Annotated in this window: 223 protein-coding genes, 3 tRNA genes, 1 other RNA gene and 1 pseudogene (1 of these 228 only partly in view); 121 read left to right on the top strand and 107 right to left on the bottom strand. The window is 58.9% G+C overall.

Annotated elements, in window-relative coordinates; all coding sequences use genetic code 11:
• The 4 genes from ALP8811_RS01140 to miaB form a co-directional block, all read right to left on the bottom strand.
• Positions 1-900 carry the 5' portion of a hemolysin family protein gene (locus ALP8811_RS01140; RefSeq protein WP_108855363.1) on the bottom strand. Its footprint begins 57 nt before the window's first position, so only the first 900 of its 957 coding nucleotides appear in the window; the start codon lies at positions 898-900; its stop codon lies beyond the left edge, outside the window.
• Between the two features lie 32 nt (positions 901-932).
• Positions 933-1,427: an rRNA maturation RNase YbeY gene (ybeY, locus tag ALP8811_RS01135; RefSeq protein WP_108855362.1), complete on the bottom strand. Its 495-nt coding sequence runs from the start codon at positions 1,425-1,427 to the stop codon at positions 933-935.
• 1 nt (position 1,428) lies between these two features.
• Complete coding sequence (locus ALP8811_RS01130) at positions 1,429-2,472, bottom strand: PhoH family protein (RefSeq protein WP_370738897.1); 1,044 nt, start codon at positions 2,470-2,472, stop codon at positions 1,429-1,431.
• A gap of 117 nt (positions 2,473-2,589) precedes the next feature.
• Positions 2,590-3,915, bottom strand: a complete 1,326-nt coding sequence (gene miaB / locus ALP8811_RS01125; protein ID WP_108855360.1) for a tRNA (N6-isopentenyl adenosine(37)-C2)-methylthiotransferase MiaB — start codon at positions 3,913-3,915, stop codon at positions 2,590-2,592.
• 160 nt (positions 3,916-4,075) lie between these two features.
• On the opposite strand from miaB, the gene ALP8811_RS01120 reads away from it, so the two are divergent.
• Both ALP8811_RS01120 and ALP8811_RS01115 read left to right on the top strand, forming a co-directional pair.
• On the top strand, positions 4,076-4,939 hold the full coding sequence (locus ALP8811_RS01120; protein WP_108855359.1) for a hypothetical protein: 864 nt from the start codon (positions 4,076-4,078) through the stop codon (positions 4,937-4,939).
• Between the two features lie 112 nt (positions 4,940-5,051).
• Positions 5,052-5,480, top strand: a complete 429-nt coding sequence (locus ALP8811_RS01115; RefSeq protein ID WP_108855358.1) for an FKBP-type peptidyl-prolyl cis-trans isomerase — start codon at positions 5,052-5,054, stop codon at positions 5,478-5,480.
• Between the two features lie 126 nt (positions 5,481-5,606).
• Here ALP8811_RS01115 and irrA read toward each other — a convergent pair whose 3' ends face one another.
• Entirely contained in the window at positions 5,607-6,023 is a 417-nt protein-coding gene (gene irrA / locus ALP8811_RS01110) for an iron response transcriptional regulator IrrA (protein WP_108855357.1), read from the bottom strand.
• 186 nt (positions 6,024-6,209) lie between these two features.
• On the opposite strand from irrA, the gene fabA reads away from it, so the two are divergent.
• The 15 genes from fabA to ALP8811_RS01035 all read left to right on the top strand — a co-directional run bounded on the left by fabA (position 6,210) and on the right by ALP8811_RS01035 (position 20,902).
• Positions 6,210-6,719 carry a bifunctional 3-hydroxydecanoyl-ACP dehydratase/trans-2-decenoyl-ACP isomerase gene (fabA, locus tag ALP8811_RS01105; RefSeq protein ID WP_108855356.1) on the top strand — a complete coding sequence of 170 codons (510 nt, stop codon included), beginning with the start codon at positions 6,210-6,212 and terminating at the stop codon, positions 6,717-6,719.
• Between the two features lie 62 nt (positions 6,720-6,781).
• Positions 6,782-7,153: a DoxX family protein gene (locus ALP8811_RS01100; protein ID WP_108855355.1), complete on the top strand. Its 372-nt coding sequence runs from the start codon at positions 6,782-6,784 to the stop codon at positions 7,151-7,153.
• An 83-nt stretch (positions 7,154-7,236) separates the two neighbouring features.
• On the top strand, positions 7,237-8,466 hold the full coding sequence (gene fabB, locus ALP8811_RS01095) for a beta-ketoacyl-ACP synthase I (RefSeq protein ID WP_108855354.1): 1,230 nt from the start codon (positions 7,237-7,239) through the stop codon (positions 8,464-8,466).
• A gap of 27 nt (positions 8,467-8,493) precedes the next feature.
• Complete coding sequence (locus ALP8811_RS01090; protein WP_108855353.1) at positions 8,494-9,282, top strand: enoyl-ACP reductase FabI; 789 nt, start codon at positions 8,494-8,496, stop codon at positions 9,280-9,282.
• A 189-nt stretch (positions 9,283-9,471) separates the two neighbouring features.
• Positions 9,472-10,299, top strand: coding sequence for an alpha/beta fold hydrolase (locus ALP8811_RS01085; protein ID WP_108855352.1), 828 nt, complete (start codon positions 9,472-9,474; stop codon positions 10,297-10,299).
• Positions 10,278-11,267, top strand: a complete 990-nt coding sequence (locus tag ALP8811_RS01080; protein ID WP_108855351.1) for a threonine ammonia-lyase — start codon at positions 10,278-10,280, stop codon at positions 11,265-11,267. The genes ALP8811_RS01085 and ALP8811_RS01080 overlap by 22 nt, the downstream gene beginning before the upstream one ends.
• 12 nt (positions 11,268-11,279) lie before the next feature.
• Positions 11,280-12,485: an endonuclease/exonuclease/phosphatase family protein gene (locus ALP8811_RS01075; protein WP_108855350.1), complete on the top strand. Its 1,206-nt coding sequence runs from the start codon at positions 11,280-11,282 to the stop codon at positions 12,483-12,485.
• Positions 12,482-13,279 carry a 3-oxoadipate enol-lactonase gene (gene pcaD, locus ALP8811_RS01070; protein WP_108855349.1) on the top strand — a complete coding sequence of 266 codons (798 nt, stop codon included), beginning with the start codon at positions 12,482-12,484 and terminating at the stop codon, positions 13,277-13,279. Before ALP8811_RS01075 ends, pcaD begins: the two co-directional genes overlap by 4 nt.
• A 101-nt stretch (positions 13,280-13,380) precedes the next feature.
• Positions 13,381-14,472: a zinc-binding dehydrogenase gene (locus ALP8811_RS01065; protein WP_108855348.1), complete on the top strand. Its 1,092-nt coding sequence runs from the start codon at positions 13,381-13,383 to the stop codon at positions 14,470-14,472.
• 4 nt (positions 14,473-14,476) lie between these two features.
• A complete protein-coding gene (locus ALP8811_RS01060; RefSeq protein ID WP_108855347.1) occupies positions 14,477-15,724 on the top strand; it encodes a mandelate racemase/muconate lactonizing enzyme family protein in 1,248 nt (415 codons plus the stop codon).
• A 238-nt stretch (positions 15,725-15,962) separates the two neighbouring features.
• On the top strand, positions 15,963-16,922 hold the full coding sequence (locus ALP8811_RS01055; RefSeq protein WP_108855346.1) for a dihydrodipicolinate synthase family protein: 960 nt from the start codon (positions 15,963-15,965) through the stop codon (positions 16,920-16,922).
• Between the two features lie 27 nt (positions 16,923-16,949).
• Positions 16,950-17,975: a trans-3-hydroxy-L-proline dehydratase gene (locus ALP8811_RS01050; protein WP_108855345.1), complete on the top strand. Its 1,026-nt coding sequence runs from the start codon at positions 16,950-16,952 to the stop codon at positions 17,973-17,975.
• 76 nt (positions 17,976-18,051) lie between these two features.
• On the top strand, positions 18,052-18,732 hold the full coding sequence (locus ALP8811_RS01045) for a GntR family transcriptional regulator (RefSeq protein ID WP_108855344.1): 681 nt from the start codon (positions 18,052-18,054) through the stop codon (positions 18,730-18,732).
• A gap of 86 nt (positions 18,733-18,818) precedes the next feature.
• A complete protein-coding gene (locus ALP8811_RS01040) occupies positions 18,819-20,327 on the top strand; it encodes an aldehyde dehydrogenase (NADP(+)) (protein ID WP_108855343.1) in 1,509 nt (502 codons plus the stop codon).
• A 191-nt stretch (positions 20,328-20,518) separates the two neighbouring features.
• Positions 20,519-20,902, top strand: coding sequence for a carboxymuconolactone decarboxylase family protein (locus ALP8811_RS01035; RefSeq protein ID WP_108855342.1), 384 nt, complete (start codon positions 20,519-20,521; stop codon positions 20,900-20,902).
• 52 nt (positions 20,903-20,954) lie between these two features.
• Here the strand turns inward: ALP8811_RS01035 and ALP8811_RS01030 are convergent, their stop codons facing one another.
• The gene (locus ALP8811_RS01030) at positions 20,955-21,914 is read right to left on the bottom strand and encodes an NAD(P)-dependent alcohol dehydrogenase (protein WP_108855341.1); all 960 of its coding nucleotides are present in this window, start codon (positions 21,912-21,914) and stop codon (positions 20,955-20,957) included.
• 128 nt (positions 21,915-22,042) lie between these two features.
• Here ALP8811_RS01030 and ALP8811_RS01025 point away from each other — a divergent pair, with 128 nt between their 5' ends.
• On the top strand, positions 22,043-23,020 hold the full coding sequence (locus tag ALP8811_RS01025; protein ID WP_245924483.1) for an NAD(P)-dependent alcohol dehydrogenase: 978 nt from the start codon (positions 22,043-22,045) through the stop codon (positions 23,018-23,020).
• Positions 23,021-23,070: 50 nt separating this feature from the next.
• Here ALP8811_RS01025 and ALP8811_RS01020 read toward each other — a convergent pair whose 3' ends face one another.
• Positions 23,071-23,547 (bottom strand): YqhA family protein, encoded by a 477-nt coding sequence (locus ALP8811_RS01020; RefSeq protein WP_108855340.1) that lies wholly within the window; start codon positions 23,545-23,547, stop codon positions 23,071-23,073.
• A gap of 423 nt (positions 23,548-23,970) precedes the next feature.
• On the opposite strand from ALP8811_RS01020, the gene ALP8811_RS01015 reads away from it, so the two are divergent.
• The 7 genes from ALP8811_RS01015 (at position 23,971) to ALP8811_RS00985 (ending at position 31,766) form a co-directional block, all read left to right on the top strand.
• Positions 23,971-25,155, top strand: a complete 1,185-nt coding sequence (locus ALP8811_RS01015) for a site-specific integrase (RefSeq protein ID WP_108855339.1) — start codon at positions 23,971-23,973, stop codon at positions 25,153-25,155.
• A gap of 231 nt (positions 25,156-25,386) precedes the next feature.
• On the top strand, positions 25,387-25,971 hold the full coding sequence (locus tag ALP8811_RS01010; protein ID WP_146183972.1) for a hypothetical protein: 585 nt from the start codon (positions 25,387-25,389) through the stop codon (positions 25,969-25,971).
• A gap of 93 nt (positions 25,972-26,064) precedes the next feature.
• The gene (locus tag ALP8811_RS01005) at positions 26,065-26,295 is read left to right on the top strand and encodes a helix-turn-helix transcriptional regulator (protein WP_181363661.1); all 231 of its coding nucleotides are present in this window, start codon (positions 26,065-26,067) and stop codon (positions 26,293-26,295) included.
• A gap of 134 nt (positions 26,296-26,429) precedes the next feature.
• Positions 26,430-26,651 carry a hypothetical protein gene (locus tag ALP8811_RS01000; RefSeq protein ID WP_108855337.1) on the top strand — a complete coding sequence of 74 codons (222 nt, stop codon included), beginning with the start codon at positions 26,430-26,432 and terminating at the stop codon, positions 26,649-26,651.
• A gap of 109 nt (positions 26,652-26,760) precedes the next feature.
• Positions 26,761-28,005 (top strand): hypothetical protein, encoded by a 1,245-nt coding sequence (locus tag ALP8811_RS00995; protein WP_146183971.1) that lies wholly within the window; start codon positions 26,761-26,763, stop codon positions 28,003-28,005.
• A gap of 204 nt (positions 28,006-28,209) precedes the next feature.
• A complete protein-coding gene (locus tag ALP8811_RS00990) occupies positions 28,210-31,377 on the top strand; it encodes a type ISP restriction/modification enzyme (RefSeq protein ID WP_108855335.1) in 3,168 nt (1,055 codons plus the stop codon).
• Positions 31,374-31,766, top strand: a complete 393-nt coding sequence (locus ALP8811_RS00985) for a hypothetical protein (protein ID WP_219928714.1) — start codon at positions 31,374-31,376, stop codon at positions 31,764-31,766. The genes ALP8811_RS00990 and ALP8811_RS00985 overlap by 4 nt, the downstream gene beginning before the upstream one ends.
• 186 nt (positions 31,767-31,952) lie before the next feature.
• Here ALP8811_RS00985 and ALP8811_RS00980 read toward each other — a convergent pair.
• The 6 genes from ALP8811_RS00980 to lepA form a co-directional block, all read right to left on the bottom strand.
• Positions 31,953-32,029: transfer RNA gene (locus tag ALP8811_RS00980), tRNA-Arg, on the bottom strand.
• Between the two features lie 55 nt (positions 32,030-32,084).
• Complete coding sequence (locus tag ALP8811_RS00975; protein WP_108855334.1) at positions 32,085-32,264, bottom strand: CTP synthetase; 180 nt, start codon at positions 32,262-32,264, stop codon at positions 32,085-32,087.
• 75 nt (positions 32,265-32,339) lie between these two features.
• On the bottom strand, positions 32,340-32,534 hold the full coding sequence (locus ALP8811_RS00970; protein ID WP_108855333.1) for a CTP synthetase: 195 nt from the start codon (positions 32,532-32,534) through the stop codon (positions 32,340-32,342).
• Between the two features lie 46 nt (positions 32,535-32,580).
• On the bottom strand, positions 32,581-33,087 hold the full coding sequence (locus tag ALP8811_RS00965) for a PhnA domain-containing protein (protein ID WP_108855332.1): 507 nt from the start codon (positions 33,085-33,087) through the stop codon (positions 32,581-32,583).
• A 156-nt stretch (positions 33,088-33,243) separates the two neighbouring features.
• Complete coding sequence (locus tag ALP8811_RS00960; RefSeq protein WP_108855331.1) at positions 33,244-33,894, bottom strand: outer membrane protein; 651 nt, start codon at positions 33,892-33,894, stop codon at positions 33,244-33,246.
• Positions 33,895-34,145: 251 nt separating this feature from the next.
• Complete coding sequence (gene lepA, locus ALP8811_RS00955; protein ID WP_108855330.1) at positions 34,146-35,945, bottom strand: translation elongation factor 4; 1,800 nt, start codon at positions 35,943-35,945, stop codon at positions 34,146-34,148.
• A gap of 428 nt (positions 35,946-36,373) precedes the next feature.
• Here lepA and ALP8811_RS00950 point away from each other — a divergent pair, with 428 nt between their 5' ends.
• On the top strand, positions 36,374-36,682 hold the full coding sequence (locus ALP8811_RS00950) for a hypothetical protein (RefSeq protein ID WP_108855329.1): 309 nt from the start codon (positions 36,374-36,376) through the stop codon (positions 36,680-36,682).
• On the opposite strand, the gene ALP8811_RS00945 is transcribed toward ALP8811_RS00950, so the two are convergent.
• Positions 36,679-37,131, bottom strand: a complete 453-nt coding sequence (locus ALP8811_RS00945; protein ID WP_108855328.1) for a low molecular weight protein-tyrosine-phosphatase — start codon at positions 37,129-37,131, stop codon at positions 36,679-36,681. The genes ALP8811_RS00950 and ALP8811_RS00945 overlap by 4 nt on opposite strands.
• A gap of 38 nt (positions 37,132-37,169) precedes the next feature.
• Positions 37,170-37,400, bottom strand: coding sequence for a YdeI/OmpD-associated family protein (locus tag ALP8811_RS00940; protein WP_108855327.1), 231 nt, complete (start codon positions 37,398-37,400; stop codon positions 37,170-37,172).
• A gap of 105 nt (positions 37,401-37,505) precedes the next feature.
• Between ALP8811_RS00940 and ALP8811_RS00935 the strand changes: the two genes are divergently transcribed.
• Both ALP8811_RS00935 and ALP8811_RS00930 read left to right on the top strand, forming a co-directional pair.
• A complete protein-coding gene (locus tag ALP8811_RS00935) occupies positions 37,506-38,156 on the top strand; it encodes a winged helix-turn-helix transcriptional regulator (protein ID WP_181363660.1) in 651 nt (216 codons plus the stop codon).
• Positions 38,153-38,841, top strand: a pseudogene (locus ALP8811_RS00930) (NAD-dependent deacylase). Before ALP8811_RS00935 ends, ALP8811_RS00930 begins: the two are co-directional and overlap by 4 nt.
• A gap of 129 nt (positions 38,842-38,970) precedes the next feature.
• On the opposite strand, the gene ALP8811_RS00925 reads toward ALP8811_RS00930, so the two are convergent.
• The 5 genes from ALP8811_RS00925 to meaB all read right to left on the bottom strand — a co-directional run bounded on the left by ALP8811_RS00925 (position 38,971) and on the right by meaB (position 43,514).
• Positions 38,971-39,495, bottom strand: coding sequence for a copper chaperone PCu(A)C (locus ALP8811_RS00925; protein WP_108857367.1), 525 nt, complete (start codon positions 39,493-39,495; stop codon positions 38,971-38,973).
• 51 nt (positions 39,496-39,546) lie between these two features.
• Positions 39,547-39,894, bottom strand: a complete 348-nt coding sequence (locus ALP8811_RS00920) for a hypothetical protein (protein WP_108855325.1) — start codon at positions 39,892-39,894, stop codon at positions 39,547-39,549.
• Between the two features lie 130 nt (positions 39,895-40,024).
• A complete protein-coding gene (rpmB, locus tag ALP8811_RS00915; protein ID WP_108855324.1) occupies positions 40,025-40,312 on the bottom strand; it encodes a 50S ribosomal protein L28 in 288 nt (95 codons plus the stop codon).
• Between the two features lie 201 nt (positions 40,313-40,513).
• A complete protein-coding gene (locus tag ALP8811_RS00910) occupies positions 40,514-42,343 on the bottom strand; it encodes an ABC transporter ATP-binding protein (protein ID WP_108855323.1) in 1,830 nt (609 codons plus the stop codon).
• A gap of 184 nt (positions 42,344-42,527) precedes the next feature.
• Positions 42,528-43,514 (bottom strand): methylmalonyl Co-A mutase-associated GTPase MeaB, encoded by a 987-nt coding sequence (meaB, locus tag ALP8811_RS00905; protein WP_108855322.1) that lies wholly within the window; start codon positions 43,512-43,514, stop codon positions 42,528-42,530.
• 131 nt (positions 43,515-43,645) lie between these two features.
• Between meaB and hrpB the strand changes: the two genes are divergently transcribed.
• The 3 genes from hrpB to ALP8811_RS00890 all read left to right on the top strand — a co-directional run bounded on the left by hrpB (position 43,646) and on the right by ALP8811_RS00890 (position 48,284).
• Positions 43,646-46,099, top strand: coding sequence for an ATP-dependent helicase HrpB (hrpB, locus tag ALP8811_RS00900; RefSeq protein WP_108855321.1), 2,454 nt, complete (start codon positions 43,646-43,648; stop codon positions 46,097-46,099).
• Positions 46,100-46,260: 161 nt separating this feature from the next.
• Entirely contained in the window at positions 46,261-46,674 is a 414-nt protein-coding gene (locus ALP8811_RS00895) for an NUDIX hydrolase (RefSeq protein WP_245924481.1), read from the top strand.
• A 128-nt stretch (positions 46,675-46,802) separates the two neighbouring features.
• On the top strand, positions 46,803-48,284 hold the full coding sequence (locus ALP8811_RS00890) for an inorganic phosphate transporter (protein WP_108855319.1): 1,482 nt from the start codon (positions 46,803-46,805) through the stop codon (positions 48,282-48,284).
• Positions 48,285-48,350: 66 nt separating this feature from the next.
• Here the strand turns inward: ALP8811_RS00890 and argF are convergent, their stop codons facing one another.
• Together argF and ALP8811_RS00880 are read right to left on the bottom strand one after the other, a co-directional pair.
• Positions 48,351-49,277, bottom strand: coding sequence for an ornithine carbamoyltransferase (gene argF / locus ALP8811_RS00885; RefSeq protein WP_108855318.1), 927 nt, complete (start codon positions 49,275-49,277; stop codon positions 48,351-48,353).
• Complete coding sequence (locus ALP8811_RS00880) at positions 49,274-50,455, bottom strand: aspartate aminotransferase family protein (protein ID WP_108855317.1); 1,182 nt, start codon at positions 50,453-50,455, stop codon at positions 49,274-49,276. The genes argF and ALP8811_RS00880 overlap by 4 nt, the downstream gene beginning before the upstream one ends.
• Positions 50,456-50,704: 249 nt before the next feature.
• On the opposite strand from ALP8811_RS00880, the gene ALP8811_RS00875 reads away from it, so the two are divergent.
• From ALP8811_RS00875 to ALP8811_RS00850, 6 genes are all read left to right on the top strand, one after another.
• Complete coding sequence (locus tag ALP8811_RS00875) at positions 50,705-51,580, top strand: DMT family transporter (RefSeq protein WP_108855316.1); 876 nt, start codon at positions 50,705-50,707, stop codon at positions 51,578-51,580.
• A gap of 108 nt (positions 51,581-51,688) precedes the next feature.
• Positions 51,689-52,279 carry a GcrA family cell cycle regulator gene (locus ALP8811_RS00870; RefSeq protein WP_108855315.1) on the top strand — a complete coding sequence of 197 codons (591 nt, stop codon included), beginning with the start codon at positions 51,689-51,691 and terminating at the stop codon, positions 52,277-52,279.
• A gap of 104 nt (positions 52,280-52,383) precedes the next feature.
• Entirely contained in the window at positions 52,384-53,784 is a 1,401-nt protein-coding gene (gene rimO / locus ALP8811_RS00865; RefSeq protein WP_108855314.1) for a 30S ribosomal protein S12 methylthiotransferase RimO, read from the top strand.
• Positions 53,785-53,851: 67 nt separating this feature from the next.
• A complete protein-coding gene (locus tag ALP8811_RS00860) occupies positions 53,852-54,331 on the top strand; it encodes a hypothetical protein (protein ID WP_146183970.1) in 480 nt (159 codons plus the stop codon).
• Positions 54,332-54,415: 84 nt separating this feature from the next.
• Positions 54,416-54,817, top strand: a complete 402-nt coding sequence (locus tag ALP8811_RS00855; RefSeq protein WP_108855312.1) for a DUF4864 domain-containing protein — start codon at positions 54,416-54,418, stop codon at positions 54,815-54,817.
• A 108-nt stretch (positions 54,818-54,925) separates the two neighbouring features.
• Complete coding sequence (locus tag ALP8811_RS00850; RefSeq protein WP_108855311.1) at positions 54,926-55,960, top strand: fatty acid desaturase; 1,035 nt, start codon at positions 54,926-54,928, stop codon at positions 55,958-55,960.
• Here ALP8811_RS00850 and ALP8811_RS00845 read toward each other — a convergent pair.
• The 4 genes from ALP8811_RS00845 to ALP8811_RS00830 all read right to left on the bottom strand — a co-directional run bounded on the left by ALP8811_RS00845 (position 55,957) and on the right by ALP8811_RS00830 (position 62,289).
• Positions 55,957-56,274, bottom strand: a complete 318-nt coding sequence (locus ALP8811_RS00845) for a hypothetical protein (protein WP_245924479.1) — start codon at positions 56,272-56,274, stop codon at positions 55,957-55,959. The two genes, ALP8811_RS00850 and ALP8811_RS00845, sit on opposite strands and share 4 nt — an antisense overlap.
• Before the next feature lie 123 nt (positions 56,275-56,397).
• Entirely contained in the window at positions 56,398-59,628 is a 3,231-nt protein-coding gene (carB, locus tag ALP8811_RS00840; protein ID WP_108855310.1) for a carbamoyl-phosphate synthase large subunit, read from the bottom strand.
• 106 nt (positions 59,629-59,734) lie between these two features.
• Entirely contained in the window at positions 59,735-61,003 is a 1,269-nt protein-coding gene (locus ALP8811_RS00835; RefSeq protein ID WP_108855309.1) for a glycosyltransferase family 87 protein, read from the bottom strand.
• Positions 61,000-62,289, bottom strand: coding sequence for a glycosyltransferase family 87 protein (locus tag ALP8811_RS00830; protein ID WP_108855308.1), 1,290 nt, complete (start codon positions 62,287-62,289; stop codon positions 61,000-61,002). The genes ALP8811_RS00835 and ALP8811_RS00830 overlap by 4 nt, the downstream gene beginning before the upstream one ends.
• A 197-nt stretch (positions 62,290-62,486) precedes the next feature.
• Between ALP8811_RS00830 and aspS the strand changes: the two genes are divergently transcribed.
• The 3 genes from aspS (at position 62,487) to ALP8811_RS00815 (ending at position 67,067) form a co-directional block, all read left to right on the top strand.
• Complete coding sequence (gene aspS, locus ALP8811_RS16575) at positions 62,487-64,337, top strand: aspartate--tRNA ligase (RefSeq protein ID WP_108855307.1); 1,851 nt, start codon at positions 62,487-62,489, stop codon at positions 64,335-64,337.
• A 95-nt stretch (positions 64,338-64,432) separates the two neighbouring features.
• Complete coding sequence (locus ALP8811_RS00820) at positions 64,433-65,818, top strand: DUF1800 domain-containing protein (protein WP_108855306.1); 1,386 nt, start codon at positions 64,433-64,435, stop codon at positions 65,816-65,818.
• A 13-nt stretch (positions 65,819-65,831) separates the two neighbouring features.
• Positions 65,832-67,067 carry a DUF1501 domain-containing protein gene (locus ALP8811_RS00815; RefSeq protein ID WP_108855305.1) on the top strand — a complete coding sequence of 412 codons (1,236 nt, stop codon included), beginning with the start codon at positions 65,832-65,834 and terminating at the stop codon, positions 67,065-67,067.
• A 384-nt stretch (positions 67,068-67,451) separates the two neighbouring features.
• On the opposite strand, the gene ALP8811_RS00810 is transcribed toward ALP8811_RS00815, so the two are convergent.
• A complete protein-coding gene (locus ALP8811_RS00810; protein WP_108855304.1) occupies positions 67,452-68,171 on the bottom strand; it encodes a response regulator in 720 nt (239 codons plus the stop codon).
• A 158-nt stretch (positions 68,172-68,329) separates the two neighbouring features.
• Here ALP8811_RS00810 and mce point away from each other — a divergent pair, with 158 nt between their 5' ends.
• Positions 68,330-68,734, top strand: coding sequence for a methylmalonyl-CoA epimerase (gene mce / locus ALP8811_RS00805; RefSeq protein ID WP_108855303.1), 405 nt, complete (start codon positions 68,330-68,332; stop codon positions 68,732-68,734).
• The gene (locus ALP8811_RS00800; protein WP_108855302.1) at positions 68,734-69,012 is read left to right on the top strand and encodes a DUF1467 family protein; all 279 of its coding nucleotides are present in this window, start codon (positions 68,734-68,736) and stop codon (positions 69,010-69,012) included. Before mce ends, ALP8811_RS00800 begins: the two co-directional genes overlap by 1 nt.
• A gap of 38 nt (positions 69,013-69,050) precedes the next feature.
• On the opposite strand, the gene ALP8811_RS00795 is transcribed toward ALP8811_RS00800, so the two are convergent.
• The 3 genes from ALP8811_RS00795 to ALP8811_RS00785 form a co-directional block, all read right to left on the bottom strand.
• Complete coding sequence (locus ALP8811_RS00795) at positions 69,051-69,737, bottom strand: EI24 domain-containing protein (RefSeq protein ID WP_108855301.1); 687 nt, start codon at positions 69,735-69,737, stop codon at positions 69,051-69,053.
• Positions 69,737-70,315, bottom strand: coding sequence for a nitroreductase family protein (locus ALP8811_RS00790; protein ID WP_108855300.1), 579 nt, complete (start codon positions 70,313-70,315; stop codon positions 69,737-69,739). The genes ALP8811_RS00795 and ALP8811_RS00790 overlap by 1 nt, the downstream gene beginning before the upstream one ends.
• A 99-nt stretch (positions 70,316-70,414) precedes the next feature.
• Positions 70,415-71,527: a histone deacetylase-like amidohydrolase gene (locus tag ALP8811_RS00785; protein WP_108855299.1), complete on the bottom strand. Its 1,113-nt coding sequence runs from the start codon at positions 71,525-71,527 to the stop codon at positions 70,415-70,417.
• A gap of 73 nt (positions 71,528-71,600) precedes the next feature.
• Between ALP8811_RS00785 and ALP8811_RS00780 the strand changes: the two genes are divergently transcribed.
• Complete coding sequence (locus tag ALP8811_RS00780; protein ID WP_108855298.1) at positions 71,601-71,858, top strand: DUF167 domain-containing protein; 258 nt, start codon at positions 71,601-71,603, stop codon at positions 71,856-71,858.
• On the opposite strand, the gene ALP8811_RS00775 is transcribed toward ALP8811_RS00780, so the two are convergent.
• From ALP8811_RS00775 to ALP8811_RS00745, 6 genes are all read right to left on the bottom strand, one after another.
• Positions 71,859-72,365, bottom strand: coding sequence for a DUF805 domain-containing protein (locus tag ALP8811_RS00775; protein ID WP_108855297.1), 507 nt, complete (start codon positions 72,363-72,365; stop codon positions 71,859-71,861).
• 311 nt (positions 72,366-72,676) lie between these two features.
• Positions 72,677-73,132: a DUF805 domain-containing protein gene (locus tag ALP8811_RS00765; RefSeq protein WP_108855296.1), complete on the bottom strand. Its 456-nt coding sequence runs from the start codon at positions 73,130-73,132 to the stop codon at positions 72,677-72,679.
• A 27-nt stretch (positions 73,133-73,159) separates the two neighbouring features.
• Positions 73,160-73,768, bottom strand: a complete 609-nt coding sequence (gene plsY, locus ALP8811_RS00760) for a glycerol-3-phosphate 1-O-acyltransferase PlsY (RefSeq protein ID WP_108855295.1) — start codon at positions 73,766-73,768, stop codon at positions 73,160-73,162.
• Positions 73,758-75,029 carry a dihydroorotase gene (gene pyrC / locus ALP8811_RS00755; RefSeq protein ID WP_108855294.1) on the bottom strand — a complete coding sequence of 424 codons (1,272 nt, stop codon included), beginning with the start codon at positions 75,027-75,029 and terminating at the stop codon, positions 73,758-73,760. The genes plsY and pyrC overlap by 11 nt, the downstream gene beginning before the upstream one ends.
• 10 nt (positions 75,030-75,039) lie before the next feature.
• Positions 75,040-75,498: a hypothetical protein gene (locus ALP8811_RS00750; protein WP_245924477.1), complete on the bottom strand. Its 459-nt coding sequence runs from the start codon at positions 75,496-75,498 to the stop codon at positions 75,040-75,042.
• Positions 75,491-76,453: an aspartate carbamoyltransferase catalytic subunit gene (locus tag ALP8811_RS00745; RefSeq protein ID WP_108855293.1), complete on the bottom strand. Its 963-nt coding sequence runs from the start codon at positions 76,451-76,453 to the stop codon at positions 75,491-75,493. The genes ALP8811_RS00750 and ALP8811_RS00745 overlap by 8 nt, the downstream gene beginning before the upstream one ends.
• Positions 76,454-76,580: 127 nt before the next feature.
• Between ALP8811_RS00745 and ALP8811_RS00740 the strand changes: the two genes are divergently transcribed.
• From ALP8811_RS00740 to ALP8811_RS00730, 4 genes are all read left to right on the top strand, one after another.
• Positions 76,581-77,396 (top strand): uracil-DNA glycosylase, encoded by an 816-nt coding sequence (locus ALP8811_RS00740; protein ID WP_108855292.1) that lies wholly within the window; start codon positions 76,581-76,583, stop codon positions 77,394-77,396.
• Between the two features lie 22 nt (positions 77,397-77,418).
• Positions 77,419-77,967 carry a molybdenum cofactor biosynthesis protein B gene (gene moaB / locus ALP8811_RS00735; RefSeq protein ID WP_108855291.1) on the top strand — a complete coding sequence of 183 codons (549 nt, stop codon included), beginning with the start codon at positions 77,419-77,421 and terminating at the stop codon, positions 77,965-77,967.
• Positions 77,968-78,090: 123 nt separating this feature from the next.
• Positions 78,091-79,548 carry an efflux RND transporter periplasmic adaptor subunit gene (locus ALP8811_RS16280; RefSeq protein ID WP_181363658.1) on the top strand — a complete coding sequence of 486 codons (1,458 nt, stop codon included), beginning with the start codon at positions 78,091-78,093 and terminating at the stop codon, positions 79,546-79,548.
• Between the two features lie 3 nt (positions 79,549-79,551).
• Positions 79,552-82,875, top strand: coding sequence for an efflux RND transporter permease subunit (locus ALP8811_RS00730; protein WP_181363657.1), 3,324 nt, complete (start codon positions 79,552-79,554; stop codon positions 82,873-82,875).
• A gap of 7 nt (positions 82,876-82,882) precedes the next feature.
• Here ALP8811_RS00730 and ALP8811_RS00725 read toward each other — a convergent pair whose 3' ends face one another.
• Together ALP8811_RS00725 and greA are read right to left on the bottom strand one after the other, a co-directional pair.
• Positions 82,883-83,953, bottom strand: coding sequence for a hypothetical protein (locus ALP8811_RS00725; RefSeq protein ID WP_370738855.1), 1,071 nt, complete (start codon positions 83,951-83,953; stop codon positions 82,883-82,885).
• A gap of 2 nt (positions 83,954-83,955) precedes the next feature.
• Positions 83,956-84,426: a transcription elongation factor GreA gene (gene greA, locus ALP8811_RS00720; protein WP_108855290.1), complete on the bottom strand. Its 471-nt coding sequence runs from the start codon at positions 84,424-84,426 to the stop codon at positions 83,956-83,958.
• Between the two features lie 292 nt (positions 84,427-84,718).
• Between greA and ALP8811_RS00715 the strand changes: the two genes are divergently transcribed.
• From ALP8811_RS00715 to ALP8811_RS00705, 3 genes are all read left to right on the top strand, one after another.
• Entirely contained in the window at positions 84,719-86,371 is a 1,653-nt protein-coding gene (locus ALP8811_RS00715) for an electron transfer flavoprotein-ubiquinone oxidoreductase (protein WP_108855289.1), read from the top strand.
• 122 nt (positions 86,372-86,493) lie between these two features.
• Positions 86,494-88,215, top strand: a complete 1,722-nt coding sequence (locus ALP8811_RS00710) for a tetratricopeptide repeat protein (protein ID WP_181363656.1) — start codon at positions 86,494-86,496, stop codon at positions 88,213-88,215.
• Complete coding sequence (locus ALP8811_RS00705; RefSeq protein ID WP_108855287.1) at positions 88,212-89,042, top strand: 4-(cytidine 5'-diphospho)-2-C-methyl-D-erythritol kinase; 831 nt, start codon at positions 88,212-88,214, stop codon at positions 89,040-89,042. The genes ALP8811_RS00710 and ALP8811_RS00705 overlap by 4 nt, the downstream gene beginning before the upstream one ends.
• 95 nt (positions 89,043-89,137) lie before the next feature.
• On the opposite strand, the gene ALP8811_RS00700 is transcribed toward ALP8811_RS00705, so the two are convergent.
• Entirely contained in the window at positions 89,138-90,133 is a 996-nt protein-coding gene (locus ALP8811_RS00700) for a polyprenyl synthetase family protein (RefSeq protein WP_108855286.1), read from the bottom strand.
• Between the two features lie 59 nt (positions 90,134-90,192).
• Here ALP8811_RS00700 and ALP8811_RS00695 point away from each other — a divergent pair, with 59 nt between their 5' ends.
• The 3 genes from ALP8811_RS00695 (at position 90,193) to ALP8811_RS00685 (ending at position 91,473) form a co-directional block, all read left to right on the top strand.
• Complete coding sequence (locus ALP8811_RS00695) at positions 90,193-90,408, top strand: putative signal transducing protein (protein ID WP_108855285.1); 216 nt, start codon at positions 90,193-90,195, stop codon at positions 90,406-90,408.
• A 6-nt stretch (positions 90,409-90,414) separates the two neighbouring features.
• Positions 90,415-91,173, top strand: coding sequence for a tRNA1(Val) (adenine(37)-N6)-methyltransferase (locus tag ALP8811_RS00690; RefSeq protein ID WP_108855284.1), 759 nt, complete (start codon positions 90,415-90,417; stop codon positions 91,171-91,173).
• 126 nt (positions 91,174-91,299) lie between these two features.
• Positions 91,300-91,473 (top strand): YdcH family protein, encoded by a 174-nt coding sequence (locus ALP8811_RS00685; protein WP_108855283.1) that lies wholly within the window; start codon positions 91,300-91,302, stop codon positions 91,471-91,473.
• 16 nt (positions 91,474-91,489) lie between these two features.
• Here ALP8811_RS00685 and yddG read toward each other — a convergent pair whose 3' ends face one another.
• The 5 genes from yddG to ALP8811_RS00655 all read right to left on the bottom strand — a co-directional run bounded on the left by yddG (position 91,490) and on the right by ALP8811_RS00655 (position 96,591).
• Entirely contained in the window at positions 91,490-92,365 is an 876-nt protein-coding gene (gene yddG, locus ALP8811_RS00680) for an aromatic amino acid exporter YddG (RefSeq protein ID WP_108855282.1), read from the bottom strand.
• Positions 92,366-92,367: 2 nt separating this feature from the next.
• Positions 92,368-93,303, bottom strand: coding sequence for a transcriptional regulator GcvA (locus ALP8811_RS00675; protein WP_108855281.1), 936 nt, complete (start codon positions 93,301-93,303; stop codon positions 92,368-92,370).
• 296 nt (positions 93,304-93,599) lie between these two features.
• Positions 93,600-94,322 (bottom strand): acetoacetyl-CoA reductase, encoded by a 723-nt coding sequence (gene phbB, locus ALP8811_RS00665; protein WP_108855279.1) that lies wholly within the window; start codon positions 94,320-94,322, stop codon positions 93,600-93,602.
• 184 nt (positions 94,323-94,506) lie between these two features.
• Positions 94,507-95,682 (bottom strand): acetyl-CoA C-acetyltransferase, encoded by a 1,176-nt coding sequence (locus ALP8811_RS00660; protein ID WP_108855278.1) that lies wholly within the window; start codon positions 95,680-95,682, stop codon positions 94,507-94,509.
• 159 nt (positions 95,683-95,841) lie between these two features.
• Entirely contained in the window at positions 95,842-96,591 is a 750-nt protein-coding gene (locus tag ALP8811_RS00655) for an EAL domain-containing protein (RefSeq protein WP_245924631.1), read from the bottom strand.
• A 190-nt stretch (positions 96,592-96,781) separates the two neighbouring features.
• Between ALP8811_RS00655 and ALP8811_RS00650 the strand changes: the two genes are divergently transcribed.
• The gene (locus ALP8811_RS00650) at positions 96,782-97,366 is read left to right on the top strand and encodes a DNA-3-methyladenine glycosylase I (protein ID WP_108855276.1); all 585 of its coding nucleotides are present in this window, start codon (positions 96,782-96,784) and stop codon (positions 97,364-97,366) included.
• Here ALP8811_RS00650 and ALP8811_RS00645 read toward each other — a convergent pair.
• Positions 97,363-98,565: a lytic murein transglycosylase gene (locus ALP8811_RS00645; protein WP_181363655.1), complete on the bottom strand. Its 1,203-nt coding sequence runs from the start codon at positions 98,563-98,565 to the stop codon at positions 97,363-97,365. The genes ALP8811_RS00650 and ALP8811_RS00645 overlap by 4 nt on opposite strands.
• Before the next feature lie 178 nt (positions 98,566-98,743).
• Between ALP8811_RS00645 and argH the strand changes: the two genes are divergently transcribed.
• The 3 genes from argH (at position 98,744) to ALP8811_RS00630 (ending at position 104,212) form a co-directional block, all read left to right on the top strand.
• Positions 98,744-100,141: an argininosuccinate lyase gene (argH, locus tag ALP8811_RS00640; RefSeq protein WP_108855275.1), complete on the top strand. Its 1,398-nt coding sequence runs from the start codon at positions 98,744-98,746 to the stop codon at positions 100,139-100,141.
• 233 nt (positions 100,142-100,374) lie between these two features.
• Positions 100,375-101,640 carry a diaminopimelate decarboxylase gene (lysA, locus tag ALP8811_RS00635; protein WP_108855274.1) on the top strand — a complete coding sequence of 422 codons (1,266 nt, stop codon included), beginning with the start codon at positions 100,375-100,377 and terminating at the stop codon, positions 101,638-101,640.
• On the top strand, positions 101,597-104,212 hold the full coding sequence (locus ALP8811_RS00630; protein WP_108855273.1) for a DUF4175 domain-containing protein: 2,616 nt from the start codon (positions 101,597-101,599) through the stop codon (positions 104,210-104,212). Before lysA ends, ALP8811_RS00630 begins: the two co-directional genes overlap by 44 nt.
• Before the next feature lie 8 nt (positions 104,213-104,220).
• Here ALP8811_RS00630 and recR read toward each other — a convergent pair whose 3' ends face one another.
• The 3 genes from recR to ALP8811_RS00615 all read right to left on the bottom strand — a co-directional run bounded on the left by recR (position 104,221) and on the right by ALP8811_RS00615 (position 107,010).
• Positions 104,221-104,817 (bottom strand): recombination mediator RecR, encoded by a 597-nt coding sequence (gene recR / locus ALP8811_RS00625; protein ID WP_108855272.1) that lies wholly within the window; start codon positions 104,815-104,817, stop codon positions 104,221-104,223.
• Between the two features lie 12 nt (positions 104,818-104,829).
• Positions 104,830-105,174: a YbaB/EbfC family nucleoid-associated protein gene (locus ALP8811_RS00620; protein WP_108855271.1), complete on the bottom strand. Its 345-nt coding sequence runs from the start codon at positions 105,172-105,174 to the stop codon at positions 104,830-104,832.
• A gap of 66 nt (positions 105,175-105,240) precedes the next feature.
• Positions 105,241-107,010 (bottom strand): DNA polymerase III subunit gamma/tau, encoded by a 1,770-nt coding sequence (locus ALP8811_RS00615; protein ID WP_108855270.1) that lies wholly within the window; start codon positions 107,008-107,010, stop codon positions 105,241-105,243.
• A gap of 108 nt (positions 107,011-107,118) precedes the next feature.
• Between ALP8811_RS00615 and ALP8811_RS00610 the strand changes: the two genes are divergently transcribed.
• Positions 107,119-107,604: a phosphatase domain-containing putative toxin gene (locus tag ALP8811_RS00610; protein ID WP_108855269.1), complete on the top strand. Its 486-nt coding sequence runs from the start codon at positions 107,119-107,121 to the stop codon at positions 107,602-107,604.
• A 90-nt stretch (positions 107,605-107,694) separates the two neighbouring features.
• Here the strand turns inward: ALP8811_RS00610 and rsgA are convergent, their stop codons facing one another.
• From rsgA to ALP8811_RS00595, 3 genes are all read right to left on the bottom strand, one after another.
• Positions 107,695-108,726, bottom strand: coding sequence for a ribosome small subunit-dependent GTPase A (gene rsgA, locus ALP8811_RS00605; protein ID WP_108855268.1), 1,032 nt, complete (start codon positions 108,724-108,726; stop codon positions 107,695-107,697).
• A gap of 282 nt (positions 108,727-109,008) precedes the next feature.
• Positions 109,009-109,106, bottom strand: an RNA gene (gene ffs / locus ALP8811_RS00600) — signal recognition particle sRNA small type.
• Positions 109,107-109,143: 37 nt separating this feature from the next.
• Positions 109,144-110,937 (bottom strand): bifunctional 2',3'-cyclic-nucleotide 2'-phosphodiesterase/3'-nucleotidase, encoded by a 1,794-nt coding sequence (locus ALP8811_RS00595; protein WP_181363654.1) that lies wholly within the window; start codon positions 110,935-110,937, stop codon positions 109,144-109,146.
• Positions 110,938-111,165: 228 nt separating this feature from the next.
• On the opposite strand from ALP8811_RS00595, the gene nudC reads away from it, so the two are divergent.
• Together nudC and ALP8811_RS00585 are read left to right on the top strand one after the other, a co-directional pair.
• A complete protein-coding gene (gene nudC, locus ALP8811_RS00590) occupies positions 111,166-112,128 on the top strand; it encodes an NAD(+) diphosphatase (RefSeq protein WP_108855266.1) in 963 nt (320 codons plus the stop codon).
• Positions 112,129-112,167: 39 nt separating this feature from the next.
• A complete protein-coding gene (locus ALP8811_RS00585; RefSeq protein WP_108855265.1) occupies positions 112,168-112,629 on the top strand; it encodes an SRPBCC family protein in 462 nt (153 codons plus the stop codon).
• Between the two features lie 20 nt (positions 112,630-112,649).
• Here ALP8811_RS00585 and ALP8811_RS00580 read toward each other — a convergent pair whose 3' ends face one another.
• The gene (locus ALP8811_RS00580) at positions 112,650-113,483 is read right to left on the bottom strand and encodes a prephenate dehydratase (protein ID WP_108855264.1); all 834 of its coding nucleotides are present in this window, start codon (positions 113,481-113,483) and stop codon (positions 112,650-112,652) included.
• Positions 113,484-113,602: 119 nt separating this feature from the next.
• Between ALP8811_RS00580 and ALP8811_RS00575 the strand changes: the two genes are divergently transcribed.
• The 5 genes from ALP8811_RS00575 (at position 113,603) to ALP8811_RS00555 (ending at position 120,062) form a co-directional block, all read left to right on the top strand.
• Positions 113,603-114,148, top strand: a complete 546-nt coding sequence (locus ALP8811_RS00575) for a c-type cytochrome (protein WP_108855263.1) — start codon at positions 113,603-113,605, stop codon at positions 114,146-114,148.
• A gap of 177 nt (positions 114,149-114,325) precedes the next feature.
• Positions 114,326-116,224, top strand: a complete 1,899-nt coding sequence (locus tag ALP8811_RS00570; RefSeq protein WP_108855262.1) for an extracellular solute-binding protein — start codon at positions 114,326-114,328, stop codon at positions 116,222-116,224.
• 39 nt (positions 116,225-116,263) lie between these two features.
• Positions 116,264-117,349 carry a microcin C ABC transporter permease YejB gene (locus ALP8811_RS00565; protein ID WP_108855261.1) on the top strand — a complete coding sequence of 362 codons (1,086 nt, stop codon included), beginning with the start codon at positions 116,264-116,266 and terminating at the stop codon, positions 117,347-117,349.
• Positions 117,350-117,351: 2 nt separating this feature from the next.
• Entirely contained in the window at positions 117,352-118,458 is a 1,107-nt protein-coding gene (locus ALP8811_RS00560) for an ABC transporter permease (protein ID WP_108855260.1), read from the top strand.
• Positions 118,455-120,062 carry an ABC transporter ATP-binding protein gene (locus ALP8811_RS00555; protein ID WP_108855259.1) on the top strand — a complete coding sequence of 536 codons (1,608 nt, stop codon included), beginning with the start codon at positions 118,455-118,457 and terminating at the stop codon, positions 120,060-120,062. Before ALP8811_RS00560 ends, ALP8811_RS00555 begins: the two co-directional genes overlap by 4 nt.
• A gap of 9 nt (positions 120,063-120,071) precedes the next feature.
• On the opposite strand, the gene ALP8811_RS00550 is transcribed toward ALP8811_RS00555, so the two are convergent.
• Positions 120,072-121,505: a D-alanyl-D-alanine carboxypeptidase family protein gene (locus tag ALP8811_RS00550; RefSeq protein ID WP_108857362.1), complete on the bottom strand. Its 1,434-nt coding sequence runs from the start codon at positions 121,503-121,505 to the stop codon at positions 120,072-120,074.
• Positions 121,506-121,974: 469 nt separating this feature from the next.
• Here ALP8811_RS00550 and clpS point away from each other — a divergent pair, with 469 nt between their 5' ends.
• The 7 genes from clpS to ALP8811_RS00515 all read left to right on the top strand — a co-directional run bounded on the left by clpS (position 121,975) and on the right by ALP8811_RS00515 (position 127,469).
• Entirely contained in the window at positions 121,975-122,316 is a 342-nt protein-coding gene (clpS, locus tag ALP8811_RS00545; RefSeq protein WP_108855258.1) for an ATP-dependent Clp protease adapter ClpS, read from the top strand.
• 21 nt (positions 122,317-122,337) lie between these two features.
• Positions 122,338-123,327, top strand: coding sequence for a class I SAM-dependent methyltransferase (locus ALP8811_RS00540; protein WP_108855257.1), 990 nt, complete (start codon positions 122,338-122,340; stop codon positions 123,325-123,327).
• A 46-nt stretch (positions 123,328-123,373) separates the two neighbouring features.
• Positions 123,374-124,201 carry an SDR family NAD(P)-dependent oxidoreductase gene (locus ALP8811_RS00535; RefSeq protein WP_108855256.1) on the top strand — a complete coding sequence of 276 codons (828 nt, stop codon included), beginning with the start codon at positions 123,374-123,376 and terminating at the stop codon, positions 124,199-124,201.
• 95 nt (positions 124,202-124,296) lie between these two features.
• Positions 124,297-125,187, top strand: a complete 891-nt coding sequence (gene hemF, locus ALP8811_RS00530) for an oxygen-dependent coproporphyrinogen oxidase (protein WP_108855255.1) — start codon at positions 124,297-124,299, stop codon at positions 125,185-125,187.
• A 6-nt stretch (positions 125,188-125,193) separates the two neighbouring features.
• Positions 125,194-125,697: a hypothetical protein gene (locus ALP8811_RS00525; protein ID WP_108855254.1), complete on the top strand. Its 504-nt coding sequence runs from the start codon at positions 125,194-125,196 to the stop codon at positions 125,695-125,697.
• A 61-nt stretch (positions 125,698-125,758) separates the two neighbouring features.
• A complete protein-coding gene (locus tag ALP8811_RS00520; RefSeq protein ID WP_245924474.1) occupies positions 125,759-126,208 on the top strand; it encodes a MarR family winged helix-turn-helix transcriptional regulator in 450 nt (149 codons plus the stop codon).
• Positions 126,209-126,293: 85 nt separating this feature from the next.
• Positions 126,294-127,469 carry an acetyl-CoA C-acyltransferase family protein gene (locus ALP8811_RS00515; RefSeq protein ID WP_108855253.1) on the top strand — a complete coding sequence of 392 codons (1,176 nt, stop codon included), beginning with the start codon at positions 126,294-126,296 and terminating at the stop codon, positions 127,467-127,469.
• A gap of 48 nt (positions 127,470-127,517) precedes the next feature.
• On the opposite strand, the gene hemC is transcribed toward ALP8811_RS00515, so the two are convergent.
• Positions 127,518-128,474 (bottom strand): hydroxymethylbilane synthase, encoded by a 957-nt coding sequence (hemC, locus tag ALP8811_RS00510; protein WP_108855252.1) that lies wholly within the window; start codon positions 128,472-128,474, stop codon positions 127,518-127,520.
• A 115-nt stretch (positions 128,475-128,589) separates the two neighbouring features.
• On the opposite strand from hemC, the gene hemE reads away from it, so the two are divergent.
• Both hemE and ALP8811_RS00500 read left to right on the top strand, forming a co-directional pair.
• A complete protein-coding gene (gene hemE, locus ALP8811_RS00505; protein ID WP_108855251.1) occupies positions 128,590-129,624 on the top strand; it encodes a uroporphyrinogen decarboxylase in 1,035 nt (344 codons plus the stop codon).
• 77 nt (positions 129,625-129,701) lie between these two features.
• On the top strand, positions 129,702-130,889 hold the full coding sequence (locus tag ALP8811_RS00500; protein WP_108855250.1) for an MFS transporter: 1,188 nt from the start codon (positions 129,702-129,704) through the stop codon (positions 130,887-130,889).
• Here the strand turns inward: ALP8811_RS00500 and ALP8811_RS00495 are convergent.
• Positions 130,886-132,202: a DEAD/DEAH box helicase gene (locus ALP8811_RS00495; protein WP_108855249.1), complete on the bottom strand. Its 1,317-nt coding sequence runs from the start codon at positions 132,200-132,202 to the stop codon at positions 130,886-130,888. The two genes, ALP8811_RS00500 and ALP8811_RS00495, sit on opposite strands and share 4 nt — an antisense overlap.
• Positions 132,203-132,558: 356 nt before the next feature.
• Here ALP8811_RS00495 and ALP8811_RS00490 point away from each other — a divergent pair, with 356 nt between their 5' ends.
• Entirely contained in the window at positions 132,559-133,581 is a 1,023-nt protein-coding gene (locus ALP8811_RS00490) for an aspartate-semialdehyde dehydrogenase (protein ID WP_108855248.1), read from the top strand.
• Positions 133,582-133,722: 141 nt separating this feature from the next.
• On the top strand, positions 133,723-135,345 hold the full coding sequence (locus tag ALP8811_RS00485; protein ID WP_108855247.1) for a DUF4139 domain-containing protein: 1,623 nt from the start codon (positions 133,723-133,725) through the stop codon (positions 135,343-135,345).
• A gap of 96 nt (positions 135,346-135,441) precedes the next feature.
• On the opposite strand, the gene ALP8811_RS00480 is transcribed toward ALP8811_RS00485, so the two are convergent.
• Positions 135,442-135,978: a flavodoxin domain-containing protein gene (locus ALP8811_RS00480; RefSeq protein WP_108855246.1), complete on the bottom strand. Its 537-nt coding sequence runs from the start codon at positions 135,976-135,978 to the stop codon at positions 135,442-135,444.
• 173 nt (positions 135,979-136,151) lie between these two features.
• Positions 136,152-136,799 carry a carbonic anhydrase gene (locus ALP8811_RS00475; protein ID WP_108855245.1) on the bottom strand — a complete coding sequence of 216 codons (648 nt, stop codon included), beginning with the start codon at positions 136,797-136,799 and terminating at the stop codon, positions 136,152-136,154.
• Positions 136,800-136,938: 139 nt separating this feature from the next.
• Between ALP8811_RS00475 and ALP8811_RS00470 the strand changes: the two genes are divergently transcribed.
• The 3 genes from ALP8811_RS00470 (at position 136,939) to ALP8811_RS00460 (ending at position 139,634) form a co-directional block, all read left to right on the top strand.
• The gene (locus ALP8811_RS00470; RefSeq protein WP_108855244.1) at positions 136,939-137,319 is read left to right on the top strand and encodes a hypothetical protein; all 381 of its coding nucleotides are present in this window, start codon (positions 136,939-136,941) and stop codon (positions 137,317-137,319) included.
• Positions 137,320-137,403: 84 nt separating this feature from the next.
• Complete coding sequence (locus tag ALP8811_RS00465; RefSeq protein WP_108857360.1) at positions 137,404-138,786, top strand: leucyl aminopeptidase family protein; 1,383 nt, start codon at positions 137,404-137,406, stop codon at positions 138,784-138,786.
• The gene (locus ALP8811_RS00460; protein ID WP_108855243.1) at positions 138,786-139,634 is read left to right on the top strand and encodes a C40 family peptidase; all 849 of its coding nucleotides are present in this window, start codon (positions 138,786-138,788) and stop codon (positions 139,632-139,634) included. Before ALP8811_RS00465 ends, ALP8811_RS00460 begins: the two co-directional genes overlap by 1 nt.
• Before the next feature lie 3 nt (positions 139,635-139,637).
• On the opposite strand, the gene ALP8811_RS00455 is transcribed toward ALP8811_RS00460, so the two are convergent.
• Positions 139,638-139,985 carry a DUF2794 domain-containing protein gene (locus tag ALP8811_RS00455; RefSeq protein ID WP_108857359.1) on the bottom strand — a complete coding sequence of 116 codons (348 nt, stop codon included), beginning with the start codon at positions 139,983-139,985 and terminating at the stop codon, positions 139,638-139,640.
• A gap of 330 nt (positions 139,986-140,315) precedes the next feature.
• Between ALP8811_RS00455 and paaI the strand changes: the two genes are divergently transcribed.
• The 4 genes from paaI to ALP8811_RS00435 all read left to right on the top strand — a co-directional run bounded on the left by paaI (position 140,316) and on the right by ALP8811_RS00435 (position 143,292).
• The gene (gene paaI / locus ALP8811_RS00450; RefSeq protein ID WP_108855242.1) at positions 140,316-140,741 is read left to right on the top strand and encodes a hydroxyphenylacetyl-CoA thioesterase PaaI; all 426 of its coding nucleotides are present in this window, start codon (positions 140,316-140,318) and stop codon (positions 140,739-140,741) included.
• Positions 140,742-140,786: 45 nt separating this feature from the next.
• On the top strand, positions 140,787-142,094 hold the full coding sequence (paaK, locus tag ALP8811_RS00445; RefSeq protein WP_108855241.1) for a phenylacetate--CoA ligase PaaK: 1,308 nt from the start codon (positions 140,787-140,789) through the stop codon (positions 142,092-142,094).
• Between the two features lie 3 nt (positions 142,095-142,097).
• Positions 142,098-142,676: a TetR/AcrR family transcriptional regulator gene (locus ALP8811_RS00440; RefSeq protein WP_108855240.1), complete on the top strand. Its 579-nt coding sequence runs from the start codon at positions 142,098-142,100 to the stop codon at positions 142,674-142,676.
• A gap of 169 nt (positions 142,677-142,845) precedes the next feature.
• Positions 142,846-143,292: a c-type cytochrome gene (locus tag ALP8811_RS00435; protein WP_181363653.1), complete on the top strand. Its 447-nt coding sequence runs from the start codon at positions 142,846-142,848 to the stop codon at positions 143,290-143,292.
• Positions 143,293-143,343: 51 nt separating this feature from the next.
• Here the strand turns inward: ALP8811_RS00435 and ALP8811_RS00430 are convergent, their stop codons facing one another.
• Entirely contained in the window at positions 143,344-143,607 is a 264-nt protein-coding gene (locus ALP8811_RS00430; protein ID WP_181363652.1) for an I78 family peptidase inhibitor, read from the bottom strand.
• A gap of 111 nt (positions 143,608-143,718) precedes the next feature.
• On the opposite strand from ALP8811_RS00430, the gene ALP8811_RS00425 reads away from it, so the two are divergent.
• The 9 genes from ALP8811_RS00425 (at position 143,719) to ALP8811_RS00385 (ending at position 152,214) form a co-directional block, all read left to right on the top strand.
• The gene (locus tag ALP8811_RS00425) at positions 143,719-144,831 is read left to right on the top strand and encodes an S-(hydroxymethyl)glutathione dehydrogenase/class III alcohol dehydrogenase (RefSeq protein ID WP_108855237.1); all 1,113 of its coding nucleotides are present in this window, start codon (positions 143,719-143,721) and stop codon (positions 144,829-144,831) included.
• Positions 144,832-144,960: 129 nt separating this feature from the next.
• Positions 144,961-145,938 (top strand): iron exporter MbfA, encoded by a 978-nt coding sequence (gene mbfA, locus ALP8811_RS00420; protein WP_108855236.1) that lies wholly within the window; start codon positions 144,961-144,963, stop codon positions 145,936-145,938.
• A gap of 80 nt (positions 145,939-146,018) precedes the next feature.
• Complete coding sequence (locus ALP8811_RS00415; RefSeq protein WP_108855235.1) at positions 146,019-146,333, top strand: cupin domain-containing protein; 315 nt, start codon at positions 146,019-146,021, stop codon at positions 146,331-146,333.
• A gap of 44 nt (positions 146,334-146,377) precedes the next feature.
• The gene (locus tag ALP8811_RS00410) at positions 146,378-147,304 is read left to right on the top strand and encodes an AEC family transporter (RefSeq protein WP_108855234.1); all 927 of its coding nucleotides are present in this window, start codon (positions 146,378-146,380) and stop codon (positions 147,302-147,304) included.
• Complete coding sequence (locus tag ALP8811_RS00405; protein ID WP_181363651.1) at positions 147,301-148,413, top strand: NnrS family protein; 1,113 nt, start codon at positions 147,301-147,303, stop codon at positions 148,411-148,413. The genes ALP8811_RS00410 and ALP8811_RS00405 overlap by 4 nt, the downstream gene beginning before the upstream one ends.
• Positions 148,414-148,562: 149 nt before the next feature.
• Positions 148,563-149,393, top strand: coding sequence for an S-formylglutathione hydrolase (gene fghA, locus ALP8811_RS00400; protein ID WP_108855232.1), 831 nt, complete (start codon positions 148,563-148,565; stop codon positions 149,391-149,393).
• A 4-nt stretch (positions 149,394-149,397) separates the two neighbouring features.
• Positions 149,398-149,850, top strand: a complete 453-nt coding sequence (locus ALP8811_RS00395) for a YaiI/YqxD family protein (protein WP_181363650.1) — start codon at positions 149,398-149,400, stop codon at positions 149,848-149,850.
• A gap of 321 nt (positions 149,851-150,171) precedes the next feature.
• The gene (gene sseA / locus ALP8811_RS00390; RefSeq protein ID WP_108855231.1) at positions 150,172-151,026 is read left to right on the top strand and encodes a 3-mercaptopyruvate sulfurtransferase; all 855 of its coding nucleotides are present in this window, start codon (positions 150,172-150,174) and stop codon (positions 151,024-151,026) included.
• Positions 151,027-151,029: 3 nt separating this feature from the next.
• A complete protein-coding gene (locus tag ALP8811_RS00385; RefSeq protein WP_108855230.1) occupies positions 151,030-152,214 on the top strand; it encodes an amino acid aminotransferase in 1,185 nt (394 codons plus the stop codon).
• Between the two features lie 69 nt (positions 152,215-152,283).
• Here the strand turns inward: ALP8811_RS00385 and ALP8811_RS00380 are convergent, their stop codons facing one another.
• The 4 genes from ALP8811_RS00380 to ALP8811_RS00365 form a co-directional block, all read right to left on the bottom strand.
• Positions 152,284-152,883: a hypothetical protein gene (locus ALP8811_RS00380; RefSeq protein ID WP_108855229.1), complete on the bottom strand. Its 600-nt coding sequence runs from the start codon at positions 152,881-152,883 to the stop codon at positions 152,284-152,286.
• 217 nt (positions 152,884-153,100) lie between these two features.
• Positions 153,101-153,313 (bottom strand): YgaP family membrane protein, encoded by a 213-nt coding sequence (locus ALP8811_RS00375; RefSeq protein WP_108855228.1) that lies wholly within the window; start codon positions 153,311-153,313, stop codon positions 153,101-153,103.
• A 215-nt stretch (positions 153,314-153,528) separates the two neighbouring features.
• The gene (gene amt / locus ALP8811_RS00370; RefSeq protein ID WP_108855227.1) at positions 153,529-154,836 is read right to left on the bottom strand and encodes an ammonium transporter AmtB; all 1,308 of its coding nucleotides are present in this window, start codon (positions 154,834-154,836) and stop codon (positions 153,529-153,531) included.
• 17 nt (positions 154,837-154,853) lie between these two features.
• Positions 154,854-155,192, bottom strand: a complete 339-nt coding sequence (locus tag ALP8811_RS00365; RefSeq protein WP_108855226.1) for a P-II family nitrogen regulator — start codon at positions 155,190-155,192, stop codon at positions 154,854-154,856.
• A 385-nt stretch (positions 155,193-155,577) separates the two neighbouring features.
• Between ALP8811_RS00365 and ALP8811_RS00360 the strand changes: the two genes are divergently transcribed.
• Positions 155,578-157,809: a transglycosylase domain-containing protein gene (locus tag ALP8811_RS00360; RefSeq protein WP_108857357.1), complete on the top strand. Its 2,232-nt coding sequence runs from the start codon at positions 155,578-155,580 to the stop codon at positions 157,807-157,809.
• Positions 157,810-157,898: 89 nt separating this feature from the next.
• Here ALP8811_RS00360 and ALP8811_RS00355 read toward each other — a convergent pair whose 3' ends face one another.
• Positions 157,899-158,486 (bottom strand): MlaC/ttg2D family ABC transporter substrate-binding protein, encoded by a 588-nt coding sequence (locus ALP8811_RS00355; RefSeq protein ID WP_108857356.1) that lies wholly within the window; start codon positions 158,484-158,486, stop codon positions 157,899-157,901.
• Positions 158,487-158,496: 10 nt separating this feature from the next.
• Entirely contained in the window at positions 158,497-159,240 is a 744-nt protein-coding gene (locus tag ALP8811_RS00350; RefSeq protein WP_181363649.1) for an MlaA family lipoprotein, read from the bottom strand.
• Positions 159,241-159,433: 193 nt separating this feature from the next.
• Here ALP8811_RS00350 and ALP8811_RS00345 point away from each other — a divergent pair, with 193 nt between their 5' ends.
• The 5 genes from ALP8811_RS00345 (at position 159,434) to ALP8811_RS00325 (ending at position 165,042) form a co-directional block, all read left to right on the top strand.
• Positions 159,434-161,161, top strand: coding sequence for a type I secretion system permease/ATPase (locus ALP8811_RS00345; RefSeq protein ID WP_108855224.1), 1,728 nt, complete (start codon positions 159,434-159,436; stop codon positions 161,159-161,161).
• Positions 161,158-162,480, top strand: coding sequence for an HlyD family type I secretion periplasmic adaptor subunit (locus tag ALP8811_RS00340; RefSeq protein ID WP_245924471.1), 1,323 nt, complete (start codon positions 161,158-161,160; stop codon positions 162,478-162,480). Before ALP8811_RS00345 ends, ALP8811_RS00340 begins: the two co-directional genes overlap by 4 nt.
• 117 nt (positions 162,481-162,597) lie before the next feature.
• Positions 162,598-163,059: a RidA family protein gene (locus ALP8811_RS00335; protein ID WP_108855223.1), complete on the top strand. Its 462-nt coding sequence runs from the start codon at positions 162,598-162,600 to the stop codon at positions 163,057-163,059.
• On the top strand, positions 163,056-163,823 hold the full coding sequence (locus tag ALP8811_RS00330) for a glycerophosphodiester phosphodiesterase family protein (protein ID WP_108855222.1): 768 nt from the start codon (positions 163,056-163,058) through the stop codon (positions 163,821-163,823). The genes ALP8811_RS00335 and ALP8811_RS00330 overlap by 4 nt, the downstream gene beginning before the upstream one ends.
• A 31-nt stretch (positions 163,824-163,854) precedes the next feature.
• Positions 163,855-165,042, top strand: a complete 1,188-nt coding sequence (locus ALP8811_RS00325; RefSeq protein ID WP_108855221.1) for a GNAT family N-acetyltransferase — start codon at positions 163,855-163,857, stop codon at positions 165,040-165,042.
• 5 nt (positions 165,043-165,047) lie between these two features.
• On the opposite strand, the gene ALP8811_RS00320 is transcribed toward ALP8811_RS00325, so the two are convergent.
• Positions 165,048-165,542, bottom strand: coding sequence for a peroxiredoxin (locus ALP8811_RS00320; protein ID WP_108855220.1), 495 nt, complete (start codon positions 165,540-165,542; stop codon positions 165,048-165,050).
• 152 nt (positions 165,543-165,694) lie between these two features.
• Between ALP8811_RS00320 and ALP8811_RS00315 the strand changes: the two genes are divergently transcribed.
• Positions 165,695-166,903 (top strand): NAD(P)/FAD-dependent oxidoreductase, encoded by a 1,209-nt coding sequence (locus ALP8811_RS00315; protein WP_108855219.1) that lies wholly within the window; start codon positions 165,695-165,697, stop codon positions 166,901-166,903.
• The gene (rsmD, locus tag ALP8811_RS00310; protein WP_108855218.1) at positions 166,900-167,460 is read left to right on the top strand and encodes a 16S rRNA (guanine(966)-N(2))-methyltransferase RsmD; all 561 of its coding nucleotides are present in this window, start codon (positions 166,900-166,902) and stop codon (positions 167,458-167,460) included. The genes ALP8811_RS00315 and rsmD overlap by 4 nt, the downstream gene beginning before the upstream one ends.
• Before the next feature lie 49 nt (positions 167,461-167,509).
• Here the strand turns inward: rsmD and ALP8811_RS00305 are convergent, their stop codons facing one another.
• The 3 genes from ALP8811_RS00305 to sfsA all read right to left on the bottom strand — a co-directional run bounded on the left by ALP8811_RS00305 (position 167,510) and on the right by sfsA (position 170,391).
• Positions 167,510-168,568, bottom strand: a complete 1,059-nt coding sequence (locus tag ALP8811_RS00305) for a TRAP transporter substrate-binding protein (RefSeq protein WP_108855217.1) — start codon at positions 168,566-168,568, stop codon at positions 167,510-167,512.
• 228 nt (positions 168,569-168,796) lie between these two features.
• Positions 168,797-169,645 (bottom strand): type I methionyl aminopeptidase, encoded by an 849-nt coding sequence (gene map, locus ALP8811_RS00300; RefSeq protein ID WP_108855216.1) that lies wholly within the window; start codon positions 169,643-169,645, stop codon positions 168,797-168,799.
• A gap of 35 nt (positions 169,646-169,680) precedes the next feature.
• Entirely contained in the window at positions 169,681-170,391 is a 711-nt protein-coding gene (gene sfsA, locus ALP8811_RS00295; RefSeq protein WP_108855215.1) for a DNA/RNA nuclease SfsA, read from the bottom strand.
• 38 nt (positions 170,392-170,429) lie between these two features.
• Between sfsA and ALP8811_RS00290 the strand changes: the two genes are divergently transcribed.
• Genes ALP8811_RS00290 through ALP8811_RS00275 form a run of 4 tightly spaced genes read left to right on the top strand, consistent with a single transcriptional unit; the run spans position 170,430 to position 173,394 of the window.
• Positions 170,430-171,158: a competence/damage-inducible protein A gene (locus ALP8811_RS00290; protein WP_108855214.1), complete on the top strand. Its 729-nt coding sequence runs from the start codon at positions 170,430-170,432 to the stop codon at positions 171,156-171,158.
• Entirely contained in the window at positions 171,155-171,886 is a 732-nt protein-coding gene (locus ALP8811_RS00285; RefSeq protein WP_108855213.1) for a GNAT family N-acetyltransferase, read from the top strand. Before ALP8811_RS00290 ends, ALP8811_RS00285 begins: the two co-directional genes overlap by 4 nt.
• Positions 171,887-171,898: 12 nt before the next feature.
• Positions 171,899-172,474: a peroxidase-related enzyme gene (locus ALP8811_RS00280; RefSeq protein ID WP_108855212.1), complete on the top strand. Its 576-nt coding sequence runs from the start codon at positions 171,899-171,901 to the stop codon at positions 172,472-172,474.
• A complete protein-coding gene (locus ALP8811_RS00275; protein ID WP_108855211.1) occupies positions 172,471-173,394 on the top strand; it encodes an OmpA family protein in 924 nt (307 codons plus the stop codon). Before ALP8811_RS00280 ends, ALP8811_RS00275 begins: the two co-directional genes overlap by 4 nt.
• Before the next feature lie 66 nt (positions 173,395-173,460).
• On the opposite strand, the gene ALP8811_RS00270 is transcribed toward ALP8811_RS00275, so the two are convergent.
• From ALP8811_RS00270 to ALP8811_RS00240, 7 genes are all read right to left on the bottom strand, one after another.
• The gene (locus ALP8811_RS00270; protein ID WP_108855210.1) at positions 173,461-174,366 is read right to left on the bottom strand and encodes a LysR family transcriptional regulator; all 906 of its coding nucleotides are present in this window, start codon (positions 174,364-174,366) and stop codon (positions 173,461-173,463) included.
• Between the two features lie 233 nt (positions 174,367-174,599).
• Positions 174,600-175,520: an AEC family transporter gene (locus ALP8811_RS00265; RefSeq protein ID WP_108855209.1), complete on the bottom strand. Its 921-nt coding sequence runs from the start codon at positions 175,518-175,520 to the stop codon at positions 174,600-174,602.
• Between the two features lie 27 nt (positions 175,521-175,547).
• Positions 175,548-177,575, bottom strand: coding sequence for an NADPH-dependent 2,4-dienoyl-CoA reductase (locus tag ALP8811_RS00260; protein WP_108855208.1), 2,028 nt, complete (start codon positions 177,573-177,575; stop codon positions 175,548-175,550).
• Positions 177,576-177,754: 179 nt separating this feature from the next.
• Positions 177,755-178,240 carry a 2-thiouracil desulfurase family protein gene (locus ALP8811_RS00255; RefSeq protein WP_108855207.1) on the bottom strand — a complete coding sequence of 162 codons (486 nt, stop codon included), beginning with the start codon at positions 178,238-178,240 and terminating at the stop codon, positions 177,755-177,757.
• Positions 178,237-178,617: a hypothetical protein gene (locus ALP8811_RS00250; protein WP_108855206.1), complete on the bottom strand. Its 381-nt coding sequence runs from the start codon at positions 178,615-178,617 to the stop codon at positions 178,237-178,239. Before ALP8811_RS00250 ends, ALP8811_RS00255 begins: the two co-directional genes overlap by 4 nt.
• Before the next feature lie 25 nt (positions 178,618-178,642).
• Complete coding sequence (locus tag ALP8811_RS00245; protein ID WP_245924469.1) at positions 178,643-179,437, bottom strand: DUF6478 family protein; 795 nt, start codon at positions 179,435-179,437, stop codon at positions 178,643-178,645.
• A 44-nt stretch (positions 179,438-179,481) separates the two neighbouring features.
• Entirely contained in the window at positions 179,482-180,207 is a 726-nt protein-coding gene (locus ALP8811_RS00240; protein ID WP_108855205.1) for a hypothetical protein, read from the bottom strand.
• Positions 180,208-180,367: 160 nt separating this feature from the next.
• Between ALP8811_RS00240 and ALP8811_RS00235 the strand changes: the two genes are divergently transcribed.
• From ALP8811_RS00235 to ALP8811_RS00225, 3 genes are read left to right on the top strand one after another with little or no spacing between them, the layout of a single operon-like run.
• Positions 180,368-181,351, top strand: coding sequence for a CPBP family intramembrane glutamic endopeptidase (locus tag ALP8811_RS00235; protein ID WP_146183968.1), 984 nt, complete (start codon positions 180,368-180,370; stop codon positions 181,349-181,351).
• A 31-nt stretch (positions 181,352-181,382) separates the two neighbouring features.
• On the top strand, positions 181,383-182,354 hold the full coding sequence (gene accD / locus ALP8811_RS00230) for an acetyl-CoA carboxylase, carboxyltransferase subunit beta (protein WP_108855203.1): 972 nt from the start codon (positions 181,383-181,385) through the stop codon (positions 182,352-182,354).
• A 32-nt stretch (positions 182,355-182,386) separates the two neighbouring features.
• A complete protein-coding gene (locus ALP8811_RS00225; RefSeq protein ID WP_108857353.1) occupies positions 182,387-183,625 on the top strand; it encodes a bifunctional folylpolyglutamate synthase/dihydrofolate synthase in 1,239 nt (412 codons plus the stop codon).
• A gap of 410 nt (positions 183,626-184,035) precedes the next feature.
• On the opposite strand, the gene zapE is transcribed toward ALP8811_RS00225, so the two are convergent.
• A complete protein-coding gene (zapE, locus tag ALP8811_RS00220) occupies positions 184,036-185,124 on the bottom strand; it encodes a cell division protein ZapE (protein WP_108857352.1) in 1,089 nt (362 codons plus the stop codon).
• Between the two features lie 98 nt (positions 185,125-185,222).
• Here zapE and ALP8811_RS00215 point away from each other — a divergent pair, with 98 nt between their 5' ends.
• Positions 185,223-186,464, top strand: a complete 1,242-nt coding sequence (locus ALP8811_RS00215) for an MFS transporter (RefSeq protein ID WP_108855202.1) — start codon at positions 185,223-185,225, stop codon at positions 186,462-186,464.
• A gap of 11 nt (positions 186,465-186,475) precedes the next feature.
• Here the strand turns inward: ALP8811_RS00215 and ALP8811_RS00210 are convergent, their stop codons facing one another.
• Positions 186,476-186,934 carry an Lrp/AsnC family transcriptional regulator gene (locus ALP8811_RS00210; protein WP_108855201.1) on the bottom strand — a complete coding sequence of 153 codons (459 nt, stop codon included), beginning with the start codon at positions 186,932-186,934 and terminating at the stop codon, positions 186,476-186,478.
• A gap of 160 nt (positions 186,935-187,094) precedes the next feature.
• On the opposite strand from ALP8811_RS00210, the gene ald reads away from it, so the two are divergent.
• On the top strand, positions 187,095-188,213 hold the full coding sequence (gene ald, locus ALP8811_RS00205) for an alanine dehydrogenase (protein WP_108855200.1): 1,119 nt from the start codon (positions 187,095-187,097) through the stop codon (positions 188,211-188,213).
• A gap of 150 nt (positions 188,214-188,363) precedes the next feature.
• On the opposite strand, the gene ALP8811_RS00200 is transcribed toward ald, so the two are convergent.
• From ALP8811_RS00200 to ALP8811_RS00165, 8 genes are all read right to left on the bottom strand, one after another.
• Positions 188,364-188,440 (bottom strand) — tRNA-Met (locus tag ALP8811_RS00200).
• 142 nt (positions 188,441-188,582) lie between these two features.
• Positions 188,583-189,011, bottom strand: coding sequence for a large conductance mechanosensitive channel protein MscL (gene mscL / locus ALP8811_RS00195; protein WP_108855199.1), 429 nt, complete (start codon positions 189,009-189,011; stop codon positions 188,583-188,585).
• 130 nt (positions 189,012-189,141) lie between these two features.
• Complete coding sequence (locus ALP8811_RS00190; RefSeq protein WP_108855198.1) at positions 189,142-189,591, bottom strand: YtoQ family protein; 450 nt, start codon at positions 189,589-189,591, stop codon at positions 189,142-189,144.
• A gap of 49 nt (positions 189,592-189,640) precedes the next feature.
• Positions 189,641-192,037: a phenylalanine--tRNA ligase subunit beta gene (pheT, locus tag ALP8811_RS00185; RefSeq protein WP_108855197.1), complete on the bottom strand. Its 2,397-nt coding sequence runs from the start codon at positions 192,035-192,037 to the stop codon at positions 189,641-189,643.
• A 24-nt stretch (positions 192,038-192,061) separates the two neighbouring features.
• Complete coding sequence (locus ALP8811_RS00180) at positions 192,062-192,484, bottom strand: ASCH domain-containing protein (RefSeq protein ID WP_108855196.1); 423 nt, start codon at positions 192,482-192,484, stop codon at positions 192,062-192,064.
• Entirely contained in the window at positions 192,481-193,554 is a 1,074-nt protein-coding gene (pheS, locus tag ALP8811_RS00175; RefSeq protein ID WP_108855195.1) for a phenylalanine--tRNA ligase subunit alpha, read from the bottom strand. Before pheS ends, ALP8811_RS00180 begins: the two co-directional genes overlap by 4 nt.
• Before the next feature lie 70 nt (positions 193,555-193,624).
• Positions 193,625-194,872, bottom strand: a complete 1,248-nt coding sequence (locus ALP8811_RS00170) for an RNA polymerase sigma factor (RefSeq protein ID WP_108855194.1) — start codon at positions 194,870-194,872, stop codon at positions 193,625-193,627.
• Positions 194,873-194,878: 6 nt separating this feature from the next.
• Positions 194,879-195,220, bottom strand: a complete 342-nt coding sequence (locus ALP8811_RS00165; RefSeq protein WP_219928713.1) for a YciI family protein — start codon at positions 195,218-195,220, stop codon at positions 194,879-194,881.
• Positions 195,221-195,424: 204 nt separating this feature from the next.
• Between ALP8811_RS00165 and ALP8811_RS00160 the strand changes: the two genes are divergently transcribed.
• Positions 195,425-195,760 carry a cupin domain-containing protein gene (locus tag ALP8811_RS00160; RefSeq protein ID WP_108855192.1) on the top strand — a complete coding sequence of 112 codons (336 nt, stop codon included), beginning with the start codon at positions 195,425-195,427 and terminating at the stop codon, positions 195,758-195,760.
• Between the two features lie 101 nt (positions 195,761-195,861).
• Here the strand turns inward: ALP8811_RS00160 and rplT are convergent, their stop codons facing one another.
• The 4 genes from rplT to pyk form a co-directional block, all read right to left on the bottom strand.
• The gene (gene rplT, locus ALP8811_RS00155) at positions 195,862-196,227 is read right to left on the bottom strand and encodes a 50S ribosomal protein L20 (RefSeq protein WP_108855191.1); all 366 of its coding nucleotides are present in this window, start codon (positions 196,225-196,227) and stop codon (positions 195,862-195,864) included.
• Positions 196,228-196,241: 14 nt separating this feature from the next.
• A complete protein-coding gene (rpmI, locus tag ALP8811_RS00150; protein ID WP_108855190.1) occupies positions 196,242-196,442 on the bottom strand; it encodes a 50S ribosomal protein L35 in 201 nt (66 codons plus the stop codon).
• Between the two features lie 133 nt (positions 196,443-196,575).
• Positions 196,576-196,812, bottom strand: coding sequence for a hypothetical protein (locus ALP8811_RS00145; RefSeq protein ID WP_108855189.1), 237 nt, complete (start codon positions 196,810-196,812; stop codon positions 196,576-196,578).
• 62 nt (positions 196,813-196,874) lie between these two features.
• Positions 196,875-198,314, bottom strand: a complete 1,440-nt coding sequence (gene pyk / locus ALP8811_RS00140) for a pyruvate kinase (protein WP_108855188.1) — start codon at positions 198,312-198,314, stop codon at positions 196,875-196,877.
• 126 nt (positions 198,315-198,440) lie between these two features.
• On the opposite strand from pyk, the gene ALP8811_RS00135 reads away from it, so the two are divergent.
• From ALP8811_RS00135 to parA, 5 genes are all read left to right on the top strand, one after another.
• The gene (locus ALP8811_RS00135) at positions 198,441-199,181 is read left to right on the top strand and encodes an N-formylglutamate amidohydrolase (protein ID WP_108857351.1); all 741 of its coding nucleotides are present in this window, start codon (positions 198,441-198,443) and stop codon (positions 199,179-199,181) included.
• A gap of 1 nt (position 199,182) precedes the next feature.
• Positions 199,183-199,518 (top strand): 5-carboxymethyl-2-hydroxymuconate Delta-isomerase, encoded by a 336-nt coding sequence (locus ALP8811_RS00130; protein ID WP_108855187.1) that lies wholly within the window; start codon positions 199,183-199,185, stop codon positions 199,516-199,518.
• Between the two features lie 12 nt (positions 199,519-199,530).
• Positions 199,531-199,845 (top strand): DUF1244 domain-containing protein, encoded by a 315-nt coding sequence (locus tag ALP8811_RS00125; protein WP_108855186.1) that lies wholly within the window; start codon positions 199,531-199,533, stop codon positions 199,843-199,845.
• Positions 199,846-199,946: 101 nt separating this feature from the next.
• Positions 199,947-200,741, top strand: coding sequence for a DODA-type extradiol aromatic ring-opening family dioxygenase (locus tag ALP8811_RS00120; protein WP_108855185.1), 795 nt, complete (start codon positions 199,947-199,949; stop codon positions 200,739-200,741).
• A 181-nt stretch (positions 200,742-200,922) separates the two neighbouring features.
• A complete protein-coding gene (gene parA, locus ALP8811_RS00115) occupies positions 200,923-201,561 on the top strand; it encodes a ParA family partition ATPase (protein WP_108855184.1) in 639 nt (212 codons plus the stop codon).
• 70 nt (positions 201,562-201,631) lie between these two features.
• Here parA and ALP8811_RS00110 read toward each other — a convergent pair whose 3' ends face one another.
• Positions 201,632-202,486, bottom strand: a complete 855-nt coding sequence (locus ALP8811_RS00110; RefSeq protein WP_108855183.1) for a D-amino-acid transaminase — start codon at positions 202,484-202,486, stop codon at positions 201,632-201,634.
• 102 nt (positions 202,487-202,588) lie between these two features.
• Here ALP8811_RS00110 and ALP8811_RS00105 point away from each other — a divergent pair, with 102 nt between their 5' ends.
• Positions 202,589-203,038, top strand: a complete 450-nt coding sequence (locus ALP8811_RS00105; RefSeq protein WP_108855182.1) for a DMT family transporter — start codon at positions 202,589-202,591, stop codon at positions 203,036-203,038.
• A 2-nt stretch (positions 203,039-203,040) separates the two neighbouring features.
• Here ALP8811_RS00105 and dgcA read toward each other — a convergent pair whose 3' ends face one another.
• Both dgcA and dgcN read right to left on the bottom strand, forming a co-directional pair.
• Positions 203,041-204,006: an N-acetyl-D-Glu racemase DgcA gene (gene dgcA / locus ALP8811_RS00100; protein WP_108855181.1), complete on the bottom strand. Its 966-nt coding sequence runs from the start codon at positions 204,004-204,006 to the stop codon at positions 203,041-203,043.
• Between the two features lie 72 nt (positions 204,007-204,078).
• Positions 204,079-205,080: an N-acetyltransferase DgcN gene (dgcN, locus tag ALP8811_RS00095; RefSeq protein WP_108855180.1), complete on the bottom strand. Its 1,002-nt coding sequence runs from the start codon at positions 205,078-205,080 to the stop codon at positions 204,079-204,081.
• Positions 205,081-205,352: 272 nt separating this feature from the next.
• On the opposite strand from dgcN, the gene ALP8811_RS00090 reads away from it, so the two are divergent.
• Positions 205,353-206,312 carry an L-malyl-CoA/beta-methylmalyl-CoA lyase gene (locus ALP8811_RS00090; RefSeq protein ID WP_108855179.1) on the top strand — a complete coding sequence of 320 codons (960 nt, stop codon included), beginning with the start codon at positions 205,353-205,355 and terminating at the stop codon, positions 206,310-206,312.
• Between the two features lie 145 nt (positions 206,313-206,457).
• On the opposite strand, the gene ALP8811_RS16480 is transcribed toward ALP8811_RS00090, so the two are convergent.
• On the bottom strand, positions 206,458-206,580 hold the full coding sequence (locus ALP8811_RS16480; RefSeq protein ID WP_281260680.1) for a hypothetical protein: 123 nt from the start codon (positions 206,578-206,580) through the stop codon (positions 206,458-206,460).
• A gap of 193 nt (positions 206,581-206,773) precedes the next feature.
• Between ALP8811_RS16480 and ALP8811_RS00085 the strand changes: the two genes are divergently transcribed.
• Both ALP8811_RS00085 and ALP8811_RS00080 read left to right on the top strand, forming a co-directional pair.
• On the top strand, positions 206,774-207,739 hold the full coding sequence (locus ALP8811_RS00085; RefSeq protein WP_108855178.1) for an acetyl-CoA carboxylase carboxyltransferase subunit alpha: 966 nt from the start codon (positions 206,774-206,776) through the stop codon (positions 207,737-207,739).
• An 87-nt stretch (positions 207,740-207,826) separates the two neighbouring features.
• Complete coding sequence (locus ALP8811_RS00080) at positions 207,827-208,162, top strand: carboxymuconolactone decarboxylase family protein (RefSeq protein ID WP_219928712.1); 336 nt, start codon at positions 207,827-207,829, stop codon at positions 208,160-208,162.
• Between the two features lie 3 nt (positions 208,163-208,165).
• On the opposite strand, the gene ALP8811_RS00075 is transcribed toward ALP8811_RS00080, so the two are convergent.
• From ALP8811_RS00075 to ALP8811_RS00060, 4 genes are read right to left on the bottom strand one after another with little or no spacing between them, the layout of a single operon-like run.
• Positions 208,166-208,771, bottom strand: a complete 606-nt coding sequence (locus ALP8811_RS00075) for a pyridoxamine 5'-phosphate oxidase family protein (RefSeq protein ID WP_108855177.1) — start codon at positions 208,769-208,771, stop codon at positions 208,166-208,168.
• The gene (locus tag ALP8811_RS00070) at positions 208,771-209,505 is read right to left on the bottom strand and encodes a lysophospholipid acyltransferase family protein (RefSeq protein ID WP_108855176.1); all 735 of its coding nucleotides are present in this window, start codon (positions 209,503-209,505) and stop codon (positions 208,771-208,773) included. The genes ALP8811_RS00075 and ALP8811_RS00070 overlap by 1 nt, the downstream gene beginning before the upstream one ends.
• Entirely contained in the window at positions 209,505-210,410 is a 906-nt protein-coding gene (locus ALP8811_RS00065; RefSeq protein ID WP_108855175.1) for a cell division protein FtsX, read from the bottom strand. The genes ALP8811_RS00070 and ALP8811_RS00065 overlap by 1 nt, the downstream gene beginning before the upstream one ends.
• Positions 210,407-211,081 carry a cell division ATP-binding protein FtsE gene (locus tag ALP8811_RS00060; protein ID WP_245924467.1) on the bottom strand — a complete coding sequence of 225 codons (675 nt, stop codon included), beginning with the start codon at positions 211,079-211,081 and terminating at the stop codon, positions 210,407-210,409. The genes ALP8811_RS00065 and ALP8811_RS00060 overlap by 4 nt, the downstream gene beginning before the upstream one ends.
• Positions 211,082-211,239: 158 nt before the next feature.
• On the opposite strand from ALP8811_RS00060, the gene ALP8811_RS00055 reads away from it, so the two are divergent.
• Positions 211,240-212,271 (top strand): zinc-ribbon domain-containing protein, encoded by a 1,032-nt coding sequence (locus ALP8811_RS00055; protein ID WP_108855174.1) that lies wholly within the window; start codon positions 211,240-211,242, stop codon positions 212,269-212,271.
• A 156-nt stretch (positions 212,272-212,427) separates the two neighbouring features.
• Here the strand turns inward: ALP8811_RS00055 and ALP8811_RS00050 are convergent, their stop codons facing one another.
• The 4 genes from ALP8811_RS00050 to ALP8811_RS00035 all read right to left on the bottom strand — a co-directional run bounded on the left by ALP8811_RS00050 (position 212,428) and on the right by ALP8811_RS00035 (position 220,073).
• Entirely contained in the window at positions 212,428-213,894 is a 1,467-nt protein-coding gene (locus tag ALP8811_RS00050) for a 1-acyl-sn-glycerol-3-phosphate acyltransferase (RefSeq protein WP_108855173.1), read from the bottom strand.
• Positions 213,894-215,264: an alpha/beta fold hydrolase gene (locus ALP8811_RS00045; RefSeq protein WP_146183967.1), complete on the bottom strand. Its 1,371-nt coding sequence runs from the start codon at positions 215,262-215,264 to the stop codon at positions 213,894-213,896. Before ALP8811_RS00045 ends, ALP8811_RS00050 begins: the two co-directional genes overlap by 1 nt.
• 581 nt (positions 215,265-215,845) lie before the next feature.
• Entirely contained in the window at positions 215,846-219,499 is a 3,654-nt protein-coding gene (locus ALP8811_RS00040) for an Ig-like domain-containing protein (RefSeq protein ID WP_146183966.1), read from the bottom strand.
• A 497-nt stretch (positions 219,500-219,996) separates the two neighbouring features.
• Positions 219,997-220,073: transfer RNA gene (locus tag ALP8811_RS00035), tRNA-Met, on the bottom strand.
• 144 nt (positions 220,074-220,217) lie between these two features.
• On the opposite strand from ALP8811_RS00035, the gene ALP8811_RS00030 reads away from it, so the two are divergent.
• Positions 220,218-220,730 carry an acyloxyacyl hydrolase gene (locus tag ALP8811_RS00030; protein ID WP_108855170.1) on the top strand — a complete coding sequence of 171 codons (513 nt, stop codon included), beginning with the start codon at positions 220,218-220,220 and terminating at the stop codon, positions 220,728-220,730.
• Positions 220,731-220,732: 2 nt separating this feature from the next.
• Here ALP8811_RS00030 and ALP8811_RS00025 read toward each other — a convergent pair whose 3' ends face one another.
• The 5 genes from ALP8811_RS00025 to ALP8811_RS00005 all read right to left on the bottom strand — a co-directional run bounded on the left by ALP8811_RS00025 (position 220,733) and on the right by ALP8811_RS00005 (position 225,221).
• Positions 220,733-221,413: a cyclic nucleotide-binding domain-containing protein gene (locus ALP8811_RS00025; RefSeq protein WP_181363648.1), complete on the bottom strand. Its 681-nt coding sequence runs from the start codon at positions 221,411-221,413 to the stop codon at positions 220,733-220,735.
• 156 nt (positions 221,414-221,569) lie between these two features.
• Entirely contained in the window at positions 221,570-222,847 is a 1,278-nt protein-coding gene (locus tag ALP8811_RS00020; protein WP_146183965.1) for a calcium-binding protein, read from the bottom strand.
• Positions 222,848-222,909: 62 nt separating this feature from the next.
• Positions 222,910-223,614, bottom strand: coding sequence for a response regulator transcription factor (locus ALP8811_RS00015; protein WP_181363647.1), 705 nt, complete (start codon positions 223,612-223,614; stop codon positions 222,910-222,912).
• A gap of 351 nt (positions 223,615-223,965) precedes the next feature.
• Positions 223,966-224,772: a DMT family transporter gene (locus ALP8811_RS00010; RefSeq protein WP_245924464.1), complete on the bottom strand. Its 807-nt coding sequence runs from the start codon at positions 224,770-224,772 to the stop codon at positions 223,966-223,968.
• Between the two features lie 254 nt (positions 224,773-225,026).
• Positions 225,027-225,221, bottom strand: a complete 195-nt coding sequence (locus tag ALP8811_RS00005) for a hypothetical protein (protein WP_108855165.1) — start codon at positions 225,219-225,221, stop codon at positions 225,027-225,029.
• Positions 225,222-225,480: the final 259 nt, after the last annotated feature.

The raw sequence follows: 225,480 nt of genomic DNA, 5'->3' as shown, positions 1-225,480 counted from the left end.
GGGCATCGGGCCCGGAACACGCAGTCGCAGACGCTTGATGCGACGTGGGTCTGCGTCGACGACTTCGATTTCAGCCCCGCCGGGATGTGCGATCACTTCGCCGCGTGCGGGCACTTGACCGCACAGGACAAACACCAACCCGCCAAGCGTTTCGATCTCGTCGTCGTCGGCTTCTTCATGCTGAAGACGCACGCCGGTTGCCGTTTCGAACTCGTCCAAGGGCGTCTTGGCTTCAACCAGATAGCAACCCGGCTTTTCCTCGACCCACAACGCACCTTCCTCAAGGTCGTGTTCATCCTCGATCTCGCCGATGACCTGTTCGATCAGGTCTTCGATGGTCACAAGCCCGTCCACGCCGCCATATTCATCAATCACCAGCGCCATGTGAATTCGTTCGGTCTGCATTTTCTGCAACAATACTCCGATCGGCATCGAGGGCGGTACGAACAGCAACGGGCGGATCAGATCACGCAGGACAAAGCGGGCGGATTTATTGCCGGGCTTGCCATTGAAACCGTGGTTCAGAGCAAGGTCTTTCAGGTGGACCATACCGATGGGGCTGTCCAGCGTGCCATCAAACACTGGAAGACGCGACAGGCCGCTTTCGCGGAACTCATCGACCAGCTCGTCTTTCAGGATATCCACCGGGGCGGACACGATCTCGGATTTCGGGATCATGACATCTTCGACACGCATCCGGCGGAGGTTAACCATACCCGGAGCTGCCATGGGAAGCGTACCATTTCCAGCTGGTGCAACGCCAGTGGGCGCAACCTGACGCGGTCGGCTCGAACTGCGCGCACCAAAGATGCGGCTGAAGAACCCCGGCCTGTGATGTGTTGTTTCATCCTGCAGCGCGCTCTGCGCTGCTTTAGAAGATCCGTCTGCGGTGTCGCCCATTGATCCTTTTCCAGTTTCGCGCGAAATGCGCCTTATTCTTCATATGGGTTGGAAATGTTCATCTTGCCAAGGATTTCAACCTCCAAACCCTCCATTAGTGCCGCATCTTTGTCGTCTATGTGATCATAACCCAACAGATGCAGCACCCCATGCACCAAAAGATGGCTGACATGGGTAGAGAATTCCTTACCCTGCTCGTCCGCCTCGCGGGTGCAGGTTTCATAGGCAATGGCGATGTCACCCAGCTCGGGATCGTCCGGAGGCAGCGGATCGCTCCCTGCATCCTCGGCCGCGCGTTCCTCGGACGGCCATGACAGCACATTGGTCGGTGTGGGCTTGTCGCGGAAGTCGCTGTTCAGAACGGCAATGCGGGCATCATCACAGGCCAGCAGGCTGATCTCGAACCCATCGCCGAAAGGTGGCGTCAGATCTAGATGGTCGATCACCGCCGCGGCCGCAGCGTCTGCCAATGCAGACAGGCCCGCAGTTTCCCAGCGGGGATCCTCGAAAACAACATCAATCAGCATTTTACTTTTCACGCGCCTGCTTAACTGCGCGCGCCATCGCCTTTTGCGAGGCCTCGTCATAGGCTTCGATGATCTTCGCGACCAGCGGGTGACGCACCACGTCTTTCGAGGTGAAATAGTTGAAGCTGATCTGCTCGATCCCCTTCAACAGCCCCTCGGCATCGCGCAAACCGCTGTCCACGCCACGCGGCAGGTCGACCTGAGACCGGTCGCCCGTGATCACCATCCGCGAGCCTTCGCCCAGACGGGTTAGGAACATCTTCATCTGCATGGTGGTGGCATTCTGCGCCTCATCCAACACGACGAAAGCATTCGCCAAGGTCCGCCCGCGCATGAAGGCCAACGGCGCGATCTCGATCTTCTTCTCTTCGATCAGTTTGGTGACCTGTTTCGAGGGCAGAAAGTCGTTCAGCGCGTCATAAAGCGGCTGCATATACGGATCGACTTTGTCCTTCATGTCACCGGGCAGATAGCCCAGCTTTTCGCCCGCTTCGACGGCAGGACGCGACAGGATCATGCGATCCACATGCCCGCCAAGGAACATGTTCACACCCACAGCCACCGCCAAATAGGTCTTGCCGGTACCTGCCGGGCCGATCCCGAACGCCAACTCATTGTTGAACAGGCTCTGAACATAGGCCTTTTGCGCTTCGGTGCGTGGCTCGATGGTCTTTTTACGGGTCTTGATTTCGACGTCGCTGCCTTTGAACATCTCCATCTGGTCGCCGTCGCGGGTGCCCGTGCCATCCTGTGTTCCACCCATGCGGATTTCCGCGTCGATGTCACCGGGCTCGACCGCTTTGCCGCTTTCAAGCCGCTCGTAGAGCGCACTCAGCACCTCGCCCGCCTTTTCACGTGCGTCCATCTCGCCCATTACGACAAGCTGATTGCCGCGCCGGATGATTTGCACGCCCAGATGGCTTTCGATGTGGGTCAGGTTGCGATCAAACTCGCCGCACAGATCAATAAGAAGGCGGTTGTCTGGAAATTCCAGCAGCACTTCAGGGGTTACTTTTGCCTCGGGTGCTGTGGTCAGGTCTGCTATTCCCAAATGGGGTCTCCTGTCAGGTCTATACCCTGATCGTGCCAAGAGCGGACGAGACAAGCAAGCCCCATCCGCAAAACTTCATGCGATTGTCATGTGATCGCCGTGCGGATTAGATCAATCGATCAGTTCACCCGCCAGCGAATTCGGTCCGCTGTCGGTGATCCGCACGCGACGAAGATCGCCTACTGCCGCGTCACACTGAACGTGAACGGCGTGTAGATGATCGGACTTGCCGACCATCTGGCCTTCAAGGCGACCTTTCTTTTCAAACAGAATGCCGACCTCTTGGCCGACCATGCTGTTTTGGATGGCGCGCTGCTGTTCGGTGATCAGCGCTTGCAGGCGATAAAGCCGCTCGGTCGCGACCGCGTCATCCACCAGCGCGCGCTCGGCGGCGGGGGTGCCAGGGCGGGTCGAGTATTTGAAGCTGAAGGCCTGACCGTAGTTCACTTCGCGGATCAGGCTCATCGTGTCTTCGAAATCCTGATCATCTTCTTCCGGGAAGCCTACGATGAAGTCACCCGAGATCAGGATGTCCGGACGCGCCTCGCGAATCCGTTCGATCAGACGCAGATAGCTTTCCGCCGTGTGGCTGCGGTTCATCCGCTTCAGGATCTTGTCCGAGCCCGACTGAACCGGAAGGTGCAGATAAGGCATCAGCTTGGCACAAGTGCCGTGCGCCTCGATCAGATCATCGGTCATATCGTTGGGATGCGAGGTGGTGAAGCGGATGCGCTCCAGCCCGTCGATTCCATCCAGCGCCCAAATCAGCTTGGCCAGCGACCAGTCCCCGTCGGGGCCAGCGCCGTGATAGGCGTTGACGTTCTGGCCCAACAGGGTGATTTCGCGTACGCCGCGTTCGACCAGATCGCGGGCTTCGCGCAGGATGCGCTCGGCCGGGCGGCTGACTTCGGCGCCGCGGGTGTAGGGCACTACGCAGAAGGCACAGAACTTGTCGCAGCCTTCTTGCACCGTCAGAAAAGCGGTCGGGTTGCGCTTGGCCTTGGTGCCGCGCAGCTTGGGCAGGTGTTCGAATTTGTCTTCCTCGGGGAAATCGGTATCCAGCGCCTTTTCGCCCTTGGCGACCTGCTCCATCATCGACGGCAGGCGGTGATAGGTCTGCGGACCAACAACCAGATCGACCATCGGCTGACGACGCATGATCTCTTCACCTTCAGCCTGCGCCACACAACCCGCAACACCAATCTTCAGGTCAGGCTTTTCAGCCTTCAGCCCCTTGAAGCGGCCAAGTTCGGAATAGACCTTCTCGGCGGCCTTTTCGCGAATGTGGCAGGTGTTCAGCAGGATCATGTCCGCATCGTCCGGCGTATCTGTCTGCTCATACCCATCCGCGCCCAGCGCTTCGGCCATGCGTTCACTGTCATAAACATTCATCTGGCAACCATAGGTGCGGATGAAGAGTTTTTTCTTGTCGGACATTGCGCGTTTCCCAAGGTTTTTGCAGCACGAGGTCAAGTTCTCGCCTGTTATAGCAAAGGGATCAGACCCGCAACGCTTGCAAAACAGGTTGATTTCATGAAATTCCTGTCAGCAAACGGCAAGACCCAGCAATCCACTGGGACAAATACTGGGACACATCATGCGGCACAGCGACCTTAATCAGTTTCTTCGTTCCTCTCGTCAGGTGCTGGCCAAAGGCCCCGTTGCGATGATCTTCATCGAAGATCTGATCGAAGTTGAAAGCACCATACGCCACCATCAGAACGCCGGATTTCGCGAGGTTCTGGTTTTTGCTCCTGAAGAGCTTATCGTGCCTGATTCATTGGAAGAAACCGTGCATCGCATCACGTTCAATTCTTCAAGCTCTGGCGTGGTTGCCGATGCCGTCAACCAGATTATCGAAGCCGCGCCCGGCACGTGGTTGTATTACTGCTATAACGCCGAATACCTGTTCCATCCGTTCTGCGAAACCCGAACCGTGGGCGAGCTGTTGGCCTTCCAGACCGAAGAGCGTCGCGACGCCATGCTCAGCTATGTGGTGGATCTGTATGCGGATGATCTGAACCAGTTCCCGAATGCCGTTTCGCTGGATCACGCCTGTCTGGACAAATCAGGCTATTATGCAAACGGGCGCAAGGGGCCCGACGGAGATCCTTTGGATCGGCAGCTGGACTTCTTCGGTGGGCTTCGGTGGCGATTCGAGGAACACGTCCCCCAGAACGGTCACAAAATCGACCGCGTGTCTTTGTTCAAGGCAAAGCCGGGCCTGATACTTCGTGAAAACCACACGTTCAATGACGAGGAATACAACACCTATTCCTGCCCGTGGCACCACAACATCACCGTGGTCGTTGCCAGCTTCCGCACCGCCAAGGCGCTGAAAACGAACGCCGGGTCAAAACACGATGTTCGCAGCTTCAAGTGGCACAACACCACGAAATTCCAGTGGAATTCTCAGCAACTTCTGGATTTGGGGCTGATGGAACCCGGTCAGTGGTTCTAGTGGCGTTTCCATCCCGCCCAACTTTCGGTAAACACACATATCCCACAAACGAGCACCCGCCGCGTTATCGCTTCGGCCTCGTCCATTCATTCCCAGAACACACGAGGTTTCCATGACCGAAGTCACGCAAGGCGCCAAGGTGCGCATTCACTATACTGGCACTTTGGAAGACGGCAGCGTCTTTGACAGCTCGGAAGGTCGCGATCCGCTGGAATTCGAAGCCGGATCCGGCATGATCATCCCCGGCCTTGATAAGGCCCTGCCCGGCATGAAGGTTGGCGACAAGAAAAAAGTCACCATCGCCCCGGAAGAGGCCTATGGCCCGCGTCATGACGAAGCCATTCTGGAAGTCCCGCGCGCCGATATCCCTGCCGAGATCCCGCTGGAAGTTGGCATTCAGTTGCAGATGAGCGGCCCGCAGGGTCAGCCCGTGCCTGTCACCGTCACCAACCTGACCGACGACACCGTCACGCTGGACGCCAACCACGCGCTGGCTGGCAAAACCTTGATCTTTGATTTCGAAGTTGTCGGCATCGGCTAACGCCTTTGCAGGTTCCGGAGGTCGCGCTTAATCGCGCGGCCTTCAGGGGCTTTGCCCCTCGCGCCAAGGGCGCTCACCCCAGAATATTGTTGGTAAGAAAATAAGAGCGCGCGACCAGCGCCCTGATCAGCTGCGGCGCAGGCGGATCACCACGTCGACTTTGGAGATCTCGGCCCCAGCGGGCGCTTCTGGCAACTGCGCGATCTTCAGATCTTCGTCCGGCGCATCCATCAGCTCTTCCGTGTCTTCCCAGAAGAAATGCGGGTGGTTGGTGACGTTCGTGTCGAAATAGCTGCGCGCGCCGTTCACGGTGATCTCGCGCAGAAGGCCTGCATCCGAGAAAACCCGCAGCGTGTTATAGACCGTAGCAAGCGACACTTTTTCCGCGCCATCCCGCGTTGCCTCGTACAGGCTTTCGGCGGTGACGTGGCGGTGCTGCCCATCCCCGATCAGCAGATGCGCCAATGCCAGACGCTGACGCGTCGGGCGCAGCCCTGCACCGGACAACCAATTGGTTTCGATATGTCGTTTAACCTGCGGCATAAACCGACTCTTCTGCAGTCCCAAGGATATTTCCAGACGAATATAGGGGGTCCGGGCGGCAAGCGCCAATAAAAACTGGTCTTTACAGCATAGATTGCCACTGCGATCCGACACCCACCCTTGCGTCGGGCTTTGCCCGGGTGCTAGAGGGTGTGGAACTGAGAATACACAAGATATGGGGCGAAAATGTCGGACTATCCCACTAGCTTTAGCAAGGAAGACCTTTTGAAATGCGCGGCTGGCGAGTTGTTTGGCCCCGGCAATGCGCAGCTTCCTGCCCCGCCGATGCTGATGATGGACCGCATCACCGAGATTTCGGGCGATGGCGGCGCGCACGGTAAAGGCCACGTTCTGGCCGAGTTCGACATCACCCCGGACCTCTGGTTCTTCGACTGCCACTTCCCTGGCAACCCGATCATGCCCGGCTGTCTGGGTCTGGACGGCCTGTGGCAGCTGACCGGCTTTAACCTTGGCTGGCGTGGTTGGCTGGGTCGCGGTTATGCGCTGGGTGTGGGCGAGGTGAAACTCACCGGTATGGTCCGCCCCGACCGCAAGATGCTGACCTACAAGATCGACTTTACCAAAGCGATCCAAACCCGCCGCCTGACCATGGGCGTGGCCGATGGGATCGTCGAAGCCGATGGTGAAGTGATTTATCAGGTCAAAGACATGAAGGTTGCATTGAGCGAGAGCTGACCCCACCTAGAATGTCCACAGAACAGGCACCACCGCCTGAGTGAGCATTGAGGGATCAGCACATGACCGCAGTAACCTTGTTCGTCGGACTTCTGTCCGCCTTCTTCCTTTTTGCCAGCTCAATCAAGATATTTGGCTGGCAAAAGAAGATCTTCGAGATCCAGCTTGGCATGTTCCAAAGCTACGGTCTGAACCGGCAAATCATGGCATTGGTTGGCTGTGTCGAGCTTTTCGGCGCAATCGCAATCTGGTTCCAATCCTTGTGGCTTGGTCCGCTTGGGGCCTTGGCTCTTCTGGGCACATCGCTTGGTGCCATTACCTGTCATCTGATTTTTGACAGTTGGAAAGACGGCGTGCCTGCGATGATTACAGCCACGCTTTCTGCCATTGTCTTGTGGTCTGGCCTCGACAAACTTTTGGGTTTGATTGGCTAACAATCCAAGCCGGGCGGTCAAGTGTGCTTGCACCTGCCCACTTCACTGGCGTAGACAGTGAATGACCAAAGAAGGGGGACTGCATGCGTCGTGTCGTCGTTACGGGTCTGGGCATTGTCTCGGCCATCGGGAACAACAAAGGCGAGGTTCTGGCCTCGCTCAAAGCTGGCAAGTCCGGCATTTCCGCCAATCAGGATATGGTTGATCATGGGTTCCGCAGCCAAGTTGCGGGCATGCCGGATATCGACATTGCTGCCCATGTTGACAAACGTACCCTGCGCTTCATGGGGCCGGGTGCCGCTTACGCGCATATCGCGATGAGCCAGGCGATCGAAGATGCCGGCCTTGGTGAAGATGACGTGGTGAACCCGCGCACTGGCCTTGTGGCTGGTTCCGGTGGCCCCTCGACCAGCGCAATGTTTGCGGCCCACCAGACTGCACTGAAATCCGGCGCGACCAAGCGCATTGGACCGTTTGCTGTTCCGAAATGTATGGGCTCGACCATTTCCGCGAACCTTGCGACTGCCTTTAAAATCAAAGGCATCAACTATTCGATCACATCGGCCTGTTCGACGTCGTTGCACTGCATTGGCAACGCGGCCGAGCAGATCATGATGGGCAAACAGGACGTCATGTTCGCGGGCGGCGGCGAAGAACTGGACTGGACGCTGTCCTGCCTCTTTGACGCGATGGGTGCGATGTCCTCCAAGTATAACGACACGCCCGAGAAAGCCTCGCGCGCCTTTGACGCCGACCGCGACGGGTTCGTGATCGGTGGTGGCGGCGCCATTTTGGTGCTTGAGGATCTGGAGCACGCCAAAGCGCGCGGCGCAAAGATTTACGCCGAAGTCACCGGCTATGGCGCGACCTCGGACGGCCATGACATGGTGGCCCCGTCCGGCGAAGGCGGCGAGCGCGCAATGCGTCTGGCAATGGACATGCTGCCCGAGGGCCGCAAGGTTGGCTATATTAACGCCCACGGCACATCGACCCCCGTTGGCGATGTGGGCGAAGTGGAAGCCGTGCGCCGCGTCTTTGGCGAAGGCACCACACCTCCCATCAGCTCGACCAAATCCATGACGGGCCACAGCCAAGGTGCCACGGGCGCGCAAGAGGCTGTCTACTGCCTGCTCATGCTGGAAAACGACTTCATCGTGCCGTCGATCAACGTGGAAAATCTGGACCCCGCCATCAACGAAGGCGAGATCGCGACAACACTGGTCGAGAACGCCGGTCTGGACAGCGTGATGACCAACAGCTTTGGCTTTGGCGGCACCAATGGCTCGATGATCCTGAGCAAGTACAACGACTGATAAGCACCAACAAAACGAGGGACTGACATGGCAGGGCTAATGCAAGGCAAACGCGGCCTCATCATGGGGGTGGCAAATCAGCGTTCCATCGCATGGGGCATCGCACAGGCGATGGCAAACGAAGGCGCGGAACTGGCGTTTTCCTATCAGGGCGAGGCATTCGGTGGGCGGGTTGCTCCGCTGGCGGAATCGGTTGGGTCGGACATTTTGGTCGACATGGACGTGACGGACGACGCCGCACTGGACAAAGGGTTCGATGACCTGTGGTCCAAGTGGGATTCGATCGACTTTTTGGTCCACGCAATTGCGTATTCCGACAAGAACGAACTGACCGGCCGCTTCGTCGACACCAGCCGTGCCAACTTCAAACACTCGATGGACATCAGCTGTTATTCATTGATCGAAGTCGCCCGTCGCGTGGCCCCCAAAATGACCAACGGCGGCACGATCCTGACGCTGACCTATGGCGGATCGAACCGCGTGACGCCGTTCTACAACGTGATGGGCGTCGCCAAAGCGGCGCTGGAATCCTCCGTGCGCTATCTGGCCAACGATCTTGGCCCCGACGGCGTACGTGTGAACGCCATCTCGCCCGGCCCGATGAAAACACTGGCAGGCGCTGCCATCGGAGGCGCGCGCAAAACGTTCCGCCACACCGAACAAAACGCGCCACTTCGCCAGAACGCCACGCTGGAAGCCGTGGGCGGCACCGCTGTCTATCTGGCGTCCGATTATGGCAACTGCACCACCGGCGAGATCATCACGGTCGACAGCGGCTTCCATGTCTTGGGCATGCCGCAACCAGACAACCTCTGATCCGGTCCAAACACGCGATCAAGGCTCCCAAATCGGGGGCCTTTTTCTTTGCCACCTGCACACCTCATTTTCTTGCTCTAAATATCCCGGGGTGAGCGGCACCGCCGCGAGGGGCAGCGCCCCTCCCCCTCTGGACCCTCGTGACGATCTGGTGCTTACTGCACGCAACATCGTCAAGGGAAGACAAGCATGCAAACATTCACCGCCAATGACGGCCTTGAAATCGCCTATCGGGACGAAGGCGAAGGCCTGCCGGTGCTGGCCCTGTCGGGTCTGACGCGCAACTCGGATGACTTCAACTTCGTCGCCCCACACCTGAAGGGTGTGCGCCTGATCCGCATGGACTATCGCGGACGGGGGCAGTCTGACTGGGGTGACCACAAAACCTATACGGTGCCGCAGGAAGGGCTGGATGCGCTTTTCCTGATGAACCATCTGGGCATCGAGAAAGCCGCCATCCTTGGAACCTCGCGCGGCGGGCTGATCGCGATGGGCCTGGCGGCCACGGTGAAAGACAAGCTGCTGGGTGTCTGCATGAACGATATCGGCCCTGTGCTTGCGTCTAATGGGCTGGACAACATCATGGGCTATCTGGGGCGCAAACCAAGCACCAAGACCATCGAAGAAGCCGCCGAAGCGCGTGCAAAACTCATGGCCGGGTTTGGCTTCAAGGATGTCCCGATAGAACGCTGGATCGAGGAGTGCCACAACCTGTTCGAGCAGGACAACAAGGGGCTGACCAACCGCTATGACCCCGCCCTGCGCGACGCAGTCGAGGCATCTGGCGCACAGCCTGCCCCGGACCTGTGGCCCTTCTTTGACGCGATGGACGGGTTGCCGCTGGCATTGATCCACGGCGCAAACTCGGACCTTTTGACAGATGACACAGTCGCCGAGATGCAAAAACGTCGCCCAGACATGGGCTATGCGAAAGTGCCCGACCGTGGCCATGTGCCGTTTCTGGATGAACCCGAAAGCCTTGCGACCATCAATGAATGGTTGGAGAAAATACGTTGAACATAAACGAGATCCGCAATGCTGCCCGCCGCAACGCGGGTCATGTCCGGCGCACGCCGCTGCTGACCTCGCCCTTTCTGGACGAGATCGCAGGACGGCAGGTCTATGTGAAGCCCGAATGTCTGCAACATACGGGCAGCTTCAAATATCGCGGTGCGCATAACGCGATTTCCCAACTGACGACCGAACAACGCGAATTCGGTGTGATCGCTTTTTCATCCGGCAATCACGCGCAGGGCATTGCGCTGGCCGCGCGCCAGAACCAGACACCTGCGACCATCGTGATGCCGTCGGACGCACCGCAGCTGAAAATCGACAACACCCGCGCTCTGGGCGCCGAGGTTGTGCTCTATGACCGCGAAAGCGGGGATCGGGATGCGATCGGGGCCGCGCTGGCCGAAGAACGGCAGCTCACCTTGATCAAGCCCTTCGACAACGAAGCAGTGATCGCCGGGCAAGGAACCATTGGGCTTGAGCTTGCCAATCAAGCCCGCGAAGAAGGCATACGGAACGCACAGGTTCTTGTGCCCTGCGGCGGCGGCGGACTTACCGCTGGTGTTGCATTGGCGCTTGAACATGATGCCCCGGATTTGACGGTCCACCCGGTCGAGCCCACGGGGTTTGACGACGTCGCCCGCTCGCTCCACTCGGACCGGATCGAGGCAAACGCGCAGCGGACCGGCTCGATCTGTGACGCGATTATCACGCCTTCGCCCGGCCAGCTGACCTTCCCGATCATGCGCCGCCTGTGCGGTGCCGGGATCGTGGTCCCGGACGAGGATTGCCTTCGCGCCATGGCCCAAGCCTTCACCCGCCTAAAACTTGTGATCGAGCCTGGCGGGGCCATCGCCCTTGCCGCTGCATTGTTCCACCGACACCAGATTAAGGGCGATGCGGTCATCGTTGTTGTCTCTGGCGGCAATGTTGATGCGCCCGTCTTCACTGATGCCCTAAACCGTTTCGCCTGACCGGAGATTCCAATGACCGATTTCACGATTGCCTCGTTCAACGTCAAAAACCTGATTGGCGCGGATCAAGAATTTTACCAGTTCCTCAGCTACACCCCCGAGGAATATGCGTGGAAACGCGATTGGATGGCGGATCAGATGATGTCGCTGGATGCGGATATCATCGGCTTTCAAGAGATCTTCGAAGAAGACGCACTTCTGGACGTGATTGGCGAGGCCAACACCCGCGCTCATAACCTGAATGCCGCCACCATTCCGGATGAAACAAAACGCTATCACCGCAAGGCGATCTTTCGCAAACTGGCCACCCACCCGTGGCCCAAGGACGGGCTTGTCTTTGCGCCAAACTCGGCCGATGGCGGACCCGGCGAGCGTCGCCCGGGCGTGGCGGTTCTGTCGCGCTTTGGCTTTGTGGGCGACCCCGAAATCATTCAGGATCTGCCCGAACCTGTGACCATTCCCTTCCCCGCTTTGCGCGGGGACGAAGGCGACGCGGGATCATACACCCTCACCCGTCTGTCGCGCCCGATCCTGAAGGTGCGCGTACCGGTTGGGGATCAGGTCATCACTATCTTCAACTGCCACCTGAAATCCAAACTGGGCGAGTTCATCCGCCCCGAAGGTGCCCCATTTGCACCCGAGGCCGACCTGACCCGTTACGACCCGGTCGGGCGCGCCCTTGGGGCAGCACGTTCCGCCATGCGCCGAATGGCCGAGGCATGGGTGCTGCGCAAACTGGTGGTCGCCGAGATCAAGGCAGGTCACCCCGTCGCCGTGTTGGGGGATTTCAACGATGGCGAACACGCCGTCAGCTCGGAAATCATCGCGGGCGAGGTGCCGTTCAAGAACTATTCCTGGATGCTGCGCCACGATGCCAAGACGGACCGCGACCGGTATAGCCGCGAAGAAAACAAACAGATCACAGGGGCTGTCGAAGCCGTGCGCCTGCATTCGGCTGAAAAGCTCTTCGTGCGGAAATCTCTGCGCGACATGGTCTATACCTCGGCCTTTGGGGGCGTGTTTGAAAGCATCGACCAGATTTTCCTCAGCCGTCATTTCCATCCGGACAATCCAAAGCGGATCGCCGACATGACCTATTTCAGCGTGTTGAATGATCACATCACTGACGGCTCACACCCCGAAGCGCCCTACAACAAGCTCGCCTCGGATCACGGTCAGATCATGGCGCATCTGACCCTGCTGGGCGACGAAGAATGATCGTCATTCCCAATGACAATGGGGTGGCGCTTCATGTGGTTGAAAGCGGTCCCAAGGACGGACCCGCCGTGGTGTTCGCCCACGCGCTTGGCTCTGACCTGACCATGTGGGACGCACTGGTGGCGGAACTGCCCGACCACCTGCGTCTGATCCGTATGGACATGCGCGGACACGGCCAAAGCCCTTGCCCGGACGGGCCCTACCCGATGGGGGACCTCGTGGACGATGCGGGGCGTGCGCTGGATCAACTGGGGGTAAAAGGCTGCGTCTTTGTGGGGCTTTCGATCGGCGGCATCATCGCGCAAGGGTTGGCGGCAGAGCGGCTGGATCTGGTGCGTGGCATGGTGATCTCGAACACGGCCGTAAAGAGCGGCACACCGGCCATCTGGGCAGACCGGATCGACGCCGTGCGTAAGGGGGGGATCGAAGCCATCATCGAGGCCAACATCGAACGCTGGTTTTCCCGCGCCACCCGCCGCGACCACCCAGAACTATGTGACGAGGCCCGCGCGCGCATGCGTGCCACGCCCCTTCAGGGCTATCTGAGCTGTATGGAGGCCATCGCCGACACTGACCTGTATGAAAGCACCGCGCGGCTTCGGTTGCCGACGCTGGCGATTGCGGGCAGTGAAGACGGCTCGGTTCCTGCCGACATGGTACGCGAGACTGCCGCACTGATCCCCGGATCGCGGTTCGAGCTGATCCGCGGCACCGGGCATATGCCGCCGGTCGAGAAGCCAACCGTCTATGCAGCGCTCCTGACGGACTTCCTGCGCGCGATCGGGCATTTCTAACAAACGCCGCGTCGTTTTCCGACCTTCCTGTCGCAACCTTGTTGGCAAGCCGGTGTTTTCCGCGCAAGCTTTCAGAAAACAAGACACCAACAGGAGCCGCCATGGACCGGATCAAAGCCGCCGTCTGCCACGAATTCGGGAAACCGCTGGTGATCGAGGAAATCTCGATCCGCCCGCCAGAGGGCAGCGAGGTCGAAGTGACGCTGGATGCCGTCGCCGTCTGCCACAGTGACATTTCCTATGCAGATGGCGCGTGGGGCGGATCCCTGCCTGCCGTCTATGGCCACGAAGCCGCCGGGCGGATCACCAATGTCGGGGATCATGTGAAGGGTCTGTCCGTGGGCGACCCGGTCGTCGTGACCCTGATCCGCGCCTGCCAGACCTGCCCCAGCTGCGCCTCAGGCGTGCCGACCGCCTGCGCTACCCCCTATGACGGGGATCACGGGCCGATCACCGACGTCGACGGCGGCAAGATGCATCAGGCCATGGCCACCGGCGCCTTCGCCGAACGAGTCGTGGTCGAACAAAGCCAAGTGGTGAAACTGCCCGAGGATATGGCGATGGACGTCGCGTCACTGCTGGCCTGCGGTGTAATCACCGGCGTCGGCGCGGCTGTGAACGCGGGCAACGTCCGTGCGGGCGATGTGGTCGTGGTGATCGGCGCAGGCGGCGTCGGCCTGAATGCCATTCAGGGCGCACGCATCGCAGGTGCCTCGCGCATCATTGCGGTGGATATGTCCGAAGATAAACTGGCCGTCGCGATGGAGTTCGGTGCAACCGATGGCGTTTTGGGTACCTCCGGCAGTCCTTGGAAGGCTGCAATCAAAGCCGCGGGGCGTGGGGCAGATGCGGTGTTGGTCACCGTCGGCGCGATCCCGGCCTATGACACTGCACCTAGATACCTTGCCCCCGGCGGCAAGGTGGTGATGGTCGGCATGCCGCATTCAGGTGACATGTCCAGCTATGAACCCGTGGTTCTGGCGGCACTAGGTCAAGGCATGGTCGGATCGAAAATGGGCGACGTGGTCATTCAGCGCGACATTCCGTGGTTGATCGACCTCTATCAACAGGGGCGGTTGAAACTGGACGAGTTGATCTCGGGTCGCTGGTCCTTTGACCAGATCAACGAGGCGATTGCGGACACCAAGACCGGGGCCGCACGGCGCAACGTTATCCTGTTCGACAAGGTCTGATCCCATGCGCCTTCAGGACCTCGACATCATCGTAACTGCGCCCCCTGCTCCGGGCTGGGGCGGGCGATATTGGATCTTTGTAAAAGTCACGACCGATGATGGGATCACCGGCTGGGGCGAGGTCTATGCCAGTGCCATCGGCCCCGATGCCATGCGTGCGGTGATCGAGGATGTGTTCGCCCGCCACATGCAGGGCGAAAACCCCGAGAACATCGAACTGATGTTCCGCCGCGCCTATTCGGCGGGTTTCACACAGCGGCCCGACCCAACGGTGATGGGCGCGTTTTCGGGGCTTGAGATCGCGTGCTGGGACATCTTGGGCAAAGCGCGGGGCAGGCCTGTCTGGGCGCTGCTTGGCGGCAAGATGAACGAGCGGTTGCGCTCTTACACCTACCTCTATCCCAATCCCGACCACCCCTTACCCGAGTTCTGGACCTCGCCCGACATGGCCGCCGAGGCTGCAGCGACCCGCGTGGAACAGGGCTTTACCGCGCTGAAGTTCGACCCCGCCGGGCCTTACACCATCCGGTCGGGCCACATGCCGTCGATGAAAGACATCTCGCGATCCGAGGCCTTCTGCAAAGCCATCCGCGAAGCGGTGGGCGACCGCGCGGATCTTCTGTTCGGCACCCACGGCCAATTCACCACAGGCGGCGCGATCCGCATAGCGGAAGCCATCGCCCCCTACCAACCGCTGTGGTTTGAAGAACCCATCCCGCCAGACAACATCACCGAAATGGCGAAAGTTGCGCGCGCCAGTTCTGTCCCCGTCGCGACCGGAGAGCGGCTGTCCACCAAGGCCGAGTTTGCTGAAGTGCTACGCCAAGGTGCCGCGTCAATCCTGCAGCCCGCGCTTGGCCGTGCAGGTGGGATCTGGGAGGCTAAGAAGATCGCGGCCATCGCTGAAGTGCACAACGCCCTGATCGCTCCGCATCTGTACGCCGGACCGATCGAATGGGCAGCGAACGTTCATCTGGGGGCGTCCATCCCCAACCTGTTGATGGTTGAAACCATCGAGCAGGGTGGGGACTTCCACCTCGCCTTGATCGGTCACACGATCCGTTGGGAAGACGGCTTTGTGATCCCGCCTGACGCGCCGGGGCTAGGCATCAATCCTGACGAAGATTTGATGCGTGCGCATCCCTATGAGGGCGATGGTTTGCATCTGGAAATGCAGCAGGACCCCTGCAGCTATACCGAAGAAAACTGCTTTGAAGGTGGCGCGCCCGCCCCGGCCGATCAAAGCGACTGATCAACTCCGCGACAACAGCGACATTCGATTATCCACGCCTCGCACCACGATCTTTTGTTGGCGCGCGCCATCCGGCGTGGATGTGGCGCGCTCTGATAAATAGTCACAATCCGCCTGGTCAGGCGATGCGAGATTGCGCGCATCAACACACTGCCACTCCTGCAGTGTACAATTTTCTGGCTTTTGGATACATTATCCCGTAGAGGTGATCTTAGCTCCAGATTGCAAAGGAAACCCCATGTCCAAAACCGTGTTCGCAGGAACGATGCCTGCCCTGATGACCCCCTGCAAAGAAGACCGCACACCGGACTACGATGCGCTGGTGCGCAAAGGGCACGAGATGATCGCGACAGGCATGTCTGCAGTGGTCTATTGCGGCTCGATGGGCGACTGGCCACTTTTGACGGATGAGGAACGGATGACTGGCGTCGAACGGCTGGCGCAAGCAGGTATTCCCGTCGTGGTGGGAACAGGCGCGATCAACTCGAAATCCGCCGTGGCGCATGCAGCCCATGCCCAGAAGGTCGGCGCTGTCGGTCTGATGGTGATCCCGCGCGTCTTGTCCCGCGGATCGTCGATGGCCGCGCAGAAGAACCACTTCAAGGCCATCCTGTCCGCAGCTCCTGATGTGCCTGCCATCATCTATAACAGCCCCGTTTATGGCTTCGCGACCAAGGCGGATCTGTTCTTCGCCCTCCGCGCCGAACATCCCAACCTGATCGGCTTCAAAGAGTTCGGCGGCAAGGATGATCTGCGCTATGCGGCTGAACACATCACCAGCCAGGATGACAGCGTCACCCTGATGGTCGGCGTCGATACCGAGGTCTATCATGGCTTCGTGAACTGCGGCGCGACCGGCTCGATCACGGGGATTGGCACCGCCCTTCCGAAAGAAGCCCTGCTACTGGCCGCCCTATCCAAGAAAGCCGCCGAAGGTCACGCCGAGGCACGCACCCGCGCTTTGGAACTGGAAGCTGCCTTCGCGGTGCTCGCCAGCTTTGATGAGGGCACGGATCTGGTGCTCTACTACAAGCACCTTCTGGTTCTGAACGGCGAGGATGAATACCGCCTGCATTTCAACGAAACCGACGCCCTGTCCGACGCCCAGCGCAACTATTGCGAACAGCAATACACGCTGTTCCAGACGTGGTTTGCAGACTGGTCGAAGCAGGGTGGTGTCATCACCGCGTGCATGTAAGCTCTTAACCAAAACACGAGGAACAAGATGCGCAGCAGTAAGACCATTCATGTCGTCTCTGCCCATGCCGAGGGCGAAGTGGGCGACGTCATCGTCGGCGGCGTGGCCCCGCCCCCCGGCGACACGGTCTGGGAGCAACGCAATTTCATTGCCAAAGACCAAACCCTGCGCAACTTCGTCCTGAACGAGCCACGTGGCGGCGTGTTTCGCCACGTGAACCTGTTGGTTCCTCCCAAACATCCCGATGCCGACGCGGCATGGATCATCATGGAGCCGGAAGACACGCCGCCCATGTCTGGCTCGAACTCGATCTGCGTGTCGACCGTGCTTTTGGACAGTGGCATCCTGCCGATGACCGAGCCGGAAACCCATCTGACATTGGAAGCGCCCGGCGGGTTGGTCCGCGTGCGGGCCGAGTGCCGAAACGGCAAGGCTGAACGGATCTTCGTGCAAAACGTAGCCAGTTTCGCAGATCAGATTGCTGTGCCACTTGAGGTCGAAGGCCGTGGCACCCTGACCGTCGACACGGCCTATGGCGGTGACAGTTTCGTGGTCGTTGAAGCCGCCGATCTTGGCTTCAACATTACCGACGACGAAGCCAAAGACATCGCCCGCCTTGGGGTGCAGATCACCAATGCCGCCAATGAACAGCTGGGGTTCTCGCACCCCGAAAACCCAGAGTGGGACCACATCTCGTTCTGCGCCTTTGCTGGACCGCTATCAAAAACGAACACAGGTTTTCAAGGCAAGTCTGCCGTGGCAATTCAGCCGGGAAAGGTAGACCGCTCTCCTACCGGCACAGCGGTGTCCGCGCGGATGGCGCTGATGGCGGCCAAGGGCCAGATGGAAATGGGGCAGTCGTTCGAAGCCATATCAATCATCGGCTCGCAATTCACAGGTCAGATTGTCGGCCACGCACAAGTCGGACAGCGCCCCGCCATCATCCCCGAAATCTCGGGCCGTGCTTGGATCACCGGGACGCATCAGCACATGCTGGACCCCGAAGATCCGTGGCCCGGCGGCTACCGCCTCAGCGATACGTGGGGTGCTTAGCCGGACCCAAACCAACGCTTGCACATCCCGCACCCGCACCCCAAAATGCCCGACAACCAAGAACCGGGACTATCTTATGACCGCCAAACGCAAGATCGCACGCCAAAGCCTTCCGGATGTCATCGCCAATGACCTGCGCGAACGCATTCTCAGCGGCGAACTGGCCGAGGGCGAGGTGATCCGGCAAGAGGCACTGGCAGACGAATACGACGTCTCGCGCATGCCCATCCGTGAGGCATTGAAGCGGCTGGATTCTGAAGGTCTGGTGCACCTGACCAACAATCGCGGCGCCTCGGTCGTGAAACACTCGATTGCTGAAATCGCCGAGATTTTCGACCTGCGCATCCTAATCGAGATCGACCTGTTCAAACGCGCGATCCCTAACATGACGCAGGCCGATTTCGACCGCTGCGAGGATATTCTGGACAAGATGGAAACCTCGTATGACGAAGATGATGTGACCCAGTGGGGCGCGCTGAACTTCGACTATCACACCGCACTTTATGCGGCAGCCGGGCGCGGCTTGACGAACGAGCTTTTGCACCGCGTGAACCTACAGTCGGACCGCTATGTTCGGATGCATCTAAGCATCGGCGGCAAACGTGACTCGGCCAAGGACGAACACCGCCGCCTTCTAAGCTTCGCCAAGGCTGGCGACATTGACGCCGCTGCCGCGTTGCTGACCCATCACATCAGCCACACCAAGACCGAGCTTCTGGGCGTGATCGCAGAGCTTCGAGAAGCCGAAACACACTGACTCCTTGAAGGTGCCCATATCGGACAACCACCTTCTATATCTCAAATTTGTGGATACATTATCCACAACGCCAACAAGAGGCCCGCATGACCTTCACTCCCCACGGAAAACACCTGATCGCCGGCGCTTGGGTCGCAGGCGACACCACGGCCCCATCCAGCCCTGCGCATGGTCCGTCGCATGACTTCTCGCTGGGCACGCCTGCCGATATAGACGCCGCGGCCAAAGCCGCCGAAGAGGCATTCGAAAGCTACGGCTATTCGACCCGCGCCCAGCGCGCCGCCTTCCTGAATGCCATCGCAGATCAGATCGAGGCCCGCGCCGACGCGATCACGGAAATCGGCACCCAAGAAACCGGCTTGCCCGAGGTCCGCCTTCAGGGCGAGCGTGGCCGCACCACCGGACAGCTCCGCTTGTTTGCGGATCACATCCTTCAGGGGAACTATCTGGACCGTCGTCACGATGCCGCTTTGCCCGACCGTGCGCCCCTGCCCCGTCCCGATCTGAAGACGATCCAGCGTCCCATTGGACCGGTCGCCGTTTTCGGCGCATCGAACTTCCCGCTCGCCTTTTCGACCGCCGGGGGCGACACAGCATCTGCCCTGGCCGCTGGTTGTCCCGTCGTGGTCAAAGGCCATCCCGCCCACCCCGGAACCGCCGAGATTATCGCCGACGCGATCCACGCCGCCATTGCGGATTGCGACCTACATCCCGGCGTGTTCAACCTTGTACAAGATGGCGGCCGCGCCGTTGGAGCCGCTTTGGTTCAGCACCCGCTGATTAAGGCCGTGGGCTTCACCGGTAGCCTCGCTGGGGGACGCGCGTTGTTTGACCTTTGCGCAGCCCGCCCCGAACCCATCCCGTTCTTCGGCGAGTTGGGATCGGTGAATCCAATGTTCATCCTGCCCGAAGCCGCCGATGCACGCGGGGCGGATCTGGGTGCGGGCTGGGTCGGGTCTCTGACCATGGGTGCGGGGCAGTTCTGCACCAATCCCGGCATCGCCGTGATCCGCGAAGATCAGGCGCAGCCCTTCCTTGACGCCGCCAAAGCCGCCTTGGCCGATGTTGGCGCGCAGACCATGCTGACCGACGGCATTGCCGCCGCCTATCGCGACGGACAGGCACGGATCGGCGCGACAGCTGGCGTGCAAGAGGTGCTGACCTCGATGTGCGATCAGCGACAGGCCACGCCCTATCTGTTCCAGACCACCGTAGAAAACTGGCTGGCGAACGAGGCGCTGGGCGAGGAAGTCTTTGGCCCCTTGGGACTGGTCGTTCTGGCCAAGGACACCGCAGACATGCAGCAGATGGCCCGCGCACTTGAGGGTCAGTTGACCTGCACACTGCATATGGACGACGGCGACACCAACGACGCCCGCGCCTTGATGCCCATCCTAGAACGCAAAGCGGGCCGCATTCTGGCCAATGGTTTCCCAACCGGGGTCGAGGTTGCAGACGCGATGGTGCATGGCGGCCCCTACCCAGCCTCGACCAACTTTGGCGCAACGGCTGTCGGCACGCTTGCCATCCGACGTTTCTTGCGTCCGGTTTGTTATCAAAACCTGCCATCGGCCCTTCTACCCGAAGATCTGTGACCCTGTGCTCTGCCGCGACCCGAAAGGATTCGCGGCAGAGGTTGCCCGACCCAGCGCCGGATAAAGGTATTGGGAGGCCAAACTCCCTTCGACGGGCATGGCATATCTGGCTATGGTCGCGAAAACAGGCGCGAGGCGCTGTGAAACGATGCGCCGACAAAACCGTCGCAACAAAACTGAAGGGGTAAGTGATGAGCACTTTTGACGAAGACCTGTTTCTTAAGGGACTCGAACAGCGCAAATCCACGCTTGGCGCGGAGTATGTGGAAAGGAACCTTGCTGCGGCAGACGATTTCACGCGTCCATTTCAAGAGGCGATGACCGCGTGGTGTTGGGGCTTCGGCTGGGGCGACGACGTAATCGACGCCAAAACCCGGTCGATGATGAACCTGTCGATGATCGGCGCTTTGGGCAAGATGCACGAATGGGAGCTTCACTGCCGCGGCGCCATCAACAATGGCGTCACCAAGGAAGAAATCCGCGCGATCATCCACGTCATCGGGATCTATTGCGGCGTTCCTCAGGCACTGGAATGTTTCCGCGCGGCCCGCAAGGTTCTGGAAGAAAACGAATAAGGGGCCACACCCTGGACGATCAGGAAACTACGCCGAGCCGCGAGCAATCGCATCACTCGAGGCTCGGCTTGATGACGATCTTTCCCAACACCTTGCCCTTGCCGGTGCGCGCCAAGGCATCTGGAACGGATGAAAAGGGAAGCACGGCTTCCACATGTGGCGCGATCCGGCCTTGGATTGCAAACTCGGCAACACGGCGCGTCAAATCTTGCCCGGACGGCACCAAGAGCATCCCAATTGATCGGTTTCGCGCCAGAAGCTTTCCCCCGAAAACAATGGACAGGAGCGTGGGCACGCCTCCTCCCAGCGCCATATAGGTCCCCCCTGCGATAAGCGCGCGGGAAATCTCGCGTGGTCCGCGGGTTGCGACCATGTCGAGTATCCTGTCCCATGTCTTGCCCATCTCAGTGAAGTTCACCTTCGCATAGTCGATGGTCTCGTCCGCACCTAGGCTGGCAAGCCATTCGATCTTCCCGGCATTGTCCACTGCGGTCACATATACCCCGGCTGCTTTGGCCAGTTGCATTGCCATGGTGCCAGACCCGCCGCCCGCACCGTTGATCAAAAGCCTGTCACCTGCCGACAAGCCGTCTGTGCCTGCCACGGCAATGCCGCCGGCTTGCGGAAGGCAGGCAGCAATATCGTCAGACAACGCATCGGGAACGGCAACGGTTTCATGTGCTGGCACACAGGCATATTCAGCAAAACCGCCACGCGTCATGACATAGTCTCCCATGACGCGCTGGCCGATCTCGAAGCCGCTGACGTCTTCGCCCAACTTATCGACAAGGCCGACGATGTCAGAACCCAGAACCGGCACTTTGGGTTTGAACAACCCGCCGACCGTCCGCACCCATGCCGGCGATCCGGTAAGGTATTCCCAATCGGACAGGTTGACCGCACAGGCCAGAACCTTGACCCGAATTTCTCCTTTGGCGGGCTCGGGCATGTCGACATCCGACAGCCGGAGCAATTCGGGACCGCCATAGCGTTCGTAAACAACGGCTTTCATGTTCTTTTCCTTACCGTCAAAGTTTGGCTTTCCCGTCGCTTCAAAGTCAAGCACTCCACAATTTCGATGGAACAGCCGTGACCAAGGCAGCCTTCGCGCCCAAGCGCCAAATCTGCTACACTTCCTGCATGATAGCAGATCGAACCATGAAAGCTGCCGTGGTCACCGGCTATGGGTCTCCGGAACGGCTAACGCTGTGCGATGTCCCAACGCCCCAACCCGCCAAAAACGAAGTGCGGGTGCGGGTACATGCCAGCACTGTTAACCGGACGGACACGGCCACGTTGCGCGCGCATCCGTTTTTCATGCGTGCTGCGACAGGCTTGCTTCGTCCGCAAATGCAATCACTGGGAATGGACTTCGCAGGAGTCGTTGACGCGCTAGGAACCGAGGTGTCGTCGTTCCAAGTGGGTGATCGTGTGTTTGGGATGTCGTCGGAACGCTTCGGCGCGCACGCCGAATACCTCTGCATTCCGGTTGAAGACGCGATAGCTCATATTCCCGAGGGCATCCCCTATGATCAAGCCGTCGTTGGCGAAGGTGCATGGTATGCACATGGCACGACCAAACTGCTGACAGAAGGGAAGCGATGCCTGATATACGGTGCCTCTGGGGCGATCGGGACAGCGGCGGTTCAACTTGCCAAAGCCAATGGCGCCTATGTGGTTGCCGTCGTTGGAACTCGGCACACAAGTTTGGCCAATGCACTGGGTGCGGATCGGGTCGTGAACTATGAGACGGAAGATTTCACCGCAATCGGAGAGACATTTGACCTGGTCTTCGATGCGGTGGGTAAAACATCCCGCCGGGCGTGCCGCCCCTTGCTGAAGAAAAACGCGGTCTATTGCGCGACCGATATGGGGCCATACTGGTCAAACATGCTGCTTGCTATCTGGTTTGGTCTTACAGGAAGCAAACGGGTGCGCATACCGTTTCCCGAGGACGCACCCGGTTTCATCAAGCATCTCGCTGATCTGATGGCGCAAGGAAAATTCCGGGGCGTTTTCGACCGGACTTACCCTCTGAAAGAAATCGCTTCAGCCTTTCAATATGTCGAGACAGAACAAAAGACCGGGATCGTGGGGGTGGATACACTCGGCAAATGATAAGGATTGCGGACCTTCAACGTAACAAGCGCGAACGGACCCGCTCTGCCCTACTTTGAATTGCCACCCGACTTCTGCGACAGGAAATAGGTGAGCGCCCCGATGACAAGCGCCACGGCAACCCCATAGCCCAGCAGGTCGCGTTCACCATCCCAGCTGACCACTTGCCCCAAGAAAAGCACACCTAGAACAACAATCACCACTGCAATCAGCTTGTTCTTCAGATCATCAAGATTGTTAATCGACAGCCAGCTCGGAAGTTTCACATTCGTGCTGATAAAGAGTTCATAGAGCCCAATCGCGACGATATAAAACACTGTGCCGAGCAGGAAGAGGTCAATGATTTCAATAAATTCCAGTGAAAGCGCCTTGGCGACCTTGCGCGTCACCTCACCGGTTTGAATGGTGCTCAGGATCAACTGAACAGTCGCTGTCAGCCCATAGACAAGCAAGGTGGTCGCCGCAAGAAGCGCGCCAATCACAGCGAGGATAACCAGAAAGCGGCTTGCGCCAAGAAGTGTGCTCATTGTCTGCTCCCTTTTTCCCTGTGTGCGCAGCACGCCGCCGGACGTCAAGTGGCGACCTGTATCAGGGCTGCTGGCGATCCGAATTGGGCCGCTCCGACAACACAGTGCAATCATTCGGGACTAGCAAAAACGGGGAAACAAAGAACCGGCTTTTGCGTTCACCTCATAGGGGAACCGGTGCACACACGAGATTGATTGGCGATCCCTGAAGGACTCGAACCCTCAACCTGCTGATTAGAAGCTCGCTCCAGACGGTTTCTCTGCATTTCTCCAATTTTCGCCACACGGACAAAAATGATATTATAACAACGATTTACGTTGACCAACGCCGCGCTCCACTTCCATGAATAACGCCAAGTTTCGACGCCAATTGCTTCCGTATAGCTTCCGGATTTCTGGCGTCACTCAAACCGAGGATGCGATATGCGATTAACAAAACGGTCGGTAGAAGGATTGGAAGTCAAACCCGGCGACTACATCGTTTGGGATTGCGATGTGAAAGGATTTGGCGTCCGTGTCTATGGCACGGGCAAGCGCACTTATGTCGTCCAATACCGCGCGGGCAAGCGAACCCGACGCCTAACGCTGGGCCAACATGGTCCGCTGACAACAGACGAAGCCCGCAAGCTCGCCAAGCAGCGCCTAGGCGACGTCGCACGCGGGGAAGATCCATCCGCCGACATTCAGACCAAACGCCGCGCCCCGACCGTCTCAGCGCTCTGTGACCGCTTCCTAGAGGAATATGTGGCCCAGCACTGCAAACCGACCACCTACCGCTCCTACAGCACGATTATTCGCAATCATGTGAAACCGAAACTGGGCGTTTTCCTGATCAATGATGTAAAACGCTCGGATGTAGCTGCGCTGCATTTTGATATGCGCGATACCCCCTACCATGCGAACCGTACGCTGATGGTCATTTCAAAGATGTTCAATGTCGCGGAGGATTGGGGACTGAGAGGGGAAGGCGCGAACCCGACCCGCCGGATCAAGAAATATCGGGAAGAAGAGAAGAAGCGCTATCTCACCGACCAAGAACAATTCCGCTTGGGGCAAGTGCTGCAAGAGGTCTTGGAAGATGGAACCGAAACCGAACATGTCGTGTCCGCCTTCTTGTTGCTCATGCTGACCGGATGCCGCCGCAATGAAATCCAAACCCTGAAATGGGAATATGTGCACTACACCCATCTGGACCTGCCAGATAGCAAGACCGGGCGGCGACGCATCCCTCTGCCGCGCGAAGCTTACGATATCATCACATCGTTGCCGCGGCGCGATGGGAACCCCTATGTAATATTAGGGATCACCGAAGACGGCCATATCACTGACCTTGAACGGCCATGGCGGCGCATTCGCGAACGTGCCGGTCTGGAAGATGTACGCATTCACGACCTGCGCCACACCTATGCGTCCGTGGCTATGCAGGATGGCATTGACCCGTTCACTCTTAAAGAAATTCTAGGCCACAAGAACCTGACCACGACATTGCGATACGCGCATTTAGCCGACGATGCTGTGCAGCGTGCGGCGGGGTCTGTGGCGAGCCGTGTTGCTGGTGCGATGGGTCAACGAAATATGGGCAGGCCGGGATTGCGGGTAGTGCGCTAGATAAACGCATTTGAATGCAACAATCGCTCTACCTATACGTTACGTAGAAAATTGTCTTTGTACTTAGCTAGATAGCAATGATGAGGAAACCGAATGCACCAGTTGACGAATGAACAGCTAATACAGCTTTGGAAGCGTAGCATTGCATTGGCAAATGCTCCGTATCGGTTTGCTCACCCAAATATAAGAGCATCCTATGATGCTGCGTGCTCCGAGTCAGCCACGGAGGCCATGAAACATGCCGCCGACAGCATTCAAGAAAGTGGGAAATCCGGAATTGAAGCGATGACAGAACTATTCGCTGGACCCAGCCGTATTCTTGGATTGCGGTCTGAGATATCATCCAGAATGAAATCTAATCTTGTGAAAGGGTGCGAAAGCGGGGCGCTAAGGGCATTTGCTTTTGAAACGCCCAGAAAACTTGAGCACACACCGGTTGAGTTGCCTCCGTCCGTTTGGAGCGGTCACATTGATTGGGCCAGATCACAGATCAAAACTGGTGGACTCTGTTTTGTTGAGGTTCGTCTGATATCCCCAAAAATTGCAGCGGAAATCGAAGCAAAATACCTCCCTCAAGAAGCAAAATCTGGGCGCCCTGCTATTGAACATCACCTGCGCGCATGTGTTCAGGAGATGGCGAATGCTGATTTGATTGATCCGACACAATCTATGAGGTCGCACTATGATGCCGTCCGAGTTCGCTATGCGGCGTATGCAAACACCCATAAACTCACCAAAACAAATGTGGGCGACGAAGCCATTCGGAAGGTATTTTCCCCTATTTACAAAGACTTGAAGGAAAACCAAAAACTATAAAGTCTGCTGGAATTTATAGTCATATCACTGACTAGTTTCGCCAGATTAACCTGACCTCACGAACCAGACGCCAACCAACGTGAGGTAAGATAAATGCAGCAACACCAACTCAAACCCAACGATCCCAACCGCCTGATGGACGAAACCGAGGCGGCAGATTTGCTCTGCTATTCGGTCCGTGCGCTTCAGAACTGGCGTTATCGCGGTGGCGGTCCGAAGTTCATCAAAATCTCGGCGCGCTCTGTCCGCTATACCTATGGCGACGTGATGGAGTGGATCAATCAGCGCCGTGTCGCGAACACGTCGCAAGCACCGAACATCTAACAACCAGTTTTGCCCCGCAACAGTTGGTAGCGGTTGTGGGGATTTTGGGGCCGGACGGCTCTTCCAAGGGCGTGGGGTAAACGCACCTCACGCCCTTTCTGTATCCGCTGCCATCATTCAAAGGAGATTGCCACATGAGCAACCAACCCGCCCACAAACTCAGACTGGGCCTGATCACCGCAACCATTTGGGCCAATGATGGGTTCTATTCCATCGACCTGACCCGCTCTTACAAGAATGCAGACGGGCAATGGCAGAACACCAACAGCCTTGCGCATTCCGACCTGCTGAATGCCGCCAAATGCCTTGAGCGGGCAGAGATTTGGATTGGGAGGCAGATCAATGCAGCCAAGTGAAGCGAAAGCCGGACGCACAGTCCGGCCCCAAAACAACAGCTACCCCGCCGGAGGCTCCAAAGGGCGCAGCGAAACCAACCAGTCGAAGGGCACGCGCCCCAAGAGGGGGGTGATAGTAGCACCCCCCTCTGGAAATACAGAGACCCCGGAAGACTACACCGTGTTGCATCGGGGCTTTGACACTCTGGCCCTGTCTATTCAGGCCAATATCGGCCCGGAACTGTTTGAATACTTGGAAGCGCAGAAAGCGACTGCCGAGGAAGAGCAGAAGGACGTTCTGATCACCTATGGCGGAGCGCAGTTCTTGCTGAAGCCATACGGCGGCAAAGGCTATCGCTTCTTGCTGGACGGTGGCCCTGAAGGCGCGAATTGGTCAATCAAGAAACCCAACTCACGGGACAAATGGGGCATCCGCCTGTCGTTTGGGTCGTTCTTCATGTCCATCTATGGTCTAGGAGCAGCCAAGTCCCATTGTGAGCGCGTTCTAGATGCCTTTGGGGTGCGCTATAGACCGGAGGACGTAAGCATCTCTCGTGCCGACTTCTGCGTCGATGTGCTGGTGAATGGTCTGGTGCTGGACCCAAACAACCTGATCGCCCACAGCGCCGCCGGTCGTCGCGACAACATCACCTATGAGGATGTGGCCGTGCATGGCAAATCCGGTTGGGTGTCGTCCATCACGTCTGGCAGCATCGCCAACCGTCAGGTGATCATCTACAACAAACGGTCCGAGGTGATCGCCCACGGCAAGCACCATTGGTGGGACATCTGGAACCATACGCTACGTGGTGGGGTTGGAAACACCAACGCCCCCTATACGATACGTAGGGGCCGCGTTCCCGGCCCTCTGACGCCAGACAAAACCCAAGCCGCCCAGAACCAAGTCTGGCGTGTCGAGTTCCGGGCGGGAAAGAGCCTCCTGAAAGACACTTGGGGCATCCGCACATGGGAGCAGTTCTTTGACCAGTTCGGAGACCTCTGTCGGTCCTCTGGCGAGCGTATCCGATACACTGAACCCGACACCAACGATACCAACCGCGCGCGCTGGCCGAACCATCCGCTTTGGGATGTGGTCTGCGCTGAGATGAATGACGACTTGATCGAGATGCGTAGTGGGGCCGACCCGAACCCGATGAAGGAAGTGCACCGAGAGGAACACATTGCGAGCTTACTAAAGCAGACCTTGGGAACCTTCATCACAATGGCCGCTTTGGAAGGCTGGGAGCATGAGGAATTGCCTTCTGCATTCAGCAGCATCACAGAGCGCATGACCATGGCAGTGAAAGATGATCCAGAGCGGTCCGCCAAGCAGCTTCAGGATGCCAAAGATCGGTATGTGTTCCTACGTAGGTAGGGTACGTATCCTACGTAGCGTATACGTACGCTACGTAGGTATCTAATTACCTAACTAAAGCGCGCGCCCTACGTAACGTATACGTAGGGCGTTTCTTCGTGGTTAAGCCGTTGGGCACCAATTGAAATTGCACACGGAGCAACATCCTGCTTTAAGTAAATTCAAACAACGGTTGAATAGCTCACGAGCTATTTGAGGGGTAAAATGAGCTGTATTGAAAATTTTCTGACCAAAGTCATTCAGGTTCACCAAACTGGCAACGCGACCGAGCACTCTTACCGATCAGCTTTTGAAGCTCTTTTTGCGGAACTCGGTGACAATATCACCGCTCTCAACGAACCAAAACGCGTGAAATGTGGCGCGCCCGATTTTATCGTTCAGGAAGGCGATATCGTCATTGGCCACTTAGAGGCCAAAGATCTTCATATCGGGCTTCAGGGGATGAAGGATGCGAACAAAGCGCAACAAATCCGCTATCGGGCAGCTTTGCCGAACTTGATCTATTCGAATTGCCTAGACTGGGATTTCTACCAAGACGGCGATTTGGTCGCCTCGGTTTCAATCGCTGATCTTTTGATGGGCATCCAGCCGAAGCCTGATCAGTTCGAGCGCCTTGAAAACCTTCTGAGGAATTTCATAGCTCAGCGCCCGCAAACCATCACGTCACCTAAAGAACTTGCCGAACGCATGGCAGGCAAGGCCAACCTGATCAAAGACGTGCTGGGCAAAACGCTGCGCGATGACGCGGAAATGCGTAGTGAACTAAGCAATCAATATGAAGCGTTCAAAGAGAACCTGATCCACGACATTACACCCGACGACTTCGCGGACATCTATGCCGAGACCATCGCCTACGGCATGTTCGCCGCTCGCCTGCATGACACGACCTTGGATACGTTCAGTCGTCAGGAAGCGCTGGAGCTTTTGCCCAAGTCCAACCCCTTCCTACGCTCGCTCTTCACCTATGTGGCTGGGTATGACCTAGACGACCGCATTGCATGGATTATCGACGATCTTGCCCGTGTGTTCCGCGCTTGTGACGTTGCCAAGCTGATGGAGGGTTTTGGCAAGTTGACAGGCCAGAATGACCCCTTCCTGCATTTCTATGAAACATTCTTGGCCGCATACAATCCCGCCAAGCGAAAAGCGCGTGGCGTCTGGTACACGCCAGAACCCGTTGTGAATTTCGTCGTTCGTGCGGTGGACGAGGTTTTGCAAACAGAGTTTGGATTGCCTCAAGGGCTTGCCGACACCTCGAAAGTCACAATCGAATTGGATACAGGGCAGCGCAAACTTACAAAAAGGGGTAAATTTACCAAAGACGGAAAGAACCAAACAGAACAGCGGGAAATTCACCGTGTTCAAATACTCGATCCTGCTACTGGCACAGGCACCTTCTTAGCTGAAGTGATCAAACAAATCGCGCCAAAAATCCAAGATGTCGCACCCGGTATGTGGTCACAATACATCGAAAATGACCTAATACCTCGCTTGCACGGGTTTGAGCTTCTAATGGCCTCGTATGCCATGTGCCACATGAAGCTCGACATGATTTTGACGGAACTAGGCTACAAACCAACCGCTACACCGCCGCGACTAGGTGTCTATCTGACCAACTCGCTGGAAGAGGGGGAACCCGCCAATCAAACCTTGCCCTTCACACAGTGGTTGAGCCGCGAAGCCAAGGGCGCGAATACAATCAAACGCGATATGCCCATCATGTGCGTGATAGGGAATCCGCCGTATCTCGGCGAGGGTGGTGCATCCGAAGGTTGGATCGGCGACTTGATGGACGACTATAAAAAGGAACCAGGTGGGGTCGAAAGGCTGAAAGAGCGCAATCCCAAATGGCTAAATGATCTATATGTGAAGTTCATTCGCATGTCGTCGCACTTGATTGAGAAGAACGGTGAGGGCGTTTTGGGTTTCATCACCAATCACGGGTATTTGGACAATCCGACTTTCCGTGGGATGCGCTGGCATCTGCTGGACACCTTTGACAAAATTTGGGTGCTCGATTTGCACGGAAACGCAAAGAAGAAAGAGGTCACCCCTGAGGGCAAGCCTGACAAGAACGTCTTTGACATCCAACAAGGTGTGTCGATCATCATCGGTGTAAAAAAGAAGGACGGCGGCGGAGCGTTGGCCAAGGTCATGCACGGTGATTTGTGGGGGACCAGAAAGGCGAAATACGAGAAGCTGGAGGCCGCTAGCTTCTCGTCGACCATATTTGCCCCATTAGAAACTCCCGCACCTCAACACCCATTTGTACGGCGCGATTATGCGGCACAGGCTGACTATGAATGTGGTTTTGCAGTCAATGACTTTATGCCCGTCAACTCAGTTGGAATCGTCACCGCGCGCGACAAACTGACAATCGATGAAAGCAAAGAAGTATTATGGCAACGTGTAGAAAACTTCGCAGCCATGGATCCAGAGGAAGCCCGCACAAAATATGCGCTTGGCAAAGATGTACGTGACTGGCAGGTGACTTGGGCTCAGGAGGATGTAAATCAAGACTTGTCGTCTGATAGGATTGTCCAAATTGCATATCGCCCGTTTGACAAAAGATGGACATTCTACACAGGGAATTCACGTGGTTTCCTTTGCTACCCACGCCATAGTGTGATGCGTCAGTTGCTATTGCCTAATGTGGCTCTGATCTATTCGCGGCAAACGATCTCAGGTAACGGTCCGCCGATCAATGTGCTCTTGTCAGATACAATTTTCGACAATCGTGGTGTGTTCAGCAATAAAGGGATTTCGCAAGCTTCTCCACTTTTCCTATACCCCGACGAACAAGACCTCGACCAAACGCGGCGGGTGAACTTTGATGAGAAGCTCTGGAATAAGCTCAAGAAACTGGCAAAGCATCCTACCCACGGCATCCCGGACGAGGTGCAGACCTTCGATTATATCTATGGCGTCCTGCATTGTCCCATCTATCGGGAAACCTACGCCGAGTTCCTAAAGATCGACTTTCCCCGCATTCCGTGGCCTAGCAGTCCGGATGAATTCTGGGATGTTTCTGAAAAAGGCCAAGCGCTACGCACACTGCATTTGATGGATCCCGCCTCAATCGGTGACACGCCCTATCCCTACATGGGGGAAGGTGACAATGTGGTCGACAAGCCAGCTTTCAAGGACGGAAAGATCTGGATCAACAAGACCCAATATTTTGACGCCGCGCCTGAAGTCTCATGGGGCTTCTACATCGGTGGTTATCAGCCTGCGCAGAAATGGTTGAAAGACCGCAAAGGGCGCGCCCTGAATTTTGACGACCTTCGCCACTATCAATCGATCCTGAAAATCCTGTCGGAAACGGACCGGATCATGAAAACCATCACCATGAATCTGGGCAGTTCTGAATGATCCGCCAATTCCTTCTAACCGCCACGCTGGCATTCTTGCCGGGCATGCTTGCCGCACAGAACTTCTCCTGTCCTTATGGCACGCAGCCCGCTTGCTTGGACTATGGCGACAAAGTCTGTTCATCGCGCGGGAAGTGCGTTGATAGCGATGCCGCCTGCTTTGAACCCTACCAATGTAATTATGAAGGCTTCACCTGCAAATCGAACCTGACCGACTGCGCTGACGAATACGAAGATCTTCTGCAAAAGCACAACGAACTGGTGGACGATTACAACGACCTACTTGCGCGGGCAAACCGGCAGAAGAACACAATGGAAGAAGTCGCCGATTGCATTCGGTACGCCAGTTCGATTTCAGACGCACAATCCTGCGCATACTCGCTGGATTGATCAGACAAGTTTTCGCGGCTTCCGTCCGTCGCAAAGCATTTTCATCAGGCAAATGATTCCTATCACGCTTGACTGTAGCTGGCTTACAACATCGCGCATATTGCTTCCGTATTGCTTCCGGTAAATTCTCCAGCCGACACCGCCCGAAGTGAATACGCAGCAAGCATTTGTTTTTAAACGATATATTGGCGATCCCTGAAGGACTCGAACCCTCAACCTGCTGATTAGAAGTCAGCTGCTCTATCCAGTTGAGCTAAGGGACCGCTGGTCAGAGCATTACCCCCGCCTGCGGTCCTGTTTCAACCTGAAATCTTTGGTTCAGGCGTCGATCTGCTTTGCAATCAGCCAAGAGACCGGAAGACCAACAGCAAACCCGGCACCTGCGGCCCAAATAATCGGCTGTGCGGTGTCCATTCCCATCGTCAGGGCGGCGATCATGAAGATACCTGCAAGGGATGTGCCAATGATGGCATACAGGACTAGAGCTAAGCGGAGCATCGTGAGTTCCTTATATTAGATGCAATATACCGTTCAGCCATACGGAGCCGACCAAGGCCAACGCTTTGATCCGGATCAATCGCCTGCCATCGCACGCGCGACATAGTAACTCACCGGCAGTCCAATCGCGAAACCTAGGGCCGCTGCGCCCAGCAAGGGCCACAGTCCCGACACGCCGTTTACAAGTGCAATTACCACCAGAACCGACGCGACGGTCGACCCGATGATGCCATAAAACGTGGCGACGATTTTCCAAAGCGGTGCGCGCATGGGGGGCTCCTTTTGCGGGCGGCATAGCCCACAGGGCCCGCGCTGCCTACTTCTTCTTCACAAACTGCGTCAGAATGACAATGCGCTGCCCTTCCACGCGGCCCTCGATATGCTCGGGGTTGTCCGCCACAAGGCTAATCCCGCGCACCGCCGTGCCGCGCTTCGCCGTGAAGCCAGCACCCTTCACGGGCAGATCCTTGATCAGCACCACGTTGTCCCCCGCATTCAGGGTGACCCCGTTGCTGTCCTTGTGCTGCGAGGTCGCGGCGACATTGTCGACCCACGTCTGCGTGTCTTCGTCCAGATAGACCTGATCCAGCAAATCCCGCGCCCAAGCCGCATCAAGCCGCTTCAACATCCGAACCGACAACACCTGAACCGCCACATCCTCGGACCACATCGAGGACGCAAGCCCGCGCCAGTGGTTTTCCTCGGGCGTGCCGTCGATCTGAGCGGCACAGGTGGCGCAGATTTCGGCCGAAGCGGCAGCGGGTCCGCCGGGAACGGGGAAGGCGGCAAGCGGGGCGTCTGAGGCGCAGAGGGGGCAGGTCATGTTGGGGCTCCGGGGTTGGATAAGGCGGCTTGTGCGAAGCAATACCCGGAACAGATGCATAGGCAAGTCCGTTTGAACGCCTATGCGGCTTCCCCCAGATAAAAGGGGAAAGCCAAATCACGTCAGGGGCTCTGAACAAGCCCCCAATCCACATGCTTAGAAGCGTTGGATGAAGCCAAGGCTGATCGAAGTGGTCTCGTACGAAATCTCATGAACGTCAGATCCGTCAAAGAACCCGAACTCATCATCAGAATAGTTGATTTTCTCAACCATGAAACGCACCGAACCCGTATCGGATACCTGATACTCGGCGCCAATCCCGTAGGACAAACCCGACACCGACGCTGATGCCACCTCGAAGCCAGAGGGATCATGCGATGCGTCAAGCGCAGTGGCGGTATACCCCATCGAAACAAACGGCAGAATCTTGTCAAGCTGCAGACCCGCGCGCAGACGCAGGGAAAGGCTGGTTTTCTCGTTCAGCGGAAGCATATAGGCGTTGTCGGTACCGCTTGCATTGCCGAAACCAATTTCCAGCTCACCACCGTAAACCACGTTGTTCGTCTGCCAGTTGCGACCCAACACCAGCCCAAGACGTGCGCCATTCATGTCAAACGCGCCGTCGCCTTCATCTCCGTACGAGATATCATATGCGGTGCTTGAGGTAGATGCGATCGACAGGCCAATATAGGAACCGCTCAGATCATCGGCGAGGGCTGCCGAAGCCGAGAGCGCGAGCGAAGTCAGAATTGCAGCGCCAGCAATGGTAGCTTTCTTGGACGGACGAATTTCACGTGTAGCCTGCATAGTTTATACCTCTAGTATTCAAAGCAACATGCTTTTACCCATAAGTATAGTTAACGCGCGGAAGTATATGAATTTCACCTCCGCACCGACTAAAACGAGAGTGCTGCATTTGTGGCACAGTCGCCGCGTCTTGCCAGCAACACCTCCGGAACATTCAAGGATCAACTGGGCGATTTCGGCAACCAGACCGCACATGGCAGCAGTTTATGCTTCAACCAATAAAAAAGGCCGCTCTCGCGGCCTGTTTCACTTTAGTCGTCCATCTTCAGCGCGCTAATAAACGCTTCCTGCGGGATATCCACCCTGCCGAACTGGCGCATCTTCTTCTTACCCTTCTTCTGCTTCTCCAGCAGCTTCTTCTTCCGGGTCGCGTCGCCGCCGTAGCATTTCGCGGTCACGTCTTTGCGCAATGCAGACAGAGTCTCGCGCGCGATGACTTTGCCGCCAATCGCGGCTTGGATCGGGATTTTGAACATGTGGCGCGGGATCAGGTCTTTCAGCTTTTCGCACATTGCCCGGCCCCGTAGTTCAGCGCGGTCGCGGTGAACCATGGTGGACAGCGCGTCGACGGGTTCGTCATTCACAAGGACGGACATCTTCACAAGGTTATCCTCGCGATAGCCCTCCATCTGATAGTCAAACGACGCGTAACCCTTTGTTACCGATTTCAGGCGATCATAGAAGTCGAACACAACTTCATTCAGCGGCAGGTCATAGACCGCCATGGCGCGCGACCCTGCATAGGTCAGGTCCAGCTGGATACCCCGGCGGTCTTGGCACAGCTTAAGCACGTCGCCCAGGTATTCGTCCGGCACAAGGATCGTCGCCTTGATGCGCGGCTCTTCCATGTGGTCGACGGTCGACAGGTCGGGCATATCGGCGGGGTTGTGCAGCTCGATCATCGATCCGTCTTTCATATAGACGTGATAGATCACCGACGGCGCGGTGGTGATCAGCTCGATGTTGTATTCACGTTCGATCCGGTCGCGAATGACTTCGAGGTGCAGAAGACCAAGGAAGCCGCAGCGGAAGCCAAAGCCCAGTGCGGCAGAGGTCTCCATCTCATAGCTGAACGACGCGTCGTTCAGAGCGAGCTTTTCGATCGAGTCGCGCAGGTCTTCGAACTCGGCTGAATCCACCGGGAAAAGACCACAGAACACCACGGGCTGGGCAGGTTTGAAGCCGTCCAGCGCATCAGTCGTGCCCTTTTTCTCATGCGTAATCGTGTCGCCCACACGTGTGTCGCGCACCTGTTTAATCGAGGCGGTCAGGAAGCCGATCTCGCCTGGACCCAGCACGTCAATTGGCTTCATCTCGGGCGTGAAGACGCCGACGCGGTCGACGGGATAAACGGCGTTGGTCGAGAGCATGCGAATACGCTCGCCCTTTTTCAGCTTTCCGTCGATCACGCGGATCAGAACGATCACGCCAAGGTAGGCGTCATACCAGCTGTCCACCAGCATCGCTTTCAGCGGCGCATCGGGGTCGCCTTGCGGGGCGGGCAGCTCGTTCACGATGGCTTCCAGCGTTTCGTGGATGCCCTGACCTGTCTTGGCGGACACTTGAATGGCACCGCTGGCGTCGATGCCGATGACGTCCTCGATCTGTTCCGCCACACGGTCACAATCGGACGCGGGCAAGTCAATCTTGTTTAGGATCGGCACAATCTCGTGGTCGGCATCGATGGCCTGATACACGTTGGCCAGCGTCTGCGCTTCGACCCCTTGGGTCGAGTCGACAACCAGCAAAGATCCCTCGACGGCCCGCATCGAGCGGCTGACTTCATAGGCGAAGTCGACGTGGCCGGGGGTGTCGATCAGGTTGAGGATATATTCCTCGCCATTGTCCGCGGAATACTCGATCCGCACGGTGTTGGCCTTGATGGTAATCCCGCGCTCGCGCTCGATGTCCATGCTGTCGAGCATCTGCTCTTTCATGTCCCGGTCGGCAACGGTGTTCGTCTCTTGGATGAGACGATCAGCCAACGTGGATTTTCCGTGGTCAATATGCGCCACGATCGAGAAATTGCGGATGTTTTTCAGGTCGGTCATAGCTCAGCGTATTAAAGGGAAACGCGGGGCAGTCAAGCGACACAGTGCATTTGTACTGGGCTTCGCTGGTAGATATGCATTGCACCCTTACAAGACTGCGAAACCGTATGCAGAGCACGGGCAGGCGCTTCTTGACGAATATGGGATGAAGAAGATGGCCATCCCAATGGCTTGGGACCGTGTTCGGCCTGATCTTTCCCTGGAAAACCGAACCGCTAGAACCCCGCCTAAGCAGCGATCGGCGCGAAGTGCTGGGAACCAGAAGTGTTCACATCCGGGAACGCGCATCCCGCAATCATGCGCCGCACCACAACACGCCCATTTCGCAAATGTGACCACCAACCAAATTGAAACCTTGTGTTAAGCGCGATATGCTGATGTCAGAACCGGGCAAAAGACCCGAACAGGCAGATTTGTAAGGTGATGGAATGAAACGAGTTGTTCTTGCAGCGACTTTGGCAGCGGCGCTATTGCCCGGGCAGTCGGCTTTGGCTGGCGGAACGATCGAACGCGCGTGCCTGAAGGCGGATCGCCCCAATGCCACGCGCAACCTGTGCAGCTGCATTCAGAAGGTCGCTAATGCGACGCTGACAGGCGGGGAACGCACCAAGGTTGCCAAGTTTTTCAACGACCCGCACAAAAGCCAATCGACGCGCCAATCCGATAGCCGCACGGACGAGGCATTTTGGCAAAAATACAAGAAGTTCGGGGCGTTGGTGTCAAAACACTGCGGTTAAGACAGCTGTTTAATCAACCCCAGTGACGCGGTTTGAACCAGATCAAGTGTCTGGTCGAAATCGCGCGTGTAATAGGGATCTGGCACATGATCCATGCCGGTCTCGGGTGCGAAATCGGTAAAAAGCTGGACGGGGGTTTGCGACCCGCTTGGCCGTAGACGCTCGATATTGTCGATGTTGCTGTCATCCATGCCGATGATCAGGTCGAATTCTTCAAAATCGCGGGCCGTGAACTGACGGGCACGCAGGTCGGACAGGTCGAACCCCCGCGACTTGGCAGCGGATTGCATCGGCGCATAGGGCGCATCACCCACGTGCCAATCCGAGGTGCCGGCACTGTCAGTCTCTACAGTCAGTCCAGCCTGCCCGGCAAGCGCGCGAAAGACGCCCTCGGCACTGGGAGAGCGGCAGATATTTCCAAGGCAGACGAAGAGAACACGTGTGATCATGGGGTGGTTGTAGCGGCGTGGATACGGGCTGTCACCCGCTAGCCATCGCGCCAGACCATTTTCATATAGAGGCGCCCGCCCATAAGCTCCTGACACATCTGATCGATGCGCTTTTGCCGTGTCCCGGCACGCTGGGCCCGAGCAATCCAGCCAAGATAATCGTTCCGTTGATAGGGCGGACGGACATCGTATGCTGCCCTCAGCCCCTCAGACTCGAGCCGTTCGGCGATGTCATCTGGCATCGGTTGGATGGGGCGTTTCAGGGCCATTCATCAAGGATGCACTGGACCACAACTTCGGGTCAACGGGCGCTGTTTCGCTTAAGGTGCATATCCTCTCTTGCGACCCCTTCTGCACTGGGTCAAAAGCACCTCATGTCGCGTGCAAAACATTATTCTCTGAACTGTCCGATCTCACTATCCCTCGACTTGCTAGGAAACCGCTGGGCTTTGCTTGTCCTGCGCGAGTTGCATGCCGGCCCGTCTGGCTTTGGCAAGCTGCGCGATGGGTTGCCGGGGATCGCGACCAATATGTTGTCCGCCCGGTTGGCGGAACTGGTCGAGGCCGGGTTGGTGTCGAAATCCGGGCGCGTCTATGCGCTGACGGAACGCGGACAAGCAACGCGTGGAATTCTGTTTGAACTGGCCCGATTTGGCCGGGATGTTCCGGTGCCGGAAGATGCGGCCCTGACCGACGCCCCATCATCGCGGGTCGCCGTGCTGGCCGGCGCGATCGAGCGCGCCGCAGGACCGTTGGACGAGCTGCGGGCCGAGATATGGCTAGACGATGCGCCGTTCTCGCTGACGGTCTCGCAGGGGCGGGCAGCAATGGTGGCCGGATCGATGCCTCTGGCACCCGTACGGTTGGGGTTCTCATGGCATGATCTTGAGGCCGTAGCCCAAGGCAACCAGCGTGTCGCCAATTTCGCGGCCCAAGGCGAGATCGCCGCGCAGGATCCCTTGCAAGTGGCCGCTTTGCTTGATCTGTTGCAAAAGGCAATGGACATCTACGGCGGCTTCAAATGACACATATCCTGATCCTGACCGGCGCGGGCATTTCTGCGAAAGCGGGTTGGGAACGTTTCGCGACGTCGACGGGCTTTGGACGAAATACGATCTGGAAGACGTGGCGACGCCCGAAGGCTTTGCCCGCAATCCAACTCTGGTACATGACTTCTACAACGCCCGCCGCGCCAATTGCCTGGAGGCTGCGCCCAACGCGGCGCACGGGGCTTTGGGCCGGTTGCAAACCGAGCACAAGGGGCTCGTCACGCTGGTCACGCAGAATGTGGATGACCTGCATGAACGCGGCGGTGCACGTGATGTGATCCATATGCATGGGGAACTGGCCGGCGCATTATGTGCCGCGTGTGACCATCGCTGGACCGCCCCGCGCGAAATGTCTCCGACAGCCCCCTGCCCCAGTTGCAGCGCCCCGCGCACCCGGCCGGATATCGTCTGGTTCGGAGAGATGCCGTATCAGATGGACGCGATCTATGCGGCGTTGGGCGAGGCAGATCTGTTCGTCGCCATCGGCACTTCGGGAACCGTCTATCCCGCAGCCGGGTTTGTCGGCGAGGCACGTGCCATGGGCATTCCGACGCTCGAACTGAATCTGGAACCGTCCGACACCGCCGGCATCTTCGATGATGCGCGCTTTGGCCCCGCGACCGAGATCGTCCCCGCTTGGGTGGATGAGGTGTTGGGTTAACCGATCAGTCCTGAAAATAGGCAAGGCCGCAGCGATACGCTACGGCCCAACGGGGGTGACGAAACCCCTTTAAGGGATACGAGGCTGGGGACGCATATCGCCCCGCACCCCAATTCTGACAGACAGTCCTTAGTTCGACTTGTCGTCGCCCATGTTCATGGCGCCGTTACCTTCGCCCACTTTTCCGTCTTCAGGCTTTCCGTGCTGCATGCCGCCCCCCATCGGGTTGCGGTTCAGGTCGACAGGGATCTCGATGGTCATCTCGCCGGCTTTTTCAAATACCAGCGTTACGGTCACGGCTTCACCATCGACGAAGGGTCCGTTCAGACCCATGAACATCACGTGATCTCCACCGCGCTTCAGCGCATGCATGCTTCCTGCGGCTACAGGGAAGCCCTCTTCGACTTCCATCATCTTCATGACGCCGTCACCCAAATCTTTGTGGGTGTGCAGCTCGACCCGCTTGGCTGCATCAGATTTTGCTGCGATCAGACGGTCATCTTCAGCGCCGTGGTTCATGATCTGGAAAAAGGCGGCACCAGCCATGGCATTCATGCCAGAGGCGCGCGCATAGGCGTCATTGATCATGATGTCACCTGCGAAAGCAGGCATTGCGATAAGGGCAGCTGCACCGGCAGCCAGAACGGATTTCATACGGAACATAGTCTTTTCCTTAGGTCTTTGGGTTGGTCTTGATGGAAGGGATCAGACCAGCGCCGGGGGACCTCGGGCAGACGGGGACAGTTCATCGCGCCCAACAAGCGGCGTGACCTGCGAAGGGACAGTTCGGGCCACAAGCCGCGTAGCAGGCGCATCCATGGCAGGAAGCGCGAACGAGGCCGCAAAGATCGACGTGCCATCGGGGCACAGATGCACCGATTCGACGGGCTCTCCGTCCGGGCCAAGCGTGATGGTGGTCATGCCGGTACCGGTACACAAAACCATTTCAAACGCACCGCCGATGTCTGGGTTATCTCCACGGGCATCGGCCAGCGCAAAGCTGGTGATGGTCAGCGCAAAGGCCAGAACATATGCAAATGCCACACGGATCATGGCCTTTAGCTATGCCTCTTTTTCAGGGGGAACAAGTGACAAAGTGTAACAGGTGCAGAATATGCGAAAACCGCCCGCAGCCAAGGGCCGGGGCGGTTCAAAATCTGGTCGATCCAGAAAAGCGCAGGGCTTAGGCGGCTGCCTGAGCTTTCGCGACTTCTTTCTTGATCTTCAGGGCGTTGGCCGACAGTTCGTCGTTCTTGGCTTTCGCCAGGAACGCGTCCAGACCACCACGGTGATCTACCGAACGCAGGGCAGCAGCCGAGATGCGCAGTTTGAACGCGCGACCCAGTGCTTCCGACTGAAGCGTCACGTCGTTCAGGTTTGGCAGAAACCGGCGGCGGGTTCTGTTTTTGGCGTGGCTGACATTGTTGCCAGTCATCGGGCCTTTTCCGGTCAGTTCGCAAACACGCGACATGGCTCTTATCCTTGCTCTCTCGGGCCAGATTGGTGAGATTTCAGCGCGCCCTCGCGCCGCTCACGTCCAGCCGGTCAATACAAACGGGCGCCGCAACGGCAGCGCCCCGAATTCCGTCCGCGGTGAATAGACGCCTTCGAGGGGGACGTCAAGTGAGTCGCGGGGCGACGGGGCAGGAAATTTCTGCCCCGCTGCAATTGCTTACTCGTCCGCCAAGAAACCGCCGGATTGGCGATCCCAAAGCCCGGCATAGGTGCCCTTGGCAGCCAGCAGTTCATCATGGCTTCCGTCTTCGATCACCCTGCCCTGATCCAGCACAACAATGCGGTCCATCTGAGCGATTGTGGACAGGCGGTGCGCGATTGCGATCACGGTCTTGCCCTCCATCATGCCATAGAGGGTTTTCTGAATGGCGGCCTCGACCTCGCTGTCCAGCGCCGAGGTGGCTTCGTCCAGCACCAGAATAGGCGCGTTCTTCAGCATGACGCGTGCGATGGCGACACGCTGGCGCTGACCACCAGACAGTTTCACGCCGCGCTCGCCCACATGGGCGTCAAAACCGGTGCGCCCCTTCGGGTCTTCCAGCGTCTGGATGAAGTCATGCGCCTCGGCCCGCTCGGCGGCGGCGATCATCTCGGCCTCGGTGGCAGTCGGGCGACCGTACAGCAGGTTCGCGCGCACCGAACGGTGCAGAAGCGAGCTGTCTTGCGTCACCATACCGATCTGCGCGCGCAAGCTGTCCTGCGTGACGCCCGCCACATCCTGACCGTCGATCAGAATGCGCCCGCCTTCGGGATCGCGGAAGCGCAGAAGCAGGTTCACAAGGCTGGACTTGCCCGCGCCCGAGCGCCCGACCAGCCCGACTTTTTCGCCGGGATGCACCGCCAGTGTTACGTTGTCCAACCCGCCCGAGCCTTTGCCATAGTGATGGGTCAGCCCGTCAAACTGGATCTCGCCTTTGGTCAAGGCCAGTGCCGGTGCATTTGGAGCATCCGTTACCTCGTGCTCGACCGAGATTGAGCGCAGACCTTCGCGGATCACGCCCGCATGCTCGAAAAGGCGCACGGTGACCCACATGATCCAGCCGGACATGCCATTCAGACGGATGGTCAGCGCGGATGCCGCAGCAACCTCGCCCACGGTGACAACGCCACGTGTCCAGAACCAGATGGATGTCCCCAGAACGCCGGTGATCAAAAGCCCGTTCAGCACGTTCAGACCGAAGCTCAGTTCCGTCATCAGGCGCAGGAAGCGCTGGAACCGCAGGCGGTGACGTTTGAGGGCGGACAGGACATAGCGCTCTTCGCTTTCGCCCTGACTGAACAGTTTGACGCTTTCGATATTGGAATAGGCGTCCACAATCCGCCCCGACAGAAGCGACCGCGCGTCGGACCATTTTTCCGATGCGGACGCCACGCGCAACGCGACCCAGCGGGTGTAGATCACGTAAAGCACCAGCCAGATCAGAAGCGGCGCGGCCAAGCGCGGATCAATCTGGCTGAGGATAAGGGCCGCCGCGATGACATAGGTCAGCGCGTACCAGATGCCCTCGAACGCCATATAGGTGCCGTCCTCGACCGCGCCGCCCAGTTGCATCACGCGGTTGGACAACCTCCCGGCAAAGTCATTCTGGAAAAAGCCCATGCTTTGACCCAGCAGATGCTTATGCGCCCGCCAGCGGACCTGATCATGCAGGTTGCCCACAAGGGTTTGCTCTAGCAGCAGGTGGTTCAAACCGATGGCAGCAGGGCGCAAGAACAGGATGAACAAGGCCGCGAGCAGCAGCTCGATCCCATGGGACTGGAAAAAACCCGGTGCATCGGTCCCATCCATCAGGTCGATCACACGACCCGAATAGAAGATCAGGCTTGTCTCGATCAAAGCGACGATGACACCTGACACGGCCATGATCGCCATAAGTTTTCCGAAACCGTCATACTGCGTTTTCAGATAAGCCCACAGCGTGGCAGGCGGAGTTTCATCCGGCGAGGGACGGAATGGGTCGATAAGATTTTCGAAAAACCGAAACATGGTGCGCTCCGTGCGCTAAAGGGTAATACAAAGGATAATCGGGGCTGACGACAGCCCAACAGGACCAGCGTCTAGTGTCGCGGTGGGGTCCTGAACTGATTCATCCTGCATTCTCCTGCATGTTTCGAGGTTACGCTAGCTCAGCCGTTAGCGCTAATCAACCCCTGATGGCAAGCGACCGATCTCAGCTGTCAGATGCCAACTTCAAGAAGGCCAACATCTCGTCCGCAGCGCGCGAGGCTGACAGCTCGCCAGCCGCCACCTGTCCGCCCAGCGCGTCGATTCGCGCGCGGGCGTTGCTTGTTTCCAGTGCAGACAAAAGACCGATACGCAGGTCTTCCTCGAACCAGTGGCGGGCCTGCGCGGCGCGGCGCTTTTCCCAGTGACCATGCTCGCGCCGCCATGCGACCAGCTCTTCCATCGTCTCCCACGCCTCAGGCAGGCCGTCATGGGTGACGGCGGAAACCATTTGCGCTTTGGGGAAGCCCTCAGGATCATAGACCCGTTTACGCAGAAGCCGCAGCGCGCCAGCGTAATCCGCACAGGTGCGCATCGCGGTTTCTTTCAGCGGGCCGTCAGCTTTGTTCACCAAGATCAAGTCGGCGATCTCCATGATGCCGCGCTTCACGCCTTGCAACTCGTCACCGCCAGCAGGGGCGAGAAGCAGAAGGAACAGGTCCGACATCTCGGCGACCATGGTTTCGGACTGGCCGACCCCCACGGTTTCAATCAGGACAATGTCAAAACCTGCAGCCTCACACAGCGCCACAGCCTCGCGGGTGCGGCGGGCCACACCGCCCATTTGCGCCTGTGACGGCGAGGGGCGGATGAAGGCGTTCTTTTCGCGGCTCAGGCTTTCCATGCGGGTCTTGTCGCCCAGAATGGACCCGCCCGAGCGCGCCGAGCTGGGATCCACAGCCAGCACTGCAACTTTCAGACCCTTTTCGATCAGAAACATGCCGAAGGCTTCGATGAAGGTGGATTTGCCAACGCCGGGCGTTCCGGACAGACCGATACGCAGCGCCTGACGACCCTCAGGAGCGGTGGTTTCCAGAAGTTCGACCGCCTGCGCGCGGTGATCGGCGCGGCCGCTTTCCACCAGCGTGATGGCACGTGCCAAGGCGCGGCGTTCGCCCGCAATCACCCGTTTGGCCAGATCCTGAATGTCCATGTCGCCTCCCTTTTCCGGGTCTGTTCATGCCGTGCCGAAACGCCCCTGTCCAGAGCCTCGACGGATGTTAGCGCCGATGTACGATGTGATCTGGGCTGGACCCGACGTGCAGGGCGTCGGATAAGGACGGTATGACGGTCCAATTGCCCATACACGACGCCATTCCAGCGCTGCTTCAGGCGCTGCGGGAACAGGGCCGCGCAGTGCTGATGGCCCCCCCGGGCGCGGGCAAAACGACGGTGGTACCGTTGGAGATGCTCAAAGCGGGATCCTTTGACGGGCGGCTGATCATGCTAGAGCCACGTCGCTTGGCCGCGCGTGGGGCCGCCGAACGAATGGCGCAAACGCTGGGCGAGCGTGCGGGCGAGACCGTGGGCTATCGCATTCGGGGCGAGGCAAAGGTGTCGAAATCCACCCGGATCGAGGTCGTGACCGAGGGCATTCTGACACGGATGCTGCAGTCTGACCCCTCGTTGGACGGCATTGGCGCGGTGATCTTTGACGAGTTTCACGAGCGATCCCTGAATGCCGATTTGGGGCTGGCGCTGACATGGGAAGCGATGGGCGCGCTGCGGGATGATCTGAAGTTGGTCGTCATGTCGGCCACGCTGGACGCGGACCCGGTGGCACGACTGTTGGACGACGCGCCGATCGTGCGCTCCGAAGGGCGGGCTTTTCCGGTCGAGACGCGGCATCTGGAACGGCCCTTGGCAAAAGGCACCCGGCTGCCCGAGGCCACGGCGGATCTGGTGCTGAGTGCATTGGCCGAAACAGAAGGCGGCGTTCTGATCTTCCTGCCCGGCGAAGGCGAAATCCGACGCTGCGAGGCCGCGTTGAAGGGGCGGATACCCAGTGACTGTCACCTGCATACGCTTTTTGGCGCGATGGATTTCGCCGCCCAGCGCGCAGCCATTCAGCCTGCGAAAAACGGGCGCAAGATCGTGCTGGCAACTGCAATTGCCGAGACCTCGCTGACCATTCAGGACATCCGTGTGGTGGTGGATGCAGGACAGGCGCGGCGCGCTCGGTTCGATCCGGGCAGCAGCATGTCCCGACTGGTGACCGAGCGCGTTTCCAAGGCCGAAGCCGAACAACGTCGCGGTCGCGCGGGGCGTGTCGCGCCCGGCACCTGTTACCGACTTTGGACCAAGGGCGAGGACGGCGGGATGCCCCCCTTCGCGCCCGCCGAGATTGAAACCGCAGACCTTGCCCCCTTAGCGTTGGAACTGGCTGGCTGGGGCAGCCCAGACGGCACAGATTTGGCGTTTCTGACACCCCCCAATACGGGGGTATTGGCCGAAGCGCAGGCGCTTTTGCGCGGGCTTGGCGCGTTGGATGATGCTGGGCGGATCACCGATCATGGGGCGAAGCTGTCCCGCCTGCCGCTGCATCCGCGTCTGGGGCATATGCTGCTGGAGGCCGGACCGGACGCCGCCGATTTGGCCGCGCTTTGGAGCGACCGGGACCCCCTGCCCCGTGGAGCCTCGATGGACCTGACCCTTCGGCTTGAGGCGATCCGCGACCCAAGGGGCTTTGCAGCCAAGCGGGGTATTCAAGCAAACCGAGGCGGGGTTGAACGCATTCGGACCGAGGCCAAGCGCCTGCGCCGGATGGCAGGGCACGCGCGCCCTGATCTGAGCACAGCACAGATGGCGGCTTTGGCCTATCCCGACCGGGTGGCACTGCGCCGTCCCGGTGATATCCCGCGTTTCGTCATGTCTGGCGGCAAAGGGGCTATCATGGACGAGGGCGACGTGTTGGCGGGGTCGCGTCTGCTGGTGATCACCGACACGGACGGCAACCCGCGCGAGGCGCGGATAAGGCAAGCGACCCAGATCAGTGAAGGCGAAGTGCGAGAGCTGTTTGAAGACCAGATCACGTGGATCGACAGCTGTCAGTGGTCCAAGCGCGAGGGTCGCGTGATCGCGCGGCGACAGGAGTGTCTGGGCGCGATGGTGCTGGATGACCGGATCTGGAAAGACGCCCCGCGGGAAGCTGTGGCCTACGCGATGCTCGACGGCGTGCGCGAAATGGGGCTGCGACCCTCGGCTGCCGCGAAACGGTTCATCGCGCGGGTCGAGCTGGTGCGGGCCGGCGGAGACGGGCTGCCTGAAATGACCGAACCCGCCCTGATGGCGACGCTTGAAGGCTGGCTTCTGCCGCACTTGTCCGGCGTGAAGACCACGGCTGATTGGAAGAAGTTCGAGATCCTTGAGGCCCTGCGTGCGATGCTGGACTGGAACCAGATGTCGCGACTGGATACCGAGTCTCCGGCCCATTTCATCACGCCTTTGGGTCACAAAACCCCCATCGACTATTCTGGCGACACGCCCGAGATTAGCCTCCGTCTGCAAGAGATGTTCGGCGTCACACGGCACCCCACCGTGGGCAAGACCCCCTTGCGCGTAACGCTTTTGTCCCCAGCCCGTCGCCCGGTACAGACCACCACCGACATTCCGAACTTCTGGGCCACCAGCTATGCCGATGTGCGCAAGGACATGCGCGGCCGCTATCCCAAACACCCCTGGCCCGAGGATCCGACCGTGGCGGACCCGACCTTGCGTGCCAAGCCAAGGGGCAAATAGCCACACAAACCGGCTCCAATTGCCAGATCACGGCCCGTTTACTTGCAATTTAGGCGCAAACAGTTATTTAACAGTGCAATAAGTAAAAGAATGAGCAAAAAATCTACAGGCCCCCTATGTCGTCGCTTTTGAAACAAGCTTGGGACGCAGTCCTATCACCAATGCTGAAACGCCCCAGCCGCCCTCAGGTTGCGGCGCTGTGCTATCGTGGTCATGGCGATGACAAGCAAGTGTTGCTGGTGACGTCCCGCGGAACCGGTCGCTGGATCCTTCCCAAGGGCTGGCCGATGGAAGGCAAAAATGACGCCGATGCCGCCGCGCTGGAAGCCTGGGAAGAGGCCGGGGTCAAGAAGGGTCAGCTCGATCGCGCGCCTATTGGCGAATACAGCTATCCCAAGGAAATGGACGACGGAGAGCTGGCACACTGCTCGGCCACGGTGTTCCCGTTGAAGGTTGAGAAACTGAAAAGTGACTTTCCCGAAGCTGACATGCGCACCCGCACATGGGTATCGCCTGACGAAGCTGCCGAAATGGTGCAGGAAAAGGGTTTGCGCAAACTGTTGCGCGATTTCTAAGTCCACCAACCTAGATCACACTTCACTCATCGAATCTGTTGCAATCGTAAGCCTGACAAGCTAGCGCGGGCGCTGAATTGTAACGGTCGTGCAACGGCCGTGTGACAAGCAGCTTGCGAGGACGGGACATGAGCGGCGAGAACAGCGGCAACCAGTGGAAAACGCTGGACAAGGATCTGAACAAGATCACCCAAGTTGAATATGCAACGCAATTGGTATCCCGTCCGCTGGTTGGCTTGGGTGTAGCACTGGCGTTCATCGTAGTGGCGGCCTTGGGTGCAGCTGTGTTCTTCGGTCAAACTCCCACATCGCTGGTCGTCGTAATCGCTGCCGCTTTTGGTGCCTACATGGCGCTGAACATCGGCGCGAATGACGTGGCCAACAACATGGGGCCTGCGGTTGGCGCGAATGCGTTGACCATGGGTGGCGCCATCGTGATCGCAGTGCTGTTCGAAAGCGCGGGCGCGCTTTTGGCCGGGGGCGACGTTGTCTCGACCATTTCGAAAGGCATTATCGACCCATCAGGCTTTGAGCACTCGCGCACCTTCGTCTGGGCGATGATGGCAGCACTGATTTCCTCTGCACTATGGGTGAACCTTGCCACGTGGGTTGGCGCGCCAGTATCGACCACCCACTCGGTCGTAGGTGGCGTCATGGGCGCGGGCATCGCAGCTGCGGGCTTTGCCGCAGTCAGCTGGCCCACCATGGGCAAGATCGCTGCAAGCTGGGTGATCTCACCCGTTCTGGGCGGTGTCGTTGCCGCGGCATTCTTGGCGCTGATCAAGCACAAGATTGTCTATCAGGAAGATAAGATTGCCGCGGCCAAACGCTGGGTGCCGATCCTGATCGGGATCATGGCGGCAGCTTTCGGCGCATATCTATCCATCAAAGGTCTGAAAAGAGTTGTGAAGATCGATCTGGGCACCGCGCTTTTGATCGGCGCCGCCGTTGGTGGGGCAGCCTATGTGATCACCGCACCGCTGATCGCGCGTCAGGCCGACGGGCTTGAGAACCGCACCAAATCACTGAAGACCCTGTTTGGCCTGCCGCTGATTTTCTCAGCCGCGCTTCTGTCATTCGCACACGGGGCGAACGACGTGGCAAATGCTGTTGGTCCGCTGGCCGCCATCGTGCACGTTGAAAGCTTTGGCGACTTTGCGGCGAAGGTCTCGATCCCGACATGGGTGATGGTCATCGGCGCCTTCGGCATCAGCTTTGGCCTGATGCTGTTCGGCCCGAAGCTGATCCGCATGGTCGGCAGCCAGATCACCAAACTGAACCCGATGCGTGCGTACTGCGTGGCGCTTTCGGCCGCCATCACCGTGATCGTGGCAAGCTGGCTGGGTCTGCCCGTCAGCTCGACCCACATTGCAGTGGGTGGCGTCTTTGGCGTGGGCTTTTACCGCGAGTACCACATGGAACGCCGTCTGCGAAAATCCATGGCCGCTCGCCCCGAAGTGAAACGCCTGCCGCCCGAAGAACGCCGTCGTCGCAAGCTGGTGCGCCGCTCGCATTTCATGACCATCGTGGCAGCCTGGGTAATTACCGTGCCTGCAGCCGCCCTAATGTCGAGCGTGATCTTCTATATCCTGAACGCGCTTGTGGCGTAATTACGCACACAGATAAAAAAAGGGCGCCCATCGAGGCGCCCTTTTCTTTTTGGATGCTGGCGGGGCTTATTTGCCCAAGCACCAACGCATCACGGCCTTCTGGGCGTGCAGCCGGTTCTCGGCCTCGTCAAAGATCACCGATTGCGGGCCATCCATGATCGAGTTCGTCACTTCCTCTTCCCGGTGCGCCGGCAAGCAATGCATGAATAGAGCATCGGGTTTGGCGTGCGCCATCAGTTCGTCATTGATCTGATAGGGGCGCAGCAGGTTGTGGCGGCGTTCGCGCGCCGAGGGCGCGTCGTGCATCGAGACCCACGTGTCCGCCACCAGCAGGTCCGCACCTTCCACGGCTTTCACCGGATCGCGCACGATTTCGACATTCACACCTTTGGCGCGGGCCTCTTCGACAAAACCCATTTCAGGGTCCAGCGGTTCCGGACCAGTGAAGGTCAAGTCAAAGCCGAACTTGCCCGCAGCATGTAGGAACGAGGCACAGACATTGTTGCCGTCACCTGCCCAAACCACTTTCTTGCCTTCGATCGAACCGCGATGTTCTTCGTAGGTCAGAATATCGGCCATGATCTGGCACGGGTGCGAGCGGTTGGTCAGCCCGTTGATCACCGGCACGTCGGCGTGCTCGGCCATCTCAAGCAGCGTGGCTTCTTCGAAGGTCCGGATCATGATCATGTCGACATAGCGCGACAGTACCTTGGCCGTATCGGCGACGGTTTCGCCGTGCCCCAACTGCATTTCAGAGCCAGACAGAACCATCGTCTGCCCGCCCATCTGGCGCACGCCCACGTCAAAGCTGACGCGCGTCCGGGTCGAGGGCTTTTCAAAGATCAGCGCCACCATGTGGCCGTCCAGCGGCTTTTCATCATCCAGTGCACCCTTGGTCTTACCCGCGCGTGCGGCCTTGATCCGGTGGGCTTCGGACATGATGCTTTTCAGGTCGCTCGTATCGGTGGCGTTGATGTCAAGGAAATGTGTCATGCGCTCTGGCCCTCCACAGCCTTGGCAGCGGTTTCAAGGCGGGTCAGCGCCTCGGAAATGTCTTCGTCTTCGATGGTCAGCGCGGGCAGGATGCGCAGCACGTTGTCACCTGCAGGGACGCACAGCAGGTTCGCGTCATAGCATTTCGCCAGCACATCCATGTTGGTCGCCTTGCATTTGAGACCCAGCATCAAGCCCGACCCACGCACGCCTTCAAAGACATCGGGATGTTCGGCAACGAGGCCTTCCAATTTCTGACGGAACAGACCCGCTTTGCGGCTGACCTCGGCAAGGAACGCAGGGTCGGCGACGATCTCGGTCACTTTCGAGCCGACTGCACAAGCCAGAGGGTTGCCGCCATAGGTGGACCCGTGGGTGCCTGCGACCATGCCGGAAGCGGCGTCCTCGGTCGCCAAAACAGCGCCCAGGGGGAAACCGCCGCCAATGCCTTTGGCGACCATCATGATGTCAGGCGTGACGCCCGAAAACTCGTGCGCGAACAGCTTGCCGGTCCGACCCATGCCACACTGCACTTCGTCAAAGATCAACAACGCGCCCGCATCGTCACAGGCCGCACGGATGGCTTTCAGTTCGTCGTCCGGAACGGGGCGAATACCGCCCTCGCCCTGAACGGGTTCGATGATCACGGCGGCCACGTCACCTTCGGCCAGTTCATTGGTCAGACCATCAAGGTCTCCGAACGGCAGATGCGTGAAACCGGGCAGAAGCGGACCGAAACCTGCGGTCAGCTTTTCGCCACCCGCAGCCGCGATCCCTGCGGACGAGCGGCCATGGAACGAGCCATCAAAACCGATGATCCGCGCACGCTCTTCACCTTTGTCCGACCAGTATTTCCGCGCCATTTTCACGGCGAGCTCACACGCCTCGGTGCCCGAGTTGGTAAAGAACACAGTGTCCGCAAAGGTCAGGTCAACCAGCTGATCCGCCAGCGCTTGCTGTTGCGGGATCTTATAGAGGTTCGACACATGCCAAAGCTTTGCGCCCTGTTCAGCCAGAACCTCGACCAATGCAGGATGGGCATGGCCCAGCGCGTTCACCGCGATGCCCGCGCCGAGATCCAGGTATCGCTCGCCCCCATCCGTGACAAGCCAGCTGCCCTGGCCACGCTCGAAGGCGAGGTCTACACGGTTATAGGTCGGCAGAAGCGACGGGATCATGGTCGTATCCTTTACAAAAAAGAAGCCTTTGGGTGCCGGATGGCGGGCCTCAAGTCAACAATTTCCAGATGGTTTTGGGTGGGTTTGCGCAAACGGAGCGCAGGATCAAACGGGGACGGACGTCAGGCGCGGGTGCGTCGGCGTCGAATGTCAGCGATATGTGTGCGTTTGATCATGCGGGCCAGATAGGGGATCGCGCCCTTGCTGTCCAGCCTTTTCAATCCGAATGTCCCCGCGTAGGAGGGATGTATGGAAACGCGCAACTCCCCCCTTGCTGCTGTCGGCTTCATGCTGGTGGCCACCGTGTTTATCGCGGGAACGACGCTGATGGCGAAGCTGGCGGGGAAAGACCTGTTGGGCGAGCCCTTGCATCCCTTCCAGATCACACACGGACGGTTCACCTTTGCGTTTCTGGCGATTGGGACATTTGCCCTGATCCGGCGTTTGCGCATCACGCGGCCCAACTTGAAGCTTCACGTCGCACGTTCAGCGGCGGGGTTCACGGGCGTGACCCTGATGTTTGCCGCGGCAACCTTGATCCCGCTGGCAGACGCGACCGCGATCAGCTTTCTGAACCCAGTGTTCGCCATGCTGTTGGCCATCCCCCTTCTGGGCGAGCGTGTCGGCCCCTGGCGCTGGCTTTCCGTCGCGATGGCGCTGGTGGGCGCGCTGATCCTGATCCGCCCCGGCGCATCCAGTTTTGACCCGGCAGCGATGCTGGCGCTTGGGGCCGCGGCGCTTTTGGGGCTCGAGACCATTTTCATCAAACGCCTTGCCGGGCGCGAGGCACCCCTACAGATCCTTGTCATCAACAACGCCATCGGGTTGGTCATCGCTTCTTGCGCTGTGTTGTTCGTTTGGCAGTCCCCGACGCCCGCGCAATGGGGCGTGTTGGCGGCGCTCGGGTTCATGATGGCCTCGGCGCAGGCGTGTTACGTGCAGGCGATCCGGCGCGCGGACGCAAGCTTTGTCGTGCCGTTCTCTTATGCCACGCTGATCTTCGCCGCACTGTACGATTTTGGGCTGTTTGGCGTGACGCCAGGTTGGGTCAGCGCGCTTGGGGCAGGCATTATCGTGGCCGGCGGCGCAATTCTTGCGTGGCGCGAGGGTCGGCAAGCCAAGTAAACCAGCTTCTTGGCTTGTATCCGCCGCGCGGGTGATTAGTATAGGGGCTTGTGAATTCAAAGGGGCAGAGTCCGATTGCGACTTACCCCAAGCAGACGGGAAAAAAGCATGTCCTGGACCGACGAGCGCGTAGAAATCCTGAAGAAGATGTGGGGCGAGGGTCAATCGGCCTCGGTCATCGCGAAGGAACTTGGTGGTGTGACCCGCAATGCGGTCATCGGCAAGGTGCATCGTCTGGGTCTGTCCAACCGCTCGAGCGGTGGCAGCAAAGCCCCTGCAGGCGACAAGGCAACGGCCAAGACAGCCGCCAAGCCCAAGGCCGCAGCGAAGCCAAAGGCAGCTCCGAAGAAGGCGGCCGAACCTGCGCCGAAACCTGCAGCAGCTCCGGCAGCTGAAGCAAAGCCCGTATCACCGGCGCGCAAGGCGATCATTCCGGCAGGCCAACCCCTGCCCCCGCAGCCCTCGGCCAACGAAATCAGCCCTGAAGCGCTGGCCAAAGTCAGCGAAGTCGAGAAAGGCGCCAAGCGTCTGAACCTGATGGAACTGACCGAGAAGACCTGCAAATGGCCCGTGGGCGACCCGGCCACCGATGACTTCTGGTTCTGCGGTCTGGGCGTACAGCAAGGCAAACCCTATTGCGAGGCCCATGTGGGCGTGGCGTTCCAGCCCATGTCCTCGCGCCGCGATCGTAAGCGGTAAGCGACCTCGACACAGTTTTTCGAAAGCGCGTCCCACCGGGCGCGCTTTTGCATTCCGACCCCGCGCCCTTCCCATAACGTCCAGCTTTAGCTATACGGCCCGCCATGACAAATCCTGCAAATCCGCCCAACCTGCGTCCCGACCTTGCTCCGAAAGCCCGTTTTACGGACCCCGTCCGCAAAGGTCAGCCCACCGTGGGCATGGTCAGCCTTGGCTGTCCCAAGGCGCTGGTCGACAGCGAACGCATCCTGACGCGCCTGCGCGCCGAGGGCTATGCGATCAGCCCCGATTATTCCGGTGCGGATGCGGTGATTGTGAACACTTGCGGATTTCTGGATAGCGCCAAGGCCGAAAGCCTTGAAGCAATCGGGGAAGCCCTAAACGAAAACGGCAAAGTGATCGTCACCGGCTGTCTGGGCGCAGAGGAAGATTACATCCGCGGCACCCATCCCAGCGTGTTGGCCGTCACCGGTCCGCATCAGTACGAACAGGTTCTGGACGCCGTGCATGGCGCCGTGCCGCCCAGCCCCGACCCGTTCATCGACCTTCTGCCCTCCACAGGCGTCAGCCTGACCCCGCGCCACTACAGCTATCTGAAGATCTCGGAAGGCTGTAACCACAAGTGCAAGTTCTGCATCATCCCCGACATGCGCGGGAAACTGGCCAGCCGTCCGGCCCACGCGGTCATCCGCGAGGCTGGCAAGCTGGTAGACGCCGGTGTGAAAGAACTGCTGGTGATTTCGCAAGACACCTCGGCCTATGGCGTCGACATCAAACACGCGCAAGAACGTGGGCATCGCGCGCATATCACCGATCTGGCGCGTGATCTTGGTGCGCTCGGCGCGGGCAAGGACCTGTGGGTCCGCCTACACTATGTCTATCCCTATCCTCATGTGCGCAATCTGATCCCGCTGATGGCCGAAGGGCTGATCCTGCCCTATCTGGACATCCCGTTCCAGCACGCCCACCCGGATACGCTGAAACGTATGGCCCGCCCGGCGGCTGCGTCCAAAACACTGGACGAGATCTCTGCGTGGCGCGCGGACTGCCCGGACATCACCCTGCGCTCGACCTTCATCGTCGGCTACCCCGGCGAAACCGAAGAAGAGTTCCAGACCCTCTTGGACTGGATGGACGAGGCGCAACTGGATCGCGTCGGCTGCTTCCAATATGAAAATGTTGACGGCGCACGCTCGAACGACCTGCCCGACCACGTCCCCGCCGAGGTCAAGCAGGACCGCTGGGACCGCTTCATGGAAAAGGCGCAGGCGATTTCCGAAGCCAAGCTGGCGGCGAAAGTCGGTCAGGTGATGGACGTGATCGTCGACGATATCGACGAAGATGGCATCGCCACCTGCCGCACCAAGGCCGATGCGCCCGAGATCGACGGCAACCTGTTCATCGACGACGGCACCGAGGGGCTGAGCGTCGGGGATATCGTGTCTGTCGAGGTCGACGAGGCGGGCGAGTATGATTTGTGGGGCGCAATCAAGCGACAATCGTAACGGCAAGGGTTGCCCCGACGAAGCTCTCGGCTAAGTTGGTGCTGGACACACTCGGAGCATTTTCCAAATGAAGCTACTTAACGGAATGGCATTGGCCCTCACTCTGGCGGCATTTGCTGGATGCAAATCAACCAATGACCTGCAAAGTCAGTTTGTTCTGAAGACCTCCACCGCGGCGGCATGCGGCCCGGCAGCGGCTGCACGGGTCGAGCGTGAACTGGCCGCCGTCGAAACGCTGCGCCGTGGCTATGACCGCTTCGAGATCCTAAGCAGCTCTTCGGCCAACAACACCCGTGCAACTGTATTGAACTCGACCGACGCGGACGCATATGACGACGCCAACGTGTACGGCAACACGGCCAATGGCGTCACAGTCGCCTATTTTGGAAATCAAAAGGTTCATTTGACCGGCGCGCATGAGACAAACTTGTATGTCCACATGTTTAAGCCCCGTGACCGCGGCTATAAGACCGCAATCGACGCCAAAGAGGTGCTGGGGGACGATTGGAAGGCAGTTGCCACACGGGGTATCCATTCCTGCAACTGACCCCACGTGCACTGACTGCTTGATCTTGGACTGATCCAAAACACGCCTCGTCCCGTATTCGTCTTCATAAAGGAGGTGATATACATGAGGTTTCCCACATCTCTTCTTCTGGCGATGGCGCTCATGCTCTCCCCAGCCTATGCACAGGAACAAAGCATCGAGGATGTGATCTCGTCCCAGATCGACGCGTTCGGGGCGCAGGATGCGGACAAGGCATTTTCCTATGCCTCGCCGACGATCCAAAGCCTGTTTGGCACGCCCGAAGCTTTCGGCATGATGGTGCAGAACGGCTATCCCATGGTGCAGAATCCGGCCGAGCTTGAGTATGTCGACCAGATCACGAACGGCAGCTATACGCTGCAGCGCCTGCGCATTCAGGATCAGTCCGGTCAGGATCACTGGTTCGCATACGAAATGATCGTCATCGACGGCGATTGGCGGATCAACGGCGTCTATCGCATCGGCCCTATCGGCCTCAGCGCATAGGTTGACAGAAGCTCCCGTTTAACGAGAGTCAGCAACATATTGCATTATTCGCTTGCTATGTTGACCCGATAGTCTATCCGAATGGCCTGAAACCACAAAAGCAGGCCCATGACAGAGCTTTCACAGATACCGCTGCCAGAACACGATGAGACCTCAGCACGCGACTGGGTCAGAACACTTGCTAAGTATCGCGAACCAAGCACGCTTCGCAGCATCTTCGAGCTGGCGGTCAGCGCGGTTCCCTTCCTGCTTCTCTGGGCCCTTGCATGGTACTGCCTGTCAATCAGCCCATGGCTGAGCCTTGGCATCGCACTGTTCAACGCGGCTTTTCTTTTGCGCCTGTTTGCCATCCAGCATGATTGCGGACACGGTTCGGTCTTCAAAAGCCGGACAGTCAGCGACTGGGTTGGCCGGGCGATCGGTGTCCTCACGTTGACGCCCTATGACGTTTGGAAACGCACCCACTCGATTCACCACAACTCGGCCGGCAATCTTGGCAAGCGCGGGATCGGGGACATCATGACCCTGACCGTTGCCGAATATAATGCGCTGTCGCCGATGCGTCAGTTTCAGTACCGGCTGTATCGCAACCCGATCACTCTGTTCGGCTTTGCGCCCGGTTACCTGTTCCTACTGCAAAACCGCCTTCCGTTCGGATTGATGAACGCCGCGCGGTATTGGATCAGCGCCATGGGAACAAACCTTGTCATCGTCGCAGCGCTGGTAGTGATCTGGTATTTCGGAGGGCTGATGCCCGTCCTGCTGATCTTCCTGCCCACCACGTTGCTGGCTGCCACCGCTGGCATGTGGCTGTTCTATATCCAACACCAGTTCGAAGAGACGCACTGGAAGGCCGAAGAGGATTGGCAGCTACACGATGCGGCACTGCACGGCAGCTCGCACTATGTGATGCCCGCCATCCTGCAGTGGTTCAGCGCGAATATCGGCATTCACCATGTGCATCACCTGCACAGCCGTATCCCGTTCTACCGCCTGACTGAGGTGCTGAAGGAAAACGAATATCTGGCGACGATTAATCGCATGACGATCCGCGAAAGTCTGGCCAGTGCACGGCTGCACCTGTGGGACGAGAAAAGCAAAAAGCTGATGTCTTTCTCACAAGCACAGCAGCTTTACGGTTAATACCCGCGCGGGATACTGAACAGTACCCAACCATCAATACGGGCGACCTCGGTGCCGCCTGTATCGACTTGGAACACGCCCAGACCCTCATAGTCTTCGGGGCAGCCGACCAAGTGGGCCGTGTGGTCCAGATAGTTGATGGTCAGCTCGTTCTCACCCAGCTTTTCGCATTCATCCGCAGGCGAGCGATATCCGCCCATCAGCGGTAAGTCCGTGACGTTGGTCGTTGGCGTAGTGGTCGGGTTTGTCACCTCGCACCCAGCCAGAAGACCTACAAGCGCGACAGGGGCGATCATGGGGGCAAAGAGTTTCATCACTGCTCTCCTTCTGTTTGAGAAAAGCATATCACAGGTCGCGCGTGTCGGGCGAACATTTCACAGAAGCAACAAAAAGGGCGCGGGATTGCCGCGCCCTTCGTTCTGTTCTGTCTGCGAGGCTTAAACCTCTTGCAGCGCTTTCACCGTGATCTCGCGTTCACCGCGGGTTTTCATGGCACGGGCAGCAGCGTGGCTGCCGGCCAGAGTGGTGTAGTATGGGATCTTGTCCATCAAAGCGACGTTGCGCATCTGGCGGCTGTCATTGACCGACTGAGCACCCTCGGTCGTGTTCATGACCAGATGCACTTCGCCATCTTTCATGATGTCGATGATCGAGCGGCCCGGCTCGTAAGCCTTGGCGACCACGTCGGTCTCGACCGCGTTCTCGGCAAGGAACTTGGCGGTGCCCGACGTCGCAATGATGCGGAAGCCCTGTTCGACCAGCATCTGAGCGGTTTCGACCAGTTGCGGGGTCTTGTCGCCATCCTTGATCGACAGGAACACTGTGCCTTCGGTCGGCAGCATGGTGCCAGCGCCCAGCTGGGCCTTCAGGAAGGCCATGGCGAAATCCTTGTCCGCGCCCATGACTTCGCCGGTCGACCGCATTTCCGGGCCTAGGATCGTGTCCACACCGGGGAAGCGTGCGAAGGGCAGTACGGCCTCTTTCACTGCGTAGGTGTCGATCTCGGGGTTAACCAGATCGAAGGCGTCCAGCTTTTCACCCGCCATGACGCGCGCAGCGATCGAGGCGATGGGCGACAGAACCGCCTTCGCCACGAACGGCACAGTACGCGAAGCGCGAGGGTTAACCTCGATCAGATAGATCTCGTCGTCTTTCACGGCAAACTGCACGTTCATCAGGCCAACCACGTTCAGTGCCAGTGCAAGTTGGTGCGACTGGTGACGCAGCCGGGCAATGATGTCGGCAGACAGGCTGTAGGGCGGCAACGAGCAGCCACTGTCGCCCGAGTGAACGCCAGCCTCTTCAATGTGCTGCATGATGCCCGCGACATGCACGGTTTCGCCGTCGCAAAGCGCATCCACGTCAACCTCGATCGCGCCAGCCAGATAGCTGTCGAGCAGAACAGGGCTGTCGCCCGACACCACGACGGCCTCAGCGATGTAGCGTTTCAGCTGGCTCATGTCGCGCACGATCTCCATCGCGCGGCCACCCAGAACGTAAGACGGGCGGATCACCAGCGGGAAGCCGATGTCTTCGGCAATTTCAAGCGCTTGCTCGTCGGTCGAAGCAATGCCGTTCTTCGGTTGCAATAGACCCAGCTGGTTTACCAGCGCCTGGAAACGTTCGCGATCTTCCGCAAGGTCGATGGCGTCCGGCGTGGTGCCAAGGATCGGAATACCTTCTGCTTCCAGCGCATTGGCCAGCTTCAGTGGGGTCTGACCGCCGAACTGAACAATGACGCCATGCAGCGTGCCGTTGTCCTGTTCGACACGCAGAATTTCCATCACGTGTTCGAACGTCAGCGGTTCGAAATACAGACGGTCCGACGTGTCATAGTCGGTCGACACCGTTTCCGGGTTACAGTTGACCATGATGGTTTCATAGCCAGCATCCGTCAGCGCGAAACAGGCGTGACAGCAGCAGTAATCGAACTCGATCCCCTGCCCGATCCGGTTCGGACCACCGCCCAAAATAACGACTTTCTTACGGTCGGACGGGCGAGCTTCGCATTCCACCTCGCCCATCATCGGGGCTTCATAGGTCGAATACATGTAAGGCGTTTGCGCTTCAAATTCAGCGGCGCAGGTGTCGATGCGCTTGAATACGGCGTTCACGCCAGCATTCCGGCGCGTGTCGCGCACGTCTTTTTCAGTGCGACCGCTGAGCGTGGCCAGACGGGCGTCCGTAAAGCCCATCATCTTAAGCTTACGCAGCCCAGCCTCGTCTTGCGACAGACCGTTTTCGCGAACCTCAGCTTCAGCGTCCACGATTTCGCGGATGCGATCCAGGAACCACGGGTCGAACGCCGTCACGCGCTGGATGTCGGAATTCGACATGCCGTGGCGCATGGCCTGTGCGATCTTCAGGATGCGGTCAGGACGTTGTTCCGAGATGGCTTTGATGATGGCGGGCTCTTCGGGCGCACCTTCAATCTCGATCTCGTCAAAGCCGGTCAGACCGGTTTCCATCGAGGCCAGAGCCTTCTGCATCGATTCGTGGATGGTGCGGCCGATCGACATGACCTCGCCCACGGATTTCATCGCGGTGGTCAGTTCGGGCTTGGCTCCGGGAAATTTCTCGAAGGCGAAACGCGGGATCTTGGTGACGACATAGTCGATGGTCGGCTCGAACGAGGCGGGCGTGACCTTGGTGATGTCGTTGTCCAGCTCGTCCAGCGTATAGCCCACGGCCAGTTTCGCGGCGATCTTGGCAATTGGGAAACCGGTGGCTTTCGAGGCCAGCGCCGACGAACGCGACACGCGCGGGTTCATTTCGATGACGACCATACGACCGTCGGCAGGGTTCACAGCCCACTGCACGTTCGATCCGCCAGTTTCCACACCGATCTCGCGCAGCACGTTGATCGAGTGGGTGCGCATCAGTTGGAATTCTTTATCGGTCAGGGTCAGCGCAGGCGCGACAGTGATCGAGTCGCCCGTGTGCACACCCATCGGATCGATGTTTTCGATGGAACACACGATGATGGCGTTGTCGGCGGTGTCACGCACGACCTCCATCTCGAATTCTTTCCAACCCAAAAGGCTTTCGTCGATCAGGATCTGATTGACGGGCGAAGCGTCTAGGCCGGTGCCGCAATAGTGTTCGTATTCTTCGCGGTTATACGCCACGCCACCGCCAGTGCCACCCATGGTGAAAGCGGGGCGGATGATGGCGGGCAGGCCGATATCGTCCAACGCGTCCATGCATTCTTCCATCGTGGTTGCGATGGTGGCACGGGGATTTTCGATGCCCAGACGGTCCATCGCTTCGCGGAACAGCTTGCGGTCTTCAGCCATCTCGATGGCGTCGCGCTTGGCGCCGATCAGTTCCACATTGTACTTGTCCAGCACTCCCAGATCGTCCAGTTCCAGCGCGGTGTTCAGACCCGTCTGACCACCCATCGTGGGCAGCAGCGCGTCGGGGCGCTCTTTCTCGATGATCTTGGCGACGACTTCGGCGGTGATCGGCTCGATATACGTGGCATCAGCCAGACCTGGGTCGGTCATGATCGTCGCCGGGTTCGAGTTCACCAGAATGACGCGGTAGCCTTCTTCGCGCAGCGCTTTACAAGCTTGCGCACCCGAGTAGTCAAACTCGCAGGCCTGCCCAATAATAATGGGCCCCGCGCCGATGATCATGATCGAGTTGATATCGGTTCTTTTCGGCATGGTAACCCCCATCGGCAGACTGGATCGCGTTACGGATTCTCACCCGCAAGCAAATTGTCGTGGGTTATAGACATGAGGGGGGTTTCTGCAAGCCCTGTTTACGGATTCATCCGCGATGCCTGCGCACCGTTAGCAAAAGTGAGAGCATCACGGCCACGATCAGGGCCAGATGCAGGTAGACCTCGCCATAACCGGCAAGCGAGGTGTCCAGCAGGTACAAATAGATGGGCAAGCTTGTGACCAGCATACTGCACAGCAAAACAAGGCGGACCCATCGGCTCGGAGAAAGACCGAGCAAGATCATCGCCAGTATCGCTGGCAACATCAGGTAGTGGAGCCACGACAAGGATGCGGTTGTCACGACCAACACAAAAAGAAGCGTAAACCGGGCCCACAAACGGATCTGCGGAAGAACCGGGTGGGTGTACCACCAGATTGCAAGCAGACCTGCAGCCAGAATGGCTCGGTTGCTCGCTGCCAGCCAAGCGGGTTTGTCCACCAGATCAGGGCGTTCAATCAGCCACTGCACCTCGCCATTCGCGGCTTGCCCGATGTGGTAAAGCACCGTTTCAATCCCGATACCCAGCCTGCTGATAGAGATTTGCGACGACAGATTCCCAATGCGTTCAAGCAAAGCCTGATGCATCGGCCAGCCCGCGACGATCACAGACAATCCCGCCAACAGCGCCCCTGCCACCACAAATGCACCCAGCGCACGCCACCGTCGCTCCATGACGAACAGCACCACCAGCATCGCAGGCATCAGCTTTATCGCCGCCGCCAATGCCAGCACGGATCCTGCCGAGATGTCTTTGTCGAGACTTAGCAGGTACAGGCAAAGCATCAGCAGAAACGAGACCAGAATTTGGGGTTGCCCCAGCTGAAAAGAAATCGAGCCGAAGGACGTGTATCCAGCCAGAAGAACCCCGATCAGGCAGAATGGCGCAAAGGGAATCACCCGTGTGCCTGCTGTGGTCGCGAATTGGCGGGCCATTTTATATGCCATCAGGATCATCCCGATGATCGCCGCCAGAAAGCCAAGCAGGAAGGTGTTCGCGAAGCTTGCAAAGGACACCGCACTGGCCCACGGACCCAAAACTGCCGCCCAGAGCGGCGGGTAGACATAGGCTGGCAACAGGTTCGCGTCATACCCCTGCGCACGGGCCAGTTCACGCCACTCGGGATGTGCCCGGTCCCAGAATGCCTGACCGTCCGGTGCGTAAACCAAGTCATAGGCGCCGGCGTCAAAGAAATAGGCCGCAAAATAAACCGCTGACAGATCAACCGGCCAGTTGCCCCAATAGCTGTGAAGCGTCACAGCGACGAACACTCCTAGGATGACAATGCTCAGGACTTTGTCCTTACGATCCGTCATTGGTTTTGCCTTTCGGGCTGGCTGGCTCCGAAAAGAACTGTCGCGAAGATCGCAAGGCTGATCGCGGTATAGAGGAAGGATTGCAGCAAGAAGGTCTGCGCGAACTCAACCAGTTGCAGATAAAGCGGCAAGGCATAGCCAATGGCCGCCCCTGCAATCAAGATCGCCCCCCATCCGCAGTTCGACCGCTCAAGCACCCCCGGCAAGAGCATGAGAGGTAAAATCATATAGTGCAGCCACCCCAGCGGGCTGGTGAGCAGAAGCAGAAGCGCGACCAGCGACAGACGCGACCAGATACGAAAACGCGGATCAGCCGACCGGGTGCACACATAGATCACAACCAATCCACCCAGCAAAAGTGCGCGCGTGGCCCATGTCACCCAAGCTGGCTCGGGCAGCATGTCGGGCTTGTAGACCGCCAACGAGAACGCTCCGCGCGTCAGGTGATCAAGCTGAAGCAGGCCCAGTTCAAGGCTGAGATTCAGACGCGAGACCAGCACCTGACCGTCGATCTGCGACAGTTTAGTTAAGAACAGGTCGTGCAGCGGCCAGCCCATCGTCAGAATTGACATCGCGGCAAGGACACCGCCGATGACAACAAAGCTTCCAGCGGCTTTCCAGTTTCGCTCCATGATGAAAATCACCACGAAAAGTGCCGGAGCCAGTTTGATCGAGGCCGCAAGCGCAAGCCACCCGCCAGCACGCATCGGGCGATTTTTGGCAAGATCCGCAAACGCCAAAAGCGTCAGAAAGGACACGAAGATCTGTGGTTGCCCAAGGTGAAGTGCCAGCCGGGACACGGTGCTGGTCAGAAGTATGGCCGACAAGATCAGCACCCAATGCAGGACTGCAATCCGCTTGGGCGCCAACAGGTCATACCCGATCCGAACCATCGCCAAAAGCGCCGCTACATTTGCCAGAAGCATTGCATGTGCGGCCTGCCGGAAATCCAGCAGCGATGACAGCCATGACAATGGCACCACCCAAAGCGGAGGATAGATATACGGCGTCACAATGCGGGCGGGTTGTTTGTACAGCTCGCTGGCGGCATCTGCTTTAGCCCGCCAATCAGGTGGTGGCACATCCCAGAAAAATGTCTCGCTTTGGGGATAGATCGCGGCAACAGCACCTTCGCCATAAAACTGCCCAGCAAAGTACAGCGCCGAGAAATCTGGCGGGAAGCGCCCCCAGTGCATCACAACAAGCGCAACACCCAAAACCAGCAAAACGGTATAAGCCTGCCGCGATCCAGCGGATGTGTTTGCGTGATCAAATTGCCCGACCATTCGGTCTTTGCCTCTAAACCTCTGCCCACCTGTTGGTGGGGATCAATAGAGGTTTTCTAGCCAGCGGCACAGCCAACGCCAAGAAAATTGCACCTTGTAGGGTCTCTTTTGCGCCATTGGTGTTGCTGCGGCTTGACTTTGCCTGCCAAGGCAGGTGTATCGGCCCGAGATTATAGAACCGCTCGTGGGAGCCTGACATGCACGCCTATCGCAGCCACACCTGTGCTGAACTGAACAAATCCAACGTCGGTGAGACCGTCCGCCTTTCGGGCTGGGTCCATCGTGTCCGCGACCATGGCGGCATCCTGTTCATCGACCTGCGCGACCATTACGGCGTGACGCAGGTACTTTGTGACCCTGACAGCCCGGTCTTCGCCGAGATGGAGAAAGTCCGCGCGGAATGGTGCATTCGCATCGACGGCAACGTGAAAGCGCGTGACGAAGATCTGGTGAACCCGAAAATCCCGACCGGCGAAGTCGAAGTCTTCGTACGTGATCTGGAAGTTCTGGGCGCCGCGGAAGAACTGCCGCTGATGGTTTTTGGCGATCAGGAATACCCGGAAGAGACACGCCTGAAATACCGCTTCCTCGATCTGCGCCGCGAGGTCATGCAAGAGAACATGAAGCTGCGTTCGGACGTTGTGACGTCGATGCGCAAGCGTATGTGGGATCAGGGCTTCCGCGAATACCAGACCCCGATCATCACGGCCTCTAGCCCTGAAGGTGCGCGTGACTTCCTTGTGCCGTCGCGCCTGCACCCGGGCAAATTCTATGCGCTGCCGCAGGCCCCTCAGCAGTTCAAACAGCTGATGATGGTCGCGGGCTTCGACAAATATTTCCAGATCGCGCCGTGCTTCCGTGATGAAGACCCGCGCGCAGACCGTTCGCCCACCGACTTCTATCAGCTTGATATGGAGATGAGCTTCGTCACCCAGCAGGACGTGTTCGACACGATCGAGCCGGTTCTGCGCGGCGTCTTTGAAGAATTTGGCGGCGACCGCAAGGTCGACCAGACATGGGAACAGATCTCGTATGCCGTCTTCTGCTTGAAAAAAAAAACCGACAAGCCGGACCTGCGCAACCCGATCAAGATGCAGATCGTGTCAGAGCACTTCCGCGGGTCGGGCTTCGCGATCTTCGCCAAACTGCTCGAGCAGGACGGAACCGAGATCCGCGCCATTCCCGCCCCGAAAGGTGGCTCGCGCAAGTTCTGCGACCGGATGAACAAATTCGCGCAGCAAGAAGGTCTGCCCGGCATGGGCTATATCTTCTGGCGCGAGAAAACCGCAGATGCCGTGGCACAAGAGCTGGGCATCACGGTGAAAGAAGCCCAAGCCAAGCTGAAATCGGGCGAAGTGGAAGGTGGCATGGAAGCCGCAGGTCCGCTGGCCAAGAACATCGGCCCCGAGCGCACCGAAGCAATCCGCCAGCAACTGGGTCTGAACGTCGGCGACGCAGCCTTCTTCCTTGGTGGCAAGCCGAAAGCCTTTGAAGGTGTCGCTGGCCGTGCCCGCACAACCATCGGCGACGAGCTGGGCCTGACCGATCAAAACCGCTTCGCCTTCGCATGGATCGTCGATTTCCCGATCTTCCAGCTGGACGAAGAAAACGGTGGCCTTGATTTCGACCACAACCCGTTCTCGATGCCGCAAGGCGGTCTGGACGCGCTTCTGGGCGATCCGCTGCACGTCAAAGGCTTCCAGTATGACCTGGCCTGCAACGGATACGAACTGTTGTCGGGTGCGATCCGGAACCACCAGCCCGAGATCATGTTCAAGGCCTTTGAACTTGCCGGCTATGGCAAGAACGAAGTCATCAAACGCTTTGGTGGCATGGTCAACGCCTTCCAGTACGGCGCGCCCCCGCACGGTGGCTGTGCCGCTGGTGTCGATCGCATCGTGATGCTGCTGGCCGATCAGGAAAACATCCGCGAAGTAGTGATGTTCCCGATGAACCAGCGCGCTGAAGATCTGATGATGAACGCGCCTTCCGAGCCGCTGAATGAACAGCTGCGCGAATTGCACTTGCGGGTCATTCCGCAAGAGTGATCTTGCCTACTGTCATCGCATAACAATAATTCCCCTGGCACAATCAGGCTTGCCCACAGATGATGTGGACGCCAGTCTGGTGCCAGGAGAACTCTATGTCATTCGATCCATATATTGCACAGAACCGCTTTGGTTATGGGCCAGGGCCGGGATTGAAATCACCGACATCCGTTCAGCATATGCTGGACTTGTTGGCGGGACCGGACACACAGGCTGAACGCTTTCCGATCTCGGGTTTTGCCGAAGTTTATGGCGACCTTCAGGACATCCAGACGCTGACCAATGCCTTTCGAAAGGCGCGCAGCAAAGGCGGGCCAGGCGTCGAGATCGCAAAGACCGCCCGCAAAGAAAAATACCGCGAGATGAGCCGCCAGCGGGATGCTTGGTTTCTGGCATCCCTGAACCGTTGCACCACTGCGCAAGATGCATTTCGCGAGCGTTTGGTACGCTTCTGGACGGACCATTTCACGGTGATCGGCAAGGGGCCACGATTCAAAAGCGTGGCATCAACTTTTGCCGAAGATGTTGTACGCCCCAACGTAGGTGGACGTTTTGCCGACATGTTGCGCGCCAGCAGCACGCATCCGGTGATGCTGCACTATCTTGATCAATTCGCATCCGCAGGCGAAGGCAGCAAGTTGGCGATGAAAGGCAAGCGCAGCCTGAATGAAAACCTCGCGCGCGAGATCCTTGAGCTTCACACTTTGGGTGTCGACGGAAACTATACCCAAGACGACGTGCGTGCTTTTGCCAATCTTCTGGCGGGGCTCACTTTGGATGACGATGGGCGCACTGGCTTTCGACCGCAGAAAGGTAATCCGGGACCAGAAATCGTGTTGGGCAAATCATATGGCCGTCAAAAACCTCGGGTCGACGATATCTTCGAAGCATTGGACGACATTGCCCGCCACCCGGACACAGCGCGTCATATTGCACGCAAGCTAGCCACTCATTTTGTGTCGGACGATCCGGACACGGCATTGGTCGATGCGCTCACTGTCAGCTTCACGAAGAACGACGGCGACCTGATGGCCCTGTATGAAACGCTGCTGAACCACCCTATCTCTTGGGCGACCAAGCAGATGAAGGTAAAGCAGCCTTTCGATTTCGTGGCTTCGGCCATTCGATCCTTGGGCATTCCGACCGACGCGTTGACATCACTTAAGCGAAAAGAGCGCAATCTGGTGTTCTTCGGGCCTCTAAAGCTGATGGGGCAGCCTTGGGAGAGTCCCGACGGTCCCGATGGTTGGCCGGAAGATGCAGCCGATTGGATTACGCCCCAAGGGCTGGCCGCACGCATTCAGTGGGCGATCTCGGCCCCGTCGTCCTTTGATGTGAAACTGCCAGATCCGCGCGATTTCGTGCAGACCGCGTTGGCTGGTCAGGCTTCCGAGACAACCAATTTCGCGGCACGGGCAGCTGAAACACGGTGGGAGGCGATCGGGATCATCCTGGCCTCACCCGAGTTTCAACGGCGCTAGGAGAACGAACCCCATGACGAAACATACTTCCCTTTCCCGGCGCGGTTTTCTGAAGAACGTGGGCGTACTGGGCTGTTCTCTGGCGGCAAGCCCGCTGGTTACGCCTGTCAGTCTGGCAGCCACCCCCGGCGATCACCGATTGGTGGTGATCGTGTTGCGCGGCGGCATGGATGGCCTGGACCTTGTGCGCCCGGTGGGTGATCCCTTGTTTTCCAGTCTCCGGCCTGACCTGTCATCGGCAGATCCGAAACTGCCGCTGAACGACTTCTATGCGCTGCACCCTGCGGCAGGTAAATTGCACGGTCTGTGGACCTCTGGCGAACTGGCCTTTGGCCAAGCGGTATCCACACCCTATCGCGACAAGCGCAGCCATTTCGACGGACAGGATATTCTTGAGGCGGGGGTCGGTCTGGACGGAGCCATCCGGGACGGTTGGTTGAACCGCTTGGTTCAGACCATGCCGGATACGCAGCTGCGCACCGCATTGGCCGTTGGGCGCGAAGACCTGCTGATACTAAACGGGGATGCTGCGACATCCGGATGGTCACCAGATGTGACATTGTCCTTGTCCGAAGCGACCCGGCTTTTGATGATGAAGGTACATGAAAACGATCCGCTGTTCTCGTCCGCATTGAGCGAGGCAATTGATCTGACGGATGTGCTGCGACCGGAACTTCTGTTGAACGCAGATGACGCGCCGGACGATCCTGCCCAGATCATGTCGGAGGCCATGAAGATGGCCAAGGAACACGGCAGCACAAACGGGATCGCATCATTCACCGCCGAAATGCTGAAACAGGAGACGCGCATCGCGTCATTCTCGATCGGCGGGTGGGACACTCATGTGGGGCAGGAACGGAATTTCAAACGGGCTCTCGTCAAACTGCAAGATGCGATCATTACCCTGAAGGCCGAACTTGGCCCAATCTGGGACAAGACCACGGTAATGGCCATGACCGAGTTTGGGCGCACGGTTCGGCAAAATGGAAGCAAGGGCACGGATCACGGAACCGGTGGCACAGTGGTCATGGCAGGCGGCGCGATTCGCGGGGGTCGGATCTATGGAGATTGGCCAGGGCTGGCGGAAGAGGATCTGTATAATCGCCGCGATCTGATGCCGACATCTGACATCCGTCTTTATGCGGCAGCGGCGATGCAGGGACTTTTCAATGCGACTCCGTCCGAGATCGAAAGCACCATTTTCCCGGGATTGGATCTGTCGCCCGGACTTCCCGGTATCATCGCTTGAATGGGTTTGAATAAGAATAGGGCGCACCTCGAAAAGTGCGCCCGATACTCATAACAACAGAACGTTTACAAATAAGGTCGGGATAACCTGCCAAGGGCCGCTTTTCGACGATTTCGCCCACTGCTTCACTCACTGGAGCATTGGGTTAGATCACCGCAAGAACCACCGCAGTGACCATCATGACCGCGCCCGAAATCAGTACGGTCCAGTCAATAACGGCATTGCCGAGCTCTTCATCCGCAAACTTCTTGATCAGATTTTTCACGTTATCAACCTCGCAAATTGATTGTTACACCCGTCCTCATTTTCCAACTTGCTCCCCAAAAGGGGCGGAAATGAGGAAGGTGAATGCCAATTTCGTGCCAAATAACCGCGAAATGCTCGCTAAAGCTGTTGTCGCTCTTTCAATCTTGCTGCGACCAAATGGGTCACATGGGCCATATCAGCACCCGTGGATCGCCCCGCGAGACGAGCCGCCGCAAGGCGTTTGGCTGCTGCAGCAAGACCCTGATCATGAGCCGCAAGCGCTAGCCCACCAAGGAACTGTGCGACATAGTCCTGTGTCGCGCCATCATCTCCATCACGCATGATTTGGGCCAAATGCGACAGGTCGTCCTGAAGCGCCAGTGCGTCCGGAAGAACCACCTCGTTCGGAAGCTTGCGCGGACTGGTTGGTCCTTCTTGTTGTGGCAACACAGCCAAGATTGTCTGCTGAAACTGGGCCAAGCTTTCGACGGGCTTTTCAAGAAACCCGTCTGCCCCGGCATCAAGTGCCGCGTCGCATGTGCCGGCATCACCGCTCATTCCAAGGATAACCGGCACGCGAATTGCGTCGCCCGAGAGCTCTTTAATCAAATCCGCACCGAAACCATCCGGCAGTCCCATGTCGACAATGACGACCGATGGCCTGTAAACGCGAAGATGTCGATGTGCAGCGGCCAGATTGTCCGCTCGGCGGATGCGCGCACCGGACCGCAAACACAACAGGCGAATGGCCTCGGACGCAAACCGGCTGTCTTCGACCACCAGAACAGTCATCCCGTTTAGAGGTCGTTCAGCAGTCGGGGGTTGGGTCATCATGAAGGCTTCCAGATCGTCGCTCATCTTCATGCTCCTTTCAGAGATCACCTTGACGCAAAATTGCCTAACAACCCGTTAAGACGTGAAACGCAGCGGCATTCCAGGCCTGTGTCACAGTGCCGCTTGCCCTGAAGGGGCCGCTTATGCATAAGCAGCACAGCATTTGAATTGGGAGAGACATGATGATCGGACGCCTGAACCACGTAGCCATCGCCGTACCGGACCTTGAAGCCGCAAGCGCGCAGTATCGCGACACGCTTGGCGCCAAGGTTAACGCACCACAGGACGAACCCGATCACGGCGTCACCGTTGTTTTCATCGAGCTTCCCAACACCAAGATCGAGCTTCTGTACCCGCTGGGGGAAAACTCGCCCATCGCAGGCTTCCTTGAAAAGAATCCGTCGGGCGGCATTCACCACATTTGCTATGAAGTCGATGACATCCTTGCCGCGCGTGACCAACTGCAGGCCTCGGGCGCACGCGTTCTGGGTACAGGCGAGCCAAAGATCGGCGCGCACGGCAAGCCGGTTCTTTTCCTGCACCCGAAAGATTTCACCGGTACTCTGGTGGAACTGGAACAAGTCTGATGTCCATCACCGCCGCCATCGTTCTTTATGTGGTGATCTGGTTCGTGACCATGTTCGTGGTCCTGCCGATCCGGTTGCGCACCCAAGGCGACGAGGGCGAGATCGTGCCCGGCACCCACGCCGGAGCCCCGGCCAATTTCAAGCTGGGGCGCACGCTTCTGATTGTGACCATCGCGGGCACGATTGTCTGGGCGATCATCGCCGGCATCATCGTTTCGGGCTGGATCGGGGTCGAGGATATCGACTGGTTCGACCGCTACGAGGACACCAGCGGATAAGAAAAGAAAAGGGCGCCTACGAGGCGCCCTGTTTCGTTCTAACGTCCCGCAAGACGGTGGAACATATGCGTGAAGCTCGCCGCCCCCAGAATGGGGATCAAAAGGTTCACCAGCGGCACCGACAGTGGCACCGCCATCAAGCACCCCGCCAACCAGATCTGAGCGTTGTGACGACGGCGCAGCGCGTGCGCGTCCGCGCGAGGCATCCGGCGCATGGCCGCCATGGTAAAGTACTCGCGCCCCAGAAGATAACCGTTCACCGCATAGAACAGGATCGGAGCCAGAGGGCCAACAAAGAAGAACAGGATCAGGGCGATCAGGTTCACGCCGACAATCACGCCGAAGAAGCCTAGGCTTTCGCGGATGTCCGTCAGAAGCGACGTTTCTGGGTTGGGCGGAAGGTGCGGATAGTGTTTGGCTTCGACCGCGTCGGCGACTTCGTCCAGAAACAGGCCGGTAAACGCACCCGCGACGGGCACCATCAAGACAACGGACAGCACCAGCATCAGCAGCACCGACGCCCAAAGCGCAAGCCCGTTGACCCACGAGATCTCACCCACGAAGGGCAGCGACAGCGTGTCGGGGATCAGAAAGCCCACAAGCCATGTCATTGCAACGGTGATCGCAACCAGAAGGCCGACGGTCAGGCCGAGCCCTTTCAACAGAACATTGCGAAAGCGCGGATCGCCAAGCTGGCCCAACGCGCGAAAAAAATCGTCTATCATTATGTCTCAATCCAAGTGGTGATGGCATCCAAGTCCGGGCGCGGCCGTTCTGGCGGGGCCACAGATTCAGTACCGATATGAATGATGCCTGCGACGCGTTCGTGACTGTCCACGCCAAAGGCCGCGCGGGTGAAATCCGTGTCGAAGCTGGCCCAACCAGACAGCCAGTTCGCCCCCCAGCCCGAGGCCAGCGCCGCATTCAAAAGCGCAAGGCAAACGGCGCCAGCTGAATAGGTCTGTTCGATCGCTGGCACCTTTTCGCTCTCAACCGGGCTTTCCACGACCACGACGGCCAAAGGGCTGCGGTCATAGGCGATCTGCTCTTTCTCGATCTTGGCAGGCTCAAGGCCCAGCGCTGCACCGCGTTCTGCCACAAGCGCATGCGCGCGCATCAAAGCAGCCTTCTCCAGCACCACAAAGCGCCACGGCTCCAGCTTACCATGGTCCGGCGTGCGCGCGGCGGCGGTCAGGATGGTTTTGATTGTCTCGCGATCCGGGCCGGGACCGGTCAGGGTCTTGGCCGGGCGAGACCGGCGGGTCAGTAGGAAATCAAGCGCCGCTTGGTTGCGTTCAGGCATGGTGTTGTCCTTGGTCAGAGCAATATCTTGCTTGGCCGCGGGACGCGGCTGGCTTGGGGGATATGTCGGGTCTGCATGGCCCCACGTCAAGATGTTAAGTCACTTTACATTGAAGAATTCTGACAGGTCCGCGAGTTGATCAGAAAAGAATGCCTCGGCCTTCGCGTTGGGCTGCCGGATGGTGAAGGCTTCAGCCAGAGGGTCAGGGGCGTGAATGCCCGACCCTGACATCTCTTCCAACACAGCATGGCCACAGAAGGGGACGTAGACTTCGGAATAGCCACCTTCATGCGCCATCATCACGCGCCCGTCGCAAATGTCATCCGCCAGCGCCATGACCATGCGGGTCATCTGGCGGAACGTGTCGGCCGTCGCCATCATGCACGACAGCGGGTCAATCACAGCCGCGTCATAGCCATTGGCCACCACGATCACCTCAGGTTCATGGGCGCGGATGGCGGGCAGGATGATCCGCTCCATCGCTTCCAGATAGGTCGCATGCCCCGCGCCCGGTGGTAGCGGCAGGTTCATGTTGGCGCCCTGCCCTTTGCCCTCGCCCCGCACATCCGCGTCACCGGTATCCAGCGGATAGTTGCGTTCCTGATGGATCGAGATCGTCAGCACGTCGGGATCGTCGATAAAGATCGCCTCGGTTCCGTTGCCGTGATGCACGTCCCAATCCAGCACAACAAAGCGCTTGGCCAGACCCTTGGCCTGCGCATTGCGGATCGCGATGCCAAGATTGGCGAGCAGGCAGAACCCGTTCGGGAATTCCGGCAGACAGTGATGTCCCGGCGGACGCGAGAGGGCATAGGCATTGTCGACCTCGCCCCTCAGAACAGCCTCAAGCGCTGTGACGGACAAGCCAGACGACAGCGCTGCGATCTCGTACCCGCCCTGACCAAAAGGGGTGCGCAGGCCAAGCTCTCCTCCGCCCGTGTCTGACGCCGCTTTGAAATCGGACAGGAACGAGGCGGGGTGAACACGGGCAAGCGTCTCGAGGTCGGCCTCGGCGCCAGTGCGCAGCTCCAGCGCACCGGACAATCCGGTCACATCGAGCAGGTTCTTCAAACGCCGCTTGGTTTCGGGGCTTTCAGGCAAACCGCCCGCCGCCAAGGGCTGCACCAACCCGCCAACGGGTAAGTTGCCAGCATAGTTGCCACCCGAATGCCAAAAGCACTTCTCGTCCCAGAAAAACCCTGTCTTGCGCATCTTGCCCTCCATGTTGTCAGCACAGTGACCCAGCGGCCTTGCGCCGTCCAGCCCTGCACGGCACTCTGCGCTCATGAAGAAAGCCGAGTTGTCATATATGGCGGAAGCCGGGGCGCGGATCGCAGTGCGGGTGACACCCAAGGCGTCCCGCAACGAAGTCACACTGCGCGACGGGCAGATCCGGATCCAGACCACAACCGCGCCTGAAAACGGCAAGGCCAACAAGGCAGTGGCGAAGCTTCTGGCAGACGCGCTTGGCATAGCAAAATCGCGCCTCGAACTGGTCCAAGGCGCGGCGTCGAAAGATAAGGTGTTTCAGATCAACGGGTGATCAGTGACCCGCGCGCGGGATCGAGGATGGGGCGTAGTCCTCTTCGACGACTTCCTCTGGGATGTCACCGTAGGGATCCGGGCCATAGTCATTCGTGAAAGCGTCACCGCGTTTCAGAAGGAACGCAAGGTTGACGATGATCATGGCGAAGGCGAACAAATATACGCCAATCGAGGACCACTCAGTCTCGACCGACGAACCAGGAACAAAGATAAGCCCAAGGATTGCTAGATACAGTGCAAGAACCCACCAGCCTGATCGCGAAATATCGTGAAACCGGCGGACATGGGCAGCGATGGCGGGTAACAACAATGCCAAGGATGCAAAACCGTTCAGCGGGCCTACATCATCGGGATGAAGATCGAAGAAATGATCATCCAAAACGGTGCCGACAAAGCCAGTTAATGTAAAGAACAGATAAAACCACCAATACTCGGCCCGCGAGGCACGACCTTTGAAAACGGCATACTTCCGAAGACAGGAAGTAATCGCTGAATACGCACTCATATCTTTGATACCTTAATCTTTTTTCCGACTAATACATTGTTCTTCATCTGACGAGATGCGGGTGATACTTGCGCGGTGAAGGTGGAATTACAAGGCACCAAATGCAACCTTAGTAAGAGCGACGCTTTGCCTGCCGACACCCAGACCGACGACGGTGACAGGGCGGAAACGACCAAGGTCGCGAGGGGCATTGTGTTGAACACAAGCGTAGGATCTAGAATGCAGCCGAAACCCTTGGCATAGCAAAATCGCGCCTCGAACTTGTCCAAGGCGCGACGTCGAAAGATAAGGTGCTTCAGATCAACGGGTGATCAGTGACCCGCGCGCGGGATCGAGGAGGTGGCATAGCCATCATCATCGTCACGCGGCGAATTCCCCAACGGGTCCGGGCCGAAAGTGTTCGCGCCACGCGTCCCTTCGGTCACGAACCAGAAGAGAAGCACCAAGGCTCCAATCAGAGGAATCAGAGCAATCCAGTACCACCAACCGCTACGGTCCTTGTCGTGCAAACGGCGCACAGCGACCGAGATCGTAGGCAGTAAGGTTGCCAAGCCAAACAGACCCGACAAAACCGGCATGTTGGTTTCTGCCGCGAAACCACCGTCATAAGTTGTCACAGTCCCGAAGACGAAACTGTCCACGATCGACAGAAGAAGTTGTCCGCCCCAGACAAACAGCGCGAACCACCAGAACTCGCTACGCGATGCGCGGCCTGAAAAGGTTACGTATTTCTGAAAGCAGGTTCTAACGGATGTTTGAAAATCCATCGGGACTACTCCTTGCTATTCTTGGCGCTATTTCCGCCCAATGCGTGGCTCATCGCCTGATCTAATACGTGCGATGTTCGCGCGGTGGCGGTGGAAAATCAAGGCGCCCAGCGCAACCGAGATAAGAACAAGACTGTTCCAGCCAAAAACCAACGCGATGATGGGCGACAGGGCTGCCGCGACCAAAGCCGCCAGCGACGAAATCCGGAACACCAATGCGGTCACTAGCCAAGTCGCGCAAGCGGCCAAGCCCAGCGGGAAGGCCAGCGCCAGCATGGTACCAAGCCATGTGGCCACGCCCTTGCCGCCTTTGAAGCCCAGAAACACCGGGAAGCAGTGGCCAAGGAAGGCCGTGAAGCCTGCCAGTTGGGCGGCGTCTTCAGCGAACAGGGCGCGGGCCAGCAGAACGGCGGCTCCGCCTTTGCCAGCGTCTCCGATCAGGGTCAGGAAGGCGGCGGGTTTATTCCCCGTGCGCAGCACGTTGGTGGCACCGATATTGCCCGACCCGATCTGACGCAGATCGCCCAGCCCAAACAGTCGCGCCATGACGATGCCAAAAGGGATCGAGCCCAGCAGATAACCCGCGACAGCGACACCCATCAGCAGCGGGAACGAGGTGATCAGATCAGGCATCATCGCCACCAAATACGCGCTCGCCCGCGACCCATGTGCCCAGCACCTTGCCCTCCATCCGCGCGCCGTCGAACGGCGTGTTCTTGGATTTCGAGTTCAGCTTGAAACGGTCCAGCAAGAACGGCGCGTCCGGGTCGAACAGGACCAGATCGGCGGGCGCACCCACGGTCAACTCTCCACCCGGTAGGTTGAAGCGACGGGCCGGGTTCAAGGACAGCGCGCGCCAAAGCGTCGGCAGATCCACCAGCCCCGCATGAACCAGTCGCATCGCGGCCGGCAGCAGGGTTTCCAGAGCCACCGCGCCCGAGGCTGCTTCCTCGAACGGAAGGCGTTTGCTTTCTTCGTCCTGCGGGGTGTGCATGGACGAGATGATGTCGATCAGACCCGAGGCCACGGCCTCGACCATCGCAAGGCGGTCATCTTCGCTGCGCAAGGGCGGCTTCACTTTGAAGAAGGTGCGATAGTCGCCAACGTCCAGCTCGTTCAAGGTCAGGTGGTGGATGTTCACCCCGGCCGACACGTCAACGCCCGCCGCCTTGGCACGTTCCAGCGCAGGCAGCGATTTCGCGGTGGATAGGCTGTCAGCGTGATAGGCGACGCCCGTCATCTCGGCCAGCACCAGATCACGTTCCAACCCCATTCGTTCAGCCTGAGGGCTAACGGCGGGCAGACCGCGCAAGGATGCAAACTTGCCCGAGGTTACGGCTGCCCCTTTGGACAGCTGCGGATCCTGAGGGTGGCCGATGATCAACGCGCGCAACGAGCGTGCATAAGTCATGGCGCGGGAATAGACCTTGTTGTCGGTCACCACGTGGTCGCAGTCGGTAAACGCAATCGCGCCTGCATCCAGCATAAAGCCCATCTCGACCATCTCGCGGCCTTCGCGGCCTTTGGTCAGGGCGCCCATCGAATGCACGTTCACAGGGGTTACCTGCCCCGCACGACGAGTGACGAAGGACAATGTCTCGGGCGTATCAACAGCGGGTGTGGTGTCGGGGCGAATGACCATCGTTGTCACACCGCCTGCCGCAGCCGCAAGACCGGCCGTACGGAAGCTTTCTTTGTGCCGCTCGCCCGGCTCGCCGATCTTCACACCGATATCCACGATGCCGGGGGCCAGACATTTGCCACCGCAATCAATGACGTCGCCTGCGTCACCCTCGTTGACGCCGGTGATCAGCCCACCTTCGATGGTCAAGCTGCCGATTTCGTCTGTTCCGGTTTCCGGATTGATCAAGCGGGCATTGGTGAAGGTGGTGGTCATCTCAGTCTCCTTACGCGCCTCGCGCACGATCGATCGCGGCTTGGGTGGCCTTGGCGTCGGCCTGATATTTCAGCATGTATTTGTCGCCCGACAGAGTGACGATCTGAGCAGCGGTGAAAATCACGTTCACCTTGTCAATCGAAGTAATAAGTACCGTGCGTCCGCCCGGGCCGATCAGGCGGCGGTTGGTCAGGTGCCACGTGAAGCCAAGCTGTTCCTTGGCGACATACAACCCGCGCACGGCAATTGCTGCGACGGACCCAATCACGCCGGTCCAGGGATGTGGGTTGCCCATTGCCATCAGCCCGCCCGAGATCACAACCGCGCCCAGCGCGGCCAGCATCACGTGCTCTTTCACATAGGTCGTGGTGTTGCCCGAGAAGCTCTCGATCAGCTTTTCACCCGGTTCCAGCTCGGGGGCGGTCTGGCTTTCCAGACGAGGTTCCAGTTCGAACTCTTGCTCAGACATAGACACCCTCGGTTCGGTTTTCGCGTTCGGCTTTCAAGTTGCGGGCCAGAAGGTCCATCGCGGCCATGCGTACGGCGACGCCCATTTCGACCTGCTCCTGAATGACGGATCGGTTGATATCGTCTGCGATGGTGCCGTCGATCTCGACCCCGCGGTTCATCGGGCCGGGGTGCATGACGATGGCGTCATCCTTGGCGTGGGCCAGCTTTTCGGCATCCAGACCGTAGCGGTGATAATACTCGCGTTCGGACGGGATAAAGCCGCCATCCATGCGCTCGCGCTGAAGGCGTAGCATCATGACGACGTCGGCGTCTTTCAGACCCTCTTCCATGTCATGATAGACCTCGACCCCGAACTGGTCGATCTGGCTGGGCATCAGGGTCGGCGGGCCGACAAGACGCACGCGGTTTTCCATCTTGCCCAGAAGGATCAGGTTCGAGCGGGCCACGCGCGAGTGCGCAATGTCACCACAGATCGCGATGGTAAGACGATGCAGCCGGCCCTTTTCGCGCCGGATGGTCAGCGCGTCCAACAGCGCCTGTGTGGGGTGCTCGTGCTTGCCGTCACCTGCGTTCAGAACCGCGCAATTGACCTTTTCAGCCAGCAGGTTCACGGCACCCGAATGCGGATGGCGCACAACCAGCAGGTCGGGGTGCATCGCGTTCAACGTCAGCGCCGTATCAATCAGCGTCTCGCCCTTCTTAATGGACGACGCCTGCATCGCCATGTTCATCACATCCGCGCCCAGACGCTTGCCGGCGATCTCGAAAGAGGCCTGCGTGCGGGTGGAGTTTTCGAAGAACATGTTGATCTGCGTCAGTCCCGCCAAAGCATCGGAATGCTTGGTGGGCGATCGGTTCATCTCGGCATAGCTGTTGGCAAGATCGAGAACAGTTTTGATCTCTTCAGGGTGAAGCTGTTCGATCCCCAGAAGATGTCGTTGGCGGAATGTCATGCGGGCCTCCGTCCTGTGTTCCACGCGCTTATAGTTTCGGGCGGGGGGTTCGTCTATCCCTTGTGTGCGTACAAGGTGCAATCGTGGGGCGTTTACCTTCCCAGCGGCTGCACTTAGGCTGCATCCCATGGAATCGGCACAAGACTGGCACAGCGCGAAGGCGCTTTTAGAATGGCAGATCGAGCTGGGCGTAGTGGATGCAATTTCCGACGCCCCGATAGATCGCTATGCCTTGGCGCCATCCGAGCCGAAATCGGCACCCGAAACCCAGAAAACCGCGCCGGTCGAACTGCCGAAGCGCGCCACTCCGACACCTCCGCCAGCCGAGCCTAGGATCGACTATGTCGCGCTGGCCAAACAGGCCGCAGCGGGTGCGCAGGATCTGGATGGGCTGAAAGCCGCGATGAAAGCCTTCGATGGCTGCGAGCTGAAGAAAGGTGCGCGCAACACGGTGATTTCCGACGGAAACCCAGCCGCGCGTGTGATGATCATTGGCGAAGCGCCGGGCCGGGACGAGGATATCGAGGGCCGTCCCTTTGTCGGCCGCGCAGGCCAGCTTCTGGACAAGATGTTCGCCGCAATCGGGATGGGACGCGATGTACCTTTGTCGAAGGACGCCGTTTACATCACCAATGTGATGCCATGGCGGCCGCCCCAAAACCGCGACCCTAGCCCCGAGGAAATGGCCATGATGGTCCCCTTCCTTGAGCGCCACGTCCAACTGGTCGCGCCCGAGCTGATCGTCTTGATGGGAAATTCACCCTGTCAGGCCGTTTTGGGCAAGCGCGGCATCACCCGCCTGCGCGGCCATTGGGACACCCAATGGGGAAAGCCGATCATGCCCATGTTCCACCCGGCATATTTGCTGCGCAACCCCGCCGCCAAACGCGAGGCATGGGCGGATCTTCTCGAAATCCAAGCGAAACTGAACGAGGGCGCATAGCCCACTTAATACAGGCCACACTATGTCCCACATCCCCGCCGACAACCAACGCGAGTTCATCCCGGTCCGCATCGCGGTTCTGACTGTGTCCGACAGCCGCTCGATGGACGAGGATCGTTCGGGCGATACCTTGGTCAAACGGCTGGAAGACGCCGGGCATCTGCTGGCTGATCGCAAGATCATCCGCGATGAGCGGGGCGAGATTGCGGACCAACTGCGCGCATGGTCCTTGGACCCCGAAATTGACGTGGTGATTTCCACCGGCGGCACCGGTTTGACGGGCCGGGATGTCTCGGTCGAGGCGCATCGCGATGTCTATGAAAAAGAAATCGAGGCATTCGGGACGGTTTTCACCATCGTCTCGATGAAAAAGATCGGCACCTCGGCAGTGCAAAGCCGCGCCACCGGGGGCGTTGCCAACGGCACTTATTTCTTCGCCCTGCCCGGCAGCCCCGGCGCCTGCAAGGACGCGTGGGACGAAATTCTGGTGCATCAACTGGATTATCGTCATCCCCCTTGCAATTTCGTCGAAATTTTTCCGCGTTTGGACGAACATAAACGACGGAAATGATCTGCTCGCCCGTTTGATCCGTAAGGATCACACGGGGCTGGCCCCATCGAAACTGTGACCACACGCCGCTTGCCCCCGCCTATGGCGCAGGTCAGGATGGCAGCGGATGAGACGGAGAGATTTATGCGATTTCTGGGACGCAGCCTGATTGGGCTTTTCCTGCTGGCTGCCACGATCGGCCTTTTGGCGATGGCCGGACTGATGGTGCAATCGGCGTTCAAGGCACGCGCGGATCGCGATAACGCAGCCCCTTCGGGCCGTGAACGGGTGTTTTCGGCCAATGTTGTGATGCTTGAGCCGTCAACAATCACTCCGATCCTATCATCCTTCGGAGAGCTGGCTACGCGCCGAGGTTTGGACATCCGCGCCCGCGCATCGGGTACCGTAGTCGAAATGTCGGACGCCTTCGTGAACGGCGGGCAGGTCGACGAAGGCGCGTTTTTGCTGCGCATCGACCCCACAGATTACAAAGCCGCGCTTTCGCTGGCGGAAACTGATCTGACCCAGTCCGAGGCCGAGCTGCGTGACGCAAAGGCCGCACTAGATTTGGCGCGCGATGACTTGGAAAACGCCCGAGGTCAGGCCGATTTGCGTGACGCGGCACTCGCCCGGCAAAACGATCTTGTTGGTCGAGGCGTCGGCACCGAAGCAGCCGTTGAAAACGCAGCACTTGCCGCATCATCTGCCGCGCAGGTCGTGCTGGGGAAACGGCAGGCGGTCATCACCGCCGAAGCCCGTGTGGCCACAGCCGAGGCCAGCCTGTCACGCCGTGGAATTGCCCGCGACGAAGCCCAACGCCGGCTGAATGAAACCGAGATTCGCGCCGAGTTCTCAGGCACTTTGACAGACGTAACCGTCCTACGTGGTGGGCTTGTCACCCCGAACGAAAAACTAGGGCGGCTGGTGGATCCCAACAAGCTTGAGGTCGGGTTCCGCGTCTCAACCGCGCAATATGCACGGCTTTTGGCAGACAACGGTGCGCTGGCCGATCTGCCGGTAAATATCCGGCTCGAGGCCACTGGCGTTGATCTGACCGCCACAGGTCGGGTGGACCGCGAAAGCGCGGATGTTGGTGAAGGGCAAACGGGCCGGATGCTCTTTGCCAATCTGGACGCGACGCCGGGCTTGCGTCCGGGGGATTTCGTGACGGTCGAACTGTCCGAACCGCCGTTGGACCAAGTGGTGCGCCTGCCCGCAACCGCGCTGGATGCCTCGGGCAATATTCTGGTGCTGGGCGACGAAGACCGGTTGGAAAGCGCACCGGTGACGCTGCTCCGCCGTCAAGGTGATGACGTTCTTGTCCGCATCGAAGGTCTGAACGGTCGCGAGGCAATCACCAAGCGCAGCCCAGTTTTGGGCGAAGGCATTCGCGTGCGCCCCGTGCGCGACGGTAAGCTGGCCCCGGAAGCCAAGCCCGAGATGGTCGCACTGGACCCCGCGCGAATTGCCCTTCTGAAAAGCTTTGTGGAAAGCAACACACGGATGCCTGAACCCGCCCGCGATCGTATTCTGCGCCAGTTGGAAGAGGGCGAATTGCCTGCTGACACACTGGCGCGGCTTGAAAAGCGCATGGGGAACTGACCCATGACCCCGGCCCCCGGCATCCTGTCCTATTTCACGCGCCACGCCACGGTTGCCAACCTGCTGTTGGTGATCCTAATGGCGCTTGGCATCGCCAGCTATCCGCAGATGCGGGCGCAATTCTTCCCCGATGTGATCGTGGAAAGCGTGACCGTTTCTACAAGTTGGCAAGGCGCCGGTGCCGAAGATGTGGACACCGCCATCGTGCAGGTGATGGAACCTGCGCTTCTGGCCGTTGACGGCGTGTCCAGCGTCAGCTCGCGCGCCTTTGAGGGTCGCGCCCGGATTGAAATGGAGTTCGAACCCGGCTGGGATGTCAATCAGGCCGCCGATGACATTCAGGTCGCGGTGGATGAAATCACTGACATGCCCGAAGACGCAGACACCCCCACGGTCCGGCGCGGCGCATGGCGCGACAGCGTTACGGATGTGGTGATCTCGGGGCCCGTTGCCATTGAACAGCTGGGTCGTTTTGCAGACGAAATGGTGATCCGCCTGTTTGAACGCGGCGTGACGCGCACCTCGATCCGAGGCTTCGCCGCCCCAAAAACCGTGATCGAGGTCACCTCCCTGTCGCTAATCGAACATGATGTGACCATGGCCCAGATCGCCGCAGTGATCGCGGGCGAGGTCAGCGCGAACCCGGCGGGCAACGTATCTTCGGGCGCAGCGCGGGTGCGCACAGGCGACCCCAAGCGGACCCCTGACGACATTGCGACACTGGTCCTGCGCGCCAATCCAGACGGGTCGAACCTGACCATCGGAGATGTGGCGATGGTCCGCGTCGAAGGCGTGAACCGCAACCGATCTTATTTCGTCGGCGACGATCCGGCGATGGCGCTGAATGTCTCGCGCTCGGCGCAAGGGGACGCGATTGAGCTGCAAGAGATCGTCGAGGAAATCCGCGCCGAGATGCTAGAAACCCTTCCTGAAGGGGTCGAGATCGAACTGATGCGTACGCGATCTGCCTTGATTTCCGCCCGTCTGAAAATGCTGACGGAAAACGGCCTTCAGGGGCTTGGGCTGGTGTTGTTACTGCTCTTCCTTTTCCTGAATGCCCGTACAGCGTTTTGGGTTGCCGCTGGGATCCCCGTGGCCATGACCACCGCCGTGTTCCTGATGTATATGTCTGGGATCACGATCAACATGATTTCGCTTTTCGCGCTGATCATCACGCTGGGGATCGTGGTGGATGACGCCATCGTGGTGGGCGAACACGCTGATTTCCGAGCGCGGCGCTTGGGCGAAGAACCGTTCACAGCTGCCGAGAACGCGGCGCGGCGGATGTTCCCGCCGGTCTTTTCCGCCACGCTCACCACGATCATTGCCTTCTTCGGGCTGACCTCGATCGGGGGACGGTTCGGCGATCTGATCACCGACATTCCCTTCACCGTCATCGTGGTTCTGACCGCATCTCTAATCGAATGCTTCCTGATCCTGCCGCACCACATGGCGCACGCTCTGACCCACACCGCCAAAGAACACTGGTATGACTGGCCATCCCGGCAGGTGAACAAAGGCTTCCGCTGGGTGCGTGACAAAGGTTTCCGCCCCTTGATGGCGCTGGTAATCAAGGCGCGCTATCCGGTGATTGCGGCGACCATCCTGATTTTGGTCAGCCAAGCCGCGATCTTCATCCGAGGCGACCTGACCTTCCGCTTTTTCAGCGCGCCTGAACGGTCCTCGATCACGGCAAACTTCGCGATGGCCGAAGGCGCAACCCGCGCTGACACCCGCGCCATGCTGGACAATGTGCAACGCGCTGTGGAACAGACTACTGCCGAATTCGAAGAAACCTACGGCGCAAGTCCTGTGGCACATGCGCTGGCACAAATCGGCGGGAACGCAGGACGCGGCTTGTCGGGCGTGGACAACAAAGACGCCGATCTTCTTGGGTCCATCGTGATCGAGCTGATCGACGCCGACCTGCGCCCTTACTCCACCTTCGAACTCGTCTCGGCCCTGCAAGACGAGATCGTGAACCATCCGCTGTTGGAGGTTCTGTCTTTCCGTGGTGGACGCTTCGGGCCGGGCGGCGACAGTCTTGACGTTGATCTGTTCGGGGCCACGTCCGAGACGCTGAAGGCCGCAGCCGAGGACCTGAAGACGCAGCTGATCCAATACCCCGAAGTATCGGCGCTGGAAGACAGTCTGAGCTATGACAAGGAAGAGCTGGTTCTGGATCTGACCGCGCAGGGCAAGGCGCTTGGGTTCACCATTGATGATCTCAGCCGCGTCCTGCGCAATCGCCTGAACGGGGTCGAGGCCGCGACCTATCCCGATGGCACACGCTCGGCCGAAATCCGGGTTGAGTTGCCGGACGGCGAACGCTCGGCTGATTTTTTAGAACGGATGCAGCTGCGCACGCAGGCGGGCGCCTATGTCAGCCTTGCGGATCTGGTGTCCGTGCAGACGCGCCAAGGCTTTGCCACCGTTCAACGTGAAAACGGCATTCGGATGGTCAATGTCTCGGGTGATATTAGCGAAGACAACGCCGCCCGCGCCGAAGAGATCCAGCGCACAATCGAGACTGAGATCCTGCCCGCACTGGCCGAAACCCATTCGATTGAATATCGGATCGGCGGGTTGGCCGAGCAACAGAAGGACTTCCTGTCAGATGCCCGTACGGGTTTGATCCTAGTCCTGCTGGGGATTTTCCTGACGCTCGCGTGGATCTTCTCAAGCTGGACGCGGCCCTTGGTGGTCATGTCGATCATTCCCTTCGGGCTGGTTGGCGCGATTTACGGGCATGTTCAATGGGATGTGCCGTTGTCCATGTTCTCGGTCGTGGGGTTGATCGGGATGACGGGGATTATCATCAACGATTCCATCGTGCTGGTGACGACCATCGACGAATACGCGCGGGACCGCGGAATCATTCCGGCCATTATCGAAGGTGCCGCCGACCGTCTGCGCGCGGTGATGCTGACCACGATGACCACTGTGCTGGGATTGATGCCCTTGCTGTATGAAACATCGCGGCAGGCGCAGTTCCTGAAACCCACGGTGATCACGCTGATCTATGGGCTTGGGTTTGGGATGTTTCTGGTGCTGCTGATCGTGCCGTCGCTGATCGCCATTCAGACCGATATCGGAAAAATGATCGCTACCCTTCGCCGCCTATGGCACGGGCGCGGGCGCGCTGCGGCCAAACCTGCGGTTCGTGTAACTGGACTGGCTGCGGGCGCAATGCTACTGGCCTTCGCTGGATCCATCGCGATGTGGGGTGCTACCAACGGCGCAATCCTGCGCGCGGTTTTGATATGTGGTGCGATTGCGGTGGTCAGCATGGCCGCCGCCTATGCCAGCCAGAAACGCGCGGGATAGCGAAACCTTAGTCGAAGGTTCCAGTCACACGCCCCAACAGCATGAAGGCCCGCGCGGTGCGCGTATCGGCCATCGCCGCCAAATCTGCGTCCGAGGCGTTCTTTTCAAACTGGGCGAAGGTCTGATCGAAGCGGCGCAGGAAGTGGTGCGCGGTGTCGCGGAAAATCGGATCCTTGCGCATTCGCCCAGCCGTCAAAGCCAAAGACGAACGGTCCCGCACGCCGCCCAGCGCGGCAATACCCTTACCGCGCTCTCCAGCTGCGAACTTGCGCCAGACCTCGGGTCGGGCGCGGTCAGGGCGCAGATCATCCATATAGATGCCGTCCTGCGACATCAGGGTCAGAATATCCTGAGCCGCCTGAATCAACCCCGCCACCTGCCGGTCTTCAAGGGCACGACGCAGGGCGCGGAAGCCCTCGGCATCTTCAGCGTGCTCGGGGAAATGCATCGCGCGGATGAAATCCTCGATCGACAATGGCGGGATCATGTCTTCCGCCGGCGTGCCAAGCTCAAGCTTCGTCTGATCATCGGGATCTTTCGGCGCTTCGTCAGCCCCCATGGCGGGGGCAATCGGCGCGGGATACGGGTTGGCCAAACTGGGCATACCGGGGCGAATCGACACAAAAGTCGCCAACGCGGTTTCTGTCCGGCGCGAGACCTTGGCAATCTCTTCCAGCTTCTGCTCCACCTTCGACGCCTGTGCGCCAGGTCCGCCAATGCTTTGTTGCTGCTGCAGATACGCCGTGCGCATCCCGTCGATGGCGGCCTTCAGCCGGGTGCTTTCCTGCCGCATGATCCGGGCCGAGCGCATCGCGGCAACAGCCACCCAGATCATCGCAACCGGCATGGCGATCGCCACCACGACCATCACGAAACGCAACGGATCAAATTCGCCTTCCGACGATCCGGTTCCCAGAACAATGAAAAACATTGCACAAGCCGCCAGCCAGACAAAGGACAAGGCAAGGCCGATCACTTCGGTCGCGCTAAGCGAGGGGGCCTCGTCCAGCAGCTCCAAAGGTGCAGCACCTTTAGGGGGGTGCGGCTTTGCGGCCTTCTTCTGGGGCTTGTCTGCCACGGTCAGATCCAGTCGATATTCAGGATTTCATAGGCTTTCTCGCCACCCGGCGTGCGCACTTCGACGCTATCGCCTTCTTCCTTGCCGATCAGGGCGCGGGCCAGCGGAGACCTGATGTTCAGCTTACCCGCTTCGATATCGGCCTCGGGTTCGCCCACGATCTGATAGGTCTTCTCTTCGTCGGTATCTTCATCAACAATCGTAACGGTCGCCGAAAACTTGACTGCACCCGACATGCTCTTCGGGTCGATCACCTCGGCCAGCGACAGAATGCCTTCCAGCTCTTTGATGCGGCCCTCGATGAAGCCCTGCTTTTCACGCGCAGAGTGATATTCAGCATTCTCTTTCAGGTCGCCAAGCTCGCGCGCGGTGGCAATCGCCTCGATGATCGCGGGGCGTTCTACTGACTTCAGCTGCTTCAATTCGTCATTCAGCGCGGCGTGTCCCGCGCGGGTCAAAGGTATCTTTTCCATCAAACCTGTTCATTTATTGTCGCCCGGCACCAGTGCGCCTGACAGCGTGTTCTCATTGCGGCTCGGTCGTGTCGAAAATCTAGCAATCCGGCGCGATTTGCAACGCCCTTGTTTGCCCCAGTGATTGGATCCGAAATAGGCATTCCAAGCCCAAGCTGCCGGTGTCAGCGCAAACAAAGCCGTGGTTCGGCAAATTTGTCGGAATCAAGCCCTTGTAACGTCGTGTCCTGATTGACCCGACCTGTGCGTCAAGCTAACGATCTTGCGAAACGGATCGACCGGGGAAAAGATTATGAGCGACATCGAACGCGAAAGCATGGAATACGACGTGGTCATCGTGGGCGCAGGCCCCGCAGGCCTGTCCGCCGCCATTCGTCTGAAACAACAAGACCCAGACCTTGAGGTCGTGGTGCTTGAAAAGGGCTCGGAAGTGGGCGCGCACATCCTGTCAGGTGCCGTGCTGGACACTTGCGGCTTGGACAAGCTGATCCCGGACTGGAAAGACAAAGGTGCGCCGATCAAGACGGAAGTGAAGAAAGACAACTTCCTTGTGCTTGGGCCGGCAGGTCACATCCGCGTGCCGAACTGGCCGATGCCGCCGCTGATGAACAACCACGGCAACTATATCGTGTCGATGGCGAATGTCTGCCGCTGGATGGCCGAGCAAGCCGAAGAGCTGGGCGTGGAAATCTTCCCCGGCATGGCCGCATCCGAGCTGGTCTACGGCGAAAACGGCGAAGTGAAGGGCGTCGTTGCAGGCGTCTTCGGTCTGGAAGCTGACGGTTCCTATGGCGAGAACACCGAGCCGGGCATGGAGCTACACGGTAAATACGTCTTCATCTCGGAAGGTGTCCGTGGTTCGCTGGCGAAAGAGATCATCGGCAAATACGACCTTCAGGCTGGCCGCGACGTTCAGAAGTTCGGCATCGGCATGAAAGAGATCTGGGAGATCGACCCCGCCAAGCACCGCGAAGGCACTGTGACCCACACGATGGGCTGGCCTCTGGGGTCGAACGCCGGTGGTGGCTCGTTCATCTATCACTTGGAAAACAATCAGGTGTTCGTCGGCTTCGTGGTTCACCTGAACTATAAGAACCCGCATCTGTATCCCTATATGGAATTCCAACGCTTCAAGCATCACCCCGAGATTGCCAAGCTGCTGGAAGGCGGCAAGCGCGTGGCTTACGGCGCGCGTGCAATCACCGAGGGCGGCTATCAGTCGATGCCGAAAGCCTCGTTCCCGGGTGGAGCGCTGCTGGGCTGCTCGGTCGGTCTGGTGAACGTGCCGCGCATCAAAGGCAACCATAACGCGATGCTGTCCGGCATGGCAGCTGCGGATGCTGCGGTGAAAGCCATCAAGGCAGGCCGCGCCGGTGACGAGCTGAACGACTATGAAGAAGAACTGCGCACCGGCGAAGTTGCAAAAGACCTGAAGAAGGTTCGCAACGTCAAGCCGCTGTGGTCGAAGTACGGCCTGACCGCATCGCTGATGCTGGGCGGTCTGGACATGTGGGTACAGTCGATCACCGGCTGGTCACCCTTCGGCACCGTGAAACACGGCAAGAACGATGCGGAAGTTACCGGCAAAGCCAAGGATTATCCCGAGATCGATTATCCGAAGCCCGATGGCACCCTGTCGTTTGACCGCCTGACCAACGTGTCCTTCGCGGCCACCAACCACGAGGAAAGCCAGCCCTGCCACCTGAAGCTGGCCAACCCGGATCTGCCGATCTCGGTCAACTTGCCCGAGTTCGCAGAGCCCGCGCAGCGTTACTGCCCGGCCGGCGTCTATGAAGTGGTCGAAGAAGACGGCAAAGACCCGCGCTTTGTGGTCAACTTCCAGAACTGCGTGCACTGCAAGACCTGTGACATCAAGGACCCCAGCCAGAACATCACCTGGACGGTTCCGCAGGGCGGCGACGGGCCGAACTATCCGAACATGTGATCGCGCGCGATCAAAAAAGCGACAAAGAGGGGCGGCCATGTGCTGCCCCTCATTGTTTTCAACTAGAAGGCACACTAGGTTTTACAGAAACAAACCTGCTGCGACTTAAGGAATATATGCCCTTGTTCCGCCTCACATCTTCGGCCCTGCGCCGCCTTGCTCTTCCTGCCCTTCTGACCGCACAATGCGCTGTCGGAACCGCCGCTTACGCGGACAGTGCGGCGGGGGCTTATCTTGCCGCACGCCATGCCGATCTGTCGCGCAGTTTCCCCGAGATGGTCGAATACGGCACGCGCGCGATTGCCCAAGACCCCGAGAATCTGGACGTTCTGGAAGGTTTGATCGTCGCCCAGATCGCGCTTGGAAAATTGGACGATGCGCTGCCCTATGCACGTCGGCTGGCCTCGGTCAGCGAAGGCAACCAGATCGCAGCCCTTGTTCTATTGGGCGACGCGTTGGCGGATGATGACTGGGACACGGCGACCGAACTTGTGGGCACCAAGGTGTCGATCGCACCCGTCATTGATCAGATGATTCAGGCCTGGATCCGCATTGGACAGGGCAAGATGTCGGATGCGCTGACTATTTTTGACACGCTGGGCGAAGACGACGCCAGCATTGGCTTCACGCTGTATCAAAAAGCCTTGGCGCTGGCCTATGTCGGAGACTTCGAAGGCGCGGCCAGCATTCTGGGGGGCGAGCGCGGCGCGCTGCAATTAAATCGCTCGGGCCTGTTTGCCCATGCCCAGACGCTTAGCCAAAGCGACCGCCAAGAGGACGCTATTGCGCTGATGAAGGCCGCACAGTCCGGCATGACGGATCCTGAAGTTGAACAGGTAATTACGGATCTTGAGGCCGGAAAGACGCTAGACTTCAACGTCATCCGTTCGCCGCAGGACGGAATCGCCGAGCTTCTGTTTGCTGTTGCTGAAACGGTCGGGCCCGAAGGCGACCAGACCGGCATCCTGCTTTACAACCGCTTGGCCGAACATCTGGCGCCGACCCATGCAGGTGTTCTGGTTCTGTCAGCCCAGATTCTTGAACAAATGGGTCATCTTGAACTGGCAATTGAAACCTATGGTCGGGTTCCGCAAGACAGCTTTGCATATCAGCACGCGGCCCTTGGCCGCACTGATGTATTGCGCCGCGCTGACCGGCTGGACGAAGCCACAGGAGAGCTGCGCACCTTGGCAGACACCTTCCCCGGCACATTGCGCTTTCGCGTGGCGCTTGGGGACACTCTGATGCAGCAGGATCGCTTTGCCGAAGCACGCGATGCCTATGACCTTGCCATTGCCCGCTTTGAAGTCGGTCTTTCCACCCAATGGCCCACATATTTCCAACGCGCGATTGCCGCTCACAAGCTGGACGACTGGCCCGCCGCCGAGGCCGATTTCCGCAAAGCGCTGGAGCTAAGCCCTGAGCAACCCACAGTCTTGAACTATTTGGGCTACTCGTTGGTGGAACGTCACGAGAAACTGGATGAAGCCTTGGGGATGATCGAGCGCGCCGTCGCGGCCCGCCCGGATCGCGGTTATATCGTCGATAGTCTGGGCTGGGTTTTCTATCGCTTGGGCCGCTATGACGAGGCCGTCGAGCAAATGGAACGCGCGGTCGAGCTGGAACCGGTGGAACCCATTCTGAACGACCATCTGGGCGATACCTATTGGGCGGTTGGCCGCAAACGCGAGGCCGAGTTCCAATGGAGACGCTCCTTAAGCTTCATCACCGATGACACTGACCTGACCGAGCTTGACCCCGACCGCATCCGTCGCAAGCTCGAGGTCGGTCTGGACGTGGTTCTGGAAGAAGAAGGGGCCGATCCCCTGCACGCCTCCGAATGAGCATCACCAAGGTTTTCGCCCCCGCGAAGGTGAACCTGACCCTGCATGTCACGGGGCAGCGGCGGGATGGATATCACCTGTTGGACAGCCTTGTGGTCTTCGCCGATGTGGGCGACCGAATTACTGTGATGCCTGCTGAGGCGAACCGACTTGAGGTGATTGGCCCACGCGCCGCGGGCGTGCCTACGGATGGCACGAACCTTGTCGCCCGCGCGGCTGATCTGTTTGGCGTGCCTGTCCATATCGTTCTGTCGAAGCACCTGCCTGCTGCAGCAGGAATCGGGGGCGGAAGCTCGGACGCGGCGGCGACCATATTGGCGCTTTCGGACCTGATCGGCGACACAAGGTTACCCGAAGGCGTGTCCGAGCTTGGCGCAGATGTGCGTGTCTGCCTGATGCGGCAAGCGGCCCGAATGCGCGGGATTGGCGAAGACGTCGCCCCCTGCCCCGGCCTGCCGCCCCTGTTCGCGATTCTGGCCAATCCTGGCGTAGATGTGCCCACCCCTGAGGTTTTCAAAGCGTTGGAAGATAAGCAAAACCCACCCATGCCTAAGCGGATCCCGCAGGGCATGAAGGCTGGCGCATTCATCGACTGGCTGGCAACCCAACGCAACGACCTAGAAGCCCCCGCGATTGCGCGGTCTCCGGTCATTCGGGATGTTTTGGACGCGCTGGCTGATCTACCCGGCGCACGATTGGCACGCATGTCGGGATCTGGGGCGACGTGTTTTGCGCTGTTCGAAACCGAGGACGCTGCGCGGGCGGGTGCGAGTGCTCTGGCGCAAGCCAAGCCTGAGTGGTGGGTGGAAGCTGCAAAGCTGTCGTAGGGCTATTGGTGGCTCACTTCGTGAGCCTTGAGGGGCGTTGCCCCTTTGCGCTTCGCGCATTCACCCCAGGATATTTCCGGTAAGAAAATAAGCGCTTAGTTCAGGCGTGCGACCACGTAATCCGCGATGTCGTGCAGCATGTGGCGGATCGGCGCGTCGGGCAAGACGGTCAGCGCCGCTTTGGCTTTGTCGGCCCAGGCAATCGCCTCGGCCCGTGTATCTTCAAGCGCGCCGTGTTTGTTCAGCAGCACCAGAGCATGTTCCAGGTCGCCCTCTTCCTGACGGCCTTTTTCGATCGTGCGGGTCCAAAATGCGCGTTCTTCGCCGTCTGCCTTAGCCACAGCTTTGATCAGCGGCAGGGTCAGTTTGCGTTCGCGGAAATCGTCGCCGATGTTCTTACCTGTGGCGTCGCCGCCCCAATAATCCAGCAGGTCATCAACGATCTGGAAGGAAATGCCCAACGCATCGCCATATTCAAACAGGGCCTTCACTTGATCGGCCGGGGCGTCTGCGATGACGCCACCCACTTCGGTCGCCGCTGAAAACAGCGCTGCCGTTTTGCCGCGGACAACCTGACGATAGATGTCTTCGTCCGTCGACAGATCCTGAGCCGCAGTCAGCTGTAGCACTTCGCCTTCGGCAATCGTGGCCGAGGCATTGGACAGGATGCGCAGCACATCCAGCGACCCCGTGTCGGTCATCAGCTGGAACGAACGCGAGAACAGGTAGTCACCGACCAGAACGCTGGATTTGTTGTCCCACAAAAGGTTCGCGGTGGGCCGGCCACGACGTTGGGCGCTTTCGTCCACCACGTCATCATGCAGCAGGGTCGCGGTGTGAATGAACTCGACCGTTGCAGCCAGATGGATGTGATAGGGGCCGTCATAGCCACAAAGCCGTGCCGCCGCCAAAGTCAGCATTGGGCGCAGGCGCTTGCCGCCCGCATCAACCAGATGCGCAGTCACTTCGGGAATACGCGGGGCATGTTTCGAGGCCATACGTTCGCGAATCAGCGTGTTCACGGACTCCATGTCCTCGGCCAAATGCTGGCCCAGACGCTCATGCGGTTTATGTGCAGCTTCGATCAGCATCTTCACCTTCCCGTCAACCGGCTCGACAAATGGGCAGGGATGCCCTTATCTCGGATTGCATGAAAGAGCTTCTGAGAACCACAGATCCAACCATGATCCCCTTCGTCACCGCCCTTCTTACAGGCGAGGATATAGCTTGCTTTGCGATGGACGTCCATATGAGTGCACTGGAAGGATCCATTGGCATTTTGCCGCGCCGCCTGATGGTGCGGGACGAGGATTTGTTCATCGCCCGCGCGATCCTGCGTGACCATGATATCGCCTTCGAAAGCTAAAAGGCTATGATGCACTCTGACAATCTGACACGGGATGACTTTCTGGGCGGGCAGCTGGTGCTGTCTCAGCCCAAAACGGGCTATCGCGCGGGCGTCGATCCGGTGTTTTTGGCCAGCGCCGTGCCCGCACAGACCGGCCAGTCTGTGCTGGAACTGGGATGCGGTGTCGGAGCTGCGTCCTTGTGTCTTGGGCGACGCGTGCCGGGGTTGGAGCTTCACGGGATTGAGCGTCAGGCAGATCATGCGGAAATGGCGCGCAAGAATGCGGAAGACAACGGAATTTCGCTGACCGTACATGATGGGGATTTGGCGCAGATGCCCGAGGCTTTGCGTGCCCAAAGCTTTGATCATGTGATTATGAACCCGCCCTATTTCGACCGGACACGGGGCAGCATGTCGCCGCATGATGCCCGTGAACAGGCAATGGGCGAAGAGACACCATTGGCGGCCTGGATGGATCAGGCCACACGGCGCCTGAAACCGCGCGGGATGCTGACAATGATCAACGCGGCCGAGCGGCTGCCAGACATTCTATCAGCGCTGGATGATCGACTGGGGTCAGTTGTCGTCCAACCCTTCTCAGCCCGCACTGGGCGCGCGGCAAAACTGTTGCTATTGCAGGCTCGCAAAGGTGGGCGCGCGGCGTTTCGTCTGTCCGCGCCAATTGTGCTGCATGAAGGTGACACGCACACCGCCGATCGCGAACATTATACGCCTGCGATACAGGCCATCTTGCGTGACGGCGCGGCGCTGAACTGGGGATAAGCGATCCCGGTTAAAACCCGCGCAACCACGTCAGCGATTCCCCGCAGAGTTTTACAACGTTTTCGTGACAAGCGGGAAAAAGTGTGGTGCACTCGGTACGTTATATAAACCAACAGGAGGATCCCCATGAGCATGAGTTCGCATCTTGAAGAGCTGCGCAGGAAACACGAGGTCCTCTCGGAGAAAGTCGAAGAGATCCAGCGCTCGCCCGGCAGTACAGACGCCGAGATATCCGAACTAAAAAAGCAAAAGCTCCAGCTCAAGGAAGAAATTGAACGGCTGACGACGGCTACGGCCTGACGACTTTAGGCATGGGTCAGGTCTGTTTTGACGAACCGGCACTGGCCCGTGCCGCCATCAATGCACCTACGGTGATCAACACACCCGCGATCAGCAACGACGGGTGGGGCTGGGCCACACCAGCCAAGATCAATACAAGCGTGGACAGCAACGGCGCGCCATAGCTCGCGACGCCCAGAAGCTGAATATCACCGCGCTTTACCCCCACATCCCAGACATAGAAGGCCAACCCGACTGGCCCCAATCCAAGCCCTGCGACGGATGCCCAGCCCATTGTGCCGTTGGGCCAAACTGTGTCCTCCCACAGCAAATGTGCGCCAATGGACAAGACGGCAGTGGCCAAACAGAACACCACGACCGAGGCCGTGGGCGTATTCCCAAGTCGTCGTGACAGAACCGAGTACCCGGACCATGTCAGCGCGCACAGGAAGGCCAGCGCAAAGCCCGGCAGTGCAGCCGTGTCAAACCCCGTTGCCCCGCCAAGCACGATCAAAGCCGCACCAGCAAACGAAATCAGCGCACCGATCACGTGCATCGGACGCAGGCTTTCACCGGGCAGAAGTCCGGAAAACAGCACGATGAAAAGGGGCCACAAATAGGCGATCAGCCCCGCCTCGGCAGCAGGCGCCATGCGTAGGGCGGAAAAATACAAGGCGTGATAGCCAAAAAGGCCCAACGTCCCGAACGCATAGACCCGCCAGCTTACGGTGCGCAGGATCCCCAGACCTTCGGTCGCGGCAATCCAGATCACACCCAACGTTCCGCCTACCAGAAAGGTCATGGCGGCCAGCTGGAAGGGCGGCACAGGGTCAGTTCCCACGGTGAACAGCGCCAGAAGCGACCACAGCAACACAGCTATGAACCCGATGAAGGTGGCAGTTTTCCGTGTCACGACTAGTCCTCGACCGAAACGATTTTCAAACTTTCCGTCACATGCGTGTTTTTTGCGATCTCTGCAATAACCCAATCGCGGAACGCAGCAATCGCCGGTCGGTTTTCCTGTCCCTGACGGCACAAGAAGCGGAACCGCGCTTGGGTGGACAGGGCCAATCCATAGGGTGCAACCAGACGCCCCTCGGCCAGATATTTCACCACAAAGGCGCGACGCCCAAGAACCACACCCACCCCGGCCATCGCTGCATCCAGTGCGTGGTCGGGCTGCGAAAACACAGATGCGATTCGGGGTGTGCCTTGGACCCCTGCCGCGCGCAGCCACGCAGGCCAATCGCATGGCGGGTTCAAGAAATCATCGGAAGTGTTGTGGATCAGCGGGGCAGAAAGCAGGTCTTTTGGCTCGGGGTACTTCTCGGCCAGTGAGGGCAGCATCACTGGGGTCAGCCACTCGTTTGCCAGCGGATGAGAGTACAGCCCGTCATCCGGACCGTATCCAAATCTGATGGCGACATCGACCTCGTCCCGGTTCAGATCCACCATTTTCAGACCCGCCGCGAAGCGAAGTTCGATCTCGGGATGATCATGGGCGAAGGCATACAGCCGCGGTGCAAGCCACTTCGACGTAAACGCCGGGCCTGCCGTCACGGTTAACGTATTGCTGTCCAAACTGCGTCGCGCATTGCGCCAGGCGCCGGTCAACATCTCGAACCCATCCGCCGCACCGGGGGCCAGAAGACGTCCAGCCTCGGTCAGCTCCACGGCTCGATTCAAACGATGGAAAAGTGGTGCGCCAAAGTGCTCTTCCAGTGATTTGATCTGAAAAGACAGGGCCGCTGGCGTCACGTTCAGTTCGGCGGCAGCCTTCTGAAATGACATATGGCGGGCAGCAGCATCAAAGGCGCGCAGGGCGGTTAGCGGAGGCAGACGGTCACTCATCTCAGTCAAGTAACACTTATCTGAAACCTTTGAAAGTCTCGTTTGTCGCCTGCATTTCAACACCCCATATTGAGATCACACAAAGTGGACTTAAGAGGACCAGGACCATGTTGGAGACCGCGACAACCCAGACCGAGCTTCAAGCTGCCTATCAGCGCGCACATGAAGAGCGTGCCTTGGTCTTTCGAAACATTGGCCTTTGGATGTCGACGCGCCTGGCTTTGCTGACACCACATCTGCCAACAAAAAGGGCCGGCCAAAGCGGCCAGCCCTTAAATTGTGATTGTCCTGCGTAATTAAACGAAGAACTGCGCACCGTTGGCCGAGATGGTCGAGCCGTTGATGAAGCCCGCATCGTCCGAAGCCAGGAAGGCTACGCAGCGTGCGATTTCTTCCGGTTCGCCCAGACGGCCGGCCGGGATCCCTGCAACGATCGAGTCGCGCACTTTTTCCGGGATCGCCATAACCATTTCGGTCGCGATGTAGCCGGGGCAGATGGCGTTGGCAGTGATGCCTGCACGTGCGCCTTCTTGTGCCAGCGACTTGACGATACCCAGATCGCCAGCTTTGGTCGCGGCATAGTTTACCTGAGCAAACTGACCTTTCTGACCGTTGATCGAGCTGATCACGATGATGCGGCCGAACTTACGCTCGCGCATGCCGGGCCAGATCGGGTGTACGGTGTTGAACACGCCGGTCAGGTTGGTGTCGATGACTTCCTGCCACTGTTCGGGGGTCATCTTGTGGAAAGGTGCGTCGCGGGTGATGCCTGCGTTGGCAACAACCACGTCGACAGGACCAAGGTCAGCTTCAACCTGTGCGATGCCAGCTTTGCTTTCCTCATAGCTGCCAACATTCCACTTGTAGGTCTTGATGCCGGTCTCTGCGGTGAAGGCAGCTGCCTTCTCTTCGTTGCCAGCGAAGGTCGCGGCGACCTCGTAGCCTTCCGCTTTCAGCGCTTTTGAAATTGATGCGCCAATTCCGCGCGAACCACCGGTGACGAGTGCAACTCGGGCCATGTTATTCCTCCACTTCGAATCTGAGTCTGAAACTCTGTTACATTTTCAAATTAACTTGCGCAATATTATTGCGCAAACATTTTGCCGCAATGCAGAGTTTTATTTTGCGGTTGCGACAAGAGCACGACAAAGCGCTTAACAAAAAAGGCGCCCTAAGGCGCCTTTTTCATCGTTCTTTTCAAGCTTACGGACGTTCGAGGCACATAGCCACGCCCATGCCGCCGCCGATGCAAAGGGTCGCCAGACCCTTCTTGGCTTCGCGGCGCTTCATTTCGAACAGCAGCGTGTTCAGGATGCGGCAGCCCGAGGCACCGATCGGGTGACCGATGGCGATGGCGCCGCCGTTCACGTTGACCACGTCCGGGTTCCAATCCATGTCTTTGTTCACGGCACAGGCCTGCGCAGCGAAGGCTTCGTTGGCTTCGACCAGATCCAGATCCTGAGCTTTCCAGCCCGCCTTATCCAGCGCCTTGCCCGACGCGTGGATCGGGCCAACACCCATAATCGACGGGTCCAGACCAGCGGTCGCGTAGGACGCGATGCGTGCCAGCGGCTCTAGCCCACGCTTCTCGGCTTCATCAGCCGACATCAGCAGAACGGCGGCCGCGCCATCGTTGATGCCCGAAGCGTTTGCAGCGGTCACCGAACCGTCCTTGATGAAGGCCGGGCGCAGTTTTTGCATGGCTTCCATTGTGGCGCCGTGACGGATGTATTCATCCTGATCCACGATGATGTCGCCCTTGCGGGTTTTCACGGTGAACGGCATGATCTCGTCGGCGAATTTGCCAGCTTTCTGAGCAGCTTCAGCCTTGTTTTGCGAAGCAACGGCGAATTCATCCTGCATCTCGCGGGTGATCTGCCATTTCTCTGCGACGTTTTCAGCGGTCTGGCCCATGTGGTAGCCGTTGAACGCATCCCACAGACCATCTTTGATCATGCAGTCGATGAATTTCATGTCGCCCATTTTGTGCCCGGCACGCAAGTGTGCGACGTGGGGGCTGAGGGTCATGTTCTCTTGACCACCGGCGGCCACGATTGCGGCATCACCCAGCTGAACATGCTGTGCGCCCAGTGCAACGGTGCGCAGGCCCGAGCCACAAACCTGGTTGATACCCCAAGCCGAAGCCTCTTTCGCGTAACCCGCATTGATATGCGCCTGACGTGCAGGGTTTTGACCCTGACCAGCCTGAAGCACCTGGCCCAGAATGGTCTCGCTGACCTCAGACGGGTCAATGCCCGCGCGGGCGACGATCTCGGCCAGAACGGCTGCGCCGAGGTCATGGGCGGGCGTGTTCGCGAATGAACCCGAGAAACTGCCCACGGCGGTGCGCGCGGCCGATACGATTACGACATTGGTCATGATGCTTCCTTTTCCTCCAGACTTACGATCAACGAAATGACGCGCGTTTCAGAAGTTTCCAAAACGCGCGACGTTCCGCACGATCATTGCTGAGCGCATCCTGTGCTGCATTGCAGAGAAAATCAAGCGGCGTGAGAATGGTTGCGTTATCACACGTATCTAGGCTGCTTTGCGCCAATAGGGATCCAAGGTTGGTACGCCGAAATAATATCCCTGCATGCAGTCCACGCCGATCTGCGTCAAAAAGGCCGCATCCTCGGCCGTTTCGACACTTTCCGCGACGGTGAACATGTCGAAATGCCGCGCGACCGAAACCATTGCCTGCGTAAGGATCTGATTGTCCGGGTCACTATGTATCCCGCGAATGAACTCCCCATCAATCTTGATGATGTCGAAATAGAAATCCTTAAGGTATTTGAACGAGGTATAGCCTGCCCCAAAGTCATCCAACGCGAAGCTGATGCCATGACCTTGCATCTCAGCCATGAAGACCTGCACCAGTTCCGGCATGGTGATCGCCGTGCGTTCGGTGATCTCAAGAATAAGGCGTTCACCCAGATGCGGGTCATCTTCAAGTCCGCGTTCCAATACCTTCTTCCAACCCGGATAGCCGATGGATCGGGCAGACATATTGATGGCCAACCGCAGGTTGGGTTCGGCCTGCAACGCCTCCAACCCTTTTTCCAACGCAAGCGCGTCCAATTTGCGCCCCAACTCTTGATCTTCGACCGAGTCGATAAAGTCCCTGGCGGGAATCACCCGCCCGTTAGAATCCAGAACCCGTATCAGCCCTTCGAAGAACGCACGGCGATCTGGGTTGGTCGTTTGAATGACGGGCTGAAAGGCCAGCCGGACACGTTTCTTTCGCAATGCCTCACGTACAAGGCTGATCGCATCCTTATCCCGCATCCCGATGGCCGAGCTTAGCGGATCCCCTATCGGGCCCTCTACAGGGTCTTGCGTCTGCACGTTTGGGGATGTCTTATTTCCAAAGTTGAACATTGTGTCGCCTCTGCTGCCGTACGACCATAAGTGGCAATTCTATGCTAATGAGACGTAAATCAGACAAGTTGCCTAAAACTTTCACGGAATTGACAATATGACCCATTCCCCGTCGCAAAGCCCCGACACCCCCCGCTGCTCGTGGTGCGGGACCGAGCCTATTTATCAGGAATATCATGACCTTGAATGGGGCGTGCCTGAATGGGATGGGCGCGCTCTTTGGGAAAAACTGATCCTGGACGGCTTTCAAGCTGGGCTAAGCTGGATCACGATCCTTAAAAAGCGAGATAATTTTCGCGCGGCTTTCGAAGGGTTTGATCCCGAACAGATCGCGACATGGGGCGAGCCCGAGATTGACCGACTGCTGCAAGACAAGGGCATCATCCGGCATCGCGGCAAGATCGCGGCCACGATCACCAATGCGCAGGCCTATCTGGACTTGGGCGGCGCAGACGCCTTTCGGGATATGATGTGGAGCTATGTGGACGGCGCGCCTTTGAACGGGCGCTACAAGACGTTGGATGAGGTGCCGACCTCGTCCCCGCTATCCACACAGATATCGAAAGATCTAAAGAAAGCCGGTTTCAAGTTTTGCGGCCCGACGATTGTCTATGCGTGGATGGAAGCCTGCGGGTTGTTCAACAACCATGTGGTCAGCTGCCACCGGCATGATCAAGTCTAACTCAGGCTTGCTAAAAGCTGAATGCTGGGCACACCGGTCACGGGCATGCCTCGCGATTTTTCGTACGCACGAATGGCAGCGCGACCCTTTTCACCGATCACGCCATCGGGGCGGCCCGCCTGAAAACCCCGATCATTCAGACGCTTTTGAAGCGCCTGACGTTCCTTGGAGGTCATTCCCCATGGTTTGCTGGGATAGCCAGCCTGAATCGCGCGACCTCCGGCAAGGCGATCAGACAGATGACCCACGCCGATCACATAGCTGTCGGCATAATTATAGGTCTTCAGCACGTGGAAATTCTGGAAGATCATAAAGATCGGACCTTTGGGGCCAGCTGGTAGAATCAGCGCGCCGCTGTCTGCTCCGGAAAGCGCCCGGCCATCCGTATCCGTCACGCCCATCTTGCCCCAGTCGCGCAAACGACGCGGATAGATCCGCCCGGTTAACGCCAGATCAAACCCATCGGGCAGGCGGACCTCGATCGCCCAAGGCTGGCCTTTGGTCCACCCCTTTGCACGTAGATAGGCAGCGGTCGACGCCAGCGCATCCGTCGGATCATCCGACCAGATATCGCGCGCGCCATCACGATTAAAGTCCTGCGCGTGCGCCAGATACGAGCTGGGCATGAACTGCGTGTGCCCCATCGCCCCGGCGTAAGATCCTTTCATGCGCGATGGCGACACGTCGCCTGAACTTAGGATGCGCAGGGCGGCCATCAGCTCGGCCTCGAACAGATCGCGGCGACGGCCTTCATAGGCAAGTGTGGCCAGCGTCGACAGAACCGAGGCCGACCCGCGCACTGCACCAAAGCTGCTTTCCATGCCCCAGATCGCGACGATAACCTCTTTCGGGACGCCGTATTTCCGTTCGATCTTCTTTAAAAGCGTGGGGTAGCGGGCCAACGCCCTCTGCCCACCCTTGATCCGCTGGGATGACGCCGCCGATGCGATATAGTCCTGCAAGCTGCGGGCCGTTTCCGCGGGGCGGCGGTCCGACTTGATGGCCGAGGACAGGTATTCTGCCCGCCCGAGCGCTTTGAGGGCCGCAGTACCAACCCCGGCCGACCGCGCCTTGGACGAAAAGCCCGACAACCAGCCCGAAAACCCGCTGTCGGCCAGCACTCGACCTGGCATCACGACCGCAGCGGTCAGCGTGGCCATCGCCATGCGGCGGCTGAATAGGGTGGAGTGTTGGGGCATCTGGGGTCCTGTTGACGGCGGTTTGCCTAGCCACTTTAAGGACAGCACGGGGCGAGACAAAGACAATCCGGTCGGATCGGCAGATCCACGCCATGCGGAACCGGGCCAGAGCAATTGCACCCACCCGCCTTGCCGCGTATAGCATTCCCCAGAAGAAATATGTCCTGAAAGGCAGATCATGAGCGACGACACGAAATCCGCGAATGAAATGTGGGGCGGCCGGTTCTCGGCGGGTCCCGATGCGATCATGGAGGCGATCAACGCCTCGATCGGCTATGACCAGCGCATGGCGCGACAGGACATCGAAGGCTCGCGCGCCCATGCCGCGATGCTGGCCGCGACCGGTGTGATCACCGAAGATGACTCCAAGGTCATCCGCGAAGGTCTGTTGACTGTGCTGGCCGAGATCGAAGCGGGCAACTTCGCCTTCTCGACCGCGCTGGAAGACATTCACATGAACGTCGAAGCGCGTTTGAAAGAAATCGTCGGCGAACCCGCGGGTCGCCTACACACCGCCCGGTCGCGCAACGACCAGGTTGCCACCGATTTCAAGCTCTGGGTCCGTGACCAGATGGACGCAGCAATTGATGGGCTCGAGGCCTTGATCCGCGCGCTGTTGGGTCAGGCCGAAGCGGGTGCCGACTGGGTCATGCCCGGCTTCACCCACCTGCAAACCGCGCAACCCGTGACGTGGGGCCATCACATGATGGCCTATGTCGAGATGTTCGGCCGCGATATGTCCCGCTTCCGCGACGCCCGTGCGCGGATGAACGAAAGCCCGCTGGGGTCCGCCGCGCTGGCCGGGACCTCTTTCCCCATCGACCGCCACATGACCGCAGAAGCCTTGGGCTTTGATCGTCCGACCGCAAACTCGCTGGACGCCGTGGCGGATCGTGACTTCGCGCTGGAGTTCCTGTCGTCCGCCACCCTCTGCGCCATGCACCTGTCGCGCTTCGCGGAAGAGCTGGTGATCTGGTCATCTGCTCAGTTCCGTTTTGTGCGCATGTCGGACAAATGGTCGACCGGCTCGTCGATCATGCCGCAGAAACGCAACCCGGATGCCGCCGAGCTGATCCGCGCCAAAATCGGTCGGATCATGGGCGCCAATATCGGTCTGATGACTGTGATGAAGGGCCTGCCGCTGGCCTATTCCAAGGACATGCAGGAAGACAAAGAGCAAGTCTTTGACGCCGCCGACAACCTGATGCTGGCGCTGGCTGCGATGACCGGGATGGTTTCGGACATGACCGCCAACACCGAAAGCCTTGAGGCCGCGGCCTCCTCCGGGTTCTCGACCGCGACCGATCTGGCCGACTGGTGCGTACGCGCGCTGAACATGCCGTTCCGCGACGCCCACCACGTCACCGGATCATTGGTGGCAATGGCCGAAGAACGTGGCTGCGATCTGCCCGACCTGTCTTTGGAAGACATGCAGTCGGTCAACGCGCAGATCACCGACGAGGTGTTCGGCGTGCTGGGCGTCCATAACTCGGTCGCCTCGCGCACCAGCTATGGCGGCACCGCGCCCAGCGAAGTACGCAAACAGATCGCGCGCTGGACCGAGGCGCTGGCATGATCCGCGCGCTTCTGATCACCGCCCTTCTGGGGCTGGCAGCTTGCGGCGCCGATGGCGAGCCCATCCGCCCCGGATCCGCCGAGGATGTCGCGGCCCAGTAAATCGCACCGCATCTACCTAGAAAACGCCGGTCACCACGACCGGCGTTTTTTCATTGCGATCAAGGCCGAGGGTTGAGCGAGACGCCCAGTTCCGCTAGGGCATCGTGAAAGCGCAGACAGACGAGGCCCAAGATGGACCATTTCCTTTACCGCGATGGCGTATTGCACGCGGAAGACGTATCAATTGAAGAGATCGCTGCCGAAGTTGGCACGCCCTTCTATGTCTATTCTTCTGCAACGCTGAAACGCCATATCGGGCTGTTCAACGAAGCGCTGGATTGGGCGGATCATCTGGTCTGTTTCGCAGTGAAATCCAACTCGAACCTCGCTGTGCTGAAACTGCTGGGAGAAATGGGTGCGGGCATGGACGTGGTCTCGGGGGGCGAATACCGCCGCGCGATTGCTGCAGGTGTCCCCGGCGAGCGGATCGTCTTTTCGGGCGTTGGCAAAACCCGTGATGAAATGCGTCTGGCGCTGACGAACGGCATCCGCCAGTTCAATCTGGAAAGCGAGCCCGAGATGCGCGTCCTGTCCGAGGTCGCCGGCGAGCTGGGCGTCGTGGCCCCCGTTACCGTGCGCGTGAACCCGGATGTGGACGCGAAAACCCACGCCAAAATCTCGACCGGGAAATCTGAAAACAAGTTCGGCATCCCGATTGCGCGTGCGCGTGAAGTTTATGCCGAAATCGCATCCCTACCCGGCCTGAAAGCCGTCGGCATCGACGTGCATATCGGCAGCCAACTGACCGAGCTTCAGCCCTTCCGTGAGGCCTATGAAAAAGTGGCAGAGCTGACAGAAGCGCTGCGCGAAGACGGCCACGACATTACGCGCCTTGATCTGGGCGGCGGGCTTGGCATTCCTTATGAGCGTTCAAATGAAGCCCCGCCCTTGCCCATCGAATACGGGCAGATGGTGAAGGAAACCGTCGGCCATCTGGGCTGCGAGATCGAGATCGAGCCGGGCCGTCTGGTGTCGGGCAACGCCGGCATCATGGTTACCTCCGTCATCTATGTGAAAGAGGGCGAAGGGCAGGACTTCCTGATCGTCGACGCCGCCATGAACGACCTTGTGCGCCCCGCCATGTACGAGGCGCATCACGACATCATTCCCGTGGTTGAAACCGCACCCGGTGAAGAAAAATCGCGCTATGACATTGTTGGCCCGATCTGCGAGACCGGCGACACCTTCGCCAAAGGCCGCGATCTGGACAGCCTGAAACCCGATGACCTGATCGCCTTCCGCTCGGCCGGAGCCTATGGCGCGGTGATGGCGTCCGAGTACAACTCGCGCCCCCTGATCCCCGAAGTGCTGGTGATGGGCGATCAATATGCCGTCATCCGCGCACGTCCCACCTATGAAGAAATGCTGGGACGCGATACCATTCCAGAATGGCTGTGATGTTTCCACGGGTCCGGTGACCCGGCCCGACCTGCCCCAGAAGGTGCAAAAGCGCCTTCGTTGGCCCTTGGCTTTGACAAGGGGCGGGATGGTTTTGGAACGGCTCTGGCAATCTGGCTGGCCCTTGGCGACCGTGGGATTGGCGGCGATTGCGCTGGCGGGGTTCGGTGGGTTTCGCGGCTGGCCGGTGATCGCCCTTATGGGATTGGCCGCGCTGATCTGCCTTGTTTTTGCTGCCCGCCGATTTATCTGGCCCACATCGGGGCACGCCCTTCGACGGCTGGATGACCGCCTGACGGGCCACCCCATTGCCACGCTTCAAGATGATCAAGCCACCGGAGTGGACGACGTTGCCTCGGCCCAGCTGTGGCAGGCCCATCAGGACCGGATGCTTGCGCGCCTTAACGACGCGCGGCCGGTTGCACCCGATCTGCGGGTAGCGCGGAAAGACCCCTATGCCTTGCGGCTGATCGCTGCGACCGGGGCTGTGATGGCGATTGGATTTGGACCATGGCAATTTGGCCCACCAGCAGACACAGACGGTGCCGCGGCACAGATTGCAGCCAGTTGGGAAGGGTGGATCGAACCGCCTGCCTATACTGGCAAACCCAGCCTGTATCTGGATGATCAGCCGGATGGGACGCTTACCACCCCCAAGGGCAGTCGCCTGACCCTGCGCCGATACGGCGATCTACAGGCCTTGGGGTTCGAAGGCTCAATTCTGGACACCGATGCAGGAGCGGCCCCAAGCCTGAGCCAGCGGATCACGCGCAGCGGCACCTTGTCCATCGCAGGGCCCGAGATGCGCCGCTGGGCGATCACGGCACTTGAGGACACGCCCCCCACAGTCCGCCCGAACGGACCGCTGACCCGGCAGCTCAACGGTGATTTCACGCTCGGCTTCGTCGCAAGCGATGACTATGGCGTCACCGGCGGCGCAGTCATCATCGCCTTGTCGCTTGACGATATAACGCGGGATCACGGGCTAACCATCGACCCGGAACCTCGTTCAGAAGTGACGGTGGACCTGCCCCTGCCCTACCGCGGCGCGCGCACCATGATCGAAGGCGTGCTGCAGGAAAACCTGATCGAGCATCCCTATGCGGGTTTGCCCGTTACCCTAACCTTTCAGACGCAGGATGGCGCAAAGCAAACAGGGGACAGCGACCCCTTTCCCATGATCCTGCCAGCCCGCCGTTTCCTGAACCCGATCGCCAAGGCGCTGATCGAGCAACGGCGAGACTTGGTGTGGAACCGCGCCAATGCCCGGCGCGTGTCGCAAGTGTTGCGCGCCACGCTATTCCACCCCGAGGACCTGTCCCTGCCCGAAGGTATCTATCTGCAACTGCGCGGGGCGATCCGGCGGCTCGAGGCGGGTCTGGCCTTCTCCGAAATTGCGAACGGTGTCCCCGAGGATCTGCGGGACGAAATCGCCAAGGTTCTGTGGGATGTCGCAGTCGAATTGGAAGATGGCCAACTGGACGACGCGCGCGCGCGCATGGAAGAAGCACAGCGCCGGTTGGAACAAGCCATGCGCGACGGGGCCACGCCCGAGGAACTGGCCGAATTGATGGACGAATTCCGTGATGCGATGCGCGATTATGTTGAGCAGCTGGCGCAGCAGGACCCGCAAGGTGATCCGAACGCGCCACAACCCGACAATCTAATCGAACTCAGCCAGTCCGATCTGGAAGCGATGATGGATCAGATCGAGGAACTGATGCGCGAAGGGCGTACAGCGGAAGCGATGGAAATGCTCGATCAGATGCGCCGGATGATGGAGAACATGCAGGCTTCGAAGGGTGGCGAAAGCCAACGCCCCGGAGACGCTGCGCGTGACGAATTACGCGAGACCATGCGCCAACAGCAGGGCCTGTCGGACCGGGCTTTCCGCGACCTCCAGGAACAGGGTCAAGGGTCTCAGGCCGGTGAGAACCAAGACAACGAAGGGCGCGACGGCGGTCAGGGGCGCGGGCAAAGCCACGAAGGCTCCGGCGGCGAGCAAGGACAAAATGGTGAAGGTGGCGCACAGGATGGGCAGACCGAGCAACAAGGAGGTGGCGGAGATCCCGGCACCAGCCTTGCGGATCGTCAACGCGCCTTACAAAACGAATTGGATGCCCAAAGACGCAATCTGCCCGGGGCCGGTGATCCAGCTGGACAGGCCGCCCGTAACGCGTTGGACGAAGCAGGCCGCGCGATGGGACAAGCCGCCGAAGCGCTAGAGCAAGGCGACATTCCCGAAGCTCTGAACCAGCAAGCCGACGCGATGGAAGCCATGCGCGAAGGTCTACGCCAGTTTGACGAGGCGATGGCCAATCAACAGGCACGCGAAAACGGTCAGCAGGGTGAAAACCCAGGCGAAAGCGACCGGGCCTCTAATCAAGACCCGCTGGGGCGCAGCCAGTCCGGACGCGGGGGGGCGACCTCGACCGACAGTCCTTTGGGGGACACGGACGAGACCTATCGCCGAGCGGAAGAGTTGATGCAGGAATTGCGCAAGCGGTCGGGCGAATCTGACCGCCCAGAGCTGGAACGCGATTATTTGAAACGTCTGTTGGATCAGTTCTGAGCCGCAGCTTACATCCGCTTGCGCGCAGATAGCGCGGCCGAGATCGTACCCTCGTCCAGATAATCCAGCTCGCCCCCGATGGGGACACCTTGAGCCAGCGAGGACACCAGACAGCGGCCTTCAAGTTCGTCGGCTATGTAATGGGCAGTGGTTTGGCCGTCGACGGTGGCATTTAAAGCCAAGATGACCTCGCTGATATTGTCATCAACAACACGCTGCACCAGACGCGGAATGCCCAAATCCTCGGGTCCGACCGCATCCAGCGCGGACAGCGTTCCGCCCAGCACGTGATAGCGGCCTTTGAACAAGCCGGCACGCTCCATCGCCCACAGATCGGCCACATCTTCGACCACGCAAATTTCGCCGGTTGAGCGTTTCTCGGACACGCAGATGTCGCAGCGATCCGAGGTCGAAACATTGCCGCAGGTCACGCATTCCCGTGCAGTTTCCGCCACCGCCTGCATCGCATCCGCCAAGGGCGTCAGCACCAGCGCGCGCTTGCGGATCAGATATAGCACCGCCCGACGGGCCGAGCGCGGACCGAGCCCTGGCAGCTTCGCCATCAGCTCGATCAGGTTCTCGATATCACGCGGTGCTTCTGACATTTATTCGGGTCGTTAGAACGGCAGGTTCATGTCTTTGGGCAGGCCCAGCTCTTCCGTCAGACGCGACATTTCGCTTTCCGAACGCTGCGCAGCTTTGGCCTGCGCATCTTTGATGGCGGCCAAGATCAGATCCTCGACCACTTCTTTTTCATCCGGGTTAAAGATGGTGGGGTCGATGTCCAGACTGGTCAAAACGCCTTTGGCCGTGGCGGTCGCCTTGACCAGACCGGCGCCGCTTTCGCCAACCACGGTCATCGTCTCGAGGTTTTCCTGAAGCTCGGCCATCTTGGCCTGCATTTCCTGCGCCTTTTTCATCATCCCGGCCATATCGCCGAGGCCGCCCAGTCCTTTGAACATGTGATGCTCCTGTCAATTCACTTAGCGTTTAGATACGGGGCGCAGGCACCGGTTACAAGGCAGAGCCTAGTCTTCCTCGAACGGATCCCATTCGTCTTCAACCTCGGCCAGACCTTCTTGGGCAGCTTCCTGCACCATATCCTCGGCGGATCGGATTTCAGTGATGCGGGCCTTCGGGAACGACGCGATCACGGCTTGCACCAACGGATGGGCCTTGGCCTCTTCCTCCAGCGCCAGCTTCTCGCCGTCGCGGGTTTCTGTGATGGTCGGCGCCTCGCACCCGTTCACCAGCGTCACACCCCAGCGCACGCCGGTCCAGCCATGCAGACGTTGCGCCAGACGGGCTGCCAAATCCTGCGGAGCACTGTCCGAGGGCGTGAACTCGATCCGTCCCGGTTGGTATGCGGCCAAACGCACTCCGCCTTCGACCTCAACCAACAGCTTCACGTCGCGGTTGGTACGGATCAGTTCGACCACATCCTCGAACCGCGCATATCGCGCAAGCGAGGTTTCGGCATCCGCGGCAACAGCCAAGGCAGTCGCCCCTCCCCCCGGCCCCGAGGGCATAGATTGCGTCGACATGGCGGGCGCACCCATTGGCGCTCCGCCCCCGGCTGGCATTCCGCCGCCTCCACCCGGACCCGAGGGGCCTGCGGGTGGTACAGGCGAATCTTTCAGCTTGCGTACCAACTCTTCGGGCGATGGCAGGTCGGCCACATGGGTCAGTCGAATGACCGCCATTTCAGCCGCCATCATCGCGTTGGGCGCACGGCCCACTTCCTCGATCGAGGTCAGAAGCATCTGCCACATCCGGGCCAAAACGCGCATCGGCAAAGCCTGCGCCATCTGCTGCCCGCGTGTGCGTTCGTCGGGCGACACCGTCGGGTCCTCGACCGCTTCCGGCGTAATCTTGATGACACTGACCCAGTGCGAGACCTCGGCCAAATCGCGCAGCACCGCCATCGGGTCGGCCCCGTCCGCATATTGCGCGCCAAGTTCAGTCAACGCACCCGCCGCGTCGCCCTTAAGGATCATGTCAAACAGATCCAGAACGCGCCCACGGTCGGCCAGGCCCAGCATCGCGCGCACCTGATCGGCGGTGGTTTCACCGGCCCCGTGGGAGATCGCCTGATCCAACAACGACTGCGCATCACGGGCAGACCCTTCTGCCGCCCGCGTAATCAATGCCAGCGCGTCATCCGCAATCTCGGCCTTCTCGGCATCGGCAATCCGGCGCAGCATGGCCAGCATATCTTCGGGCTCAATCCGGCGCAGATCAAAGCGCTGACAACGGGACAAAACGGTGACCGGAACCTTGCGAATCTCAGTCGTCGCGAAAATAAACTTCACATGCGCAGGCGGTTCTTCCAGCGTCTTGAGCAGCGCGTTGAACGCACTGGTCGACAGCATGTGAACCTCATCGATGATGTAGATCTTGTAGCGCGCCGAGGCCGCTCGGTAATGCACGCTTTCAATGATCTCGCGAATATCGCCCACACCTGTGCGTGATGCCGCGTCCATCTCCATCACATCCACGTGCCGCCCTTCGGCAATCGCAACACAATGCTCGCATTCGCCACACGGTTCGACCGTCGGTCCGCCCTGCCCGTCCGGGCCAATACAGTTCATGCCCTTGGCAATGATCCGTGCCGTGGTGGTCTTGCCGACCCCGCGAATGCCGGTCATCACGAAAGCTTGCGCAATCCGGTCGGCCTCGAACGCATTTTTCAGCGTGCGTACCATGGCCTCTTGCCCAACCAGATCGGCGAAGGTTTCAGGGCGATATTTACGCGCCAGAACCTGATAGGCTGGGGCGTCGGATTGCGTGTCGGTCATGAAATGCCTTCGGGCCGGATTCGTATCCGGGCCAGACTATGCGGCCAAAGCCGCGCCGTCCACCGAAAGCCCGTTGGCGGATGTCTTTACACATGCTACGCCAATCCCATGGAGCCGCTCTTTCCCATCGCAAGCCTGTCTTCTGGCAACGGTACACTTGGCATCAGCCCGATGCCCGGCCGCAGCGGAGATTACCGTGAAGACCTGGAGACATTGATCCAATGGTCTCCAGACATGGTGCTGACCATGACCACCGGGCGCGAGATGGACAGTTTTGGCGCTACCCACCTAGGCCGCGACCTGACGCAGGCGAATATCATCTGGCATCACTTGCCCATTCAAGATTTCGGTGCGCCATCGGCCAAGATCATCGCCGAATGGAGTGATCTCTCGGGCACCGCTCATCAAATCCTCGCGCGTGGAGGCAAGGTCCTGGCCCATTGCAAGGGCGGTTGTGGAAGATCCGGCATGATGCTTCTGCGCATCCTGTGCGAAACCAAAGAAGACCCGACCACGGCATTGGAACGCCTGCGCGCCGCGCGCCCCTGTGCCGTTGAAACAGACGCGCAATATGTCTGGGCAAGCCAGCTCTAGTCTCTATTTTCTTACCGTAAATATCCTGGGGAAGAGGGAAAGCACCCGCTTTCCCTCTGGGGCGAAGCCCCTTCAGGCTCACGAAGCGAGCTACCGACCTTTGCGATGCTTCGCACCCTTGGTCACGCCCTTCACCATCTTCGAGAACTTCTTTTCTCGCGACCGCGACTGCGCCACGGTTTCCGAGTTCTTCTTCTCGCCCTTGCGCAGCTTCAGCCAGCGGTCCAAACGTTCCAAATCCAGATCCCCCGCCGCAATTGCGGCCTGAACGGCACAGCCCGGCTCGGTCTCATGCGCGCAGTCTGTAAAGCGGCACTGGGCTTCCAATTCGGCCAAGTCATCGAACACGTTGTCGATGCCCTCGCGCGTGTCGATCAGACGCAAGGCGCGCATGCCGGGCATGTCGATGATCCACCCGCCCTGCAACATGGGTCGCATGGAGCGCGCCGTGGTCACGTGGCGCCCCCTGGCATCATCTTCGCGGATAGCGCCGGTGGCGGCATCCCCACCTGTCAGCGCGTTGGTCAGCGTGGTCTTTCCCACGCCGGACGATCCAATAAAGGCAGCGGTTTGTGGCGCTTTGCACCACGCCGCCACTTCGGCCGCACTTTCAGGGTCGCATGCGTTTACCGTCAGAATGGTCAGCATTGGATCCAGCACCTGTGCCACGCGCTCGTATTCGCGGGGATCATCGCACAAATCCGCTTTGGTCAGCACCAGAACCGGATAGCACCCGGCCTCGTGCGCCAAAGCCAAAAACCGTTCCAGCCGCGCAATGTTGAAATCATCGTTGCACGAGGTGACGATGAACAGAGTGTCTACATTCGCCGCGATCAACTGCACATGGGCATCGGTGCCCGCGCCACGGCGCTGAAGCAGCGACCGACGGTCAAGGATGTGTTGGATGCGAAACTCGGGGTCGGCCAGAACCCAGTCGCCAACGGCCAGTTCGCCCGCCGAAAACTTCGGCGTGGTCAGGGTAACAACGCCGTCTTCGCCCAGCGCAATCATCTGCGCACGGTGGATTTCGGTCAGTCGATAAGGGGTCAGCGTGTCCGGATGTTCGGCGCGCGCCTGTTCGAAGGAAGCGGACCATCCAAGGTCCATAAGTGTCAATGTCATTGATCTGCCTGATTTAGCACAAAGGATCACCCATCGCGCAGGCGCGGCGTAGGGTGCACGGTTTCAGGCAGGGCCGGATCACTCCGACGGGCGACAACCTGCCTGAAAGGCGGTGACGACACTCATAAAATTCCTCCGTTCAAATGCGGGGCGAATATGGGGGATCGCCGCGCGGGCTTGGGTCCGACTTGTGAAACAGCGTTTCGTGTCGGAGAAGTTTTACCCCTCTCGACGAAACAAGTTTCGCCTGCCGGGGGTTTCAAATCTGTAGGATTTGAAACGTGGTGAGAGGCTGAACACGACCCAGACGGGGCTCGTTGTGGCTGCTTCCTTCCGGACCTGACCAGATTGGCGAGGCGCCTACCCGCGCCAACCTCTCGCCCCTCATATATGAGGCTGCGTGCAGGGATGCAAGCCTCACAGCGTCAGCTCGTAGCAGGTAAATCCACGCGCATCACAGGGGTCCAGCTCGCTCAGACGCAACCACGGATACTCTTCCACAACGTCACGACCCATTGGCGAGGATCGAAACCAGATCGAAGCCCCCTCAATTGGCTGGAACTTCCAGATTGGGTTGGCATCAAACGCGATACGGTCCTGATTGGCGACATAGTCCATCAACAGCTCGCGAATCTCGATCGGCGCGACGGGTAGGATGTCTTCGGGCGCAGGGATCGGATAGTTCCCCCCGCCCAGAACACGATAGTCTGTCGTCGCCAGTAAAAACTGATCGTCATCCTGAACAGCGCGCCCGTTGTGGCACAGCGACGTAATGCGGCCAGCGTCTGCAAAACGAAGCGCCCCTGACGGCGTAAACCGCGCGGGTTGGCTCAGATCGACCTGATAGGTCAGCCCCAATACGCTTTCGTGGATATAGCCCGGCACACCATCATCCTTCAGCTGGACCGCCTTGTGCCCCGGCGAGACCTGATTGAAGATGCTGCAGGACCGCTCGAGCCAATTGCGCAGAAATTCACCCGTTACTTTCACCAACGCAAAGCTGTTGGGAAACATATAAAGATCCGCCAAAGATCGCTGCGTCATCACCCCTGCGGGAAGGGCCGTATAGTAATCTGGCCCGCCGAACCCTCCGGATTTGAATGCAGCACCCGCGGCCAGAACCGGAATGTCAGTCAGACCCATTACCTCTTGGCACAAACGGGCGTGGTCCAGCATGGCGTGCTGTACCAGCCGGGTGGCGCTGTCCGCCCCAGCAAGCGTAAAGTAGTTGTTCAAGGGCTGCACCGTTTCCCCAACCCGTGCCTGCATCGCCGCGCGTGTGGAGTTGTGAAGGTCCGCAAACAAGGCCTCGAAGCTGCGTTTCGCGGGGGCATGTTCAGAAAACCCATCTGAAACCGACCGCAAACGGGCGGAACCGTGGCACACTGCCCACTGCCCATCGTGACCCGTGATCGACAGGTCAATAATTCCCAGATGGGATCCCCAAAAACCTGGCACGACGGTCGGTACCCCGTTCAGAAAACCGTCCACCTCGGCCCCATTTTCCGGAAAAATCTGATGTGCATGCCCGCCGATCAACGCATCGATTCCCGGCACATTCGAAAGGGGATGCAGCACGTTTTCCATATCATGGCTATGGTCCTGTGCCCCCAACCCGCTATGGGCAAGAGCAATGATCACATCCGCCCCCTGCGCCCGCATCTGAGGAACAAAGTGACGTGCAGAAGCAAGAATGTCGGTTGTGCCAATCTGGGCCTGATGCAGAGAGTTCGGAGGCAAAAAGCCGATCACCCCGATTGTAAGGGTCTGCACCCCACCTTGATCGTCTTCAACCTGTCTTGGCAGTAAAACATAGGGAGCAATTCCAGTCGTGCCCGCGGCTTCGGGCAGTTTGGCATTCGCCGTTAGCACCGGGAAACTTGCCCCTTGAATGGCTTGAAAAACCGCGTCCTGACCTTGGTCGAAATCATGGTTGCCCAAATTCATGGCATCATAATTCAGATGGTTCATCGCGCGGATCATCGGATGCACCGCGCCGCGCGCCACGCTGGGCAAGCGCTCTCCCAGAGCCGAGCCATAGAGGCTATCCCCGTTATCCAACAAAATTACATTTGAAACCTCGTCTCGCGCCGCGTCGATAAGCTGCGCCGTGCGCGACAACCCCCACCCGCTGACGGAACGATCAGCGTGATAGTCATAGGGCAGGATATTCATGTGCAGATCGGTGGTGGCTAGGATCCTCAAGCTCACTCGAACGCCCTGATCCGCAGCGGGATTCTGAACGAAGTGCCTCATCCCATTACCATTTCTTTAACTCGGCGACTATTCACACTCATCTTCCGGGTGTTTGCTTAACTTCAATTCTCGCTAATGTTGCATGATGTCAATTTAATGGCCCGATAACGGCAAGATTCCAAACTGGACAGTCCGGTCGTCTCTGATAGCGTGCGCGGCATCATATCAACGCAGGACCACCTTATGAAAATCGCCGAACAGGTCACTTTTGCTGCAGGCAAATTGGACCGGGATGCCGAAAGCCGCGCAGATCCGAAAAGGCTCGCGTCGTTGGCGCAAAAGGCCCAGCTCTTGCCTCTGTGGCGTGGAAAAATCTTGCTGAAGCCCGAGGATGAGGGGTGGGATCTGGCCTATCTGACGCAGGACACGCTTCCGGCCGACTTCAAAACGGCCCCGCAAGTCTATCTGGGTCTCGAGAATGGTATGCCCCTCTTTGCGCTGGATGTCTCGCATTGGGAGCCGCAGGACAATCTGCCGGACGCGACGCAGTTTGTGGATCGCAGCATTCAGCATCATCCTGACTTGCCTGATGATATCGGCTTTGCCGAGCTGCGCGCGACGATGGCGGGCCTGACCCCCGACGAGGCCGAAGTCGCAGCCACGGCGCGGTCGATCCTTGAATGGCACCGCATTCACGGGTTCTGCGCCAATTGCGGCGAGAAGACTCGCGTCGGCATGGCGGGCTGGCAACGAGATTGCGATGCTTGTGGGCGCGCGCATTTCCCACGTACGGATCCTGTGGTGATCATGCTGATCACCCACGGCAACTCTGTTCTGGTTGGGCGTGGCGTAGGTTGGCCCGAAGACATGTATTCATTGCTGGCAGGCTTCGTCGAACCCGGCGAGACCATCGAAGCGGCCACCCGGCGCGAAGTATTTGAAGAGGCCGGCGTGCGAATCGGACCGGTTGGGTATCTGGCGTCACAGCCTTGGCCCTATCCGTCTTCCCTGATGGTCGGCACTTGGGGACACGCCACGTCGACTAAAATCAAACTGGACCCGGCAGAACTGGCCGATGCCGTTTGGATCACGCGCGAGGACATGTTGGACATCTTTGCCGGTCGCAATCCCGAAATCAAACCTGCCAGAAAAGGTGCAATTGCACACTTCTTGATGCAGAACTGGCTTGCAGATCGGTTGGACTAACCCCATTTTCACGATCGAGATGAGCGGCAGGAGCGGTTGATGAAGATCAAGACCCATGAAGATATCGAAGCAACAATCGATCACGTATTTGACAGCGTGACCGATTTCGAAAGCTTCGAGCTTGCCGCTTTGCGCCGTGGGGCCGAAGTACGCCGCACGGATTCGTTGCCGCATCCCGGCCAAGGCATGAGCTGGGAGGCCAAGTTTGCGCATCGTGGGCGCCAGCGAGTTGCAGACATCAATCTCGAACAGATGAATCAACCAAACCTTCTGCGCATCTGGACGAAGATTGCGGGTCTGACCGCAGAAGTGGATGTGGAATTGATGGCCCTGTCGCGCAATCGGACGCGCATGACAATTATCGTGGACATGCGCCCCACAACCATTCCAGCTCGGCTGCTGATCCAGTCTCTGAAGCTTGCGCGTACGACGATGTTGCGCCGTTTCCGCAAACGCGTGTCGGAATATGCTGCGACGATCGAGGCACAGTACCGGGCCTAAGCAAGCCCGGCTGCATTGCTTCAGTCGCGAGCGGGATCGCGGGGATAGACCCCAAGAATCTCCAGCGTCGAGGTGAAATACGCCAGCTCTTCAAGTGCCAGCTGAACGCCTCGATCATCCGGATGACCGTCGATGTCCGCGTAGAACCGCGTCGCGTTGAACGATCCGTCCACCATATAGCTTTCCAGCTTTGTCATGTTCACGCCATTGGTCGCAAAACCACCCATCGCCTTGTACAGCGCGGCGGGGATGTTGCGCACTTCGAAGACGAAGGTGGTGATCATGCCATGTTCGCCGCGCCGCTCCATATTGGTTTCACGGCCCATGATGACAAACCGGGTGGTGTTGTGGCCGTGATCCTCGACATCTTCGGCCAACAAATCCAGACCATAGATCTCGGCTGCGAGGGCTGACGCCAGAACGCCTTCGCCTTTGACTTTAGACTTGGCCAGATCGGACGCAGCGCCCGCGCTGTCCGCCGCACCGACACCACGAATGCCATGCATTTTCAGAAAACTTGCAGATTGCGGCAACAACACCGGATGGGCGCGCACCAGTTTGATGTCTTCAAGCTTTGCCCCCGGCAAACCCATCAGACTGATCCGAACCCGTACGAAGGCCTCGTCAAGAATATGCAGTCCGCTTTCCGGCAATAGCCGGTGAATATCCGCGACCCGGCCATAAGTCGTGTTCTCGATCGGCAGCATCGCCTGATCCGCTTTGCCGGACCGAACTGCCGCGATCACCTCGTCAAAGGATTCGCAAGGCATGGCCTCCATATACGGTCTGGCGGCCTGACATGCCTCGTGGGAATAGGCGCCCGGCTCTCCTTGAAAGGCGATTCGGCTGGTCATTTTGCGGACCCTCACTGCAGTTTAGCGTTAAAGGACTATAAGTTGCGCGTCATATCGCTTGAAAACATACAAGGGAAGCGGCTAGAAGGCTTCTGACCTTGGATGAGACGGAACGCGACATGTTCGACACAATGACCTTTACGAAAGCGAGCGGTGCTGTGATTGGCACGCTCTTGGTATTCCTGCTGGGCAACTGGGCCGGCAGCGCGCTGTACAATACCAGCGGCGGTGGCCACGGCGATGGCCACGGCGACGAAGCACACGCCGCCACCGGCTATGTCATCGCGACAGCAGATGACGGCCACGCCGAAGAAGAAGCCGAGGAAGCAATTCCTTTCGCAGATATGGTTGCAGCAGCCGACGTCGCCAAAGGCGAAAAAGTCTGGGGCAAGTGTAAGGCCTGCCACAAGCTGGAAGACGGCGCCAACGGCACCGGCCCGCACCTTTATGGTCTGATTGACCGCCCGATCGCTGGCGTTGATGGCTTCGGTTACTCGGACGTTCTGGCTGGCATGAGCGCCGATGCCTGGACTGTCGAAGCTCTGGACGCATGGCTGGCCAGCCCGAAAGCCTTTGCTCCGGGCAACAAGATGACCTTCTCGGGTCTGAAGAAAGACGGAGATCGCGCCAACTTGGTTGCGTATCTGGCCACCATCGGCGGCTAATCGCCCCTTAGGTGAAGAATTCAAAGGCCGTCCGGTTCCGGGCGGCCTTTTTCGTTGCGCCGTTTCAGGCGGCGCACGGCCGATTAACACCCAGTTCACCAATTCGCGCCTTGAATGTTACCGGGCAGCCCTTTTTACTCGGATCAACGAATTCCGCTGATGAACGGAGGTGACGCCATGCGCGACGCACAGACGAAGACCCTTACCCGACCTGACAACCGCGCCCTGACACTTGGGTTCGGACTGGCCACGGGGGCCTTGCTGGCGTTGGCACCCATGGCGGCGAAAGCCGAGACCACCGTCAGCCACGGCTATTCCAATTTTGGCGAACTGAAGTATGGGCCGGACTTCACGCATCTAGACTACGTGAACCCAGACGCGCCAAAAGGCGGCGAGATTTCGGTCTGGGCACAGGGCACATTTGACAGCTTCAACCAGTTCACCCGCAAGGGTACGACGGCCTCGATGGCGACCATCGGATACGAACGGCTTTTGGTAAATACCGCCGACGATCCCTATGGTGTCTACTGCTTCCTGTGCACCACGCTAGAGTACCCAGACGATCTGTCATGGGTCATCTTCAATCTGCGCGACGATGTGGCCTTCTGGGACGGAAGCAAGATGACGGCCGAGGACATTGCCTTCAGCCATAACCTGTTCGTCGAACAAGGCATCGCCGAATATCGCGCGATCATCACAGAAATCGTGGCCGGAGTGGAAGTCACCGGCCCGCTGCAGGTCAAATACACCTTCACCGAGGACGCCCCCAAGCGCGACCGTATTGGATTTGCGGGCAGCAGCATGGCCCTGTCAAAAGCGTGGTTCGAAGAAACCGGCGCACGTGTGGACGACCGCTCGGACGCGCCGTTTATGGCCACTGGGGCCTATAAGCTGGGCAGCTTCGACTATGGCCGCCACGTGACCTACGAGCGTGACCCGAACTATTGGGGCGAGAACCATCCGCTGTCGGTCGGCCAGAACAATTTCGACGAGATCACAGCGATCTATTTTGCGGATGGCACCGCTGCGATGGAAGGTTTCAAAGCGGGTACCTATACGTTCCGCACCGAAAACTCCTCGCAAATCTGGGCCGAGGATTACGACTTTCCGAACCTGCGAAACGGCCATGCGATCAAAGCAGAGTTTGCCGATGGGACGGTTGGAACCGCCCAAAGCTTCATCTTCAATCTGGACAAAAGCGTATGGCAGGATCCCAGGGTCCGCGAAGCCTTGAAGCTGATGTTCAATTTCGAATGGTCAAACGAAGCACTGTTCCGCGGGCTTTACAGCCGCGTCGACAGCTTCTGGCCGGGCATTGATCTGGGTGCCAAAGGTGCCCCCAGCGCAGGCGAGCTTGAAATCCTTCAGCCGCTGGTCGATCAGGGGCTGCTGCCGGAAAGCATCCTGACCGCAGACGCCGTGATGCCTCCGGTCCATGATGCCGATGAAAATCAGCCCTCGCGCAAATTCTATCGGCAGGCCAACAAGCTGCTGGATGACGCCGGGTGGGAAATCGGATCAAGCGAGTTCCTTGAAAAAGACGGCCAGCGCATGTCGGCGACCTTTGTCACCTACAGCCCGTCCTTTGACCGCGTGATCAACCCTCTGGTCGAAAACCTGAAACAGCTGGGCGTGGACGCGAAACTCGACCGGGTAGACATCCCGCAATATATCGAGCGCACCCGCTCGGGCGATTTCGACCTTGTGACCCATTCGATTGGCATGGGATTTGAACCCGGAACCGGGCTGGAACAGTGGTTCCATTCGAAAACCGCCGATGACAGCTCGCGCAATCTGATGCGCCTGCGCAATCCCGCCGTGGATGCCCTGCTGCCCATTGTGGCGCAGTCAGAGTCGCTAGCCGATTTGCGCACAACCACCAACGCGCTGGACCGCGTGCTACGCCATATCGGCTTCACCATTCCGCAATGGTATAAGAACAAGCACACCGTGGCCTTCTATGACATCTTCGGATACCCCGAGAATCTGCCGCCGCTGGCTCTGGGCGAACTGTCCTTCTGGTGGTACGACGCAGACAAAGCCGCCAAGTTGGAAGCGGCAGGCGTGTTGAAATAAACTACGCCGCACAACCGAGCACAAAACCAAGGACCGCATATGGGCGCCTATATCCTGCGAAGACTGCTTTTGATCATCCCGACGCTGTTCGGGATCATGGTGATCAATTTCACGCTGACGCAATTCGTGCCCGGAGGACCAATCGAACAGATCATCGCCCAGATGGAAGGCGGCGGGGATGTGTTCGAAACGATCTCGGGCGGCGGCGACGCCGGGATCGAGGCTGCCAGCAGCGGTGATGAAGGCTATTTGGGCGCGCGTGGTCTGCCTGCCGAATTCATTGCCGAGCTGGAGAAAGAGTTTGGTTTCGACAAGCCCCCGCTTGAGCGCTTCTTCACGATGATCTGGAACTATATGCGGCTGGACTTCGGCGAGAGCTATTTCCGGTCGATCGGCGTCTTCGAACTGGTGGCCGAGAAGATGCCCGTGTCGATCACGCTGGGCCTTTGGTCGACGGTGATTGCCTATATGATCTCGATCCCGCTGGGCATTCAGAAAGCCGTGCGCGACGGGACGAAGTTCGACACCTGGACCTCGGGCATGATCATCGTAGCCTATGCCATTCCGGGCTTCCTGTTCGCGATTCTGCTGCTGGTGCTGTTCGCAGGCGGTTCTTATCTGCAATGGTTCCCCCTGCGCGGCCTGACATCCGGCAACTGGGAAGAGCTGTCGCTGTGGGGCAAGGTCGTGGATTACTTCTGGCACATCACCCTGCCAGTTCTGGCGTCGACGATTGCTAGCTTCGCAACCCTGACGCTTCTGACCAAGAACAGCTTTCTGGACGAAATCAAGAAGCAGTACGTCGTCACCGCCCGCGCCAAGGGTCTGGCTGAAAACCGCGTGCTTTACGGTCATGTCTTCCGCAACGCGATGCTGATCGTGATCGCCGGTTTTCCTTCGGTCTTTCTGGGCGTGTTCTTCGGTGGTTCGGTCATCATCGAAACCCTCTTCTCACTCGATGGGCTTGGGCGACTGGGCTACGAGGCCGCGCTGGCCCGCGACTATCCGGTCATCTTCGGGACGCTCTTTGTCTTTGGCCTGCTGGGCCTGCTGATCGGCATCCTGTCGGACCTCATGTATGTCTTCGTCGATCCCCGCATCGACTTTGAGGGGCGCGAGGTCTGATCATGGCGCTTTCCCCCCTGAACCAACGCCGCTGGCGCAACTTCCGCCGCAATGGTCGCGCCTTCTGGTCGCTGATCCTGTTCACGATCCTGTTTGGCTTGTCCTTGTTCGCCGAGCTTCTGGCCAACGACAAACCGATCTTGGTGAAATATGACGGCGGCTTCTATATGCCCGTCGTCAAGTTCTACCCGGAAACCGCGTTTGGAGGCGATTTCCGGACCGAGGCCGTCTATGGCGATATCGAGGTCAAATGTCTGATCATCGCCCAAGGGTCCGAAGCCTGCTGGGACGATCCCGAAGGCGTGATTGCCGAAGCCAAGACCGGCACAGTCGAGGGTGAACCGATCAACAAAGGGTGGCTGATCTGGCCACCAATCCCCTACAGCTATACGACCATCAACGACATCGACGGCGCCGCCCCCAGCGCCCCGGATGCCAAACACGTTCTGGGCACAGACGATACCGCGCGCGACGTGCTGGCCCGTGTCATCTATGGCTTCCGTCTGTCGGTGTTCTTCACCATTGTCGTTACGGTGCTGACCTCAGTCATCGGCATCGCCGCAGGGGCCATTCAGGGCTATTTCGGTGGCTGGATTGACCTGATCTTCCAGAGGATTCTGGAAATCTGGGCTTCGACCCCGTCGCTCTACGTGATCATCATCCTGTTTGCGATCTTGGGGCGAAGTTTCTGGCTGCTGGTTTTCGTCACGGTGCTGTTCGGCTGGCCCGCTTTGGTGGGCGTTGTCCGGGCTGAATTCCTGCGCGCGCGTAACTTCGAATATGTCCGCGCCGCCCGCGCGCTGGGGGTCTCGAACCGCGTGATCATGCTTCGCCATGTCCTGCCCAACGCGATGGTCGCCACGCTGACCATGCTGCCGTTCATCATCACCGGCACGATCTCGACGCTGGCGACGCTGGACTTCCTTGGCTTCGGACTTCCGTCATCGGCCCCATCACTAGGCGAGCTGACCCGTCAGGCGAAGCAGAACCTGCAAGCCCCGTGGCTGGCCTTTACGGCCTTCATGACCTTCTCGATCCTACTGTCGCTGCTCGTCTTCATCTTTGAAGGCGTGCGGGACGCGTTTGACCCAAGAAAGACCTTCCAATGAGCCTTCTGACCGTCAACAACCTGAGCGTTTCGTTCCGACAGGACGGGCAAAGCCACCCCGCCGTGCGTGGGATCAGCTTTCACGTGGAGCAGGGCGAAACTGTCGCGCTGGTTGGCGAAAGCGGATCGGGCAAATCCGTGTCCGCGCTGTCGACCGTGTCACTTCTGCCCGACAGCGCCGAGGTTACCGGGTCGATCACCTATGAAGGTCGCGAGATGATCGGCGCGTCCAAGTCCGACCTGCGTGACGTGCGCGGCAACGACATCAGCTTCATTTTCCAAGAGCCGATGACATCCCTGAACCCACTGCACACGATCGAAAAGCAGATGGCAGAGTCGATCCAGCTGCATCAAGGGCTGACCGGAGACGCCGTGCGCACCCGCATTCTAGAGCTTCTGGACAAGGTCGGCATACGTGACGCGGAAACGCGGCTGGCGCATTATCCGCACCAGCTGTCCGGTGGGCAACGTCAGCGTGTGATGATCGCCATGGCGCTGGCCAACGGGCCCGAGCTGTTGATCGCCGACGAACCCACCACCGCGCTGGACGTTACCATTCAGGCGCAAATCCTCGATCTGCTGGCGGATCTAAAGGACAGCGAAGGGATGAGCCTTCTGTTCATCACTCACGACCTTGGCATCGTGCGCAAGATCGCGGATCGCGTCTGCGTCATGAAAGACGGCGAGATCGTCGAGACCGGCCCGACCGCCGAGGTATTCGAGAACCCACAGCACGACTATACCAAGATGCTTTTGGGCGCCGAGACACATGGCCGCCCGGATCCGGTCCCCGCGGACGCACCCGAAATCGCTTCTGCCAAAGATCTGCGCATCTGGTTTCCGATCCAACGCGGCCTGATGCGCCGCACGGTCGGGCATATCAAGGCCGTGAACGCCGCAACCTTCAACGTGCGCGCAGGTGAAACCATCGGCATTGTCGGCGAAAGTGGATCGGGCAAGACAACGCTGGCTCTGGCCGTCATGCGACTGATCAGCTCGGACGGGCCGATTGTTTTCATGGGCGACGGCATTCAAGGTCTCAAGTCACGTCAGCTGCAACCCCTGCGCCGCGACATGCAGATCGTGTTCCAAGACCCCTATGGGTCGCTCTCCCCTCGCATGACCGCCGAGGAGATCATCGCCGAAGGTCTGTCCGTTCACGGGCTGGAACCCGGTCGCAACCGGCGCGAAATGGTGTCCGAGATCATGGACGAGGTTGGGTTGGACCCCGAAACCATGCACCGCTATCCGCACGAGTTTTCGGGCGGTCAACGTCAGCGCATTGCCATTGCGCGAGCCATGATCCTACGCCCGAAACTGGTGGTGCTGGATGAACCGACGTCCGCGCTTGATATGACTGTGCAGGTGCAAATCGTCGAACTTCTGCGCAGCCTGCAAAGAAAGCATGGGCTGGCCTATCTGTTCATCAGCCATGACCTGCGCGTCGTGCGTGCGCTTAGCCATAAAGTGCTGGTGATGCGGGCGGGCGATGTGGTGGAAAGCGGCGACGCGGATCAGATCTTTGACGCGCCGGCGACGGACTATACACGTGCACTGATGGCGGCGGCCTTCGATATGAAGGCCAGCGACGCCGTTTCGCAATAGATCAGTAGATCAAGAAGGCCCGATTACCTTGCACCGCGTGTTGCGGGCGTTCAGGCGGCGACAGGCCAGATCAGCCTGTTCCTGTGACAGGCTGACAAAATTTGCATGCCACCCGTCCGAACGCTTAACGACCTTGCGCAGAGCTTCATCCAGCGTGTCGATCTCGCGCAGGGCGGTTTTCAGCAGCCGACGTTCGGCCTGATAGCGTGACCCTAGAACCCCCACGTTGATCGCGTAGTGCCGCCCACCAGAAGAGGACATGCGCGTCACGATCTCGGGCGCGACTGCAGCGGGCTTTGCTGCAGGTTCAAGCGAGGTCAGGATGATGGTGGCCGGGCGCGGCGGAGGCGAGGCCATGGCCGCGGGGGTAAGCGTTGCATCCGCCCCAAGGGGGCGAGCCGATGTCGGCACGGGCGTTGTGTCGATCGCCGGTGCCAAGGCGACAGCTTCGGCTTCCGGCGTTTTCGGAGCCTCTTCCGTCACAGCGACAACGGCATCTTTGATACTGTCTGTCAGACTTGCCAGCTGGGTGTCAGCGATCGGCTCTTGCGCCGCACCCGGACGAGGCGCGGGACGTGGGCTGCGTTTGACAGCTGTGATCAAGCGGATGGTCTTGCCGGCTGCGCCGGGCTCGGGTGTGTCACTTCCAACATTGCCTGCGTAAACCGGCAAGGCAGGTTTACGTACAGCTGCATGGCTGGGTGCGCGGCGGAAACCAAGGTTCATCAGTTCGGCAACCTTGGCGTTACGCGAGGCCGTAGAACGTCCACCAAATACGGTTGTAATAATCCGTTCTTGTCCCCGTTCAGCAGACGCCACCAGATTAAACCCGGCTGCATTCGTAAAGCCGGTCTTGATGCCATCAGCACCTTTGTAGCTGTTCAGAAAACGGCGGTTGGTGTTGTTGACGGATTTCATACCGGCATGGGTCGAACGTCGCGAGAACAGGTTGTAGTAATCCGGGTGGTCATAAAACAAGTGACGGCCCAACGTGGTCATGTCACGCGCCGTAGACAGGTGACCGCTTTCGGTCAGACCGTGCGCATTCTTGAAATGGGTGCGCGTCATGCCCAGCGCCTTGGCGGTGCGGTTCATGCGACGTGCAAAGGCGGCTTCGGACCCCGAGATCGCAATACCAATCGCCGTGGCCGCATCATTCGCAGATTTCACGGCGGCGGCGCGGATCAGATAGCGCAGCTTGATTTTCTGACCTTTGCGCAGACCCAGCTTCGACGGAGGCTCGGCCGCGGCCTTGCCCGTGATGGTCACGACCGTGTCGGCCGAGATCTCGCCATGCTTGATGGCTTCGAACGCAACATAAAGCGTCATCATCTTGGTCAGCGAGGCCGGGTGTAGCCGGGTATCAGCATTGCGAGAGTGCAGAACTTTGCCGGTACGCGCATCAATCACCATCGCCGCATAGGGCGCAGCGTGTGCGCGCATGGGGGCAAGGGCCACCAAACAACCAATAACTGCAAGAAATAGCCCGAAACGGACCAACTGCTTAAAACGCGTCATCACGACGGTTACCTTTTCTGCCTCAATCGCCGGATCTTTTGCCCAGCTGATTTGTTTTTTTTAGGCTAGCACGCGGATTTCGTTTGGGAAACCGATTATTTTCAAAGCCCTATTGCGTGTCTTGACGGCCACGGCAGGCAATTACCCCCAAGATGTTGGGTGCAGTAAGGACATGCTTACCAGATCTGCGCACCTACCTTGTGCTTGAAGAACCTCGCTATCAGCGGAGCTGTCACTTCTCAGCCTATTGTCGAAACCAAATGTTGAGAACTTCGCCCTCATTTTGTATGAGCGGTTTCGGATGCACAGCGCCCTGCCCCTTTTCTCGGAACAGGCAAGCCCTATATTGAGTGTCCCGGATGCCATTGATTGCAACCCACGGAGCGATGTCGACATGACAACATCCCCCTTCATCCTGTCCTCGGGTCGCCCCGATGATGACGGCGAAGCTGGCCTTGCGGTTGCAACCAAGCCCAAGACCAAACGCCCTCCGATGTACAAGGTGCTGTTGCTGAATGACGATTTCACCCCGATGGAGTTCGTCGTCATGGTGCTGGAGCGCTTCTTCGGCCTGAACCATTCGCAAGCGTTCGAGCTGATGCTGACCGTGCATAAGAAAGGGCTGGCCGTAGCGGGTGTCTTCTCGTACGAGATTGCCGAAACCAAGGTCACTCAGGTGATGCAGCTGGCGCGCGAACACCAGCACCCGCTGCAATGCACCATGGAAAAGGAATGACCGCCGCGCGCGGGGTCTGAAATGCTTCAAACACGTTTGTCCATTGCCCTAGATGATGGGCTGATTGCGCTGCCCGACGATGGCGGCATTCTGGTGATCGGCCCGACGCCAGATCACGACGTCTCGGCGCTGCCGAAAGACCGCGTGACGATTTACAGCCACTTCTACCCCGATGTGCAGTTCTGGACTGCGCGCGGTTTTGACGTGATCAACGATCTGCCGGACACGGGGTTTGCCGCTGCGCTGATCTGTGCGCCCCGCTCGAAAACGCAAGCGCAGGCGTGGCTTCATGCCGCTGATCAGGCCACGCAGGGCGGATTGGTCGTTCTGGACGGCCAGAAAACCGACGGAATGGACAGCCACCTGAGAACCCTGAAAAAGCGTGCAAACCTGTTGGGCAACCTGTCCAAGGCGCACGGCAAGATCGTCTGGTTCCAAGGCCTGGACGCTCCCGAGTGGGCGGCCCGAGACATCGCCCTGCCCGACGGCTTTACCACGCGCCCGGGTGTCTTCTCGGCCGAGAAGATCGACAAAGGGTCCGAGGTTCTTGCCGCGGCCATGCCAGACGCCATCAACGGCCGCGTTGCGGATCTGGGCGCTGGCTGGGGATATTTGTCGCGCCACATCCTGTCGCGCGAAGGCGTCGACGTTCTGGACCTGATCGAAGCCGACAAAGTTGCGCTGGACTGCGCCCGTCGCAACATCGACGATCCGCGCGCGCAGTTCGTCTGGGACGACGCGACGACGTTCACGCCGGATCAGCCCTATGACGTGGTGATCTCGAACCCTCCGTTTCACACCAGCCGCGCTGGCCGTCCCGAGCTGGGGCAGGCATTTATCCAGTCGGCCGCACGCATCCTGAAGCCTTCGGGCCGCTTCGTCATGGTTGCCAATCGCCACCTGCCCTACGAGGAAACGCTGGCCAAGCATTTCCGCGTGGTCGAGGATCTGGGCGGCACATCCGGCTTCAAGCTGTTGGCGGGGCTGAAACCTCATCGCATGGCGCGGTAACTTCCGCTAGTCTGGCGCGGGGAATCGCCCAGAGACAGGAGAGCTTATGTCTTTCAACATCGCAGGTAAGACCGCCATCATCACCGGCGCCGCCAATGGCATCGGCCTGTCCATCGCCCGCCATTTTGCCGATCACGGCGCCAACGTGGTGTGTGCTGACATGGACGAGGCTGGGCTTTTGGATCAATGGGGGCCGAACCCAGACGAAGACAGTGACGAGGCCGGAAACACCCGCATCTTCGCAGGCGACCTGCGCGAGAAACTGACGATTGCAAACCTGCTGTCCGCGACGATTGATGCCTTTGAACGCGTGGATATTCTGATCAACGCATCGCGTCAGGTGGCTTTGGCCGATCCTCTGGACGTGGATGACAAATCGGTCACGTCTTTGCTTGATCAAAACCTGATGACCAGCCTGCGCCTCAGCCAACTGGTCGCCAAACGGATGATCCTGCAGGGCGAGGATCTGGACGACGAAGACGATGAGACCCCACTCGGTGCAATCGTGAACCTGTCTTCGATCGCATCGACCCGTACGCAGCCCGGATTGATGGCCTATTCGATCGCCTCGGCCGCGGTGGATCAGATGACCCGGTCGCTGGCCGTGGCCCTTGCCCCCAACCGTATTCGCGTGAACGCCGTGTCGTTCGGATCATTGATGAGCGCAAGCCTGCGCAACACGATCCGCGAGACCCCCGAGACCCGCGCCGATATCATCGAGGGCACGCCCCTTGGACGGATTGCACCGGCCGCGGACATCACCGAAGCGGTTCAGTTTCTGGCCTCGGAAGGGTCCAGCTTCATGACCGGACATATCATGCAGGTCGATGGCGGGCGCAGCCTGTTGGACGCTGTGGGCAACCCCGCACACTAAGGGACGCATCCCGCGCGACATCCTGCCTTTTGCCAAACCTGCGCAGCTTTGATAGCTGATCGCGTAGCAGTTTAAATTGACACCCGGAGCCACCGATGACCGACCAGATGACCGATCAAAAAGCACGCGCCAGCCAGTGGTTCCACGACCTGCGCGACCAGATCGTTGCAGCGTTTGTGGCGCTGGAAGACAGCCAGACGGACGGCCCGCTGTCGGATCAACCCGCCGGTCGGTTCGAGGTCACGAAGACCACGCGCCAGTCGGATGACGGATCAGATGCCGGTGGTGGACTGATGAGCGTCATGCGCGGTGGTCGCGTGTTTGAAAAAGTGGGCGTCAACATCTCGACCGTCTATGGCACGTTGGGCAAGCCTGCCCAACAAGCGATGGCCGCCCGTGGTGTTCCCGGGATCGAGGATGATCCCCGCTTTTGGGCCTCGGGTATTTCCCTGGTTGCCCACATGCAGAACCCGCATTGCCCTGCGGTGCATATGAACACCCGTATGTTCTGGACCCCCGGCGCGTGGTGGTTCGGCGGTGGTTCAGACCTGAACCCCTGCATCGAATATGACGAGGACACCGCGCATTTCCACAACGTTCAGAAAGAGCATCTGGATCCCCATGACCCCGCGCTCTACGGCAAGCTGAAGGAATGGGCGGACGAGTATTTCTATGTGCCTCACCGCGGCCGCGCCCGTGGTGTTGGTGGGATCTTCATGGATGACCGCAACACTGGCGATTGGGAGACGGACTTCGCCCTGACCCAAGACATTGGCCGCGCCTTCTTGCCCGCCTTCGTGCCGGTGACCGAAAAGCGCCGCAACACACTATGGGACGATGCTGACAAGGACACGCAGCTGGTACATCGCGGTCTCTATGCCGAATACAACCTAGTCTATGATCGTGGCACCAAGTTTGGCTTGGCAACAGGTCACGACGCCAATGCGGTGCTGATGAGCCTGCCGCCGATGGCAAAGTGGGTGTAAGCTTTGATGATCGGGGACGAAATCCACGTCGATGACCGGATGCAATCTGGCTACACCTACGTGTTAGATGCCCCAGAGGGCGAGGACTTCGACCCAGGTTTTTCCCCGCACCATACCCCCGCTGAAATGTTGGCCATGGGCGTTTTCGAAGGCAAATACCTGAACGATTGCCGGGGCGAATTCCCCGCCAATTGGTTTGAGGGTGCCAAGCTGTCGGATCGTCCTGACCCATCGGTCAACTATTTCGGCATAAAAAGTCGCCAACCGCTGTCGGTGTGGCGCGAGAAGGGATGGATCATCGGCCCTGATCCACGCGGTTGGTTCCAGTGGTATTGCCGCTATCATTTGGGTCGTCGCCTCCCCGACACTGATGCAGCGCAGATTAAACGCTGGCGTGCCTTCGCGCGTCATGCCGGGCAGATCCGCGCGAATTGCTATCCGGGGGACATCTTCTGTCGTCCGCGTCAGCGACAGGCACTTTTGCAATGGGCATATGACCCATTGATCTGACTGGCTTGCCTTGCGCGCGCACACAGGGCAGATTGTTGGGAAAGAAACGAAAGGCTTAGGCGTGACCAGCTTTAAACTCGACGATTTCCTGCCGTACCAGATCGCCGTTCTGTCCAGCCGTGTCAGCGCGGAGTTTTCGAAACACTACCGCGACGCCTATGGGATTTCGGTCTCGGAATGGCGCGTCGTGGCGCATTTAAGCCAAGCCGACAGCGTCAGCGTGCGCGAGATCCACAAGCGTGTAGACATGGACAAACCCAAGGTCAGCCGGGCGGCATCTCGGCTTGAGGCGGCGGGATACATCACCAAGACCATCAATCCCAATGATCGCCGTCTGGTCGAGCTTAGCCTGACCGACAAAGGACGTGCGATGATTGATGCCTTGGCCCCGATTGCCGGCAAGTATGAGGCGCAACTGACAACGTTGTTGGGACAAGAGGACGGATGCTTTCGTGAAGCCCTGACCAGCCTGCTGCACAAACTGGACCCCGGCAACACGGCTGAAAGCTGACCCCTCCCCTCTGACGGAGCGTTACACAAGACAGATCTTCTGCTTTGCGGCACAGTACCAGCAACGCAAAACTGGAGATCCTGAAATGTCCGATATCGTTATTCTTGAAGGTGTGCGCACCGCCATTGGTGGCTTCGGTGGCAGCCTTGCCCAAACCCCACCCAGCGCGCTTGGTGCAACCGTCACCCGCGAAGCAATGGCCCGCGCGGGCGTATCCCCAGAACAGATCGGGCATGTTGTGTTCGGTCACGTGATCAACACCGAACCCCGCGACATGTACCTGTCGCGCGTTGCCGCAATCGAAGCTGGCATTCCCGACACCGCCCCGGCAATGAACGTGAACCGTCTGTGCGGGTCCGGGCTGCAGGCCATCGTGTCGGCCACCCAAAACCTGATGCTGGGCGACGCGAACTTTGCCGTGGCAGGTGGGGCCGAAAACATGAGCCGCTCGCCCTATATCCTGCCGCAGGCACGCTGGGGTCAGAAGATGGGTGACACCGGCGCACAAGATATGATGCTGGGCGCGCTGAACTGCCCGTTTGGCACCGGTCACATGGGCATCACCGCGGAAAACGTCGCGTCCGAGAACAGCGTGACCCGCGAAGATCAGGACGCGTTTGCGGTTGAAAGCCAGCGCCGCGCCGCTGCTGCGATCGAAGCCGGGTATTTCGACAGCCAGATCGTGCCCATCGAAGTCAAGAAGCGCCGCGAGATGGTGGCCTTTGCCCGCGACGAACACCCCAAACCGACGACAGCCGAAACGCTTGCTGGCCTGCGCCCCGCGTTCCAGAAAGATGGCAGCGTCACCGCAGGCAATGCCTCGGGCATCAATGACGGTGCTGCTGCGCTGGTTCTGGCACGGGCGGACGCGGCCGAAGCCGCTGGCCTGAAACCCAAAGCGCGCATCATTGGCTATGGCCATGCGGGCGTGCGGCCCGAGGTCATGGGCATTGGCCCCGTCCCGGCGGTCGAGAACCTTTTGGCTAAAACCGGTCTGTCGGTTGCTGATTTCGACGTGATCGAATCGAACGAGGCCTTCGCCTCTCAAGCCATTGCGGTGAACAAAGGGCTGGATCTGGACACGGCCAAAGTGAACCCGAACGGCGGCGCGATTGCGCTGGGTCACCCGGTCGGCGCCACGGGCGCAATCATCACTGTGAAAGCGCTGTACGAGCTGGAACGCATCGGCGGCTCGAAAGCGCTGATCACCATGTGCATCGGCGGCGGTCAGGGGATCGCTCTGGCCATCGAGCGCCTGTAAGCACGTATTGAAAAGAAGAAAGGCCCGGCTGCGATGCCGGGCCTTTTTTTATTTCCAGTCGAAAAAGTCGTCGCCCACTTGCGACAACAGCTTTTCAGCCAGCGTTCGCCCCAGTTCCGGCCCGTCTGCAATCGGACCCGAGATCTGGTCGGCCACGCTTTCCGATCCATCCGTGCGCAGGATCTCGCCCTTCAAGGTCAGGGTGTCGCCGTCAAGCGTCGCCAGCCCCGCAATCGGCGTTTCGCAGGATCCGTCCAGCGCCCCTAGGAAAGCACGTTCAGCGGCCAGACGTTGACCCGTTTCAAGGTTGTGGATCGCATCCAGCATGTCCTTGGCGCGGGCATCGTCTGCACGACGTTCAATGCCAATGGCCCCTTGGGCCACAGCGTTCAGCATATCAGCCGTCTCGATCGCCGTGGCGGGGACGTCGTCCATGCCCAGACGGTTCAGGCCTGCCATCGCAAGGAAAGTCGCTTCGGCCACGTTGTCACCCAGCTTTTTCAGGCGAGTTTGAACGTTGCCGCGAAACTCGACCACGCTCAGGTCGGGACGGCGGTTCAAAAGCTGCGATTTGCGGCGCAGGGACGAGGTGCCGACGACGGCGCCCTCCGGCAGCTCAGCAATCGATTTGTACTTGATCGACACGAACGCATCGCGCGTGTCTTCACGCGGCAAATAGCACTCCAGCACCAGCCCGTCAGGCTGTTCGACCGGCATATCCTTCATCGAATGCACTGCGATGTCGATGCGCCCATCCAGCATCGCCTCTTCGATTTCCTTGGTGAACAGGCCTTTGTTGCCGATCTCTTTCAGCGGGCGGTCCGCGTCGATCATCGAGCGGTTGTCGCCGGTGGTATGAATCACCACGATCTCGAACGCCGCCTCCGGCAGATCGAACGCAGCCATCAGGCGGCGGCGCGTTTCATAGGCCTGCGCCAGCGCCAAGGGGCTGCCACGTGTGCCAATATTCAAGGGGGCGTCGGGGGTCGGAAGCGTGTAAGTCATGGCGGTTGGTTTACGCGTGAAGCCCCCCTCTGTCCATGCCTGCGACACCCCCAGCGCTTGACATCTTGCCGCTGCTTTGGGACGAGGCTTGGAACCAGACAGGAAAGGCCACCTTATGACCCAGCAAAAGACCATTCTGCGCGCACTTGCAGGCGAGACCCTTCCGACACCTCCGATCTGGATGATGCGTCAGGCGGGACGCTATCTGCCCGAGTATCGCGCCACGCGCGCCCAAGCCGGAGATTTCCTGAAACTCTGCTACAATCCAGAGCTTGCAGCCGAAGTTACTCTGCAGCCCATCCGCCGCTACGGCTTTGATGCGGCGATCCTGTTTGCCGACATCCTGCTGCTGCCGCAGGCGCTTGGTGCGGATCTGTGGTTTGTGACCGGGGAAGGCCCGCGTCTGTCGACGATCACAAGCCAAGCCGATTTCGACAAGCTGTCGGGCAAGGAAGACATTCACGAGACGCTGAACCCGATTTACGAAACCGTCCGCATCCTGCGCCGCGAACTGCCGGAAGAGACCACTCTGATCGGGTTCGCTGGGATGCCTTGGACGGTTGCGACCTATATGATCGCGGGTCAGGGCACCAAAGACCAAGGTCCGGCGCACGCGCTGAAGGCTGAAAACCGTCCGCTGTTCGAAGCCGTGATGGATCGCCTGACCGAGGGCACTATTGAGTATCTGTCCAAACAGATCGAAGCCGGTGCCGAAGTGGTGAAGCTGTTTGACAGCTGGGCCGGGTCGCTGAAGGGCGAGGACTTCCAGAAGTACGCGGTTGAACCCGCGCGTGTAATCACGTCCGAGCTGAAGAAACGTCACCCCGGCATTCCCGTCATCGGCTTCCCGCGCGAAGCAGGCGAGGGCTATGTAGGCTTTGCCAAAGCTACCGGCGTGGATTGTGTGGCGCTGGACAACTCGGTCAGCCCGGAATGGGCGGCGGCGAATGTTCAGGTCGATGGCTGTGTGCAGGGCAACCTGAAGTCCAGCCACATGGTTACCGGCGGTCAGGCACTGGTCGATGAAACCCGCGCCATCGTCGAGGCGTTCAAGAACGGTCCGCATATTTTCAACCTTGGCCACGGGATCACCCCGGACGCTGATCCCGAGAATGTGCAGCTGATGATCGACACCGTGCGCAACGGCTGATCAGGTAGAACTACCAGCCCGCTTGCCAAATCCTTTCGACCCGTGTCTTGTGCGCGGGTTATCGCGAGGAGAGCACTATGCGGGTTGGTATCATCACTTTGATTGTGGCTTACGTCCTAAGCCAGTTCTATCGCGCCTTTTTGGCGGTGATGACGCCTGCGCTGAAGACGGATCTGGGCGCGACGCCCGAGGATCTGGCACAGGCGTCAGGCGCGTGGTTTCTGGTCTTTGCCCTGATGCAGATCCCTGTCGGCTGGGCGTTGGACAACATTGGTCCGCGCAAAGTGGCAGCAGGTCTTTTGGCGCTTGGCGGTGCCGGAGGCGCCGCGCTTTTTGCCATGGCCACCACGCCTGATCATATCCTCTATGCGATGATCTTGATCGGTATCGGGTGCTCCCCTGTGCTGATGGCCAGCTATTTCATCTTCGCGCGGCTCTATTCCCCCGCCGTCTTTGGCACTCTGGCCGGGATGGTGATTGGCTTTGGAGCTTTGGGCAATATCGCAGGCGCCTTGCCACTGGCGCTGGCCGTTGAACAGTTTGGCTGGCGTACTTGCCTGTGGGCTTTGGCGACTGTGACATTGGTGGTTGCCGCGTTGATCATGGTGACGGTGGATAACCCGCCGAAGGTCGAAGTTGAAGAAGGACAAGCCAAAGGATCCGTTCTGGACCTTCTAAAAATGCCCGCACTTTGGGCTTTGTTCCCGCTTATGTTCGTCAACTATGCGGCGGCGGCCGGGCTGCGCGGCAGCTGGGCCGGTCCGTTCCTACGCGATGTCTATGGATTGGACACCACAGGCATCGGCTGGGTCACAATGGCGATTGCTCTGGCTATGGTGATCGGCAGCTTCACTTATGGACCGATGGACCGCATCTTTGGCACCCGTAAATGGGTGATCTTTACTGGCAACATCGTCGCGGTCTTTATGGTGTTTCTGCTATGGTTCGCGCCCGAGGCCGGGATCTGGCGCGTGGCGCTGACCATGGCCGCCATCGGCTTGTTTGCCTCAAGCTTCCCGCTTTTGATGGCGCATGGACGCAGCTTCTATCCGCCCCACCTTGTTGGGCGGGGCGTGACGCTGATGAATATGTTTGGGATCGGCGGCGTGGGTGTTTTCCAGTACGCCTCGGCCAGTGTCTATCGTTCGGCGCAGGGTCCGGACGTGTCGGTCACGGCCCCCTATCAGGCCGTGTTCCTGTTCTTTGCCGTTCCTGGCTTGATCGGCTGCCTGCTGTATCTGTTCAGTCAGGACCGCACCGATTAAGCCGACTTACGGGGCCTGCGACGACGCTGTTTAGGTGCGCCTCCGGGGTTGCCAGCAGGTTTCTGCCCTTGTGCGCCACGCGGCCTGCGTCCACCGCCTGCAGCTGCGCCACCGCCGCCGCCACCGCGACGACCGCCACCACCACCGCCGCCTTGACCGCGCTGAGGGCGTTTTTCCTCGGCGGGGCGTTTGCCGCCCAGCACGGGGATTTCGATCTTCATGACCTTTTCGATGTCACGCAACAGGCCCAGTTCAACACCGGACACGAAGGAAATCGCGTCGCCATCGGCACCAGCACGCGCAGTACGGCCAATGCGGTGGACATAGTTGTCGGCGACCTCGGGTAGGTCGAAGTTATAGACATGGCTGACGCCGGGAATGTCGATCCCGCGCGCGGCCACATCAGTTGCGACCAGAATACGTGCCTCGCCTGCGCGGAAAGCTGCAAGCGCGCGATCACGTTGGCCCTGACTTTTGTTGCCGTGGATCGAGACCGCCTTGAAGCCCTTGGTCACAAGGTGCTTCATCAGCTTCTCGGCACCGTGTTTGGTACGCGAGAAGACCAGCGAAAGCGCATCTTCGTCATGACCCAGAAGGTCGATCAGTTTGTTGATTTTCGCGTTGCGGTCGGGACAATAGTACAGACCTTGGGTCACCTTGTCCGCGGCTTTACCGGGGGGCGACACCTGCACGCGGGCGGGATCTGTCAGGTATGCTTTCGACAGCTCTGCCATCAGCTTGGGCATGGTTGCGGAAAACAGCATCGTCTGGCGGGGTTCGCCCAGCGCAGGGGCAATTTTGCGCAGCGCGTGGATAAAGCCCATGTCGAGCATCTGGTCGGCTTCGTCCAACACAAGGAACGTTGCCGTGTCCAAGCGAATCGCACCGCGATCCATTAGGTCGATAAGGCGTCCCGGCGTGGCGACAAGAATATCAATTCCCGGCGCCAGCATGCTGATCTGTTTGTTGATCGACATACCGCCGACCACAGTGCGTACTTTCAGGTGCGTGCCCTGCACATAAGCGCGCAGGTTGTCGGCAATCTGATTGACCAGCTCGCGCGTCGGCGCCAGCACCAGTGCCTTGACCGATTTTGACTGACGCTTGTCATGGTTGCCCAACAGTTGGTGGATCAAAGGCAGGCCAAACGCGGCGGTCTTGCCGGTGCCGGTTTGGGCCAGACCCATTACGTCACGGCCTTCCAGCACCAAGGGAATGGCCTGAATTTGAATGGGGGTGGGGGTCTCGTAACCGGCGTCTGTCACGGCCGAGACCAGTTTCGGGTCCAGCCCGAGATCTGCAAATTTCGTCATCTTCGTCTTTCTGGCACACGCGATGGTGCACCGCTTTCACGCGGGTGGGGCAGTTGCGCCCGTCGCTTAGGTTTGCAGCAAATGCTCGCGCGCGGGCCGAATGCCCATGCGCCGATTTGGCCGCTAGAACCCCGCGTGATTTGGGAACTTGTGGAAAAGACTGTCTGCCTCACATCTGGGGCGGGTCGCTCACGCGTCGACCGGACAGTTACCCCGCGTATCACAGCCAAAACCACACAAGTCAACGACAAATGATACGTGCGTACCGCGAAAGGCCTTTTCTGCAAGGCAGAATTGCTCTATGGAACCCCCCGTCTTTGGGTGGTTCAAAGACAGATTCATTATAGGAGGCCGTAATGGGCTATAAAGTCGCCGTCGTAGGCGCCACGGGCAACGTGGGCCGCGAAATGCTGAACATCCTGGCAGAGCGCCAGTTTCCTGTAGACGAGATCGCCGCGCTTGCATCGCGCCGTTCGCTCGGTACTGAAGTCAGCTTTGGTGACAAGACCCTGACCACCCAGGATCTGGACACCTTCGACTTCACCGGCTGGGACATGGCGCTGTTCGCCGTGGGCTCGGAAGCGACCAAGCAATACGCGCCCAAAGCTGCGAAAGCGGGTTGTGTGGTGATCGATAACTCGTCGCTGTACCGGTATGACCCCGACATCCCGCTGATCGTGCCCGAGGTAAACCCGCAGGCGATCCACGGCTATAAGAACAAGAACATCATCGCGAACCCCAACTGCTCGACTGCGCAGATGGTTGTTGCGCTGAAGCCTCTGCATGACCGCGCCAAAATCAAACGCGTTGTCGTGTCGACCTATCAGTCGGTGTCCGGTTCGGGCAAAGACGCGATTGACGAGCTGTGGAACCAGACCAAGGGCATGTATGTGCCGGGTCAGGAAGTGGAACCGAAGGTCTATCCCAAGCAGATCGCCTTCAACGTGATCCCGCACATCGACGTCTTCATGGACTCGGGCGACACGAAAGAAGAATGGAAGATGATCGCCGAGACGAAGAAGATCGTCGATCCGTCGATCAAAGTCACTGCGACCTGCGTGCGCGTGCCGGTCTTCGTTGGCCACTCGGAATCGATCAACATCGAAACCGAAGAGTTCCTGGACGAAGACGAAGCCCGCGACATCCTGCGTACAGCCCCCGGCATTCTGGTCGTGGATAAGCGCGAGAACGGTGGCTATGTCACTCCGGTCGAATGCGTAGGCGATTTCGCGACCTTCATCAGCCGTATCCGTCAGGACGTGACGGTCGAGAACGGCCTGAACATGTGGTGCGTTTCGGACAACCTGCGTAAGGGTGCTGCCCTGAACGCCGTCCAGATCGCTGAGCTGCTGGGCCGTGAGGTTCTGAAGAAGGGCTAAACCTCCTGACAGTCGAATAGGAAAAGCCCCGCCGAACAGCGGGGCTTTTTCGTTTGGGGCATTGGCAAGGGGAATTGGGTCTGAAACACTCTCGCATACAGCGATGCCGCTGTTGTATCTGACTGTTAAAAGGCATTTTCCATGCGTTATACTTTGCCCCTTCTGCTGCTGACCGCAGCCCCTTCCTTTGCCGACACCTTCCACACCGCACCCCGCGCCGTGTCGGCAACGCTTTATCCTCAGGTGGCCGAGGTCACGCATCACATCACCCTGACGCTGCCCGCCGGCACGCACGAGGTGCTGTTTCCGTTTGAGTTTAGCGATCACGACAGCATCCCTCAGATCCGCAGTGTGACAGAGGGCGTGACCATCACGCAGGTGAAGTTGCAAGAAGGTGGGGTACAGGATCAGGATGCCTATCTGACCCCGGATCAGGCTGCCGCGCAGGCTGCCGTGGACACCGCACAAGATGCGCTTGAGGCGCATGATCAGACCATGATGGAACTGAGCGGACGGATGCGTGCCCTTGAGGCTCAGCTCGCGTTCTTGGGGTCCCTGTCTGCCGGAGATCTGGAATTGGATGCGAAGGACATCCTGACCATATCAACCACGGTGCTGAGCGAGACCGAGGCGACGCATGCCGAGATCACCAAACAGTCAGCCCAGATCAGCGCCGCAAAAGAGCGAAAGATAGAGCTGGCCGAAGACCTTGCCAAAGCGCAAACCAAACTGTCCCGGATGTTGCCACCCGAGGAAGGCGAGAATCTGTGGGCGGTTCGCCTAAGCACCCCAGCCGCAACCGACGCTCAGATTGAATTGATCGCCTATGCAGAAGGGGCTTACTGGCAGCCTATTTACGAGGTGCACCTGAACTCGGACACGCCAGACACGCTTTTGGTTCACCGCAAAGCAGGCATTAAGGCTTCAGGCGAGGTAAGCTGGCAAGACATTGACCTGAAGCTGTCCACCACAGACCCCAACGGACAAACCGGCCCCAGCCGCGTGCTTGGCCGACACGCCCGTGTTTACGACCCTGAGCCCGTCACGTTGAAACGAAGCGAGGTCGCAGGGTATTCGGCCGACGCGTTATATGAGGAAGAGATCGTCGTCGTCGAGGAAGCCGCGTTCGGCGCGAACTATGGCGAATTTGCCGTCACCTATGATTACTCCCAGCCCGTAAGCATTGGCCCATCTGACACTCTTCTTCTTGAATTTGGTCAGCTTGAACTGCCTATCGAAACCCAGATTCACGCCGCGCCTCGACGTGACGACACCGCCTATCTGGTGGCTTCGCTGACCAATAACAGCGGCGCACCATTGCTTGGCGGGCTGGCAAGCTTCTATCGGGATGGTGTTTTGGTTGCCGAGGACGATTTCTTGCCGATTGCAGCTGCCGATACGGCCGACCTGCCCTTCGGTCCGGTCGAGCACATCCGCCTGACCTATATCGTAAAGGATAATCAAGTAGGCGAGCGCGGGTTCATCAAATCCGCCACGTCTCAGACCCATCAGGCCTTGGTGCGGGTCGAGAACCTAAGCGGCAACGCCGAAGACCTGCGGGTGTTCTTCCCCACGACCTATTCCGAACAGGAAGAGCTGAACGTGACCGTGAATGCCACCCCCGCGCCCACGGAAACCGATTTCGAGGATCGTCGCGGGGTGTCCGTCTGGGATCTGAGCGTGCCCGCGGGTGGACAGTCCGAGATCAGCATCGCAACCACGCTGCGCTGGCCCGAGGGCAAGACCCTATCGTGGGCACCGTAAGCTTGGTGGCCGCGACGATGCTTCAGCGCCACGGGTGACAATCTTTCAGGTATGGGCCAGCGACAGCGGGCCCATACCCATCAGAGTGATGCAAGATCACGCCTCTGCCTGCGCCAGCCAGCTGTCCAGCTCGCTGCCCAATGCCTCCCAATCCGTATAGTCATGATCCGCATCCAGATCGGCCTCGGGATCCTGCCCCGCAATGATACGACGCATGACGAAACGGCTTAATACACCGTATTCGGACGGCATATAGGCACCGGCCACTTGAACTACGCGATCAGGCGTCCAGTTGGTGGCATCTGTGAAATCATCCAGAATGCGCTCGAGTCCGCGCCAGTCGTCGGCATCATGCCCTGCTGCTGAAAGCGACACCGACAAAAACAACGTCGGCATCTGCGCCAACCGCGTTGCGTGCTCGCCGGCGAACTCGGCCACTTCCGGCTGATAGTGCCCAACATGCACCGAGCTGGCCAAAATCGCACCGTCGAACCGCCCAAGATCAATGTCCTTTTTGTCCACTAGGGAAAGCAGCTCGACCGAATGGCCTTGATCATAAATCCTGTCAGCGATCCACCGAGCAATTTTGCGCGTGTGGCCTTCGCTTGTGGCATAGGAAACAAGAATTTTCATAGGAACCTCCTTCAGCCCCAACGGGCCGTGCAGACGCGAAACCTGTGCTCGCAGAGGTTAATCCGCGATCACACTGAACACTGTCAGCTTGGCATAATGTCTAAGAGGTTTTCATTGACTCGCGTCAATTGGGGCAGGGCAAACGCGAAAATCGCACTGCCCTGCCATCAAACTTACAACGCCTCGAAGGCGCCGGTTTCAGCGTTAAAAAATTCCAGCCCACCTTCACCGATGTCAGTCCACAGCCCGTGCAGTGACAGCTTTTCGGATTCAACCGCGTCGCGCACGAAGGGGAAGGTCATCAGGTTTTCCAGGGATACAAGAACGCCTTCTTTCTCAAGGGTCGCATCGTCGATATCGGCATCGTTGCCGCCAAGACGATCATAGCCCGGCTGAAGAATGTCGATCCAGCGACCAACGAACGAGGTGTTTTCAGCGAGCTCTGGCGCATTGCCCAAACACTTCTCGTGGAAGCCCTTCACACCGCCGCATTTCGAGTGACCCAATACGATAAGATGCGACACTTTAAGGGCAGTGACCGCATATTCCACAGCCGCCGAGGTGCCGTGATAATCGCCATCCGGTGCGAACGGCGGGACAAGGTTGGCGATGTTGCGGTGCAGGAAGATCTCACCTTGATCGGCGCCGAACATCTGCGTCACATGAACACGGCTGTCACAGCACGAAATAATCATGCTGCGCGGGCGCTGACCTTCGTCTGCTAGGCGGCGATACCAAGATTTATTCTCGGAGAACGTCGTTGCGCTCCAACCATGATAGCGCTGCACGAGATAGCTAGGAAGTGGACGAGCTGTGTTCATGTTTGTCTCCTGTCTGCATCGGAAAGTATCTACGCTGGAAACGCCCCAAATTCGAGCAATTTTTAGGCACTGATATACGATTTCTTGAGGCACTCCGGTCATTCTACCCCCGAGGGATAGATACAACCGGGGTGCTAGTATGACTGAAATTGCGAACTTAACCTACTTCGAAGACATCAATTTGGACCGGGATCAGCTTCGCGCACTCTACGTGCGCTTTGGGCCGGTACAGGCGGATCGCAACCTGAACCAATCGCTTGAGGATTTGGCGCTTTGGTTGGCGCGGCTGCAACAGGCACAGAAGTCCGGGCGACATGCTGACCTTCATAAAGGTGTCGAAGATCTGAAGCGCATTGCTCAGCGGCTGGGCATGACCACTCTGGCCCGTGTGGCCCGCGATGTGGCTGAACAATGCGCAACACAAGATTCGGCAGCACTGTCCGCGACACTGGCTCGTCTAAGCCGCGTGGGCGAACGCAGCCTGATTGCCGTCTGGGATCTTCAGGACATGTCACTTTAGGCGGGTACAGATCGGGGATTGCCCCTGCGCTTGGGGGCGTTACTCTGCCAGACAGAACTGGCACAGATAATGATCGAGGCCCTGATGACCCTGACCTTCGCCACCCAAACTGACGCGGCCATACCGCTTTACCTGATCGAGAAGGACGCCGGCGACGCGCTGTCCGCACTTCCCAAACCGGCTCAGACATGGGCATCGGCCAATGGGTTTGATGGGGGGCTGGGGCAATGCTTGGTGGTGCCGTCGGCCTCTGGCGAGGTCGAGATGGCTCTGGTTGGCCTTGGCACCGCGAAGGCACGCAACCGCAAACGGTTCGGAGCTGTTGCGGCGCGAGGGAAACTTCCAGAAGGTGTGTACCAACTGGCCAGTTCGCATTCTGACCAGATCACGCAGGAGTTCGCCCTTGGCTGGCTTCTGGAAGGCTACCGCTTCGACCGCTACGCCACGCAATCGGCGCCCAAGGCACAGCTTGTGGCCCCCGCTGGTGTGGATGCCACACGTTTGGAAACCATCGCAGGTGGAGAGGTCGCGACACGCGACCTGATCAACACCCCGGCCGAGGATATGGGGCCGGACGAGCTGGAACTGGCGGTCCGCAAACTGGCCGAGGCGCATGGCGCAACAATCTCGACCATCATGGGCAAAGCGCTGCTCGACCAGAACTTTCCGATGGTCCACGCGGTTGGACGCGCGGCCACACGTGCTCCGCGCTTGATCGACATGCGATGGGGCGACGAAGGCCCGACACTGACCTTGGTCGGCAAGGGCGTCTGCTTTGACACGGGCGGGCTGAACCTGAAACCCGGCGCCTCGATGGGCTTGATGAAGAAAGATATGGGCGGCGCGGCCACGGTGCTGGGACTGGCCCAGATGATCATGGCGCTTGGCCTGAAGCTGCGCCTGCGGGTGCTAATCCCGGCGGTCGAGAACGCCGTTGCGGGCAATGCGTTCCGTCCCGGCGATATCCTGACCTCGCGCAAGGGTCTAACGGTCGAGATCAACAATACGGATGCCGAGGGGCGTCTTGTGCTGGCGGATGCGCTGGCGCTGGCGGATGAAGAAACACCGGACCTGATCGTCTCGATGGCCACACTGACCGGGGCCGCGCGCGTCGCTGTCGGACCGGACCTGTCGCCCTTCTACGCAACCGAAACGACAGACGCCGACGCCCTGCGCAACGGCGCGCAATCCAGCGCCGACCCGGTGTGGGAGCTGCCCTTCTGGGACCCGTATGAAGCGATGATCGAACCCGGCATTGCCGATCTGGACAACGCGCCGAAGGGTGGATTCGCAGGCTCGATCACGGCCGCCCTGTTCTTGCGGCGCTTCGTCACCGACACGCCGCGCTATGTGCATTTCGACATCTATGGCTGGAATCCGACCGCCGCGCCGGGCCGCCCAAAAGGTGGCGTGGGCATGGGCGCGCGTGCGCTTCTGGATGCGCTGCCTGACCTGTTGGAGCTGTAATGGACCGCCGCCTGACCCCCGCCAATGACCATGTCGCGCATGAAAGCTTGCGTGGGAAGGTCGACGCCCCTCGTTTCACGGACGGCACTCTGAAACAGGTCGTCGGCGACAGCTTTCTGCTGGATGCTCCCAGCGGAAATCGAGACCGGCAAGTTCTGTCAGGGGATCAGTTCAACATTCTGGATGGCGACGATCACATGGTCTTCGGCCAGTCGCTGAAAGATGGCTATGTCGGTTATCTTGAAGCGTGGAGCCTAGGTGACCCTCAGTCTTTGACCCACCGCGTGACCCACCGCACCACACATATGTACCCAGATCCGAACTTCAAAACGCCGCATAATCGCGTGTTTCATTTAAACAGCCGCGTACAAGTGGTGGCCCTGAAGGGAAAGTGGGCTGAGGTGAAACTACCCGCGACCCCAATGTCGGCCCCGAAACACGGCCATATCCCTGCATCACATCTGTGCCCGCTTGACGCGTTTTCTTCGGATCCCGTCGCGATTGCCGAGCAGTTTCTGGATACGCCCTATGTCTGGGCGGGTAACTCGGGCTTTGGCATCGACTGTTCGGGTCTTGTGCAAGCAGCCCTTCTGGCCTGTGGCATCCCCTGCCCTGCCGACAGCGATCTGCAAGAGGCCGCGCTGGGTCACGACATTCCCGATGATGCGCCACTTCAGCGCGGCGATATTTTGTTTTGGAAAGGTCATGTGGCGATGGTGGTGGATGCCGCGCGGATCATTCACGCCAACGCACATCACATGTCGGTGGTTTATGAGAGTACAGCGGATGCCATCGCGCGCATCGCAGCGCAGGGCGATGGCCCCGTCACGTCGCGCAAGAGATTGTAGGCCTTATTCGACCGCGCGGATCAGCTTTCGCTCTAGCACCCTCAGCACCGAACGCAGGTCGCTGCCGCGTTTCAGGATGCGCCCATCCATGCCGATCACAGAGTACTGTCCCTGCTTCCCGCGCAGCTTGGGCCGCTTCTCGATTCGGTAAATCGGGTGCTCTGCCGTGCGTCGGAAGATCGAAAAGATCGCAACGTCACTAAGAAAGCTCATCCCGTAATCGCGCCACTCTCCCGCGGCAACCATCTGTCCATAGAGACCCATGATGGCGCCAAGTTCGATGCGATTGAAGGCGACCTGCTCGGCCGGTTTGCCTGCCCCTTGAAAGGGCGTCGTTGTCTGCCAGTTCATAAATTCAGAGTGGACCGACATGGTAAACAAATCAATACCTGCCCCAGTTTCGCCCCGAAATGAACGGTAAGTTACCTTTCGGCGTGCGTTTTGGTGCCCCTTTCCAAGGGAACAATAAACCTGCAGTAAGCGAGAGCTTTTCCGGCGCCGTACGAACAGCCCCCACCCGGTGTGCGGCGTCGGAGCAAACTTCACTTCACAATATTTCAGCCAGTTTTTGCACGTTGCATCGCAATTTGCGCCAGCGATCCTTGCGAAAAGCAAAACGCATTATTGACCGCACGGTCGGTTTTGTGCATCCTATCAAGTAGTGATCTTGGGGGAGGCCACATGACGCCGCAGGAAATCGCAGAAAAAAGTGCCGACATCATGTGGGCAGACGATCCGGCCAGTCAGGAACTGGGCATGCGGATCGACGCCATTGCGCCGGGCCAGGCCGTCCTGTCGATGGATGTCCGTAAAGACATGGTGAATGGACACGGATCCTGCCATGGCGGGTTTTCCTTTACGCTGGCCGACAGCGCCTTTGCCTTCGCCTGCAACAGTTACAACAACCGCGTGGTTGGGCAGCATTGCTCGATCACCTATCTCAGCCCGGGCAAACTGGGCGAGCGCCTGACCGCAACCGCGACCGAGACCAGCCTTACCGGGCGCTCGGGCATTTATGACGTGACCGTCACTGGGGAGGACGGTCGCACCGTAGTTCTGTTCCGCGGCCATTCGCGGCAGGTCAGCGGCACACATTTTGACGAATAAGACGGATAGAAGCACCGGGGCACGCGCTCTGGTCGGAGGAGAGACATGAAAGACCTGACACCTCGCAAGGAAGACCTTGATCCAATCGAAATCGCTTCGCGCGACGAGATTGCCGCCACGCAGCTAGAGCGCATGAAATGGTCGTTGAAACACGCCTATGAAAACGTGCCCTTCTATCGCAAAAGCTTCGACGACGCCGGTGTGCATCCCGACGATCTGAAGACGCTGTCGGATCTGGCCAAGTTCCCCTTCACCGTCAAACAGGATCTGCGCGACAATTATCCGTTTGGGCTGTTTGCCGTCCCGCGCGAGCAGATTTCGCGTATCCACGCAAGCTCGGGCACCACAGGTCAGCCGACCGTTGTGGGCTATACCAAGAATGACCTGAAAATGTGGTCGGGCGTCGTTGCCCGCTGCATGCGCGCCTCGGGCCTGCGCCCGGGTGACGTGTTGCACAACGCCTATGGCTACGGTCTGTTTACTGGCGGTCTGGGTGTCCATGGCGGCGCTGAAGCTGCTGGCCTGACCGTTGTGCCGGTATCGGGTGGTATGACCCAGCGCCAGGTGCGCCTGATCGAGGATTTCCGCGCTGACGGCATCACCGTGACGCCGTCCTACGCGCTGTCCATTCTGGACGAATACGCCAAGCAGGGTCTGGACCCGCGCAAAAGCCCACTGAAGGTCGGAATCTTCGGGGCCGAGCCGTGGACAAACAACATGCGCCGCGAAATCGAAGAAGCCTTCGACATGCACGCCGTTGACATCTACGGCCTGTCGGAAGTTGTCGGACCGGGTGTGGCCAATGAGTGTGTGGAAACCAAGGACGGCCTGCACATTTGGGAAGACCACTTCTATCCCGAGATCATCAACCCCGAGACCGGCGAGGTCTGCGAGGATGGTGAACTGGGCGAACTGGTGTTCACTTCGCTGACCAAAGAAGGTTTCCCGATCATCCGTTACCGTACCCGCGACCTGACACGTCTGCTGCCGGGCACCGCGCGTTCGATGCGCCGGATGGAGAAGATCACCGGCCGTTCGGATGACATGATCATCCTGCGCGGCGTGAACGTCTTCCCGACCCAGATCGAAGAACAGCTGATGGACGTGCCCGCCCTAAGTCCGCACTTCCAGATCGAACTGGTACGTCCGGGCCGCATGGATGAAATGCATATTCATGTGGAAATGGCGGAAGGTCAGTCGCGGGAAGGCGCCGAAGCTGCTGTCCGAGCACTGTCCGGCAAGATCAAATCCAATGTCGGCGTCAGCGCCAAAGTGCACGTTGCAGAAGGCGGCAAGGTTGCACGAAGTGAGGGTAAGGCTGTAAGGGTCGTCGACAACCGTCCGAAGGAGTAACCCATGCCTCGTGGGATCGCCCGTGATCACGAAGAAAAACGCGCTGCCATCCGCAAGGGGGCAGCGGCCTATTTCGCTGAACACGGGTTTGATCGTGCTTCGATGACAGCAGCGGCCAAGCATTGCCAGGTGTCGAAGGCGCTGATCTATCACTACTATGACAGCAAAGAGGCCCTGCTTTACGACATTCTGGACCACCACCTGTCCAAGCTGGTGGCCGACGTTGAAGCAGCCCCCGAAACCGATGGACTGCGGGGATTGGTGCGGGCCATCCTGATTGCCTATAAAGGCGCGGATGCCGAACACAAACTTCAGCTGGACAGCTTGACGGTTCTGGAACCCGATCAGCAAGCCCCATTGGTTGAACTTCAGCGCCGCCTGATCGACATGATGGGCGCGGCTTTGAAGGCCGAGGCCCCTGAACGCTTTGAAAACGGCACGAACCTGCGTGCTGTAACCATGTCAGTCTTCGGCATTTTGAACTGGTACTACATGTGGAACCGCCCCGGCAAAGGGCTGAACCGCGAGGACTACGCTGATTTGGTGTCCAACATGATCTTGGGCGGCATTCACGCCCTGTAGTCGCACCCTTGCCCGTCACGCGCATCACGCGTCCAGCATTTTGCTGGGCGGTGCCCTTCCTCGGCGGGCTTCCCCCTAAATTTGGCCGATCACGCTTCTGTGATTTCGAAAATAGATGCATGTGCATACAATTATGCGAACGAGTCACCATCGCCTGAAAGGACTAGGTATGAAAACTGCCCGCATTCTCGCCCTCGCATCCCTTGTAAGCATCACCATGGCAAGTGGTCTTGCTGCGCACGAAGATGCCACCAACCCCGTTGTGATCAAGCGGATGGAAGCCATGAAGGCTATTGGCGGATCCATGAAGACGCTTTCGGGTATGGCCAAAGGCGAGATGGCATTCGATGCCGCCAAGGCCAACGCTGCCGTCGCCACCATCGCCGAGAACGGCATGACGGTTCCCACCCTGTTCGAAGCCAACGAAACCGATCCCGCCACCGAAGCTCTGCCCGCGATTTGGGAAAACTGGGATGATTTCGTCAAGAAATCAGAAGATATGGTCATGGCCGCGAAAGGCGTTGCCGAGATTACCGAACAAGGTGCACTCGGCGCGGTTTTGGGTCAAATCGGCGGCACGTGCAAAGCCTGCCACGACGATTATCGCAAAAAGTAACCTTTGAACCCACCAAGGGCGCACCCATCAGGGCGCGCCCTTTTTCTTGGGTCAACTGCACCAGATGCGATCAATCAGGCCATTCTCATCGATGCTGATGTTCAGCCGATCTGGTTGATAGTCCATGGTATAGGCCATACCCGGCTGCAGTACGCGCCGGTTCTCGGGAAGATCAAGATCCGTCAACACCTCGGCGTTTTGCCCGACAAGATACATCAGGTCACCGGCCCCACAACTACCATGTGGCTCTTGACCGCTATTGGCGACACAGCCACTTAGTGTGGCGAAAATCATAGCCAGAAAATACTGTTTCATAAGCTTATTTTTCCACCAATGTCGCCACAAGACAAGCCGAGGTCGCTGCGCTGTTGAAAATCGCGCGGGTTTCCCCCACCCTACGGGCGACATACCAACAGGAGGACCCCCATGCGCACACGTGCCGCCGTAGCCCTTGAAGCCGGCAAACCGCTTGAGATTATGGAAGTGAACCTTGAAGGCCCGCGTGCCGGCGAAGTTCTGGTCGAGATCAAGGCCACCGGCCTGTGCCATACCGACGAATTCACCCGCTCTGGCGACGACCCCGAGGGCATCTTCCCGGCCATTCTGGGCCACGAAGGCGCAGGCGTGGTGATTGAGGTGGGCGAAGGCGTGACCTCGCTTGAGGTCGGCGACCACGTGATCCCGCTTTACACGCCCGAATGTCGCGAGTGTGACTACTGTCTGAACCCGAAAACCAACCTCTGCCAGTCGATCCGCTCGACCCAAGGCGCAGGCCTGTTGCCGGATGGTTCGACCCGTTTCTCAATGCTGGATGGCACGCCGATCCACCACTACATGGGCTGCTCGACCTTCGCCAACCACACGGTTGTGCCCGAGATTGCGCTGGCAAAGGTCCGCAAGGACGCTCCGTTTGATAAAATCTGCTACATCGGTTGCGGTGTCACCACCGGCATTGGCGCCGTGATCAACACGGCCAAAGTCGAAATCGGTTCGACCGCCGTTGTGTTTGGCCTGGGCGGCATTGGCCTGAACGTGATCCAGGGCCTGCGCATGGCCGGTGCGGATCAGATTGTTGGCGTGGACCTGAATGACGGCAAAGAAGAAATGGGCCGCCACTTCGGCATGACCGATTTCGTGAACCCGTCGAAAGTGGACGGCGATATCGTTGCCCATCTGGTCGAGCTGACCGGCGGCGGCGCAGATTATTCGTTCGACGCCACCGGCAATGTGAACGTGATGCGCCAAGCGCTGGAATGCGCCCATAAGGGTTGGGGGGAATCGATCATCATCGGCGTCGCCCCAGCTGGTGCCGAGATTTCGACCCGCCCCTTCCAGCTGGTCACCGGCCGTGTTTGGCGCGGTACCGCCTTTGGTGGTGCGTCGGGCCGCACGGACGTCCCGAAGATCGTCGATTGGTACATGGACGGCAAAATCGAGATCGACCCGATGATCACCCACAAGCTGAGCCTTGATCAGATCAACGAAGGGTTCGAACTGATGCACAAGGGTGAAAGCATCCGTGCGGTGGTGGAGTTCTGATCCACTTGCCCGAGCAGACAACCAAAGGGGGCCTCGGCCCCCTTTTTTCATTCCGGGCGCGACAGAATGTGGACTTGCCTTCCGACTTCAAATCCATAAGTTAGAACCATTCTAATTCAGGAGCTTTCCATGCTGTCCGCCACCCTGCAACGTCGCCGCTTTTCAGATCTGTCCGAACAGGAAATCCTCGCGTTGGCCATCTCGAACGAGGAAGACGACGCGCGGATCTATCGACAGTATGCCGAGCATTTGCGTGAAGAGTTTCCCTCGTCCGCGAAGGTGTTCGACGGCATGGCCGAGGAAGAAGACGAGCATCGCCGCCTGCTGATCGAAGCGCATCAGGCGCGGTTTGGCGATGTGATCCCCTTGATTCGGCGCGAACATGTGGCTGGCTTCTATGCCCGCCGCCCGGTGTGGCTGGTTGAAAATCTAGGGCTTGAAACCATCCGGGGCGAAGCGCGCGAGATGGAGCGGCAGGCCGAACAGTTTTACCGCAAAGCGGCCGACCGCACGTCGGATGCAAACACCCGCAAGCTTTTGGGCGATCTGGCTGCGGCCGAGGCCGACCACATCCATGCCGCCAGCGATTTGGAAGCCAAACATCTAGATGATGCCGCCCGCGAAACCGAAGACGACGCGGCCCATCGCCAGTTCATTCTGACATGGGTGCAGCCGGGACTGGCTGGATTGATGGACGGCTCGGTCTCGACCCTTGCGCCGATTTTCGCCACAGCCTTCGCCACGCAGGACACGCACACCACGTTCCTTGTGGGACTTGCGGCCAGCGTCGGCGCCGGGATCTCGATGGGGTTCACGGAAGCGGCCTCGGATGATGGCGAGCTGTCTGGGCGCGGCAGCCCGATCAAGCGCGGCTTTGCCTCGGGCATCATGACCACGTTGGGCGGGCTGGGCCATGCGCTGCCCTATCTGATTACGGATTTCTGGACCGCAACGACCATCGCGATCCTTGTCGTCTTCGTCGAACTTTGGGCCATTGTCTGGATCCAGAACCGCTTCATGCAGACCCCGTTCATGCGCGCCACGTTGCAAGTCGTGGTCGGCGGTGCGCTGGTCTTTGCCGCAGGCGCCATCATCGGCGGCGGCTAGGCTGGCCTGACATATCTCGGCGACTGGCGATAGAAGCGGCAGACGGATCGGCACAGGCTCCAACCAGGAGGACATGACTGATGTGCGACGCAAATGGAACTGCCGTGGGAACGGTGTTGCTTGAGAATGACCGGATGCGCGTCACCGAATGGCGCTTTGCCAAAAAGGGTGACAACACGGGCTGGCATACGCACGCCTATGACTATCTTGTCATCCCAATGTTTGACGGAATTCTAGAGATCGACCTGCCCGACGGAACGCGTGTCGAGGCATCGCTTCGGGACGGAATTCCTTACGATCGCAAGGCAGGTGTCGAGCATGATGTGATCAACGGCAACGACTTCGAATGCGCCTTTATCGAAGTCGAGCTGCTTGAGGATGCAAAACCGACCTAAGCGCCGCATGGTCAAGTGAAATTCCGCATGCTAGGGCTTGGCGTATGATCGACGTGCTTTTGCAAACCCTTCCCTTTTTCGCCTTGATCGGGCTGGGCTTTGGCGCCGCCGCACGTGGCTTTTTCCCGCCCGAGGCCACGGCCTATTTGACCCGCTTCGTATTCTACTTCGCGCTGTCGGCCATGCTTTTTCGGTTCTCGGCCAACCTGACCCTGTCCGAGGTGATCAGCTGGCCCTTCATCTGGGCCTATGCACTCGGCGGATTAGGGGTCTACATCCTTGCCACCGTGGTCGCCCTGATCCGCAAACGCGGTGCACAAGAAGCCGCGGTAGAAGCGCAATGCGCCGTGATCGGCAACACAGGTTTTCTGGGCGTTCCCATGTTGGCACTTTTGTTGGGCGAGGCTGCAATTCCCGCCGTGATGCTGGTGCTTGCCGTCGATCTGTTTCTGTTCAGCAGCCTGATCGTGATCATTATCACCGGCACACGTGACGGGCGGGTCAGCCCTGCCGTTCTGGGGACTGTCGGCAAAGGGCTGTTGTCGAACCCGATGATCGTCTCGATGGCGCTTGGGTTTGCGTGGTCCTCGACCGGATGGAACTTGGCTGATCCCGTTCAGCGTTTTCTGGACCTTCTGGCAGGCGCCTCAACCCCCGGAGCACTTTTTGCCATCGGGGCATCGCTGGCGTCGAAATCAGCCGAGCGTCTGTCCGTCGCGGGCTGGCTAAGCTTTGCCAAACTGATCCTGCATCCGCTGGCCGTGGGCATTCTGGCCTTCATGGTATTCGACGTCGATCCCTTCATGGCGGGCGTCATGGTCGCGGCAGCGGGTCTGCCAGTGGCGGGCAACGTCTATATTCTGGCGCAGCACTATGGCGTGGCGCCCCAACGGGTGTCCTCAGCGATTTTGCTGTCGACACTGGTGTCTGTACTGACCGTATCAGCAATAATTGCATGGGTAACGTCATGACCTTACTGACCGGCGCCTATCGCCTGTTCTTCCCAGCCGCTGCCTTGTTTGCTGGACTGTCGATCCCCCTTTGGCTTTTGGCCCATGCTGGTGGCGCGACGCTTAGCGCTGATCCATATCTGTGGCATCAACACGAGATGCTGTGGGGATATCTATCCGCAGCCTTGGTTGGATTTCTATTTACCGCCATTCCGAACTGGACAGGCCGCCCAGCCCTGTCGCCGATGGCATTGCTTGCGCTATTCGTGCTGTGGCTGGCTGGGCGGATCTCGATGTTCATGGCGCCCGATATGATGACCTCGCACCTGCTGACATCTAGCTTCCTGCCCATCGCGGCAGCATTGGCCCTGCGCGAGATTTTGGCGGCAGGCAACAAACGCAACATTGTCGTGGCTGCAATGGTCGGGGCGTTCTGGGCAGCCCAGCTTGTGTTCCTGTGGATCGACACACAGATTGGCCTGACCGCTGGTTTTGGCGTGTCTCTTATGCTGATGACCTTGATCGGCGGTCGGGTCACCCCCGCTTTCAGCCGCAACTGGCTGAAGAAGCGTGACGCGGCCCGCCTGCCTTCCGAGTTCGGCGCGGTCGACAAAGCCGCCATTGTTCTGACTGTGGTGACAGCAATCTGCTGGATCATCACCGACACCAGCATCCTGACAGGTCTCGCGGCAGCCCTCGCAGCGCTGGCACAAGTCCTGCGCCTGTCGCGTTGGCGTGGTCTGGCCGTTTGGTCCGAGCCCTTGCTGTTCGCCCAACACGCTGCCTATGCGTGGCTTGCGTTTGGACTGGCGCTTCTCGCGGCGGCCAGCCTTGTTGATTGGGCCAGCGTCGGACAAGTGCACCACGCGCTGGGGGCCGGGGCAATCGGCACTATGACCGCCATTGTCATGCTGCGCGCACTTCTAGGCCACTCGGGTCGCCCGATCGAGGCAACACGCGCGGACACGGTCCTGCTGATCGCCCTACATTTGGGCGCTGTTTTGCGCGTCTGCGCAGATTGGGCAGCCGACCCAACCCTGTTCTATCACGCGGGCGGCACACTTTGGTCCGCAGCCATGATCGCGCTGGCTGTCCGTGCTTTCCCCATTGCCATTGCACCGCGCCTCTAGTTAAAGCGTTTCGGGATAAACTTGAGGCACAAGTTTGTCGCGAAACGCCCGCAACATTGACATCTTGCGCTTCGTTTCGGTTCCCCCCTGTGTCAGGGTAAAACCGAAACGCTTTAGGTCGGATCAACATTTTTCGAAAGGAACGCGCCATGGAAACGATTTCGGAGAACGCCTGTTTTGGCGGCACGCAAGGGGTCTATAAACACGCCTCGGACGCCACAGGAACGGATATGACCTTTGGCCTGTTTCAACCGGTCGAGGCCCAAGACGGTCCCGTGCCGGTGCTGTGGTATCTGTCGGGTCTGACCTGCACCCATGACAACGCCATGACCAAAGCAGGCGCGCAGGCATGGGCGGCCGAGCAAGGCATCGCGCTGATTTTCCCCGACACCAGCCCGCGTGGGCCGGGTGTGGCGGATGATGACGCCTATGATCTTGGGCAAGGTGCCGGGTTCTATGTGAACGCCACGCAAGATCCATGGGCACCGCATTTCCAGATGTGGGATTACATCACTGAAGACCTGCCGGATCTCGTCTTCAACAAGTTCGCACTGGATGCCGAACGTCAGGGCATCACCGGCCATTCGATGGGCGGCCACGGCGCGCTGACCATTGCCATGTCCCTGCCCGAGCGCTTCCGCTCGGTGTCGGCCTTTTCGCCCATCTGCAATCCGACCGCATCGGATTGGGGCAAGAAACAACTTGGCGCCTATCTGGGTGACGATACGACCAAATGGGTCGCGCACGATGCCAGCCTTCTGATGAAGAACGTGGGTTTCGACGGGCCGATGCTGATCGACACCGGAACACAGGATCAGTTTATCGATCTTTTGAAACCCGAGACACTGGCCAATGCCATCGCAACCCGCCGGCAAGAGGCAGTGTTCCGTATGCAACCGGGCTATGACCACAGCTATTTCTTCGTCTCGACCTTCATGGAAGATCATGTGAACTTCCATGCCGAGGCCCTGTGGGCGTAACCTGATGGCCCTGTATATCGACGCAGATGCCTGCCCAGTCAAAGCCGAGGCCGAGGTCGTCACGACCCGCTATAAGACGCAGATGTTTCTGGTGTCGAATGGCGGGCTGCGACCGTCACAGAACCCTCTGGTCGAAATGATCTATGTCCCCGATGGCCCTGACATCGCAGACATGTGGATCGCCGATCGCGCGGGTCCCGGCGACGTGGTGGTGACTGGGGACATCCCGCTCGCCGCCAAATGCGTCGAAGCCGGGGCCGAGGTGCTACGTCACAGCGGCGAGCGCTTCACCCAGGCCAATGTGCGCGAGCAGCTGGCCATGCGCGACCTGATGGCCGACCTGCGCGCCGCTGACCCCTTTCGTCAAGGCGGCGGCAAGGCGTTTTCCAAAGCCGACCGCGCCCGGTTTCTTCAGGCCTTGGACGCGGCCCTCAGACGTACTGCTCAACCAAACTGACCACTCGAGCCAAAGTTGACCTTAGGGTAACCGGCATTTGTTGAGATTTTTTCCCCTTATTCGCCATCGCGTTGCTGTGGTTCGCTAACTCACACGAAGACACCCCATCAGCCCAGCTACGGGAAGGGGTTGGCGGCAGCATGTTGCGTGCTGTGGTAGGCGTTATGCACATCATGCTGGCGAAATTTGTACCAAAGCCATTTTCAAACACCGGGGGAAGGCAGCTGCTTTCCCCTTTTTTCTTGGGCAACTCAACGCAATCTCTTGCCTAACCGACCTTCCGGGACTACGCAGTAATTAACACTGACCGGAGGGCAAGCCATGCCGCATAGCGACCCGAAAACGCTGGTCTCGACCGACTGGCTGGCGAAACATTTAAAAGATCCCGACCTGCGCATCCTCGATGCAAGCTGGTACATGCCGGATATGAACCGGGACGCGAAGGCGGAATACGACGAAGCGCATATTCCGGGTGCGCGCTATTTCGACATTGATGAAATTGCCGACCTGCGATCAGACCTGCCGCACATGATGCCCCCGGTGGAAAAATTCATGTCCCGCGTGCGCGCGATGGGCGTGGGCGACGGTCACCAAATCGTTGTGTATGACGGCATGGGCCTGTTTTCCGCAGCCCGCGTTTGGTGGATGTTCCGCCTGATGGGGCACAAGGACATCGCCGTACTGGATGGCGGTCTGCCTAAATGGCAAGCCGAAGGCCACCCGACCGAGGACATGCCCCCCGTCATCCGCGACCGCCACATGACCGTCAAACGTCAGGCACATATGATCAAGGACGTGACACAGGTCGCCGCCGCCTCAAAACTTGGCGACTACGAGATCATTGACGCCCGCGGTGCTGAACGGTTCCGCGGCGAGGTGCCCGAGCCCCGCGAGGGCCTGCGTGCCGGGCATATCCCGAATTCGAGAAACGTCCCGTTTGCCACGCTTTTGAACGCGGATGGCACGATGAAATCCCCCGAAGACACCCGCGCCGTGTTTGAAGCAGCGAATGTCAACATGGACAAACCCGCCATCCTTAGCTGCGGCTCGGGCGTGACGGCCGCCATCCTTGCCTTGGCACTGGAGCGTATGGGCCAAGACCGCCACGCGGTCTATGACGGCAGCTGGTCCGAATGGGGCATGTATTCCGACCTGAAAGTCGAAACCGGAGAGTAGACGATGTTCACCAACCTGAAAGCCCAGCCCAAAGACAAAATCATGGCGCTGATGCAGCAGTACCGCGAAGACCCACGCGAAGGCAAAATTGACCTTGGCGTTGGCGTGTACAAGAACGCACAGGGCGTCACCCCTGTGATGCGTGCCGTGAAAGCCGCCGAGAAGGTGCTGTGGGAAATTGAAGGCACCAAATCCTACACCGGTCTGGCCGGCGATCCAGCATATGGAAACGCCTTGACCAAGCTGGTTCTGGGCGACGTGATCCCGGCCGAGCGCCTGTCGATGGCCGCCCAACCCGGCGGCACCGGTGCGATCCACCAAGCGGTCGAACTGATCAAGATTGCCTCGCCCGACGCAACGATCTGGCTGTCGGCACCGACATGGCCGAACCACCCCTCGATCATCAAGCACCTTGGCATGAAAATGGCCGAGTACCGCTATTTCGACAACGAAAGCCGCGCGGTTGATTTCGACGGAATGATGGAAGACCTGAAGGGCATCAAAGCGGGCGACGCTGTGCTGCTGCACGGCTGCTGTCACAACCCGACCGGCGCAAACCTGACCCTGCCCCAGTGGCAAGAGGTCGCGGACCTAATCGTTGAAAAGGGTGCGACCCCGCTGATCGACATCGCCTATCAGGGCTTTGGCGACGGTCTGGAAGAAGACGCCGCTGGCGTGCGCCTGATCGCGCAAGCCGTGCCAGAAGCAATGATCGCGGCCAGCTGTTCGAAAAACTTCGGAATCTATCGCGAGCGTACCGGCTTGCTGGTTGGCATCTCGGAGAACGCCGAGCAGGCTGGGATCACCCAGCAGAACCTGACCCACCTGAACCGTCAGAACTTCAGCTTCCCACCCGATCACGGCGCCCGTCTGGTGACCATGATCCTTGAAGATGAAGGCCTGAAAGCCGATTGGATGGCCGAACTGGAAGACGTCCGCACCGGCATGCTGGCCCTGCGCGAAAAGCTGGCAGGTGAACTGCGCGCCCGCTCTGGTTCAGACCGCTTTGGCTTCATCGCCGACCACCGCGGCATGTTCTCGCGCCTCGGCGCCACGCCCGAACAGGTCGAAGCCCTGCGCGTGGATCACGGCATCTATATGGTCGGAGACTCGCGCATGAACATCGCGGGCCTGAACGAAGAGACCGTGCCGCTGTTGGCAGAAGCAATTGTGAAGGTTGGAGTTTAGGCCCTAACCGTTAGCAAAAACACTCCGAAGGTTGGGGCTTAGGCCCCAGCCTCTTTTCAAAGAACTGCCTTACTCCTGACCAGAATCAAACGGTGCAGGATAGAGTGATTGCACAAAGCTCTCGTGCGCTTTCTGATGGCCAGAGTGATAAATCGTCGAGTTCTGATCTCTGGTTCGGGCTATCAAAAACCGGCCATTTTGGTTTGCGAACGTAAAGGCAAACACGCCGTTTGCACCGGCAGAGACAACCACGTGTTTACCGTCGAGGTTGCCAATTGATCCTTCGGTAGACAAAAGCGCCAAGCCCCGTAGTCCATCGTGCATTGTCTGATTGCCAATGAACGCTAAGACATTGTTTAGATCCAAAGTTCCATTGCGCCTCTGGAGGACACTGAACTCGGCAAGGTATTCACCTTGCACAAATTCAGGAAGATCATAGCGACTCTCATCTACATCCGGCAAACGAGACCAAACGGATGGCAACGCGCACACCTCTCCGTGCTTACCTGTCGGGGTGCAAACCTCACCGACTTCGTCGTCAAACCTCCAAAACCCATCATCGTAGATAAGGGCTGGGCCACCCTTCACTTGAACATTTGCGATCACTTCGCGGGCAGACGCCGCAGAAGCTGCAAGCACAATACACAACGAGAAAAGAGCTAATTTCAAAATGAGCTTCCGATTTTTCCATTCAGACGAGCCACCGTGCTCGTCATCAAAATCAACCTACGGTTAGTATCACATCTATTTCAAGTCGGGAGCCAAGGTCCCAATGGTGTTTCGATTGCGAACAAACGAAAAGAGGGCCTTCCAGCCCCCTTCGGATATCTAGCGTCCAGTTGCTTAAAAGCGCTGCGAGGACGACAGAGGACCATTGCCCTCAGAATTAGGTGGCAGGTCTCAGCCCGAGCTTCACGAGAATTCTTGTCAAAGGACAAAAGCCCGTCAGTCCGGCTTGAAACAGATTCAGGCCAACGAAAGCCGTGAACCAAAGCCAGCTCACCGAAGTTATGTCGATCTGCCCATTGGCTTGGGCCAGTCCAAGGCTGATCAGAACGAACAGTCCTGCGATGGACATTGTTGCGCGTTGTGCATTCATTTTCGCTATCCAGTATCTTTGTGACCGAGGAGTACCCTCTATCACATATAATTTTCTGAATGTGAAGACATGTCATTGTCGCAGCGCAGGCCGTGAACGGCATAGGGATAACGCAAAAAGAAAAGGGGACCTTCCAGTCCCCTTTTCCACCCTGTTGGCCTTGGCATTTGCGCGGCCAGCGTGTGCCGGGGGTTAATCCCCCGGCGTTTATAGTCTTACCCGTTGGTGAACTCCGGGTAGGCTTCCATGCCCAGTTCGGACATGTCCAGCCCGTTCACTTCTTCCTCTTCGCTGACCCGCAGACCCATGGTGGCCTTGATGATCGAGAAGAAGATGAAGCTTACGACGAAGACGAAGATGCCGATTGCCAGGAAGCCCATGATCTGGGTGCCAAAGCTGGCGTCCGTGTTGGTCCAAGCCACGATGAACGTACCCCAGAAGCCTGCAACCAGGTGAACCGGGATGGCGCCAACCACGTCGTCGATCTTCAGGCGGTCCAGCAGCGGAACTACGAAGACCACGATCGCACCACCTACGCCACCGATGATCAGCGACTGGAACAGCGTCGGGGCCAGAGGCTCGGCAGTGATCGAGACCAGACCAGCCAGTGCGCCGTTCAAGGTCATCGTCAGGTCGACCTTTTTGAACATCACCTGCGTCATGATCATCGCAACGACAGCACCTGCGGCAGCAGCCATGTTGGTGTTGGCGAAGATGCGTGCCACGTCCGAGACATCGCTGATCGTGCCCATGGCAAGCTGCGAGCCGCCATTGAAGCCGAACCAACCCAGCCACAGGATGAACGTACCCAGAGTTGCCAGCGGCAGGTTCGAACCCGGCATCGGGATCGTGCGGCCGTCTTTATACTTGCCGATACGCGGCCCCAGGATCAGGACACCCGCCAGAGCTGCGAAGCCACCTGCTGCGTGCACCAGTGTCGAGCCAGCGAAGTCAGAGAAGCCAGCTTCCGACAACCAGCCGCCGCCCCACTGCCAGCTTGCCTCAATGGGATAGATGAAGCCGGTCAGGACAACCACGAAGGCCAGGAAAGGCCACAGTTTGATGCGCTCAGCCAGAGTGCCCGATACGATCGAAGCCGTGGTGGCACAGAACATCAGCTGGAAGAAGAAGTCCGATGCGCCCGAGGCATAGCCTACGTCCACGGCATCAGCAGCAACACCAACCGGATCAAGCGAGGTCACCGCGAAGAACGGGCCAAGCCAGCCTTCGACCAGCCAGTCGCCGGGATACATGATGCCGTAACCGGCCAGCCAATACATGATCGCCGCGATCGAGAAGAGCGCGATGTTTTTGGTCAGCTGCATGGTCACGTTCTTGGAACGCACCAGACCAGCTTCCAGCATGGCAAAACCAGCGGCCATCCAGAAGACCAGAATGCCGCCCAGAAGGAACAAGACCGAAGTCAGGATGAAACCGGTGTGTGGCGCGGCTTCGCCTTCCGCGAAAGCCAATCCCGGCAATACGGCCAACAGGGCCGTCGAAATCAGTAGTTTGCGTGTCATTGTCTGTCCTTTCACGCTTATACGGCGTCAACGCCAGTTTCGCCGGTGCGCACGCGCATGGCGTCCGACACGTCGAGGGTGAAGATCTTGCCGTCACCGATCTTGCCGGTGTGTGCGGCCTTCGAGATGGTCTCGACAACCTCGGCGGCAAGGTCGTCATTCACGACGATCTCAAGCTTGATTTTCGGCAAAAAATTCACGGCGTATTCCGCGCCGCGATAGATCTCGGTGTGACCCGACTGGGCCCCAAAACCCTTGATTTCAGAAACCATCATGCCAGTGACGCCTACGGTGGTCAGAGCCTCGCGTACATCTTCAAGCTTGAACGGTTTGATCGCTGCAATGATCAGTTTCACGTTCTTTCCTTTCCTTCTTCGGCACGATCCGTTGACCGTGCGCTTGCAGCAAGTCAGACGCCGCAGCGCAGAAAATGCCCACAGATGAGGCTAAATTGGGCAGGAAAGCTGACCTGAAAACCGGATGCGCCCGGTATTTGACGTGGTTGCCTAGCGCTGTGATGAAAAATGCAGCAGCGCGAAAAGTCGCGCGGTGAGGGGCTTCGGGCTACACTTGCCCGAAACGAATCGCTAAAGCGTTTGAGAAGAAGATTAAGACAGGTATCGTTCCGACGCGCCCGCAATGCTGATGCGTTCCAGGCGTTTCGGCTTTACGCTGTTTCAGAAGAATACCGAAACGCTATATGTCACAACGACAAGCACCGAGCAGACCCGGACGAGTATCATGAGCCAATCTGGCCGAAAGCGCCCCGCACTGGTGGCAGACAAGCGTTATCCTGCGAAAAAGGCGGCGCCCAAGAAGCCTGCGCGCACCACGACCACCAAGCGCAAAGCAGCGCCCAAGCGTCGCCGCTCGGGCGGAGGCGGTGGGCCGCGCAAACCGCGCTCGATCTTCATGTGGCCCTTCGTCTTCATTGGTTGGGTGCTGCGGATGCTATGGCGCCTGATGTGGAAGGGTGCGGTCGTGACCGCGCTGATCATCGGGGCTGCGGTGTTTTACTTCGCCTCGACCATGCCCGAGCTGAATACGATGCTGGATGGCCGGGCCAAAGGGTCTGTGACCATTCTGGACCGCTATGGCGAGGTCTACGCCTGGCGCGGCGACCAGCGTGGGCGCACCATCACAACCGAAACCGTCAGCCCTCACCTGAAAAATGCTGTGGTCGCGACCGAAGACAAACGATTCTACGGCCATTTTGGACTCAGCCCGCGCGGCATCGCCAGCGCGGTGAAGATCAACCTCAGTGAAGGGCGCGGTCCTTTGTCCGGGCACGGTGGTTCGACCCTGACGCAGCAGGTTGCCAAGCTTCTGTGCCTTGGCGTTCCTTATGACCCCGATGTCTGGAAGACCGAAGCCGCATACGAGGCCGACTGCCGTCAAGGATCCCTGTGGCGGAAGATGAAGGAAGCCATCTATGCGATGGCACTGGAAACCAAGTTCACCAAAGACGAGATCCTGACCATCTATATGAACCGCGCCTATCTGGGTGCGGGGTCGTTCGGCTTTGACGCGGCTTCTCAACGGTATTTCGCCATTCCCGCGTCCGAGCTGAACCCGGCGCAGGCCGCGATGCTGTCGGGCATGCTGACCGCGCCGTCGCGCTTTGCACCGACCAACAATCTGAAACGCTCGCAGGATCGCGCAGCCACCGTTCTGCGCCTGATGAACGAACAGGGGTATTTGTCGGACAAGGATACGGCCCAATACCAAGAGAACCCCGCCGTTCTGTCAAAAGCCGCCAAAGCGCAGGCAGGCGGGTATTTTGCGGATTGGATCATGGGCGACCTGCCGGCCTTCCTGACCCGTAAGACGACCGAAGACGTGATCATCAAAACCACGCTCGACCCGCGCATTCAGAAAGCGGCGGAAAGCGCGATGGCCAAGATCTTTGATGAAAAGGTCTCGGAAGGGTCCAAAGCACAGGCCGCGATCGTCGTGATGAGCGCCGATGGCGCTGTCCGTGGCCTTGTGGGCGGACGCGAAACCCGCGTGACGGGCGCCTTCAACCGCGCCACGCAAGCCAAGCGTCAGACTGGGTCGGCCTTCAAGCCCTTCGTTTATGCTGCCGCCTTGGACATGGGGTATAGCTGGAACGATTTCGTGATCGACGAACCCTATTGTCTGAACATCCCGGGCTCGGGCGAATGGTGCCCAAAAAACTACTCGAAGAAGTTCTATGGCCCCGTCAATTTCACCGAGGCCCTGGCCAAATCCCTGAACATCCCCGCCGTGAAAGTGTCGGAAGAAGTCGGGCGCGAGGCGGTCCGCTCGGTTGCATCGAGCTTTGGGATCGAAAGCGATCTGGCCGTAGGCCCCGCGTTGGCACTTGGCGCCTCTGACGGGACGCTCTTGGAAACCACGGGTGCCTATGCGGGCATCCTGAATGGTGGTTCATCCGTGACACCCTATGGCCTCACTCAGCTGCGACTGGTGGGGGACCGAGATCCCCTGATGACCCAGGCCGGCGGCATTGGCGAGCGTGTCATCTCGCGCGAGGCAGCCGCGCAACTGACCTATATGATGAGCCGCGTGATCGAAGAAGGCACCGGCACACGCGCGCGCATCGAAGGGATCGAAATCGCGGGCAAGACTGGCACCAGCCAATCGGCGCGCGATGCGTGGTTCATTGCCTTCACGGCGGACTATGTGATGGGCATCTGGATGGGGTATGACGACAACACGCCCTTGAAGGGTGTGACCGGCGGCGGCCTTCCGGCCGAGATGTGGCGCGAGGCGATGGTGAACATCCAATCACAGCTGGTCCCCACACCCCTGCCGATGATCCGCCCTGATTTCGTTCCGCAATTCGACGGGCGCACGATGACCTCGGGGGACAATCAAGGGTTCCAAGGCATCCCGCAGACCGGTGGCGGCGGCGGCGGACAATCGGTTGGTGAGGCCGTCGAGGATGCGCTTATCGGGGTGCTTCGTTCGATCTTCGGACAGGGCAACTGAAACTGGCGCAACTGACCTGACAGACAGACAAAGAAAAAGCCCCGGCGCGATGGCCGGGGCTTTTCTATTTCTATTCTACGGGGCCAAAATTAGCCCTTCTGCAGATCCGCAATCAACTGGTTCAGATCACCCTTGCGACGGTCCAGCATCGCGCCGATTTCCTTCCGCTCGGATTTCACGATCGAGATACCTTCGACCTGCATATCGATAAACTTGCCATTGCTGGCTGCCACGATGAACACAACATCGAAGGGCGAGTGGCCTTTCAACGTTGTCTTGGTCAGAACTTCAAAGCGGCTTTTCACTTGCTTCGTGCTGATGACATCAATGCGACCGCCTTCGAATTCGCGGAAGCGGCTGCCATAGCGGCGCGCGATATAAGCGCGGAAGGCTTTGATGAATGCGCTTTTCTGTGATGCGCTGGCCGACCGTCCATCCGGGCCAAGCGCGGACAGTGCGATGAAATTCACGTCAGCATATTGTGCAAACACGCCTTCGAATCTCTTGATCATCGTTGCCTCGGACGCGCCCGAGTTGATGATCGAGTTGATGTCGCGCACGACCTTACCAATCAGGCTTTCGGCCTGAGCTGCAGAAACAGCAGCCAATGCACGCCCCGGCATCGCGGCCAGAACGCCCAATCCAGCCAGCCCGCCAACAAAGGCGCGACGTGTCATAGAGGTCTCGTTACCCATCATACGCATCGTAAATATCCTCAAGCTCATCGTCTTCCACTTCAACGCCCAGCTCGTAACGGCGCGAGTCCAAATAGTAGAGCTGCATCACGTCGTAGCCCTCTTCGCTATTATAGAACTCGTCAATCGTGTCGCTGAACTGATAGCGATCACCAAACTTAGACAGAACCCAAGCGGCTTTGGGAAGGTGTTTCACTTCGGTCGGCAAAGCCAAGCTTAGTGGGTTCAGGACAAAGTCGACCAATATCCCAAATCCATCACGCTCGGTCGACGGGCCAAAGAAGGGCAAAACCACGTAGTCCCCTTCCGGCACACCCCAAACATGCAGGGTTTCACCAAAATCGCTTTCACGTTCTTCAAGACCAATATCGGTTGCGACATCAAAGATGCCAAGCAGACCTAACGTAGAGTTGAACGCAAAACGGACAGTGTTGTGCAGCGCATCCTCGATGTTGCCCTGCAGAAGGTTGTTCGCGACAACCCCCGGCAAAGACGCGTTATCCGAGAAATACGAAACCGAATCGCGCACCGGTTGTGGCAAGATGGTGCCGTAAGTGTTCGACGCAGGCGAAACCAACACGCGGTCCAACTTGATATTGGCACGGTGAGTCCGACGGTTCTGATCCGCGTGCGGATCGTTATAGCCTGAAGGCGCAGGCGCTGTCGCACAAGCACTCAGCCCCATCAGCGCCAGACCGGCCAGCGCGACTACAAGTTTGGAATTTCTTTTCTTCACGTGAACTATCGCTGAATTTGGTGTTTTCTGATTATTCAGGCCACACATAATGGATGCAGGCATATTGCACAGATGTTAAGGCTTCCGCAGCTATTGAATGTGACTATTTGGCGACAGTTGCAAGCAGAAACCCGCCGAGCGTTTGATACGCACCGGGCCGCAGGCAAGTGTTCGTAGGAATGAGCAAATTGACATGAGACAGAACCAACTGCTTCAAGGGCTGGAAGAACTCCGCACACAACGCCGTAAGCTGCGTGGCCTGATGTGGAGCGTTGCCCTGTTTTCGGTGTTCGTGAATTTGCTGATGCTGACGGCTCCGATCTATATGCTGCAGCTTTATGATCGCGTGCTTGGCAGCCGGTCCGAGGCGACACTGATCGCGTTGACCCTGCTGATGGGTTTTCTGTTCCTGATGATGGGCATTCTTGACTATGCACGCGCACGTATTCTGGCGCGGGCTGGGGCGCAATTTCAGGCGTCACTGGACCAGCGCGTATTTTCGGCCGTCATGCGCCAGACCGGTGGGGACGGCGGCACAACTGCTGGGCTGAAAGATCTGGAAGCGGTGCAAAAGCTGTTGTCCAGCCCGGTTATTACGGCGGCTTTTGACATTCCGTGGACCCCGGTATTCCTGTTCGCCATCAGCGTCTTTCACCCTTGGCTGGGAATTTTGGCTGTTGTGGGGGGTGCCTTGTTGATCGCAATCACGGTTCTGAACCAGTTGTTCACCAGAGGCCCCTTGACCAAAGCCACCATTGCCACCCACCACGCCGACCAAATGGCCGAACAGATGCGCGTGGAATCCGAGATGGTGCGCGCCCTTGGCATGTCCAGCGGGGCCTATAAGCGCTGGCATAAATCACGCGAAGTTTCGTTGTTTGAGAACCTGCGCGCCTCGGATCGCCTGGGCCAGTTCTCGGCCATGTCGAAGACATTCCGCCAGTTTCTGCAATCCGCAATGCTGGGCCTTGGGGCCTATCTGGCCTTGAAGGGCGAGATCTCGCCGGGGGCCATGATCGCGGGGTCTATCCTGTTGGGCCGTGCTCTTGCCCCGGTCGATGCCGCGGTGAACCAGTGGCAAACGGTGCAGCGCGCCCGGTCTGGCTGGCAGTCTCTGGCCGAGCTGTTGGCCGAAACACCGCCCGAACAGGAACGCACCACATTGCCGCGCCCGGATGCGAAACTGCGCATCGACAAGCTGACGGTTATTCCGCGCGGCGCAAACCGCGCAGTTCTGCGACAGGTCAGTTTTGACATGAACCCCGGCGAGGCTTTGGGGGTCATCGGACCATCTGGCGCGGGAAAATCGACGCTTGCGCGCGTGTTGACGGGCGTTGTCGCGCCCGATGGTGGCACTGTGCGATTGGGTGGCGCATCATTGGACAACTACTCGCCCGAAGCATTGGGTCGCTACATTGGCTACCTGCCGCAGCGCGTACAGATGTTTGAAGGCACCGTTGCCGAAAACATCGCGGGACTGGATCTGAAACCGGATGCCGCCGCTGTCGTTGCCGCCGCCCAGATGGCCGGAGCACACGAGCTGATCCTGTCACTTCCTGAAGGCTACGACACACAACTGACACCCGGAGGCGCGACCCTTTCCGGTGGCCAGATGCAACGTGTCGGATTGGCCCGCGCAATCTATGGCGATCCAGTCATCCTGGTGCTGGACGAGCCGAACTCGAACCTCGACAACGAAGGCACGCAGGCTCTGAACACCGCCATTCGCGCCGTGAAAGCGCGCGGCGGGGCCGTGATGATCATGGCGCACCGCCCGGCCGCCATCAAGGAATGCGAGATTTTGTTGATCCTTGATGATGGCGTCGCCCGCGGCTTTGGCCCGCGTGACGATGTGCTGAAAGCGCATGTACAGAACGCCCAACAGATCCAGTCCTCGCAAACCAATGGGGGGGCACAATGATGCAAGATAACTCGATCCAGAACGCCCCGAGCTTCTCGGCCCGCCGCCCGCTGATCCTTGGCTTCATCGCCTTGTTGATTCTTGTTGGTGGCTTCGGCACATGGTCCGTTACCAGCAAGCTGGCAGGCGCGGTGATCGCCGAAGGTCAGGTGCAAATCGAACAGAACCGCAAGGTGGTGCAACATCTGGATGGTGGGGTCGTCACAGAGATCCTGATTGACGAAGGTGACACGGTACAGGCCGGCGAAGTGTTGATCCGTCTGGATGCGGGACAGTTGGCCTCGCAATTAACGATCATCGAAGGTCAGTATTTCGAGCTTCTGGCCCGTCAGGCCCGCTTCGAGGCTGAACGCGATGGCTCTGATACATTGGTATTCAGCGACGAGCTGATCCAAGCTGCCGCTCTCAATCCCGAGGTCGACAGCCTGATGCAAGGCCAGTTGCGCCTGTTCAACTCGCGCCTCGACGGGATGTCGACGCAGCTTGAGCAGCTCGACAAACGCAAGACACAGATTTCGCGCCAGTTAGATGGGCTGGCGGCACAAACCACCGCGTTACGCGAACAGCTGGATTTGATCCGCGAAGAGCTTACAAACCAGCAATCCCTTTTGGACAAGGGACTGTCGCAAGCGTCCCGCGTACTGGCCTTGAAGCGCGAAGAAGCGGCCATTCTGGGGCGTCTGGGGGAACTCTCCGCTGCCAGTGCCGAGGCAGAACTGCGCATCACCGAGACCGAACTGCAAAGCATCGCGCTGCAAACAGACCTGCGCGAGCGCGCCATCACCGAGCTTCGCGATTCCCGCGCCACCACGCGTGATCTGTCTGAACAGCGGCGGAACACCAAAGAACGGCTCGAGCGATTAGAGATCCGTGCGCCCGTCTCCGGTGTAATCCACGGATTGCAGATCTTTGCTGAACGCGCGGTGATCCAGCCCGCCCAGCCCGTTCTGTATGTGGTCCCGCAAGACCGCGACTTGGTGATCATGTCGCGGGTCGAGCCCATTCATATCGACCAAATCTTTGTCGGGCAGACCGTGTACCTGCAGTTCCCCGCCTTCAACAGTCGCGAAACCCCGGACTTGCAGGGCCACGTCACGCGTATGTCGGCAGATTCCTTCGTGGACGATGTGACCGGACAACCTTTCTATCTGGCGGAAATCCAGATGGACGAAGGTGAAATCGCGCGTCTGCCCGAAGGGGCCGTGCTGATCCCAGGCATGCCCGTCTCGGCCTTCATCCGCACAACAGATCGCAGCCCGATCCTGTATCTGGTCGAACCGCTCTGGGACTATTTCAAGAAAGCATTCCGCGAATCCTGATCCGTGCGACGGGGAAAACCACGCAGGCGTCGGTTTCCCCCTTTCCCTGATCCCAGACGCGGGCTAGCGTCCAGAAAAGGCCTGATCTTCAGGCCTGCCAATTGAAAGGATCGCCCGATGAGCGCTTTTGAAACCCGCCTTGCTGAACTGGGCGTCACCCTGCCCGACGCCCCTGCCCCTGCGGCCAACTATGTACCCTACGTTCAGGTCGGAGACCTCGTGCATGTCTCGGGTCAGATCTCGATGAAAGATGGTGCATTCCTGACTGGAAAGCTGGGCGACGTCATGACTGCCGAAGAAGGCGCCAAGGCCGCCCGCAGCTGCGCCATTGCTCTGTTGGCACAGGTGAAAGCCGCCTGTGGTGGCGATCTGGACCGCCTTCAGCGTGTGGTGAAACTGGTGGGCTTCGTGAACTCGACCAGCGACTTCGGCGACCAGCCGAAAGTGATCAACGGCGCGTCTGACTTCATGGTCGAAGCCTTGGGCGATGCAGGTCGTCACGCGCGTTCCGCTGTGTCCGCCGCCAGCCTGCCCTTTGGCGTGGCCGTGGAAATCGAAGGCATTTTCCAGATCAAATGACCCGCAGACCCGTCCCGCTGCCACAAAGCTTCATTGACCGACCCATCGCACATCGTGCCTTGCACGATAAAGCAGCGGGCCGCCCGGAAAACTCGCGCGCGGCCATTCGTGCTGCCGTGGATGCGGGCTATGGAATCGAGATTGACCTGCAAATGTCGAAAGACGGGCAGGCCATGGTCTTTCACGACTATGACCTGTCCCGCCTGACCGGCGACACCGGCCCGGTGCGCGGCCGCAATGCGGTCGAGCTGGCCGGAATCGGTCTGACCGGTGGGGACGAGGGCATTCCAAGCTTCGCCGAGATCTTGGACATCGTTGCGGGCCGTGTGCCCCTTCTGGTCGAACTAAAAGACCAGCACGGTGCCATGGGCCCGCATGACGGAGTGATGGAGAAAGCCACGGCCGAGGCGCTGGAGGGATATGCGGGCGACGTCGCCGTCATGTCCTTCAACCCCCATTCGGTTGAGGAATTCGGCAAGCACAACGCCACCCTGCCCCTTGGCCTGACGACCGAGGCCTACAAAGATGAGGACACCGCGCTTTTGCCCGCCGCCACGCGCGCGCGCCTGCGCGACATTCCCGACTACGACCGGGTAGGCGCAAGCTTCATCAGCCATGATGTGCGGGATTTGGACAACCCGGCGGTCACACAACTGAAAGACCGTGGTGTGCCGGTTCTGTGCTGGACCGTTCGCTCGCCCGAGGTCGAAGCCGAGGCGCGCAAGATTGCAGCCAACGTGACGTTCGAAGGCTATCTGGCTTGACCCACCTGCCCCTCTGCCCCTCAATAGGACCGTGAGCGAAACTCAAGTCGACATCCGTACCCACCAGTCCCTCGACGCCATCCGCGCCGAGGATTGGGATGCCTGCGCCTGCCCTGAACGGGCCGACGGCGGACGGGCCTTGGACCCATTCACGACACACGCGTTTTTGTCGGCGTTGGAAGCCTCTGGGTCTGTCGGGGAAGGCACAGGCTGGCACCCACAGCATCTGACGGTGCACGCGGGTGAACAGATCATCGCCGTGATGCCGCTTTATGTGAAAACTCACAGTCAGGGCGAGTATGTGTTCGATCATGGCTGGGCCGACGCCTATGAACGTGCGGGGGGGCGGTATTACCCAAAGCTGCAATCCGCCGTTCCGTTCTCGCCCGTCACCGGGCGCAGATTCCCAACCCGGCCCGGACATACGCAGATCGGACAGGCTGCGCTGGTGCAGGGCATGATCCAGATTGCGACAGACAACCAGATCAGCTCGGCCCATGTGACCTTCTGCACTGGGGACGAGGCCGAGGCGGGTAAAGCCATGGGCCTGCTGGCACGCGAAGGGCTGCAGTATCATTGGCAGAATGACAGCTACCCGAATTTTGATGCGTTTCTAGGCGAGCTCAGTTCGCGCAAGCGCAAGCAGATCCGCAAGGAACGCCGCATTGCCCAAGCGTTCGGCGGCGAGATACTGACCCTTACCGGTGACCAGATCCAACCGCAGCATTGGGACGCGTTCTGGCATTTCTATCAGGACACCGGCGCGCGCAAATGGGGCCGCCCCTATCTGACACGCGCTTTCTTTGATCAGCTTCATGACACGATGGCAGACGACCTGCTTCTTGTGCTGGCCGAACGTGATGGCCGCCCCGTCGCCGGTGCGCTGAACGTGATCGGCCGCGATACGCTGTTCGGGCGCTACTGGGGCTGTGTCGAGGACCACCCCTATCTACATTTCGAACTGTGTTATTATCGGGCCATCGACTTTGCCATTCTCCACGGATTGGACCGTGTTGAAGCAGGTGCGCAGGGCGAACACAAATTGGCACGGGGCTATCTGCCCGTGACCACCCATTCGCTGCATTGGATCAACGACCGCGGCTTTCGCGAGGCCGTCGATCAGTTTCTTCAGTCAGAACGCAAGGCCGTGGCGCAGGATATCGACATCCTGACCTCATACGGCCCGTTCAAATCTGTGGACGTGTCGGAACACGATTGACGGGCTTAGCCTTGAATAGCTTCAAGCATCGCTTCGCCAGCCGAAATGCCGCACATGCCCGGATTGTCCTCGATATGCAGGATCTTCACCACACCATCCACCACATAGGCGCCGTAGCGCTTCGACCGGTTGATCAAACCCACATGCGGCGCGGTGAAATCCATGCCAACAGCTTTGGTGAACTCAGACAGCGCATCTGACAGAAACAGAAGCCCGGCGTCTGCGGCGCCCGTTGCATCTGCCCAGGCACTCATGACGAACGGATCGTTGGCGGCGATGCAAATCACGTCGTCCACCCCGGCCTGATCCAATGCTGGCTTTGTGCGGATATAGCTGGGCACATGGGCCGTCGTACAGGTGCCCGAAAAGGCGCTGGGCACAGCAAAGATTACAACTTTGCGCCCGGCCAGCAGGGGCGACAGACTGATCGTTTCTGGGTCTTCCGCACCCATTCGCAATAGATTTGCATCGGGTAACTTGTCACCAACACTCAGAGTCATTCGCGCATTCCTTACTTTTGATTCGGCAATTTGAGATTTGACTTCTTTTGCCACCATGTCATCCAACATTCTTGTGTAGTGACAGAACGCCAATCGTTGCCAAAGCAACCATTTCCGGCCTATCGTCCTCGAACAGAAACGCGGAGAAGAACATGAGCCATATCGTCGTCATCGGAGCCGGACAGGCCGGAGCATCTCTGGTTGCCAAGCTGCGCAACTCGGGCTTTGACGGGGACGTTACCTTGATCGGGGCAGAAAGCGCACCGCCCTATCAGCGTCCGCCTCTGTCCAAAGCTTATCTTCTGGGCGACATGGAGCTTGAGCGGCTCTATTTGCGGCCCGAAAACTTCTATGCCGACCAGAACATCACTCTGCGGCTGGACACCCGCGTTGACGCAATTGATGCAGCGGCAAAAGAGGTGGTGATCGGGGATGAGCGCATCGCTTATGACCAACTTGCCATCACCACCGGATCCACGCCGCGTTACCTGCCCGCCGCGATTGGTGGCGATCTTGACGGCGTACATGTGGTGCGCACTTTAGCCGATGTGGATGGCATGGCACCCGAATTCGCCGAGGGCCGCAGTGTCTTGATTATTGGCGGCGGCTATATCGGGCTGGAGGCCGCAGCGGTGGCTGCCAAGAAGGGCTTGAAGGTCACGCTGGTCGAAATGGCCGACCGTATTCTGCAACGGGTCGCCGCGCCCGAGACCTCGGACTATTTCCGCGCGCTGCATGCCTCGCACGGCGTCGACATCCGCGAGGGCGTCGGGCTGAACCGCCTGACCGGTGAGGGGCGCGTGACGGGTGCAACCTTGTCGGACGGCACCGAACTCGACATTGATTTTGCGATTGTCGGCGTGGGCATTGCCCCCGACAGCGCGCTGGCGGAAAGCGCGGGTCTTACGTTGGAGAACGGCATCAAGACCGACGCGCAGGGCCGCACCTCGGACCCGTCGATCTGGGCAGCGGGCGATTGCGCATCCTTCCCCTATCGTGGTGAACGCATCCGACTGGAAAGTGTCCCAAACGCCATTGATCAGGCCGAAATCGTCGCCCGCAACATGCAGGGCGAGGGCGTCGAGTACATCGCGAAACCGTGGTTTTGGTCGGATCAGTATGACGTGAAGCTGCAGATTGCGGGCCTGAATACGGGCTATGACAACATCGTCACCCGTCCCGGCGACAAAGAGGGCAGCGTCAGCTTCTGGTATTATCAGGGCGACACGTTGCTGGCCGTCGACGCGATGAACGATCCCCGCGGTTATATGGTCGGTAAGCGGCTGGTGGAAGCGGGCAAGTCGCCTGACAAAGCCGCCGTGGCGGACCCCAGCACCGAGCTGAAGTCTCTGCTGGCATGAGGATTATCGCAGGCCGTTTCCGCGGGCTGGCCTTGGCCAGTGTTGGCAAAGGGGATGCGGGTGCGCATCTGCGCCCCACCACCGACCGCGTGCGTGAAAGTCTGTTTTCCATGCTCACAGGCGGGCGCTTTGGCGACCCTATAGAAGACGCGCGTGTGCTGGACCTGTTTGCAGGCACCGGCGCGTTGGGGCTTGAGGCCCTGTCGCGCGGCGCATCCCATGTCACCTTGGTTGATGACGGGCGAAAGGCGCTGTCGCTGATCCGCGAGAACATCCAGAAATGTCGTTGCGCGGATGAGGCAACGATCCTGAAACGCGACGCCACCCGTCTGCCCGAAGGCACACCCCATGACCTGATCTTTCTGGACCCGCCCTATGGCAAGGGGTTGGGGGAAAAAGCGCTGGCGGCGGCCATCAAATCCGGCTGGGTCGCGGACGATGCGCTGATCGTGTGGGAGGACAACGTGCCAGTGATCCCGCCTGCCGGCGTCACCCAACTAGACAGCCGCCGCTATGGCGACACGGTGATCACGATCTGTGAGTATTCAGAAACGTAAAAGGCGCCGGGTATGATGCCCAGCGCCTTCGATTGTTTTTCAGAGTGAGTTACTGAGCGCGTGTCACGGACACGGCCGCACGGGCGTCACGGACCATCGCTTCGCCATCCAGACCTTTGGCGGTCATGTCGGCGATCCACTCGGCAATCACCTCGTCGCCCAGCGTACGGATCTTCGCGGTTTCCTCTTCCGACAGCTCTGCCAGCGCGTTACCACTTGCGGCCATCTTCTCGCGGCCGACTACGTCGCCCGTGTCGTGTGCATGTCCGGCCCAACCCGAGGCATGGAAGCCCGAGTTCGCGTCAATCACCGCCTTCAGATCATCGGGCAGACCGTCATAGACGTTCTTGTTCATCGCCCAGATGAAATAGAGGTTATACAGCGACTTTTCGCCCGCGACATCGGTGTGGCTGTCGGTCAACTCGTCCAGTTTCAGGGACGGCGACATCTCCCACGTGATCACGCCGCCATCGACAACGCCTTTTGACAGCGCTTCGGGGAAGGCCGGGACGGGCATGCCGATGGGCGTCGCGCCCAGTTTGTCCAAAAGACGAGTTGCGGTGCGCGACGGGCCGCGCAGTTTCAGACCCTTAAAATCGGCAACCGTAGCAATCGGGCCGCCTTTCTTGTGGACGATCCCGCGCCCGTGCATGTGGGCGGCAATGACTTTGACGTCGGCAAAATCATCCATCAGGTATTTCTGGGTGTAGACCCAAGCGGCATTCGAGGCCTCTTCACCCGATTTCGTCACCATGAAGGGAAGCTCCATCGCTTCCGCTTCCGGGAAGCGACCCGGCTGGTACCCGGGGATCACCCAACCACCATCAATCGCGCCATCGCGGATCAGGTCATATTGGCTGGTCGCTTTACCACCCAGCTGCATCGCCGGGTAAAGCTCGACTTTGATACGCCCGCCCGAGTCCTTCTCGATCTTCTCGGCCCACGGGGCCATGAAGTAGGTCGGGTTCGCAGACAAGGGCGACACGAAGTGCTGGAAACGCAGGGTAACTTCCTGCGCAGCGGCGGTGCTGGCGGCAACAGCAAGTGCGGCGGCAGCAGTCAGGGTTGAGAAGGTGGATTTCAGGGTGAAAGTGCGGAAGCTGGTCATTGGCCCCTCCGTATTTCTTGTCATCAGCCGCGCATGTTTGTCGCGGAAGCCCAAGCACCTTTTGCGTCCGGGCAGTTAGAACGTAGGAACTGAATGCTGCGGGTGCAAACGGAAAAAGGCACCTTTTCTGACCTAAAGAACATCAGGCCGAATGTGCTGCGGATTCAAAAGAAGATTTTGGTGACTAGGGGGAAACTTAAAAAAGTTTCCCCTAAGTAAACTTTGCGATTAACCCCAAGTCGGGTGGAACTTTCCTGCCGGCGACAACGTAAAGATCTCGCACCCATCCGCGGTCACACCAACCGAGTGTTCGAACTGCGCCGACAGAGATTTGTCGCGCGTGATCGCCGTCCAGTCATCGGACAGGATCTTAGTTTCCGGACGGCCCAGATTGATCATCGGCTCGATGGTGAAGAACATGCCTTCTTCCAGCACAGCACCCGTTCCCGGACGGCCATAGTGCAGCACGTTGGGAGGCGAGTGGAACACGCGCCCCAACCCGTGGCCACAGAAGTCACGTACGACCGACATGCGCTGTGCCTCGGCGTATTTCTGGATGGCGTGACCAATGTCTCCGAACGTGTTGCCCGGTTTGACGGCGGCGATGCCCTCCATCAGCGCGTCATGGGTCACTTGGATCAGACGATCCGCGAAAGATTTAATCTTGCCGACTTTGTACATGCGGCTGGTGTCGCCATACCATCCGTCCACGATCACGGTGACGTCGATGTTCAGGATGTCGCCCTCGACCAACTCGTCGTGTTTACGGCCGGTCTTGTCATTCTTCATCTTCGGCGTTTTCGAGCCGGGAATGCCGTGACAGACCACATGGTTCAGCGAGATACACGACGCGTGCTTATAGCCCTTATAGCCGATCGTGGCCGACACGGCCCCGGCCTCGTCCACCATCGCTTCGATCGCGGCGTCCAGTTCGGCAGTGGTCACGCCCGGGGCGATCATCGGGGCCACACGGTCCAGAATCTCGGCCGCCAGCTTGCCTGCTGCATGCATTCCAGCGAAATCCGCCGGGTCATAAAGGCGAATGCCTTCCTTGGTTACGCGCATCTTGTCGTCCATGGTGGTTTCCTTCTTCTGCCCCCTAAATAGGGCCTTCAGACCAAAGACGCCAGAGGGGCCGCGACGTCCACCCCTTTCGGAGAAATCCGCGTACCCAGAACGATCACTTCGACCCCTGCTGCACGGGCCGCATCGAAGGCCTGCCCATAGGTGGGATCAATATCGCGCGCCAGATCGAACCGGTCGCAATCCGTACGCTGCACCAGATAAAGCATCACGGCCCGGTGGCCTTCGCCGACCATATTCGCCAGCTCTCCCAGATGCTTGGTGCCACGGGCGGTCACGCTGTCGGGAAACTCGGCCAGACCGGGTTGGCGCGACAGGGTGACGGACTTCACCTCGACATAGGTCCGGCCACTGCCTTCCAAGCTGCCTTCCAGCAGGAAATCAATGCGGCTTTTCTCGCCGTATTTCACCTCGGCCCGGACGGAGTGATAGTCGCCCAGTCCCGGCACGATCCGTGCTTCAAGCGCGGCCTTCAGCGCGCGATTGGGCACAGAGGTATCCACGCCGGTAAAATGCCCGTCCGCATGCTCGACCAACCGCCAGCCGAATTTCAGCTTTTTCTTGGGGTCATCGTTGGGTTCCAGCCAGATTTTTGACCCCGGCTCGGCCAGCCCCATCATGGAACCGGGATTGGCGCAGTGGGCCGTCACTTCGCGACCATCTGTCAGCAGGCAGTCGGCAAGAAAGCGTTTATAACGACGGACAAGCGTGGCGGGCACAAGAGGGCTGGGAAATTCCATATCCCGGGCCTATACCGGAAGTAGGAAAGGAACAAGCGATGCCCAACCCTTCAGCCGCAATGCTGGTGATCGGAGATGAGATTCTGTCGGGCCGGACGCGGGATGCGAATATGCATCACCTTGCAGGCCGCCTGACCGAACACGGTATTGATCTGAAAGAGGTGCGTGTGGTGTCCGACGACGCTGACGCCATCGTGGCCGCCGTGAAAGCCCTTTCCGCTGGGTATGACCATGTCTTTACCTCGGGCGGGATCGGTCCGACGCATGATGACATCACCGCCGACTGCATCGCCCGCGCCTTTGACGACCATATCGACATTCGCGACGACGCCCGTGATCTGCTGGCCGCGCATTACGCCGCCTCGGGTCGCGAGTTCAATGCCGCCCGGCAACGCATGGCGCGCATCCCCGACCGGGCTACGCTGATCGACAATCCAGTCTCGATCGCACCTGGTTTCACACTGGAAAACGTGCATGTAATGGCCGGGGTTCCGTCCGTCTTCACAGCCATGGTTGAAAGCGTTCTGCCCGGCTTGACCGGCGGCGCACCATTGCTGTCACGCACCGTAAGGATCAACCGAGGCGAGGGCGATATTGCCGGACCTTTGGGGCTGTTGACCCAAGAGTATGATAGACTCAGTTTTGGGTCCTACCCCTTCATCGAAAACGGTGCCTACGGCGCCAATATCGTTATTCGCGGCACGGATGTGGCCCAGTTAGATCTGGCCAGCCGTGCGCTTCAAGACCTGTTCAAGGAGGCCACATGACAACGCCCCATCTTCCCACCGCCGAACAACTGATCGAGGTCTGCGAAGCCACTTGGCCCCCCGCCGCCACACACCGCGTCGGCGCATGGGTGGTGCGCGACGGAGCGGGCGGCGGCAAGCGCGTGTCGGCTGCGACCGAAAACTGGCCGACCACCGAAGCCGATTTGCCGGTCGCCGAGAAGGCAATGCGCGACGCGGGAATGGATCCGTTGTTCCAGATCCGCGCCGGTGACGAGCATCTTGACGAGATGCTGGAAAAGCACGGCTATGACATCATTGATCCGGTGAACATCTGGGTCATTCCCGTGGCCGAACTGACCCGCGAGCCATTGCCGCCCGTGTCGGCCTTCGCGATCTGGCCCATGCTGTCGATCATGACCGAGCTTTGGGAAGAAGGCGGCATCAACGAACACCGCCGCGCTGTGATGGATCGGGCAGACTGTCCCAAGACCGCCCTTCTGGCACGTACCGATGACACGCCAGCCGGCGTTGGCTTCGTCGGCATGCATGACGGGATCGCCATGGCACACGCCCTGCACGTTGATACCAAGCTGCGCCGAATGGGCACTGGGCAAAACCTGCTGAAACAGGCCGCAAAATGGGCGCAGGAACAGGGCGCCGAGTTCCTGTCCCTGATCGTGACCCAAGGCAACCACGCCGCCAATCCGTTGTATGCAAATCTTGGCATGCATCTGGTTGGGCACTACCATTACCGTGTGAAACGCTAAGAAGGACACAGCATGTCGCAAAAATCGAGCCCCGTAACCGCTCTTGATCTGCCGATGGTCGATCCGCTGCCTGAGGACATCCAGAAGTACTTCGACATCTGCGATGACAAGTTGGGGCTCATCCCGAATGTGCTGCAAGCCTATGCCTTTGATATGGCCAAGCTGCGCCCGTTCATGGACATGTATAACGAAGTGATGTTGGACGACAGCGGTCTATCCAAGCTGGAACGCGAGATGATCGCGGTGGTCGTAAGCTCGATCAATCGCTGCTGGTATTGTCAGGTTGCCCATGGCGCCGCCGTTCGGCAATTGTCGGGCAATCCGCAACTGGGCGAGGCGATGGTGATGAACTGGCGCATGGCCGATCTGGACGCACGCCAGACAGCGATGCTGGCATTCTCTGAGAAGATCACCAAAGCGTCCTCCGAAACTTCGGAAGCTGACCGTCAGGCTCTGCGCGATGTTGGTTTCTCGGACCGGGACATCTGGGATATTGCCGCAACTGTCGGGTTCTTTTCGATGTCCAACCGCATGGCATCCGCCGTGGGTATGAAGCCAAACGACGAATATCACGCCCAAAACCGATGATCCTACCCCGCCGCCTGTTTGCCCTTGCTTGTTTGGTCGCCACGCTTCCCGTTGAAGCAAGCGCATTGGACCTGCCTGCAGGAGCCCTACTACAGGCCAAAGTCTCGGAAAATGGACAGGCCGAAATCGCCACAAGCCGCTTTGATGGTGGGGCGGTTCCGGCCATTACCGCCTCGGGCCATGTAAGCAGGCAGGCATGGCGATCCCCCGGTCAGGCGGGGCAGAGCTATCAGATCCTGACATCCTTGCGCGACCAATTGCGCGAGGACGGTTATCAGTTTCTGTATCAGTGTCAGGCGGTGTCCTGTGGCGGCTTCGATTTCCGGTTTCAGATCGGGCATTTTCAATCCCCAGACATGTTTGTCGACCTCGGGGACTATCACTTTCTAAGCGCCCGCAAGGACGAAACCTTTGCGCAAGTTCTGGTCAGTCAAAGTGCGCAAGATGCGTTCTTTGAACTGACATTCGTCACGCCGTCACAAGAAGGTGCGCCACTTCTGACGACCACAAAGGCCGCCCCGATTTCCGCTCCGCAGCCAAGCGACCCACTGGACATCCAACTTAGGACCATTGGACACGTGGTTCTGCAAGGCCTGACATTCACAACCGGTTCCGCAGATCTTGCCGAAGGCGAAGTGCCCGCGTTGTCTGAACTGGCCGCCTTTCTGGCTAAAGATCCCAAGCGGCGGATCGTTCTGGTTGGACATACGGACGCCGAAGGCAGTCTGGAAGGGAATGTAGCCCTGTCCCGCAAACGCGCCGTTTCTGTGATGGACCGCCTGGTCAACCGCTATGGGGTTGATGCGGGCCAGTTATCTGCCGAAGGCGTGGGCTATCTTTCCCCATTGGCTGGAAACGCCACGGCCGAGGGTCGGGAAATGAACAGGCGTGTAGAAGCCGTGTTGCTGAACACCGACTAGGTGCGCCAAAAAAAAGCGGCGGGCCAAACCCGCCGCAAATGCTCGTCGCTTTTTACTGCTCTGACCTTACCAGGCGTCTGGCCCTTTGTTCGCAAAGGCTTGCACCAGAAAATCAATAAACGCGCGCACTTTCGGCTGCGTAAAACGGCCAGGAGGATACACCGCATAGATCCCCTGAATATCAGCAGGCAGATCCGGAATAGCCTCTTCGACCAAGCCCTGTTCCAGCGCATCTGCGTATAGGAAGCTGGGCAGATAAGCGATGCCTAGACCAGAGATCGCGGCGTTCAGAAGCGACTGCCCGTCGTTCACGCTGAGCCATCCCGCTGTGCGGATCTGCCGAAGTTCGCCCGATGGGGCGGGGATCTTCCAAACATTGCCCGAGCTTTGTCTGGAGTAGTGCAAAAGCTTGTGGTTGTTCAGATCATCAATGCGCTTTGGCCGACCATATCGTTCGAAATAGTCGGGACTGCCAACCATGCGACGCGTGGTATCGGCGATCTTGCGTGCGCGAAGCGAACTGTCTTCCAGCTCGCCGACGCGGATGGCCATATCAAACCCTTCCGAGATCAACTCGACATAACGGTTCGCCAATTCCATGGTCACGTTGACCTCAGGAAAATCTTTCAGGAATTCGCCCAGCACCGGGCTAAGATGGTTCACGCCGAAATCTGTCGCCACTGATATGCGCAGCAGCCCTGCCGGGGCCGATTGCATTGACGTTACCAGCGCATCCGCTTCGCCTGCATCATTCAGCACACGACGTGCGCGATCATAGTAAGCAAGACCGATCTCGGTCGGGCTGACACGCCGCGTTGTCCTGTTCAGAAGCCGCGCCCCCAAGCGGGCCTCAAGACTTGAAACATGTTTCGATACAGCTGACTTCGAAATCCCCATCTTTTTGGCGGCGTCCGTGAATCCCCCTTGATCCACAACTGTCGCGAAAGCCTCCATTTCGGTTAATCGATCCATCACACACTCTCTAAAAAAATCCGCAGCAATCTTGGTATCGCGGCCAATTAGGGCAAGACTGTGAAGTCCTGCCGACATTAAGGGGGTAATTCGGTTTATGTTGACGATCTGGAAACGAGACAATTTGACAGATCTCAACCCCCTCACAACCTCAAGCTGCAACGGGTCCAAGCCCTATGGGCAAGACCTGCAAAACCTCAACTAAAGAACATCCAATCGAACGGGCGTTTACTCTAACGTAAGGTAAACACAACCTCGGCGATTGTTATCCAAAGCGGCAGACTGATCGCTGACAGCAGCGTAGTTTGTGCAATCAATGTGGCAACAAGCCGGCGTTCGGCACCAAATGCCGACGCCAGAACATGTGCGGCGGACGCCGTGGGCAGGGCTGCAAACACAACAAGGACCGAAGCGATTCCCGGCGAGAGCCCCAACGCCACCCCGCAGGCCAACGCGAATGCGGGCAGCGCCACAAGCTTGATGGCGGCAATTGCTGCGCTAAACCGGTCCAATCGCGCCAAGGCCCTCCAATCCATCGTGGCGCCAATAGACAGCAGAGCAATCGGAATGGCGGCTTTCGCCAGTAGCTCAAGCGGCGCCATGATCGGCTGCGGGATTTGGATCTTCAGGAGACCCACACACAGGCCAGACAAACTGGCCAGCAGGAATGGGTTCAGCGCGATCTTGGTCAGGGTCTGCTTAAGCCCGAATGCTCCACCACGCGACAGGGCGCTTACTGCGAAAAGGTTGGCGACCGGGACACCCATCCCGACAGCAACCGCCATTTCGCCAAGACCACCATTTTGCAGAAGGGCCACTGCAACCAGACCCAATGCCGTGTTAAAGCGCCAAGTAACCTGCCATGCCCCGGCAAAATCCAGAAAGCGCTCTGGCCCAAGTGGGCGCGTCAGCCAGCCCAGACCCAATCCTATACCCAGAATGGCCCAGACCACGGGCGCCATGGTCACAACTTGTGAAATCTCAATCGGACGGCTGGCAGCGGCCACGAACAGAAGGGCGGGGAACAGGATCTCGAAATTCAGGCGATCCAACCCCTGCCATGCATTGTCAGACAGGCGCCCACGGACCAGACCGCCCAGCCCAATCAGAAGGAAGCTGGGCAGAAGTCCCAAAAAGATCGACAGGAATAGCATCGGGCCCCCTTTAAGGCCCCAGCTAGATCAGAGCGAGGCCGCCAAGCGCGATCCTTGGTCAATCGCGCGTTTGGCGTCAAGCTCGGCCGCGACATCTGCCCCGCCAATGATATGCGCAGAGATCCCTTTTTCGGCCAGCTGATCAAAAACAGTGCGTTCCGGCACCTGCCCGGCACAAAGGATGATGTTGTCAGCCTCGATCACGCGCGGGTTTTCGCGCGCTTCGCCCGAGCTGACCATCAGCCCCGCATCCGAGATGCTTTCGTAGTTCACACCACCCTGCATTTCGACACCCTTCATCTTCAAGGTTGCGCGATGAATCCAGCCAGTCGTCTTGCCCAACCCCTTGCCCAACGCCTTGGCCTTCCGCTGCAGAAGCGTCACAGCACGGGCAGGTGCTTCGGGTTGAGGGCCATCCGGCGACAGTCCGCCACGCACGTCCCCGGGATCAGCCACACCCCATTCGGCAAGCCATTCTTCCAGGTTCTCGGTCGGGCTGTCGCCAGCTTGCGTCAGGAACTCGGCGACATCAAACCCGATGCCTCCTGCGCCAATGATGGCAACTTTGTCACCAACGGGCGCGCTGTGGCGCAGCACGTCGATATAGGACAGGACATTCGCACCGTCCTGCCCGTCAATCTGCGGATCACGCGGGACGACACCGGTGGCGATCACCACCTCGTCGAAACCGATCAGGTCGTCGGCCTGAACCTCGCGTCCCAATTGCAGGTCAATGTCCGAGGCGCGCACCATGCGGTCATACCAGTCGACCAACCCGATGAATTCTTCCTTGCCGGGGATCTTCTTGGCCATGTTCAACTGGCCGCCCACCTGATCTGCGCGGTCAAACAGGGTCACCTGGTGGCCACGCTCGTCCGCGACCAGCGCAGTCGCCAGCCCAGCGGGCCCAGCGCCCACGATGGCGATGGATTTCGGCGTGTCGGTCAGATCATAGCTCAGTTCGGTCTCGTAACACGCGCGCGGATTCACCAGACAGGTCGAGATTTTACCACCAAAGGTATGATCCAGACAGGCTTGGTTGCAGGCAATACAGGGCGCGATTTCACCGGCACGATCCTCGACGGCTTTGATCACAAAATCCGGGTCCGCCAAGAACGGACGCGCCATCGACACCATGTCGGCAGCGCCTCTTGCCAGAACCTCTTCCCCGACATCCGGCGTGTTGATCCGGTTCGAGGTGATCACCGGGATCGAGACCTGCCCCATCAGCTTCTTCGTGACCCATGTGAACGCCGCACGCGGGACCGAGGTCGCAATGGTCGGGATACGCGCCTCGTGCCAGCCGATGCCGGTGTTGATGATCGTGGCGCCCGCAGCTTCAATTTCTTTGGCCAGTTGGATCACCTCGTCAAAGGTCGAGCCATTCGGGACAAGATCGATCATCGACAGGCGATAGATAATGATGAATTCAGAACCAACGGAAGCGCGCACGGCCTTCACGACCTCAACGGCCAAGCGCATACGGTTTTCATAGGACCCGCCCCAGCGGTCTTCGCGCTTGTTGGTGTGGGTTACAAGGAACTGGTTCAGGAAATAGCCTTCCGAGCCCATGACCTCGACCCCATCGTACCCAGCTTGTTTGGCGCGAGCAGCGGCGGTGGCGAAATCGTCGATCTGTTTCTGGATACCGTCCTCGTCCAGCTCTTTCGGCGGGAAGGGCGAGATCGGGGATTTTACCGGGCTGGCCGATACGCAGTTCGGCCCATAGGCATAGCGCCCCGCGTGCAGAATCTGCATGGCAATTTTGCCGCCTTCCGCATGCACCCGATCCGTAACCGTTTTGTGGTTGGCAATGTCTTGGTCGCTGAACAGCCCTGCCGCGCCCGGGAATACGCCGCCTTCTTCGTTCGGAGACATACCGCCCGTCACGATCAGTGCCGCCCCACCGCGGGCACGCGCCGCATAGAACTCGGCCACGCGGTTCCAATCACCGCGCTCTTCCAGTCCGGTGTGCATCGACCCCATCAGGACGCGATTTTTCAGCGTGGTGAAACCAAGATCGAGCGGGGCAAGAAGATGTGGGTAGCGGGTCATAGCGGTCCTCGGGCTGCCTATTTCCCGAAAGTATTGACGTTCACGTAAAGCGCTGTCACCTGAAACGCTGCGTAATCTAGAGCGTTCGATCTTTTAATACGGCCATTACCTGACACGAATGTCCCGAGAATCCCGAAGGTATGGCCGGATATTCGTGTCTTGGACTTAAGATCGAACGCTTATGCGTCGATCAGGGCCGCCAGCATGCCGATCTGTTCCGAGGAAAACACCTGCACCCCGGCTTGCGTCAGCGCCGCCGTCACAACACCCATACCGGCGCGCCGAACGCCGTCATGGTGGCCGCTATAGATCACATCGGTGCCGCAGGAGGGGCTGGCCTCGGTCAGTAGGGCATACTTGCATCCGTGCTCTTGCGCCGTGGCCACCGCGATCTTGGCGCCCTGCAAGAAAGCATCCGTCACGTCGCCACCATGCAGATCCAGAATACGCCCCTGCCCCGATAGGACCGATGTGCCATCATGGCCCGGCGCAATTTCAGCAGGCAGGCGTGGAACGGGCAAGCCACCCAGAAGTTCCGGACAGATCGGATGCAGCCAGCCCTTGTTGGCCCAACGGTTTAACCGATCATCATCAAGCGTCTTCGCCGCCCCGTCATAACGTACTTTCTGCCCCAGCAGGCACGCACTGACGAGGATCGCGGTCATGCGTCATCACCCGCCTGACAATGCCGACGGAATGCCCGCTTCAGCATGTCGAGTTCCGAGCGCAGAAGATCCATCTCGGCCCGAATGTCCGCTTGAAGCGGTTCACCAGTGACAATCACGAAACTGTCCAGCGTCTGGCCGGTCGATTTGTCCTGAATGACGAAGGTCTGAACACCATCGCCCAGCAGCTCGGCCGGGATCGGGACTCGCACGCTGAACTGACCGGATTGGTCCGCCAGCGCAGCCACCTCGACCCCCGGGACCGCTTGCGCCTGATGCATCACCTCAAGCTCGGGCGCGACGTCGACGGGCGCGGTCAGGACACCTTCCCAGATGCCGGCGTGAATGCGGGCTTTCTCAAGTGACATGTCAGCCATGATAGCTCCTTATCAACAGATGCCCTTAGATTTCGGCACGGGGATAACGGTACAGCGTCAGATCGCGCAGCGTTGTCTGGTTCATTTCAGGATCGCCAAACACCAGATCCACCCACATCTTCTGAACCCGCTTTTCGTTCATATTGGAGTAGGCGAGGTCAAATTCGAACGTGGCTTCCCCATTTCCAAGGGTTTTGTTCTCGGACAATTGTTCGTGGTTCGGACCGTGCTGGATATTCAGACGCGCCAACACGCCGATTGGGCGTTCCACTTGCGACGTCACCGACAAACGCACGATGTGGTTGCGATGCAATCCCTCGGTTGCTGAGTCGGGAAGCTCGATCGCCAAGGACAGGAACGATCCCTCGAAGCCAAACGCCTCGAGCGACACTCCGAACGGAGCAAGGTCAGACTCGCGCGTGTTGCGCACTTGCCGGATAGATACCTCGGACAGTGGGCAATCGTGAAACAGCTTCACCTCGCCTCCGAACGACGTCGCGTTTTGTGCGGATGCCACGCCCGTTGGCTCAAGCGGGCCGCGCCAGGCTTGAGGACGGTGGGCCCAGTCGGAATGAAGCGGTTTTTGAAACGTATTTGATCCCAGAAGCGGCAACGCCAGGCGGCTGTCAGCGGTAAACAGCACCTCATCCAGCTGCTGTCGCAACTGACGGGCGCGCACCCGTGACTGTCGCAATGTGGGCTTATCCACATTGCCCGCGTCCCGCGCAAAACGCGTCCAACGGCGCAAGGCTCTGCGGTCCGTCAAGCGATCCGAAAGCGAGGTAATCCAGCTTTGCATTTCAGTGGTTTGCCCGTTCAAGTGGTGATCAGGTGTTAGGATGGCTGCACTTAATCAGATATTCTTTAGTTTCGCAATTTGCGAAATATGCCCCCAAGGCCGCCGCCATTATTGCCGCTGGCGGGGTTGACGCCCTTGATCGCGGTTATGAATTTATCCAACTGTGTCAGACTATTGCGCGGATCTATGGGGTGCTTTGTGAAACCAGTCACACTGGCCACGACCAGTTTGTCGCCAATAGACAAAAATGCGCGCCATGTCGTGTCGGACAATGACGCCGGGCGATTATCCGAACTGTCGCGCGTCAACACCTTCACGACACCAGACGCAATCTTCAGGTCCAGCACCGTCACGGTGCTAGCGTCGCCTGACCGACTAAGCGCCGCACGTCCGGCGGCACTTTCCAAAAAGGCCCGCGCTTGTTCCATCAACGCCTCGGGATCCTCGGCCGAGGACACGACAGCCGTCGGCAGGGCTGATACACTGGCCACAAGGAAGGCAGGTGTCTTCGGACTGGGGTCTGCCACGTTTCGGGTCAGCGCCGCACAAGCCCCAAAGGGAACGAACGCCCCCGATGCCTGATCGCGCAGCGAACTGACATCCACGCAATACCCCTTGGGTGCGGCAACCGTCACGGCCCCGGACATGACCGTCCGCCGCTGCACCAAACTGCCTGAAGCCGACGGAGCTTGCTTCGAAAACAAGGGGCTGTTGCGCACATCATCGGATTTGGTTCCGCCGAAACATCCTGCAAGCGCCAGCGTCAGGATCGCCCCAGCGGCCCAGCGCATTTGCCGACTAACAATGTTGCTTTTCCCTATACTCATCACCTGAACACCCAACTCTGCACATGCCCAGCAAACCGCTTGGCAAATCCATTACGCTCTTCTGATCGGATAACAAGCCAGAGGGGCACGGCGCAAGTCAGGGAAAACCGGATTGTCCTTTGCGATGATCCACGACACAGTTGCTGCGAATGCCCAGTTCATGTGTACAGGAGCCGTCACCGTGACACCCGCCCCCCAGTCTTACTTCTGGTCCCCTGCGCAGCCCTATTGCCAATTTTGGCGATCGGTTCTTGGCTTTGTCCTGATCCATGTGGTCTTTTTCGCTGCCACTTTCGGGATCTTCATGGGCGGAGGATGGCTGATCGGGAAGCACCCTGCCGACATACTCGACGGCGGCACGGCCACACATGCTGGCATCTTCTTTCTGACCTTCCTCGGGTATCATCTGGGTCTGTGGCTGGTGGTGCGGTTTTTACACAAGCGCAGCTACTCAACCCTGTTCGGCGCTCAGAGACATGTCCTCTGGCGCCAGTTTCGCATTGGCATCCTGATCGCCCTTGGAGTCAGCCTTGCCGCAAGCCTGCTGCAAATGTTCGAACCCCTGCTCGTTGCCCCGCAAGATCAAACTCAGCTTGAACAAAATTTGCCAACACGCGAGTGGCTGCTGATCCTTGGCCCGGCCCTGATCCTGATTTTCATCCAGATCTTCGCCGAGGAACTGGTCTTTCGCGGCTATATGCTCCAGCAACTCCGCGCCCGGTTCCAGTCCATTTGGATCTGGGCCATCCTGCCCTCGGTCGCGTTTGGCTTGCTGCACGCAGATCCCGCCACTTGGGGCATCAACGCAATATTCTATGTCCTCCACACAAGCGTCGTGGGCATCGTTCTCAGCTTTGTCACCCTGCGCACAGGCAACATCGGCGCCGCTGCCGGGCTGCACTTTGGCAACAACATGTCGATGGTGTTGGTCGGGAATGCGGGAAGTTTGGATGGTTTTTCCCTTTTCGTGGCCGAGGCCGATCTGATGGGATGGACCACGACGGCCTCGATGGTTCTGCAAACCACTTTGGTTCTGGTCGCGTTTGTGCTTTGGTGGAACCTCACGCAGCGGAAGCCGCCAATTGCAAATGCCGCCAAGGCAGACTAACTAAGGCCAAACGCAACAAGGAAGTCTGGCGATGAACTGGATCTCAAACTACGTCCGCCCCCGCATCAACTCGCTTTTCTCGCGCCGCGAGGTGCCCGAGAATCTGTGGACCAAATGTGGTGAATGCGGAACCATGCTGTTCCACCGCGAATGTGCCGAGAACCAGAACGTCTGTACCAACTGCGATCACCATATGGCAATCACGCCGCGCGACCGCTTTAGCGCGATGTTTGACGGCGGCATCTTTACCGAAGTTGATGTCCCTGCCCCCATCGACGATCCCCTGCAGTTCAAAGATCAGAAGAAATACCCCGAGCGTATGAAATCGGCCCGCAAAGGCACCGGCGAACGTGAAGCCATGCTGGTCGCTGAAGGCGAAATTGGGCGCACGCCCATCGTTGCTGCGGCTCAGGACTTCAGCTTCATGGGCGGCTCGATGGGCATGTATGTGGGCAACGCAATCATCGCGGCTGCCGAACGCGCTGTCGTTCTGAAACGCCCGCTGGTGCTGTTCTCGGCAGCAGGCGGTGCACGGATGCAGGAAGGCATTCTATCGCTGATGCAAATGCCGCGCACTACGGTTGCCGTGCAGATGCTGAAAGAAGCAAACCTACCCTATATCGTCGTGCTGACCCACCCGACCACGGGCGGCGTGACCGCGTCTTATGCGATGCTTGGTGACGTGCATATCGCCGAGCCCAACGCTCTGATCTGCTTTGCTGGCCCCCGCGTCATCGAACAGACCATCCGCGAAAAGCTGCCCGAGGGCTTCCAACGTGCCGAATACCTTCTGGACCACGGCATGCTGGACCGCGTGACGCACCGCAAGGACATGAAAGACGAGCTGGTGACAATCATCCGCATGTTGACCGGCCAGCCGCCTGCGGTGAAAGGCGATCTGCCGAAACCCGAGCCTGAGGTCGAAGCCGAAGCGCCGGCCGAAGCTGCACCGTCAGCAGCGGAAGATGCCTCTGACGAGGCTGCGAAGGCCGGCAAAGCGTGAGCGCCAAAGGCTCGGACGTCATCCTTGACCGGATGATGTCGCTGCACCCGAAAATCATCGACTTGACGCTGGATCGTGTTTGGCGGCTGCTGAAAGCCGTCGACAATCCGCAGAACAAGCTGCCTGCTGTGATCCATCTGGCCGGGACCAACGGCAAGGGTTCAACCCAAGCGATGATCCGCGCAGGGCTTGAGGGCGCTGGCAAAGGCGTTCACGCCTATACCTCGCCGCATCTGGCGCGCTTCCACGAACGCATCCGTCTGGCCGGAGAGCTGATCAGCGAAGACGCCCTGACCGAGGTTCTGGACCGTTGCTATGCCGCCAATGGCGGCGAGAACATCACCTATTTCGAGATCACAACGGTCGCCGCCTTGATGGCCTTTGCCGAAACGCCTGCTGATTTCACTTTGCTGGAAACCGGGCTGGGCGGACGGCTGGACGCGACCAACGTGGTCGAGAAACCCGCGCTGACTGTGATCACTCCGATCTCGATCGACCACACACAGTTTCTGGGCGAAACCCTGCCCGAGATTGCTGGCGAGAAAGCCGGCATTCTGAAACGTGGCGTACCGTGCGTGGTTGGCCCGCAGAAAGACGACGCGCTCGACGTGATCGAGGCGCGTGCCGCCAAACTGGGCTGCCCTCTGTACGTGCATGGCCAACACTGGCATTTCTGGGAAGAGCGCGGACGTCTGATTTTCCAGGACGAGAACGGACTTCTGGATCTGCCCCTGCCCGCCCTGATCGGCCCGCACCAGATCGAAAACGCGGGCGCCGCGATTGCCGCGCTGCGCGTGTTGGGCTTTGATGAAGCCGCCTGCGAAGCCGCGATGCGCGACGTCACGTGGCCTGCACGGATGCAACGCTTGCGCAACGGCCCCCTGATCGACGCTGCTGGCACAGCCGAGCTTTGGCTGGACGGCGGTCACAACCCAGCGGCGGGCGAGATGCTGGCCACCGTTCTGGCCGACCTACCCAAACGCCCGACCCATCTGATCTGCGGCATGCTGAATACCAAGGATATCGCAGGCTATCTACGCCCCTTAGCGGGCGTGGCCGACAGCCTGACGGCCGTGTCGATCCCAGACGAACCGAACACCCTGCCCGCAGACACCACGGCGGACGAGGCCGCAAAGGTCGGGATGACCTCGGCGACGGCAGCCTCGGTCGAGGCCGCGATCACCGCCATCATTCAGGCCGAACCGCAAGCGCGCATCCTGATTTGCGGGTCATTGTATCTTGCAGGCGCGATCTTGCGCGAAAACGGTTGAGAAACTGCATTCAGCGGACGTGATCACAAAATTAATTTTGCACGTCCGCGCCGAACCGCATCAAGAACACGAGTCAAACCCCGGAAAAGAATCACTTTTTTGCCCGATTCGCGAATCGGTCGTGATTCCATGTAAAACGTTGACCAATTAAGGGGTTAGCGCCTATAAATAGGGTATTCTATAGGCAAAGTCCGCATGAAGTGGACGGCTTATCGAGCAGTACATTTCGCCGGGGCGGCAAAGTGATTCGCAAAGGGCAGGAATTACACATGCCCGTGTGATCACAAAATAGTATCGTGACTCTTTGCCTAAACCAGCGGCGCTTCGGGGTATTTCCAGCCCCTATCCGAGTTAGGCAGGCAGGTGCAAACCTGAGGGGTCGCAGACGCGCGGCCCCTCGTCATCTCACCTCACTCTGAATCTTGCCCCCAGTCCTTATCCTGCATCTCGCGCAGGCGGCTGGCTGTGCGTTCGAACTCGAACGAGCCTTCCCCTTCGACATACAGCATCTCGGGCAATGCGGCCGCCGAGGCGATCAGGCGGACCTTCGCCTCGTAAAGTGCGTCGATCAAAGTGACGAAGCGCTTTGCTTCGTTGAAATTCGATCTGCTCAGGCGCGGGATGTCTTCCAGCACGAGAAGCTTCACCGCATTGGCCACGGCCAAATAGTCCCCTGGCCCTAACATCGCCCCACATAGGTCATGGAAACGCGCGCGTGCAGCGCCGTTGCGATAATCGGGCAACACGACCTCGCGCCCTTTGACTGTCAAAACCAGCGGCTCGGTTTTGCCGCCGGTCAGATCTTTCCACAACGCGTCAATTGCCTGACGCGCATCGGCGTTCGCGGGACTGAAAAACACTTGCTCGCCAGACAGACGATCTTGGCGATAATCGTTTGGGCTGACCAGTTCATGCACCACCATCTGATCTTTCAAAAGCGCGATGAAAGGCAGGAAAAGCTGCCGGTTCAGCCCGTGCTTATACAGCTCGTCAGGGTGGCGGTTCGATGTGGTGACGACAACAACGCCCGCCTCAAACAGCTTTTCGAAAAGACGCCCGACGATCATTGCATCGGTGATGTCCGAGATCTGCATCTCGTCAAAGGCAAACAGCTTTACATCCGCCGCGATCTTGGCCGCGACGGGCGCCAGCGGGTCGTCCACGCCCCTCTTGCGTGCCTCGGTCATACCTTCGTGCACCTCTTGCATGAAGGCATGGAAATGCACGCGACGGGCCGCGGTGTTTTCCAGACTGTCCACAAACAGGTCCATCAACATGGACTTGCCGCGACCAACCCCACCCCACAGATACAGGCCTTGCGGCACGTCCTCGGGCTTGGAATGAAAGAGCCCCCCCAATATCCCACGCTTGCGCTTGGGCGCAGAATCTAGATGCGCACGAATGTCTTCAAGTCCCGGCAGGCAGGCCTCTTGTGCTGGGTCGCGGGTAATCTCGCCCGATTGGGCAAGGGCATCATAGGTTTGGATCAAGTTCGACATACCCGACAGATAAAACGCCGCGTCACATAAAGAAAGCTTAAGCCGCACATCAAAAAGCAAGAATTGACGCAGTGCGGCAATTGTCTGACATTGACCCAATGACAGAGACGCGCGCACCCCTTATCACTCCGGTCCTTGTGGCTGGCTGCCTTATCATCCTGGTCGGTTTTGCGATCAGGGCCAGCTTTGGTGTCTTTCAGATCCCCATCGCCACCGAATTCAACTGGCCGCGTGCCGAGTTTTCGCTGGCAATTGCGATCCAGAACCTTGCTTGGGGCATCGGGCAACCCATTTTCGGCGCCATTGCCGAGAAGATGGGCGATCGCAAAGCGATCATCATGGGTGCGATCGTCTATGCTGTTGGTCTGGTTGCCAGCTCCATGGCCGTCACGCCCGAAGCCCACCAAATGCTTGAGGTGCTGGTTGGATTTGGCATCGCGGGAACAGGGTTTGGCGTCATTCTTGCCGTTGTTGGCCGCGCATCCAGCGACGAAAACCGTTCAATGTCTTTGGCGATTGCGACCGCGGCCGGGTCCGCCGGTCAGGTTTTCGGCGCCCCGCTGGCAGAATACCTGCTGACCTTCATGACATGGCAGAACGTCTTTGTCGTCTTCGCTGCGGCCATTATGGCCACGCTGGCCCTGCTGCCGCTGATGAAAACAGAGCCTCTGGCTAGCAAATCCGAGCTTGAGGAAAGCATGGGGCAGATCCTGATCAAAGCGTTCAAGGATCCCACCTATACCCTGATCTTCCTCGGCTTCTTTTCCTGTGGCTATCAGCTGGCCTTCATCACCGCACACTTCCCCGCCTTCGTGACCGAGATGTGCGGAGCCATTGATCCGTCGGGCACGCTGGCGGCGGTCGGCGTGTCGACCACATCTGCTCTGGGCGCGATCTCGATCTCGCTAATCGGTCTGGCCAATATCGCGGGCACGTTGTTTGCGGGCTATCTGGGCAAAACCTATTCCAAGAAATACCTGCTGGCGGCGATCTATACCGGGCGCACGATCGTGGCAGCCTTGTTCATCCTGATGCCGATCACGCCGACCTCAGTCATCATCTTCTCGATCACCATGGGGTCGCTGTGGCTGGCAACAGTTCCGCTGACCTCGGGACTTGTCGCGCATATCTATGGGCTGCGCTACATGGGAACGCTCTATGGCATCGTCTTCTTCTCGCACCAGCTAGGAAGTTTCCTTGGCGTCTGGCTGGGCGGGCGGATGTATGACGCCTTTGGCGACTACACAATGGTCTGGTGGATCGGCGTTGGGGTCGGAGCATTCTCGGCCATTGTGCATCTGCCGGTGAAAGAACAACCGCTGTCCGCACGCGCAGCGTAGGCCGCGAGGGCTTAGACCGGTAGCGCCGTGGTTTTGAACACCGTGCGCAGGGCAAAGCTGGACTGCATCCCCTGCACGCCCGGCAGGCGCGCCAAATACTGGCGGTGGATACGCGCGAAATCTTCGGTATCTTGTGCGACCACTTTCAACAGATAATCCGCCGTGCCCGCCATCAGGTGGCATTCCAGAACATCGGGCACGCGCGCAACCTCGCGTTCGAAGGCTTCCAGCACCTCGTCAGCCTGACCCGACAGCGTGATCTCGACAAACACAGTCGTGGGGCAGTTCAGTTTGCGCGCATCCAACAGGGCCACGTAGTTTTTGATAAAGCCCTCGGCCTCAAGCCGCTGCACCCGACGGTGACATGCAGAGGGGGACAGGTTCACCTTTTCGGACAGCTCGGCGTTCGAAATGCGTCCGGTGCGTTGCAATGCCCTCAAGATGCGGCGATCTACACTATCAAGTTCCAATTTCGATCACATTCCTTGCGCTGTTTGCGCCATCGGCGCGGGATTCTTCGAAGAACCGTACCCGAAGCGCTACATCTTTTCAAAGCAATTGCGTCAGGACACCCCCAAGATCAATAGATAACAGCTTAAGTTTCGGCCCAGGGAGAAGGAGGACACCCCCATGCTGATCGGATGCCCAAAAGAGATCAAACCACAGGAATTTCGCGTTGGACTGACGCCCGCCGCCGCAGGCGAGGCGATTGGACGTGGCCATTCCGTAATCGTTGAAACCAATGCCGGAATGGGCGCTGGGTTCTCGGATGATGACTACCGCGCCGCAGGCGCCACCGTTTTGGACACGGCGGAAGAAATCTTTGCCAAAGCCGACATGATCGTAAAAGTGAAAGAGCCGCAGGCCGTTGAGCGCAAGATGCTGCGCGAAGGTCAGCTGCTGTTCACCTATCTGCACCTTGCGCCGGACCCCGAGCAGACCCACGACCTGTTGGCCTCGGGCTGTACGGCAATCGCGTACGAGACCGTGACCGACAACAATGGCGGCCTGCCGCTGCTAGCCCCGATGTCCGAGGTTGCTGGGCGTCTGGCCCCTCAGGTGGGGTCGTGGACCCTGCAGAAGGCCAATGGCGGCCGTGGTGTCCTGATGGGCGGCGTTCCCGGCGTTGGTCCGGCAAAGGTTGTCGTGATTGGCGGCGGTGTCGTCGGCACCCATGCAGCCAAGATCGCCGCTGGCATGGGCGCGGATGTGACCGTGCTGGATCGTTCACTGCCGCGTCTTCGCTATCTGGATGACGTCTATGGCGGCACCTTCAAGAATCAGTACTCGACCGCTGCGGCAACCGCAGAGCTGGTTCAGCAAGCCGACATGGTGATCGGTGCCGTTCTGATCCCGGGCGCAGCCGCCCCCAAGCTGATCAGCCGTGCGCAGCTGTCGACCATGAAGCCGGGTGCCGTACTGGTGGACGTTGCGATCGACCAAGGTGGGTGCTTCGAGACCTCGAAGGCCACCACCCACGCCGACCCGATCTATGAGGTCGACAACGTGATGCACTATTGCGTGGCCAACATGCCGGGCGCTGTCGCCCGCACCTCGACCATCGCATTGGGCAACGCAACTCTGCCCTTCATGCTGTCGCTGGCCGACAAAGGCTGGAAAGAGGCATGTGCCGCCGATCCGCACCTGCTGAACGGTCTGAACGTGCATGCTGGCAAACTGACCTATGCTGCCGTGGGTGAAGCCCTTGGGCTGGACAGCATCACCGGACAAGACGCGCTGAACATCTGATCCTCCCTTCCAGATATCACGCAACGAAAGCCCCGCCATTGTGCGGGGCTTTTATTTTGGTGCGTTTCGAAACTGACACCGATTTGCTGCTGAGGATCCTAAAACGAAAGAAGCCCCGCTTTGACAGCAGGGCTTACTTCAGGATTGAGATGGTAGCGTGGGGCGGACTTGAACCGCCGACCCCAGCATTATGAGTGCTGTGCTCTAACCAGCTGAGCTACCACGCCATCTCATATCGGAGGTCCGAATATTCTGGCAGGCTGCAAGTGTCAAACGAAAAACGCCCGAAATCGGAAAACCCGGGCAGAATTTTCAAACAAAGGGGCGCTGGAATTTCCAGCGCCCTTTCGCGGTCCTATACGGCCCGTTTTATTTCTTCAAAGCGTCGCGGATCTCGGTCAGCAGATCCAGTTCACTGGGACCTGCAGGGGCCTCTTCCACGGCTTCCTGTTCCTTCTCGGCGGCGTCCTTGGCCTTGTTGACCATCTTCACCAACATGAACACAACATAGGCGATGATCAGGAAGTTGATCACGGCCATGATGAAGGCACCATAGGCGAAAACCGATGCGCCTGCCTCGCGGGCTGCTTCCAGCGAGCTGCCGGCCGCCACGTCGCCCGCCAGGACGGCGAACTTGTTGGTGAAGTCGACACCACCGGTAAACAGACCGATGATCGGGTTGATCAGGTCGTCTACCATCGACTTCACGATCGCAGTGAAGGCTGCGCCGATGATGATACCAACTGCCATGTCCATGACATTGCCCTTGGCGATGAAATCCTTGAATTCTTTAAGCATGGTGTCCCCGTAAGTTTTCTGATCGCGCAGATTGCGTGATCCCGTTCGCATTAGGCACAACGGTACACAAAAACTGCGCAAATTTACTGGGGAAAATTCAAGCGCGCGTCACCGCAAGCTGACGGTCGGGTTAGCCGGGCAGAGAACCGTTCAGCACATAGGCCAGAATCTCAACCACTTGCGCAGGCTCGCGCGCGACGGCCAGCGCCGCTGCATCCACCTCTTTCAACGCGTGATCATGTTCTGGCATCTGCAGAACAATCAGAGACTTGCCCTTGGCCGCGGCATAGCCCGCATCAAAGGCCGCGTTCCACTGGCGGTATTTCTCGCCAAAGCGGACGACAACAACGTCGGCACCCTCGATCCCCTTGCGGGTGCGGATGGCGTTGATCATCGCGCCCTTGTGGTCGTGCCAGTATTTGTTGGGCTCTTCGCCCAGAATGGCCACACCGCAATCGTCCGAGGCATCGTGATCCGTCACAGGGGCGCTGAAGGTCACATCCAGACCCTTGGCACCTTCGATGATCTGCTCACGCCAATCGGTGTGGATTTCGCCGGAAAGATAAACGTTCAGGGGCATGATGTGTCCTCCAATGAAAAACGCGGCCCTAAGGGGACCGCGCTTTGATTTATCCGCGCAGGCTGCCGCCCGTCGCCTTTTCGACCTTCTGGACGATCTTCTGGCTGACAGCCTCGATGTCCTTGTCGGTCAGGGTCGCGTCACGCGGTTGCAGTCGCACGGTGATGGCGAGCGATTTCTTGCCCTCACCCAGCGATCCCCCGATGAATTCGTCAAAGACGTTTACATCGGTGATCAGCGCCTTGTCCGCACCAGCCGCCGCGTTCACCAGATTGATGGCTTCTACGTCTGCGTCCACCACGAAGGCGAAGTCACGCTCGACCGGTTGCAGGTCCGATGCGCCCAGCGCCGCGCGGCCCGTGCCTTTGGCTTTCGGGAACGGCACTTTCGCCAGATGCACGGCGAAGGCCACAACGGGGCCTTTCACGTCCATCTCGGCGATGGTTTTCGGGTGCAGTTCGCCGAACGCGCCAAGGATGTTTTTCGGACCCAGACCCAGCTTGGCCGAGCGACCCGGATGCCACCACGCGTTCATGTCACGCACGAAGGTCAGCTTGGCAGGCGCACCGATGGCAGCCAGAACAGCTTCCACATCCGCCTTGGCGTCATAGGTGTCGACCGGGCGACGCGCGCCGAAACGGTCGCGCGGGCCGGTGTTGCCAACCAGGATGCCGGTGACCATCTGCTCGTACTCATCGGGCTCGCCGCCGCTGAACACAGGGCCAACCTCGAACAGCGCCAGATCCATGAACCCGCGCGCTTGGTTGCGCGCAGCGGCTTGCAGCAGGCCGGGCAGAAGCGAGGGGCGCATGTGGCTCATCTCGGACGAAATCGGGTTCGCCAAAGCCACGTTGTCACCGCCGGTGCCGAAGCGCTCGGCGCTGGCTTGATCAATGAAGCTGTAGGTCACGCATTCGTTGTAGCCCAAGGCCGCCACGGTGCGTCGCGCAATGCCTTCGCGCTTCTGCATCGGGGTCAGGATCGCTTTCGGAACGCCCACATGGCTGCGCGGCAGCGGCTTGCCAACCAGCTTGGTCAGGGATGCGACGCGGGCCACTTCCTCGACCAGATCGGCGGATCCCAGCACGTCAGGACGCCACGACGGCACATGGGCCATGTCACCGTCGATGGTGAAGCCCAGCGCGGTCAGCGTTTTGCGCTGTTCATCGGCGGGGATGTCCATACCCACCAGCGACTGCACGCGGTCAGTGTCCAGCTTATAGGCGCGGGACACGTCTGGCTCGGCGCCAGCGGTCACAACGTCCGACGCTTCACCACCGCAGAGATCAAGGATCATCTGGGTCGCGGCCTCGATCGCAGGTGCGTTATAGGCCGGGTCGATGCCGCGTTCGTTGCGATACCGCGCGTCTGAGTTGATCTTCAGCGCACGGCCGGTTTTCGCGATCTGGATGGTTTCCCAGAACGCAGCCTCAAGGAACACGTTGGTGGTCTCTTCCGTGCAGCCGGTGGGCAGGCCGCCCATCACACCCGCGATGGATTCCACACCTTCGCTGTCCGAAATCACGACCATGCCAGCATCGAACGTGTATTCTTTTTCGTCCAGACCCATCAGAGTCTCGCCACCTTTGGCGCGATGCACGCGCAGGTCACCCTTAACCTTGTCGGCGTCGAACACGTGCAGCGGGCGGTTCATGTCGTAGGTGAAGAAGTTGGTGATATCGACCAGCGCGGAAATGGGTCGCAAGCCCACAGCCTTCAAACGCGCCTGCAGCCATGCGGGACTGGGTCCGTTCTTCACACCCTTGATCAGACGCCCCATGAACAAGGGGTTCGCGTCCAGCGTATCCTCGTCAATGGTCACGTTGATCGGGCTGGGGCCGTTGCCCGCAACCTTGTGTTCGGTCATGGGCTTCAGCGTGCCCAGACCACGGGCGGCCAAGTCACGCGCAATGCCACGCACGCCCAGCGCATCGGGGCGGTTGGGGGTGATGGCGATTTCGATCACCGGGTCGACCTTCTCGGGGTCATTGGCGGCCAGCCAGTCGACGAACTTGTCGCCGACCTCGCCCGAGGGCAGCTCGATAATGCCGTCATGCTCTTCCGACAGCTCCAGCTCGCGTTCCGAGGCCATCATGCCGTGGCTTTCGACACCGCGGATTTTGCCGACGGACAGGGTCACGTCGATGCCGGGCACATAGTCGCCGGGTTTGGCCAGCACCACGGTGATGCCTTCCCGCGCATTCGGCGCACCGCAAACGATCTGCTTTTCGCCTTCGTTGGTTTCCACGGTGCACACGCGCAGTCGGTCGGCGTCGGGGTGCTTTTCAGCCGATTTGACCTTGGCGATGGTGAACGCGCCAAGACGGTCCATGGGGTTGAAGATCTCTTCAACCTCAAGCCCCAGATCGGTGCAGGCCTCGGCGATTTCGTCAACCGAGGCTTCGGTGTCGAGGTGGTCTTTCAGCCAGGAGATGGTGAATTTCATTTGCGTATCCTCTTTCGGCACCGCTTAGCGGTCTGCCAAATCCTCAATCAGGTCAAAATGCTCGAACACCAGCATCATTTCAGGGTCGAAGCCGCCGTTGCGTGCGAAAAACGCTTCATGGCCTTTGCGCCAGCCCTCAAGACTGTCATCTTCGCCCTCTGCCAGAGCCATCTCTTCAGTGACATCGCAAAAGCGGATCTCTTCAACCTTTACAGTTTTGATCACCAGCGCCGGTGTGCCATCCCAGTTCGCTGCAATGTCAGTGCGCCCTACGACGGGCATGGCTTCGGGTTCGTCTTTGAACTCGGACAACGCGCCACAAGTCGCACGTTTTTTGCCCGAGCGAACAAGTCCGATCAGTCGAGCTGAAAGCTCGGCGCTATCCCCGAACTTGAACGTGCCCGCGCCGGGATATGTGACCTGAAGGTCTTCCATATCGTCGCTCATCGCGACAGCCCCCCACGCATGGTCGGCACGTCCAGCGAGCTGAAGCCATAGTGGCGCAGCCAGCGCAGGTCTGAATCAAAGAACGCGCGCAGGTCGGGGATGCCGTATTTCAGCATGGCCAGACGGTCGATGCCGAGGCCAAATGCAAAGCCCTGCCAGTCGTCGGGGTTCACGCCCGCCGATTGCAACACTTTCGGGTGCACCATGCCAGAGCCGAGGATTTCCATCCAGTCGTCGCCCTCGCCCAGTTTCAGGGTGCCGCCTTCCCATGAACAGCGAATGTCGACTTCAGCCGACGGTTCGGTGAACGGGAAGTGCGAGGCGCGGAAGCGCAGTTCGATGCCGTCGATTTCAAAGAAGGCGCGGCAGAATTCTTCCAGCGTCCATTTCAGGTTCGCCATCGAGATGTCTTTGTCGATCGCCAGCCCCTCGACCTGATGGAACATCGGGGTGTGGGTCTGGTCGTAATCCGAGCGGTATACGCGACCCGGTGCGATCACGCGGATCGGCGCGCCGGTCTTCTCCATCGCGCGGATTTGCACCGGCGAGGTGTGGGTGCGCAGCACGTGCGGCGGGCGGTTATCGCCCTCGTCGCGGTGCATATAGAACGTGTCGAATTCCTGACGCGCGGGGTGGTGCGGCGGGATGTTCAGGGCGTCGAAGTTGTACCAATCGCTTTCAATCTGCGGGCCCTCGGCGACCGAGAAACCCATGTCGCCGAAGATGGCCGAGATTTCCTCGGTCACTTGGCTGATCGGGTGGATCGAGCCTTGGCGCGCGGGGCGGCCTGGCAGGGTGACGTCCAGCCATTCGGTGCGCAGACGTTCATCAAGGGCGGCATCCGCCAGCCCGGATTTCTTGGCGGCGATGGCCGAGTTGATCTCGTCCTTCAGCGCGTTCAGCTTGGGGCCGGCCACTTGGCGTTCTTCGGGCGTCATCTTGCCCAGCTCGCGCATTTTCAGAGCCACTTCGCCCTTTTTGCCAACCGCCTGCACGCGGATATCTTCCAGTGCCGCCTCGTCAGCGGCCCCACCGATTGCGTCCAGATATTTTGTTCTGAGCTCGTCCATCTCGGTCCCTTTGCTTCGCACCGTTTCCAGCTAGCGAATGCAGGGCAAAATGGCAAGCCGGGGAAGGGTGTCAGGGCGCGTTCAGTGCGTGAAGGCGGCTTTCAAGGAACGCTGCTTGTTCTGGTGCGTCGGACAGGGCGATGGCGGCGCGATAGCTTTCGGCGGCGTCGCGGTCACGCCCAAGGCGTGCCAGAAGATCGGCACGACAGGCGTGGAACGGTTGATAGCGGGCGAATTTGCCTTCCGCGTCGACCGAGTTCAGCAGGGTCAGACCTGCCTGCGGGCTGTCGGCATAGGACAACGCCACGGCCTGATTGATCCGCAAGACTGGGTTGGGGTGGCGGGCATAAAGCACGTCATAGAGCGCCACGATCTGCGCCCAGTCGGTCGAGGCAAAATCTGCGGCCTGCGCGTGTACTGCGCTGATCGCGGCCTGAAGCGCATAGGGACCAGCAGGACCCATGGTCAAAGTGGTTTCGACCAACGCCAACCCCTCGGCGATCTTGGCGCGATCCCAGCGCGCACGGTTTTGATGTTCCAACGGGACGAACGCCCCACCCTGCCCTTGCCGCGCCAGCATGCGGCTTTCGCCCAGCAGCATCAGGGCCAGAAGGCCATGTGCCTCGGCGTGATCGGGGAGCAGACCGGTCAGGATACGCCCCAGACGGATCGCCTCGGCCACCAGATCGCCGCGGGTCAGCTGGCCGTCAGACGCTTGATAGCCCTCGTTGAAGATCAGATATATGACGCGCAGCACGGTGTCGGTGCGGTCGTGCAGGTCTTCGGGTTCCGGCAGTTTGAAAGGGATGCCCGCATCGCGCAGCTTCTTCTTGGCGCGGGTCAGGCGGGCGGCCATAGCGTCGGATTTGTCCAGAAACGCCTTGGCAATTTCAGCCGTCGTCAGCCCGCCCAGCGCACGCAGGGTCAGGGCAACACGGGACTTTTCTTCAAGCGCAGGGTGGCAGCACGTGTAGATAAGTTCCAGACGATGGTCGGTGATCAGCATCGGCGTATCCTCGGGGTCGCTTTGGTGCTGTTCCAGCCAAAGGGTCAGCTCGGCCTGTTTGCGGGTTGCCGTCGCACTTCGACGTAGACGATCCAAGGCCTTGCGCTTTGCCACCGAGATCATCCACGCATCGGGATGACGCGGCGCGCCCTTCTTTGGCCAGACCTCAAGCGCCGAGATAACAGCGTCCTGCAAGCTATCCTCGGCCAAGGCATAGTCACCAATGGACGACACCAGTGAAGATAGGATGCGCCCCCAGTCTTCGCGGATCAATCGCGTGACCAGCGCTTGCACTTCGACCGGGGGCAGCATCAGGGATTAGTCAAAGATCATGACCGGACGCACCTCGATCCGACCGTATTGGGCGTCCGGGATCTTGGCTGCATAGTGCAGCGCCTCGTCCAGATCTTTGCAATCAAGGATGTAGTAGCCCCCCAATTGCTCTTTGGTCTCGGCAAACGGGCCATCAACCACTTCGGACTTGCCGCCACGAACGGACACCGTGGTTGACGTCGCAACGGGTTGTAAGGCGTTGCCTCCGACCATCACACCTGCATCCTGCACTTCCTGCGTGAAATCCACATAGGATTGCATATAGGGGCCGAACTCGTCCGTGCCTGGCTGCGGGCCATTATCCTCGGCGTTATAAATCAAACACATGTATTGCATTGGTTTTCCTTTCGTCGGTTTGGAAAGGTCTATGGCCTTTCTGTGTACCAGACGTTTGAGGATCAGCAAAATCGACAACTGATCTGTATTTCTTGCAATGCCGAAGAAGACCCAAAGACGTTTAATATGCGGAGAGGGTTAAAAATCGTGTACTTGTTGGGTCCTGACGGAATAATTTGCACAGAAGGATTCAGTATGCCCTTTCCAGATTTTATAAAAGAACTACCCAGCATCGACGTGCCATTCCCCGAAGATGTCGTGCAAACGGCTGTTGTGCGGTCAGACGAAGGTTTGGTTGCCTTCTTCACATTCCTCAAAGACATGGAGCTTCCGCCGCATTCACACGGGCCGCAATGGGGTACCGTTGTGGAAGGAGAGATCGAGCTGACCATCGGTGGCGAGACACGAACCTACAAGGCCGGCGACAGCTACAACATCCCGGCAGGCGTCGTGCATGGCGGCCGCATTAAGTCTGGAACACGCGCCATTGACGTCTTTGCCGAGGCAGATCGCTACACAATCAAAAAATAGCAGTCTCGTCCCGGGATGCGGTTCCAGCCCCAGTCATCCCAAAACAGAAAAAGCCGCGAAGGTGTCCCCTCGCGGCTTTCGAATTCTTGCTGTTGTCGGGCTTAAGCAGCCAGAGCAGCCTGTGCTTTTTCAACGATCGCACCGAATGCTTCGGGCTCGTGAACGGCCAGATCGGCCAGAACCTTACGGTCCACTTCAACACCAGCCAGGTTCAGGCCGTTGATGAAGCGCGAGTATGTCAGGCTTTCGTCGTGCGAACGGACAGCAGCGTTGATACGCTGGATCCACAGAGCGCGGAACTGACGCTTGCGGTTCTTACGGTCGCGGGTTGCATATTGGTTCGCCTTGTCGACGGCCTGGCGCGCTACCTTGAAGGTATTCTTGCGGCGACCGTAAAAGCCTTTAGCGGCCTTGACGACTTTTTTGTGACGGGCGTGAGTTGTGGTTCCACCTTTAACGCGGGACATATCGGTATCTCCTCTTAACGGTCGTAGGGCATGTAGCCCTTGACGGTCTTAGCGTCGGGGGCGGACAGAGCGGTCGTACCGCGTGCGTTGCGGATGAATTTCTTCGTCCGTTTAATCATTCCGTGCTGTTTACCAGCCTGGGCTCCGATGACCTTGCCGGTCGCGGAAACCTTAAAGCGCTTCTTGGCGCTCGATTTGGTCTTCATCTTGGGCATTTTCGTCTCCAATCAAAGGTTACGTTTATGCACGGTGGGCATGCCACATTAGCCCACACGCACATGAAGTTGGCCGTATAGGACCAGATTGCGCGACTCGCAAGCGTTTTCTTCTTGCAAAATCGGTCTCGGATCAGGTCCCCAAATAGGACATGAAATGATTGAGTACTGATTCAAATACCTGCGGAATCGTGCTGATCGAATAGGCATTTGGCTTGGCGCTGATCGCGACAACGACCAGCCCCCCGCCAATCAGCAACAAGATCGAAGAAATGCGTGGTGCCTTTCCCCGACGTATCGCCCCGATTGCTGCTAGTACGGCCAAAATCAGAATTACGATTCCGACTACGAAATACGTGTCATAGGTCATGACCACGCCTCCATCGACAAAACCACCTTGATGCTCCGTGCATCAAGCATAGCACATATCGATCAAGTTGCGTAGATCATGCCCTCATCACACGGTGCGACGCGCAGGATGTTCGTGGTACCGGGCACGTTGAACGGCACACCGGCGGTAACCACAATCTGGTCAGTTTCTTCGGCAAAACCAGCGCTCCGTGCTGCACGCGCTGCAGACACCACCGCCGCTTTGAAGCGCTCGACCGCGCCGGCAGTGACGAAACAGTTGGTGCCCCAAGACAGGCACAGGCGACGGGCCGTGCCGCGCAACGGTGTCAGCGCGATAATCGGCACGCGGGGACGTTCACGCGATGTCAAAAGCGCTGTGGTGCCTGATTGGGTAAAGCAGCAGATTGCTTTGATATCCGTGGTCTCGGCGATTTCGCGCGCGGCAGCCACGATGGCGTCATTCACGCCAGACCGGCTGGCCACGCGGGACGCTTCGACCTGAACGCGGTAGGTGTCATCATTCTCGACCTCGATGGCGACGGCATTCATGGTGGACACTGCCTCGACCGGGTATTGCCCTGCGGCGCTTTCGGCGGACAGCATCACCGCATCGGCGCCGTCATAAATCGCGTTCGCCACGTCCGAGACTTCGGCCCGCGTCGGCATGGGGCTTTCGATCATGCTTTCCAACATCTGCGTGGCGACAATGACCGGCTTGCCCGCACGACGGCAGGCAAGGACCAAGCGCTTCTGGATGGGCGGAACAGCGTGAACGGGCAGTTCAACACCAAGGTCGCCACGGGCAACCATGATGCCATCCGAGACTGCAAGGATCGCGTCAAAAGCATCTACGGCGGCGGGCTTTTCGATCTTCGACAAAATCGCAGCACGCCCTTTTGCCAGATCGCGGGCTTCTTCGACGTCTTCGGGACGCTGCACGAAGCTTAGGGCCAGCCAGTCCACGCCCAGCTGACAGGCAAATTCCAGATCCGCACGGTCCTTGTCGGACAGAGCCGCAAGTGGAAGCACCACGTCCGGCACGTTGACACCCTTGCGGTCGGAAATCGTTCCGCCGACCTCGACCTCGCAATCGGCAAAGTCCGGGCCGCAATCCTTGACCTTCAGGCGCAGCTTGCCGTCATTCACCAAGAGGGTCGATCCCGGCTCTAGCGCTGCAAAAATCTCGGGGTGAGGCAGACAAACGCGATGCCCTTCGCCCGGGGTCTCGTCCAGATCAAAGCGGAACTCCTGCCCCTCTTCGATGTCCGCTGCCCCGGCAGAGAACACACCGCAGCGCAGCTTCGGTCCCTGAAGGTCGGCCAGGATCGCAATCGGGCGGTCCAGATCTTTTTCCACCTGACGCACCAAGGCATGACGCGCACGCTGTTCATCATGGGTGCCATGGGACATGTTCATGCGAAATACATCGGCCCCGGCTTCAAATAGCGCCCGAATTGTATCGTAGTCACTTGAGGACGGGCCTAGGGTTGCGACGATCTTGACATTACGATGGCGTCTCACGGCGCACCTCTCTTTCATTTCTTACGCGGGGTCAGGTGACCTATGCCCCAAAATGTTAGCGCTGACAACTGGCGCTTGGCTTTGACCTCGCTTAAAGGGGATATGAAACAGAAAAACAACGGCAAGATGACATACGCTCCATTCCATGTTCACGGGCCGGACAGGCCATCGCGCTGGCTGATCACATGTGATCACGCCGCAAACACCGTACCCACCTGCGTCGGCGGCGGTGATCTGGGTATTGCGCCCGAAGATATGAACCGCCACATCGCCTATGACATTGGCGCGGCCGGGGTCAGCATCCATTTGGCCGAGCTTCTGGATGCACCCGCAATCCTGTCCAACTTCTCGCGCCTTGTGATCGACCCCAACCGGGGTGAGGATGATCCGACGCTGCTGATGAAACTATATGATGGCACCGTGATCCCCGCAAACCGCCAAGCGGATGCGGCGGAAAAGGCCCGCCGTCTGGATGCGTTCCATCGCCCCTATCACAACGCTCTGGCGGATTTGGCCGCCCGTCATGACCACACAGTGATCGTGGCGATGCATTCCTATACACCGCAACTGAATGGCCGCGATCCGCGCCCGTGGCACGTTGCCGTGCTGCATGAAAAAGACAGTCGCATCGCGACGCCTCTGATCAAGAAGTTGGAGCAGGACCCCGATCTTTGCGTCGGTGAAAATGAACCTTACGGTGGCCACTTGGATGGCGACAGCATCGATCGCCATGCGGTCTTGCAGAAGCGCCCGAATGTGCTGATCGAGATCCGCAACGACTTGATCGAGACCGAAGAGCAACAGCGCGCTTGGGCAGAACGGCTGGCGCCGGTCCTTATGGAAACTTTAGCAGAAACGGGGCTCTGACATGCCGCATATCCGAATAGAATATACGGGCGAAGCTGATCTGGGCATGCAATCGCTGTGCGAGGCGCTGCTGGATGCGCTTTCGGCCCATGACGCCATTCCCAATCCCGCCTCGATCAAAATCCGTGCACTGCAAACCGCCTATGCGGTCATGGGCAGCGAGGCGCAGAGCTTTGCTCATGCGCAATTCGCACTGCTTCCCGGCCGGTCCGAAACGGTGAAATCCGAGCTGGCAGGGCTGATCCTGACCACCATGCGCGCCCATCTGCCGCAGATCGCCAACCTGTCAGTTGACGTCGAAGACCTCAGCCCTTCCTATGCCAAAGACGTTCTCTAAGGAGTGACCCACATGGACGACCAGACCCGTATCGAGATCGAAGCCGCCGCCTTTCGCCGTCTGCAAAAGCACCTGATGGAAGACCGCACCGACGCGCAGAACATCGACATGATGAATCTGGCCGGCTTCTGCCGCAACTGCCTTGCCCGCTGGTATCAGGAAGCCGCCAACGAACGTGGCATCGAGATGTCGAAGGAAGAAGGCCGCGAAGCGTATTACGGCATGACCATGGCCGAGTGGAAGGCGAACTACCAAACCGACGCCAGCCCGGAAAAGCAGGCCGAGTTCGAAGTAGCGTTCAAAGAAAACGTGACGGACAAGCAGTAAGCCTTACGCAATCTGTGCATATCTGCACCTCGCCTGTTCGCACGCACCGGTTATGCAAAACGGGCGCGGGTCTTATCTAAGCTCCAACGAAAGGACCTGATATGACCCGCATGCCCACATACTTCATCTCTCATGGTGGTGGCCCGTGGCCGTGGTTGCCCGAGATGCGCCGCGGCTTTGCCGAACTGGAACGCACGCTGGCCGCCATGCCATCCGAGTTTCCAGAAAAGCCCAAAGCGGTCCTGATGATCTCGGGCCACTGGGAAACGGCGGATTTCGCCGTGATGTCCTCGAACGCGCCGCCGATGGTCTATGACTATACCGGCTTTCCGGCCCATACATATGAGATCACCTATCCCGCACCCGGTGCGCCCACGCTGGCCCAGCGCACGGCGGATCTGATCAAGGCGGCGGGACTGCCCACGCATTTGGACGATCAGCAGGGGTTTGATCACGGGGTCTTTGCACCCATGGCGGTAATCTATCCCGAGGCTGATGTTCCCACCTATCAAGTGTCGCTTCAGCATGGGTATGACCCTGCGGCCCACTTCGCCTTGGGACGCGCCCTTGCGCCCCTTCGCGATGAAGGCGTGCTGATCGTTGGGTCCGGCCTGAGCTATCACAACCTGCGCAATTTCGGCCCCGGCGCACGGGTTCCCTCGACCGAATTTGATACTTGGCTGAATGACGTAATGCTGCGCGACCCTGAAGAGCGCACACAAGCGCTGCTGAACTGGGAAACGGCGCCGTCTGCCCGGATCGCCCACAAGGAAGAAGATCACCTTGCCCCGATCTTTGTGGCGCTGGGGGCTGCTGAAGCTGATGCCTCGACCGTGACCTATCACGAAGAAGGCATCTTTGGCGGCGTCACAGCCACCAGTTTCCGTCTGGGATAACAAAAAACGCCCTGCGATGAACCGTCACGGGGCGGTTTGGTTCCGGCATGGATTTGCACGGCCAGTCCAAGCTCACACCCAGTTCGTCCACGCCTAGAAACTAACCTGCGATAGCTCTATCGCCTTTCCCCCTCTCAGGTGATATGCTGCACTGCAGAAAAAGCATTTGGAGGCTTGACGCATGAGCGGTCGGATCATCTGTGTAGCGCAGCAGAAGGGGGGCGCGGGCAAGACAACGCTCGTATCCAACTTGGCAATCGCATTTTTGACAGAGGGAAAAAGCGTGGCCCTTTTGGACACGGATCCCCAAGGCAGTCTTGGTAAGTGGCTGGATATTCGCGAAGAAACACTGGGCGAGAATGAAAACCTTCGGTTCGCGACGGCAACCGCCTATGGGATTTCACGTGCCATCCGTGGGTTCGTAGCCGAGGCCGATGTCATCTTGATCGACACGCCCCCGAAGGCCGACAGCGATGTGCGCTGGGTTCTAGCCGAGTCGGATCTGGTGCTGGTCCCTGTCTCAGCCAGCAAGGCCGATGTCTGGGCAACCAACGACGTTCTGGACTTGGCGGACCGGGCTGGGAAACCAACGAATGTTGTCATGAACCGCACACGCAATGGGACGCGCGTTGGCGAACAAGTGGCCAATGCGGTCGCCGAGCTTGGGGCTAAACCGTTGCAGTCATCCCTGTCCAGCAGAGTGATCTATGCCGAGGCGCTCGGTCGCGGACTGGGTGTGTTGGAAGCGAAACGAACTGGTCCCGCGGCGGACGAAGTACGCACACTGGCGGCCGAGGTGGCTGCCGCTTTGAAGCTGTAAAGCAGCACGCACCTGTTCAACAAAAAAGGGGCCGCGTCTGCAGCCCCTTTGGAATTCGATACCTTTTGGCTTAGACGGCCTTCTTCAGGCTCTCATCCAGATAGATCTCGCGCAGGCGCAGGGCCACGTTGCCCGGCGCGCCGTTGCCCAGCGCTTTGCCGTCGATTTCCACAACCGGCATCACGAAGGCTGAGGCCGAGGTGAAGAAGGCTTCGTCGGCATTCTGAGCTTCTTCGATTGTGAAGTTGCGCTCTTCGATTTCCATCTGGGCTTCTTCGGCGAAACGCAGAACAGCAGCACGGGTGATGCCGTGCAGGATGTCGTTGGACAGGCCGCGCGTGATGATCTTGCCGTCCTTCACGATGTAGACGTTGTTCGAGGTGCCCTCGGTCACGAAACCATCTTCGATTAGCCACGCATCATCAGCGCCCGCCGCCTTGGCCATCATCTTACCCATCGACGGGTACAGCAGCTGAACCGTTTTGATGTCGCGGCGACCCCAGCGGATATCGTCGATCGAGATCACTTTCATCGGCTTCACAGTCGCGGCCAGACCCGGCTTGTTCTGGGTGAACAGAACCACCGTCGGCTTCACCTTTTCAGGATCCGGGAAGACGAAATCACGGTCACTGTCAGCGCCACGCGAAATCTGCAGATAGACCAAACCCTCGTCGATCTCGTTCACGCGCACCAGCTCGCGGTGGACCTCTAACAGATCCTCTTTCGAAATCGGGTTCTCCATCCCTAGCTCGTTCAGCGAACGTGCCAGACGAACGGCGTGACCTTCGAAATCAATCAGCTTGCCGTTCAGCACGCTGGTCACTTCGTACACCGCGTCCGCAAACAGGAAACCACGGTCAAAGATCGAGACGCTGGCTTCGGTCTCGGGCAGGTATTCTCCGTTCACGTAAACGGTGCGGGTCATGTCAGGTCTCCTTCATGTGACGCTGCGGGCCATTTGACCCGTGCGGCATTTCCTGTTTGGGGTGTTGATACAAATACCGACGCCAGAGTCAAAGGAAACCCCATGCCCAGCGCCACGCAATCCGCCGCCATCATGTTGACCGCCGGGATTGGCATTCCGGTTCTTGCTGCGCTGAACGCCGCTTTGGGGCAGCGCATGGGATCGCCGATTGCGGCGGGGTTGATCCTGTTCGTGGTGGCGTTTCTGACCACCGGCATCGTGTTTCTGATGTCCGGCGCGTCGCTGAAAGGCGCGGTGGGATCTCCGCCGCACCTGTTCTTTGCGGGCTGTCTTGTGGCGTTCTACGTCCTGACCATCACATGGGTTGCGCCCAGCTTTGGTGTCGGAAATGCCGTGTTCTTCGTGCTGATCGGCCAGTTGATCGCCGCCGCAGCCATCGACCACTTCGGCCTGTTTGGCGCGAATATCACGCCCTTGACCTTCTGGCGCGTGGCCGGAATTTCGGTCATGGGCGTAGGCGTTTTCCTGACCCAGATTGCAGGGCGCGGCTGACATTAGCCCCAGAGTGCGGCACTAGGCGGGTGCACACCCGCATCGTCAAACAAAAGCGGCGTCTCGCGGTCTTCGGCCAGCAGCAGCGGCCCATCCAGATCAGTGACCATCGCGCCTTGCGCGACCAGCGTGGCCGGCGCCATGGCAAGGCTTGAGCCGACCATGCAGCCAACCATCACCTCATAGCCCTCGGCCAAGGCGGCCTCACGCAGGGCCAGTGCCTCGGTCAACCCGCCGGTCTTATCCAGCTTGATGTTCACCACATCATACTTGCCCTTCAGCTTGGGCAGGCTGGTGCGATCATGGCAGCTTTCATCAGCGCAAACCGGCACAGGGCGATCCATTCCGATCAGCGCATCGTCTTCACCCGCAGGCAAAGGTTGCTCGACCAGATCGACGCCCAAGCGCACCAGATGCGGAGCCAGATCGGCATAAACCTCGGCCGACCAGCCTTCGTTGGCGTCGACGATGATGCGCGAGGTGGGGGCACCAGCGCGCACAGCCTCAAGCCGAGGCATATCGTCCGGCGTACCCAGCTTGATCTTCAACAGAGGTCGGAATGCGTTCTTCGCGGCCTGCGCCTGCATCTCAGCAGGTTCGGCCAATGACAGCGTGTAGGCCGTGATCTCGGGGCCCGGCGCGGTCAACCCAGCCAGCTCCCACGCGCGTTTGCCCGCACGCTTCGCTTCCAAATCCCACAACGCGCAGTCCACGGCATTGCGCGCTGCACCCGCAGGCAACAAGTCATACAACGCCGCACGGGTCACATCCGCAGGCAGGCCCATGATCTCGTCCGTCACACTGTCCAGCGTTTCGTCATAGCGCGCATAGGGCACACACTCGCCCCAGCCCACATGATCGCCATCCTGAACCCGAACGGTCAGAACCTTCGCTTCGGTCCGCGAACCGCGCGAAATGGTGAACACCTGCGCCAGTTTGAACACGTCCGGAGTGACTGAGATTTCCACGCGCCTGCCCTCATTTTCTTACTAAAAATATCTCGGGGGTCCGGGGGCTGCCCCCCGGTCCACCTTCAAAGCTTAGATCGCTTCCAGCGCATCCACCAGCTTGCCCGCGCCATAGCGGAACGGGTCGGTGGCCGGCAGGCCCATGTCAGCTTCGACCTTGGCCAGATAGGCTTTGGCATCGTCATCCGACATGTGCTGCGTGTTGACCGAAATGCCGATCACCTGACAGGCGGGGTTCGCCACTTTGGCCAGCCCCAGCGCCATATCACGCAGCTCTTCCAGCGACGGCTGCGTGTATTCGGGCAGACCGCGCATGTGTTCGCGGGTCGGCTCGTGCGCCAGAACCAGAGCGTCTGGTTGGCCGCCATGGATCAGCGCCATGGTTACGCCCGAGTACGACACGTGGAACAGCGAACCCTGACCTTCGATGTGATCCCAGTGATCGTCGTCATTGTCCGGGGTCAGATACTCGACCGAACCCGCCATGAAGTCAGCAATCACGGCGTCCAAAGGAACACCGTCGCCAGTGATCAGAATGCCGGTCTGACCGGTAGCACGGAAAGTCGACTTCAGGCCACGCTCGCGCATTTCAGCATCCATGCACAGCGCCGTGTACATCTTCCCGACCGAGCAGTCGGTGCCCACGGCCAAGCAGCGCTTACCGGTACGTTTCTTGCCGTTTGCGATCGGGTACTCGACCTCGGGGATGCGTACGTCGTGCAGTTCTTGGCCGGTGGCTTCGGCAACGGCGACCAGATCAGGTTCGTCGCGCAGCAAGTTGTGCAGGCCCGAGGCCAGATCGAACCCTTCCTCCAGCGCCGTCACCAGCACCTTTTTCCACTCTTTGGAAATCACACCGCCACGGTTGGCCACGCCAACAACCAGCGTTTTAGCGCCGGCCGCCTTGGCTTCCTCCAGCGACATGTCGGTCAGACCCAGATCCGCGCCGCAGCCTTCCATACGGAACTGACCCACAGCGTTGTCAGGGCGCCAGTCACGGATGCCGATGGCCACTTTGGCTGCCAGCTGGTCTGGCGCGTCGCCCAGGAACAAAAGATACGGGGTCTTGATCATGGCCGTGGCCCTTTCGATGAGTGGTTGGAATATCCTTCGCGTCATTTTGATGATTCATCAGCGGATTTTCTTGCGAAGTCCCCTCGCAACGCAACAAATGCACAAGATCTTACGACATATTGACGATTTATCGGGATTTTCTTCGACGCATTGCCAGCTTATCCAAGAATCCACCCACAATGCTGCAAGCGCAAAATAACCTTGCGCGCAACGCAGCAATTTAATAACGATTGCACCCAAGAAAACGCAACATCATTACCGAAAGGCCCGTCATGTCCTTCCGACTGCAACCTGCCGCCCCATCCCGCCCGAACCGCTGCCAACTGTTTGGCCCGGGCTCGAACACCAAGCTGTTCCCGAAAATGGCGGCCTCGGCTGCCGACGTCATCAACCTCGACCTCGAGGACTCGGTGGCCCCTTCGGACAAAGATGTGGCCCGTGCCAACATCATCGAAGCGCTGAACACCATCGATTGGGGCAACAAATACATGTCGGTGCGTATCAATAGCCTCGACACCCCTTATTGGTATCGCGACGTCGTTGACCTGCTGGAACAAGCTGGTGACCGCATCGACCAGATCATGATCCCGAAAGTCGGCTGCGCTGAAGACGTCTATGCCGTGGACGCGCTGGTCACCGCCATCGAACGCGCCAAGGGCCGCACCAAGCCTGTCAGCTTTGAAGTGATCATCGAATCGGCTGCGGGCATCGCGCATGTAGAAGCCATCGCGGCCTCGTCGCCTCGCCTGCAGGCCATGTCGCTGGGTGCTGCTGACTTTGCAGCCTCGATGGGCATGCAGACCACCGGCATCGGCGGTACGCAAGAAAACTATTACATGATGCGCGAAGGCGAAAAGCACTGGTCCGACCCGTGGCACTGGGCACAAGCCGCCATCGTCGCCGCCTGCCGCACCCACGGCGTCCTGCCGGTCGACGGCCCGTTCGGCGACTTCTCGGACGACGAAGGGTACATCGCGCAGGCCAAACGCTCGGCCACATTGGGCATGGTTGGCAAATGGGCCATCCACCCGAAACAGATCGCTCTGGCGAACGAGGTTTTCACCCCGTCGGAAGAAGCCGTTTCTGAGGCGCGCGAGATCCTAGCCGCCATGGAACAGGCGAAAGCCAATGGCGAAGGCGCAACGGTCTACAAAGGCCGTCTGGTCGACATCGCGTCGATCAAACAAGCCGAAGTGATTGTGGCACAGTCCGAGCTGATCGCCGGAAGCTGATCCAATTCAAGAACAGACCCCGACTGGCCCCGCGTTTTCGCGGGGCTTTTTTTGTGTCGAGTCAATCTTTTGGAAATCGCAGGCGGTTCCTAAAACTGCGGGCGGCGGCACCGCGTGTTGCCGCCCTTGCTTCTCGTGGTGACCTTTAAAGTCCGATCAGCACCTCAGACGTCGCGACAGCGGCAAAGCTGAGGGTCATCAGCAAGACCAGATAGCTGGCTGTGAAAGCGCGGAAAGCGCGGCGTTTTGAGAATACGGCCTGTGTCATATGTCTGCTCCCTTCGCGTTTGGCGCGTGGCGTGATGCAAATGGCCCAAGCGGCCATCTAATTAACCAACGCGCGAGCCGGGGATTCCCGTCGCTGGAATCGACATTTTGGGTGATCTGGATTTTCGCGCCCCGTTGCAAAGCCGCTTCCCAAGCGTCATATAGTCATGAACATTGTGTAATCGGGCAGGCCCATGACCAACTATCTCGAGTTTGAAAAACCGCTGGCTGAAATCGAAGGCAAGGCTGAAGAGCTACGTGCTTTGGCCCGCAACAGTGAAGAGATGGATGTCGAAGGCGAGGCGCAAGCGCTGGACGCCAAGGCCGACAAACTTCTGAAAGAACTGTACGAGGGTCTGACCCCTTGGCGTAAATGTCAGGTGGCCCGTCACCCTGATCGCCCGCATTGCCGCGACTATATCAACGCGCTGTTTACCGAATACACGCCGCTGGCTGGCGACCGGAACTTTGCCGATGACCACGCGGTCATGGGCGGTTTGGGCCGCATCGGCGACATCCCCGTCGTCGTCATGGGTCAGGAAAAAGGCCACGATACCAAGACGCGTATCGAACGCAATTTTGGCATGGCCCGCCCCGAAGGTTATCGCAAAGCCATTCGCCTGATGGATCTGGCTGATCGCTTTGGCCTGCCCATCGTGGCACTGGTCGACACCCCCGGTGCTTATCCCGGAAAAGGCGCGGAAGAACGCGGTCAGTCCGAAGCCATCGCGCGCTCGACCGAACGCAGCCTGAACGTAAAATCGCCTGTCGTCTCGGTCATCATTGGCGAAGGTGGCTCGGGCGGTGCGGTTGCACTGGCCACGGCGAACTCGGTCATGATGCTGGAGCATTCGATCTATTCCGTGATCTCGCCAGAAGGCTGCGCGTCGATCCTGTGGAAAGATTCCGAGAAGATGCGCGAAGCGGCTGAAGCGCTGCGTTTGACGGCGCAAGACTTGAAACAAATCGGCGTGATCGACCAGATCATCCCCGAACCGATGGGCGGCGCCCAGCGCGGACGCGATGAAACCATCGCCGCGGTCGGCAAAGCCATCGAAGCCGAGTTGAAAGAACTTCTGAAGCGCCAGAAGGGCGACTCGCTGTTGAAGGAACGTCGCGAGAAGTTCCTGAAGATGGGCTCGAAGGGTCTGGCGGCCTAACATCCGGATCACGCTTTCGTGGGGCGGGTTGGAAGCCCGGCCCGCGTCCACAATATTCACGGGAACCACACATCAGGAGGGTTCCCCGTGGATTGGAAAGCATTTCTTGCAGAAACCGAAGGCAATATTGGACATCTGGCCAAGGACATTCCGGCCACGATGAAGGGTTTCGGCCAGATGGGAACAGCCGCCAAGACCGACGGCGCGCTGAGCGAGAAAACCAAAGAACTTATCGCCCTTGGCATCGCCATCTCGACCCGCTGCGACAGCTGCATTGGCTTTCACGTGCGGTCACTGGTCCGGCTGGGCACCACCCTTGATGAATTGAACGAGGCCTTAGCCATGGCGACCTATATGGGCGGCGGCCCATCGCTGGCCTACAGCGCCAAGGCGCGTGAGGCCTATGCGCAGTTCAGCGCCTGACGGCTACCACAGCGTCGTTTTCGCGCGTTCAGGCCATTCCTTGTCATAGCTGGCCCCGTCAAACGCGCCGGACGTCATCTCTTTCAGCATGTCGCCCACGCTGGGCAGGTCTGCGCTTTCATCGCTGGCGCTCCAAATCTTCGAGCGCATGATGGCGCGGGCACATTGGGAATAAACCTCGCGAATCCGGATCACGGCCACCGTCCGGGGCTGTTTTCCGGTTTTCTCGAACCGGGCGCGCAGGTCGGGATCGGCGGTTAGCTTGGCCTCGCCATTCACGCGGACCACATTGTTCGAACCCGGCACCATGAACATCAAGGACACGCGCGGGTCGCGCACGATGTTGCGCAAGCTGTCGATCCGCTCGTTACCGCGCCAATCGGGCAAGGCAAGGTGACGATCATCCAGTTCAAGCACGACCGGACCATCATCGCCACGCGGGCTGCTGTCCGTGCCTTCCGGGCCGACCGTCGTCAGAATGCAAAAGCGGGATGCCATGATCCAAGCGCGATAGGTGGGGGTCAGATGATCGGCGACTTTAACCAAAGAGGCCTCTCCGGGCGTTCCGTAGAGCGCTTCAAGTTCTTCGGTTGTCTCGATGAACTCCATCATCCCTCCAGCTTAAATCCGGCCTCTTCCATCAAAGCATCCGAGCCGCTTTCCACCACGTCCTCGATCCGCTCCATAAACTCGCTCAACCCAAGCCCCGGTTCGATCGGGTCGTGGAACTCGAGCACTGCAAGCCCGGGATGGCGCATGATCCCGTGGCGTTTCCAGAACACGCCCACATTGGTCGACGCGGGCACGACAGGTTGCCCTGTTTCCTTGTAAAGAACGCCTGTACCAACCTTGTAGGGCTTCTTGGCCCCCGCAGCGACACGCGTCCCCTGCGAGAAGATCACAAGCTGCCCCGGCTTCTTTTGCCCGTCTTTCACGGCGGCAACCATCTGCTTGATCGCGGCCCCCTTCTTGCCGCGATCAACCGACACCGAGTTGGTATAGATCGCATAGATGTTGATGATGGGCGCCCATTTCAGCTGGCTTTTATAGATGAATTTCAAACGCGGCAGGACCGAGGCCAGTAGCAGGATGTCAAAGAACGACTGGTGTTTCGCAGCGATCAGAACCTCGCCGGTTGGCACCTCGCCCCGGATCTCACTTTTCAGCCCGATCATCCACGACGCCGTCCAACGGACCCAGTTGCAATAGAAGTGGATCACCTTGAACGCATTGTCGCGCTTGATCCACACCAGCGGCACACCCACGAAGCCGACGATCGGCAGCATGATGTACATCTGGGTGATAAACAGAAGCGAGCGCAGCCATTGAATTGCGTTACGCATCAGCGTTTCTCCTGCAAGGTTGTCAGGGCGGCCTGACGGGTGGCAAGGAACGCCACCAAAGCCGCGAAGGGTGGGATCAACAGGGGCCAGAGCCACTGACAGCCTTGAAGGCCAAGCCCGGTCAGGAAGCCGCCTTCGGCCCCCGCCGATGGCAACAGGAACAGTGCAAGCGCGCCAAGAATGGTGCCAACTGCCGAACCGCCAAGTGCGCGCAGCGTATAGCGGCGCACAAAGGCGTGGGCGATATAGCTGTCACGCGCACCGATCAGGCGCAACACGCGGATAACCTGTTCATTGGCGGACAGCGCAGCCGAGGCCGCCAGCGTGATCACCACACCGGCCAAAGTCGTGATCAGAACAATCGACACCAAGCCCAACGAACGCAACCGCTTGGCAGCTTTCACCAATGGCTCGCGCCACCGCGCGTGGTCATCCAGAATGGCGCCGGGCGCCTCGCCGGCCAATCGGGCACGCAAACCATCCGCGTCTATCCCGTCCTCATCCTCGATCACCTCAACCAGACGAGGGATCGGCAGCCGGTCCAGAGGCAAATCCGGGCCGAACCACGGCTCAAGCAACGCGCGCTGCTCTTCTTCACCAAGGGGACGCGCCTCTTTCACGCCGGGGGTGGTTGCCAGAATCTCGGTCACGGCCAGAAGCTGCGCGTCCATCTGATCAGCCGGGGCTGAAATGCGGATCGTGGCGCTTTTGGCCAATGCGTCGCCCCAACGTTCGGCAAGCCGCCCGGTTGCCAGAGACAACGCCAAGGCAAACACCGCCAGAAACGCCATCGCAGCCGAGGCAAATACGGTCAGACGCGCGGTAAATCCGGTGGGCGGGACGACGCGATCCGCCTGTGCGTCACCGGACAGAAAACGAAGCAGATTGGGCAAAAGATTTTTCACAGATCTGCCCCCGCCGATGCGACCTGATGGTTCGATATCCGCAGCACACGCGCCTGCACCTGCGATTTGGCAGACCGGATCAGGTTCATGTCGTGGGTGGCAATCATCACGGTCTTGCCCATGCGGTTCAGTTCGACCAGCAACTGAAGCAGACGCACGGACATCTCCCAATCCACGTTGCCCGTCGGCTCGTCCGCCAGAATCACATCCGGTGACATGATCACGGCACGCGCCAGCGCCGCCCGTTGACGTTCACCGCCTGACAGCTCGGGCGGCTTCGCATGGGCCTGCCGCTCCAGCCCGACCCAGGCAAGAAGCTCTTGCAGCTCGGACGGATCGTGCAGCGCACGGCCCGATACCGTCAGCGGCAGCATGATGTTTTCAGCAAGGCTCAGATGATCCAGAAACTGGCAATCCTGATGCACGACACCGATCCGGCGGCGTACGTCAGCCACGTCATCACGCTGCATTTCGCGCACGTTCTGGCCGAACAAAGCAACACTGCCCTGTTCCGCGACCAATTCGCCATAGCACAGCTTCATCAACGTGGTTTTACCCGCGCCTGACGGCCCCGTTAAGAAATGAAACGACCCCTGCGCCAGAGACATGGTCACACCGGACAACAACGTCCCAGTGCCATAGCCATAAGCGACCTGTTCCAGCTCGATCAATTTGATGCCCTCGTGCTTGCTTGGCGCCAGTTGTGCCTCAGCTAGCGGATTGTTTCAATGTGCGACACAGGAGTGTTTGATTTTCACAAGCTTTTTGCTCATATTACTCTTGATTAAGGCGAGTAATATCCAGCCAGTCTCAGGGGATTGAGTATAAAATGCGTTTAGTTTGCCCCAATTGCGGCGCTCAGTACGAAGTTGATGATCGCGTTATGCCCGAAGAGGGTCGCGACGTTCAGTGTTCGAATTGTGGTCACGCCTGGTTTTTCACCCCGCCACTACCCGCAACAACCGAGGTTGAGGACAAACCCGAGCCGAAGATCGAGATCCCGGCTCCGCAGGCGTCCCATGTCGACGAAACACCAGAACCTGATCCGATTGCCGACCCAGCCCCAGAAGTTGAACCGAGCGTCGATAGCCCTGAAAGCGAAGACGAAACCGAAGTGGCGGAATCTGTAGAAGATGACGGCGCAGCAGAGGTAGAGGACGCAGCCGAAGAAGAAGACGCAGCCGAAATCGATGACGACGTCGAAGTCGAAGTCGAGGACACGCCCGATACTGCCCCTGACGAAAGCGACGAGAGCGATAACGACGTCGTAGATGACGCCCCGATCCCCGCCGCAGCTGCGCCCCGCAAAGAGGTTAGCGAAGAGGTCAAGCAGATCCTTCAGGAAGAGGCCGAGCAAGAGCTACGTGCCCGCGAGGCTGACCATCAAGGACTTGAGACGCAGCCGGATCTTGGATTGGACTCAGCGCAGGACGATGCCGACAAGGAGCTCACTGCTCGCATCCGACGTATGGAGCTTGACCAAGGCGATGTAGAAGAAGAGATCCAGGAAAAGGATCTGCGAAGCCGCGACATGCTTCCGGACATTGAAGAGATCAACTCGACCCTCGACGCGCCGGACACCCCAGACGAAACTAAGATTGATTTAGGACCGTCGGGAACCGAAGCCGCTTCTAGTGGGAAAGGGTTCCGTCGCGGGTTCAGCCTGACAATTTTGCTGGCTGTGCTGCTGGTCAGCATCTATGTACTTGCCCCGCAAATCGGCGAACGTTTCCCACAAGCTCAGAGCGCACTAGAACAGTATACCGCGATGGGCGACAGCCTCCGGGTCTGGCTCGAGGGGGCCATGCAGTCCGCAGTCGAAAAAATGCGCGGCCTGATGGACACCTCCTCAGGAGGTTGAGTTAGCCAAAAACCCTTCCTTTTCAGGAGGGGTTTTTGATTCTGGACTCAGCAACCTTTCGCCACGGTCTGGATGAATGGCGGGATGTAAGCTCCGGCCAAGTACATGCCGGGCTATTTCAAGCAAAGTTGCACGTAAGTTTTCCCGACAGTCGGGTCACGCGCGGCTGGGTTCCGGGACCGTAAGGATGCTGCTCAACTGGGCTGCGGCCTCTTCATCGACCAAGTAGTGCGAGATGGTATGCGCATAGTATTGTAGCAGCGCCACCTTGTCTGGGTCCGACTTCAGCTGGCCAGCCTCTTCAATGACCACTCCGCGTGACAACAACACCTGAAGACCAAGCTCGCTGGCATTCGGGTCGTCGGCCTCGTTGATCGCGAGCGGTACTTCGGCCGTGCGCAAGCGTTCAATCAACTGCAGGACCTCCCGGCGCAACTGCCGACGCGAGATCACTCCATCCTTGTCGCGGATCACGGTAGCCACCAGCGACACCGGCAAGACTGGGATCATGTTGGCGATCTGTCCGATGATGTTTTCTGCAATCGGCGCCACGATGGCCTTGCGTCTGGCATCATCGAGCGTCTCGACAGACTCTTCATGCTCGGTCAGCCATTTACGAACCGAGAACGCCGGGCCGAAGCTGACCGCCGCCTGCCCGAACCGTTGACGCCGGATACGCAGCAATCGCGCGATCATCCCCAAGGAATGCCAGGCGGTGCTGCGGATCGTGTAAAGTCGGGATTTCTTGGTAAACCCCTGATCCTGATGCGCCAGAAGCGTCATATCTTCGGGCACGCGGTCATAGTTGAAGGCGACGGGGATGAAGACGATGTCGCGTGTTTCCCCTGTGCCAAGGCCCGCCAAGATGTATCGCATCAGCCCCAGCTTGATCGGCTGAATCGCACCGTCGCGGCTAAGCCCGCCTTCAAGAAAGATGCCCTGAGGCATGCGCGCGCCGATCATCATGTGGACATACCGGGCCAGCACGGTCTTGTAGAGCCTACCCTGAGATTCACGTCGAATTATGTAACACCCACTCATCTGCATGATCCGATTGACCGGCCAGACCGACGCCCATTCCCCCGCGGCAAAGGAAATCATGCTGGTGCGGGCCGCCAGATAGCTAAGCACCGCCACATCAAGGTTCGAGCGGTGATTGCCGACCAGCACGATGCTGGCGTCCTCGGGGATATCGGCATAGGCATCGGGCGGCAGCTGTTTCACAATTTGGATATCATACATCGAGCGCAGCCAGCGCCGCGCCAGCCAATACCCAACATGGAAATAGAACAATGCGAAGAACGACGGCATCAGTTCGTCGATATAGGCGCGGGCTTCTGTCTCGGCTGCTTCGTGACCGTCGGTTTCAGCGGCGTCCTCGATGGCTTGCTGCACAATCGGATCGTTGAAGAGACGTTCGGTCAGCACCCGGCGTGGAACTTGCAACACCTTGGGCAACGGTCGGGTCAGAGTGGTGTTGAGCCGTGTCTTGAGATCACGCTCGCGGCGTAGCAGCGCCCGGCGCACCAGCGGTTCGACGATATAGGCCCGTGCCCCGAGCAACGCCAACGCAAGAACCGGCAATGCCAGCCAGATAGGCAGAGCGACCTCGCGCTCCAACACTATTCTGCACCTCGATGAGGGATGTCGTCGAATATGGCGCGAAGCCGGTCCAGCGGCCGCGCATCACGCCCCAGCCGAAGTGGAACAGTGAAATGCCCACAGGGCCAGATGAAACGGTTTTCCATCGGCAGGTTCCATTTATCCTGCAAACGTTGACCCGAGGCAAAATGCGTTACCCGGTCTTTGCGACCAAGGATGCTGATAATCCGCTCGGGCGGCATGACTGGAAGGCCCATCGGGTCAAGCTTGGACAACCAGTCCTTCTGCATGTCCTTGTTCCAGCCAAGCTTGGCCAGCGGTTCGTGAAGCCCCCAGATATCGGACAGGTCACTGTCGGTGGCCACATCCCCGACGTGTTCACAGTGGGTCATCAAGAACAGGGCATCGGGTTGCAACGCTTTGGGCCAAGTCTGCGCCCGGATAGCCGCCATCTGGGCCGCTTGTGCGCCAAGGCTGCTGCCGCCGAATGCGACGGGTCCGGTACTGGTCCGACGGGCCCAATCCATCAGCACGGCCCACTCCTTGTGTTGGGCAGTGAAATAGTCGAACTCGCCCATCGGCGCACGCGACAGGAACATTTCGCCGCCGTAGTACCCCTCGGGTACGCGCCGCCCATGCCAAGGGCCTTCTGGCCGGATCACGCGGATACCACGGCGCGGCAACATGGCGATCGGGTCGACCAGATTGCGCCAGTGGTCAAACTCGACGCAGATGCCGTGACCAAAGATCAACGTAGGAGGGTTCTCGACGCCGACGGGCTCGTGCACGCGGGCATAGACATCATCTCCGAGATGTTCCGCCGGCGAGGCAAAGCGGATCCAGTAATCCCGACCCGAAGGCGTGGGCACGCCACGCGACACCTGTACGGCGGGCATGGCGACGGGTGGCTCGAATAGGCGTTCAAATTCAGCGCCGGTAACGCCGTAAGTCGCCTCGAACTCCTGCGGTGTGGCAAAGGCAGGATAGACGGTGGTGGCCAGCCAGAGCCGCAAATAGGTGAAATACCGTCGGGTGGCGTTGAACCGGCTGCGGGCATGCAGGCGCGCCTCTTCCAATGCGGCGAGATGGCGGTCCGATACCTCGGTGGGGCCAAAGAAGTTCTCATGCCAGAAGAACTCGACACTATTGATGTTGGCGCGTTCACGTTCAAAAATTCGTAGCGCCCGACGCAACCTGCCTCGGGTTCTGATTGGACGTGTCAGGGGCGCGGCCTCGGCAAAGGCCTCGATCTCGCCATTTGCGGCGCGTGCGGCAGCCCAGAGCCGCGAAAATGGAAAGAACAACCGTTTAAGAGTTTGCAGGATCAGCCAGTCCAGCCAAGGCCGGGCGAGGAGCTCTCCAACCATCGACGCCATGATGCGTTGCGCCATGTTGAGTTCCCGCTGCGTGGCAGGTTTCCTCGATGTGCGATCAAGCAATTCGGGATCATTTGTTGCGCTGACCTGAGGGTCTTCCATTCCTTCGCTTGATCCCCTTGCCAGCCGCGTCTCTTCTGACGCTCTATTTTCATGAGTGGTTCAGTGCCAGCAATGCCGACAACCGGAACAATGGCCCGGGTTGGCCTCAGTTTTTCGCATGCTCACACGCAAAGCCATGACACAGATCAATGGTGCCTCGACCGCGATTGGATCATGACGGGGGCGCTGAACCGGGGACCAGCCATTCATCTGTCACTGAGTCCGAACGTTCCTTCGTGCGCGCAAGGCGCTGCTCTTGTGCGCAGCACCAAGCCTTTTCCCAAACAAAAAGGCCGCCCAAAGGCGACCTTCAAGTATCTGATTACCAATCAAGTTTCTGGCAGCGGGACCACCCGAATACAAGGCGCACCCAGTTTGATGGGGCGATCAAGCCATCGCCTAGTTTCAAGTCAAGGCTGGCTCCTACCACGATGAAGATGGCTCATTCCGCGTCGCGCAATACAGCCTCATGGTAGGAACCATAGTTGTTTAGCTCAGAAGCCAACCTCAAGCTGCAGGGTAGCGCCGTAGCTTTGGAGCGGGGCATTAGAGGTCAAGCCGGTCAAATAGGCGCCCGTTGTAATGGTCAGACCATTTTCCGCACGGTAGCGCAGACCCAGATCAACGCGGCTGTTCCAGCTGTCGCCAACCGAGATGTAGTTAATCGCCGGCCCGCTAGCCGCTGTGCGGTAGTACGAACCTGACAGTCCACCAGTGAGCGTCAACTCACCTCGCGACACAGCAACCGGCGCCTCGAAGTCAATCCCCAGATCAAACTCTGTCAGCGACACCGATTGTCTCGGAACCAGGTTGTTGAGCCCATCTAGATACGCCTTCTGAGCGTCGTGCACATGGCTGATGTTCAGGTTCGGGAACAAAAGAGCCGAGCCGAGCTGATACTGGCCCTCAATCCCAACCTTGGCCAACAACCGGCTGCTGGTGAACTGGTCAGTGAATGTACCGAGCGGCGAGATTCTGTTGTGGCTTTGACCTGCAAGCAGTCGAGCCTCGAGGAAGAGCGGTTGATCGCCAAGGCGACGGACCATGTACGGACCCGCCAACCAGCCGGTGCCGGTCGTCCAGATGCCACTGTCCGACATCTGTTCAGAATGGTCCAGCTGGGCCATGATGCCGACGAGCAGGTTCTCATTTTTGACAATCTGTGTGCCAAAAGAGAACAGCCCATAGGTTAGCTCCGTAGTTCCGGACTCACTATGTGAGCCTTGGAACGTGAACCATGCTGGCCCACCCGCGCCACTGGCAAAATCAACGCCCATGGCGCTACTGCTGATGGTGGCATTAAAACGCCCACCCGAACGGCCACCCAAGAACCGCGTCAAATTGGGTTGGTTGGAAATCAGAGAGTGCGCCCGATTTTCCATGAAGTAGGCAATCTGCTCGCTCGAAATTGCGGCCGAGTCGATCGCAGATGTTGCGCTGGCCCCGTTTGTATCATTGCCAGCCGCATCCTGAGCAGCCCCTGCAGATACCGCCACGGTGACATCGCTGGTATTTCCAGGCGTCACAGTTGCGGTCCAAACCGGCGACCCACCTGCGAAGTTTGACAAGTTACCCCCGGTAACAACAACATCACTCGCGTCAAAGCCTGTCACGTTTTCAGCGAATGTGAAGGTCACAACAAAAGTATCGCCCGGAAGATAGGCGCCGGGGACACCGCTGATTGTTAAGCCAGGGGACGTTGAATCATACTCTATGCTTAGCTGCGTCGCAGCGGCATTGCCGTTTCCAGCCGCATCGGCCGCCACGTTCGCGGCCACATTAACGGTGACGTTGCCGTCGGCCGCTGGGATGACGTTGAACGTATAGGTCGTGCCCGATCCAGCAAAGCTGGACACGCTGCCGTTGCCGACAGAAACATCCGTATCTGCAAAACCTGTCACCGCCTCTGAGAAGGTCACTGTGACCGGGATCGGGGACGTGTTGGTTGGGCTGGTCGCGGTTGAAGTGATCGTCGTGGTGGGCGCTGTCCCATCATAGGTGATCGCAAACTGCGTCGCAGCGGTATTGTTGTTGCCAGCCGCATCGGCCGCCACGTTCGCGGCCACATTAACGGTGACGTTGCCGTCGGCCGCTGGGATGACGTTGAACGTATAGGTCGTGCCCGATCCAGCAAAGCTGGACACGCTGCCGTTGCCGACAGAAACATCCGTATCTGCAAAACCAGTCACCACCTCTGAGAAGGTCACTGTGACCGGGATCGGGGACGTGTTGGTTGGGCTGGTCGCGGTTGACGTAATCGTCGTGGTGGGCGCTGTCCCATCGAAGGTAATCGCGAACTGCGTCGCAGCGGTATTGTTGTTGCCAGCCGCATCGGCCGCCACGTTCGCGGCCACATTAACGGTGACGTTGCCGTCGGCCGCTGGGATGACGTTGAACGTATAGGTCGTGCCCGATCCAGCAAAGCTGGACACGCTGCCGTTGCCGACAGAAACATCCGTATCAGCAAAACCAGTCACCACCTCTGAGAAGGTCACTGTGACCGGGATCGGGGACGTGTTAGTTGGGCTGGTCGCGGTTGACGTAATCGTCGTGGTGGGCGCTGTCCCATCAAAGGTAATCGCAAACTGCGTCGCAGCGGTATTGTTGTTGCCAGCTGCATCGGCCGCCACGTTCGCGGCCACATTAACGGTGACGTTGCCGTCGGCCGCTGGGATGACGTTGAACGTATAGGTCGTGCCCGATCCAGCAAAGCTGGACACGCTGCCGTTGCCGACGGAAACATCCGTATCAGCAAAACCAGTCACCACCTCTGAGAAGGTCACTGTGACCGGAATCGGGGACGTGTTGGTTGGGCTGGTCGCGGTTGAAGTGATCGTCGTGGTGGGCGCAGTGTTGTCGACCACAAAGCTTTCATTGGCCCCTGTCGGCGCCACATTTGTCAAAGCGTTACCCGCAGAATCAGAGATGCCGTGCGATCCTGAAAGGCCCAGGGTCACGGTGCCGCTCAGGCCAGCCAAATTGCCACCTGAGACTGTCACGTCATAGGCATTGCCCCCGGCGCTGGAAACGGTCGCCGTTCCCGTTGTGCCGGAAGGGGCGAATGAAGCGGCGGACACACCGCTGACGGCTTCGTTGAAGGTCACGCGCCATATCAAACTATCGGCATTGGTCGGCGAAGCAGCCGGATTTTGGCGGGTGATTGAGGATACCCGCGGCGGCGTTGTATCGCCTGCATAGGTTCTGGTGAGTTGCAGCGCGGCGGTGTTGCCACTTCCGGAAGAATCGACTGCCACATTGGCCGCGACATTAACCGTAATCGTTCCGGGGCCAGAGGGAGTAATATTCGCCGAATAACTGGATCCGGATCCCGAGAATCCAGACAGGGTTCCTCCTGTGACCGATACATCTCCTGAGACGAAGTTGCTCACTGATTCCGAGAAGTTGAAGGTCACCGGAATGGGATTCACACCTGTCGTACTGCTGGTCGTCGAGCTGATGCTGACCGACGGGGGCGGATCAAAAGTAGCCGTCAATTGACCCGGGCTGGCCGGTGTGCCGCCGCCTGCCCATCCACCACTTGGTTGCGTAGCCGACCAGTCAGTTCCATTCACGACAGCGTTGATCGCGTCACCGTTGTCCGTATCACTTGCGTGAACCGTGTATGTTCCCGAGCAAGTAATTGTCTGGTTCAGGCTTGAGGTGGGCAACCCCGAACAGGTAGTTGCACCGACGCTTCCGGATACCGGTGTGCCAAATTGGTTGAAAAACGTCGGAGTGATAGAAACACTTCCGACCAGGTAATTTCCGGTATGATAGCTATATGTGTAAGTGAGTGTTTGGCCGGCGGTCGTGTAGGTCGAGGATGACAACGACCACGATAGAGTCTGAGCGATGGAAGCAGTTGAAATGATCGACAGCAGCATCGCTACGAACAGTATCTTCACCTGTGCGACACGATCTAGTATCTTTCTGCTCAAGCCTGCCGCTTCTCGCGTTTTCTCAAAAGACACTTTCTCGTTGGCGCCAAAGCACCCTTTTCTCATCCACACTAGGCTATCCCCTTCTAGTTGAATAAACCTGACCGCAATTGGGATTTCATGCGCCCCGCGGAACCAAAAATTATCCAACCATTCCAATATTGTCGCGCTTCCGCAGGAAACCTGCAGCTCCGCGCCACGTTTTGACATGATGGTTAATAAGTCAAGCAATTCTGCTGCACGTGGTATTTTTTATTCCCCTACGTCACCCGAAACCTTATTCAGACCTGCGCCATGCGCCCTTACACACAGAACTGCTCATGGAAAACCACAGCGGACTAGGAACGCGAGCTCGTAAAGGTCACCACGCAAATCGCCAGAATAATCGAGGCCATCACCGAAGGAATTTTTCATCCCGGCTTGAAGGCGAAGATGGATGATCTTGAACATCGAAAAACGGCGCTAGGAACCGAGCGAGCCAGCTTAAAACCCGAACAACCTGTTCTTCACTGACATCTAACGGGGCAAGGTCGCCGATCCAGCGTCGCCGCTGAATGATCAGACATCAAAAAGCGAGACCGCGGAAATCACCTCTCGCGTTCCACCTCTTGCTCCGTGAAACGCTTCCAATTGCTTCCACAAGCAATCACCCAAACAAAAAGGCCGCCCAAGGGCGACCTTTAAGTACCTGATTACTAATCAGCTTTTGGTTGCGGGAGTAGGATTTGAACCTACGACCTTCAGGTTATGAGCCTGACGAGCTACCGGGCTGCTCCATCCCGCGCCAGTAGTATTGCGTATATAGTCCCGGGCTTCGGGAAGCTCAAGCGCAATCGGCAAAAAAACTGCCACAAAATGCGAAGTCAGTTTCCGGCTGGTGACACCGCTGACTTAGTTCGCTAAGTCTTTGGGAACAAATGAGGGTTTCATGGACGGCACACTGGCCATTTTGTTTCTGCTTACAGGGTTGATCGACATGTTGGTCAATCACTGCGATCGTGGTTGCGTCAAACCCGCGATGGAGATCGCTCGCCACACCATGTCTGCGGGCAGCGTCATATTTGAAGCAGATTCGATTGGGGGCGAAGTTTACTATCGACACGACCTTCCCGTCAGTTTCGGACCGTTTCGCCCGGTTGTTGGCCTGTCTGTTGATAACCTTGGCGATGTCTGGATCGGTGCCGGGGCTGTGAACGAGTTCCGCATGCCAAGCGGCCCCGGATTTGCAGAACTCAGTTTCGTTCCAGGATGGTGGATGCGATCGAATGATGGGCCGCGCTTGGGGTATCCGGTCGAGTTCCGATCCGGCATTGAAGCTGGCGCTTATCGCTCTTCGGGTGAACGCATTGGGATTTCTCTGGACCATCGCTCGAACGGAGGGCTTGGACACCCCACTCCAAATCCCGGGCTGGAAACCTTGCTTCTACGCTACGCGCAATAGGGTCACATCGCTTTGGTGTGAGCAGATGCAGGTTCTGCGATTGGAGATCCGGCATTCGCGACCTTGTACGCCAGATCCAACGAAATCATTGCGTCCAACGCCAGACGGAACCGCGTATCCCGCTCGGCGCGACGCCGAAGCTGCTCGACATCCCAGCACAGTAATTCGCCATCTGTGGCCATCAGCGTGGTCGCCGAAGCAGCTTCGTTGGTCAAAAAGGCAACTTCACCCACGAAGTTGCCACTGCGCATAGAAAACACGCTTCCCTTTTTTCGGATCTCAACCCGTCCAGAAATTACGTAAAACAGTGACGTCACTGCAGACCCAGAGGTTGTCAGAACCTCGTTTTTCATACGTGTTTCGCGACGGGCCAACAGCACGAGTTGGCGGAAATCACCTGGGGGCAACGCTTCGAATTCAGGATACAAATCCTTGTCACGGTTCGGGATAATCCATTTGGACTTTCTTAAGAAAAGGCTGGTCAGTCCCACAATATTTGCCGTGCCGGTGGCCGCGCTTGCCCAGATGGCTGCCCATAGCGGGCTGTCTGCAACAACTGCATAGTACCAGATATACAGCCCGGTCCCGACAAGCAGCATAAATCGCAGCGCTATCTGATTGATAATCAGATAGCCCAGAACGAAAGCCGTAGCCGCAGCTATTACTAAGATGTCAGATAGCACGGACTGGCTCATTGGTTAGTTCGGAACGATACTTTACCCATTGTTTGACAGGCTAAACTCAGACGTCTTCCCCAGTCAAATCACCCAGAATCACCGTTTCTTACCAAAGTTGAGCAGGCACCCGCCCGAAATACACGGCGCGGGTGCCTGGTCGCATCAAACAAAAATGAAATCGCCCGCATCCAAATCGGTCGCCGTGAAGTCTTCCAACGTGATGCTGTTGCCCTGATATTCAATCACCGTATTCGAGCCATCCTGAAAGATCGTCAGGTCGGAAAACTGAGTTGCATGGTTCAGCTCGATCTTGTCGCCTTCGGAATCGTCGAAATCTTCGATCCAGTCATGTTCCCAGTTGTTGCTCTTAAACACGAAGGTGTCCGCACCATCATCGCCACGGACGCGGTCATCCCCCTTGGTCAGAATGAAACGGTCGTCTCCATCCCGGCCTCGGAAGAAGTTATCCTTTTTGTTGTCGCGGAACACGTCGTTGTAATCGGTTCCCCCAGCGCCTTCGATGCTGACCAGTGTATCGGTGTTCCCGAAACCGTCACGCGCCGTCCCCGCTTTTAGGTCGACCTTTACCCCGTCCGTGCCGCCTTGCTGGTCATCTCTTCTATACTGGACGTAGTCAAACCCACCCCGACCATTGATATAATCGTTGCCGGCCAACCCCATGAAGGCATTGTCTTTCTTGTCCCCATAAAACGTGTCTTTCATGTAGGTACCACGCACACCTTCAATGCTTTTGATCGTGTCAACCTTGCCGTCGTACCCGCGAATTGTGCCTTTGTTGAAATCGACTTTGATACCTTTGGTGCCAAGATGGGGGTTCCAATAGACTTCCATATAGCTGACGGTATCCCAGCCTCCGCCGCCGTTATAAACGTCGGCTCCGCCAAAGTCAGAGATATAGTCGTCCCCCCCTTTGGCTTTCACCTTGTCGTTGCGATAGCTAGTATTGATGCTCTCACCAGTCCAATCACTATCAGGGCCGCTACCATCGTTTGAGCCAATGAACGTCGCCCCTTTTGCATAGATCGCTCTACCCAAATCGTAGAGGTCGTTGCTGCGCAACTGCGCTGACAACCAAGACAAGCTGATGTCTAGACCTGTGATCTCCATGATGAGATCGCCATTTTTGTTGTAGTAACGGATCGTCTTTAGCTTTCCGCCGATAAACACAGTATCCCCAGCATCTGGGCCAGTCTCGATTGTGTGTTCCACAGCGTTCGCAAATACAAGTTCGGCCCGATATGGGCTGCGCGTCGGGTCATAGGGCCCGTCGTTACCGTTATAGACAAGCGTCGCGCCACTCGAATTCCAAGTGTTCACATTATAGTCATCGGTGTTCAGGTCACCCCAGCGGTATGCACCCTGGTTTCCATTAAAGTATGTAAAATTCGGCATTTGAAAGCCCCTCCCCAAAGCAGTCATTTCAAATCAGATACAATTATCCGACTCTGCAGCTTTGGAGACAGGTATAGATATTGATACCTTTACAGCTGAATCAGGCGATCCATTATCGCGATTGCCACTGCTTGCTCGCGTGTTTTGGCCTTTAGTTTCTTCTTTGCTGACTGCAAATGCTTCGCGACCATCGCTTCTGATACTCCCATGGACTGCGCAATCCGCGCATTCATGAGACCGTTAGACAGATAAGCCAACGCCTCGCGCTCGCGTCCTGTCAGCTTGACCCGCACTGGGATAAGGTTTGGCGTTTGCGAATCCATCTCTGGCCATCCGATCCAAGGCAGGATCTGATTGATGGCGGATTGCACAGCTTTCCGGATGCCATGACGCCGAAAATCACTGATGCTCATTTTCGAGCAATATGAAAGGTTGCGCACTATTCCGTTTAAGCTTCGAGGCATCGAGTTTGAAACGATCAGCTTATAGCCGCAATCAAGCACAAACCCTGAAAACTCACGTTCAGCTTGAGACTTTGCGTTGGTGAATGCACGTTCAGCGCCCCAGACAACCGGTCCTCCATTTTGTGCCGCATGCGAAACTAAGGAATCTATCCGGTACATTTCTCGTTCGACATAGGCGTCAACGACATGCTGTTCGAGTGAACTTTTAAACCATTTCACCTCGCCCGTACTCGCCTTAATAGCTGAAGCTGTAATCGCATCTGCCCCAAGTTGATTCAGTATGGTGTTTGCCGTGTTCCACCGCTCATCAAATGATCCGGCGGCCTGCATCTCGAACGAAATGTTCGCGATAATATGAGTATCAATAGGTCTCATCAATTAGGCGATAAATGAATTTTCTGCCCCCGATTGTAGCAGAAAAATGTACTCAGGTCGAATTTGGCCCGCTTTCACGCAAAACGCCGGCAGCTATTTAGCTTCCGGCGTTGGTATATTTGTCATCGTCTGAGAGAATTCTTACTGGGTCTTTATTGGGTTCGGCGGTGACCTACTCTCACACGTCTGAAATTGCCGTCGAACCCGCGAATTGAACCTTTATCCAAATCAACTTCGATACCTTTGATGCCGCGAATGGGGGTCCAATAGACATCCATATAGCTGACGGAATCCCAGCCTTCGCCGCTATTTGCGAACAATCAGCCCGATGGCGATGCCGCCCAACACAAGGATTGAGGCCGTGACCTCGCGCAATCCAACGGTTTCCCCCAGCAAGATCACCCCTGCCAGCATGGCGATCACCGGAACCGAAAGCTGAACGAGCGCGCCAGTGCTGGCGCCCAGTTGCGGAAGGACACGATACCAAAGCGCATAGCCAAGGCCGGATGTGATCGCGCCCGAGGTGACGGCCAAAAGAATACCGGGGGTGGACAGCGTCTCGCCCCAGACAAACGGCAGCGTGACGACTAGGACGATAGGCGTGGCATAGATGAAATTCCATGCAGTTGCCTTTAACGGCTCCACTGCACGGCGCCCGATCAAGGAATAGATACCCCACCCTATTGCCGCGGCAGTCATCAAGATCAAAGGGAGCATGGAAAGCTGCACACTTTCTGTCGGCCAAATCAGATAAGCCAGCCCCAACATTGACACGGCCATGCCGCCCCATCTGAGCACCGGGATCCGATCCCCCGCCCGCACCGCGCCCGCAAACATCGTGACTTGCACGATGGCGAACAACACCAGAGCCCCCAGCCCCGCATCCAACGCGACATAGGCAAAGGAAAAGCCCAGAAGATAAGTGGCAAGCGCCCCGGCCGAGATCCAATCAGGCGCAGGGCGTTTGGGAGCAGCCCTCTGCCCCAAGACCATCAACACCCACAACATCACCGCGCCGGAAACTACCCGTATCGCGGCAAAGCCAGCAGGACCGATGGCACCCTCGGCCAACCCCGCCCGGTTAAGCAGAGAGTTCGCCGCGAAAGCGGTCATGGTAAGGAGGGTGAGGGAGAAGAGGCGCATGCTGGTTCTCTGCTTTGGCAATCCTTTTCACCTTGCAGTTTATAAGTCTCCTATCAAGCCATGCTCACAAGGAGTTCACTCAACGGCATCCTGAAAGGTAACGACTTCGAATGTTCAACTGGTCAATTCGGGGACCGCAGACACCTGTAGGAAGTCGCGTGTTAGACGCGTGAAGTGGACAATCAAAGCGGTAAGACTTACAGGTTTCCCCTTAGCAAGAATGTTTAGTGCTTGTTCGATAAATACTTAAGCACAGCGACTTGGATTTTGAGTGCAAGGTAACCAAACGCAAGCAACCAGATCAAGGACAGAACTATTTCCCACCATCCAGAAGGCACATCCAGTTTAAATCTGAGCGTTGTAATTGCCCAAGGAAGCCCCAAAATAATCAACAAGGCGATAGTGTAGTTTTTCTTCATGCTTATTTACCATATGCGAGCAAGCAGGTGAGGCAGCCGAATGCATTGTATCAATGACAACCTTGATAACCCGACCGTGAGCTTGGCTGGATCGGGGTATGAATTGTTCTACTTATGGTGTTTCAACGACATTTCTAAGCCCTCGAATGCAAAACGCCGGCAGCTTTTTGCTACCGGCGTTTTGTATTTAAGTCATCGTTTTGAGAGGATACGCTATTTGGTTCTTTATTAGGTTTGGCGGTGACCTACTCTCCCACGC

Origin of the sequence: Aliiroseovarius pelagivivens (genome assembly GCF_900302485.1) — a bacterium.
GTDB lineage: Bacteria > Pseudomonadota > Alphaproteobacteria > Rhodobacterales > Rhodobacteraceae > Aliiroseovarius > Aliiroseovarius pelagivivens.
This window is presented reverse-complemented; position numbering and strand designations above follow the sequence as displayed.

What these genes read in the sequence shown, in the direction of transcription:
- ybeY (WP_108855362.1), bottom strand. Translation starts at nt 1,427, where the DNA reads ATGCTGATTGATGTTGTTTTCGAGGATCCCCGCTGGGAAACTGCGGGC.
- miaB (WP_108855360.1), bottom strand. Translation starts at nt 3,915, where the DNA reads ATGTCCGACAAGAAAAAACTCTTCATCCGCACCTATGGTTGCCAGATG.
- ALP8811_RS01120 (WP_108855359.1), top strand. Translation starts at nt 4,076, where the DNA reads ATGCGGCACAGCGACCTTAATCAGTTTCTTCGTTCCTCTCGTCAGGTG.
- ALP8811_RS01115 (WP_108855358.1), top strand. Translation starts at nt 5,052, where the DNA reads ATGACCGAAGTCACGCAAGGCGCCAAGGTGCGCATTCACTATACTGGC.
- irrA (WP_108855357.1), bottom strand. Translation starts at nt 6,023, where the DNA reads ATGCCGCAGGTTAAACGACATATCGAAACCAATTGGTTGTCCGGTGCA.
- fabA (WP_108855356.1), top strand. Translation starts at nt 6,210, where the DNA reads ATGTCGGACTATCCCACTAGCTTTAGCAAGGAAGACCTTTTGAAATGC.
- ALP8811_RS01100 (WP_108855355.1), top strand. Translation starts at nt 6,782, where the DNA reads ATGACCGCAGTAACCTTGTTCGTCGGACTTCTGTCCGCCTTCTTCCTT.
- fabB (WP_108855354.1), top strand. Translation starts at nt 7,237, where the DNA reads ATGCGTCGTGTCGTCGTTACGGGTCTGGGCATTGTCTCGGCCATCGGG.
- ALP8811_RS01090 (WP_108855353.1), top strand. Translation starts at nt 8,494, where the DNA reads ATGGCAGGGCTAATGCAAGGCAAACGCGGCCTCATCATGGGGGTGGCA.
- ALP8811_RS01085 (WP_108855352.1), top strand. Translation starts at nt 9,472, where the DNA reads ATGCAAACATTCACCGCCAATGACGGCCTTGAAATCGCCTATCGGGAC.
- ALP8811_RS01080 (WP_108855351.1), top strand. Translation starts at nt 10,278, where the DNA reads ATGGTTGGAGAAAATACGTTGAACATAAACGAGATCCGCAATGCTGCC.
- ALP8811_RS01075 (WP_108855350.1), top strand. Translation starts at nt 11,280, where the DNA reads ATGACCGATTTCACGATTGCCTCGTTCAACGTCAAAAACCTGATTGGC.
- pcaD (WP_108855349.1), top strand. Translation starts at nt 12,482, where the DNA reads ATGATCGTCATTCCCAATGACAATGGGGTGGCGCTTCATGTGGTTGAA.
- ALP8811_RS01065 (WP_108855348.1), top strand. Translation starts at nt 13,381, where the DNA reads ATGGACCGGATCAAAGCCGCCGTCTGCCACGAATTCGGGAAACCGCTG.
- ALP8811_RS01060 (WP_108855347.1), top strand. Translation starts at nt 14,477, where the DNA reads ATGCGCCTTCAGGACCTCGACATCATCGTAACTGCGCCCCCTGCTCCG.
- ALP8811_RS01055 (WP_108855346.1), top strand. Translation starts at nt 15,963, where the DNA reads ATGTCCAAAACCGTGTTCGCAGGAACGATGCCTGCCCTGATGACCCCC.
- ALP8811_RS01050 (WP_108855345.1), top strand. Translation starts at nt 16,950, where the DNA reads ATGCGCAGCAGTAAGACCATTCATGTCGTCTCTGCCCATGCCGAGGGC.
- ALP8811_RS01045 (WP_108855344.1), top strand. Translation starts at nt 18,052, where the DNA reads ATGACCGCCAAACGCAAGATCGCACGCCAAAGCCTTCCGGATGTCATC.
- ALP8811_RS01040 (WP_108855343.1), top strand. Translation starts at nt 18,819, where the DNA reads ATGACCTTCACTCCCCACGGAAAACACCTGATCGCCGGCGCTTGGGTC.
- ALP8811_RS01035 (WP_108855342.1), top strand. Translation starts at nt 20,519, where the DNA reads ATGAGCACTTTTGACGAAGACCTGTTTCTTAAGGGACTCGAACAGCGC.
- ALP8811_RS01030 (WP_108855341.1), bottom strand. Translation starts at nt 21,914, where the DNA reads ATGAAAGCCGTTGTTTACGAACGCTATGGCGGTCCCGAATTGCTCCGG.
- ALP8811_RS01025 (WP_245924483.1), top strand. Translation starts at nt 22,043, where the DNA reads ATGATAGCAGATCGAACCATGAAAGCTGCCGTGGTCACCGGCTATGGG.
- ALP8811_RS01020 (WP_108855340.1), bottom strand. Translation starts at nt 23,547, where the DNA reads ATGAGCACACTTCTTGGCGCAAGCCGCTTTCTGGTTATCCTCGCTGTG.
- ALP8811_RS01015 (WP_108855339.1), top strand. Translation starts at nt 23,971, where the DNA reads ATGCGATTAACAAAACGGTCGGTAGAAGGATTGGAAGTCAAACCCGGC.
- ALP8811_RS01010 (WP_146183972.1), top strand. Translation starts at nt 25,387, where the DNA reads ATGAAACATGCCGCCGACAGCATTCAAGAAAGTGGGAAATCCGGAATT.
- ALP8811_RS01005 (WP_181363661.1), top strand. Translation starts at nt 26,065, where the DNA reads ATGCAGCAACACCAACTCAAACCCAACGATCCCAACCGCCTGATGGAC.
- ALP8811_RS01000 (WP_108855337.1), top strand. Translation starts at nt 26,430, where the DNA reads ATGAGCAACCAACCCGCCCACAAACTCAGACTGGGCCTGATCACCGCA.
- ALP8811_RS00990 (WP_108855335.1), top strand. Translation starts at nt 28,210, where the DNA reads ATGAGCTGTATTGAAAATTTTCTGACCAAAGTCATTCAGGTTCACCAA.
- ALP8811_RS00985 (WP_219928714.1), top strand. Translation starts at nt 31,374, where the DNA reads ATGATCCGCCAATTCCTTCTAACCGCCACGCTGGCATTCTTGCCGGGC.
- ALP8811_RS00975 (WP_108855334.1), bottom strand. Translation starts at nt 32,264, where the DNA reads ATGCTCCGCTTAGCTCTAGTCCTGTATGCCATCATTGGCACATCCCTT.
- ALP8811_RS00970 (WP_108855333.1), bottom strand. Translation starts at nt 32,534, where the DNA reads ATGCGCGCACCGCTTTGGAAAATCGTCGCCACGTTTTATGGCATCATC.
- ALP8811_RS00965 (WP_108855332.1), bottom strand. Translation starts at nt 33,087, where the DNA reads ATGACCTGCCCCCTCTGCGCCTCAGACGCCCCGCTTGCCGCCTTCCCC.
- ALP8811_RS00960 (WP_108855331.1), bottom strand. Translation starts at nt 33,894, where the DNA reads ATGCAGGCTACACGTGAAATTCGTCCGTCCAAGAAAGCTACCATTGCT.
- lepA (WP_108855330.1), bottom strand. Translation starts at nt 35,945, where the DNA reads ATGACCGACCTGAAAAACATCCGCAATTTCTCGATCGTGGCGCATATT.
- ALP8811_RS00950 (WP_108855329.1), top strand. Translation starts at nt 36,374, where the DNA reads ATGAAACGAGTTGTTCTTGCAGCGACTTTGGCAGCGGCGCTATTGCCC.
- ALP8811_RS00945 (WP_108855328.1), bottom strand. Translation starts at nt 37,131, where the DNA reads ATGATCACACGTGTTCTCTTCGTCTGCCTTGGAAATATCTGCCGCTCT.
- ALP8811_RS00940 (WP_108855327.1), bottom strand. Translation starts at nt 37,400, where the DNA reads ATGGCCCTGAAACGCCCCATCCAACCGATGCCAGATGACATCGCCGAA.
- ALP8811_RS00935 (WP_181363660.1), top strand. Translation starts at nt 37,506, where the DNA reads ATGTCGCGTGCAAAACATTATTCTCTGAACTGTCCGATCTCACTATCC.
- ALP8811_RS00925 (WP_108857367.1), bottom strand. Translation starts at nt 39,495, where the DNA reads ATGAAATCCGTTCTGGCTGCCGGTGCAGCTGCCCTTATCGCAATGCCT.
- ALP8811_RS00920 (WP_108855325.1), bottom strand. Translation starts at nt 39,894, where the DNA reads ATGATCCGTGTGGCATTTGCATATGTTCTGGCCTTTGCGCTGACCATC.
- rpmB (WP_108855324.1), bottom strand. Translation starts at nt 40,312, where the DNA reads ATGTCGCGTGTTTGCGAACTGACCGGAAAAGGCCCGATGACTGGCAAC.
- ALP8811_RS00910 (WP_108855323.1), bottom strand. Translation starts at nt 42,343, where the DNA reads ATGTTTCGGTTTTTCGAAAATCTTATCGACCCATTCCGTCCCTCGCCG.
- meaB (WP_108855322.1), bottom strand. Translation starts at nt 43,514, where the DNA reads ATGGACATTCAGGATCTGGCCAAACGGGTGATTGCGGGCGAACGCCGC.
- hrpB (WP_108855321.1), top strand. Translation starts at nt 43,646, where the DNA reads ATGACGGTCCAATTGCCCATACACGACGCCATTCCAGCGCTGCTTCAG.
- ALP8811_RS00895 (WP_245924481.1), top strand. Translation starts at nt 46,261, where the DNA reads ATGCTGAAACGCCCCAGCCGCCCTCAGGTTGCGGCGCTGTGCTATCGT.
- ALP8811_RS00890 (WP_108855319.1), top strand. Translation starts at nt 46,803, where the DNA reads ATGAGCGGCGAGAACAGCGGCAACCAGTGGAAAACGCTGGACAAGGAT.
- argF (WP_108855318.1), bottom strand. Translation starts at nt 49,277, where the DNA reads ATGACACATTTCCTTGACATCAACGCCACCGATACGAGCGACCTGAAA.
- ALP8811_RS00880 (WP_108855317.1), bottom strand. Translation starts at nt 50,455, where the DNA reads ATGATCCCGTCGCTTCTGCCGACCTATAACCGTGTAGACCTCGCCTTC.
- ALP8811_RS00875 (WP_108855316.1), top strand. Translation starts at nt 50,705, where the DNA reads ATGGAAACGCGCAACTCCCCCCTTGCTGCTGTCGGCTTCATGCTGGTG.
- ALP8811_RS00870 (WP_108855315.1), top strand. Translation starts at nt 51,689, where the DNA reads ATGTCCTGGACCGACGAGCGCGTAGAAATCCTGAAGAAGATGTGGGGC.
- rimO (WP_108855314.1), top strand. Translation starts at nt 52,384, where the DNA reads ATGACAAATCCTGCAAATCCGCCCAACCTGCGTCCCGACCTTGCTCCG.
- ALP8811_RS00860 (WP_146183970.1), top strand. Translation starts at nt 53,852, where the DNA reads ATGAAGCTACTTAACGGAATGGCATTGGCCCTCACTCTGGCGGCATTT.
- ALP8811_RS00855 (WP_108855312.1), top strand. Translation starts at nt 54,416, where the DNA reads ATGAGGTTTCCCACATCTCTTCTTCTGGCGATGGCGCTCATGCTCTCC.
- ALP8811_RS00850 (WP_108855311.1), top strand. Translation starts at nt 54,926, where the DNA reads ATGACAGAGCTTTCACAGATACCGCTGCCAGAACACGATGAGACCTCA.
- ALP8811_RS00845 (WP_245924479.1), bottom strand. Translation starts at nt 56,274, where the DNA reads ATGAAACTCTTTGCCCCCATGATCGCCCCTGTCGCGCTTGTAGGTCTT.
- carB (WP_108855310.1), bottom strand. Translation starts at nt 59,628, where the DNA reads ATGCCGAAAAGAACCGATATCAACTCGATCATGATCATCGGCGCGGGG.
- ALP8811_RS00835 (WP_108855309.1), bottom strand. Translation starts at nt 61,003, where the DNA reads ATGACGGATCGTAAGGACAAAGTCCTGAGCATTGTCATCCTAGGAGTG.
- ALP8811_RS00830 (WP_108855308.1), bottom strand. Translation starts at nt 62,289, where the DNA reads ATGGTCGGGCAATTTGATCACGCAAACACATCCGCTGGATCGCGGCAG.
- aspS (WP_108855307.1), top strand. Translation starts at nt 62,487, where the DNA reads ATGCACGCCTATCGCAGCCACACCTGTGCTGAACTGAACAAATCCAAC.
- ALP8811_RS00820 (WP_108855306.1), top strand. Translation starts at nt 64,433, where the DNA reads ATGTCATTCGATCCATATATTGCACAGAACCGCTTTGGTTATGGGCCA.
- ALP8811_RS00815 (WP_108855305.1), top strand. Translation starts at nt 65,832, where the DNA reads ATGACGAAACATACTTCCCTTTCCCGGCGCGGTTTTCTGAAGAACGTG.
- ALP8811_RS00810 (WP_108855304.1), bottom strand. Translation starts at nt 68,171, where the DNA reads ATGAGCGACGATCTGGAAGCCTTCATGATGACCCAACCCCCGACTGCT.
- mce (WP_108855303.1), top strand. Translation starts at nt 68,330, where the DNA reads ATGATCGGACGCCTGAACCACGTAGCCATCGCCGTACCGGACCTTGAA.
- ALP8811_RS00800 (WP_108855302.1), top strand. Translation starts at nt 68,734, where the DNA reads ATGTCCATCACCGCCGCCATCGTTCTTTATGTGGTGATCTGGTTCGTG.
- ALP8811_RS00795 (WP_108855301.1), bottom strand. Translation starts at nt 69,737, where the DNA reads ATGATAGACGATTTTTTTCGCGCGTTGGGCCAGCTTGGCGATCCGCGC.
- ALP8811_RS00790 (WP_108855300.1), bottom strand. Translation starts at nt 70,315, where the DNA reads ATGCCTGAACGCAACCAAGCGGCGCTTGATTTCCTACTGACCCGCCGG.
- ALP8811_RS00785 (WP_108855299.1), bottom strand. Translation starts at nt 71,527, where the DNA reads ATGCGCAAGACAGGGTTTTTCTGGGACGAGAAGTGCTTTTGGCATTCG.
- ALP8811_RS00780 (WP_108855298.1), top strand. Translation starts at nt 71,601, where the DNA reads ATGAAGAAAGCCGAGTTGTCATATATGGCGGAAGCCGGGGCGCGGATC.
- ALP8811_RS00775 (WP_108855297.1), bottom strand. Translation starts at nt 72,365, where the DNA reads ATGAGTGCGTATTCAGCGATTACTTCCTGTCTTCGGAAGTATGCCGTT.
- ALP8811_RS00765 (WP_108855296.1), bottom strand. Translation starts at nt 73,132, where the DNA reads ATGGATTTTCAAACATCCGTTAGAACCTGCTTTCAGAAATACGTAACC.
- plsY (WP_108855295.1), bottom strand. Translation starts at nt 73,768, where the DNA reads ATGATGCCTGATCTGATCACCTCGTTCCCGCTGCTGATGGGTGTCGCT.
- pyrC (WP_108855294.1), bottom strand. Translation starts at nt 75,029, where the DNA reads ATGACCACCACCTTCACCAATGCCCGCTTGATCAATCCGGAAACCGGA.
- ALP8811_RS00750 (WP_245924477.1), bottom strand. Translation starts at nt 75,498, where the DNA reads ATGTCTGAGCAAGAGTTCGAACTGGAACCTCGTCTGGAAAGCCAGACC.
- ALP8811_RS00745 (WP_108855293.1), bottom strand. Translation starts at nt 76,453, where the DNA reads ATGACATTCCGCCAACGACATCTTCTGGGGATCGAACAGCTTCACCCT.
- ALP8811_RS00740 (WP_108855292.1), top strand. Translation starts at nt 76,581, where the DNA reads ATGGAATCGGCACAAGACTGGCACAGCGCGAAGGCGCTTTTAGAATGG.
- moaB (WP_108855291.1), top strand. Translation starts at nt 77,419, where the DNA reads ATGTCCCACATCCCCGCCGACAACCAACGCGAGTTCATCCCGGTCCGC.
- ALP8811_RS16280 (WP_181363658.1), top strand. Translation starts at nt 78,091, where the DNA reads ATGCGATTTCTGGGACGCAGCCTGATTGGGCTTTTCCTGCTGGCTGCC.
- ALP8811_RS00730 (WP_181363657.1), top strand. Translation starts at nt 79,552, where the DNA reads ATGACCCCGGCCCCCGGCATCCTGTCCTATTTCACGCGCCACGCCACG.
- greA (WP_108855290.1), bottom strand. Translation starts at nt 84,426, where the DNA reads ATGGAAAAGATACCTTTGACCCGCGCGGGACACGCCGCGCTGAATGAC.
- ALP8811_RS00715 (WP_108855289.1), top strand. Translation starts at nt 84,719, where the DNA reads ATGAGCGACATCGAACGCGAAAGCATGGAATACGACGTGGTCATCGTG.
- ALP8811_RS00705 (WP_108855287.1), top strand. Translation starts at nt 88,212, where the DNA reads ATGAGCATCACCAAGGTTTTCGCCCCCGCGAAGGTGAACCTGACCCTG.
- ALP8811_RS00700 (WP_108855286.1), bottom strand. Translation starts at nt 90,133, where the DNA reads ATGCTGATCGAAGCTGCACATAAACCGCATGAGCGTCTGGGCCAGCAT.
- ALP8811_RS00695 (WP_108855285.1), top strand. Translation starts at nt 90,193, where the DNA reads ATGAAAGAGCTTCTGAGAACCACAGATCCAACCATGATCCCCTTCGTC.
- ALP8811_RS00690 (WP_108855284.1), top strand. Translation starts at nt 90,415, where the DNA reads ATGATGCACTCTGACAATCTGACACGGGATGACTTTCTGGGCGGGCAG.
- ALP8811_RS00685 (WP_108855283.1), top strand. Translation starts at nt 91,300, where the DNA reads ATGAGCATGAGTTCGCATCTTGAAGAGCTGCGCAGGAAACACGAGGTC.
- ALP8811_RS00675 (WP_108855281.1), bottom strand. Translation starts at nt 93,303, where the DNA reads ATGAGTGACCGTCTGCCTCCGCTAACCGCCCTGCGCGCCTTTGATGCT.
- phbB (WP_108855279.1), bottom strand. Translation starts at nt 94,322, where the DNA reads ATGGCCCGAGTTGCACTCGTCACCGGTGGTTCGCGCGGAATTGGCGCA.
- ALP8811_RS00660 (WP_108855278.1), bottom strand. Translation starts at nt 95,682, where the DNA reads ATGACCAATGTCGTAATCGTATCGGCCGCGCGCACCGCCGTGGGCAGT.
- ALP8811_RS00655 (WP_245924631.1), bottom strand. Translation starts at nt 96,591, where the DNA reads ATGCGGGATAAGGATGCGATCAGCCTTGTACGTGAGGCATTGCGAAAG.
- ALP8811_RS00650 (WP_108855276.1), top strand. Translation starts at nt 96,782, where the DNA reads ATGACCCATTCCCCGTCGCAAAGCCCCGACACCCCCCGCTGCTCGTGG.
- ALP8811_RS00645 (WP_181363655.1), bottom strand. Translation starts at nt 98,565, where the DNA reads ATGCCCCAACACTCCACCCTATTCAGCCGCCGCATGGCGATGGCCACG.
- argH (WP_108855275.1), top strand. Translation starts at nt 98,744, where the DNA reads ATGAGCGACGACACGAAATCCGCGAATGAAATGTGGGGCGGCCGGTTC.
- lysA (WP_108855274.1), top strand. Translation starts at nt 100,375, where the DNA reads ATGGACCATTTCCTTTACCGCGATGGCGTATTGCACGCGGAAGACGTA.
- ALP8811_RS00630 (WP_108855273.1), top strand. Translation starts at nt 101,597, where the DNA reads ATGAAGAAATGCTGGGACGCGATACCATTCCAGAATGGCTGTGATGTT.
- recR (WP_108855272.1), bottom strand. Translation starts at nt 104,817, where the DNA reads ATGTCAGAAGCACCGCGTGATATCGAGAACCTGATCGAGCTGATGGCG.
- ALP8811_RS00620 (WP_108855271.1), bottom strand. Translation starts at nt 105,174, where the DNA reads ATGTTCAAAGGACTGGGCGGCCTCGGCGATATGGCCGGGATGATGAAA.
- ALP8811_RS00615 (WP_108855270.1), bottom strand. Translation starts at nt 107,010, where the DNA reads ATGACCGACACGCAATCCGACGCCCCAGCCTATCAGGTTCTGGCGCGT.
- ALP8811_RS00610 (WP_108855269.1), top strand. Translation starts at nt 107,119, where the DNA reads ATGGAGCCGCTCTTTCCCATCGCAAGCCTGTCTTCTGGCAACGGTACA.
- rsgA (WP_108855268.1), bottom strand. Translation starts at nt 108,726, where the DNA reads ATGACATTGACACTTATGGACCTTGGATGGTCCGCTTCCTTCGAACAG.
- nudC (WP_108855266.1), top strand. Translation starts at nt 111,166, where the DNA reads ATGAAAATCGCCGAACAGGTCACTTTTGCTGCAGGCAAATTGGACCGG.
- ALP8811_RS00585 (WP_108855265.1), top strand. Translation starts at nt 112,168, where the DNA reads ATGAAGATCAAGACCCATGAAGATATCGAAGCAACAATCGATCACGTA.
- ALP8811_RS00580 (WP_108855264.1), bottom strand. Translation starts at nt 113,483, where the DNA reads ATGACCAGCCGAATCGCCTTTCAAGGAGAGCCGGGCGCCTATTCCCAC.
- ALP8811_RS00575 (WP_108855263.1), top strand. Translation starts at nt 113,603, where the DNA reads ATGTTCGACACAATGACCTTTACGAAAGCGAGCGGTGCTGTGATTGGC.
- ALP8811_RS00570 (WP_108855262.1), top strand. Translation starts at nt 114,326, where the DNA reads ATGCGCGACGCACAGACGAAGACCCTTACCCGACCTGACAACCGCGCC.
- ALP8811_RS00565 (WP_108855261.1), top strand. Translation starts at nt 116,264, where the DNA reads ATGGGCGCCTATATCCTGCGAAGACTGCTTTTGATCATCCCGACGCTG.
- ALP8811_RS00560 (WP_108855260.1), top strand. Translation starts at nt 117,352, where the DNA reads ATGGCGCTTTCCCCCCTGAACCAACGCCGCTGGCGCAACTTCCGCCGC.
- ALP8811_RS00555 (WP_108855259.1), top strand. Translation starts at nt 118,455, where the DNA reads ATGAGCCTTCTGACCGTCAACAACCTGAGCGTTTCGTTCCGACAGGAC.
- ALP8811_RS00550 (WP_108857362.1), bottom strand. Translation starts at nt 121,505, where the DNA reads ATGCGCGCACACGCTGCGCCCTATGCGGCGATGGTGATTGATGCGCGT.
- clpS (WP_108855258.1), top strand. Translation starts at nt 121,975, where the DNA reads ATGACAACATCCCCCTTCATCCTGTCCTCGGGTCGCCCCGATGATGAC.
- ALP8811_RS00540 (WP_108855257.1), top strand. Translation starts at nt 122,338, where the DNA reads ATGCTTCAAACACGTTTGTCCATTGCCCTAGATGATGGGCTGATTGCG.
- ALP8811_RS00535 (WP_108855256.1), top strand. Translation starts at nt 123,374, where the DNA reads ATGTCTTTCAACATCGCAGGTAAGACCGCCATCATCACCGGCGCCGCC.
- hemF (WP_108855255.1), top strand. Translation starts at nt 124,297, where the DNA reads ATGACCGACCAGATGACCGATCAAAAAGCACGCGCCAGCCAGTGGTTC.
- ALP8811_RS00525 (WP_108855254.1), top strand. Translation starts at nt 125,194, where the DNA reads ATGATCGGGGACGAAATCCACGTCGATGACCGGATGCAATCTGGCTAC.
- ALP8811_RS00515 (WP_108855253.1), top strand. Translation starts at nt 126,294, where the DNA reads ATGTCCGATATCGTTATTCTTGAAGGTGTGCGCACCGCCATTGGTGGC.
- hemC (WP_108855252.1), bottom strand. Translation starts at nt 128,474, where the DNA reads ATGACTTACACGCTTCCGACCCCCGACGCCCCCTTGAATATTGGCACA.
- hemE (WP_108855251.1), top strand. Translation starts at nt 128,590, where the DNA reads ATGACCCAGCAAAAGACCATTCTGCGCGCACTTGCAGGCGAGACCCTT.
- ALP8811_RS00500 (WP_108855250.1), top strand. Translation starts at nt 129,702, where the DNA reads ATGCGGGTTGGTATCATCACTTTGATTGTGGCTTACGTCCTAAGCCAG.
- ALP8811_RS00495 (WP_108855249.1), bottom strand. Translation starts at nt 132,202, where the DNA reads ATGACGAAATTTGCAGATCTCGGGCTGGACCCGAAACTGGTCTCGGCC.
- ALP8811_RS00490 (WP_108855248.1), top strand. Translation starts at nt 132,559, where the DNA reads ATGGGCTATAAAGTCGCCGTCGTAGGCGCCACGGGCAACGTGGGCCGC.
- ALP8811_RS00485 (WP_108855247.1), top strand. Translation starts at nt 133,723, where the DNA reads ATGCGTTATACTTTGCCCCTTCTGCTGCTGACCGCAGCCCCTTCCTTT.
- ALP8811_RS00480 (WP_108855246.1), bottom strand. Translation starts at nt 135,978, where the DNA reads ATGAAAATTCTTGTTTCCTATGCCACAAGCGAAGGCCACACGCGCAAA.
- ALP8811_RS00475 (WP_108855245.1), bottom strand. Translation starts at nt 136,799, where the DNA reads ATGAACACAGCTCGTCCACTTCCTAGCTATCTCGTGCAGCGCTATCAT.
- ALP8811_RS00470 (WP_108855244.1), top strand. Translation starts at nt 136,939, where the DNA reads ATGACTGAAATTGCGAACTTAACCTACTTCGAAGACATCAATTTGGAC.
- ALP8811_RS00465 (WP_108857360.1), top strand. Translation starts at nt 137,404, where the DNA reads ATGACCCTGACCTTCGCCACCCAAACTGACGCGGCCATACCGCTTTAC.
- ALP8811_RS00460 (WP_108855243.1), top strand. Translation starts at nt 138,786, where the DNA reads ATGGACCGCCGCCTGACCCCCGCCAATGACCATGTCGCGCATGAAAGC.
- ALP8811_RS00455 (WP_108857359.1), bottom strand. Translation starts at nt 139,985, where the DNA reads ATGAACTGGCAGACAACGACGCCCTTTCAAGGGGCAGGCAAACCGGCC.
- paaI (WP_108855242.1), top strand. Translation starts at nt 140,316, where the DNA reads ATGACGCCGCAGGAAATCGCAGAAAAAAGTGCCGACATCATGTGGGCA.
- paaK (WP_108855241.1), top strand. Translation starts at nt 140,787, where the DNA reads ATGAAAGACCTGACACCTCGCAAGGAAGACCTTGATCCAATCGAAATC.
- ALP8811_RS00440 (WP_108855240.1), top strand. Translation starts at nt 142,098, where the DNA reads ATGCCTCGTGGGATCGCCCGTGATCACGAAGAAAAACGCGCTGCCATC.
- ALP8811_RS00435 (WP_181363653.1), top strand. Translation starts at nt 142,846, where the DNA reads ATGAAAACTGCCCGCATTCTCGCCCTCGCATCCCTTGTAAGCATCACC.
- ALP8811_RS00430 (WP_181363652.1), bottom strand. Translation starts at nt 143,607, where the DNA reads ATGAAACAGTATTTTCTGGCTATGATTTTCGCCACACTAAGTGGCTGT.
- ALP8811_RS00425 (WP_108855237.1), top strand. Translation starts at nt 143,719, where the DNA reads ATGCGCACACGTGCCGCCGTAGCCCTTGAAGCCGGCAAACCGCTTGAG.
- mbfA (WP_108855236.1), top strand. Translation starts at nt 144,961, where the DNA reads ATGCTGTCCGCCACCCTGCAACGTCGCCGCTTTTCAGATCTGTCCGAA.
- ALP8811_RS00415 (WP_108855235.1), top strand. Translation starts at nt 146,019, where the DNA reads ATGTGCGACGCAAATGGAACTGCCGTGGGAACGGTGTTGCTTGAGAAT.
- ALP8811_RS00410 (WP_108855234.1), top strand. Translation starts at nt 146,378, where the DNA reads ATGATCGACGTGCTTTTGCAAACCCTTCCCTTTTTCGCCTTGATCGGG.
- ALP8811_RS00405 (WP_181363651.1), top strand. Translation starts at nt 147,301, where the DNA reads ATGACCTTACTGACCGGCGCCTATCGCCTGTTCTTCCCAGCCGCTGCC.
- fghA (WP_108855232.1), top strand. Translation starts at nt 148,563, where the DNA reads ATGGAAACGATTTCGGAGAACGCCTGTTTTGGCGGCACGCAAGGGGTC.
- ALP8811_RS00395 (WP_181363650.1), top strand. Translation starts at nt 149,398, where the DNA reads ATGGCCCTGTATATCGACGCAGATGCCTGCCCAGTCAAAGCCGAGGCC.
- sseA (WP_108855231.1), top strand. Translation starts at nt 150,172, where the DNA reads ATGCCGCATAGCGACCCGAAAACGCTGGTCTCGACCGACTGGCTGGCG.
- ALP8811_RS00385 (WP_108855230.1), top strand. Translation starts at nt 151,030, where the DNA reads ATGTTCACCAACCTGAAAGCCCAGCCCAAAGACAAAATCATGGCGCTG.
- ALP8811_RS00375 (WP_108855228.1), bottom strand. Translation starts at nt 153,313, where the DNA reads ATGAATGCACAACGCGCAACAATGTCCATCGCAGGACTGTTCGTTCTG.
- amt (WP_108855227.1), bottom strand. Translation starts at nt 154,836, where the DNA reads ATGACACGCAAACTACTGATTTCGACGGCCCTGTTGGCCGTATTGCCG.
- ALP8811_RS00360 (WP_108857357.1), top strand. Translation starts at nt 155,578, where the DNA reads ATGAGCCAATCTGGCCGAAAGCGCCCCGCACTGGTGGCAGACAAGCGT.
- ALP8811_RS00355 (WP_108857356.1), bottom strand. Translation starts at nt 158,486, where the DNA reads ATGACACGTCGCGCCTTTGTTGGCGGGCTGGCTGGATTGGGCGTTCTG.
- ALP8811_RS00345 (WP_108855224.1), top strand. Translation starts at nt 159,434, where the DNA reads ATGAGACAGAACCAACTGCTTCAAGGGCTGGAAGAACTCCGCACACAA.
- ALP8811_RS00340 (WP_245924471.1), top strand. Translation starts at nt 161,158, where the DNA reads ATGATGCAAGATAACTCGATCCAGAACGCCCCGAGCTTCTCGGCCCGC.
- ALP8811_RS00335 (WP_108855223.1), top strand. Translation starts at nt 162,598, where the DNA reads ATGAGCGCTTTTGAAACCCGCCTTGCTGAACTGGGCGTCACCCTGCCC.
- ALP8811_RS00330 (WP_108855222.1), top strand. Translation starts at nt 163,056, where the DNA reads ATGACCCGCAGACCCGTCCCGCTGCCACAAAGCTTCATTGACCGACCC.
- ALP8811_RS00320 (WP_108855220.1), bottom strand. Translation starts at nt 165,542, where the DNA reads ATGACTCTGAGTGTTGGTGACAAGTTACCCGATGCAAATCTATTGCGA.
- ALP8811_RS00315 (WP_108855219.1), top strand. Translation starts at nt 165,695, where the DNA reads ATGAGCCATATCGTCGTCATCGGAGCCGGACAGGCCGGAGCATCTCTG.
- rsmD (WP_108855218.1), top strand. Translation starts at nt 166,900, where the DNA reads ATGAGGATTATCGCAGGCCGTTTCCGCGGGCTGGCCTTGGCCAGTGTT.
- ALP8811_RS00305 (WP_108855217.1), bottom strand. Translation starts at nt 168,568, where the DNA reads ATGACCAGCTTCCGCACTTTCACCCTGAAATCCACCTTCTCAACCCTG.
- map (WP_108855216.1), bottom strand. Translation starts at nt 169,645, where the DNA reads ATGGACGACAAGATGCGCGTAACCAAGGAAGGCATTCGCCTTTATGAC.
- sfsA (WP_108855215.1), bottom strand. Translation starts at nt 170,391, where the DNA reads ATGGAATTTCCCAGCCCTCTTGTGCCCGCCACGCTTGTCCGTCGTTAT.
- ALP8811_RS00290 (WP_108855214.1), top strand. Translation starts at nt 170,430, where the DNA reads ATGCCCAACCCTTCAGCCGCAATGCTGGTGATCGGAGATGAGATTCTG.
- ALP8811_RS00285 (WP_108855213.1), top strand. Translation starts at nt 171,155, where the DNA reads ATGACAACGCCCCATCTTCCCACCGCCGAACAACTGATCGAGGTCTGC.
- ALP8811_RS00280 (WP_108855212.1), top strand. Translation starts at nt 171,899, where the DNA reads ATGTCGCAAAAATCGAGCCCCGTAACCGCTCTTGATCTGCCGATGGTC.
- ALP8811_RS00275 (WP_108855211.1), top strand. Translation starts at nt 172,471, where the DNA reads ATGATCCTACCCCGCCGCCTGTTTGCCCTTGCTTGTTTGGTCGCCACG.
- ALP8811_RS00270 (WP_108855210.1), bottom strand. Translation starts at nt 174,366, where the DNA reads ATGGATCGATTAACCGAAATGGAGGCTTTCGCGACAGTTGTGGATCAA.
- ALP8811_RS00265 (WP_108855209.1), bottom strand. Translation starts at nt 175,520, where the DNA reads ATGCTATTCCTGTCGATCTTTTTGGGACTTCTGCCCAGCTTCCTTCTG.
- ALP8811_RS00260 (WP_108855208.1), bottom strand. Translation starts at nt 177,575, where the DNA reads ATGACCCGCTACCCACATCTTCTTGCCCCGCTCGATCTTGGTTTCACC.
- ALP8811_RS00255 (WP_108855207.1), bottom strand. Translation starts at nt 178,240, where the DNA reads ATGACCGCGATCCTCGTCAGTGCGTGCCTGCTGGGGCAGAAAGTACGT.
- ALP8811_RS00250 (WP_108855206.1), bottom strand. Translation starts at nt 178,617, where the DNA reads ATGGCTGACATGTCACTTGAGAAAGCCCGCATTCACGCCGGCATCTGG.
- ALP8811_RS00240 (WP_108855205.1), bottom strand. Translation starts at nt 180,207, where the DNA reads ATGCGCTGGGCCGCTGGGGCGATCCTGACGCTGGCGCTTGCAGGATGT.
- ALP8811_RS00235 (WP_146183968.1), top strand. Translation starts at nt 180,368, where the DNA reads ATGATCCACGACACAGTTGCTGCGAATGCCCAGTTCATGTGTACAGGA.
- accD (WP_108855203.1), top strand. Translation starts at nt 181,383, where the DNA reads ATGAACTGGATCTCAAACTACGTCCGCCCCCGCATCAACTCGCTTTTC.
- ALP8811_RS00225 (WP_108857353.1), top strand. Translation starts at nt 182,387, where the DNA reads ATGATGTCGCTGCACCCGAAAATCATCGACTTGACGCTGGATCGTGTT.
- zapE (WP_108857352.1), bottom strand. Translation starts at nt 185,124, where the DNA reads ATGTCGAACTTGATCCAAACCTATGATGCCCTTGCCCAATCGGGCGAG.
- ALP8811_RS00215 (WP_108855202.1), top strand. Translation starts at nt 185,223, where the DNA reads ATGACAGAGACGCGCGCACCCCTTATCACTCCGGTCCTTGTGGCTGGC.
- ald (WP_108855200.1), top strand. Translation starts at nt 187,095, where the DNA reads ATGCTGATCGGATGCCCAAAAGAGATCAAACCACAGGAATTTCGCGTT.
- mscL (WP_108855199.1), bottom strand. Translation starts at nt 189,011, where the DNA reads ATGCTTAAAGAATTCAAGGATTTCATCGCCAAGGGCAATGTCATGGAC.
- ALP8811_RS00190 (WP_108855198.1), bottom strand. Translation starts at nt 189,591, where the DNA reads ATGCCCCTGAACGTTTATCTTTCCGGCGAAATCCACACCGATTGGCGT.
- pheT (WP_108855197.1), bottom strand. Translation starts at nt 192,037, where the DNA reads ATGAAATTCACCATCTCCTGGCTGAAAGACCACCTCGACACCGAAGCC.
- ALP8811_RS00180 (WP_108855196.1), bottom strand. Translation starts at nt 192,484, where the DNA reads ATGAGCGACGATATGGAAGACCTTCAGGTCACATATCCCGGCGCGGGC.
- pheS (WP_108855195.1), bottom strand. Translation starts at nt 193,554, where the DNA reads ATGGACGAGCTCAGAACAAAATATCTGGACGCAATCGGTGGGGCCGCT.
- ALP8811_RS00170 (WP_108855194.1), bottom strand. Translation starts at nt 194,872, where the DNA reads ATGCTGCCCCCGGTCGAAGTGCAAGCGCTGGTCACGCGATTGATCCGC.
- ALP8811_RS00165 (WP_219928713.1), bottom strand. Translation starts at nt 195,220, where the DNA reads ATGTGTTTGATTTATAACGCCGAGGATAATGGCCCGCAGCCAGGCACG.
- ALP8811_RS00160 (WP_108855192.1), top strand. Translation starts at nt 195,425, where the DNA reads ATGCCCTTTCCAGATTTTATAAAAGAACTACCCAGCATCGACGTGCCA.
- rplT (WP_108855191.1), bottom strand. Translation starts at nt 196,227, where the DNA reads ATGTCCCGCGTTAAAGGTGGAACCACAACTCACGCCCGTCACAAAAAA.
- rpmI (WP_108855190.1), bottom strand. Translation starts at nt 196,442, where the DNA reads ATGCCCAAGATGAAGACCAAATCGAGCGCCAAGAAGCGCTTTAAGGTT.
- ALP8811_RS00145 (WP_108855189.1), bottom strand. Translation starts at nt 196,812, where the DNA reads ATGACCTATGACACGTATTTCGTAGTCGGAATCGTAATTCTGATTTTG.
- ALP8811_RS00135 (WP_108857351.1), top strand. Translation starts at nt 198,441, where the DNA reads ATGACATACGCTCCATTCCATGTTCACGGGCCGGACAGGCCATCGCGC.
- ALP8811_RS00130 (WP_108855187.1), top strand. Translation starts at nt 199,183, where the DNA reads ATGCCGCATATCCGAATAGAATATACGGGCGAAGCTGATCTGGGCATG.
- ALP8811_RS00125 (WP_108855186.1), top strand. Translation starts at nt 199,531, where the DNA reads ATGGACGACCAGACCCGTATCGAGATCGAAGCCGCCGCCTTTCGCCGT.
- ALP8811_RS00120 (WP_108855185.1), top strand. Translation starts at nt 199,947, where the DNA reads ATGACCCGCATGCCCACATACTTCATCTCTCATGGTGGTGGCCCGTGG.
- parA (WP_108855184.1), top strand. Translation starts at nt 200,923, where the DNA reads ATGAGCGGTCGGATCATCTGTGTAGCGCAGCAGAAGGGGGGCGCGGGC.
- ALP8811_RS00110 (WP_108855183.1), bottom strand. Translation starts at nt 202,486, where the DNA reads ATGACCCGCACCGTTTACGTGAACGGAGAATACCTGCCCGAGACCGAA.
- ALP8811_RS00105 (WP_108855182.1), top strand. Translation starts at nt 202,589, where the DNA reads ATGCCCAGCGCCACGCAATCCGCCGCCATCATGTTGACCGCCGGGATT.
- dgcN (WP_108855180.1), bottom strand. Translation starts at nt 205,080, where the DNA reads ATGATCAAGACCCCGTATCTTTTGTTCCTGGGCGACGCGCCAGACCAG.
- ALP8811_RS00090 (WP_108855179.1), top strand. Translation starts at nt 205,353, where the DNA reads ATGTCCTTCCGACTGCAACCTGCCGCCCCATCCCGCCCGAACCGCTGC.
- ALP8811_RS16480 (WP_281260680.1), bottom strand. Translation starts at nt 206,580, where the DNA reads ATGACACAGGCCGTATTCTCAAAACGCCGCGCTTTCCGCGCTTTCACA.
- ALP8811_RS00085 (WP_108855178.1), top strand. Translation starts at nt 206,774, where the DNA reads ATGACCAACTATCTCGAGTTTGAAAAACCGCTGGCTGAAATCGAAGGC.
- ALP8811_RS00075 (WP_108855177.1), bottom strand. Translation starts at nt 208,771, where the DNA reads ATGGAGTTCATCGAGACAACCGAAGAACTTGAAGCGCTCTACGGAACG.
- ALP8811_RS00070 (WP_108855176.1), bottom strand. Translation starts at nt 209,505, where the DNA reads ATGCGTAACGCAATTCAATGGCTGCGCTCGCTTCTGTTTATCACCCAG.
- ALP8811_RS00055 (WP_108855174.1), top strand. Translation starts at nt 211,240, where the DNA reads ATGCGTTTAGTTTGCCCCAATTGCGGCGCTCAGTACGAAGTTGATGAT.
- ALP8811_RS00045 (WP_146183967.1), bottom strand. Translation starts at nt 215,264, where the DNA reads ATGGCGCAACGCATCATGGCGTCGATGGTTGGAGAGCTCCTCGCCCGG.
- ALP8811_RS00040 (WP_146183966.1), bottom strand. Translation starts at nt 219,499, where the DNA reads ATGTCAAAACGTGGCGCGGAGCTGCAGGTTTCCTGCGGAAGCGCGACA.
- ALP8811_RS00030 (WP_108855170.1), top strand. Translation starts at nt 220,218, where the DNA reads ATGGACGGCACACTGGCCATTTTGTTTCTGCTTACAGGGTTGATCGAC.
- ALP8811_RS00020 (WP_146183965.1), bottom strand. Translation starts at nt 222,847, where the DNA reads ATGACTGCTTTGGGGAGGGGCTTTCAAATGCCGAATTTTACATACTTT.
- ALP8811_RS00015 (WP_181363647.1), bottom strand. Translation starts at nt 223,614, where the DNA reads ATGCAGGCCGCCGGATCATTTGATGAGCGGTGGAACACGGCAAACACC.
- ALP8811_RS00010 (WP_245924464.1), bottom strand. Translation starts at nt 224,772, where the DNA reads ATGACCGCTTTCGCGGCGAACTCTCTGCTTAACCGGGCGGGGTTGGCC.
- ALP8811_RS00005 (WP_108855165.1), bottom strand. Translation starts at nt 225,221, where the DNA reads ATGAAGAAAAACTACACTATCGCCTTGTTGATTATTTTGGGGCTTCCT.